The sequence below is a fragment of the Thioclava sediminum genome (assembly GCF_002020355.1).
Taxonomy (GTDB): Bacteria; Pseudomonadota; Alphaproteobacteria; order Rhodobacterales; family Rhodobacteraceae; genus Thioclava; species Thioclava sediminum.
In genome coordinates, this window is the sequence record NZ_MPZV01000002.1 from 671416 (window position 1) to 893225 (window position 221810).

Annotated in this window: 222 protein-coding genes, 1 tRNA gene and 8 pseudogenes (2 of these 231 only partly in view); 83 read left to right on the forward strand and 148 right to left on the reverse strand. The window is 63.7% G+C overall.

From position 1 onward, the window contains the following. The 3 genes from BMI91_RS10500 to BMI91_RS10510 form a co-directional block, all read right to left on the reverse strand. Positions 1 to 123, reverse strand: the beginning of a protein-coding gene (locus tag BMI91_RS10500) for an SRPBCC family protein (protein WP_078549158.1). The gene continues 396 nt to the left of window position 1, outside the view; the window shows 123 of its 519 coding nt (coding positions 1-123); its start codon is at positions 121 to 123; its stop codon lies beyond the left edge, outside the window. Continuing rightward, a complete protein-coding gene (locus tag BMI91_RS10505; RefSeq protein WP_341853196.1) occupies positions 116 to 472 on the reverse strand; it encodes an ArsR/SmtB family transcription factor in 357 nt (118 codons plus the stop codon). Before BMI91_RS10505 ends, BMI91_RS10500 begins: the two co-directional genes overlap by 8 nt. A gap of 500 nt (positions 473 to 972) precedes the next feature. Beyond that, positions 973 to 1746: a FadR/GntR family transcriptional regulator gene (locus BMI91_RS10510; RefSeq protein WP_244176605.1), complete on the reverse strand. Its 774-nt coding sequence runs from the start codon at positions 1744 to 1746 to the stop codon at positions 973 to 975. Here BMI91_RS10510 and BMI91_RS10515 point away from each other — a divergent pair. Then, a complete protein-coding gene (locus BMI91_RS10515) occupies positions 1745 to 2500 on the forward strand; it encodes a sulfite exporter TauE/SafE family protein (RefSeq protein WP_078604899.1) in 756 nt (251 codons plus the stop codon). The genes BMI91_RS10510 and BMI91_RS10515 overlap by 2 nt on opposite strands. Before the next feature lie 53 nt (positions 2501 to 2553). Then, complete coding sequence (locus BMI91_RS10520; RefSeq protein WP_078549162.1) at positions 2554 to 3705, forward strand: HPP family protein; 1152 nt, start codon at positions 2554 to 2556, stop codon at positions 3703 to 3705. Between the two features lie 27 nt (positions 3706 to 3732). Here the strand turns inward: BMI91_RS10520 and BMI91_RS20240 are convergent, their stop codons facing one another. From BMI91_RS20240 to BMI91_RS10555, 8 genes and pseudogenes are all read right to left on the reverse strand, one after another. Further along, positions 3733 to 4095: a 5-formyltetrahydrofolate cyclo-ligase gene (locus BMI91_RS20240; protein WP_341853198.1), complete on the reverse strand. Its 363-nt coding sequence runs from the start codon at positions 4093 to 4095 to the stop codon at positions 3733 to 3735. A gap of 277 nt (positions 4096 to 4372) precedes the next feature. Next, positions 4373 to 4665, reverse strand: a pseudogene (locus BMI91_RS10530) (transposase); the annotation flags it as partial. 966 nt (positions 4666 to 5631) lie between these two features. Continuing rightward, positions 5632 to 6820 (reverse strand): annotated as a pseudogene (locus tag BMI91_RS10535) (IS91 family transposase). 24 nt (positions 6821 to 6844) lie between these two features. After that, positions 6845 to 7721, reverse strand: a pseudogene (locus tag BMI91_RS10540) (tyrosine-type recombinase/integrase). 515 nt (positions 7722 to 8236) lie between these two features. Beyond that, positions 8237 to 8662, reverse strand: a complete 426-nt coding sequence (locus BMI91_RS10545) for a rhodanese-like domain-containing protein (RefSeq protein WP_078600683.1) — start codon at positions 8660 to 8662, stop codon at positions 8237 to 8239. Between the two features lie 24 nt (positions 8663 to 8686). After that, positions 8687 to 9403 (reverse strand): DUF1499 domain-containing protein, encoded by a 717-nt coding sequence (locus BMI91_RS10550; RefSeq protein WP_078604900.1) that lies wholly within the window; start codon positions 9401 to 9403, stop codon positions 8687 to 8689. Beyond that, the gene (locus BMI91_RS20050; protein ID WP_158522134.1) at positions 9396 to 9548 is read right to left on the reverse strand and encodes a hypothetical protein; all 153 of its coding nucleotides are present in this window, start codon (positions 9546 to 9548) and stop codon (positions 9396 to 9398) included. Before BMI91_RS20050 ends, BMI91_RS10550 begins: the two co-directional genes overlap by 8 nt. Beyond that, positions 9545 to 10396 carry a sterol desaturase family protein gene (locus tag BMI91_RS10555; protein WP_078549172.1) on the reverse strand — a complete coding sequence of 284 codons (852 nt, stop codon included), beginning with the start codon at positions 10394 to 10396 and terminating at the stop codon, positions 9545 to 9547. The genes BMI91_RS20050 and BMI91_RS10555 overlap by 4 nt, the downstream gene beginning before the upstream one ends. Before the next feature lie 103 nt (positions 10397 to 10499). Here BMI91_RS10555 and BMI91_RS10560 point away from each other — a divergent pair, with 103 nt between their 5' ends. The 3 genes from BMI91_RS10560 to BMI91_RS10570 all read left to right on the forward strand — a co-directional run bounded on the left by BMI91_RS10560 (position 10500) and on the right by BMI91_RS10570 (position 13185). Continuing rightward, entirely contained in the window at positions 10500 to 11144 is a 645-nt protein-coding gene (locus tag BMI91_RS10560) for an ArsR/SmtB family transcription factor (RefSeq protein WP_244176607.1), read from the forward strand. 306 nt (positions 11145 to 11450) lie between these two features. After that, positions 11451 to 12425, forward strand: coding sequence for a calcium/sodium antiporter (locus BMI91_RS10565; RefSeq protein WP_078549176.1), 975 nt, complete (start codon positions 11451 to 11453; stop codon positions 12423 to 12425). A 139-nt stretch (positions 12426 to 12564) separates the two neighbouring features. Next, positions 12565 to 13185 (forward strand): class I SAM-dependent methyltransferase, encoded by a 621-nt coding sequence (locus BMI91_RS10570; protein WP_078523302.1) that lies wholly within the window; start codon positions 12565 to 12567, stop codon positions 13183 to 13185. 20 nt (positions 13186 to 13205) lie between these two features. Here the strand turns inward: BMI91_RS10570 and BMI91_RS10575 are convergent, their stop codons facing one another. Further along, positions 13206 to 13634 (reverse strand): MerR family transcriptional regulator, encoded by a 429-nt coding sequence (locus BMI91_RS10575; RefSeq protein WP_078549180.1) that lies wholly within the window; start codon positions 13632 to 13634, stop codon positions 13206 to 13208. A gap of 110 nt (positions 13635 to 13744) precedes the next feature. On the opposite strand from BMI91_RS10575, the gene BMI91_RS10580 reads away from it, so the two are divergent. From BMI91_RS10580 to BMI91_RS10595, 5 genes and pseudogenes are all read left to right on the forward strand, one after another. Further along, a complete protein-coding gene (locus tag BMI91_RS10580; RefSeq protein WP_244176608.1) occupies positions 13745 to 15952 on the forward strand; it encodes a heavy metal translocating P-type ATPase in 2208 nt (735 codons plus the stop codon). A gap of 301 nt (positions 15953 to 16253) precedes the next feature. Then, positions 16254 to 16715, forward strand: a pseudogene (locus tag BMI91_RS10585) (transposase); the annotation flags it as partial. 158 nt (positions 16716 to 16873) lie between these two features. Then, positions 16874 to 17059 carry a hypothetical protein gene (locus tag BMI91_RS19810; RefSeq protein WP_146684062.1) on the forward strand — a complete coding sequence of 62 codons (186 nt, stop codon included), beginning with the start codon at positions 16874 to 16876 and terminating at the stop codon, positions 17057 to 17059. A 522-nt stretch (positions 17060 to 17581) separates the two neighbouring features. Next, positions 17582 to 19180, forward strand: a complete 1599-nt coding sequence (locus BMI91_RS10590; RefSeq protein WP_093477009.1) for a serine hydrolase — start codon at positions 17582 to 17584, stop codon at positions 19178 to 19180. A 204-nt stretch (positions 19181 to 19384) separates the two neighbouring features. Beyond that, positions 19385 to 20032 (forward strand): annotated as a pseudogene (locus BMI91_RS10595) (transposase); the annotation flags it as partial. Between the two features lie 73 nt (positions 20033 to 20105). On the opposite strand, the pseudogene BMI91_RS10600 reads toward BMI91_RS10595, so the two are convergent. The 5 genes and pseudogenes from BMI91_RS10600 to BMI91_RS10620 form a co-directional block, all read right to left on the reverse strand. Continuing rightward, positions 20106 to 20294: pseudogene (locus BMI91_RS10600) on the reverse strand (IS5/IS1182 family transposase); the annotation flags it as partial. A 212-nt stretch (positions 20295 to 20506) separates the two neighbouring features. Further along, positions 20507 to 21532 (reverse strand): CBS domain-containing protein, encoded by a 1026-nt coding sequence (locus tag BMI91_RS10605; RefSeq protein WP_078604902.1) that lies wholly within the window; start codon positions 21530 to 21532, stop codon positions 20507 to 20509. Between the two features lie 557 nt (positions 21533 to 22089). Further along, positions 22090 to 22473 carry a hypothetical protein gene (locus tag BMI91_RS19815; RefSeq protein ID WP_078542318.1) on the reverse strand — a complete coding sequence of 128 codons (384 nt, stop codon included), beginning with the start codon at positions 22471 to 22473 and terminating at the stop codon, positions 22090 to 22092. A gap of 80 nt (positions 22474 to 22553) precedes the next feature. Further along, positions 22554 to 23201, reverse strand: a complete 648-nt coding sequence (locus BMI91_RS10615; RefSeq protein WP_078523308.1) for a 5-formyltetrahydrofolate cyclo-ligase — start codon at positions 23199 to 23201, stop codon at positions 22554 to 22556. Positions 23202 to 23203: 2 nt separating this feature from the next. Next, complete coding sequence (locus BMI91_RS10620) at positions 23204 to 23632, reverse strand: PACE efflux transporter (protein ID WP_078549189.1); 429 nt, start codon at positions 23630 to 23632, stop codon at positions 23204 to 23206. A 77-nt stretch (positions 23633 to 23709) separates the two neighbouring features. Here BMI91_RS10620 and BMI91_RS20290 point away from each other — a divergent pair. Beyond that, a pseudogene (locus BMI91_RS20290) lies at positions 23710 to 23955 on the forward strand (transposase); the annotation flags it as partial. A 431-nt stretch (positions 23956 to 24386) separates the two neighbouring features. Here BMI91_RS20290 and BMI91_RS10635 read toward each other — a convergent pair. Continuing rightward, positions 24387 to 24662 (reverse strand): hypothetical protein, encoded by a 276-nt coding sequence (locus BMI91_RS10635; RefSeq protein WP_078523312.1) that lies wholly within the window; start codon positions 24660 to 24662, stop codon positions 24387 to 24389. A gap of 404 nt (positions 24663 to 25066) precedes the next feature. On the opposite strand from BMI91_RS10635, the gene BMI91_RS10640 reads away from it, so the two are divergent. After that, on the forward strand, positions 25067 to 25909 hold the full coding sequence (locus BMI91_RS10640; protein WP_078523313.1) for a LysR family transcriptional regulator: 843 nt from the start codon (positions 25067 to 25069) through the stop codon (positions 25907 to 25909). Positions 25910 to 26267: 358 nt separating this feature from the next. Here BMI91_RS10640 and BMI91_RS10645 read toward each other — a convergent pair whose 3' ends face one another. The 7 genes from BMI91_RS10645 to BMI91_RS10670 form a co-directional block, all read right to left on the reverse strand. Next, positions 26268 to 27281, reverse strand: a complete 1014-nt coding sequence (locus BMI91_RS10645) for an NAD(P)H-dependent flavin oxidoreductase (RefSeq protein WP_075777504.1) — start codon at positions 27279 to 27281, stop codon at positions 26268 to 26270. 16 nt (positions 27282 to 27297) lie between these two features. Then, positions 27298 to 27687 carry a DUF488 domain-containing protein gene (locus BMI91_RS10650; protein WP_078523314.1) on the reverse strand — a complete coding sequence of 130 codons (390 nt, stop codon included), beginning with the start codon at positions 27685 to 27687 and terminating at the stop codon, positions 27298 to 27300. Then, positions 27687 to 28031, reverse strand: a complete 345-nt coding sequence (locus tag BMI91_RS10655) for a carboxymuconolactone decarboxylase family protein (RefSeq protein ID WP_078523315.1) — start codon at positions 28029 to 28031, stop codon at positions 27687 to 27689. The genes BMI91_RS10650 and BMI91_RS10655 overlap by 1 nt, the downstream gene beginning before the upstream one ends. Then, positions 28024 to 28509, reverse strand: a complete 486-nt coding sequence (locus BMI91_RS10660; RefSeq protein ID WP_078604903.1) for a hemerythrin domain-containing protein — start codon at positions 28507 to 28509, stop codon at positions 28024 to 28026. Before BMI91_RS10660 ends, BMI91_RS10655 begins: the two co-directional genes overlap by 8 nt. Before the next feature lie 15 nt (positions 28510 to 28524). After that, the gene (locus BMI91_RS10665) at positions 28525 to 28911 is read right to left on the reverse strand and encodes a group III truncated hemoglobin (protein WP_244176609.1); all 387 of its coding nucleotides are present in this window, start codon (positions 28909 to 28911) and stop codon (positions 28525 to 28527) included. Between the two features lie 681 nt (positions 28912 to 29592). Next, positions 29593 to 29862, reverse strand: coding sequence for a nitric oxide reductase F protein (locus BMI91_RS19830; RefSeq protein WP_146684066.1), 270 nt, complete (start codon positions 29860 to 29862; stop codon positions 29593 to 29595). Then, complete coding sequence (locus BMI91_RS10670; RefSeq protein WP_078523317.1) at positions 29859 to 30413, reverse strand: cytochrome c oxidase subunit 3; 555 nt, start codon at positions 30411 to 30413, stop codon at positions 29859 to 29861. The genes BMI91_RS19830 and BMI91_RS10670 overlap by 4 nt, the downstream gene beginning before the upstream one ends. Positions 30414 to 30663: 250 nt before the next feature. Between BMI91_RS10670 and hemN the strand changes: the two genes are divergently transcribed. Beyond that, the gene (hemN, locus tag BMI91_RS10675) at positions 30664 to 32019 is read left to right on the forward strand and encodes an oxygen-independent coproporphyrinogen III oxidase (RefSeq protein ID WP_078604904.1); all 1356 of its coding nucleotides are present in this window, start codon (positions 30664 to 30666) and stop codon (positions 32017 to 32019) included. A 136-nt stretch (positions 32020 to 32155) separates the two neighbouring features. On the opposite strand, the gene BMI91_RS10680 is transcribed toward hemN, so the two are convergent. The 4 genes from BMI91_RS10680 to BMI91_RS10695 all read right to left on the reverse strand — a co-directional run bounded on the left by BMI91_RS10680 (position 32156) and on the right by BMI91_RS10695 (position 34391). Further along, entirely contained in the window at positions 32156 to 32455 is a 300-nt protein-coding gene (locus BMI91_RS10680; protein ID WP_078604905.1) for a DUF6522 family protein, read from the reverse strand. Positions 32456 to 32467: 12 nt separating this feature from the next. Then, a complete protein-coding gene (locus tag BMI91_RS10685; RefSeq protein WP_078523320.1) occupies positions 32468 to 32887 on the reverse strand; it encodes an Rrf2 family transcriptional regulator in 420 nt (139 codons plus the stop codon). Positions 32888 to 33002: 115 nt separating this feature from the next. Next, on the reverse strand, positions 33003 to 33179 hold the full coding sequence (locus BMI91_RS19835) for a LuxR C-terminal-related transcriptional regulator (protein ID WP_158522135.1): 177 nt from the start codon (positions 33177 to 33179) through the stop codon (positions 33003 to 33005). A 246-nt stretch (positions 33180 to 33425) separates the two neighbouring features. Further along, positions 33426 to 34391: a calcium/sodium antiporter gene (locus BMI91_RS10695; protein ID WP_078604906.1), complete on the reverse strand. Its 966-nt coding sequence runs from the start codon at positions 34389 to 34391 to the stop codon at positions 33426 to 33428. 339 nt (positions 34392 to 34730) lie between these two features. Here BMI91_RS10695 and BMI91_RS20245 point away from each other — a divergent pair. Next, positions 34731 to 34894: pseudogene (locus BMI91_RS20245) on the forward strand (transposase); the annotation flags it as partial. A gap of 34 nt (positions 34895 to 34928) precedes the next feature. Continuing rightward, on the forward strand, positions 34929 to 35753 hold the full coding sequence (locus BMI91_RS19840; RefSeq protein ID WP_158522136.1) for a hypothetical protein: 825 nt from the start codon (positions 34929 to 34931) through the stop codon (positions 35751 to 35753). Positions 35754 to 35870: 117 nt separating this feature from the next. Here BMI91_RS19840 and ubiV read toward each other — a convergent pair whose 3' ends face one another. Genes ubiV through ubiT form a run of 3 tightly spaced genes read right to left on the reverse strand, consistent with a single transcriptional unit; the run spans position 35871 to position 38312 of the window. After that, on the reverse strand, positions 35871 to 36782 hold the full coding sequence (ubiV, locus tag BMI91_RS10705) for a ubiquinone anaerobic biosynthesis protein UbiV (protein WP_244176610.1): 912 nt from the start codon (positions 36780 to 36782) through the stop codon (positions 35871 to 35873). A gap of 5 nt (positions 36783 to 36787) precedes the next feature. Then, positions 36788 to 37786, reverse strand: a complete 999-nt coding sequence (ubiU, locus tag BMI91_RS10710) for a ubiquinone anaerobic biosynthesis protein UbiU (RefSeq protein ID WP_078542321.1) — start codon at positions 37784 to 37786, stop codon at positions 36788 to 36790. A gap of 19 nt (positions 37787 to 37805) precedes the next feature. Then, positions 37806 to 38312, reverse strand: coding sequence for a ubiquinone anaerobic biosynthesis accessory factor UbiT (ubiT, locus tag BMI91_RS10715; RefSeq protein ID WP_078521076.1), 507 nt, complete (start codon positions 38310 to 38312; stop codon positions 37806 to 37808). 296 nt (positions 38313 to 38608) lie between these two features. Between ubiT and BMI91_RS10720 the strand changes: the two genes are divergently transcribed. Further along, positions 38609 to 39022 carry an Rrf2 family transcriptional regulator gene (locus BMI91_RS10720; RefSeq protein WP_078521078.1) on the forward strand — a complete coding sequence of 138 codons (414 nt, stop codon included), beginning with the start codon at positions 38609 to 38611 and terminating at the stop codon, positions 39020 to 39022. 696 nt (positions 39023 to 39718) lie between these two features. Here BMI91_RS10720 and dhaL read toward each other — a convergent pair. Both dhaL and BMI91_RS10730 read right to left on the reverse strand, forming a co-directional pair. Next, on the reverse strand, positions 39719 to 41461 hold the full coding sequence (dhaL, locus tag BMI91_RS10725) for a dihydroxyacetone kinase subunit DhaL (protein WP_078604908.1): 1743 nt from the start codon (positions 41459 to 41461) through the stop codon (positions 39719 to 39721). A 1-nt stretch (position 41462) separates the two neighbouring features. Further along, positions 41463 to 42281, reverse strand: coding sequence for a sugar phosphate isomerase/epimerase family protein (locus tag BMI91_RS10730; protein ID WP_078604909.1), 819 nt, complete (start codon positions 42279 to 42281; stop codon positions 41463 to 41465). A 227-nt stretch (positions 42282 to 42508) separates the two neighbouring features. Between BMI91_RS10730 and BMI91_RS10735 the strand changes: the two genes are divergently transcribed. From BMI91_RS10735 to BMI91_RS10760, 6 genes are all read left to right on the forward strand, one after another. Beyond that, positions 42509 to 43360 carry a transketolase gene (locus BMI91_RS10735; protein ID WP_078521206.1) on the forward strand — a complete coding sequence of 284 codons (852 nt, stop codon included), beginning with the start codon at positions 42509 to 42511 and terminating at the stop codon, positions 43358 to 43360. Further along, on the forward strand, positions 43357 to 44385 hold the full coding sequence (locus BMI91_RS10740) for a transketolase family protein (RefSeq protein ID WP_078604910.1): 1029 nt from the start codon (positions 43357 to 43359) through the stop codon (positions 44383 to 44385). The genes BMI91_RS10735 and BMI91_RS10740 overlap by 4 nt, the downstream gene beginning before the upstream one ends. 33 nt (positions 44386 to 44418) lie before the next feature. Further along, positions 44419 to 45174 (forward strand): glucose 1-dehydrogenase, encoded by a 756-nt coding sequence (locus BMI91_RS10745; RefSeq protein WP_078604911.1) that lies wholly within the window; start codon positions 44419 to 44421, stop codon positions 45172 to 45174. A gap of 143 nt (positions 45175 to 45317) precedes the next feature. Further along, positions 45318 to 46292, forward strand: coding sequence for a TRAP transporter substrate-binding protein (locus tag BMI91_RS10750; protein WP_078571293.1), 975 nt, complete (start codon positions 45318 to 45320; stop codon positions 46290 to 46292). A 50-nt stretch (positions 46293 to 46342) separates the two neighbouring features. Next, positions 46343 to 46867, forward strand: coding sequence for a TRAP transporter small permease (locus tag BMI91_RS10755; RefSeq protein WP_232621666.1), 525 nt, complete (start codon positions 46343 to 46345; stop codon positions 46865 to 46867). Positions 46868 to 46878: 11 nt separating this feature from the next. Further along, positions 46879 to 48135 (forward strand): TRAP transporter large permease, encoded by a 1257-nt coding sequence (locus BMI91_RS10760; RefSeq protein ID WP_075777519.1) that lies wholly within the window; start codon positions 46879 to 46881, stop codon positions 48133 to 48135. 56 nt (positions 48136 to 48191) lie between these two features. Here BMI91_RS10760 and BMI91_RS10765 read toward each other — a convergent pair whose 3' ends face one another. The 6 genes from BMI91_RS10765 to BMI91_RS10790 all read right to left on the reverse strand — a co-directional run bounded on the left by BMI91_RS10765 (position 48192) and on the right by BMI91_RS10790 (position 55258). Continuing rightward, positions 48192 to 49181: a LysR family transcriptional regulator gene (locus tag BMI91_RS10765; protein ID WP_078549242.1), complete on the reverse strand. Its 990-nt coding sequence runs from the start codon at positions 49179 to 49181 to the stop codon at positions 48192 to 48194. A gap of 212 nt (positions 49182 to 49393) precedes the next feature. Then, a complete protein-coding gene (locus BMI91_RS10770) occupies positions 49394 to 50161 on the reverse strand; it encodes a DeoR/GlpR family DNA-binding transcription regulator (protein WP_078604912.1) in 768 nt (255 codons plus the stop codon). Positions 50162 to 50183: 22 nt separating this feature from the next. Continuing rightward, a complete protein-coding gene (locus tag BMI91_RS10775) occupies positions 50184 to 51119 on the reverse strand; it encodes a sugar-binding transcriptional regulator (protein WP_078604913.1) in 936 nt (311 codons plus the stop codon). Positions 51120 to 51214: 95 nt separating this feature from the next. Further along, positions 51215 to 52147, reverse strand: a complete 933-nt coding sequence (locus tag BMI91_RS10780) for a sugar phosphate isomerase/epimerase family protein (protein WP_078604914.1) — start codon at positions 52145 to 52147, stop codon at positions 51215 to 51217. Further along, positions 52147 to 53655 (reverse strand): glycerol-3-phosphate dehydrogenase, encoded by a 1509-nt coding sequence (locus BMI91_RS10785; protein WP_078604915.1) that lies wholly within the window; start codon positions 53653 to 53655, stop codon positions 52147 to 52149. The genes BMI91_RS10780 and BMI91_RS10785 overlap by 1 nt, the downstream gene beginning before the upstream one ends. 1 nt (position 53656) lies before the next feature. Continuing rightward, the gene (locus BMI91_RS10790) at positions 53657 to 55258 is read right to left on the reverse strand and encodes an FGGY-family carbohydrate kinase (protein ID WP_078604916.1); all 1602 of its coding nucleotides are present in this window, start codon (positions 55256 to 55258) and stop codon (positions 53657 to 53659) included. Positions 55259 to 55787: 529 nt separating this feature from the next. On the opposite strand from BMI91_RS10790, the gene BMI91_RS10795 reads away from it, so the two are divergent. From BMI91_RS10795 to BMI91_RS10810, 4 genes are all read left to right on the forward strand, one after another. Further along, complete coding sequence (locus tag BMI91_RS10795) at positions 55788 to 56429, forward strand: DUF2291 family protein (RefSeq protein ID WP_078604917.1); 642 nt, start codon at positions 55788 to 55790, stop codon at positions 56427 to 56429. Next, positions 56426 to 57976 carry a sugar ABC transporter ATP-binding protein gene (locus BMI91_RS10800; protein ID WP_078604918.1) on the forward strand — a complete coding sequence of 517 codons (1551 nt, stop codon included), beginning with the start codon at positions 56426 to 56428 and terminating at the stop codon, positions 57974 to 57976. Before BMI91_RS10795 ends, BMI91_RS10800 begins: the two co-directional genes overlap by 4 nt. A gap of 11 nt (positions 57977 to 57987) precedes the next feature. Next, positions 57988 to 59022 carry an ABC transporter permease gene (locus BMI91_RS10805; protein WP_078521234.1) on the forward strand — a complete coding sequence of 345 codons (1035 nt, stop codon included), beginning with the start codon at positions 57988 to 57990 and terminating at the stop codon, positions 59020 to 59022. Positions 59023 to 59114: 92 nt separating this feature from the next. Further along, the gene (locus BMI91_RS10810) at positions 59115 to 60065 is read left to right on the forward strand and encodes a D-ribose ABC transporter substrate-binding protein (protein WP_078542362.1); all 951 of its coding nucleotides are present in this window, start codon (positions 59115 to 59117) and stop codon (positions 60063 to 60065) included. Between the two features lie 160 nt (positions 60066 to 60225). Here the strand turns inward: BMI91_RS10810 and fba are convergent, their stop codons facing one another. From fba to BMI91_RS10830, 4 genes are all read right to left on the reverse strand, one after another. Continuing rightward, entirely contained in the window at positions 60226 to 61257 is a 1032-nt protein-coding gene (gene fba, locus BMI91_RS10815) for a class II fructose-bisphosphate aldolase (RefSeq protein WP_078604919.1), read from the reverse strand. A 3-nt stretch (positions 61258 to 61260) separates the two neighbouring features. Further along, on the reverse strand, positions 61261 to 62229 hold the full coding sequence (locus BMI91_RS10820) for a class 1 fructose-bisphosphatase (RefSeq protein WP_078604920.1): 969 nt from the start codon (positions 62227 to 62229) through the stop codon (positions 61261 to 61263). Positions 62230 to 62290: 61 nt separating this feature from the next. After that, positions 62291 to 62755, reverse strand: a complete 465-nt coding sequence (gene derI / locus BMI91_RS10825) for a D-erythrulose-4-phosphate isomerase (RefSeq protein WP_078604921.1) — start codon at positions 62753 to 62755, stop codon at positions 62291 to 62293. Next, a complete protein-coding gene (locus tag BMI91_RS10830) occupies positions 62752 to 63537 on the reverse strand; it encodes a triose-phosphate isomerase (protein ID WP_078604922.1) in 786 nt (261 codons plus the stop codon). Before BMI91_RS10830 ends, derI begins: the two co-directional genes overlap by 4 nt. Positions 63538 to 63671: 134 nt before the next feature. On the opposite strand from BMI91_RS10830, the gene tkt reads away from it, so the two are divergent. Next, complete coding sequence (gene tkt, locus BMI91_RS10835; RefSeq protein ID WP_078604923.1) at positions 63672 to 65678, forward strand: transketolase; 2007 nt, start codon at positions 63672 to 63674, stop codon at positions 65676 to 65678. Positions 65679 to 65793: 115 nt separating this feature from the next. Here tkt and BMI91_RS10840 read toward each other — a convergent pair whose 3' ends face one another. From BMI91_RS10840 to BMI91_RS10910, 15 genes are all read right to left on the reverse strand, one after another. Next, entirely contained in the window at positions 65794 to 66525 is a 732-nt protein-coding gene (locus tag BMI91_RS10840; RefSeq protein WP_078604924.1) for a hypothetical protein, read from the reverse strand. Then, positions 66515 to 67453: a sugar kinase gene (locus BMI91_RS10845; protein WP_244176611.1), complete on the reverse strand. Its 939-nt coding sequence runs from the start codon at positions 67451 to 67453 to the stop codon at positions 66515 to 66517. The genes BMI91_RS10840 and BMI91_RS10845 overlap by 11 nt, the downstream gene beginning before the upstream one ends. Before the next feature lie 12 nt (positions 67454 to 67465). Further along, positions 67466 to 68416: an NAD(P)-dependent oxidoreductase gene (locus tag BMI91_RS10850; RefSeq protein WP_078604925.1), complete on the reverse strand. Its 951-nt coding sequence runs from the start codon at positions 68414 to 68416 to the stop codon at positions 67466 to 67468. Next, a complete protein-coding gene (locus BMI91_RS10855; RefSeq protein WP_371326882.1) occupies positions 68413 to 69126 on the reverse strand; it encodes an amino acid ABC transporter ATP-binding protein in 714 nt (237 codons plus the stop codon). The genes BMI91_RS10850 and BMI91_RS10855 overlap by 4 nt, the downstream gene beginning before the upstream one ends. A gap of 88 nt (positions 69127 to 69214) precedes the next feature. After that, the gene (locus BMI91_RS10860) at positions 69215 to 70042 is read right to left on the reverse strand and encodes a transporter substrate-binding domain-containing protein (RefSeq protein WP_078604926.1); all 828 of its coding nucleotides are present in this window, start codon (positions 70040 to 70042) and stop codon (positions 69215 to 69217) included. Between the two features lie 35 nt (positions 70043 to 70077). Then, on the reverse strand, positions 70078 to 70734 hold the full coding sequence (locus BMI91_RS10865; protein ID WP_078521256.1) for an amino acid ABC transporter permease: 657 nt from the start codon (positions 70732 to 70734) through the stop codon (positions 70078 to 70080). A 1-nt stretch (position 70735) separates the two neighbouring features. Further along, the gene (locus BMI91_RS10870) at positions 70736 to 71404 is read right to left on the reverse strand and encodes an amino acid ABC transporter permease (RefSeq protein ID WP_078521258.1); all 669 of its coding nucleotides are present in this window, start codon (positions 71402 to 71404) and stop codon (positions 70736 to 70738) included. 135 nt (positions 71405 to 71539) lie between these two features. Beyond that, positions 71540 to 72553, reverse strand: coding sequence for a LacI family DNA-binding transcriptional regulator (locus tag BMI91_RS10875; protein ID WP_078604927.1), 1014 nt, complete (start codon positions 72551 to 72553; stop codon positions 71540 to 71542). A gap of 79 nt (positions 72554 to 72632) precedes the next feature. Continuing rightward, the gene (locus BMI91_RS10880) at positions 72633 to 74081 is read right to left on the reverse strand and encodes a DUF2252 domain-containing protein (RefSeq protein ID WP_078604928.1); all 1449 of its coding nucleotides are present in this window, start codon (positions 74079 to 74081) and stop codon (positions 72633 to 72635) included. Between the two features lie 83 nt (positions 74082 to 74164). After that, positions 74165 to 75100: an asparaginase gene (locus tag BMI91_RS10885; protein WP_078604929.1), complete on the reverse strand. Its 936-nt coding sequence runs from the start codon at positions 75098 to 75100 to the stop codon at positions 74165 to 74167. Positions 75101 to 75110: 10 nt separating this feature from the next. Beyond that, positions 75111 to 75656, reverse strand: coding sequence for a biotin transporter BioY (locus BMI91_RS10890; RefSeq protein WP_078542375.1), 546 nt, complete (start codon positions 75654 to 75656; stop codon positions 75111 to 75113). Between the two features lies 1 nt (position 75657). Continuing rightward, a complete protein-coding gene (locus BMI91_RS10895) occupies positions 75658 to 76272 on the reverse strand; it encodes an energy-coupling factor transporter transmembrane component T family protein (RefSeq protein ID WP_078604930.1) in 615 nt (204 codons plus the stop codon). Then, a complete protein-coding gene (locus BMI91_RS10900; RefSeq protein ID WP_078604931.1) occupies positions 76247 to 77005 on the reverse strand; it encodes an energy-coupling factor ABC transporter ATP-binding protein in 759 nt (252 codons plus the stop codon). Before BMI91_RS10900 ends, BMI91_RS10895 begins: the two co-directional genes overlap by 26 nt. A 93-nt stretch (positions 77006 to 77098) precedes the next feature. Beyond that, entirely contained in the window at positions 77099 to 78739 is a 1641-nt protein-coding gene (locus BMI91_RS10905; RefSeq protein WP_078521273.1) for a BCCT family transporter, read from the reverse strand. Between the two features lie 39 nt (positions 78740 to 78778). After that, positions 78779 to 79195 carry a universal stress protein gene (locus BMI91_RS10910; protein ID WP_078604932.1) on the reverse strand — a complete coding sequence of 139 codons (417 nt, stop codon included), beginning with the start codon at positions 79193 to 79195 and terminating at the stop codon, positions 78779 to 78781. Between the two features lie 215 nt (positions 79196 to 79410). On the opposite strand from BMI91_RS10910, the gene BMI91_RS20175 reads away from it, so the two are divergent. Beyond that, positions 79411 to 79992 carry a ferritin-like domain-containing protein gene (locus BMI91_RS20175; protein WP_078604933.1) on the forward strand — a complete coding sequence of 194 codons (582 nt, stop codon included), beginning with the start codon at positions 79411 to 79413 and terminating at the stop codon, positions 79990 to 79992. 91 nt (positions 79993 to 80083) lie between these two features. Here the strand turns inward: BMI91_RS20175 and rpmD are convergent, their stop codons facing one another. The 11 genes from rpmD to rpmC all read right to left on the reverse strand — a co-directional run bounded on the left by rpmD (position 80084) and on the right by rpmC (position 84368). Beyond that, a complete protein-coding gene (rpmD, locus tag BMI91_RS10920) occupies positions 80084 to 80269 on the reverse strand; it encodes a 50S ribosomal protein L30 (RefSeq protein WP_075773858.1) in 186 nt (61 codons plus the stop codon). A 12-nt stretch (positions 80270 to 80281) separates the two neighbouring features. Beyond that, on the reverse strand, positions 80282 to 80851 hold the full coding sequence (gene rpsE, locus BMI91_RS10925; protein ID WP_075773857.1) for a 30S ribosomal protein S5: 570 nt from the start codon (positions 80849 to 80851) through the stop codon (positions 80282 to 80284). Between the two features lie 114 nt (positions 80852 to 80965). After that, positions 80966 to 81325, reverse strand: a complete 360-nt coding sequence (gene rplR, locus BMI91_RS10930; protein ID WP_075773856.1) for a 50S ribosomal protein L18 — start codon at positions 81323 to 81325, stop codon at positions 80966 to 80968. Between the two features lie 11 nt (positions 81326 to 81336). Beyond that, positions 81337 to 81870, reverse strand: a complete 534-nt coding sequence (gene rplF / locus BMI91_RS10935; protein ID WP_078604934.1) for a 50S ribosomal protein L6 — start codon at positions 81868 to 81870, stop codon at positions 81337 to 81339. 10 nt (positions 81871 to 81880) lie between these two features. Next, positions 81881 to 82279 (reverse strand): 30S ribosomal protein S8, encoded by a 399-nt coding sequence (gene rpsH / locus BMI91_RS10940; protein ID WP_152845393.1) that lies wholly within the window; start codon positions 82277 to 82279, stop codon positions 81881 to 81883. Positions 82280 to 82289: 10 nt separating this feature from the next. After that, complete coding sequence (gene rpsN, locus BMI91_RS10945; protein ID WP_075773854.1) at positions 82290 to 82595, reverse strand: 30S ribosomal protein S14; 306 nt, start codon at positions 82593 to 82595, stop codon at positions 82290 to 82292. Positions 82596 to 82614: 19 nt separating this feature from the next. Then, entirely contained in the window at positions 82615 to 83172 is a 558-nt protein-coding gene (rplE, locus tag BMI91_RS10950) for a 50S ribosomal protein L5 (protein WP_078549282.1), read from the reverse strand. Continuing rightward, positions 83172 to 83477 (reverse strand): 50S ribosomal protein L24, encoded by a 306-nt coding sequence (gene rplX / locus BMI91_RS10955; RefSeq protein WP_078521279.1) that lies wholly within the window; start codon positions 83475 to 83477, stop codon positions 83172 to 83174. The genes rplE and rplX overlap by 1 nt, the downstream gene beginning before the upstream one ends. Continuing rightward, positions 83477 to 83845 carry a 50S ribosomal protein L14 gene (gene rplN, locus BMI91_RS10960; protein WP_075773851.1) on the reverse strand — a complete coding sequence of 123 codons (369 nt, stop codon included), beginning with the start codon at positions 83843 to 83845 and terminating at the stop codon, positions 83477 to 83479. The genes rplX and rplN overlap by 1 nt, the downstream gene beginning before the upstream one ends. 76 nt (positions 83846 to 83921) lie before the next feature. Then, positions 83922 to 84155: a 30S ribosomal protein S17 gene (rpsQ, locus tag BMI91_RS10965; RefSeq protein ID WP_078521280.1), complete on the reverse strand. Its 234-nt coding sequence runs from the start codon at positions 84153 to 84155 to the stop codon at positions 83922 to 83924. A 12-nt stretch (positions 84156 to 84167) separates the two neighbouring features. Continuing rightward, positions 84168 to 84368, reverse strand: coding sequence for a 50S ribosomal protein L29 (rpmC, locus tag BMI91_RS10970; RefSeq protein WP_078521281.1), 201 nt, complete (start codon positions 84366 to 84368; stop codon positions 84168 to 84170). 188 nt (positions 84369 to 84556) lie between these two features. Between rpmC and BMI91_RS10975 the strand changes: the two genes are divergently transcribed. The 3 genes from BMI91_RS10975 to BMI91_RS10985 all read left to right on the forward strand — a co-directional run bounded on the left by BMI91_RS10975 (position 84557) and on the right by BMI91_RS10985 (position 86486). Continuing rightward, complete coding sequence (locus BMI91_RS10975) at positions 84557 to 85192, forward strand: 2OG-Fe(II) oxygenase family protein (protein WP_078604935.1); 636 nt, start codon at positions 84557 to 84559, stop codon at positions 85190 to 85192. A 113-nt stretch (positions 85193 to 85305) separates the two neighbouring features. Further along, positions 85306 to 85779 carry a hypothetical protein gene (locus BMI91_RS10980; RefSeq protein WP_158522137.1) on the forward strand — a complete coding sequence of 158 codons (474 nt, stop codon included), beginning with the start codon at positions 85306 to 85308 and terminating at the stop codon, positions 85777 to 85779. A 173-nt stretch (positions 85780 to 85952) separates the two neighbouring features. Beyond that, entirely contained in the window at positions 85953 to 86486 is a 534-nt protein-coding gene (locus BMI91_RS10985; RefSeq protein WP_078542380.1) for a flavodoxin domain-containing protein, read from the forward strand. Between the two features lie 74 nt (positions 86487 to 86560). On the opposite strand, the gene rplP is transcribed toward BMI91_RS10985, so the two are convergent. The 5 genes from rplP to rplB are packed head-to-tail and all read right to left on the reverse strand — an operon-like array spanning position 86561 to position 89203. Continuing rightward, positions 86561 to 86974 (reverse strand): 50S ribosomal protein L16, encoded by a 414-nt coding sequence (rplP, locus tag BMI91_RS10990; RefSeq protein WP_078542381.1) that lies wholly within the window; start codon positions 86972 to 86974, stop codon positions 86561 to 86563. Positions 86975 to 86988: 14 nt separating this feature from the next. Beyond that, on the reverse strand, positions 86989 to 87696 hold the full coding sequence (rpsC, locus tag BMI91_RS10995) for a 30S ribosomal protein S3 (RefSeq protein ID WP_078521288.1): 708 nt from the start codon (positions 87694 to 87696) through the stop codon (positions 86989 to 86991). Beyond that, positions 87696 to 88076, reverse strand: coding sequence for a 50S ribosomal protein L22 (rplV, locus tag BMI91_RS11000; protein ID WP_078521290.1), 381 nt, complete (start codon positions 88074 to 88076; stop codon positions 87696 to 87698). Before rplV ends, rpsC begins: the two co-directional genes overlap by 1 nt. Before the next feature lie 5 nt (positions 88077 to 88081). Next, the gene (rpsS, locus tag BMI91_RS11005) at positions 88082 to 88360 is read right to left on the reverse strand and encodes a 30S ribosomal protein S19 (protein WP_078521291.1); all 279 of its coding nucleotides are present in this window, start codon (positions 88358 to 88360) and stop codon (positions 88082 to 88084) included. A gap of 3 nt (positions 88361 to 88363) precedes the next feature. After that, positions 88364 to 89203: a 50S ribosomal protein L2 gene (gene rplB / locus BMI91_RS11010; RefSeq protein ID WP_078521293.1), complete on the reverse strand. Its 840-nt coding sequence runs from the start codon at positions 89201 to 89203 to the stop codon at positions 88364 to 88366. Positions 89204 to 89458: 255 nt separating this feature from the next. On the opposite strand from rplB, the gene BMI91_RS11015 reads away from it, so the two are divergent. Beyond that, complete coding sequence (locus BMI91_RS11015) at positions 89459 to 89764, forward strand: SH3 domain-containing protein (RefSeq protein ID WP_078604937.1); 306 nt, start codon at positions 89459 to 89461, stop codon at positions 89762 to 89764. 114 nt (positions 89765 to 89878) lie between these two features. On the opposite strand, the gene BMI91_RS11020 is transcribed toward BMI91_RS11015, so the two are convergent. From BMI91_RS11020 to secE, 21 genes are all read right to left on the reverse strand, one after another. Next, positions 89879 to 90175 (reverse strand): 50S ribosomal protein L23, encoded by a 297-nt coding sequence (locus BMI91_RS11020; RefSeq protein ID WP_078521296.1) that lies wholly within the window; start codon positions 90173 to 90175, stop codon positions 89879 to 89881. Further along, a complete protein-coding gene (gene rplD, locus BMI91_RS11025; protein ID WP_075773839.1) occupies positions 90172 to 90792 on the reverse strand; it encodes a 50S ribosomal protein L4 in 621 nt (206 codons plus the stop codon). The genes BMI91_RS11020 and rplD overlap by 4 nt, the downstream gene beginning before the upstream one ends. Beyond that, on the reverse strand, positions 90789 to 91655 hold the full coding sequence (gene rplC / locus BMI91_RS11030; protein WP_078542383.1) for a 50S ribosomal protein L3: 867 nt from the start codon (positions 91653 to 91655) through the stop codon (positions 90789 to 90791). The genes rplD and rplC overlap by 4 nt, the downstream gene beginning before the upstream one ends. 10 nt (positions 91656 to 91665) lie before the next feature. Continuing rightward, positions 91666 to 91974, reverse strand: a complete 309-nt coding sequence (gene rpsJ / locus BMI91_RS11035; RefSeq protein ID WP_036639457.1) for a 30S ribosomal protein S10 — start codon at positions 91972 to 91974, stop codon at positions 91666 to 91668. A 213-nt stretch (positions 91975 to 92187) separates the two neighbouring features. After that, positions 92188 to 93363, reverse strand: a complete 1176-nt coding sequence (gene tuf / locus BMI91_RS11040; RefSeq protein WP_078549290.1) for an elongation factor Tu — start codon at positions 93361 to 93363, stop codon at positions 92188 to 92190. Between the two features lie 60 nt (positions 93364 to 93423). Next, positions 93424 to 95547 (reverse strand): elongation factor G, encoded by a 2124-nt coding sequence (gene fusA / locus BMI91_RS11045; RefSeq protein ID WP_078521302.1) that lies wholly within the window; start codon positions 95545 to 95547, stop codon positions 93424 to 93426. An 18-nt stretch (positions 95548 to 95565) separates the two neighbouring features. Further along, positions 95566 to 96036, reverse strand: coding sequence for a 30S ribosomal protein S7 (rpsG, locus tag BMI91_RS11050; protein WP_075773836.1), 471 nt, complete (start codon positions 96034 to 96036; stop codon positions 95566 to 95568). A 12-nt stretch (positions 96037 to 96048) separates the two neighbouring features. After that, entirely contained in the window at positions 96049 to 96420 is a 372-nt protein-coding gene (gene rpsL / locus BMI91_RS11055; RefSeq protein WP_038074720.1) for a 30S ribosomal protein S12, read from the reverse strand. 244 nt (positions 96421 to 96664) lie between these two features. Then, on the reverse strand, positions 96665 to 97402 hold the full coding sequence (locus BMI91_RS11060) for a phosphatase PAP2 family protein (RefSeq protein WP_158522138.1): 738 nt from the start codon (positions 97400 to 97402) through the stop codon (positions 96665 to 96667). After that, positions 97383 to 98831 carry an ArnT family glycosyltransferase gene (locus BMI91_RS11065; RefSeq protein WP_078604939.1) on the reverse strand — a complete coding sequence of 483 codons (1449 nt, stop codon included), beginning with the start codon at positions 98829 to 98831 and terminating at the stop codon, positions 97383 to 97385. The genes BMI91_RS11060 and BMI91_RS11065 overlap by 20 nt, the downstream gene beginning before the upstream one ends. Further along, positions 98806 to 99111, reverse strand: a complete 306-nt coding sequence (locus tag BMI91_RS11070; protein WP_078604940.1) for a lipid-A-disaccharide synthase N-terminal domain-containing protein — start codon at positions 99109 to 99111, stop codon at positions 98806 to 98808. The genes BMI91_RS11065 and BMI91_RS11070 overlap by 26 nt, the downstream gene beginning before the upstream one ends. A gap of 5 nt (positions 99112 to 99116) precedes the next feature. Continuing rightward, positions 99117 to 99866, reverse strand: a complete 750-nt coding sequence (locus BMI91_RS11075; protein ID WP_078604941.1) for a glycosyltransferase family 2 protein — start codon at positions 99864 to 99866, stop codon at positions 99117 to 99119. 117 nt (positions 99867 to 99983) lie between these two features. Continuing rightward, positions 99984 to 100694: a hypothetical protein gene (locus BMI91_RS11080; RefSeq protein ID WP_078604942.1), complete on the reverse strand. Its 711-nt coding sequence runs from the start codon at positions 100692 to 100694 to the stop codon at positions 99984 to 99986. 138 nt (positions 100695 to 100832) lie between these two features. Then, positions 100833 to 105059, reverse strand: a complete 4227-nt coding sequence (gene rpoC / locus BMI91_RS11085; protein ID WP_078571258.1) for a DNA-directed RNA polymerase subunit beta' — start codon at positions 105057 to 105059, stop codon at positions 100833 to 100835. Between the two features lie 50 nt (positions 105060 to 105109). Further along, complete coding sequence (gene rpoB / locus BMI91_RS11090) at positions 105110 to 109246, reverse strand: DNA-directed RNA polymerase subunit beta (protein ID WP_078521316.1); 4137 nt, start codon at positions 109244 to 109246, stop codon at positions 105110 to 105112. Positions 109247 to 109494: 248 nt separating this feature from the next. Next, positions 109495 to 109869 carry a 50S ribosomal protein L7/L12 gene (rplL, locus tag BMI91_RS11095; protein ID WP_078521318.1) on the reverse strand — a complete coding sequence of 125 codons (375 nt, stop codon included), beginning with the start codon at positions 109867 to 109869 and terminating at the stop codon, positions 109495 to 109497. Between the two features lie 66 nt (positions 109870 to 109935). After that, on the reverse strand, positions 109936 to 110448 hold the full coding sequence (gene rplJ / locus BMI91_RS11100; RefSeq protein WP_078521320.1) for a 50S ribosomal protein L10: 513 nt from the start codon (positions 110446 to 110448) through the stop codon (positions 109936 to 109938). A gap of 258 nt (positions 110449 to 110706) precedes the next feature. Continuing rightward, the gene (gene rplA / locus BMI91_RS11105; protein WP_075773827.1) at positions 110707 to 111405 is read right to left on the reverse strand and encodes a 50S ribosomal protein L1; all 699 of its coding nucleotides are present in this window, start codon (positions 111403 to 111405) and stop codon (positions 110707 to 110709) included. Between the two features lie 3 nt (positions 111406 to 111408). After that, positions 111409 to 111861, reverse strand: coding sequence for a 50S ribosomal protein L11 (rplK, locus tag BMI91_RS11110; RefSeq protein WP_078521322.1), 453 nt, complete (start codon positions 111859 to 111861; stop codon positions 111409 to 111411). A 106-nt stretch (positions 111862 to 111967) separates the two neighbouring features. Beyond that, the gene (gene nusG / locus BMI91_RS11115; protein ID WP_075773825.1) at positions 111968 to 112507 is read right to left on the reverse strand and encodes a transcription termination/antitermination protein NusG; all 540 of its coding nucleotides are present in this window, start codon (positions 112505 to 112507) and stop codon (positions 111968 to 111970) included. Positions 112508 to 112749: 242 nt separating this feature from the next. Continuing rightward, on the reverse strand, positions 112750 to 112935 hold the full coding sequence (secE, locus tag BMI91_RS11120) for a preprotein translocase subunit SecE (protein WP_075773824.1): 186 nt from the start codon (positions 112933 to 112935) through the stop codon (positions 112750 to 112752). A 249-nt stretch (positions 112936 to 113184) separates the two neighbouring features. Between secE and BMI91_RS11125 the strand changes: the two genes are divergently transcribed. Both BMI91_RS11125 and BMI91_RS11130 read left to right on the forward strand, forming a co-directional pair. Further along, on the forward strand, positions 113185 to 113679 hold the full coding sequence (locus tag BMI91_RS11125) for a DUF4405 domain-containing protein (RefSeq protein WP_078604943.1): 495 nt from the start codon (positions 113185 to 113187) through the stop codon (positions 113677 to 113679). 108 nt (positions 113680 to 113787) lie between these two features. Then, positions 113788 to 116157, forward strand: coding sequence for a glycosyltransferase family 4 protein (locus BMI91_RS11130; RefSeq protein ID WP_078604944.1), 2370 nt, complete (start codon positions 113788 to 113790; stop codon positions 116155 to 116157). A gap of 3 nt (positions 116158 to 116160) precedes the next feature. Here the strand turns inward: BMI91_RS11130 and BMI91_RS11135 are convergent, their stop codons facing one another. Next, entirely contained in the window at positions 116161 to 117228 is a 1068-nt protein-coding gene (locus BMI91_RS11135; protein WP_078604945.1) for a DUF2793 domain-containing protein, read from the reverse strand. A 145-nt stretch (positions 117229 to 117373) separates the two neighbouring features. On the opposite strand from BMI91_RS11135, the gene BMI91_RS11140 reads away from it, so the two are divergent. Next, complete coding sequence (locus tag BMI91_RS11140) at positions 117374 to 118771, forward strand: phosphomannomutase (RefSeq protein WP_078604946.1); 1398 nt, start codon at positions 117374 to 117376, stop codon at positions 118769 to 118771. Here BMI91_RS11140 and BMI91_RS11145 read toward each other — a convergent pair. The 3 genes from BMI91_RS11145 to BMI91_RS11155 form a co-directional block, all read right to left on the reverse strand. Further along, positions 118768 to 121494 (reverse strand): DUF4214 domain-containing protein, encoded by a 2727-nt coding sequence (locus BMI91_RS11145; protein WP_078604947.1) that lies wholly within the window; start codon positions 121492 to 121494, stop codon positions 118768 to 118770. The two genes, BMI91_RS11140 and BMI91_RS11145, sit on opposite strands and share 4 nt — an antisense overlap. A gap of 134 nt (positions 121495 to 121628) precedes the next feature. Further along, positions 121629 to 122282 carry an ABC transporter ATP-binding protein gene (locus BMI91_RS11150; protein ID WP_078604948.1) on the reverse strand — a complete coding sequence of 218 codons (654 nt, stop codon included), beginning with the start codon at positions 122280 to 122282 and terminating at the stop codon, positions 121629 to 121631. Between the two features lie 5 nt (positions 122283 to 122287). Continuing rightward, positions 122288 to 123616 (reverse strand): KpsE/RkpR family capsule polysaccharide export protein, encoded by a 1329-nt coding sequence (locus BMI91_RS11155; protein WP_146684072.1) that lies wholly within the window; start codon positions 123614 to 123616, stop codon positions 122288 to 122290. Here BMI91_RS11155 and BMI91_RS11160 point away from each other — a divergent pair. Beyond that, the gene (locus BMI91_RS11160) at positions 123593 to 124390 is read left to right on the forward strand and encodes an ABC transporter permease (RefSeq protein ID WP_078604950.1); all 798 of its coding nucleotides are present in this window, start codon (positions 123593 to 123595) and stop codon (positions 124388 to 124390) included. The two genes, BMI91_RS11155 and BMI91_RS11160, sit on opposite strands and share 24 nt — an antisense overlap. On the opposite strand, the gene BMI91_RS11165 is transcribed toward BMI91_RS11160, so the two are convergent. The 3 genes from BMI91_RS11165 to BMI91_RS11175 all read right to left on the reverse strand — a co-directional run bounded on the left by BMI91_RS11165 (position 124356) and on the right by BMI91_RS11175 (position 128175). Further along, positions 124356 to 125525, reverse strand: a complete 1170-nt coding sequence (locus BMI91_RS11165; protein WP_078604951.1) for a hypothetical protein — start codon at positions 125523 to 125525, stop codon at positions 124356 to 124358. The two genes, BMI91_RS11160 and BMI91_RS11165, sit on opposite strands and share 35 nt — an antisense overlap. Continuing rightward, positions 125522 to 127942: a glycosyltransferase gene (locus tag BMI91_RS11170; RefSeq protein ID WP_158522139.1), complete on the reverse strand. Its 2421-nt coding sequence runs from the start codon at positions 127940 to 127942 to the stop codon at positions 125522 to 125524. Before BMI91_RS11170 ends, BMI91_RS11165 begins: the two co-directional genes overlap by 4 nt. Positions 127943 to 128099: 157 nt before the next feature. Beyond that, a tRNA-Trp gene (locus BMI91_RS11175) sits at positions 128100 to 128175 on the reverse strand. A gap of 163 nt (positions 128176 to 128338) precedes the next feature. On the opposite strand from BMI91_RS11175, the gene BMI91_RS11180 reads away from it, so the two are divergent. Continuing rightward, positions 128339 to 128899, forward strand: a complete 561-nt coding sequence (locus BMI91_RS11180; protein ID WP_078571246.1) for a type 1 glutamine amidotransferase domain-containing protein — start codon at positions 128339 to 128341, stop codon at positions 128897 to 128899. 10 nt (positions 128900 to 128909) lie between these two features. On the opposite strand, the gene BMI91_RS11185 is transcribed toward BMI91_RS11180, so the two are convergent. The 4 genes from BMI91_RS11185 to tuf (BMI91_RS11200) form a co-directional block, all read right to left on the reverse strand. Continuing rightward, positions 128910 to 129896 (reverse strand): zinc transporter ZntB, encoded by a 987-nt coding sequence (locus BMI91_RS11185; protein WP_078604953.1) that lies wholly within the window; start codon positions 129894 to 129896, stop codon positions 128910 to 128912. 70 nt (positions 129897 to 129966) lie between these two features. Beyond that, complete coding sequence (locus BMI91_RS11190) at positions 129967 to 130635, reverse strand: CatB-related O-acetyltransferase (RefSeq protein ID WP_078604954.1); 669 nt, start codon at positions 130633 to 130635, stop codon at positions 129967 to 129969. Between the two features lie 123 nt (positions 130636 to 130758). After that, positions 130759 to 131634 (reverse strand): alpha/beta fold hydrolase, encoded by an 876-nt coding sequence (locus tag BMI91_RS11195; protein ID WP_093477012.1) that lies wholly within the window; start codon positions 131632 to 131634, stop codon positions 130759 to 130761. Between the two features lie 142 nt (positions 131635 to 131776). Further along, positions 131777 to 132952, reverse strand: a complete 1176-nt coding sequence (gene tuf, locus BMI91_RS11200) for an elongation factor Tu (RefSeq protein WP_078604956.1) — start codon at positions 132950 to 132952, stop codon at positions 131777 to 131779. 167 nt (positions 132953 to 133119) lie between these two features. Here tuf (BMI91_RS11200) and BMI91_RS11205 point away from each other — a divergent pair, with 167 nt between their 5' ends. Further along, positions 133120 to 134493, forward strand: a complete 1374-nt coding sequence (locus tag BMI91_RS11205; protein WP_078605118.1) for a cytochrome P450 — start codon at positions 133120 to 133122, stop codon at positions 134491 to 134493. Between the two features lie 132 nt (positions 134494 to 134625). Here the strand turns inward: BMI91_RS11205 and parC are convergent, their stop codons facing one another. After that, positions 134626 to 136854, reverse strand: a complete 2229-nt coding sequence (parC, locus tag BMI91_RS11210; RefSeq protein ID WP_078604957.1) for a DNA topoisomerase IV subunit A — start codon at positions 136852 to 136854, stop codon at positions 134626 to 134628. A gap of 168 nt (positions 136855 to 137022) precedes the next feature. On the opposite strand from parC, the gene BMI91_RS11215 reads away from it, so the two are divergent. The 4 genes from BMI91_RS11215 (at position 137023) to BMI91_RS11230 (ending at position 139348) form a co-directional block, all read left to right on the forward strand. Next, a complete protein-coding gene (locus BMI91_RS11215) occupies positions 137023 to 137550 on the forward strand; it encodes an SH3 domain-containing protein (RefSeq protein ID WP_146684074.1) in 528 nt (175 codons plus the stop codon). Between the two features lie 121 nt (positions 137551 to 137671). Beyond that, a complete protein-coding gene (locus BMI91_RS11220; RefSeq protein WP_078521360.1) occupies positions 137672 to 138511 on the forward strand; it encodes an SDR family NAD(P)-dependent oxidoreductase in 840 nt (279 codons plus the stop codon). Positions 138512 to 138572: 61 nt separating this feature from the next. Further along, on the forward strand, positions 138573 to 138776 hold the full coding sequence (locus BMI91_RS11225; protein ID WP_078604959.1) for a twin transmembrane helix small protein: 204 nt from the start codon (positions 138573 to 138575) through the stop codon (positions 138774 to 138776). Next, complete coding sequence (locus tag BMI91_RS11230; RefSeq protein WP_078604960.1) at positions 138776 to 139348, forward strand: cob(I)yrinic acid a,c-diamide adenosyltransferase; 573 nt, start codon at positions 138776 to 138778, stop codon at positions 139346 to 139348. The genes BMI91_RS11225 and BMI91_RS11230 overlap by 1 nt, the downstream gene beginning before the upstream one ends. Positions 139349 to 139354: 6 nt before the next feature. Here the strand turns inward: BMI91_RS11230 and BMI91_RS11235 are convergent, their stop codons facing one another. Continuing rightward, on the reverse strand, positions 139355 to 141544 hold the full coding sequence (locus BMI91_RS11235; RefSeq protein ID WP_078605119.1) for a primosomal protein N': 2190 nt from the start codon (positions 141542 to 141544) through the stop codon (positions 139355 to 139357). Between the two features lie 150 nt (positions 141545 to 141694). On the opposite strand from BMI91_RS11235, the gene fsa reads away from it, so the two are divergent. The 5 genes from fsa (at position 141695) to BMI91_RS11260 (ending at position 145390) form a co-directional block, all read left to right on the forward strand. Beyond that, positions 141695 to 142345, forward strand: coding sequence for a fructose-6-phosphate aldolase (gene fsa / locus BMI91_RS11240; RefSeq protein ID WP_078542596.1), 651 nt, complete (start codon positions 141695 to 141697; stop codon positions 142343 to 142345). Positions 142346 to 142488: 143 nt separating this feature from the next. Then, positions 142489 to 143193 (forward strand): DUF484 family protein, encoded by a 705-nt coding sequence (locus tag BMI91_RS11245; protein WP_078542595.1) that lies wholly within the window; start codon positions 142489 to 142491, stop codon positions 143191 to 143193. Continuing rightward, positions 143193 to 144113: a tyrosine recombinase XerC gene (locus BMI91_RS11250; RefSeq protein WP_078604961.1), complete on the forward strand. Its 921-nt coding sequence runs from the start codon at positions 143193 to 143195 to the stop codon at positions 144111 to 144113. Before BMI91_RS11245 ends, BMI91_RS11250 begins: the two co-directional genes overlap by 1 nt. A gap of 42 nt (positions 144114 to 144155) precedes the next feature. Then, a complete protein-coding gene (locus BMI91_RS11255) occupies positions 144156 to 144848 on the forward strand; it encodes a CDP-alcohol phosphatidyltransferase family protein (protein ID WP_093477015.1) in 693 nt (230 codons plus the stop codon). Between the two features lie 59 nt (positions 144849 to 144907). Beyond that, positions 144908 to 145390 (forward strand): hypothetical protein, encoded by a 483-nt coding sequence (locus tag BMI91_RS11260; RefSeq protein ID WP_078604963.1) that lies wholly within the window; start codon positions 144908 to 144910, stop codon positions 145388 to 145390. Between the two features lie 4 nt (positions 145391 to 145394). Here BMI91_RS11260 and BMI91_RS11265 read toward each other — a convergent pair whose 3' ends face one another. After that, a complete protein-coding gene (locus BMI91_RS11265; protein ID WP_078521661.1) occupies positions 145395 to 146231 on the reverse strand; it encodes a DMT family transporter in 837 nt (278 codons plus the stop codon). A 142-nt stretch (positions 146232 to 146373) separates the two neighbouring features. On the opposite strand from BMI91_RS11265, the gene truA reads away from it, so the two are divergent. Further along, entirely contained in the window at positions 146374 to 147141 is a 768-nt protein-coding gene (gene truA / locus BMI91_RS11270; RefSeq protein ID WP_078604964.1) for a tRNA pseudouridine(38-40) synthase TruA, read from the forward strand. On the opposite strand, the gene BMI91_RS11275 is transcribed toward truA, so the two are convergent. Next, positions 147117 to 149228, reverse strand: coding sequence for a polysaccharide biosynthesis protein (locus tag BMI91_RS11275; protein ID WP_078604965.1), 2112 nt, complete (start codon positions 149226 to 149228; stop codon positions 147117 to 147119). The two genes, truA and BMI91_RS11275, sit on opposite strands and share 25 nt — an antisense overlap. After that, the gene (locus BMI91_RS11280) at positions 149225 to 149842 is read right to left on the reverse strand and encodes a sugar transferase (protein WP_078604966.1); all 618 of its coding nucleotides are present in this window, start codon (positions 149840 to 149842) and stop codon (positions 149225 to 149227) included. The genes BMI91_RS11275 and BMI91_RS11280 overlap by 4 nt, the downstream gene beginning before the upstream one ends. A gap of 192 nt (positions 149843 to 150034) precedes the next feature. On the opposite strand from BMI91_RS11280, the gene BMI91_RS11285 reads away from it, so the two are divergent. From BMI91_RS11285 to BMI91_RS11345, 13 genes are all read left to right on the forward strand, one after another. Continuing rightward, on the forward strand, positions 150035 to 150901 hold the full coding sequence (locus BMI91_RS11285; RefSeq protein ID WP_078571232.1) for a branched-chain amino acid aminotransferase: 867 nt from the start codon (positions 150035 to 150037) through the stop codon (positions 150899 to 150901). Between the two features lie 74 nt (positions 150902 to 150975). After that, positions 150976 to 151431, forward strand: a complete 456-nt coding sequence (locus BMI91_RS11290; RefSeq protein ID WP_078521378.1) for a universal stress protein — start codon at positions 150976 to 150978, stop codon at positions 151429 to 151431. 3 nt (positions 151432 to 151434) lie between these two features. Then, positions 151435 to 151893, forward strand: coding sequence for a DUF2267 domain-containing protein (locus tag BMI91_RS11295; RefSeq protein WP_078604967.1), 459 nt, complete (start codon positions 151435 to 151437; stop codon positions 151891 to 151893). A 70-nt stretch (positions 151894 to 151963) separates the two neighbouring features. After that, entirely contained in the window at positions 151964 to 152524 is a 561-nt protein-coding gene (locus BMI91_RS11300) for a NifU family protein (protein WP_078571230.1), read from the forward strand. Then, the gene (gene tsaB / locus BMI91_RS11305; protein ID WP_078604968.1) at positions 152517 to 153167 is read left to right on the forward strand and encodes a tRNA (adenosine(37)-N6)-threonylcarbamoyltransferase complex dimerization subunit type 1 TsaB; all 651 of its coding nucleotides are present in this window, start codon (positions 152517 to 152519) and stop codon (positions 153165 to 153167) included. Before BMI91_RS11300 ends, tsaB begins: the two co-directional genes overlap by 8 nt. Next, positions 153167 to 153592, forward strand: a complete 426-nt coding sequence (rimI, locus tag BMI91_RS11310) for a ribosomal protein S18-alanine N-acetyltransferase (protein WP_078604969.1) — start codon at positions 153167 to 153169, stop codon at positions 153590 to 153592. Before tsaB ends, rimI begins: the two co-directional genes overlap by 1 nt. Before the next feature lie 152 nt (positions 153593 to 153744). Beyond that, complete coding sequence (locus BMI91_RS11315) at positions 153745 to 154734, forward strand: BMP family lipoprotein (RefSeq protein ID WP_078521388.1); 990 nt, start codon at positions 153745 to 153747, stop codon at positions 154732 to 154734. Continuing rightward, positions 154734 to 156416 (forward strand): ABC transporter ATP-binding protein, encoded by a 1683-nt coding sequence (locus BMI91_RS11320; protein WP_078604970.1) that lies wholly within the window; start codon positions 154734 to 154736, stop codon positions 156414 to 156416. Before BMI91_RS11315 ends, BMI91_RS11320 begins: the two co-directional genes overlap by 1 nt. Further along, positions 156416 to 157513 carry an ABC transporter permease gene (locus tag BMI91_RS11325; protein WP_078549365.1) on the forward strand — a complete coding sequence of 366 codons (1098 nt, stop codon included), beginning with the start codon at positions 156416 to 156418 and terminating at the stop codon, positions 157511 to 157513. The genes BMI91_RS11320 and BMI91_RS11325 overlap by 1 nt, the downstream gene beginning before the upstream one ends. A gap of 1 nt (position 157514) precedes the next feature. Next, positions 157515 to 158480, forward strand: a complete 966-nt coding sequence (locus BMI91_RS11330; RefSeq protein WP_078604971.1) for an ABC transporter permease — start codon at positions 157515 to 157517, stop codon at positions 158478 to 158480. Further along, positions 158464 to 159264, forward strand: a complete 801-nt coding sequence (locus tag BMI91_RS11335) for a purine-nucleoside phosphorylase (protein ID WP_078604972.1) — start codon at positions 158464 to 158466, stop codon at positions 159262 to 159264. Before BMI91_RS11330 ends, BMI91_RS11335 begins: the two co-directional genes overlap by 17 nt. Positions 159265 to 159342: 78 nt before the next feature. Beyond that, entirely contained in the window at positions 159343 to 160260 is a 918-nt protein-coding gene (locus tag BMI91_RS11340) for a sulfite exporter TauE/SafE family protein (RefSeq protein WP_078521398.1), read from the forward strand. Further along, positions 160260 to 161084 (forward strand): TIGR02186 family protein, encoded by an 825-nt coding sequence (locus tag BMI91_RS11345; RefSeq protein ID WP_078604973.1) that lies wholly within the window; start codon positions 160260 to 160262, stop codon positions 161082 to 161084. The genes BMI91_RS11340 and BMI91_RS11345 overlap by 1 nt, the downstream gene beginning before the upstream one ends. On the opposite strand, the gene BMI91_RS11350 is transcribed toward BMI91_RS11345, so the two are convergent. From BMI91_RS11350 to BMI91_RS11360, 3 genes are all read right to left on the reverse strand, one after another. Further along, positions 161081 to 161797: an SDR family oxidoreductase gene (locus BMI91_RS11350; RefSeq protein ID WP_078604974.1), complete on the reverse strand. Its 717-nt coding sequence runs from the start codon at positions 161795 to 161797 to the stop codon at positions 161081 to 161083. The genes BMI91_RS11345 and BMI91_RS11350 overlap by 4 nt on opposite strands. Positions 161798 to 161848: 51 nt before the next feature. Continuing rightward, positions 161849 to 163393: an ATP-dependent DNA helicase gene (locus tag BMI91_RS11355; protein ID WP_078604975.1), complete on the reverse strand. Its 1545-nt coding sequence runs from the start codon at positions 163391 to 163393 to the stop codon at positions 161849 to 161851. A gap of 145 nt (positions 163394 to 163538) precedes the next feature. Next, positions 163539 to 165509 (reverse strand): protein meaA, encoded by a 1971-nt coding sequence (locus BMI91_RS11360; protein WP_244176612.1) that lies wholly within the window; start codon positions 165507 to 165509, stop codon positions 163539 to 163541. Positions 165510 to 165803: 294 nt separating this feature from the next. On the opposite strand from BMI91_RS11360, the gene ccrA reads away from it, so the two are divergent. Continuing rightward, positions 165804 to 167096 (forward strand): crotonyl-CoA carboxylase/reductase, encoded by a 1293-nt coding sequence (gene ccrA / locus BMI91_RS11365; protein WP_078542614.1) that lies wholly within the window; start codon positions 165804 to 165806, stop codon positions 167094 to 167096. A gap of 289 nt (positions 167097 to 167385) precedes the next feature. On the opposite strand, the gene BMI91_RS11370 is transcribed toward ccrA, so the two are convergent. The 3 genes from BMI91_RS11370 to BMI91_RS11380 form a co-directional block, all read right to left on the reverse strand. Next, a complete protein-coding gene (locus BMI91_RS11370; protein ID WP_078521408.1) occupies positions 167386 to 168168 on the reverse strand; it encodes an ATP-binding cassette domain-containing protein in 783 nt (260 codons plus the stop codon). Beyond that, positions 168165 to 169241, reverse strand: coding sequence for an ABC transporter permease (locus BMI91_RS11375; protein ID WP_078521410.1), 1077 nt, complete (start codon positions 169239 to 169241; stop codon positions 168165 to 168167). Before BMI91_RS11375 ends, BMI91_RS11370 begins: the two co-directional genes overlap by 4 nt. A 101-nt stretch (positions 169242 to 169342) precedes the next feature. Continuing rightward, positions 169343 to 170353 carry a sugar ABC transporter substrate-binding protein gene (locus tag BMI91_RS11380; protein WP_078521667.1) on the reverse strand — a complete coding sequence of 337 codons (1011 nt, stop codon included), beginning with the start codon at positions 170351 to 170353 and terminating at the stop codon, positions 169343 to 169345. Positions 170354 to 170539: 186 nt separating this feature from the next. Here BMI91_RS11380 and BMI91_RS11385 point away from each other — a divergent pair, with 186 nt between their 5' ends. Then, a complete protein-coding gene (locus tag BMI91_RS11385; RefSeq protein ID WP_341853197.1) occupies positions 170540 to 171754 on the forward strand; it encodes an ROK family transcriptional regulator in 1215 nt (404 codons plus the stop codon). Here BMI91_RS11385 and BMI91_RS11390 read toward each other — a convergent pair. Then, positions 171742 to 173121: a sensor histidine kinase gene (locus BMI91_RS11390; protein WP_078604977.1), complete on the reverse strand. Its 1380-nt coding sequence runs from the start codon at positions 173119 to 173121 to the stop codon at positions 171742 to 171744. The genes BMI91_RS11385 and BMI91_RS11390 overlap by 13 nt on opposite strands. Then, positions 173121 to 173792, reverse strand: coding sequence for a winged helix-turn-helix domain-containing protein (locus tag BMI91_RS11395; RefSeq protein ID WP_078521669.1), 672 nt, complete (start codon positions 173790 to 173792; stop codon positions 173121 to 173123). Before BMI91_RS11395 ends, BMI91_RS11390 begins: the two co-directional genes overlap by 1 nt. Before the next feature lie 165 nt (positions 173793 to 173957). Here BMI91_RS11395 and BMI91_RS11400 point away from each other — a divergent pair, with 165 nt between their 5' ends. Further along, positions 173958 to 175118 (forward strand): Do family serine endopeptidase, encoded by a 1161-nt coding sequence (locus BMI91_RS11400; protein ID WP_078604978.1) that lies wholly within the window; start codon positions 173958 to 173960, stop codon positions 175116 to 175118. Positions 175119 to 175188: 70 nt separating this feature from the next. Here the strand turns inward: BMI91_RS11400 and BMI91_RS11405 are convergent, their stop codons facing one another. Continuing rightward, complete coding sequence (locus BMI91_RS11405; RefSeq protein ID WP_158522140.1) at positions 175189 to 176823, reverse strand: ArnT family glycosyltransferase; 1635 nt, start codon at positions 176821 to 176823, stop codon at positions 175189 to 175191. Positions 176824 to 177010: 187 nt separating this feature from the next. Here BMI91_RS11405 and BMI91_RS11410 point away from each other — a divergent pair, with 187 nt between their 5' ends. The 8 genes from BMI91_RS11410 (at position 177011) to BMI91_RS11445 (ending at position 185857) form a co-directional block, all read left to right on the forward strand. Continuing rightward, positions 177011 to 177280: a YMGG-like glycine zipper-containing protein gene (locus BMI91_RS11410; protein WP_075776878.1), complete on the forward strand. Its 270-nt coding sequence runs from the start codon at positions 177011 to 177013 to the stop codon at positions 177278 to 177280. Positions 177281 to 177462: 182 nt separating this feature from the next. Beyond that, positions 177463 to 179151 (forward strand): thiol reductant ABC exporter subunit CydD, encoded by a 1689-nt coding sequence (cydD, locus tag BMI91_RS11415; RefSeq protein ID WP_078604980.1) that lies wholly within the window; start codon positions 177463 to 177465, stop codon positions 179149 to 179151. After that, positions 179148 to 180809: an amino acid ABC transporter ATP-binding/permease protein gene (locus BMI91_RS11420; protein WP_078604981.1), complete on the forward strand. Its 1662-nt coding sequence runs from the start codon at positions 179148 to 179150 to the stop codon at positions 180807 to 180809. The genes cydD and BMI91_RS11420 overlap by 4 nt, the downstream gene beginning before the upstream one ends. A gap of 206 nt (positions 180810 to 181015) precedes the next feature. Continuing rightward, positions 181016 to 182626 (forward strand): cytochrome ubiquinol oxidase subunit I, encoded by a 1611-nt coding sequence (locus tag BMI91_RS11425; RefSeq protein WP_078549389.1) that lies wholly within the window; start codon positions 181016 to 181018, stop codon positions 182624 to 182626. A 6-nt stretch (positions 182627 to 182632) separates the two neighbouring features. After that, a complete protein-coding gene (gene cydB / locus BMI91_RS11430; RefSeq protein ID WP_078604982.1) occupies positions 182633 to 183796 on the forward strand; it encodes a cytochrome d ubiquinol oxidase subunit II in 1164 nt (387 codons plus the stop codon). A 12-nt stretch (positions 183797 to 183808) separates the two neighbouring features. Continuing rightward, a complete protein-coding gene (gene cydX, locus BMI91_RS11435) occupies positions 183809 to 183928 on the forward strand; it encodes a cytochrome bd-I oxidase subunit CydX (RefSeq protein ID WP_078521427.1) in 120 nt (39 codons plus the stop codon). 244 nt (positions 183929 to 184172) lie between these two features. Further along, complete coding sequence (locus tag BMI91_RS11440; protein ID WP_078600834.1) at positions 184173 to 184931, forward strand: electron transfer flavoprotein subunit beta/FixA family protein; 759 nt, start codon at positions 184173 to 184175, stop codon at positions 184929 to 184931. Then, on the forward strand, positions 184931 to 185857 hold the full coding sequence (locus BMI91_RS11445; protein ID WP_078604983.1) for an electron transfer flavoprotein subunit alpha/FixB family protein: 927 nt from the start codon (positions 184931 to 184933) through the stop codon (positions 185855 to 185857). Before BMI91_RS11440 ends, BMI91_RS11445 begins: the two co-directional genes overlap by 1 nt. 75 nt (positions 185858 to 185932) lie before the next feature. Here the strand turns inward: BMI91_RS11445 and BMI91_RS11450 are convergent, their stop codons facing one another. After that, on the reverse strand, positions 185933 to 186754 hold the full coding sequence (locus BMI91_RS11450) for a DUF6473 family protein (RefSeq protein ID WP_078604984.1): 822 nt from the start codon (positions 186752 to 186754) through the stop codon (positions 185933 to 185935). A gap of 155 nt (positions 186755 to 186909) precedes the next feature. Here BMI91_RS11450 and BMI91_RS11455 point away from each other — a divergent pair, with 155 nt between their 5' ends. Further along, positions 186910 to 187785, forward strand: coding sequence for a 3-hydroxybutyryl-CoA dehydrogenase (locus BMI91_RS11455; RefSeq protein WP_078542563.1), 876 nt, complete (start codon positions 186910 to 186912; stop codon positions 187783 to 187785). Between the two features lie 272 nt (positions 187786 to 188057). On the opposite strand, the gene BMI91_RS11460 is transcribed toward BMI91_RS11455, so the two are convergent. Genes BMI91_RS11460 through BMI91_RS11490 form a run of 7 tightly spaced genes read right to left on the reverse strand, consistent with a single transcriptional unit; the run spans position 188058 to position 193434 of the window. Further along, entirely contained in the window at positions 188058 to 188918 is an 861-nt protein-coding gene (locus tag BMI91_RS11460) for a lysophospholipid acyltransferase family protein (RefSeq protein WP_078604985.1), read from the reverse strand. Positions 188919 to 188948: 30 nt separating this feature from the next. Then, the gene (locus BMI91_RS11465; RefSeq protein ID WP_075776868.1) at positions 188949 to 189221 is read right to left on the reverse strand and encodes an HPr family phosphocarrier protein; all 273 of its coding nucleotides are present in this window, start codon (positions 189219 to 189221) and stop codon (positions 188949 to 188951) included. Beyond that, positions 189212 to 189619, reverse strand: a complete 408-nt coding sequence (locus tag BMI91_RS11470) for a PTS sugar transporter subunit IIA (RefSeq protein WP_075776867.1) — start codon at positions 189617 to 189619, stop codon at positions 189212 to 189214. Before BMI91_RS11470 ends, BMI91_RS11465 begins: the two co-directional genes overlap by 10 nt. After that, the gene (gene rapZ, locus BMI91_RS11475) at positions 189616 to 190545 is read right to left on the reverse strand and encodes an RNase adapter RapZ (protein ID WP_078521438.1); all 930 of its coding nucleotides are present in this window, start codon (positions 190543 to 190545) and stop codon (positions 189616 to 189618) included. The genes BMI91_RS11470 and rapZ overlap by 4 nt, the downstream gene beginning before the upstream one ends. Continuing rightward, positions 190536 to 190973 carry an HPr kinase/phosphorylase gene (locus tag BMI91_RS11480; protein ID WP_078604986.1) on the reverse strand — a complete coding sequence of 146 codons (438 nt, stop codon included), beginning with the start codon at positions 190971 to 190973 and terminating at the stop codon, positions 190536 to 190538. Before BMI91_RS11480 ends, rapZ begins: the two co-directional genes overlap by 10 nt. After that, positions 190974 to 192722, reverse strand: a complete 1749-nt coding sequence (locus BMI91_RS11485) for a sensor histidine kinase (protein WP_078604987.1) — start codon at positions 192720 to 192722, stop codon at positions 190974 to 190976. Between the two features lie 10 nt (positions 192723 to 192732). Further along, the gene (locus BMI91_RS11490; RefSeq protein WP_078521444.1) at positions 192733 to 193434 is read right to left on the reverse strand and encodes a response regulator transcription factor; all 702 of its coding nucleotides are present in this window, start codon (positions 193432 to 193434) and stop codon (positions 192733 to 192735) included. Positions 193435 to 193781: 347 nt separating this feature from the next. Between BMI91_RS11490 and BMI91_RS11495 the strand changes: the two genes are divergently transcribed. Both BMI91_RS11495 and BMI91_RS11500 read left to right on the forward strand, forming a co-directional pair. Further along, complete coding sequence (locus tag BMI91_RS11495; protein ID WP_078604988.1) at positions 193782 to 195380, forward strand: phosphoenolpyruvate carboxykinase; 1599 nt, start codon at positions 193782 to 193784, stop codon at positions 195378 to 195380. 114 nt (positions 195381 to 195494) lie between these two features. Further along, complete coding sequence (locus BMI91_RS11500) at positions 195495 to 197093, forward strand: phospholipase D-like domain-containing protein (RefSeq protein ID WP_158522141.1); 1599 nt, start codon at positions 195495 to 195497, stop codon at positions 197091 to 197093. Positions 197094 to 197096: 3 nt separating this feature from the next. Here BMI91_RS11500 and rnr read toward each other — a convergent pair whose 3' ends face one another. The 3 genes from rnr to dapE form a co-directional block, all read right to left on the reverse strand. After that, positions 197097 to 199403 carry a ribonuclease R gene (gene rnr, locus BMI91_RS11505; RefSeq protein WP_078604990.1) on the reverse strand — a complete coding sequence of 769 codons (2307 nt, stop codon included), beginning with the start codon at positions 199401 to 199403 and terminating at the stop codon, positions 197097 to 197099. Positions 199404 to 199567: 164 nt separating this feature from the next. After that, a complete protein-coding gene (locus BMI91_RS11510; protein WP_425274940.1) occupies positions 199568 to 199981 on the reverse strand; it encodes a GNAT family N-acetyltransferase in 414 nt (137 codons plus the stop codon). Beyond that, positions 199981 to 201123 carry a succinyl-diaminopimelate desuccinylase gene (dapE, locus tag BMI91_RS11515; RefSeq protein WP_078604992.1) on the reverse strand — a complete coding sequence of 381 codons (1143 nt, stop codon included), beginning with the start codon at positions 201121 to 201123 and terminating at the stop codon, positions 199981 to 199983. Before dapE ends, BMI91_RS11510 begins: the two co-directional genes overlap by 1 nt. A 296-nt stretch (positions 201124 to 201419) precedes the next feature. Here dapE and BMI91_RS11520 point away from each other — a divergent pair, with 296 nt between their 5' ends. Beyond that, positions 201420 to 202520, forward strand: coding sequence for a Hint domain-containing protein (locus BMI91_RS11520; RefSeq protein WP_158522142.1), 1101 nt, complete (start codon positions 201420 to 201422; stop codon positions 202518 to 202520). Here BMI91_RS11520 and BMI91_RS11525 read toward each other — a convergent pair. Beyond that, entirely contained in the window at positions 202517 to 203266 is a 750-nt protein-coding gene (locus BMI91_RS11525) for a sulfite exporter TauE/SafE family protein (RefSeq protein WP_244176613.1), read from the reverse strand. The genes BMI91_RS11520 and BMI91_RS11525 overlap by 4 nt on opposite strands. Positions 203267 to 203484: 218 nt before the next feature. On the opposite strand from BMI91_RS11525, the gene BMI91_RS11530 reads away from it, so the two are divergent. The 3 genes from BMI91_RS11530 (at position 203485) to BMI91_RS11540 (ending at position 206829) form a co-directional block, all read left to right on the forward strand. After that, positions 203485 to 205149 carry an acyl-CoA dehydrogenase family protein gene (locus BMI91_RS11530; protein WP_078604994.1) on the forward strand — a complete coding sequence of 555 codons (1665 nt, stop codon included), beginning with the start codon at positions 203485 to 203487 and terminating at the stop codon, positions 205147 to 205149. A 120-nt stretch (positions 205150 to 205269) separates the two neighbouring features. Further along, on the forward strand, positions 205270 to 206268 hold the full coding sequence (locus tag BMI91_RS11535) for an NAD-dependent epimerase/dehydratase family protein (RefSeq protein WP_158522143.1): 999 nt from the start codon (positions 205270 to 205272) through the stop codon (positions 206266 to 206268). 57 nt (positions 206269 to 206325) lie between these two features. Next, a complete protein-coding gene (locus BMI91_RS11540; RefSeq protein ID WP_078521463.1) occupies positions 206326 to 206829 on the forward strand; it encodes a GNAT family N-acetyltransferase in 504 nt (167 codons plus the stop codon). Positions 206830 to 207012: 183 nt separating this feature from the next. On the opposite strand, the gene recO is transcribed toward BMI91_RS11540, so the two are convergent. After that, positions 207013 to 207738 (reverse strand): DNA repair protein RecO, encoded by a 726-nt coding sequence (gene recO, locus BMI91_RS11545; RefSeq protein ID WP_078542549.1) that lies wholly within the window; start codon positions 207736 to 207738, stop codon positions 207013 to 207015. Positions 207739 to 207824: 86 nt separating this feature from the next. On the opposite strand from recO, the gene BMI91_RS11550 reads away from it, so the two are divergent. After that, positions 207825 to 208448, forward strand: coding sequence for a Pr6Pr family membrane protein (locus BMI91_RS11550; protein WP_078604996.1), 624 nt, complete (start codon positions 207825 to 207827; stop codon positions 208446 to 208448). Here the strand turns inward: BMI91_RS11550 and BMI91_RS11555 are convergent. The 11 genes from BMI91_RS11555 to BMI91_RS11605 form a co-directional block, all read right to left on the reverse strand. Beyond that, the gene (locus BMI91_RS11555; RefSeq protein WP_078604997.1) at positions 208438 to 208776 is read right to left on the reverse strand and encodes a DUF1491 family protein; all 339 of its coding nucleotides are present in this window, start codon (positions 208774 to 208776) and stop codon (positions 208438 to 208440) included. The genes BMI91_RS11550 and BMI91_RS11555 overlap by 11 nt on opposite strands. After that, on the reverse strand, positions 208776 to 209681 hold the full coding sequence (gene era, locus BMI91_RS11560) for a GTPase Era (RefSeq protein WP_078600868.1): 906 nt from the start codon (positions 209679 to 209681) through the stop codon (positions 208776 to 208778). Before era ends, BMI91_RS11555 begins: the two co-directional genes overlap by 1 nt. A 253-nt stretch (positions 209682 to 209934) precedes the next feature. Beyond that, complete coding sequence (rnc, locus tag BMI91_RS11565; RefSeq protein WP_078604998.1) at positions 209935 to 210627, reverse strand: ribonuclease III; 693 nt, start codon at positions 210625 to 210627, stop codon at positions 209935 to 209937. Continuing rightward, the gene (lepB, locus tag BMI91_RS11570; RefSeq protein ID WP_093477024.1) at positions 210624 to 211409 is read right to left on the reverse strand and encodes a signal peptidase I; all 786 of its coding nucleotides are present in this window, start codon (positions 211407 to 211409) and stop codon (positions 210624 to 210626) included. The genes rnc and lepB overlap by 4 nt, the downstream gene beginning before the upstream one ends. Positions 211410 to 211465: 56 nt before the next feature. After that, the gene (gene acpS / locus BMI91_RS11575; protein WP_078542544.1) at positions 211466 to 211867 is read right to left on the reverse strand and encodes a holo-ACP synthase; all 402 of its coding nucleotides are present in this window, start codon (positions 211865 to 211867) and stop codon (positions 211466 to 211468) included. Then, positions 211864 to 212322: a hypothetical protein gene (locus BMI91_RS20180; RefSeq protein WP_078604999.1), complete on the reverse strand. Its 459-nt coding sequence runs from the start codon at positions 212320 to 212322 to the stop codon at positions 211864 to 211866. Before BMI91_RS20180 ends, acpS begins: the two co-directional genes overlap by 4 nt. Continuing rightward, positions 212319 to 213062, reverse strand: a complete 744-nt coding sequence (locus tag BMI91_RS11585; RefSeq protein WP_078600872.1) for a pyridoxine 5'-phosphate synthase — start codon at positions 213060 to 213062, stop codon at positions 212319 to 212321. The genes BMI91_RS20180 and BMI91_RS11585 overlap by 4 nt, the downstream gene beginning before the upstream one ends. Before the next feature lie 76 nt (positions 213063 to 213138). Beyond that, complete coding sequence (locus BMI91_RS11590) at positions 213139 to 213786, reverse strand: RluA family pseudouridine synthase (protein WP_078542542.1); 648 nt, start codon at positions 213784 to 213786, stop codon at positions 213139 to 213141. A gap of 39 nt (positions 213787 to 213825) precedes the next feature. After that, entirely contained in the window at positions 213826 to 214206 is a 381-nt protein-coding gene (locus BMI91_RS11595) for a GFA family protein (protein WP_078605000.1), read from the reverse strand. Positions 214207 to 214213: 7 nt separating this feature from the next. Then, positions 214214 to 214666, reverse strand: a complete 453-nt coding sequence (locus tag BMI91_RS11600; protein ID WP_078605001.1) for a GAF domain-containing protein — start codon at positions 214664 to 214666, stop codon at positions 214214 to 214216. After that, positions 214663 to 215841, reverse strand: coding sequence for a thiolase family protein (locus BMI91_RS11605; RefSeq protein ID WP_078605002.1), 1179 nt, complete (start codon positions 215839 to 215841; stop codon positions 214663 to 214665). The genes BMI91_RS11600 and BMI91_RS11605 overlap by 4 nt, the downstream gene beginning before the upstream one ends. An 87-nt stretch (positions 215842 to 215928) precedes the next feature. On the opposite strand from BMI91_RS11605, the gene BMI91_RS11610 reads away from it, so the two are divergent. Further along, a complete protein-coding gene (locus BMI91_RS11610; RefSeq protein ID WP_078605003.1) occupies positions 215929 to 216273 on the forward strand; it encodes an STAS domain-containing protein in 345 nt (114 codons plus the stop codon). A 64-nt stretch (positions 216274 to 216337) separates the two neighbouring features. Further along, positions 216338 to 216781 (forward strand): ATP-binding protein, encoded by a 444-nt coding sequence (locus tag BMI91_RS11615; RefSeq protein WP_158522144.1) that lies wholly within the window; start codon positions 216338 to 216340, stop codon positions 216779 to 216781. Positions 216782 to 216829: 48 nt separating this feature from the next. On the opposite strand, the gene hspQ is transcribed toward BMI91_RS11615, so the two are convergent. Further along, positions 216830 to 217156, reverse strand: coding sequence for a heat shock protein HspQ (gene hspQ, locus BMI91_RS11620; protein WP_078542537.1), 327 nt, complete (start codon positions 217154 to 217156; stop codon positions 216830 to 216832). Positions 217157 to 217346: 190 nt separating this feature from the next. Here hspQ and BMI91_RS11625 point away from each other — a divergent pair, with 190 nt between their 5' ends. Then, positions 217347 to 217925 (forward strand): transglycosylase SLT domain-containing protein, encoded by a 579-nt coding sequence (locus BMI91_RS11625; protein WP_078542536.1) that lies wholly within the window; start codon positions 217347 to 217349, stop codon positions 217923 to 217925. A 4-nt stretch (positions 217926 to 217929) separates the two neighbouring features. On the opposite strand, the gene BMI91_RS11630 is transcribed toward BMI91_RS11625, so the two are convergent. Together BMI91_RS11630 and BMI91_RS11635 are read right to left on the reverse strand one after the other, a co-directional pair. Next, positions 217930 to 218526: a LolA family protein gene (locus tag BMI91_RS11630; protein WP_078542610.1), complete on the reverse strand. Its 597-nt coding sequence runs from the start codon at positions 218524 to 218526 to the stop codon at positions 217930 to 217932. Between the two features lie 228 nt (positions 218527 to 218754). Then, positions 218755 to 221810 carry the 3' portion of a DNA translocase FtsK gene (locus BMI91_RS11635; protein ID WP_078605005.1) on the reverse strand. It continues 109 nt past the right edge of the window, so the window shows 3056 of its 3165 coding nt (coding positions 110-3165); the start codon falls outside the window, past its right edge; the stop codon is at positions 218755 to 218757.

Sequence of the window (221810 nt, forward strand, 5' to 3'; positions counted from 1 at the left end):
TGGATCGGTCCATGCTGCGAAGGCGGTTTCTCGGTCAGCGTCGACGACACGCGAGATGACGATTTCTTTTTCCAAAGGCCACTCAGCCCATGCAGAGACGATATCGGCGGCTCCATCAGTCATCGGATTTCTCCTCCTTCATTTTCTCGAGGTGACTCTCAAAGCGATCCAGGCGGCTCTCCCACTGCTTGCGGTGGGAGGCCATCCAATCTTCCGCAGCTTTCAAAGCCATCGGGTTCAACGTGCAGACACGGCTTCGCCCCTGTCGTTGCGACACGATAAGGCCAGCGTCTTCCAGAACACCGAGATGCTGTGTGAAGGACGGCAGCGCCATGTCGAATGGCTGGGCCAATTGTGAGACGGTGGCCGACCTTTCGCTAAGTTTCTGAACTACTGCCCGCCGCGTCGGATCGGACAATGCGATGAAGACCCGTTCTATGGGGCGTTTTGAGTTAGGCATGCGCCTAAGCATGTGGCTGCAATAAGGTTAGGTCAATACCTAACCTTGAGAAGCCTGCAGGAGCATAGCCGATTTCGGTGCGACGCACAGCAACGGGAATGCTCAGCTCAGTGCGGCTTTGCGGGTCCACAGAGATCAGAAGTTCAGGCAGGGAAGAAAACGTTGGCCTTCGGCCCATTGCGGCCCTTGATCCCAAGGCGCACCGCTGCGGCACAGCGTCACCGAACCGCTCCTCCGTCCCTTGCGCAGCAAACTGGTTCCGCAGAGGTCCGCATTGCGGACAAAGTCGCCGCGCCTTGGCTTCGGTCTTGTCCAGATGCCGCGTTACCATGCCGAGGCGGCTCTGACCGCCCGCGAGTTCGTCGAGGTTCTGACCGATTTTCCGCCGTCACTCTCGCCGGTTTCTATCCTCTACCCACGCAACCGGCGGCTCTCCCCCGCCTGTGGATGTTTCGAGATTGATTGGGGGCAGTGGTCTGAGGGCGCAGGGCTCGGGCGGAGCGGCACCGCTATCAGGGCGGCAGACCGGACTCGCGCATCGCCGTGAAGATCGCCTGCAGGTGCCCGCGCATGGCATCCGCGGCGGCGTCCGCCGCGCCCCGTTGAATGCAGGCGACCACCTCCTCATGCTGTAGGCTGTGACGTTCGGTGAATTCGGCGACACCGAGTTTTCGGTAAGTGACTTCCCATTCGCGCTGCCAGGCCGCATGGCGGCGCGCGCCCGCGAGATAGTCGAGAAGGCCAAGCAGGATGGGATTGCCTGTTACCTCTGCGATACCACGGTGAAAGGCGGCGTCGAGCCGTTCGCAGTCGGCCCGGGTTGCGGCACGGCGGCCCCGGTTGACCAGATCGGAAAGATAGGCGATCTCGGCACGGGTCGCGAGCGCAGCTGCCTCGGCGGCGACGGAGGGCTCGAGGGTCAGGCGCGCCTGCATCAGCTGAAGCGGTGAAGCCCCTTGCACTAGAATGGTCTCGCGCACAGGGTGGCCCCGCGGGCGGGGGCCAAGGAACGTGCCTTGCCCGACATGCCGCCAGAGGTCGCCAGCGAGCTCCAGCTCGGCCAAGGCATTGCGCAGCGTCTCACGGCTGCACCCCAACCGACGCGCCAGATCCCGCTCCGGCGGCAGCTGTCCGCCCGGCGCGATGGCGGCCGCCGCGCAATAGTCGCGCAGCGCTTCCACAACCTTTCGAGTTCGCTTCGTGGTCATTCGCACCCCCATACAGACCAATTTGCAGACCAATCCGGCATCATGCAACAGCGGCGCGGTTTGAAGGAGAACGAACATGCTGACAGGTATAATACTCGTGCTGGCCGGCTTGGGCGCCGGTGCGCTCAATGCAATCGCGGGTGGTGGCACCTTTCTGACGTTTCCGGCACTCGTCTGGGCCGGTGTTCCGCCCATCATGGCGAATGCGACCGCGACCTTTGCAGCCCTTCCGGGCTATGTGGGCAGCGCCTGGGCCTATCGCACGGATATCGAGCGCGGCGGGAAGCCTCCTCTCGCCCATCTTTTCGGCACGGCGATCGTCGGGGGGCTCGCTGGCGCTAGTCTGCTGCTGGTCACGCCGGAAGAGCTGTTCTCGGGCGTGGTGCCCTGGCTCTTGTTGATGGCGACCTTGGCCTTTGCCACCGGACCGTCCTTCGTTCGGTATCTCGCGAAGTCCGGGCGCGAGACGCCCAGCCCCACCGCACTTGCTCTTGTGTTCGCGGTCTCGGTCTATGGCGGCTATTTCAACGGTGGCCTCGGCATCATGCTGCTCGCGGCTTTCGGCGTCATCGGCATGACCGACCTGCACCGGATGAATGGGTTGAAGAACTTGATGTCCGTGATCCTATCGGTGGTCTCGGTCGCGACATATGCCATTGCGGGCCTGATCGACTGGGGCAACTTGCTGATCGTCGGCCTGTCCTGCGCCATGGGCGGATACATCGGCGCGGTTCTGGCGCGGCGGGTTCGGAACACGGCCGTGCTGCGTCTGTTCATTATCGCAATCGGCTTGATCATGACCGTTGCCTTCTTTATGCGCCCCGCAGGTTGATCTTTCGTCAAACCGTTGAAACTTTCGGCGAAAGCTGATGTTGAGGCGTCGCGTTGCACATTCTGAAGTCACTTGGCCCGGCTGTGGCCCGCGTTCCAACCAAGGAGGCGCTGCGCGCGGGGCTTGGCGCGCTGATCGGATTGGCGCTAACCGGATTGTTCCTGTTGTCGCCGACCGTCGATCTGGACCTCGGTCTTTATCTCGTCGCGCCCTTTGGGGCGTCCTCGGTTCTGCTCTTCGCCGTTCCGAACAGCCCCCTGGCGCAGCCCTGGTCGGCGATCGTGGGCAATACCGTCGCGGCCTTTGTCGGGGTTGCGGTGTGCCTTTTTGTAGCGGACCCCGCCTTGCGCATCGCGCTCGCCGTCGGGCTTGCCATCACCGCAACCATCCTGTGCCGCGCAGTCCATCCGCCCGCTGGTGCCGTCGCCATGACCGCGGCCATGTCCCCGGACGCCATCGCGCATCTGGGGTTTTGGTTCGCCCTGACGCCAATTGCGTTCGGCACCATCGCACTGGTTCTGCTGGCAACCCTCTATGCGCGACTGACGGGACGCCACTATCCTTTCCGGCAATTCGAGGATCCCAATATTCATGGAACCGCAGATCGCAATCCGATCGAGCGACTTGGGCTTTCGGAAGAGGAGCTGACCGGGATTCTCGAACGCTATCGTCAGTCGTTCAACCTCGGCGTCGAAGACCTAGCCCGACTGATCGGGGCCGCCGAACTGCAGGCGGCGGCGCATTCGTCGGGCCCGTTGACTGCGCAAGACATCATGTCGCGCAGTCTCGTCACCGTCACGTCGAACGCCCCATTGGGCGAGATCGCGGATCTGTTCCGGCAGCATCACTTCACATCGCTTCCGGTCGTTGGCGTGGATCAAACCTTTCTGGGCGTGATCTTCCAGATGCATCTCATCAGCCAGGCCCGCGACGATGCCCTGCGCCTTGATCGCGGCTTTCGGGCAGCGTTCCGCAGGTTGTTGGATCGGGACAGGGAAAGACCGATGACCGCCGCTGATATCATGAGTGTCGCCAGCCCCCGCGCTACCGGCGACACCCCGATCGGGGCCTTGCTGCCGATGATGGCCGAGGGAGATACAGATGCCGTTCCGGTCCTTGAATACGGCAAGATCGTCGGCATCGTCACCCGGACCGACCTCGTGGCAGCGCTGTCCCGGAGCGCGGCGCGCGCCGGCTCCGCCTGACCGGGGTGCCTGGGACCTGGATGCGGCTCAGACCACGTCTCTCACGGTCTGGATCCCTTTCTCGGTCACGATGAGATCGAGCGGGATGTCACGAGGTTGCGGGAAGATCGTCTGAAGGCGCGCCTCTTGAAACCCGATACCGACGACAAAGGGTTTCGGTTCCAGCGCGGCTCGAGTTCGGTCGAAATAGCCCCCGCCATATCCGAGGCGATAGCCTTCTGTGGTCCAGCCGACGAGCGGCGCAATTGCGATATCGTGCGTGACGATCCGAGCGTGCGGAGCCGGGACGGGAATGTTCCAGTCGCCGCGCGCCATGCGGGTATCGGGCGTCCAGCGGCGAAAGGTGAGCGGGTCCGCGTTGGTTTCGACCAGTAGCAGGGCGACGGTGATCGGTCTTGTGACGCTTGGCCATCAGTTGGCGCAGGTCGGGTTTACTCTTGATCGGCCAGTAGGCGGAAAAGACCTTGCCTGGTGCCCCGCCGAAGCGGTCTTTCAATACCTGCCGCAGATGCCGACAAGCGGCTCGCTGATCTCCTTGCGCTCTGCAACCGACAGAGCCAGACGCGCAGTGCGGCCGCGGTCGGCCTTTCGCCAACGGGCCACGTCGCGGGCCTGTTCGCGATCGACGGCCAGCGAATCGAAATAGCCCGGGCGACCTCGGAGGCAGGTCAATGCCGCCTCTGGTCCGACCAATTAGACGGCCACGCATCCTTTTTTGGCGGCCATGCTGGTCGCCGTTCGATGGGCCTTGAGGTATGTCGCGTCGATCATCACGGCCTTTTCTCCGCCGTGTTCCGACGCCAGCCCAGACATCATTCGCGCGAAGATGCCTTTTTCGCTCCGACGCCTCCATCGGCTGTAGAGCGTTTTGTTGGGGCCATAAGCAGCAGGAGCGTCGCACCTGCGCAAGCCATTGCGGTTGACGAAGATAATCCCGCTCAGCACCCGCTTGTATTCAATTGGGCACTAGCACATCGTGCGGTCATAAGCTTCATCGTCCAAACGGTAGAACAGCTGACCGGAAAAGAGGTATCGCCGGTTGTCGCCAATGCCCTCAAGTAGATACGCGATGGCAACCTAGCGATGGTGGCCCACGACAGCCCACTTAGCAAAGGCACCGATGAGGAGCTCGATAGTCTCATCGAAAGGTCCTAAGTATGATAGGCCAGCCGGCCCCCGCGCACAGGTAAGCGCAGAGGCCTATTGATTCCCGACTGTTTTTGTTCTAAATTGATCACGTAACCTTTCATCGAGAGTTGGGTTGAAAAGGCCGTTGGGTGTGTCGCAGCCTCAATGGCCTTTACTTTTGCACGGCGCCGAACGAGGGCAGCGCGCGCTCGAAAACAGGCTGCCGCACTGCGTTTAGAGATGCTGGCCGTGCCCTCGTTGCAGGACCACCGCCATGCGCCCTCATATCGTCGTTCAGTTGGCTGGTGCGCCGCCTCTGCGCATCTTTGCCTCGATAGCCCGTTTCGTCGTTAGGAGCGCGCGCGAAGCCAGGAAAGACCGAGTCACAAATGCGGTCGATATGAAGAAGTTGCTTCGCGTAGCAGACATCGGTGTAAAGTGCAGCGAACGACCGCATTCCTGAAGGTTTTTCGATGCGGGCCGCGGCGCGACGTGGGCGGCCGGGAGGCGGCGGCCCGCGTTGACAAACCTCGGAAGGAGGAAGCCGCGGGGGGCTTGGATAACCCTATGGGGAAAATGCGTGGGCGGTCGGGGCAGCGGCTGCATCCGGGGTGCGAGTGATGGCGAGCCAAATGCCTGATACGGTCGCAAACGACGCGGCCGGTGATCCCGACAAAGCTGTGCGTTTCTGAGCGCCTGCCGGCTTTGGCCGCGCTGTAAACGGGAGCGCACAAGCTATTCGGACCGGATCAGCGGATTGTAGCCGGTGCTGCTTCGTGTCGGATGAGGGGCGATATCTCATGCGGCCTGCTCCTTGGATGGCGCACGTGCCATCGGTTTCTGGCCGCGCCGGAAGATTTCGACGATGCGCATGGGTCCGCCGCAGCAGGGGCATGGCTCACGCAGGGTGAGCGGGGTGATCTTGGTCTGCGGGTCCGGCACGGCGACCTGTTGAGACCGCTGGACGCAGAGCAAAGCGCGGATTCTGGTGATGTTGGCCTTGCGGGCGGAGCTGGAGAGCAGCCCGTAGTGCCGGATGCGGTGGAAGCCGTCTGGCAGGACGTGGATCAGGAAGCGGCGGATGAACTCCGGCGTGGCCAGCCGCATGACCTTTTGCCGGTCGCCGGATTTGATCCGGTAGTCCTTCCAGCGGAACGCGACGGTATCGGCATCGGCGCTGACCAGGCGATTGTTCGAGATCGCCACCCGGTGGGTATAGCGACTGAGATAGGCCAGCACAGCCTCGGGTCCTCCGAAGGGTGGCTTGGAATAGACCACCCATTCGTTCTTGCGGAACGGGGCGAGCCAGGCGGCGAAGGCTCCCGCGTCAGCCAGTCCGGCGAGGTCACCGAAAAAGTTGAGCGCGCCCGTGCGATGCAGGTCGAGAAGGTCCTCGATGAACAGCCGCCGGAACAGCCGCGACAGCACCCGCACATGCAGGAAGAAGCCCGGGCGGTGGGAGACCCACCGGGTGCCGTCGGGCGACAGGCCGCCGCCCGGAGCGATCATGTGGATGTGGGGATGATGCGTCAGCGCTGAACCCCAGGTGTGGAGCACGCTGGTCATTCCAACCCGGGCGCCGAGGCGCCTGGGGTCGGCCGCGATGGTCATAACGGTTTTGGCCGAGGCGCGGAACAGGAGACCGTAGACCGCCTTCTTGTTCCAGTAGGCGATCTGGGCGATCTCCGCTGGCAGGGTGAAGACGATGAGGAAGTATTCCACGGGCAGCAGGTCTTCGGCCCGCGCCGCCATCCAGTCGCGCGCCGCCGGTCCCTGACATTTGGGGCAATGCCGGTTCTTGCAGCTGTTGTAGGCGACATGGTGGTGGCCGCACTTGGCACAGCCCGCCGAGCGCCTCGGTCCGGCAGGCCTCGATCGCTGACATGACCTTCAGCTGGGTCAGGCTGACATGCCCTTCATTGGCCTGCCGCCACGCAGGACCATGGGCACGGAAGATGTCAGCGATCTCCAGCCTTGGCCGGAACACCGACCCCGGGGGCTACTCCAGTCCTCATCGCAGGGTCTCGTCCTGAAGCAGCTTCATCTGCTCGAAAGGGCTGACCGTGCCGCGGATCGTCTTCGTCGCCACATGGGTGTATCGTGCCGTCGTCGTCAGCTTGGCATGCCCGGAGCAGCACCTGGATCACCCGCACATCAGTGTTGGCCTCGAGCAGATGGGTGGCGAAGCTGTGTCGCAAACTATGCAGTGTCGCGGCCATCTTGATGCCCGCCATATGCTTGGCCGAGGTGAACGCCCGGTTCAATTGTCGTGGCGACAGCGGGTTGATCTTGGGCTTACCGGGGAACAGCCAGCCCTCAGGACGGGACTCGCGCCAATAGTCCGGCAACAGATCCAGCAGGCTGGGCGAGAGCATGGCTTTGCGGCCACGCCCGCCCTTGCCGTCATCGGCATGGATCAGCATCCGGTCGCTGTCGATATCCTTGACCTTCAGGTTGCAGACCTCGGATGCGCGGAGCCCCGCTCCGTAGCTGATCCCGAGCGCTGCGCGATATTTGAGCCCAGGGCCGGGCACGGCGGCCATCAGATCGGCCACTTCCCCGACGCTCAGGACAATGGGCAACTTCCGGGGATTGCGGTGGAACTGCATGAAGCGCTTCATCTCGTCGCGACTGCACGTTACGCCGAAGAAGAACCGCAGCGAGATGATGCGCACGTTGAAGGTGCTGGCGGTCACCCCCTCTTGGGTCATCTTGAGCTGGTATGACCGCAGATCCTCCGGCGTGGCGGTGTCCGGCGGCCTCCCGAGGAAGGACGCGAAATGCTTCACATTCCGAATGTGCGCCTTCTGCGTTTTCTCGCACAACCCGCGGATGTTCATGTCCTCGATCATCCGCTGGCGCAGCGGGGTGGTGTTCTTCTCCTCCATGGGAATCTCCTGTCTGACGGTGGGAAGACCCCCATCGTCAGCCCAGAAAGCTCAGCCACATAGAAAAACGCGGAAATGACGGGCAACGCCAGCCACGAGCGCCATTGCCGCGGAGCGGCTTAGTCCTCCCGCCCTTCGTCCGCGAGGACTGAAACGGTCCTAACCAGACATTCGTTGTCCTCGTCGGCGCTGCCGCGCAGCTTCTCCGAAGCGGTCTTCTGGGCCCGCCGCAGCACCTTTCCGGCTCCTATAGAAGCTCTGCGGGACAAGCCTGCCGATCGCAGCATTCACTCGATCTGTGCCGCAAGGGCGAAGGATTTTGCAAGGGCGCTGGAATTGGATTTTTGCTGCAGTATCGATGAAGGACTGAACAAGAAAAGGAACGGCTGATAGTAGGTTGTGCAGAGCCGACTATACTGTCGACCCCACCGCTTCGGAGACTTCTCTCAAAGTAGTTCGATCGACGGTCAGTTCGGGCCAACGCCATGGCCCGGAGCCATCACGAACGGTTTAGATCAAGGCTTGTAGGCCGCGTCTTTTTCCCAACCGGCGAAACCGGTTTGCAGAACTACGACGTTCGTTCGACCTGCAACCCGCAGGGCAAATGCCGCTTGGGCGGACAGGCTGCCGGTGTTGCAGAAAAGGACTGTCATTCGATCCTTGGGGATCTCGTCAATCCGGTCCAGCACTTCGCGCCATTCGATATTGACGGAACCGGGGATCGTTGCAGCCTCGAACTGTTCTGCGTCGCGTGTGTCGACGAAGAGCGCCGTTTCAAAGACGGCCTGGTCGATCTGTTGCGGCAGTATGATGCCGGCCTCATATTCCGAGAACATCATGTATTCCTGCATCGCCTCGATGGCGGCGTCCTGCGCCAAAATGGGAGTGGAATGAAGGCAAAGCGCGACAGTGGCCGCGCCAAGGACGTGGGAGAGTTTCATCTGGGTGCTCCTTGGTTTCCGATCTTATTCGGTGATTTGCGCTTGCAGCTCCGTAAGGAACGCCTCGATGCGCCGGGCATTGGCGCCGCGGTCGATCTGCCCAAGGCGCGAGCGTGACCGCATGTCGATGCGGCTGCCTGTCTCGATGTCGGTAACCCGAACTGCAACCTCGTCCTCGAAGCCGAAGACGCGGCTTCGGGCGATGGCTTCGATCTGGTTTTCCGCAGGGTCGGCCGAGAGAACCTCCCAGCCACGCGTTTCGACAAGGGTCAACGCCTCTGCGAATGCATCCTCGACCGGGATCGGAAGGTCCAGCGGGCGCACGTCCGGATAGGCGGAGCGTTGTGGCTCGGCATTTTGCGCCGGGTAGTCCGTTGGGGTTGCGGTGAACCAGTAGACCGGCGGGTCTTCGGTATCGGTCGAGATGTCGTTTATCGGCGGTGTCGTCCGAGCAGCGATTTCGAAAGCCACTCCGAGGCCTGCAACAGGTAATGACAGGATCAGGCCAATCAGCGCAATGCTGGCACCGCGCCTCTTGCGGATAGCCCCCGCCAACGTCACGAGCGCTGCGACGACCCCCACTAATGCCGTCCAGACACCCCAGCCGGCGAGGTTATAGGCTTGGGGCCAAGGCCATCCGCCGGCACGATAGCTCCAGACGGACAAAGCAAGAAGCGCAAGGGACACAAGGCCCAGAAGGATCGTCGCAAAGCCGAGGCGTCGCGTTATGAATTCAAGCATCTGTCTCTTCCTGATCGGGGGCGGGATGCAAGCGCGGGCGCGTTTCCAGGGATAAACGGGCCTCCGGACAGCCGAAAAAGAGCACCTGCGAGAACTGTTCAGGAAAGGGGCGCGGGTTCTCGCGGACGCCGAGGATGTAGGTCATTCCTCTTCCTCCACCGCGATGCGTGGATCAAGGGCATGACCCGAAGCTGGGCCGCGCAGGGGCTGGAGCAGCATCCTGTCGATCCAAAGGTCACGGCGCGTGCGGAACTGTTCGATCCCGATCTCCATGTCCTGATGCCCCCTTGCCGGTTGCGCGACATAGGTGCCTAATAGCCGATCCCACCAGGGCAGGTTGAAGCCGTAGTTCGAATTGGTCTCGCGCGGGTCGACGGAATGGTGGACGCGATGCATGTCGGGCGTGACCACGATCAGGCGCAGCACTCTATCAACCGGACGCGGCAGATCGATATTAGCGTGGTTGAAAAGCGCGGTCGCATTCAGGATCACCTCGAACAGCAGCACCGCGACCGCAGGCGGCCCGAGCGCCGCGACCACCGCCAGTTTGATCCCCATCGAGATCAGGATTTCCAGCGGATGGAACCGCAGGCCCGTCGTTGCGTCGAAGTCGAGATCGGCATGGTGCATCCTATGCAGACGCCAAAGTCCGGGAACCGCGTGGAACATGACATGCTGAAGGTAGATCGCCAAATCGAGCACCAGCATCGAAACAAGGATGGCCGCCCAAGTCGGCCACTCCAGATTGTTGAACAGCCCCCAGCCACGGTCCTCGGCCATGACGGCCAATCCGACTGCGAGGATCGGGAATGCCAGGCGCAGGATCACCGTATCTATAAAGACCATGGCAATATTGTTCGTCCAACGGATCAAGCGCGGTATCTCTCTGCGCCGCCGGGGGGCCGCGACCTCCCACAACGCCATCGCCGCCAACACGCCCAAGAAAGCGGCAAGTCGGATCGTCGGCTCGGCAGAGAGGATCGTTTCGGTCATGCGTTCGGCTTTGCTCTTGTGGCGCAGGCTGGATTCGCTATCATTCAATTATTCGATTGAATGATGTAATATTCCGAGGCAGCCCATGTCAATTAGCCCGAAGATGGCCCTTCTCGAAGAATACGCCCTTGTCGCGCGGGCCTTGTCGGCCCCCGCACGCCTTATGCTTCTTGAACAGCTCGCCCAGAACGAGCGCAGGGTAGAGGCGCTTGCGGAAAAAACCGGGCTCACTGTCGCGAACTGTTCGCAGCATTTGCAGCAATTGCGGCGCGCTGGCCTTGTCACCAGTCGGCGCGACGGCAAGGCGATAATCTACAGGCTGACCGACGCGAGGACACTGACGTTGTTGGGGGTTTTGGGCGATGTGGCCGAAAGGAACCTCGCACAGGTTGAGGAGATTCTGCGCGGAATATCGAACGGCGAAGACGCGCCGGAACCGATCAACCGCAACGAGCTTGCCGCTCGACTGAGTGAAGGGTCGGTGACCGTCCTCGACGTGCGCCCCGCCGACGAGTTCGCCGATGCTCATATCCCGGGCGCGCTCAACATGGCCGTGACGGAGCTGGGCAAGTTCCTGACGGATCTCGACCGAAACACCGAGATTGTGGCCTATTGTCGTGGTCCATACTGTGTCTACGCTCACCAAGCCGTGGCGTTCTTGCGCAAGAATGGTTTCAATGCCCGTCGTCTCGACGGCGGTCTGCCTGAGTGGCGCGAAGACGGTCGAGCCATTCAGGCAACATCCTGATCGACAAAGGCCTTATTCGATGTCGCTACGGGTCGACCTGACTATGTGATCGCACTGCATGCGAGGCCTTCAAAAATGCAATGACAATTCGCCCAGACTTCACATGAGATCTCATGATGGAAGCAACCTCCGCTTAGTGTCTGCTACCGGGTCGCCGTTCATGGACGGCCAGTTGCTGCCGTTGATACGCATGCCGGAGCGCTGCTCTACACCGCGACACACCTCGCGCAACTCTCTTGATACCCGCGCGCGCCACCGCCATTTTGCGTGCGGTAAGCGGCGATGACCGCATAGGGATGGACTGAGATGTTCGAGATTTGGGGGCCCATTCTGGCGGGGCTGGTCGCGCTGGTGGTCGGAGGCGAGCTTTTGGTCCGCGGGGCGGTCCAGACCGCTGAGCGGATCGGTATCTCACCGCTTGTGATCGGATTGACACTGGTGGGGTTCGGCACCTCGACACCGGAACTGGTGACATCGGTTCAGGCCGGTCTGAGTGGATCGCCAGGCATCGCCTTCGGCAACGTCGTGGGCTCAAACATCGCGAATATCCTTCTGATCGCTGGCGTTTCTGCCGTTATTGCGCCCCTCGTTGTGGCGCGCGTCGCCCTGCGACGAGATGCGATGGTGATGCTGGTCGTCGCCGTGGTCTTCGCTGGGGTCGCGCCGTTCGCTCCGATGGGGCGGATCGCTGGAGTTGGATTGATCGCAGCGCTGGTCGGCTATTTGGGCTTTGTGATCCATCAGGAACGCCAGCACGCTGACCGCGGCGCGATCTACGACAAGACGGTGGCCCTTGCTGACGCGGATCCCGGCCTCGCGCCACCGCATGCACCTCACGGTATTCTCATGCCGCTGTTGCTCGCGTTCGCCGGATTGGGACTCGTGGTTTTCGGTGGCTCATTGCTGGTTGGTGGCGCCGTATCGCTCGCGCGGGCTTTTGGCGTCTCGGAAACGGTCATCGGTCTGACCATCGTGGCGATTGGCACCTCGATGCCCGAGCTGATCACCTCGATCGTGGCGGCGCTGAAGCGTCAGGGCGAGGTGGCTTTCGGAAATGTAGTCGGATCAAACATCTACAATATTCTCGGCATCGGTGGGACGACGGCGCTGATCGCCCCGTCGCGCGTGCCCGAGGAAATCGCGCGATTTGACGCCCCGCTGATGGTTCTTGTCTCACTCCTTCTGGTGGTCTTCGCGACCACCGGGCTACGGATCACCCGATGGGAGGGGCTGGCGCTAATCGCGGGCTACGGTATCTATCTTTGGAAGCTTTGGCCTTGAGAACGTTGGAGCCAAAGGTGAAAACTTTGAAATGTCGAACCCTCGGCGGGGCGGCGTCAAAATCTGAAAAAGCATATGGATCACGAACACCAGGCGCCTTGATAGCAATGCGATTATTGCCAGCGAATAGGGGATTTGGATGAACGAGGCGCGAAAGGATCACTGGGACCGGATCTACGGCAGCAAGAGTGACAGTGACCTCAGTTGGCATCAGGACGCTCCGGAGATCTCGCTCGAACTTGCCGAACGCGCCGGTGTGACGCCGGACACCCGGGTGATCGACGTGGGCGCCGGCACTTCGCGGGTCGTTGACGGCTTGATCGCGCGTGGCCTGCGCGACATTTCCGTTCTCGACCTCTCCCAGACGGCCCTCGACGCCCAGCGTGCCCGGCTTGGGCCGCGCGGCGCGGATGTGGAGTGGATCGTCGCCGATATCACGCGCTGGTCGCCCCAGCGGGTCTATGACCTCTGGCATGATCGCGCCGTGTTCCACTTTCTGGTCGACCCATCGGACCGGGATGCCTATGTGACGCGCCTGTCTCGTGCTCTGCGCATTGGGGGGCACGCGATCATCGCGACCTTCGCTCCTGACGGGCCGGAGACCTGCAGCGGCCTTCCCGTTCGTCGCTACAGTCCGGAGGCCCTTGGCGGTGTGCTGGGCCCCGATTTTGAGTTGGTGGCGAAACGGTTCCAGAAACACACGACGCCCTCAGGCAACCTGCAGTCTTTCCAGTTCAGCCTGTTCCGGAAGCTCCGCTGATCGGCCCCTGTGCAGCGGGGTCAGCCTATCGCGTCGTGATCGTCGGCGAGACATTCCGAGTGGTCGCGCAGCACCTCCAGCACCCGGCACTCCGAGGCTGTCCCACCCCGACATTCGCCGATCATCCGTTCCAGCTCGCTCCTGAGCGCTTGGAGACGCGCGATCCGGGTCTCGACCTCGCGCAACTGTCGCCGCGCGATCGAATCCGCAGCTCCGCAATCGCGCGCTGGATGATCTGACAGGTCCAGCAATTCGCGGATCGCTTCGAGCGGGAAGCCAAGCTGGCGCGAATGACGGATGAAGGCGAGCCGGTCGAGATCGACATCGCCGTAGCGCCGCTGGCCGCCCTCGGTCCGTCCGGGCTCGGGCATCAGGCCTATCTGCTCGTAATAGCGGATCGTCTGCACCTTGGTGCCGGTGCGGCGCGCCAATGTTCCGATTGTATGCATGTCGTTCCCATCACGGCCGCGTGAGGGCGGATTTTCCCCTTGAACCTATAGTTGCTGTAGCTCTTATCTTCCTCGCTGTCGAGAAATCGAGAGTGAGAGGATGGTAACAGATGTCCGAGGCGAAAAACCTTCAGGAGTGGCGCGTGACCGGTATGGATTGCGGGGCCTGCGCCGCGAAGGTGCGAGGTGCCGTCGAGGCTCTGCCCGGTGTCGAGGGGGTCGAGGTAACGCTGATGAACGAGCGGCTGCGGTTGCGGCTCGATACCGCGACCACCTCGCGCGAAAGCGTGGAGAAGGCGATCCGCCGCCTCGGCTATGGCGTCTCGGCCAAAGGGGCTGAGCCGGAAAAGCCCAAGGGCGGATTTGTTCTTCCCGAGGGTGCCCTTCCGGGGGCGAGCGAGACGAATGAGACGCCTGCGGTCGAGAGCGCGCCAACGCCGCCTGCCGATCCCGCGTGGTATGCGACCCCGAAGGGACGCTACCTGATCGCGACCGGGCTTCTGCTGGCCGCCGCCTGGGTGGTGGAGCTGCTGGTCGGCGGCCCGATCGCGCATTGGGTCTTCGTGCTCGTCACCGTGATCGCCGTCGCCCCCGTGGCGCGGCGGGCCGCCCTGATGGCACGGGCGCGGATGCCTTTCACCATCGAAATGCTGATGAGCATCGCCGCGATCGGCGCGCTTTTCGTCGGGGCGGCGGAGGAAGCCGCGCTCGTCGTCTTCCTCTTCGCTGTCGGCGAGATGCTCGAAGGGCTTGCGGCGTCGCGCGCCCGCGGCTCGATCCGGGCGCTGGCCGATCTTGTGCCGAAGACTGCGCGGCTCGTCAGCGGAGACCGGATCCGAGAAGTTTCGGCGGACAGCCTCGACATCGGGCAGATCGTGCAGGCCCGCCCGGGCGACCGCATCCCAACGGACGGCGTCATCGTCTCCGGCAATTCGGGTGTCGATGAAAGCCCTGTGACCGGCGAGAGCGTGCCAGTCCTGAAAGAGCCCGGCGACGCGGTCTTCGCCGGCTCGATCAATACCGAGGGCGAGCTGCGCATCCGCGTCGAGAAAGCCGCCGAAGACAACACGATCTCGCGCATCCTGCATCTCGTGGAGGAAGCCGAAAGCGCCCGCGCCCCTGTAGAGCGGTTCATCGACCGGTTCAGCCGCGTCTACATGCCCGCAGTGGTGGGCGTGGCGCTTCTGGCCGCGATCGTGCCGCCGCTCGCCTTCGGCGCGTCTTGGGAGACGTGGATCTATCGCGGCCTCGCGCTCTTGCTGATCGGCTGCCCCTGCGCGCTGGTGATTTCTGTGCCTGCCGCCGTCGCCGCCGGGCTCTCGACCGGGGCGCGCCACGGGCTGTTGATGAAGGGCGGCGCGGTGATGGAGACAGCGGCCAGAACCAGCCTCGTCGCCTTCGACAAGACCGGCACGCTGACCGAGGGCCGGCCGCAGATCACCGATCTTTTGCCCCTGAACGGGAGCGAGGCCGACCTTCTCGCCACCGCCGCAGCGGTCGAGACGGGCAGCAGCCATCCGCTCGCACAGGCGATCGTCGCCCGGGCGGAGGCACGTGGCATCGCGGTGCCGCAGACCACCTCCGTCACGGCGATCCCGGGCCGCGGTGCGCGCGCCGAGATCGACGGCGAAATCTGGAATGTCGGGGCACCGCGCCTCGCGACCGAAACGGGCGTGCTCAGCGCCGCCGACAGCGCCACTGCCCACCGCCTGGAAAGCGCGGGTAAGACCGTGGTCGCCGTCTTCACGCCTGAGCGCCTTCTGGGCCTGATGGCTCTTCGCGACGAGCCGCGCGCTGATGCGGCAGAGGCGGTCTCCGCGCTCAAGCAAATGGGTATCTCGTCGGTCATGCTGACCGGCGACAACCCGGTGACGGCTCGGGCGATCGCCGACGGGCTTGGTATCGAGGCCCGTGCCGGGCTGCTGCCAGAGGACAAGGTTACGGCGGTGCGCGATCTGGCGCGGGATGCGCATGTGATGATGGTGGGCGACGGCATCAACGACGCCCCGGCGCTCGCCACCGCCCATCTCGGCATCGCGATGGGCTCGGGCACCCATGTCGCGCTCGAGACCGCTGATGGCGCGCTGCTACGCAATCGGGTTACCGATGTCGTCGAGCAGATCCGGCTGGCGCGCGCGACGATGGCCAACATCCGTCAGAACGTGGCCATCGCGCTCGGGCTGAAAGGGGTGTTTCTGGTGACGACGCTGCTCGGTCTCACCGGTCTCTGGATCGCGGTAATGGCCGATACCGGCGCGACGGTGCTGGTCACGATGAACGCGCTCCGCCTCCTACGGTTCAAGGCGGAGGCGCAGTAGGCCTGAAATCTCTGCTCAAGCGCTGGAGATTTCCTAAATCGACAAACCCCGTGCCGTTCAACCGGGCAGCCGAAAACGTTTGAGGCAACTCGGAGCTGGAGTGCCTACTCTTTCTTTGAAGGAAACCGCCGCGGTAATTTGTGGGATAGCGTGCCCTGAATGGCCGCTTCCAAACGATAGAGGCACCACTTTGTCTTTGTAGCGAACGACAGCTTTCCGCCCATTCTATTGAAAAAGTCTTTGTTGCAGTGCGGCAAGTCTTTCGATTCACTCGTCGATGAGGGGATGGGAGGATTTCGGGATGATGGGTCGGCAGGACGCTCCAGTGCAGCTGTTTTATGATTTCAATCTGGACCGTCATGTCCCGGCCGATCATATGCTGCGAGAGATCGATCTGTTCCTTGACGGCGACAGCCTGCGGGACGCGCTGCGACCGTTCTACAGCCACCTTGGCCGCCCCTCCATCGACCCCGAACTGATCATTCGGATGCTGGTGATCGGCTACGTCATGGGCATCCGATCCGAAGGACGCCTGTGCAACGAGGTTCACCTGAACCTGGCCTATCGTTGGTTCTGCCGGTTGGGCCTAGAGGGCAACGTCCCGGATCATTCGACCTTCTCGCGGCATCGCCACGCCAAGTTCCGCGAAAGCAACCTGCTGCGACAGGTGTTTGAAGCCACTGTGGAGCGGTGCCTGAAGGAGGGGCCGGTCTCCGGAAAGGGCTTTGCCGTCGATGCCAGCCTGATCTCCGCCGACGTGAACAACCACCTGCCCGGTATCGGCGATCTGATCGACTTGACCGTTCAATCCGACACGTGGCACGTTTTCGACCCTTCAAGCGGCGCGAACCTGTCGCTGGCCTAGCGTCGCCTGCGCCCCAAGCAAGGATGATCCGATGACGCCCCTCCCGGCCCTTTGCCGTGACGACCAAGCCAATGCGGCCTCGTTGCAATATCGACTGCAAATATTGCTATTACCTTGAAAAGGAACATCTCTACCCGCAGGAAAAGAAGTTCCGCATGTCAGATGCAGTTCTCGAAACTTATATGCGCGATCTGATCGCGGCGAGCGTCAAGGCGGGGCAGCGCGAGGTGCAGTTTGCCTGACCGGGCGGAGAGCCGACCCTGCTTGGCCTGCCCTTCTTCGAGCGCGTGGTCGCGCTGCAGCGCCACTATTGCCCCGTCGGCGTGACTTGCGCCAATCCGACAGACGCGCCGGTCCCGCTCTACGAACATCGAGCGAAATGCGGACTGCCTTTCCCCGGTTCCAATATCCACCCGAGGGCGGAATTGCGGCGTGGCATACGATGCGGCTGACGGAGGCCTGGCCAGGATCGCGACGGCATTGAGGCGCTGGAGTTGCAAGAGGCCCTGTGGGCCTTTGAGGCGCGCGACAAGGCTCGGATCGGCACTTAGAGAGCTATGGCCGGAGGCGAGAACTCGGGTCACGCCAGCTTTACAAAGATCCAAACCTTTTAATTCGCGCGACTTCTGTCAAGATGCTGTGAGGTCGTCCAAAAACATTTCCGAGCCATGCCGCAAAACCCTTTGAGACAACAAGCCGAACGCCCCGCACCCTCCGACGCGCCACAGGCACGGGGCCGTTCGAGACGTAGTCACGCGCATTACATGCTGCTGGGCGGCGCGCTGCTCTTGGCCAGTCTTATGGCCGGGCCTTTGTCTGCGGCGGCACAGACGACCCAGCCGCTGCCCGAGCTGGCCTTGCCCAAGCCGATGCCCGCGCCGCCCATGACGGTGCTGCTTCCCGTTCCGGACGCGCGGATCACGGCGGCGATCTCGACATTGGATGATCTCAGTCAGGATATCCTCAAGCGAACCGGCATTCCCGGACTGGCGGTCGCTGTGGTTCATAACGGACGCACCGTCTATGCGCGCGGCTTTGGCAAGCGCGCCGTTGGAAGCCCGGAGGGCGTCGATCCCGAGACGGTCTTCCTTCTCGCCTCGCTGTCAAAGCCCGTCGGTGCCACCGTTGTCGCCACCCAAGTGACCGCAGGCCGCGTCAAATGGGACAGCCCGATCCACGATTTTCTGGCCGCCTTCAGTTTGGGCGATCCGTGGATCAACGAACATATCACCATCGCCGATCTCTATGCGCATCGCTCGGGCCTGCCCGATCATGCCGGAGACGATCTGGAAGATATCGGGTTCGACCGGAGCGAAATCCTCAAGCGGCTCGCTCTGCTGCCCCAAGGCCCATTCCGGGCGCAATACACCTATACCAATTTCGGCATTACGGCTGCAGCCCAAGCGGTGGCCACGGCCGCAGGCAAGGATTGGGCGCGCCTGTCGGAGACGGCGCTCTATGCGCCTCTTGGCATGGGCGCGACCAGCTCGACCCATGCCGATTACATGGCGCGGGACAATCGGGCCGCAAGCCATGTGCCGGGTGGCGATGGCTATGTGATCTCCGACAAACGCCAGCCCGACGCGCAAAGCCCGGCGGGCGGGGTCAGCTCCAACGCGCACGACATGGGGCGTTGGATGGCGATGGTGCTGGGCGGCGGTATGGCGGACGGGACGCGCCTGATCTCTGAAGAGGCGCTTCTGCCTGCAACCTCCCCGCAGATGATCCGAGGCGCGCCGATGGCGGTCTCTGCGCGCGCGGGCGCCTATGGGTTTGGCTTCAATGTCGATACCCGCTGGTCAGGCCGTGTGATGCTAAGCCATTCCGGGGCCTTCGCATTGGGCGCATCGACAAGTGTCGCAATGCTGCCCGAGCTCGATCTGGGCATCGTCGTCTTGACCAATGCACCGCCGACAGGGGCCGCCGAAGCCATCACCGCGAGCTTCCTCGATCGCGCGGAACTGGGGAGGGATACCCGCGACTGGCTGGCGGCCTATGCCCCGATCATGGCGCCGCTATCGGCCCCTGTGGGGCAGCTGGTGGGTGCAAAGCCCCCCGCTGACCCTGCCCAGGCAGCGCCCGCGCAAACCTATGTCGGCACCTATGACAATCCCTATTTCGGCCCCGCCTCGATCTCTGAGACCAACGGATCGCTTGTGCTAACGCTTGGCCCGGACCACCGAGCGCTGCCCATGCGCCATTGGGATGGTGACACCTTCGTTGTCTATCCGGTGACCGAGAACCAACCCGCAGGTTCGGTCTCGCGCGTCACCTTTCGCGCAGCCTCCCCCGGACCGGCCACCGAAATGCAGATCGAACACCTGAACGAAGAACATCTCGGCATCTTTCGACGCCCCGACTAACACAGCCGGGTGTGCGCAAAATGCCCCTCAGTCCTCCCAAAGTGCTCAGTCATCGCCCTTTGCGGCCTTCTCAGCGGGTGAGTTTCGCGACCGAGCGGTCATCAGCGATCAAACGCGGCGCAAAATAGGCAAATGCCTCACGAAACATCGGATGCCAACTTGCATCCAATGGCTGGTGCAACGGGTGCCGGAAGAAAACGAACAGATGACCTAATCACCAGCCCGGCCTTCGTGGTGATCAAGGCGGCAGAGGAGTTCCACGAGAAGACGGTCCGACCGAACCAGCTCTGGCAGACCGACTTCACCTACCTGAAGGTCATCGGCTGGGGCTGGTTCTACCTCTCGACCATCCTCGACGACTACAGCCGCTACGTCATCGCCTGGCGGCTCTGCACGACGATGAAGGCGTCTGATGTGACCGCGACACTGGAAGATGCTCTGGTCGCGTCCGGCTGCAATCAGGCCACAGTTGCCAACCGGCCCCGGCTGCTCAGCGACAATGGCAGCAGTTACATCTCCGGGGAACTGGCCGACTGGCTTGCTGACGAGGGCATGGATCACGTCCGGGGTGCTCCCCGCCACCCTCAGACCCAGGGCAAGATCGAACGCTGGCACCAGACCCTCAAGAACCGCATCTTGCTCGAGAACTATTACCTGCCCGGCGCTCTGGAATAGGCGATCGGCGACTTCATCGACCACTACAACCATCACCGCTACCACGAGAGCCTGGGCAACCTCGCGCCCGCCGACGTCTATCTCGGCAGGGCCGAAGCCATCCTGAAAACACGAAAGGAGATCAAAGCCAAAACCATCGAGAAGCGCCGCTTGCTGCATCGCCAGACCGCGGCATAAACTGAAACCACAACGAGCCAGGCCCTCCGTTCTCGATCAGGCCCTCGTGTCCCAAATCATCTCACGACGGACAGGATGGATGGTAGCCCGGGCGACCGGTTCGAGCAGGCACACAACGTCCGAACCCGAGCGCGCGAAGATCAAGCTCATCGACGAGGAGGTCGATGATACGGACCAGATGATCCTCACTAATCCAATCGTCGACGCGCTCGGGGAAAAGCGTGGTTTGCTCCCGGTCGATGCCGTCGATGAAACCCGCCATCCGTGCCTCCCGCTGCCTTGCGAAAGTATACCATGGGCTTAAGTTTCCACACAGCCTCGGCCCGAAGCTGCCATTCGAACAGGGCGCGTCGAAGGCCCCGACCAGCTCTTTCCAGATGCTCGCAGGCCACCGCAGCGCTATCACGGATCGTCCATCGGCCCTGGCGACGCGCGATGGGTCAGTTCCGCGCACATCCGGGTGGATGCCTATATCTATTGCGCTAAGGCATCCAGTTCGTCCATCAGCCCTGAGAACCGTCTCAATTGATCGTATTGCTCTTCGTCGATCCCGTCCGGATCGAAGTGCATCACGTCGTTTCGGACTTCGCGGACCTTATCCAGCTCAGCGCAAAATACGCCCCTGTCTACGCGAAGGTCGAGCAGTTTCCAGTTCTCTGGCTTCTGAATTATCCGAAGATACTCACCAAACGTTAGGTCTACGACAGATTGAATTCGCTCCCTTCTCTCCGAGTCCGTGTCGCCACAGACCTCCTGCAAAGTCTGGGTAGTGAACTTTCCATTCATCAGTTTTCGGATCTGGTTCTCAATCTGTCCGATGAGGAGAAATGGCTCTGATAGAAACTGAAATTGCTCGCTCAGATCTGTCGCGGTGACGATGCCAGTAACCTTCTTGTCGGTTGAGGATCGGACGAAGACGAATTCGTGCTCGATGATCAATTTCGTAGCTTTGAACAGCGCTTCGCTTTCTTCCAGAGCGACGGCCGTCTCCATGGCGTCTCTCACTTCGACGAGATTATTCTCGTGGCTCAAGCGCTTGCCGATCGTCTTCCAGCTAATCGCACCGTTCAGCGTGTGCTCGTTCGACATGACCGCCAGCTGCGAGAAATCGTGCGCCAGCATCAGGGTAATCGCCTTCTCGACGGTATCCTGCGGGTTGACCGAAACCACACCGCAGTTGGCCGCCTTGAGCATGCTGATGAGGAAGTTTGCCTCTTTTGGGGCATAGGCTGCACCATCCTCGCCTTGGTCGCTACCGGTAGATTTGGTAGCAGCCGCTGCAACCGGCGCTTTCTTGAACGTTATTTCTGCGTCAATCCAGACCTTAGTGAAATCTGGGCTGGTTATGATATCCGCATTATCCAACTCGGTTTGTATTCTCTTGACGACGCCGGTGCGGCGCCTGCGGGCACCGAACCAGCGAAGCAACTCTCGGACCGTCGTCGAAGCTTCCTTTCCTTCGCCGATGTCGGCTTTGACCTCTTCGAACTCCTTGTTCAATTTGGTGCCCCTCCGATCATCCCGTTCCGATCGCGGTGAATTGCCCGGACGCTTCTATGCAGTCCCATACGTGGAGGACGAGGCGGAGGCCTCGATATTCCATTGCGGTAATTTATGCCACGGCTTGATTAAATCCAAAAGAAAGAATGACAGCTAGGGACCGGCCGCACCCCTACCCTATTGCTGACGGCCCTGGCTATGCAGAAGCTTTCTTTCTGCACATTGCGGGCCTTGATCCCTGCGCCGCGAATGACCGCTCCCCGCCCCGAACAACCTGGCTCGTCGGTTTCGGCCTTTTGTGGACATTCGCGCGACAGCCATTGCTGCCGCGCAATGCCTCCGAACCAGCATTTGGCGGCGACGTCCAGCATTGTCCGGCAGGCGAAGGCCCCACAGCGGCCAGTTCAGCCGGCCAGCTTATTGCCAGTAAGCCCGCCGGAGTTAGCTGATTGGGCGTAAAGCGGCGGGAATGGGTCAGGTCTGATTGTGGTTATTGGGAGCCGTCCAGCTGCCTGCTAACTTTCCTTCTCGGGGGAGGTGGCTCATTCATCGGCGATTCACGGCAAAAACGCCAACTCGTCTAGAGGTGCTAAGGCTCTAAAGACACCGCCCTTTTTCGCGCTATCAGTTCCGGCGCTATCAAACAGGTTGAGAAGAAGGTCATACACCGGTTCAAAATTGTCGAACCCGTCCGGTAGCGCCTGAATGGCTCTGGCTATCGCGCGATCATCCTCCTCTTCAAAAAGACCAGCAAAATCCCCGTCGATCATCTTTGCGAGGATTGGCACAGCTTGCCCTCCAGCAGCGTTGAGCGCGCTTCGTTGGCCTCTCAATCGCTCTAAGGCGTTGGCTTTGCTATTCGCGTAGACTGCTACGGTTCCATTCAATGCTTCAATCGCTTGAGCCTTCGTCACCCCCGCCTGGTTCAAGAAGTAAAACATCGGCCAACCATTGGCGCTGAACTTGGGCGGATACCTTTACATAGAAGCGTGACGAGGCAGCGACACAGTTCCTCTCTGCACTATCTCGTCAAATGGGTGCCATCCGACAGAATAATTTCGTCCATCGGCACATCCCAAGGCATCGGGTAGATGGTGGGCAAGACGCAGTTTGAAAAGCCGATACCAACGATCCGCGGCTTCTTATCAAAACGGGCGAGCGTGCGGTCGTAATAGCCTCCCCCGTTTCCGAGGCGATGAAGCGTCGTGTCGACACCGACAAGGGGGACGATCACGAGGTCGGGCGTGCGAGGTTCGCCTGCGGCTGGCACGGGGATGTTCCAGACGCCGCGCACCATGCGGCAATCCGGGGTCCACGTATGGAATTCGAGCGGCGCATCTCGTTCGATGACGACGGGCAACAGGACTTCGGCCCCGGCCTCATGTGCCTTGCCCATCCAGCCCCGCAGATCCGGTTCGCCCCGGATCGGCCAATAGACAGCCACGGTGAGGCGGGCATCGAGAGGAACTGTCCGGTCGAGACCGTCAATCAGCCGGACGGTCGCGCGCTCTCGATCTTCTGCGGACAAGGCCCGCGCGGCCACAAGCCGAGCGCGCTCCGCCCGTCTGAATCGCGCCACATCGCGTGCCGCCTCGGGATCGACCAGGTGCCCATCGACCAGAAGATGGGCAAAGCAGGCGGGGGCTCCTCCGGTAGCATCGTCATCCATATCTATGCCATCCGCTTACGTTTCTGAGGCGGAAAGATCGTATCGTATCCCCAAGTGAAAACGAAGGCGTAGACGAGGTAGAAGCCTGCAAAGGACAGTTCCATCACGACAATGGTCAGCAGGAAAGCGTCGAGCCACCATGCGAAAACCGGCAGAAGCAGGGTAAGCAGCGTCACCTCGAAAAGCACCGCGTGAGAGATCCGAATTGGCATAGTCTTACGGACATCGCCACGACGCCAGAGCAGGAGATGATCGAAGGCCAGGTTGAAAAGATAGTTCCAGGCAGTAGCCGCTGTTGCGCCAAGCACGACCAGCACGCCCATTTCCTCCATCGGATGATCGAAAGCCCAGGCGAAAAGCGGCGTTACGATGAGGAGGCCGATGATTTCAAAGCTCACGGCTTGGCGGATACGGTCTGGGGTGCTGCGCATGGAAAATGTTCAATCGTGGGTCAGGCGGTCCAGCGTGCAGAGCTTGTGATTGGGCGAGGTCATCCCCGGGAAGCCTTATGGTGGGACCCGTGCGTCCGCTTTTCAAGCATGGGCGCACGTCGCGCGGTCACGATGTCCAACCTCTCGGTGCGGCCCTCGCCGATCTTGTGCATCTCAAGTGCAGGGCAGCGGAGGACAGCCTCAAGGAAGCTGGCGAGCGCCTCTTCACCTTCAGCAGGCTCGACCCGTCGCAATGGAAATCGGCCAAGACCGCAAACGCCATCAAACGCCTGAACGAGGAATTCCGCCGCCGGATCAAGACCTAGACCGTGCTGCCCTGTGCCGAGACCGTGCCGATGCTGCTTTGGGGGCTACTGGCCTCTTCTTTCGCTATTTCTGTAGACACTTGATCAGCGCTGCTATGGTCAAAACCACCAACACCAGAATAAGAAGGCCGAAAAGCCAACCGATCACCATTTCGAAACTCATTCCATTTTCCATGTCACTCTGGTCCACTGTTTCGTTGTCATGATCTTCGGTCGACGCGCCGCGACGCACGCGGCTATTCGCGACTAACCATCGGCGGGCCGAGCTAATCCACTGCGAACTCCACCGCGAATGAGTGCGGAGACGAGAGCATCCCGATGCCGCGGCCATCGTTGTCTTCCATCACGCTGGGATCTCTCAAACGGCTGTTTGCTGATGCGGTCAGCACAGCGGACGATGTGCGCGGTGCCTCGAGTGGGAGCCGGCCTCACAGTTCGAGCGTGCGTCGAATGGCACCCGCTCCCCACAGCAGCAGGCCGGTGGTCAGCGCGCTGACCCCAACGCTGTGCGCCCATGGCCCCGCAATGCCCGTGTCGCCGAAGGTGATGAGGGTGATGCCGGCCAACGAAAGCCCGAGCCCAGCCATGAGCCGACATTCTCCCGGGGTCGGGCACGGCCTTCGCTCGTCATAGCTCTCCTCCTTCGGCGCGGCGGGATCGCTCCCCGTCACGCTGTTCGCTCCGTTCAAATCGCTGTTTCTCATGGCCTTGCGAACCTCCTTTCGAGATACTCTTTCAGCGCAACGTCAGTCGCATAGATCTATAGCGCGGGTCGGGCGGGCGCCGAATTCTGCCCAATGCGCGGCTTCGAGGTTGCCCACCGGCCCGCGGCGTGTCGGAGCCTGCGGCGGAGTTCCAGGCTCCGCGGTTTTCGGAGCTTCTGACCCCGGCAGCTTCTCCCACGCCACGCTTTGCGGCCAGACGCGATCCAAGAGACGCTGTTGACTGCCGGAAACCCTGCGGCCCGGTAAGCTCGTTTAATCCATATGCCGGTCATCTTCCGGTCGTCCGCGGGAAGCGCGGACTTCAAGTATTGCGCGATTCATAATATTGGGAAAGCAAATATAAATGCGATATGATATTCGCAAATGCGATACATGGGGGATCCATGAACATCGAACATGCCCGAACTTTCCTTGCCGTCGCCGATACCGGCAGCTTCGTAGCGGCCGCCGAAAGGCTTCACGTCACCCAGTCAACCGTGAGCGCTCGTATCCGAGCACTCGAAGATCAGTTGGGCACCAGGCTTTTCACTCGCAACAAGGCCGGCGCGGCGCTGACTGCGGGCGGTGGCCGGTTCCTGAAGCATGCAGCGCAGATGGTGCGAGCCCTCGAACGCGCGCGGCACGACGTCGGCCTTCCTGGACAATTCCGCGCGCGTGTCGTCATCGGTGCGCGCTTCGGCCTGTGGGAAGGGCTGATGATGAAATGGTTCGCCAATATCCAGCGGACCCATCCCCGAGTTTCGTTTCATTCCGAAATCGGCTTCGAGCCTGAACTGATGCAGGCGCTGGTCGACGGGCGGATGGATATCGGAGTCATGTTCACCCCGCAGCGCCGTCCGATGCTCGAGCTCCTGCCATTGCTTACTGAACAGCTGGTGCTCGTCTCTACCGAACCGACCGCTAGCATGCAGCCTGACGGCTATATCCATGTCGAGTGGGGCCCGGAATTCGACAATCAGTTCCGCGCTGGCTTTCCGGAGTTTCCCGGTCCTGCACTCTCGGCCAACATCGCCTGGCTCGGCCTTCAATATCTCAAGCTCAATGGCGGCAGCGGCTATTTTCCCCGGCGTCTGGTCGAACACCAGATCGATAGCGGCGCCCTGTTCCCGGTGCCCGGTGCGCCAGTGTTCGAATTGCCGGCGTGGATCGTGATCCGCGAGGATCGCAACAAAGCGCTTGTTGATCCGATGGTCCAGAGTTTGATGGTTGGCCTTGTGGCGCCTTGATCTGCGATCAATTTCCGCTCTTGTCCTTTCCCAGCGGCCTGTCGCTCGCGTTCGGTATCCTGCTGGAACATTCCCGATCGGTCACCTCGTGTTCGGGCTCGCTGCGTAGTGCTTTCGCGGGATCGAAAAAACTCCTTCCGGCAAGGTTTCGTCCGCCCTTTGGTCGATCGAACCGAGTATGTCTGTCAGAGGCTTCATGCCGCGACCGAGGGTCCATAACTGATCGTTAGACGACCATCCACGCGGGAAGCAGTCGCGCCAGTTCTCTGACCGGCGCGCAAAGCGAGGTGGTGAGCAAAAGCAACCTTGGCAGCTGAGCTCTTGAATTCGTCGTTCACGGCTTCGACTTAAAAGCACGTCAAAACGGGTGTTCCAGGAGATGACGGGCCTGCGCGACCATGCCGTCCAGACGTGCAGCGGCCGTGGGGACATCGTTGAGCGCACCCACACCCTGACCCGCATAGAGTGCCATCGCCTCCAAGTCGCCGGTCGTGGTTCGCAGCGGCGAATCCGTGCTGAAGCGCAGGCGCGGCTGCTCGCCGTCGCGGGCGATGGCCTCGCGCGGAAGACTGTCAGGGTCGTGGCCGAGGTAATGTCCGTCCAGGCTCTCGGTCACGCTATTGGCGATCACCCGCACCGCAGCGCCCTTGGGCCAATTCAGAACGAAAACATCGGTCAGAACCGTGTGGTCGCCGGTGGCCTCCGTGATTCGGGATTTGTGATAGGGATGAGCGAAGGATTCCTCGGTCGCCAGAAAGGCCGTGCCGCATTGCACGCCATCGGCGCCGATGGTCAACGCGGCGGCGAGGCCCTCGCCCGTTGCGATCCCTCCGGAGACGACGACCGGCAGGTCGGTCTGCGCAAGGATTTGCTCGGCCAGCCCGAAAGCCGGGTGTCGTCCATGCACGTGACCGCCCGCCTCGACGCCCTGCGCGATGATCACATCCGCTCCGGCCTCTTCGGCGATCCGCGCGGCCTCGACCGTGCCGACCTGATGCAGAACAAGGCAACCGGCACGTTTCACGCGGGCCACCACGTCAGGCATCACGTCCCAGAAAAAGCTGAAGGCCGGCACGCCAAGATCGAGACAGCAGGCGATCTGCGCATCGAGCAGCGCTGGTTCGGTCGCCGCGGGGATCAAGTTGACGGCAAAAGGTCGGTCAGTCGCGTCCCGCAGCGCAGTAACCTCTGCGGCGATCAGGGCTGGGTCTTCGCGCACCATGCCCAAAATCCCGTAACCGCCCGCATTGGCCACGGCGGCGGCCAGTTCCCAGCGGGAAACGCCGCCCATCCCGGCCAGCAGAACTGGCTGGGCGCACCCCAGCAGGTCGCAAAGCGGTGTGTGCAGCGGGTTTATTGGCTGGTCCGTCATGCTTGCTCCTCCCGTTCTATAACCATTGGCGCAGGTAATCGCGTAACACGACGGCGTTATTATGTGCCTCGTCCTTTGAAGCATAAAGTAGCGTAACGACGTTCTCGCGTGCATATCCGGCGAGCTCGCGGACCAAATCGTCATGAGCGGCAAGTTCCGCCTCATAACGCGTGGTGAACTCCTGCCACCTATCAGGGTGCTCGTGGAACCAGCGCCGCAATTCGTCGCTCGGCGCGATCTCCTTGCACCAGTGAAACAGTCTGGCGCGGTCCTTCGCCATGCCGCGCGGCCAGAGACGATCGACCAATATCCGCTTGCCATCTGACACGCGTGCCGCGCGATAGATCCGCTTGACGCGGATAAGCTCGCCAGGAGCTTCGGAGGTGGGGGGGCTTGCTGACGGCATCAGCTGTCCGGCTTGTCCGTGTCGCCGATCATCTCAACTGCTTTCAGAGCATGGGTCCAAGAGGCGCCGGCGCGCATTTCCGCGGCGACCCAAATCGCTTCCATGACCTGTTCGTCCGAGGCGCCCGCACGCCGGGCGGCTTTGACATGGCTCTCGATGCACCATGGGCACTGCGTTACGTGCGCGACGGCCACGGCGATAAGCTGCTTGCTGCGCGCATCGAGCGCCCCTTCAGTGAACACCGCTTTCGAAAATGCGCGGAAGGCGTCCTCGGTCTTCGGCGCCAAGGCATGACGCCGTTCGAAGAGATCCTTAGTTGGGTTGGGAAGATACATCTCAGACATGGCCTGCGCCTTGGGTTTCGAATTGCGGGAATAACACGTCGTTTTCCAGCCGAATATGGGCTGCCAGGTCTTCAAGAAATTCACCGACCCCGGCATAGAGCCGCGTCCAGCTTTGGCATGCACCGTCCGGCAATGTGAGATCGTTTGTCAATTGCCGGATCTGTCCGACCTCCGCCTCATGGTCGTCGTGATCCGCGCGCATCGCAGCGATCGGCCCGTCCAGCCTCGGTGCCGCGTTGCGAATGGCGGGAAACAAAACCAGCTCCTCCTTCTTCATGTGGACTTCGAGCTCGCCGATCATCCGGTGCAGTAGCGCAGACAGCCCTGCAGGGACATCTGCTTGCCCGGCATGGACGGTTTCCACCTTTTCCGAGAGCGCCGCCAGTTCAGGCAATTGAGTGCGATGCTTGGCGTGATACTCTGCCTCGATGTAGCGGGTGAGGCTGGCGGAATCTTGCGGGGGTAGCGGTCTCGTCATGTTGGTATCCTTTGGTCAGAGCAAAGAGGGGACGGTTCGGGGCGTGGCGTTCTCGACCGCCATATGCAGCGAGCGCGCGATCCGCTCGGCGCGTTCGATGAGATGGGCGGCCCCCTCGGGGGGACAGGTCTCGGTTGCGGTCTCGCGGAACAGCATCAGCCACCGTTCGAAATGATCCCATTCCACTGGCAAGGACGCATGGACCTGCATCGGGGCGCCGTGAAAACGACCGGTCATGAGTGCGACCGAAGACCAGAACTCCACCATCCGCTGCAAATGCGGCGCCCAGTCGGAAATCCTGGAGGCGAAGATCGGCCCGAGAACCGCATCAGCACGCACCTTGTCGTAGAAACGATGCACCAACTGGGTCAGTTTATCCTCGTCCAAACCCGTTTGCGCCATGATCGCAGCGGTCGTTTCGGGGCGCGCGGATATGATCTGTCGATCAGCAGGTGACATGGGATCCCCCGAGAATTTGAACTTGAGGCTCATGCTATCTCCACAAAATAAGCATTGTAAATACCTATTGCGGTGAGTGTAGGATGCCCATGAACTTCGCATTCTCGCAAATTACGGGCGGAGCATTTCGAGCCGGATGGCAAGCGTCCGCGAATCTGGTCTTCCCGACCGCACGCCCTCGGCTGAATCCTTGATGCTCAAGAGGGTGCAGGGGTTACGTTTTCGGACCGTAGCCAGAAGACACGAAACCCTTCAGCACCTCGTCCCTGGCGAAGGTTTGGTCTGGGCTTCCTGCGTGGCGCATCAACACGCGCAGGCCGTTATCGGCGGAAGAGGTGGGGCGAATTGTCGCGGCTCACAATGAATATTTGAATTACTTGCGCGCCTTGCCACCCTATGCGGGGAGGTCGGACTAAGTAACGGCTTCTATCACGGCGAAGCTGGGTATCGTCGGATCGCCATGGCAGCGACGGCCTGATGCCCGCACCTCTCGTCGCGAAATTCGCGCAACGGGGGTTGTCCATTCGGACCGGCTCACATCAGGTTGTTCGAGGAGCAGAGCGCATCAGGCGAGCGTTGCAAATGCAGGTTCGATGGTCGTTACCGAACAGACCAGCGGGTTCCCTATAGCCCCAGTGGCGCGAGATAGAGCACCAGCAACAGGAGGCACACGCCTGTCAGCGCCACATCGAAGCCGCGCTGCCAAGCGGGCGCCTGCACCAATCCCAGATATTTTCCGAGGATGATCCGCGCCTTTTGCCAGGCAAGTGCCATCACGACCACCGCTGCCGCCCCTGGCCACTTGGCCCAGACCCCCGAGAATGAAAGCAAGGACGAGCCAAGGGTGAGGAGAACAAGCGTGCCGAGGGCGATATAGAGGGACCGGCGTGTCATTGCAGGAGATAGACCACTGGAAAGAGCAACACCCAGATCAGATCGACCATGTGCCAGAACGCGGTCGCATCCTCGATATTTCCCACATGATCGCGCCACGCCACCAGCAGCAACAGGATGACGCCGGCTGCGACATGCGCGGCGTGAAATCCGGTCAGCAGGAAATAGAAATTGAAGAAAGGATGCGTGTCCCAGACAATGCCTTGCGCGGCCTTGGACGCGAATTCGGCGCCCTTGATCCCGAGAAATGCCGCGCCGAGCAAAGCGGCACACACAAGAGAAACGCGTGCGCCGCCACGCCTGCGCGATTGCCTCAGATTCAGTGCCAGGGCAGCGAAAAAGCCGCTCGTCAGCAAGATGATCGTGTTCGTCGCAGCGGCAGTCCGGTTCAGCGCATTCTGCGCTTCGGCAAAGCCCGTCGGATCAGTGATCCGCACCGACAAGAAAACGATCAACCCCGCACCGAAAACCAGCAATTCGCTGATAATGAGAACCCACATCAAAAGATCGCCGGGCAAATCGTCCAATGCAGTTCGGGTTTGATCCGTCATTCAACAAGACCTTTGCAAGAGCCTTCGGACCGTCACGACTCAATCGGCTTCAACCTTCGTCGCCATGATCTCTCACTGCACTATTTTAATGCGCATTGTAAATACCATTTGCCGCACGCAAGATGACTCGATGCCCTTCTGTCACTTTCACGGTCGAACGAGGGGACCTGTGCGGCCACCGGCCGCATGGTCGCACATTTAGTTTGAGCCACAGCAAAGAAGCCCGCTTCTGTCTGTCTGATAATAGGGCATGGAACACACAGAAACACTTCGGGCCCTTGGCCTCTTCGATGCGCGCGTGCCGCGTTACACGTCCTACCCGACTGCGGCGGCCTTTTCGCCCGACACAGGCGCGTCCTTTCAACGCCATGCGCTTGAACAGTTGGACCCCAGCGAGCCTGTGTCGGTCTACATGCACATCCCGTTTTGCGAGCGGCTATGCTGGTTCTGCGCCTGTCACACACAAGGCACGAAAACCCTTGGCCCGGTGGAAAGCTATATCGAGGCGCTCGAGGCAGAGCTCGAAATGGTGCGCGCCATCATACCGAACGGCCTGAAAATGGGCCGCCTTCACTGGGGTGGCGGAACGCCCACCATCCTGCCGCCGGAATTGATACATCGTCTCTCGGAATCGATACGCCGTGTGTTTCCACCAGCTCAGGAGTTCGAGTTCTCGGTGGAGATCGACCCGACCATGGTCGATCGCGCGAAGATCGAGGCTCTCGCCTCCGAAGGCATGAACCGCGCGTCGATCGGCATTCAGGATTTCGATCCTGAAGTCCAGAAAGCAATCGGCCGCCTGCAACCGTTCGAAACCACACGCGCGTGCGTCGAAGACTTGCGCGCGGCCGGCATCGCCTCTCTCAACACCGATCTGGTCTATGGCCTCCCGCACCAGAGCCTCGCACGTATTGAAGACACGATTGAAAAGGTTCTCACCTTTACGCCGGACCGCGTAGCGCTCTTTGGTTACGCGCATGTGCCTTGGGTTTCAAAACGGCAAAAGCTGATCGACGAAGCGGCGCTGCCGGACGATCTGTCGCGCTACCACCTCGCCACGCGCGCTGGAGAACTGTTTGTTGCAGCCGGTCTTACAGCTATCGGCATCGACCATTTTGCGCGCCCCGACGACACTCTGACGGCGTCGCTCGAGGCCGGACGACTGCGCCGCAATTTCCAAGGATACACGACCGACACATGCAGCACCCTCATAGGGCTCGGGGCATCGTCGATTTCGCGCTTTTCGGAAGGTTATGTCCAGAATGCGCCCGCGACCGCCGCGTATCAGCAGCGGATCGCAACCGGTGTTTTTCCGAGCGCTCGTGGCTACCAGTTAAGCCCCGAAGACCAGCTGCGCGCTCGGGCGATCGAGGAGTTGATGTGTCGGTTCGCGGTGGATCTTGACGATTTGAGCCAGGAGTTCGGCACCGATGCCCAGAAGCTGCTACCGTGCCTGACGGAAATGGCCACGCGCTTTGCGCCATTCGCAAGGCTTACGGGAAAGCGCATTGCCATTGCACCGGAAGGTCGCCCGTTAACACGGATGATCGCTTCGGTTTTCGATCAGCATGTGCCGGAGGGGGTGCGCTATTCGCGCGCGTCCTGAACAAGGCGCGTCTGATGGCGGAGCGCGCCTTCAGCAGGGTGTCACGCTAGACAACTCGCCGCCGGCAACAAGAAGCGGAGCTTGCGGGGGAGGGAGGGGCAGATCGTCGTGCTTCTTTCCCGCGGGAAATTGCTGATCAGGACTTCGAATGTGTCGTTGCGAGGTCGCGCGGAGCCGCAACGGGTGCGTGTGAGGGAAAGGTGCCGCGTGACAGGATCGTGCCGTTCTTATCGACAACGAGGCGTAGAGCGCGACCGCCAAAGTAGAAGGTCAGCCGCCATCGGCCGGCATCGTCGTCGACACCGGCCTCGCATCTGCTTGTGACCTCGCCGTCGCGGAGTTTCGCGAGAACATCGGCTGGTGGGAGGCCGAAAGCGCGTCCAACGAGTTCTGCGTCGACCGTGAAACCGTCAGTGGTGAAAGACACGTTACGCATCGCTATCTCCTTTCAGACCGCAGATGGAACAGTGGCCGGCAAGGCGATGTCTGCCAGCGTCGAACGATCGAGTTCTGCCAAAAACGCGGTCTCTGCGGCGCGGAGTCTGCCCTTCAGGCCGCAGACGGGGGTAATGCAGCACGCGCCGTCAGGAGAGAAACATTCGACAATGGCCTGGTCCTGCTCGAGAAGCCGCACGAGGTCTCCCAGAACGATCTCGTGGGCGGGACGGCCGAGCATTGCGCCGCCACCGGTCCCGCGCCGCGTGGTCACGAAGCCGTGCCGGGCCAGGCGCTGAATGACTTTATTCAGGTGGTGGCGAGAGATACCGAACTCTTCGGCGATCTCGGCTGTCGAGAAGGCACGCTCCGGCGCGCTGGCCATCCGCATCAGCGCTCGGAGTCCGAAATCTGTGAAACTGGTCAGGCGCATATGGTGCCTCCAACAAACAAGCATCAGAAATGCTTGTTATAGATTTAGCCACGATCACGCAATGATCTTCGCGTTAGGTCGGTCATATTGAGGCGCGATCCTCGGTTCCGTAGTTCTAACCCGCGCGAATTGCGAACAAGCCTGCGCGGCAGGAGATGTCCAGCTTGCCATCGGCGCGCTTGCGGCAGGTGATCACGCTGGAGGGGGCGATGCCGAGCTCGGCCGCGATTGCCTCGGATTTGCGATCAGAGGGGATGCCGAGGCAGACGGCGCGCTCGCGGTCGCTGAGCACCGTGAGCGGGGCCGGGACGCCGGTGTCGAGGGCGCGCTCGAAATGCAGCAGGGCGAGCCGCGCGGCCAGTCTGGCGAGGTCTGGATCGCAGACGTCGTCCTCCGCCTCGACCGTCTAGAAGCTGACGAAGAGACGCAATGTCTCGCTCAGGTCGAGCACCGTCGTCGTCGCCTTGAGGCGCGGCCGTTGACCGGGCGATCTCTGTTCCAATGCCTTGGGTGAACGAACGCCCCGCTGTTAGAAAAGCTAGCTGGCAATACCGTTGGAAAACAAGAGCACCATATATGCTGCATAGGCGGCCAACATAAGCGCACCCCATACGCGACCAATCTTCTTAGTAGCGAACAGCAAGCCCAGCAGTAGGAGAGACGACGCCAGCATGACTGGGGTATCGATCTCGCGAAAGCGCGTGCTGACTTCGATCGGATGGATCACGACGGTGACGCCGAGGATCGCGAGGATATTGAAGATATTCGAGCCGATCACGTTGCCGAGCACAACATCGGGGTGACGCCGGATCGCCGCGACTATACTGGTGGCTAGCTCTGGTAGCGACGTTCCGATAGCCACGAGCGATAGGCCGATTACCGCGTCGGGCACCCCGAACTCGCGGGCGATGTTTACTGCCCCTTCCACCAGTAAGTCCGCTCCGAACACCAGAGCGGCAATGCCAACAATGACCAAGAGCGGCGCAAGCCAAGGTCGCGGTAGCGGAATGTCTTCGAACTCCTCAGCTTCATGTTGAAATGCCGTTGCCCGGCGGTTGCGTTTTTCCAGCCAGTAGCTGGAAAAGAGGTAACCCGTGAGGACCAGAAGCATTGCGATGCCTTCGATCCGAGTGATGATTTCACCCTGAACAAGTGCGTAGGTCGCCAGCGAAACAAGTGTTGCGACCAACGCTTCGCGCAGAGCTGTTCGCGCCCAGCCAAGGATCGGTGTGATAACTGCTGCCACGCCGACAATGAGCAGAATGTTCGCGATGTTCGAGCCTACGACGTTACCCAAAGCAATCTCAGGCGCGCCGTCTATGGCAGCGTTCACGGAGACAAGCAGTTCCGGTGTCGACGTGCCGAAACCGACGATGATCAGACCGATTAAAAGCTTCGAGATGCCGAGGCGCTCGGCAATTGCGACTGAGCCACGCACGAGCCCTTCGCCGCCGACAAAAAGGAGAATAAGGCCGGCAGCCACGAGGAGGAGGTCATGCAACATTTCTATTTCTGTCCGATAGTTGTGCTCGCCTAAGAAGACGCATCGCCATGACTTAGTGCGCCGGTTACAGGAAAAGAATAGGAAGGCCGCACGTTCAGGAGCGGACCGGTCGGTATTCCGCCAAAGTGCCTTGAACCGGCAGTCCGTCTTTGGTCTTTTTCTGAGCTTAGCCTCCTCATCAGCTCTTTCAGAAAACACTCCCGACGTGGGCCGACAATCGTGGTTCTCGGAACGCGTAACTCGGTCATGCTGATATAAGTCGGAGGCGGCCCGAAATTCGGACACTGAAATAAGCTACGATTTGCGGTCTGCTGATCTTCGCCGAGAAGGAGGTCAGAGATGTCGAAACGCACGCAGCACGCGCCCGAGTTCAAGGCAAAGGTCGCGCTAGAAGCCTGAAGGGTGAAGAGACAGCGGCCGAGCTGGCGAGCCGGTTCGGGGTGCATCCGACGATGATCCATCAATTGAAACGGACCCTGCTCGAAGGCGCGTCCGATATGTTCGAGTGCGGGGGGCGCACTGGGGAGCGGATCAAAGTTGGGTTGGACTCTAATCGATGGTCGTGGAAAAATCCCATGGCAGGTCAATCCAGCTACGGGCGTTGAACGCTTCACACAAATGGCAGCTCAATGGAAAGACATCGTCCAATCGGTCGCGAATGACGAAAAGCTGAAGAAATCGTCTTCTGAGGTTGAAGCGTCTGCCGCGAGTTGGATCGCCGAAGAACGCGACCTATGCCTACACATGTCGAGCCATGTAGGGACACGCGTTGACAGCATCGTCGAACGCAAACTCCGGGAAGATCCTGCAGCAAGATTGAAGGAGCAAATAAGCTCGATCGTCGAAACGCATATGCTGACCTCGAAGCTCCGGGTTCCAGATTGCGCATCAGATATCGACCTCTGTGCAGACATTGCGCGCAAAACCGTGTCAGTTTCGATGACTGTCAAAGCGCCGACTGATCGAAAGTCAACAAAGGCGCGGCTCAATTGGCTGCTGAGGATGCTTCCCCAAAATGACGAGCGGATTTTTGTTCGCGCTCTTTGGCCGGGCCGTTGCCCTCCAACCATGAAGCCCATTTCGCTCCTTCGCGAAGAACCGGAACTAATTCAGACCGACAATTTGGACCTCGTTCCCCATGGATTTGAGATATTGATGATCGAAGGGCTCGGAAAGCGTTTCGGAGGCCGAAGGACTGTTATCGAAGACATTGAGCGTATCGTTCCAGAGTTTTACGACCTTGTGGGAGCAAATCTAAAAGCATGGCAGGCCCCTCCACCCAAACCAGTGAAGTCGCGCACTGCGCCGGACCCGGGAGAACTCGAACCAAATGATCTCGGCGATGCCGGTTCACTACCGTAAAGCAAGGCGTAAGAAAGCGTTCCCTTCGTCGCCGCGGCGAGTTTAGAAATGCAAAGGTCTACGGCCAGGTCCCTGAATCTCGAAAGTCCGAAATTAGCTATCGCGTCCTTATCGCGATTAGTTTGCCGCGGCAGCGGCAATGCGCCGATACCCCGCTTGACCGTGATAGAACCCGTTGGAGAACGAAATCCCGTCGCAAAGTTTGCGCAACGCTTGTTCACCGTCGATCAAGCTGTGGGTGCCATCCAGAACGTTGCGGAACGTCGTAGCCACTGCAACCATATCCACCGCCTGTGGCATCAGCCGAAAATGGGTGACGCCGTTTACGATCATCTGTCCGGCTTCGGGCAACAGGTCGATGTAGCTTTCCGACTGGGTCTGAATACCGTTCACGCGAAGGATCGGGCGGTCGTCTGTGGTGCGCAAGGGCATGCCATCCGCGTCCTCTTCGCACACGAATTGGCAGTTATCCTTGGTCCGGCCATGGGCGCGCGCATGATAGCATCGTGCGGACACCGCAAGCGAAGCACGGCCAAACACCTGCACTTCCACCCCCAGCCCAAGCTCGCGCGCCGCCGCAGCGGCCGCAGCAATCGCCGGGGCAGGCATTTCGGTCGGCAGGCAGACATGCGTCGCACCCCGGCCCGCCATCCAGGCGATGGTCGCCTCATTATAGGCGTTCATGAACGGACCGATGCGGTGCGGGCGCTTGCCTCGTGCAAACAGGCCCGCCGCGTTATTGATCTCGATCCCTGGCGCTTCCATGGCGGCCAGATCGGCTGTCGCCTTGCGTTCGCGTTTCAACATCACCTCGGCCAGCGACGACAGGATCACCGTCTTACCACCGCGTTCCAGCCGTTCGATCGTGGCAGGCAGATCGGCCTCGTGAAACGGCGCGCGCTTCGAGCAGATGACCTCGCCCAGATAGACCTCGTCAATCGGCGCCTCGTCGGCGACACGAGCGTAGAAGTCGCGCCGCGTCTGGGTGGACCAGTGATAGGCGATGGGGCCCAAGGTCAGTTTCGTCATGTCGTTTACCGCCATTTCTTTGTCTCGAACGCGCCCTGGGTCTGTTTCTGGCCCTCGGTCAGGGCGACCAGATCGGCGATATTCGCCTCTCGACCCGCGCGGATGTCATCAACGGCCTGCCGGAAGGCCGACACCACACCTCGGACATAACTCTTCGATCGCTGGCGACCTTCGATCTTAAAGGCGTGAACACCGGCCTCGACCAGATCGGGAAGCAGCCGGGAAAGGTTCAGGCTGATCGGCTCCTCGAAGGCATAATATGGCTCGGAGCGGTGCGGCGCCGTATAGCGCCCCTTGCAGATTGTCGGGTAGCCTGCCTTTTCGTCTGCCCCGAAGCAGTCGATAGTGAAACCCGCGAGTTGCGAGGACATAGAGCCATCCGTGTGGCGCTTGTATTCCACGTCCGAGGCCGGAGAGCACACCCCGTCCATGTTGGTCGATTGCCCGGTGAGGTAGTTGGTCAGGCTGCACCGTCCTTCGACCATCAGCCCGTGATTGCCGAAGATAAAGGTCTCGATCTCACAGGGAATTTCCTTGCGGATTTCACGGATCTCGGGGATCGTCAGGATGCGCGGCAGCACGACGCGTTTCACTGCGAAATTCTCGCAATAATACCGGATCGCCTCGGGACTGGAGGCGGCGGCCTGAACTGACAGGTGCAGACGAACACCGGGATGGGTGCGCGCGATATAGTCTGCCACGCCCATATCCGCGACGATGAAAGCATCAACCCCAAGCAGCGCACCTGTATCAGCGGCTTGTCGCCACAGATCGACCTTGCCCGCAGGCGGGTAGGTGTTCAAAGCGAGCAACACCTTGGTGCCCTTGTCATGCGCGTAGGCGACCGATGCGGCCAATTCGTCCGGGGTGAAATTCAGTCCGGGAAAGTTGCGTGCGTTGGTGGCATCCTGAAAGCCGCAGTAAACCGCATCGGCGCCGGCATCGACGGCGGTGCGCAGGGCGGCGGGCGTGCCGGCCGGGCAGATCAGTTCGGCGAGGCTCATGGGACGAGGGGTCCTTTCTTCACGTTGGATAGGCGCGGCGCAGTCTTGCCAGAATGGCGCGGCCAGCAGGGCCGAACATTCCAGCGGTTTCCTCGGCGATGGATCCATCGACATCGTCGAGTGCATTGCGAAGCCGCACGACAGCTTCGGTGTCGCCCGTGACTTCCAGGTCGCGGGAGAAGAACGCGGCATCTCCATCCTCTTCGGAATCGACCAACTCCAGAAGCAGCATGAACTTCCCCCGAATTGTGGCTCCCGCTTCGGGCGCCGCATTGCGCGCGACGGCCCGGAACACCAGCGCTTGCGGATCTGGTCGCAGGTGCAGGGCAAAGGGCAGTTCCACCGGATCGATTACGAAATCGGTCCCCTGATGTGGACCGAGCCGCGAGAAAAGCGACGGATGCTGTTTGGCGACGCGCCTGACCACGCGGGTCAGGACGGGTTGCACGATCACGCATGAGAGGCGAGCGAGCACGGACGTGCCTAGGTCGGCAGCGCGCGGGAGTGTGTCGTCGCCCGCGCTCATGACTGGAGCATTCTAGTGGCGCGCGCAGGCGATCCGAGCTGGGAAGGCCGGGCGAAAATGATGGAAGGGAGTGAGTGGATCATCGTCTTGCCGTTTCTTGTCCGAGCGAGTGCATGGCCGCCTCGATCCGTGAAAAGAGCCCCTCGTTCTCGAGGCTGCTGCTTCCGTCGAGATTTTCCGCGAGCAGAAATCATGGCTAGGCTTTCTAATTTGCGGATTCTCTAGGTAATTAGTATTTGGATTACGTATTACACTCACTTAATGCGCATTGCAAATACCAAATCGCGAAGCTGCATTTGCGTCTCACCTCCTTCACCGACTTCGGACTACACGTCCTCATGGGGATGGCCAGCACCCCTGATCGACCGTTCACCACCGCGGAGCTGGCGGAAGAGTTCCGTATTTCACGCAATCATCTGGCAAAGGTGATCTCGTCACTGTCGGCTGCTGGCTATCTGGAAACGCGACGCGGCGGCGGCGGTGGTGCGGTGCTCGCGCGGCGGCCTGAAGAGATCCTTCTGGGCGACGTCGTCGCCTATCTCGAGGCAGACCAGGCTCTGGTCGAGTGTTTCCTGTCCGGGAGCGCCGCCTGCACATTGACGCCGCACTGCCGTCTCAAGGCGCGCCTGGCCGCTGCCGAGACAACCTTCATTGCCAATCGCAACCGCAGTTCGCTTGCGGAATGCGTCTATCCGCCACTTAACGTGTAATCGGCCGTCAGGGTCATTAAGGCAAGGACCGCGAAGCGCAACGTCTTCGTAACCACCGTGCGCAACTCGAACATTTAAGTTCTACAAAACCAAGCGAAGCTAAGCAAAAGACCACGTCCTGCCCAAAGGCACGCAATAGAAAGTGTCTGGATGCGGCTACTCCGAACACGGCACGGATGCGTCTTCTTCCGCTCTGAAGGCGTCAGTGGCGCCAATTTTGCGTTTGAAACTTTCACGAATGGTTCACGATCTGTCCGTGACTTTTTGAAACACTTAGCCATTGAAAAGCAACGTTTTCTTCCCGGATTGCAAATCCGTGTACACCGGTTCGATTCCGGTACTCGCCTCCACTACTTAGCCGAAAATCGGGGCACTGCATTGCAGCTTGGTTTCCAGAACCGACCCCGGTTTCCGGGTTTTCCGGCTGACATTCCAGATACCCAATCGTAGTCTGGCGCCGCAGCAGCAGCGGACTGGAATGAGGCGAAAAACGCCGCGATCATAGCGGATGGCTTCGCCATACTCGCAGACGGTCTTTACGGGAAAGCGCGCTCCGCGCCGCTGGTTGCGACAACATCGCCCACGAAAGCGTAGTGGTGGTGATGTGATCCTCTCAAACGGGACCAACTGGAGCCAGACGCTCGGACATCGAACGCGATGACGGGCGGGGCGCCCTTGAGAGCGCCCCGATCATGATCAATCGCGTAGGGCCTCGGTCATCGCGACCAGCATGACATGGGCCGAGGCCGCGCCCGGATCCATGTGCCCGACGGATCGTTCTCCCAGCTTGGCCGATCGACCCCGGCGACTTTCGATTTCAGCGGTGTAGTCGCGGCCGTTTTTTGCGCCGGCGCAGGCCGCGTCGAGGCAGGCGATCACGTCACCGCCCGATTGCAGGGTCTCGCGCGCTTTCGCCACCGCCGGAACCCATGCGTCGATCATCGTCTTGTCGCCGACCTGTGCGCCACCGCGCGACTGGATGCCGGCGCAGATTCCCTCGATCCACGCGACCATCGCACCGGCATCGAGGTTGAGCCGATCGGACACTGCCTCGCCCGCCTTGCGGAAGGCGGTCGCATAAAGTGGCCCGGAAGACGCCCCGACCGCGTCGAGAAACGCCTTGGCCATGCGCGCGCAGGTCTCGGACACGGTCTCATCCGTCGGGTCTTTCAGCTCCTTGCGCACCGCGGTCCAGCCGATATCCATCGTGACGCCGTGATCGCCATCCCCGATGACCCCGTCGAGCTCCGACAGCCAGTCGCGGTTCGCGTGGATCGAATCTGCGATCGCCAGCATCATCTGGCGGAAACGCACAGGCGTGACGGGGCCATCCGTGGCGAGGGCGGATCGCTCGATCCCGCTTGTGCTGGAGGCGGCGGCATGAGTGCGGCGGGTGCGCTTGCCCACCGGCTCAAGGCTTCCGGCGACCGTGAGCGCAGGCGTCCGGCACGGCATATCGAGCAGCGTCTTGAGGTCGTCGTCCAGCTTGAGGAGCGTGATCGAAGCCCCGGCCATTTCCAGAGAGGTGCAGTATTCCCCGACCCAGCTGTGGTGGATTTTCACGTCGCGATCGCCAAGGATCTGCGCGATCCGGCGGTGCAGGATGTAAAGCTCCAGCGGCCCGGTTGCGCCCAGCCCGTTGACCAGCACCGCGACCTCGTCCCCCTTAGCCAGTTCCATGTCGGTCAGGATGGCCTGCATCAGCTCGTCGCTGACCGCATCGGCGCTTTCGAGATGACCGCGACGCATGCCCGGTTCACCATGGATCCCCATGCCGATTTCCATCTCGCGCGGGCCAAGGTCGAAATTGAGCTTGCCGGTCTGGGGCAAGGAGCACGCGCTCAACGCGACGCCCATCGAGCGGCAATTGTCATTGGCGTGCTGTGCTGCGGCATAGCAGGCTTCGAGATCGCGACCGGCCTCGGCTGCGGCGCCCGCGATCTTGAAGACGAAGAAATCCCCGGCGATGCCGCGTCTTTCTTTCTCCCGGCCCTTGGGCGCCGAGGCCACGTCATCGGTGACCTGAACCGAGCGGGCGGGAATACCCATCCCCTCGCATTCCTCGGCGGCCATGTCGAAATTCATGACGTCGCCGGTGTAATTCCCATAGAGGAACATCACCCCCGCGCCCCCCTCGACCGCGCGCGCGGCATCCATGATGTGCTCGGGCGAAGGCGAGGCAAAGACGTTGCCGACCGCAGCCGCATCCGCCAGGCCGCGTCCGACATAGCCCGCGAAGGCCGGTTCGTGCCCGGAGCCGCCACCGATGATGATCCCGACCTTGCCGTCGCGCGGGCCGTCCTTGGCCACAATCGCGCGGCGCGTGGCACCCTCGACGGTCAGCAGGTCGGGATGGGCGGAAAGCATCCCTTCGATCGCTTCGGGGATGATGTCCTCGGGCGCGTTCATCAGTTTCTTGGTGCGAATGTCGTCGGTCATCTCAGCGCCCCTCGGCAATAGTTTTCGCGGCTGCGGTGGTCTGTTCGATCCACGGCTGTTCCTTGGCAATCGCCGCCTCGAGGCCGTCGCTCTCCAGCATCAGCCAATGTTCGAGGATCACGCTCATGTCGGCCGGGCAATGCGCCAGCTGGTCGAGGGTCCACGCGATCGGCGCGCGGCCCGTGCCCAAGGGCACTCCATGAATGCGGAAGCCGACGCCATAGGGGTCGGGCGTAATCTCGTAATCCTTCAGGTGCAGGTTGATCGTCCACGGCGCCAAGAGAGTGATCGTCTCTTCGGGCCACTCGTTTGCACAGATCGAATTCGCCACGTCGAGACAGACCCCGAGGTGATCGTCGCCGACCGCTTCCAGCAGCTCGACCATACGCGGGCTGGGATAGTTGAAGTGGTTCTCGATCGCGATTTTCATGCCTGCGGCACGCGCACGATCGACCCGGGGGCGCAGCTGCTCGGCCAGCTCGGCCACCGGCATATGGCTGTCCTCGGCATCGAGGGCCACGCGCACGATCTTTGAGTGAAGACGCTGGCCGATCTCGATATAGCGGTCGACTTCATCAGCATCGAAACATTGCGTCCCAAGCTCGAGTTGCAGGCCCTTTTGTTGGGCGATCTCATAGAGCTTGTGATGATCGTCCGCAGTGTAACGATCCAGCGGCATGTTGTCCGCATATTGCACGACCTCAAGTCCGAGCGCTTCCGCACGATCCAGAAGGTCGAATGCCGTCAGTGGCTTAGCGGGGATCTGATCCTTGATCCCGATGGACCAGCGATAGGCGTAACTGCCCAAACCCAGTTTCATGATGTCCTCCCGTAGTCATGCTCTGCACACGACCTCCTCAGTGTAGCGCGCAGAGCTTCCCCAACAGGAGTAGCGGGGAAATCACCGCTCGGACATCAAAACCAGCCAGGAAGTTGTGAAGAAATACTAACAACGAGTTTAAGTTTCCTTTCTTTTTTTGGAGCGCTCCTCGCGGCAGTGTTCTGGGCAGGATGCGGCTGATGGAGGATCGCCGCAGGGGAGGAACTATGCCAGAACTTACCGCAAATCTGCGGTCGAACGTCTCGTTGGCGCGCCGCGCCTGGGGCATCCGTCGCAAAGCGCTCCAGATGGGCGAAGTCCAGGGACAGGGCTATGTCGGTCAGGCGCTTGGCGTGGCTGACGTTCTCGCGACCTCTTATTTCCACGCATTGAACCTGCGCGCCGACGATCCCGAATGGGAAGGGCGCGACCGTTTCCTGCTGTCGATCGGCCATTATGCGATCGCGCTTTATGCCGCGCTGATCGAGGCGGGCATCCTGCCCGAGGACGAGATCGGCACCTACGGGATGGACGACTCGCGGATGCCGATGTCGGGCATGGCCTCTTACACGCCGGGGATGGAGATCACCGGCGGCAGCCTCGGCCATGGGCTGGGCATCGCGGTCGGCATGGCGCTCGGGCTGAAGGCGAAGGGCGGCGATCAGTTCGTCTACAACCTGATGTCCGACGGCGAACTGGGCGAAGGCTCGACCTGGGAGGCCGTGATGTCGGCAACCCAGCATCGTCTGAGCAACCTGATCTGTATCGTAGATTTCAATAATCAGCAGGCCGATGGCCCGACCCGTGACGCGCTCGCCGTCGGGGCCGAGGCACCGAAATGGGAGGCCTTTGGCTGGCACGCGCAAGAGGTCGACGGCAATGACCTCGATGCGCTGGTCGCGGCCTTTGACGCTGCCCGCACCTGCCCCGAGCAAAAGCCCCGCGTGATCATCTGCAATACCAAGATGTGCAAGGGCGTGCCCTTTCTCGAAGAGCGCGAGATCACCCATTTCGTCCGCGTCGAGCCCGATGAGTGGACGCGCGCACTGGATATTCTAGACGCAGAGGTGCCCGCATGACCGCCGCAGCCCGCGCCCGCAAATACGAACCCCGCCGCGTGCCCGAGACGAAGGTCGCGACGAGCGCGATGATCGCTTCGCTGGCGGCGGAAGGCTATGACACCGTCGCGGCCCCCTTCGGCCACGCCTTGGTCGAGGCCGCCAAGGACGATCCTCGTATCGTGGGGCTGACTGCGGATCTCGCGAAATATACCGATCTGCATGTCTTCGCGCAGGCCTATCCCGACCGTTTCTACCAGATGGGCATGGCCGAGCAGCTTCTGATGTCGGCAGCGGCAGGGATGGCGCATGAGGGCTTCATTCCTTTCGCGACGACCTACTCGGTCTTCGCCTCGCGTCGGGCCTATGACTTCATCTGCATGGCGATCGCGGAGGAGAACCTGCCGGTCAAGATCGTCTGCGGCTTGCCGGGCCTGACCACGGGTTACGGCCCGAGCCATCAGGCGACCGAGGATCTCGCGATCTTCCGCGGGCTGCCGAACCTGACCATTCTCGATCCCTGTGACGCGACCGACGTGGCGCAGATGGTGCCTGCGATGATCGCCCATGATGGACCGGTCTACGCACGGCTTCTGCGGGGCAAGGTGCCGTCGGTGATCACCCGCTATCGTCCCGACTACCAGTTCGAGCTGGGCCGCGCGCAGATGATCCGCGAGGGGCGCGACGTTTTGGTGGTCTCCTCGGGGATCATGACCATGCGCGCGCTCGACGCGGCGGAGTTGCTGGCCAAGGACGGGATCGACGTCGCGGTTCTGCACTGTCCGACGATCAAGCCACTCGATACCGAGACGATCGTCGCGGAGGCAGGCAAGGGCCGACTTCTCGTCACCGCCGAGAACCACTCCGAAGTCGGCGGGCTGGGCGAAGCGGTTGCCCGCTCGCTCCTGCGCGCAGGGGTGACGCCGTCTTTCCGCCAGATCGCGCTGCCCGATGAATTTCTCGAAGCGGGCGCGTTGCCCACGCTTCACGACCTCTATGGCCTGAGCACCGCGAAGGTCGCCCAACAGATCCGCGGCTGGCTTTGAGCGCCGCGCCAACGACACGAAGAAAGGAACACAATGGGACTTCTGAACGGTAAATTTGCCATCGTGACCGGGGCGGCCAGCCCTCGCGGTCTCGGCAAGGCGACGGCGACGCTTTTCGCGCAGCATGGCGCGACCGTGGCGATCCTCGACCTCGACGCAGATCAGGCCGCTGCCGCTGCCGCCGATCTGCCCGGCGAGGGACATGTCGGGCTTGCCTGCAACGTCGTCGACAAGGCAGCCTGTCAGGCTGCCGCGGACGAGCTGATCGCCAAATGGGGCGCGGTGGATATCCTCGTGAACAACGCGGGCATCACCCAGCCGCTCAAGCTCATGGACATCATGCCGGAGAATTACGACGCGGTGACCGATGTGAGCCTGCGTGGCACGCTCTACATGACGCAGGCGCTGACTCCGCATTTCCGCGAGCGCAAGGCCGGTTCGATCGTGAACCTGTCCTCGGTTTCCGCGCAGCGCGGCGGTGGCATCTTCGGTGGCCCGCACTATTCGGCCGCGAAGGCGGGCGTGCTGGGGCTGACCAAGGCCTCGGCGCGCGAGCTTGCCCCCGACGGCGTGCGCGTGAACGCGCTTTGCCCGGGCTTCATCGCCACCGACATCACCGCTGGCAAGCTGACCGAAGAGATGCGCACGCAAGTCCTCGCCGGAATTCCGATGGGACGCGCGGGCACGGCAGAGGATGTTGCTGGCTGCGCGCTGTTCCTTGCCTCTGACCTTTCGGCCTACTGCACCGGCACCGAAGTCGACGTGAATGGCGGCTCGCTCATTCACTAGGCCGACCGAATAACGCCTGTTCGCGGTTGTGCCTGACCGCAAGGCAACTAATCTCCGGCCCGCAGTGAGGTGGGCCGGATGAAGCCGGAGCCAATCCGGCGGGACGGTGAGGAGACCGTCCGAACCAATCGGGAGAGAGACCAATGAAATCTATGTTGACCATCGCACTTCTCGGCGCGACGGCCCTTGCAGGGGCCTCGACGGCGCAGGCTGACGAAGTGATCTTCGCGCATGGCGCGAACCCTGGAAATCCGCGCTACATCGCGGCGGAAAAATGGGCTGAAATCTTTACCCAGTGCACCGACGGCAAGGATACGGTGAACGTCGCGGCCTCGGCCACGATGGGCGACGACTCTGAGATGCTGACCTCGACCGCGGCGGGGGTGATCCAGGTCACTGCCAACAGCCAAGGTCCGATGGCGCAGATCGTGCCGCAGATCGGCCTGCTGGGCCTGCCCTTCCTGTTCAAGGATCTGCCGACCGCGTGGAAAGTGCTCGACGGGCCGGTGGGCGACTCGCTTGACGCCGACGCACAGAAAGCCGGGCTCAAGATCCTCGGCTTCTGGGATAACGGCATTCGCAACATCACCACGGTCAACAAGTTCGTCAAAGAGCCTGCCGACCTCAAGGGCCTCAAGATCCGCACCCCGCCGGATCAGATGACGATCGACATCTTCGACGCGCTCGGCGCATCGCCTGCGCCGCTGGCGTGGTCCGAACTGCCCTCGGCGCTGCAATCGGGCGTGTTCGACGGTCAGGAAAACCCGCTGACCAACATCAACTCGGCCAAGCTGCAGGAGATCACGCCCTACATCACGATGACCGGGCACAAGTATGAAAGCACCCCGGTCGTGGCCAGCCTGTCGTGGTGGGAAGGCCTTGATAAGGCGACGCAGGATTGCGCGCTCAAGGCGACCTCGGAAGCGGGCGCGATGGAGCGTGACATGTCGCTCAAGGCAGACAAGGAGTTGATGCCGAAGATGGAGGCAGACGGCGCCAAGTTCGCTGAGGCGGACCGCGCGGCCTATATCGAGGCAACCAAATCGGTCTATGACAAATACGCCAAGGACTACCCCGATACGGTCGCCGAACTCAAAAAGGCTGCGGGGCTGGAATGATCGACTCTGACCGCAGCGACGCCGCGGGATCAGGCGAAGGGAGGGGGCGTATGCGCCCCTTCCTGCGCCTCGCGCAAGGCGTGATCGACCTGCTGGAATGGTCGGGAAAGCTGATCGCTGCGGGCACGCTTTCGGTGCTGTTCGTGGCGCTTTTGACAAACGTGATCCTGCGCTACGGGGCCGGCAAGGGCATCCCGTGGGCCTATGAAATTCACGCTATCCTGCTGCCGTGGCTGGTCGCGGGCGGCATCGTCATCGCCACCGCGCGCTCGCGCAACATCGCGATCACTTTGTTGCCGGAGTTGGCCGGAGCCCGGGTTCGGCGCGCCTTCATGCTGTTTGTCGAAGCCGCGATCATCGTGATCTCGATCTCGGTCCTCTGGTCAAGCCAGCCGATCCTGCGCGCCTCGACCTTCCAGACGCTGTCGACCCTCGGGGTCAAGGCGATCTGGGGCTATTCCAGCATGGTCTATTCATTCGGAGCGATGGCCATCATCGCCGCGCTCGACATCGTGTTGCTGCTGGGGGGCAAGTCCGTGATGGATGACGATCCCGCCCATGCAAGCTTGAGCTGAGGAGACCCGCAATGGCCGGTGTCATGATCTTCGTCTTCTTCGTGCTGCTCGCGCTTGCCGTGCCGGTGGCACATGCGATGCTGGGCGGCGTCGCCGCTGCGCTGTGGCTCGACCACAAGCCGCTGGCGGTGATCGTGCAGCGTCTCTACACGCCCACCCAAAGCTTTCCGATGCTCGCGGTGCCGTTCTTCATCCTCGCGGGCAACCTGATGATGGCGGGGCGGTTCGGCACTTATCTGGTGAATATCGCGCGTCTGGTCGTGGGGAACTTCAAGGGCGGCCTGGGACAGGTCTCGATCCTTGGATCGGTGATGTTCGGCGGTGTCTCGGGCTCGGCTGTGGCCGATGCGACGGCGATGGGTAACGCGCTGATCCCGGTGCAGAAAGCCGAAGGCTATCCGGGCGGTTTCTCGGGGGCGATCAACTCTGCCTCGTCGACCGTCTCGGTCCTGATCCCGCCGTCTATCCCGCTCATTCTGTACGGGCTGGTCTCGGGAACCTCGATCATCAACCTCTTCGTCGCGGGCATCCTGCCCGGGGTGATGCTGGGTGTCGGCATGTTCATTGCCGTCGCGATCGTGGCGCGCCGCCGCAATCTGCCGCGCTCGCCGCTGGAAGGAGGCTTCGCCGCCTTCCGCAGCCAGATCTTCAGCGCGATCCCGGCCCTGCTGATGCCCGTCTTCGTGATCGGCACCCTCCGCTTCGGCGTGGCGACCCCCACCGAGGTCAGCGTCATGGCGGTCGCCTATGCCCTTCTGGTCAGCGGTGTCATCTATCGTGACCTCAATCCCAAATCCCTGTGGGAGGCGGTGGTCGACACGGCGATGATGACCGGCGCGGTCATGTTCATCATCATGGCGTCCTCCACGATCCAGTGGCTCCTGACCGCCGAGCGCGTACCGCAAGAGCTCGCCGCATGGGTGGCTGCGACCATTCAGGAGCGCTGGCTGGTGATCCTCGCGCTGAACGTGGTGATGTTGATCGTGGGCGCGTTCCTCGATCTGCCCGCAGCGGTGCTGCTGCTTGGGCCGCTCTTCGTGACGATTGGGCATACGATCGGTCTCGATCCGGTGCAGCTTGGCCTGATGATGGTCGTGAACCTGTCGATCGGTCTTTATACGCCACCGGTGGGAACCACGTTGTTCATCTCAGCCGCGATCGCACGGGTTGGCGTGATGGAGGTGGTGCGTTCGCTGGCGCCCTTCTACCTCGTGGCGATCCTCGTGCTGGCGCTGATCTCCTACGTACCGGCGCTGACGATCTACTGACCCGGATCCAGCATCCGCATCCATTGCGCGCGCCTTGGCGACAGGGCGCGCGTATTTCATTCGGGCAGGTATTCTTCCCCCGGAAGCTGTCGCCCACGCTGCTCGCGGATGCGGCAGCCCAAGCCAGTGATCAGCGCCGAGGCGCGCGCATCATGAGCGGCGCCCTCCTCCCGCATCCAGTCCGAGAAGATCCGCACGATCCGACGGCTGGTATGGCGCGCCGGAGAGACGAGCCAGTAGGCAGGGAAACGGATCGCCTCGAACGCGGTCGACAGCGGGACAAGGGCGCCACGCTCCAGCTCGTTCAGCGCAAGCGTCGTGCTTTCCAGAACGACCCCAGCCCCGTCAGTCGCCAACTGAATTGCCATCGACGAGCGGTCGAACCGCATCGGGTAGATCATCCGCTCTCCCATGATGCCGTGCCGCGCCAGCCAGAAATCCCACCGGTAATGGGTCTTCACCGAGTCGATCAGCCGCGCCTGTCGCAACTGCCCGATCGGATCGTCGGACAGCGCGCGCAACTCTTCCAGATAGCCGGGCGAGCACATCGGCAGCACGAGGTCATGGACCACCGATTCTTCATGCAGGCCAGTCCAGCCGCCTTCGCCATAGCGCAGGTCCAGATCGACGACCTCCGTCTCGAAGTCGGAGAAATCGGGCGCGGCATCGATCCGCATGTCCCAGTTCGGCGCAAGCTCGAGAAACGACTTGAGCCGCGGAGACAGCCAGCGCACCGCGAAAGAGGGCGACACCCGCAGGATGAAATGGCGCGTCTCGCGCTGGCGCTGGATCGCGGAGCGCACGTCGCGCATCATCCGGAACGCCTGCGTCGTCGTCTGGAACAGTCGTTCGCCATCCAGTGTCAGTGACAGTCGCCGCTTCTCCCGTTTGAACAGGCGCACACCCATTTGCTGCTCGAACTGCCGGATCTGTTGGCTGACGGCGGAAGGCGACACGCCCAGCTCCTCGGCCGCCTTCGATATGCCGCCGAGCCGAGCGACGGCCTCGAAGTGATTCATCGCGTTGAGATTGATGTCTTTGAGCATGTCCTGCGCCTTGGAAATACGACCGTGCCGGATACGATCGCGCGCAAATCGTGTGGCGGAAGCCGTCACGGATGCTGCCCGGCATCGCGGCAAGTCTTTCCATGATCTTTAATGGCAGATGCAAACCCTGTGAAGCGCTGCTTCAATTCACTGCGCTTTCCCGATGGCGCAACCAGCCCGCCATCGTGACAAAGGGCGGAAACAGCGGTGCCCTACCCGCTTTTCGCGACTTTGAGCGCGGCCCCCGTGGCTTCGATCTGCGCCCGGGCTGCTTCCGACGGTTCGGCATCGGTGATGACCGCCGCGAATTCCGAGAAGTCAGCCAGAACGTGCAGCGCCGTCCGGTCGAAACGCAGATGGTTGATCAGCAGCACCGAATGCGCGGCGGCGTCCATCATGCCCCGTTTCGCACGCGTGATGTCGTCGTCCATGTGATAGACGCGCCCATCGCCCGCCGCCGGCGTCGAGATGAAGGCCAGATCGGCGCGCAGCGTGGCCAGCGCGCCTTCCGTGACCCGACCGACCCACGCGTTGTATTTCGCCGAATAGCGCCCGCCCAGCGCGATGACCGTCATCCCCGGCTCGGCTTTCAGGGCCTCCATCACCGCGTCGTTGTTGGTGATCACCGTCAGCGGACGCTTCTCCGGCAACAAGCTGCCCAACACGGACGCGGTCGAGCCATCGTTGACCATCACGGTCATCCCCGGCTCCACCCATTCGAGCGCGGCGCGGGCCATCCGCTCCTTGAGGTCATGGCCCTGCAGCTGGCGGAACCGGAAATCGCTCTCGAATTGCGAGCCGGGCTCGATCGTGGCGCCGCCCCGGATTTTGCGCAGCAGCCCTTCCGTTTCGAGATCGTCGAGATCGCGGTGGATCGTCATTTTCGAGACGCCGAACCGTTCAGCCAACTCGTCAAGCTGCACCGCCCCGTCGCGTACCAGTGCGTCGAGGATGCTCTGCCTCCGGTCGTCTCGTTTCATCAGGGTCGTCCTTTGCGTGCCGTCAGCTCAATAGCGCGCGCGCGGTCCGCTCGTCGGTGATCAGCCCGGCCACCCTGCCAGACCGCAGAACTGCCCGGATCGCTTCGACCTTGTCCGGCCCGCCCGCGATCGAGACGATATCCTCTTCGCGCTCGGGATCGTAGCCCACTGCGAGCGTTCGGGCGGAAAGCGTGGTTTCTACAACATTCCCGGAGGCGTCGAAGAAATCGCCCAGCATCTCGCCCTGCGCGCCCGCCGCTGCAATCGCCTCGATCTCACCCGGTTCGATCATCCCCGAGGAGACCAGCTGAGCATCAGCTGTCGCGGTGCCGATACCGACAATCTTAAGCGTCGCGGATTGCGCCATGCGGAAGACCTCATCGACGCCGCGCTGCGACAGCAGCACCTCGCGGTCCTCGACGGTATTGGCGAAGAACGGCACCGGCATGACATAGGCGCGCGCGCCGGTTTTCTCCGCGATGCGATGCATCACGTCATGAGGGTTCGCCGCGAAATTGCGGGTCAGCCCGCCAAGCAGCGAGACGAAATGCAGCCCCTTGGCATCGGTACGCGGCAGTTGCCGGGTCACTTCGGCCAAGGTACGGCCATGTCCCAACCCGATGATCGAATGCTCGCCCGCTTCGAACTGACGCTTGAGATAGGCCGCGCCCGCCAGTGCCAATGCGCGCAGCGGCAAGCCCTCTTCCCCGATATCCGGCGCGACTTCGCAGAGCTTGAGATCGTAGGTCTCGAACAGCCGCGTCTCCAGCTCGACGCATTCGACGATATCGCCCTCGATCGACACTTTCACCCTACCGTCGGCCACCGCCTTGGCGATCAGCCGGTGGGCCTTGACCGACGGCAAACCGAGCCGCTTGGCGACCTTGGCCTGCGTGAGCCCGCCCACGTAGTGCATCCACGCTGCGCGGATGGCGAGTGTTTCATCGGTGTCGTTCATGCTGTCCTTCGGCTCGGGCCGCGCAAGATCGTTGCGCGGCGTTATTGATAAGGCGCAGGCAAGGCCTAGGGAAGCCCCGCCGCGTTGCCCGGACCTCAGACCTTGAGGTCGGAAGCACCGGTGTCGATATGCGGCGCCCAGAACGCCACGCTCTCGGCGATCTGCGGGATCACCTCGCGGTCGTTGGGCTCGCGTTCCTTGAAGGACAGCTCGAGGCAGATCTCGTTATCCGCCGCGCCGCCCTCGGCAAAGGCCTTGAGCAGTGGCTCGGGCTGGATGCGGCCGCGCGCGTTGAACTCCGCCGTGAAGGGCCGATGCCCGCCCTTGTCCATCAGGCTTTGCTTGATGTGGATGATCGGAGAAACCTTCGGCACCGCCCGCGCCCAGGCATAAGGGTCGAAATCGTCCGGGTTCTCGGAGGTCACGTCGCCATGGTCGATATCGGCCATCATCCACATCGGAATCGCCATATTCGCTGCGGTCAGCCGGTCCTGCAGCGCCATGCATTCGGAGATGGTCTCGCCGAATTCGCGCGCGACGCTCATCGGCTCCCAGAAGACATAGTCCAGCCCGGCGGCCTTGCCGTGCTCGGCCACCTCGGCCCAGCAGTCGATGGCGATCCGGATCATCTCTTCGCGCTTGGCCGGGTCGTCCTGCTCGCGATAGGTCAGAATGGCGAATTGTGTGCCGACAGACGTTCCGCCGAGATCCGCGGTGATGTCCGCGAAAGTCTTGAACCAGTCGACATAGTAGCGCCGCACGTCGCGGTCGGGATGGCCGAAATGGTTGAGCCGCCCGTAAGGCCCCGTCATCCCAGAGGTCACCCGCACCCCGGTCCGCGACAGCGCCACGCTCATCTGCCGCGTCAGACGTCGGATCACCGGCGCGGGCCAGGACGGGTTGATGAACTCGTGCGTCAGTTGCAGGTCGCGAATCCGCAGATCGCGGGCGACGCAATCGATCAGGTCATCCGGATCGGCGAAGCGGTTCACCAGCGGATTGGTGTTCAAAGACAGCGTCAGTCCCATCAGGCAGCCACCGCATGCGCCGTGTCGAACCATTCGGTGAAGGCGGCGATCTCGGCCTCGGACATGGTCAGCCGGTGCTTGGTGCGCCGCCAGAGGATATCCTCCGCCGTGGCCGCCCATTCATTCTCGACCAGCCACGTCACCTCGGCCTCATAAAGATGCCCGCCGAAGTGACGGCCCAGACCTTTGGGGTCATTGGCCGTGCCCACGATCCGATGCGTGAGCGTCCCGTAGCGGCGCCCGTAATATTCGCGCAAGTCCCGGGACATCCACGGATATTCAGCCTTCAGCGTCTCGCGGAACGCATCGTAATCCGCCCCGGGCATGTCACCGCCCGGCAGCGCCGCCTCTTCGGTCCAGTCGCCGCCCATCTTCGGGAAGACATGGCGAATCTCGTGCATGCCCCGTTCGGCCAGCTCGCGGAAAGTGGTGATCTTGCCGCCGAAGATGTTCAGGAGCGGCGCGCCGCCCGTCTCATCGAGATCGAAGACATAGTCGCGGGTCACCGCCGAAGGGTTGCCCTTGCCGTCGTCGAAGAGCGGCCGCACCCCCGAGAAGGTCTCGAGGATATCCTCGCGCCGCAACTTCTCCTTGAAGTAGCGGTTCACGCAGTCGAGCAGGTAGGTGATCTCGCCGTCATCGATCGAGACATCCTCGGCCCGGCCTTCGTAGGCAATATCGGTCGTCCCGATCAGCGCCTTGTCGCCCTCGTAGGCGTTGATAAAGATCACCCGCTTGTCGGTATTCTGTACAAGGTAGCTATGCGGCCCCTCCCAGAATTTCGGCACGATGATATGGCTGCCTTTGACCAGCCGGACGTTGCGCGTCGAATTGGCCCCTGCGACCCGGGTCAGCACGTCGGTCACCCAAGGACCGGCGGCATTCACCAGACACTTGGCGAGGAATTCGCGCTTTTCTCCGGTCAGGATGTTCTGCGTCACCACCCGCCATTTACCGTCCTCGCGCCGCGCGCTGATCGCGGGCGAGCGGGTCATCACGATGGCCCCGCGCTGCGCCGCATCGAGCGCGTTGAGCGTCACCAGACGGGCATCGTCGACCCAGCAATCGGAGTACTCAAAACCGCGCGTATACTTGTCGAGGAGCGGCGCGCCCTCCGGATCGCGAAGCAGGTCGAGCGTGCGCGTCCCCGGCAGCTTCTTGCGCCCGCCGAGATGGTCGTAGAGGAACAGCCCCAGCCGCACGAGCCATGCCGGGCGATCCTGCGGCGAATGGGGCAGCACGAAGCGCAGCGGCCAGATGATATGCGGCGCGGCATTCATCAGAACCTCGCGTTCGATCAGCGCCTCGCGCACGAGCCGGAACTCGTAATATTCGAGATAGCGCAGCCCACCATGCACCAGCTTGCCCGAGCGCGACGACGTGCCCTCGGCAAGGTCATCCTTCTCGCACAGCGCCACCTTGAGGCCACGGCCCGCCGCGTCGCGCGCGAAGCCCGCGCCGTTGATGCCGCCTCCGATGACGAAAAGATCCAGTTCCTGCGTGCTCATGTCACGATCCTCCTTGCGCAGTGCGCGGCGCATCGATTTCGGGGGTGGTCCGCCGGTCGCGATGATCTGCGAGCCGGTCCCAGACCGGTTCGAGCGCCTCGCGGGCTTCGGCATAGGCGGGGTAAAGGTCTGCGTAGGTGGTCTGAAGCGCCGGGTCCGGCGCTTCGGCCTCGCCCAGAAGCGGCGTGACCCATTCGGCGACGCAGCTTTCCATGTCCGGATAGGCACCGATCGCGACGGCGGCCATCATGGCGCAGCCAGCGGCGCCCGCCTCCTCGCGCGCCGACACCCGCACGGGCGCACCGACGGATGCGGCAAGAATTCCGCGCAACGCGCCGGAGCGCGCAGCGCCGCCGGTCAGTCGCAACTCCCGCGGCAGCTCTCCCATCGCGCCGTAGCAGTCGCGGGCGGCCATGCCGAGGCTTTCGACGACGGCGCGGATCATGTCTGGGAAACGGTGGCCTGCAGAGAGGCCGATGAATCCGGCGCGGGCATTGGCGTTGACCATCGGCCCGCGCTCGCCCGCCTCGGAGACATAGGGTTGATAGAGCAGCGCGCCCGGTTCGGATCGGGCCAACCAGCCATCGATCCGCGCCACCAGATCGGCGTAGTCATGCGGATGACCGGTCTCGCTCATCAGGTCGGCAGCGACGCGCAGCGCCCAGTCGATGTTCAGCGTGGCGGCCATGTTCGTCTGGACCTGCGTGACCATGCCCTCTGCCGGAAGGCAGATCACATAGCCCGAGCGCCCGTTCAGCGTGACGTCCTCGTCGCGCACCGCGCGCATATGCACCCCGGTCGAGCCGATAGTGGAACAAGCCGCCCCCGGCGTGCCGGTATGCACGCCCGCACCGAGCGCGGTCATCACCATATCCACGTAGCCAAGGCTGACGGGCGTGCCGGCCAGCAGCCCCGTCGCCTCAGCCGCCGCGTCGCTCAGCGGATGGGTCTCGCGGCTGCCGTCGAGGATCGGCGGCAAAAGATGGCTGCGGCCGCGCAATTCCAGCGCCTCGATCACGAGGTCGGAATAGCTGCGGGTGCGGAAATCACCAAAGGTGAAGCTCGCCTCGGAGGGATCGGTCGCGCGGACGCCCGTGAGGTTCAGATAGAGCCAGTCCTTGCAATGCAGCGCCACCTCGGCCCGGTCCAGAAGCTCGGGGCAATGGCGATCCATATGCGCCATCTGCGCGCCTTGCTGGCAGGTGTTGAGCGCGGTGCCCGTGGCGCGAAAGCGGGCCGCATCCCGGCCATGCCCGGCCAGCCTGCGGGTGGTCTCCGCCGCCCGCGCATCGAGCCAGAGCCAGGCATCACCGACCGGGCGATCGCCCTGCCCCACGAGCCACGTACCGTCGCCCTGCGCGGTCACGGCCAGCGCAGCGGTGCGGCGGGCCAGCCCGTCGACACGCTCGCCAAGGCTGCGCAGCGCGCTGGCGCAATCGGCCCATGTCCGGTCCATGTTCTGTGTCGCGGCCCCGTTCGGGCCACTGTCGTAGCGGTTCGGCACAGCCGCCGCCGCGATCTGCCGACCCGACAGATCAAAGGCCACAGCCTTGATGACGGAGGTCCCCGCATCGATGCCGATAATGATGTCGCGATCAGCCATGCTGCACCGTTTCGGGACGCAGATGGCGAGCCACGCAAGGCGCTTGTGCCATGCGACCTCCTCCCTTGATTTGCGACCGCGGCCCCTCCAGCCAATGCGGTCTTCTCGGGGACAAATCTGCCCTCGAGACGCATCAAGCATACCCAAGCCCGACCACATGTCGAGTGTATTTTTTTTCTTTCTTTGTAATTTTTTTCAGGTATGGTGATCAGCACGAACCGAACGCCACTGCCCGCCAAACGGAGGAAAAGGCTGGCAAATTCAGTGGATTCGGCGAGTGGCAGGCGGAACGGGCATCGGCACGATTCGTCTTGCGAAACGGGAGGATGGCGGTCTGCACTTTGGATAGGCCGCGCGAGATCTCAGCCGCGACACGCACCCTGACGACGCCGCCCGCGCGGCGCGCGACAGGTGCTGGTCTCAAGCGCGCCGGGATCGAGCGAGCCGGTGTCGTTTGGCGCCCGGGTCAACATCTCCCGACACAGGATCAACAGGCCCCGCCGGGGCCCGAGGGGAGGAGCGACAGGCCATGAATGCCACCGATATTTCCATGAAACCGCGTATCGGCCGGCGGGGCGTCATTGTCGGCGCCGTGGCGCTGTGCACCCTCGTCGCGATCGGGCTCGACACCACCGTCGTCACCATCGGCTCCGAGCAGGACACCCGCGTCGACGGGTTCTCCCCCGATGCCTACGGCTCCAAGGAATTCCCCCGCATCCGCGACGATGTGGCCAAGCGCGCCGTCGACGCCAAGACGCTCGCCGCCGCACTGGCCGAGGACAAATCCGCAGCCGCCAAGAAATACGGCACCGGCGGCGCGATGCCTGTGCTGCCCGTACGCGTGACCGGAACGGTCGGCGAAGGCAAATCGGGCATCTACGATATCAATGTCGATGGGCTCGACAACGTGCGCATCCGCGTCCAGACCGGCCCCGCGATCAACGGCACCGACCTGCGCGACGCCCCCGGCGACATCTCTTTCGGCGCCTTCAAGAACCAGATCGAATACCAGGACGCCGGCGCGGGCATTAACCGCGCGATGAAGGCCGAGGTGCTCGACGGGATCGATACCGCCAACCTGACCGGCAAGACGGTGACCGTCACCGGCGCCTTCAAGCTGATCAATCCGAAAATGTGGCTGATCACCCCGGTCGAGGTGAAAGTCCAATGACCGTGCAGCAAAGCATTCGTCCCGACGCCCCGCGAGGGACCGGCGAGGTCGTCATGTCGGCTCGCCACGTCGCCAAGCATTACGGTGCGGTGAAGGCGCTCAAAGGCGTGAATTTCGACATCCATCGCGGTCAGGTGACGACGCTGTTCGGCGAGAACGGTGCGGGCAAATCGACGCTGATGAAGATCCTCGCGGGGATCGTGACGCCGACCTCGGGGCAGATTCTGCTCGACGGCGAACCGGTGACCTTCAACGGCGCGAATGACGCGCTGGCGCAGGGCATCTCGATCATCCACCAGGAACTCGCGCTCGCGCCGAACCTGAACGTGCGCGACAACATCTTCATGGGGCGCGAAATCCGCACCCGCCGCGGCGTCGATTTCGCCGAGGAAGAGCGGGTCACGCGCGCGCTGATGGAAGAGCTGGAAGAAGAGATCGACCCGCTCACCCCGGTGGAAGAGCTGCGTCTCGGGCAGCAGCAGATCGTCGAGATCGCCCGCGCCCTGCAGGCGAAAAGCCGCATCCTGATCATGGACGAGCCGACCTCGGCGCTGTCGGCCTCGGAAGTCGAAGTGCTGTTCAAGGTGATCAACGACCTCACTGCGAAGGGCGTCAGCATCGTCTATATCTCGCACCACCTCGAAGAGGCACTGGAAGTAACCGATCACGCGGTGGTTCTGCGCGATGGCGAAATGACCGCCTACGCGCCACGCAACGAAATCGACCTCGAATGGATCGTGCGCAACATGGTCGGCGAAGGGTTCGACCTCGGCACGCCTCCCGACAGCAAGATGGGTGAACCCTCGCTGATCGTCGAAGACCTCTGCGTTCCCGACCCGTCGGGTCACGGGCTGGTGGTCGATCACATGAGCCTGAGCGTGCGCGCAGGCGAGATCGTCTGCATCTACGGTCTGATGGGCGCCGGGCGCACCGAAATGATGGAATGCGCCGCCGGACGCCTGCGCGCGAAAAGCGGGGCGGTGAAACTGCACGGGCGCGACATCTCGCATATGTCGATCGCCGAACGCATTGAGGCCGGGCTGGTGCTCGTCCCCGAGGACCGTCAACGCGACGGGCTGGTGCAGACCATGACCGTCGGTCAGAACCTGTCGCTGTCCTCGATCGGCGCCTTCACGCGCGGCCTGTTCACCAGCCGCAAGGACGAGCGCAAGGTGATCGACGACTCGATCCGCGAAGTGACCGTGAAAACCGATGGCGGCGGCGCGATGATCGGCTCGCTCTCCGGCGGCAACCAGCAAAAGGTGGTCATCGGCAAGATGCTCGCCACCCGGCCCGAGGTGATTCTGCTCGACGAGCCGTCGCGCGGCATCGACATCGGCGCGAAGGCCGAGGTCTTCAAGCTGCTCGCGCGCACCGCGCAGGAGCGCGGGCTGGCCGTACTCTATTCGACCTCGGAAGTCGGCGAATGCCTGAGCATCGCCCACCGGATCATCGTGATGAACAGAGGCCGGATCGCGGCCGAGTTCGATCACACCGCAACCAAAGAACAGATCATGGCCGCCTCTGGCGAAGCCGTGCACCACTAAGGGAGGCCAACATGGCGGACGTTACGAATTCCAAGCCCGGATCGGGCGGCATGGGCCTGAACATCGGCAAGATCCTTCTGGAGGGCCGCGCATTCTTCGCCCTCGTCGCGATCATCGCCGTCTTCTCGATCCTGTCGCCGGTCTATTTCAGCATCGGCAACTTCCTGATCATGTCGTCGCATGTCGCGATCTTCGGGCTGCTGGCAATCGGCATGCTTCTGGTGATCCTGAACGGCGGCATCGACCTGTCGGTCGGCTCGACGCTGGGCCTCGCCGGGGTCGTCGCGGGCTACCTGATGCAGGGGGTCGAGATCCCGGCCGCCGGTGTCGTGCTCTACCCGCCAGTCTGGGCCGTGGTCGTGCTGACGATTTGTCTGGGCGCCTTCGTGGGGCTGATCAATGGCGTGCTGATCGCGTTCTTCAATGTGCCCGCCTTCGTGGCCACGCTGGGGATGCTCTATGTGGCGCGCGGTGTCGCGCTGCTGATGACCAACGGCCTGACCTACAACAACCTTGGCGGCGCCGAAGCACTTGGCAATACCGGCTTCGACTGGCTCGGCTTCAACCGCATCGCGGGGGTGCCGATCGGGGTGATCGTGCTGGCGCTGGTCGCGCTGACGGTCGGCCTCGTGCTGGCACGCACCGCGTTCGGCCGCTGGCTCTACGCCTCGGGCGGCAACGAGCGCGCAGCGGAACTCTCCGGCGTACCGACCCGCAGCGTGAAAATCTCGGTCTACGTGCTGTCGGGCATCTGTGCCGCCATCGCGGGCCTCGTGCTGTCGTCGCAGCTGACCTCGGCAGGCCCCACCGCAGGCACCACCTACGAACTGACCGCCATCGCGGCCGTCGTGATCGGCGGGGCCGCCCTGACCGGCGGGCGCGGCAACGTGCGCGGCACGATGCTGGGCGCCTTCGTCATCGGCTTCCTGAGCGACGGGCTCGTCATCATCGGCGTCTCTGCCTACTGGCAGACCGTCTTTACGGGCGCCGTGATCGTGCTCGCCGTGCTGCTCAACAGCCTGCAATACGGCCGCGCGCGGCGCTGAGACTTCGAGGACGCGGGACAGGGAGGTCCCGCGCCCGAATACCCGCCGGACCTATCCGGCATCTACAACAACCCAACGGGAGGAAACCCAACATGAAATTCACCAGGCGCACCATTCTCGCGACCGTCGCAATGATGCCGTTGATGGCACAGGCCGCGATGGCTGACGGTCTGATTTCGATCATCGTCAACGATCCCTCGAACCCCTACTGGTACACCGAGGGCGAGGTCGCCAAGGCGACCGCCGAAGAGCTTGGCTATGACGCGAACGTCTCCGCCCACAAGGGTGACACCAACACCGAGAGCAACCTCGTCGACACCGCGATCACCAACAAGGCCAAGGCGATCATCCTCGACCCGGCGAACGCAGACGGTTCGGTCGGCGCCGTGAAGAAAGCGGTCGAAGCCGGTATCCCGGTCTTCATCGTCAACGCCGAGATCAACCAGTCGGGTCTCGCCAAGGCACAGCTGGTGTCGAACAACGCGCAAGGTGCGGCGCTCGGCGCGATGAAATGGGTCGAGGCGATGGGCGAGAAAGGCTCCTATGTCGAGCTGTTCGGCGCCCCGTCGGATAACAACGCGCAGACCCGCTCGAACGGTTTCGAGACGGTGCTGAGCCAGTATCCCGACCTCGACAAGAAGGCGCAGGAAGTGGCCAACTGGGACCGCACGCAGGGCTATTCCAAGATGCAGTCGATGCTGCAGGCAAACCCGGACATCACCGGCGTGATCTCGGGCAACGACGAAATGGCGCTCGGTGCGATCGCCGCGCTCAAGGAGGCAGGCAAGCTCGACGGCATGGTCGTCGGCGGGTTCGACGGCTCGCCCGACGCGGTCGACGCGGTCAAGGCAGGCGAGATGACCTACACCGTGCTGCAGCCGGTCGCGATCTTCGCCGAGCAAGCCGTGCGTCAGGCCGATCACTTCATCCAGACCGGCGAGCTGGAAGTCTCGGAAGAAAAGCAACTCTTCGACTGCATGCTGATCGACTCGAGCAATGTCGGTTCCTACACCGGCCCGTTCACCCTGGATCAATCCTCCTGATCCGGCGCAACGGGACACTGGAAAGGGGGCCGCACGGCCCCCTTTTTCGTTTTAACTGACGCGTGGGGATTTCGGAGCGTCGCGCCGAACGCCACCTCGCAACGAAGAAAGGGCGCCCGCGCGGGCGCCCTTTTTCTGTGTTCTGCAGAGGATGGCGCGCTTAGCGCGCCGCCATCGCTTCGAGCGGCAGGGGCGTGATCCGTGAGGCGTGACCGGCGGTGCCAAACGCTTCGAACCGGGCCTTGCAGAGATCCTGCATCAGCGCTTTGCCCTCGGTGAGATATTTCCGCGGATCGAATTCACCGGGCGTCTCGGACAGGACTTTGCGCACGCCAGCGGTCATCGCCATACGGTTGTCGGTGTCGATATTCACCTTGCGCACGCCCGAGCGGATGCCGCGCTGGATTTCCTCGACCGGCACGCCCCAGGTCGGGCGCATATCGCCGCCATAGCTGTTGATCATCTGCCGCAGATCCTCGGGGACGGAGGACGAGCCATGCATGACCAGATGTGTATTGGGCAGGCGACGGTTGATCTCTTCGATGACATTCATCGCGAGAATGTCGCCATCGGGCTGGCGGGTGAACTTGTAGGCGCCGTGGCTGGTGCCCATCGCCACAGCCAACGCATCGACGCCGGTTTCGCGCACGAAGCGTTCGGCTTCTTCGGGGTCGGTCAGCAACTGCTCTTCCGAGAGCTTCTCGGTCGCACCGTGGCCGTCTTCCTGATCGCCCATGCCGGTCTCGAGCGAGCCGAGCACCCCCAGTTCGCCTTCGACCGAGACACCGCAGGCATGCGCCATCTCGACCACGCGCGCGGTGATATCGCGGTTATAGGCGTAATCGGCGGGTGTCTTGCCATCGGCCAGCAGCGAGCCGTCCATCATCACCGAGGTGAAGCCATGCTGGATCGCGGTGGCGCAGGTAGCCAGATCGCTACCGTGATCGAGATGCATGCAGACCGGCACTTCGGGGAAGGTCTCGACCAGCCCATCGATCAGCCGCGCCAGCAGGCGGTCCCCCGCATAGGCCCGCGCGCCCCGCGAGGCGGCAAGGATCACCGGCGCATCGGCCTCGCGCGCGGCGGTCATGATCGCGAGACCCATCTCCATGTTCGAGATATTGAACGCGGGCACGGCATAGCCGTTCTCCGCCGCGTGATCGAGCAACTGGCGCAAGGTGATGCGGGCCATAGGTCAGGTCTCCTCCGAAAGATATGTCTTGATGATGTCGACCTCTTCCGATGCGCCGAACACGAGCGGCACGTTCTGGTGCGGCGCCTCCGGCACGAGATCGAGGATACGCTTGGTGCCATCGGTGGCGCGCCCGCCCGCCGCTTCGATCAGGCAGGCGATCGGCACCGCCTCATAGGCCAGCCGCAGCCGCCCTTCGCGATAGCCTTCGCGCCGGTCCGCCGGATAGAGGAACGCGCCACCTTTCAGCAGGATACGGTGCAGTTCACCGACCGCCGCCGCCAGCCAGCGCATGTTGAAATCGCGCCCGCGCGGACCATCCGCACCGGCGCGCAACTCGGCGACCCAGCGTTGCAGACCCGGGCTCCAGTGACGCTCGTTCGAGGCGTTGTAAGCGATGGTCGATGCCTTAGCCGACAGCCGGACATCCTGCGCCGTCATGCGGAAATCGCTGCCGTCATAGGTCGCGATCTGCACCCCCTGCCCGGCTGTGAACCCGAAATCCAGCGAATGCCCGAAGGAGGCGTAGCCAGCTGCGATCGCCTCCGAGCCCGGACGCCGGAAATCGGCGGGGCCGGTCGGATAGATCGCAAACAGCATCCCGAGCGGCGCGCCGATACCGATGGAGCCCGACCCGTCGATCGGATCAATCGCGAGATCGAATTGGCCCTCCGGGTCGAGCAGCTCGACCTCTTCGGCCTCTTCCGACAGCATGTGCCGCACGCCCAGCCCCACGAGCGCCGCAAGGATGTGGTCATGCGCGCCGACATCGAGCGCCTTCTGCACATCGCCGCTCTCGTTCTGACCGCAGGACGCGGCCGGATCGCCGGGCAACCGACCCGCCGCGAGCCGTTGCTCGATCGGGGGCAAGGCATCCGCCAGCGCGGCGATAATCTCTCCAAGCCCGCCCGCAGGCAGGCAGTCACGCAGGTACGCCGCCTGCGAGGGACGGTCGTTCGGCAAGGTCAGCATGTGGGAATTCCGTCAGTGAGTTGGGACCGGGCGGCGAACCGCCCGACCCTCGGGAGTTCGCTCAGGCCGTCGTGTGATACTTGGCGTCGACCGCGTCAATGGCCTGAACGTTGCCCGCCGATTTCCCCTCGGGGTCGAAGGACGAGGACAGGAAGGCATCGGCGATGTCTTTCGCGAGCTCCGCGCCCACGACCCGCGCGCCCATCGTGATGATATGCGCGTTGTTCGAGGTCGCCGCTTTGCCCGCCGAATAGGTGTCGTGGGTTTGCGCGGCGCGGATGCCCGGCACCTTGTTGGCCGAGAGGCAGACCCCGATCCCGGTGCCGCAGCACAGGATCGCCCGGTCATAGGTTCCGGCTTTCAACGCCGACGCAACACGATCCGCGAGATTGGCGTAGAAGTCATCCGGCCCGGCCTCGGTGCGCGAGGCTTCGGTCACCTCGTAATCCGGGTTCTGGCTAAGATATTCGGCCAGGATCTTGGCGAGCGGTTCGCCGGCGCTGTCGCCGGCCACTGCGATTTTCATGACAGTTCCTCCGTTTTGACTTGTGCGTCCAGCGCGGCGTTGCAGCGCGCGAGAATGTCGAGATATCCGGCCACGTTCCAAGCGGAACGACCGATGAACAGCCCGTCGATATGCGGGCAGGCGATCAGCTCTGCGCAGTTGTCGGGATTGACCGAGCCGCCGTAGAGGCAGGGCACGCGGCGGCCCGTCACCTCTTGCGCCACAGAGATGATCTCGGCTTGGCGGGCATCGGCATAATCGGCCGTGGCGGGGATACCGTTTTCGCCGATGGCCCAGACCGGCTCGTAGGCGAGCCAAATCTCGGCCTGTTTCTGGTCGTCCGACAGTTTCGACAGCGCGCCGCGCACCTGAGTGGCCAGCACTTCTGCGGCCCGCCCCTCTTCGCGATCCTCGAGCGTCTCGCCGATACAGATGAGCGGGATCAGGCCATGGCGCACCGCAGCCTCGGTCTTGAGGCCGACCGTCTCGTCGGTTTCGCCGAAATGGCCGCGGCGTTCGGAATGGCCGAGCTCGACGATGTCGAGACCGCAATCGACCAGCATCGGCGCGGACACTTCGCCCGTCCAGGCGCCGGCATCGGCCCAATGCATATTCTGCGCGCCGACCAGCGCGGGCGTCTCCGCCAGCGCGGCCTTGACCTGCCGCGTCGCGGTGAAGGGCGGAATGACAAAGCTCTGGATACGCGGCGACAAGGTCGCAGCCGCGAGGCCATCCGCCCAGGCCATCGCCTCGGACAGGGTTTTGTTCATCTTCCAGCTGGTGCCGATCCAAACCTCGGGCATGTCGAACGCTCCTCCGTCGTGTTGAGGTTAAATAACATGCGCCACGTTAGTTTCAACATTATTTTTGTTACTTTGTGATTTTTAATTGTTAGAACCTGTGACCGCTGCTAGCGTTCGCGCCATAGGAGGACCCCATGCTCGATCACGCTCAAGTCGCGGCCAAAGCCGCTATCGACCCTGAAAACTTCGCCCTCGCCAATTGCCTGCGGGCGTTGACCATCGACGCGGTGAATGCCGCCAATTCCGGCCATCCCGGTGCGCCGATGGGCATGGCCGACGCGGCCACCGTGCTGTTTCGCAACCATCTGAAATTCGACGCCTCGGCCCCCGACTGGCCCGATCGCGACCGTTTCGTGCTGTCCAACGGGCACGCCTCGATGCTGCTCTACGGGTTGCTGCATCTGACCGGCTACGAAGACATGACGCGCGACCAGATTCGCAATTTCCGGCAGTGGGGGTCGATCACGGCCGGCCATCCGGAATGGGGCCATGCGAAGGGCGTCGAGACGACGACCGGCCCGCTGGGTCAGGGATTGGCGACGGCCGTCGGTATGGCGCTGGCCGAGCGCGCGCTGGCCGCCGAGTTCCCCGGCCTCGTCGATCACCGCACATGGGTGATGCTGGGCGACGGCTGCCTGCAGGAAGGGATCGGACAAGAGGCGATCTCGCTTGCGGGCCATCTCGGGCTGGGCAAGCTCAACCTGCTATACGACGACAATGATATCACCATCGACGGGCCGACCTCGGTGTCCTTCTCGGAAGATGTCCCAGCGCGGCTTGCGGCCTGTGGCTGGCATGTGATCCGCTGTGACGGCCATGACGCCAAGGCGCTCGACGAGGCGATGGAAGCGGCGAAGGCCGAGACCGCGCGCCCCAGCTTGATCGCGATGAAGACGGTGATCGGCTTCGGCTCGCCGAACCGGGCGGGCACCGCGAAGGCGCATGGTGCACCGCTCGGGGACGAGGAAGGCGCGCTGGCCAAGCAGGCGCTCGGTTGGGACGCAGCGCCGTTTGACATCCCTGAGAACCTCGCCGCGGCCTGGGCCGCCATCGGGGCCCGCGGCACGCAGGCCCGCGCGGAATGGGAAGACGCCCTCGCCGCCTCGGGCAAGGCCGCCGAATTCACCGCCCGCGTCGAGGGCAAGCTGCCCGAAGGCTACGCCGCCGCCGTCGAGGCTGCCCGTGCCGAGCTGTTCGAGAAACCGCAATCGGTCGCAACCCGCAAAGCCTCGCAGATCGCGCTGGAGCATCTCGCCAAGGCGGTGCCCGCGATGATCGGCGGCAGCGCCGATCTCACCGGCTCCAACCTGACGCGCGTCGCCGCCGTCGACTCGTCGTACACCGCCGCCAAACCGGGCCGCTACATCGGCTACGGTGTGCGCGAATTCGGCATGGCGGCGGCGATGAACGGTCTCGCCCTGCATGGCGGCTTCAAACCCTATGGCGGCACGTTCCTCGTGTTCTCGGATTACGCGCGCAACGCCATTCGCCTCTCGGCCTTGATGGGGCTTGGCGTCACCTATGTGATGACCCACGATTCCATCGGACTGGGCGAGGACGGCCCCACGCACCAGCCGATCGAACATCTGGCCTCGCTTCGCGCGATCCCGAACCTCAACGTGTTCCGCCCCGCGGATGCGGTGGAGACGCTGGAGGCGTGGGATATCGCGATCCGGTCGACGGGCACGCCGTCTTTGCTGGCGCTGTCGCGACAAGGGGTGCCGCAGCTGCGCGGCGCGGGGGATGAGAACCTGACCGCGCGCGGCGCCTATGTGATCCGCTCCTTCGGGGAGGGCCGCGATGTGACGCTTCTCGCGACAGGGACCGAGGTATCGCTGGCAGTCGAAGCCGCCGAGGCGCTGCACGCCGAGGGCCACAGCGTCGCCGTGGTCTCGATGCCGTGCTGGGAGTTGTTCGACGCGCAGTCCGAGGAGTACCGGGCCGAGGTTCTCGGCACCGCGCCCCGGATCGCTGTCGAGGCCGCATCGGCCTTCGGCTGGACCCGCTACGTCGCGCGCGAGGCGGATGTGATCGGCATGCCGGGCTTCGGCGCCTCGGCTCCGGCAGAGCAGCTCTATGCCGAGTTCGGCATCACCAAAGATGCGATCGTTGCGCGCGCCAAGGCGCTGATCGCGGGCTAAAGTTGGCGCGGGCCTGAGCGACAGGCCCGCGCTTTTTCTTCAGCCGTTGAGGCGGCACTCGATCCCCGGCGGCTGGTTTTTTTTGCCGTCGACCAGCCGCAGCGTGCATGAGCTTTCAGAGCGCCCGCGTGGTCATCGAAACCTGACAGCCCTCGAGCCCGCCACGCACCTCCGCGCCCGCGGGCAAAGGTTGCGGGCCGATGCGCGCGCCGGTGACGATGCAATGATCCGCCCGCAACCCCGGCCCGATGACGGCGGCCCGCTCGGCGAGGAAGCTGAGGAAGCACACAATCTCGGAGAGCGACATGCCCGCGGCCATCGTGGGCGGATCGGAAGGCGAGCCGATCGCAAGCGGCAGGCGCGTCAGATCGCGGCTCTGCCAATCCGGGACCTCGTCGCCCAAAACGATCGCCTGGTTCGAGAACCGGTCCGCCATCTGTGCCAGCGGCGGCTGGTTTTCGAGCGCGATGAAGCGCGATTGCAGCACCTCGAAAGCGACATGAACGCTGCCGATCGCATCCAGAATCTCGGCGGGCTTGGCCTTGGGCGAAATATCGGCGCGCAGTCGCACCGCGATCTCCAGCTCGAGCCGGGCATGAGGCGCGACGGCGAGGGTCGTCCCCGACGGGTGGATCGCTCGGTCCAGAACCGGTGCGCAGGACAGGTCGCGCCCCCCCAGCAGCGCGTGTTTCCAGCCGCCCACCGGACCGAGATGGCGCAGGCTCTCGGCCTGCACCGCATAGGCCTCCGCCGGGCTTTCCGGGAGCGGGGTCAGCGCGTCGAGCGTCTCGCCGTCATTCGCGGCGGCCAGAGCTTCTGCTGCGCTTGCGATCTGGTCACGCTGCATGATGTGCAACCTCTTCTTTCATAGCGTCGCGCGGGATGACCGCGCCGGGATAACGGACGACGCAGCTCGCAAGCCGTGCGCCATCGAGAATTGCCGCCTCCAAAAGCTTGCCGCGTTGCAGGGCCGAGAGAAGCGCGGCGTCGAAACTGTCGCCCGCAGCGGTGGTGTCGACGGCCGCAACCGGCTCGGGCAGCGCAACCCGCAGCGCCGCACCCGAAGCATCGCGCGCCAGCACGGTGCCGCCCCCCGTCGTCAATACGATGGCGCCGGGCGCATGTGTCTCGCAGCGCGCCATGACCGCCTCGGGATCGGTCTCGTCCCAAAGGGCCGCGAGATCGTCGAGCGAGGGCAGCGCGAGGCTCGTCACCGCCAAGGCGCGCTCCGTCCACTCCGCCGCCTCGGCCCGGTCGCGCCAGAGCCGCGGGCGGTAATTCGTGTCATAGGCGACCGTGACGCCCCGCTGGCGCAGAGCATCGAGCTCCGCCAGCAGCCGCGCGCGCGCCGCCTCGGGAAGGATCGCCAAGGTGATACCGGAGAACAGAAGAACGCGCGCCTGACTGAGCGCCGCGACCTCAGTGCCGTCGGTGCCGAACATCCGGCGCGCTGGCGCCTGATCGCGCCAATAGGTGAAGCTGCGTTCGCCCGTGGCATCGGTAGCGATGAAGCTCAGCCCCGGACTGCCATTGGCCTCGGCCCCGATAGCCTCGATCTCGACACCCTCCTGCGCAATCGTGTCGCGCATCCAGCGGCTCATCCCGTCTTCGCCCAGCCGCGAGAGATAGCCGACCCGCAGATCGGGCCGCAGCCGCGCGAAATAGATCGCCGCGTTGAGCGTGTCACCCCCAAGGCGACGATGGAACAGATCGGGCGTTGCGGGATCGTTGGTGAATTCGGCGAGAGGCTCGCCGATGCAGAGAAAGTCCAGCATGTAAGGCTCCGGTCAGGCAGGCGTTACCGGGCTCGGAAGCGGGCTTCCGGCCAGATAGGCGTCGATATTGGCGATCACCAGCTCCGCCATCGCGCGCCGCGCCTCGTTCGTCGCCGAAGCGATGTGCGGCGTGAAGAGCGTATTGGGCGCGCGCAGAAGACCGTCCTCCGCGCCATCGGGCGCGACAGGTTCAACCTCGAACACATCGAGCGCAGCAGAGCCCAGCGTGCCGCCATGCAAGGCCGCAGCCAGCGCCGCGCTATCGACGACCGAGCCGCGCGCGACATTGACCAAGGTGCCCTCGGAGCCAAGTGCGTCCAGCACCGGCGCATCGACGATATACCGCGTCTCGGGCGTGGCTGAGAGCGTGACGAACAGGACATCGCTTTCGGCGGCCAGCGTCCGGGCGTCGGGGCGCCATGCCTCGGGGGCGTCATCATGGGGCTTGCGGGCATGGTAGATCACCTCGACTCCCAGAGCGCGGAGCATATCCGCCAGCGCCCGCCCGATCCGGCCATAGCCGAGGATACCCGCCCGGCAACCGGTCAGCGCCTGACCCAGCCGCGGTTTCTGTCCGTTCGACCAACCGCCGGAGCGGAGCAGCCGCTCGCCCTCGCCGATCCGGCGCCGCACCGAAATCGCAAGACCCAGCGCCAGTTCGGCCACCGCCTCCGACAGCACATCCGGCGTCGTCGTCACATGGATGCCGCGCGTGGCCGCCGCATCCAGATCGACCGCATCGGTTCCAACGCCATTGACCGCGATCAGGCGCAGGTCGGGAAATTCGGCAATCTCCTCGCCCGAGAGACCGCGCGCGCCGCTGGTCAGCACGACTTCGATGCCGTCGCGGGCCTCGGCATCGCGGGTGACCGGATGCTCGGCGCAGAACGCTTCCATCATGTCGGCGGGCTTCAACTCGATCAGCGCGAGGATCGACGGGTTCGATTTGGCCTCGTCCTTCATGAGATCTGCCCCAGGAAGTTGCGCAGCCGCTCGGATTTCGGATTGCCGAAGAACTCCGCCGGCGGCCCCTCTTCGATGATCGCGCCCTGCTCCATGAAGATCACGCGGTCGGCAACGGCGCGGGCGAAATCCATCTCGTGGGTCACGCAGAGCATCGTCATGCCTTCGCGGGCCAGATCGATCATCGTGTCGAGCACTTCCTTGACCATCTCGGGATCGAGCGCCGAGGTCGGCTCGTCGAACAGCATGATCCGCGGCTCCATGCAGAGCGCGCGCGCAATCGCGACCCGCTGCTGCTGGCCGCCCGAGAGTTGGGCGGGAAACTTGTCGGCCTGCTCGGGGATCTTCACGCGCTCCAGATATTTGCGCGCGGTCGCCTCTGCCGTGGCCTTATCCGCACGCCCCGTTTTAAGCGGAGCGAGCGTGCAGTTCTGCAGAACCGTCAGATGCGGGAAGAGGTTGAATTGCTGGAAGACCATCCCGACATCGCGACGCACCTTGGCGACGTTCTCGCCGCCAGCCGTCAATTCGATCCCATCGACGGTGATCTTGCCCTCCTGAATCTCTTCGAGCTGGTTGAGTGTGCGGATCAGGGTCGACTTGCCGGAGCCGGACGGACCGCAGACCACGATCCGCTCGCCTTGTTCGACCGTCAGATCGATCGACTTCAGCGCCTGAAACGCACCGAAGAACTTGGTGACGCCGCGCATCTCGACGGCGGGCTGCTGTGCTTGTGTCATGGGATGCCTTGTAGGGTGATCCGGCGCAGCGCGGGGCTGCGCCGGATATGAAGTGAGATCAGTTCGTGGCCGTTTTCGGCGTCGCGGCTTCCTCGGCCGAGCCGTTGCGGACGAAATCGGGGATGTCCGTCGCGAGCCACTGCTCGGAGATCTTGTCCATCGTGCCGTCTTTCATTGCGGAACCGACGAACTCGTTGATCTTCGCCAGAAGCTTGTCTGCGCCCGGCTCGACCGCGATGCCCTGAACTTGGCTCGAGAGCGGGAACTTCTCGTCGAAGCGACCCGGCGCGGCCTTCTCGATCTGCGCTGCCACGACGTTCGACACGCCGATCAGCGGCACCTGACCCGAAAGCAGCGCTTGCACCGCGCCCGCATCGTCGTCGAAGCGGCGGATCGTGGCGTCATCGGGGGCGACCTTGGTCACGCCCGCATCCTGCGTCGAGGCGCGCACGACCCCGACCGACTCGCCGGAGAGGTCCTCGGGCTTCGAGACCTTCTCGTCCTTCTTGCCGTAGACCATGATCTCGATCCCGGCATAGGGGCGCGAGAAATCGACCCGCTTGGCGCGCTCGGGCGTGATGCCCAGCGAGGCAACCAGCACGTCAACCTGACCCGAGAGCAGGTAGGGGATGCGGTTCGGGCCGGTCACCGGCACGATCTCGATCTTGGTGCCGAGGTAATCGGCGAGCGCCTTGGCGGTATCGGCGTCATAGCCTTCCGGCTTGCCGGTGGTGCCCATCAGACCGAAGGGCGGAAAATCGACGAGCATGCCGACCTTGAGCACGCCAGCCTTCTCGACCTGATCGAGCGTGGTGGCCTGCGCGTGGCCTGCCATCAATGCGCCGACCGTCAGGGCCGCCGTTGCAACTGTCTTGAGAAACTTCATGGATTACTCCTCCTAAACCTGAAGCGGGTGAAAAATCAGCGGGTGAATGCGAGGCGCATCCGCCCTTCCAACCGGCGCGCATACAGCGACAGCGGCCAGCAGATGATGAAGTAGATCGCGGCCACCAGCCCGAAGACGACGAACGGGTCGAATGTCGCGTTGTTCACGATCTGACCGGCGCGGGTCAGCTCGGTGAAGCCGATGATCGAGGTCAGCGAGGTGCCCTTGATCAGCTGCACGAGAAAGCCGACCGTCGGGGCCACGGCGATCCGTGCCGCCTGTGGCAGAACCACATGCTGCATCCGGTCGCGATAGCTCAGCGACAGCGCGGTCGCGGCCTCGGTCTGCCCCGATGGCACCGCCTCGATGGAGCCGCGCCAGATCTCGCCCAGATAGGCGCTGGCATGGAAGGTCAGCGCGATCGCCGCCGCCAGAAGCGGGTTGATCGGCAGGTTCAGCACGGTCAGCCCGAAATAGAACAGGAACAGCTGCATCAGAAGCGGCGTGCCCTGAAAGATGCGGATGAACCCGGCGCTGATCCGGCGCAGCGCTTTCGAGCCAGAGCTGCGCGCGAGTGCTACGAACAGCCCACCAATTGCGCCGCCGATGAAAGCGATGGCCGACAGCAGAAGCGTCCAGCGCACGGCCTCGATGATGAACAGGATGTCGGAAGGTCCGAATTGGCGGATCATGTCAGCGGCTCGCAGGATAGTTGAATACGGCGTTCTGGATGAGCTTGAAGAGCCCCGAGAACAGCAGCGAAAGGACGAGGTAGATGCCGGTCACGACGAGGTAGATCTCAAAGCTGGCGAAGGTCTTTGCGTTCAGATCCGCGCCGATGGAGGCCAGATCGTTCGCCGAGATCGTCGAGACGACCGACGAGGTCAGCATCAGGTAGATGAACTGGCTCGTCATCGCCGGATAGACGTTGCGCAGGGCCGGTTTCAGGATCACGTAGCGGAAAATCTGGATCGGCCCGAGACCCAGCGCGCGTCCGGCCTCGATCTGGCCGTTGGGCACGGATTCGATCCCGGCGCGCGTGATCTCGGTCCCGTAAGCGCCGACATTGATCACCAGCGCGATCAGCGCCGCAACATTGGGATCGAGCGAGATCCCGATAGCGGGCAGCCCGAAATACAGGAAGAAGATCTGCACGAGGAAAGGCGTGTTGCGGATGATCTCGACATAGGCGCCGACGATCGCGTGCAGCACCTTGGAATGCGAGGTGCGCGCGGCAGCCCCCAGAACCGACACGATCAGCCCCAGGATCATCGCCGCGAAAGACAGGCGGATGGTCAACCATGCGCCATAGAGCAGCAGGTCGAAATTCTCGAATACGGGCGTGAAATTGAAGTGATACACGTCGCCTCCCCTGCGTGTAACCACATGCCCCTCCGCTCCTCAACGATCGGACATATGCATTTTTAGATCGATCTAATTAGAACGATCTAAATCCTGAGTCGCAAATCACGGATGCGTGATGCTCTTTGTTGGATATCAGTCGACGGGGCCGGTGGTGTCGCGCACCCGCAGGCGCGGTGTCACGATCTCGGATTTGAGCTCTGCGCCCGGGTCCTTGATCCGCCGCAGCAGCAGCTTGGCCGAGGCCGCCCCGATCTGGCGCGGAAAAACCTGCACCGTCGTCAGGCGCGGTGGCGCGCCGAGATCGATGAAGGACAGGTTATCGTGCCCCACCACCGAGAGGTCGCGCCCCGGCATCAGGCCGAGGTCGAACAACCCCCGCAGCAGACCCGAGGCGAGAATATCGTTGAAGCAGATCGCGGCGGTCGGGCGCGGATCCAGCGCCATCAGCATCGCGGCCGATTGCGGCGAACCATCCCATTCCAGCGGCACGTCGATCACCCCTGCATTGACGAGCCCCTGCGCGCGCAACTCCTCTTCGAAGGCACCGAGACGTTCTTCCCGCGTCGACACCTTCCCGGCGAGCGAGACAAAGGAGATCCGCCGATGGCCGAGATCGCGCAGATGCCGCACGCTCAGTCGTACTGCGAGGCCGTGGTCGGACCCCGCGAAATCGCTCAGATCGCGCCCGACATGGCGCATCGCCTGCACCAGCGGCACGCCTGCTGCGACCAGTTTCTCTATCGTGTCCGGCTCGGTCCCCTCGGCGGGAAAGAGGATGATCCCCTCGGCATCGTGTTCGCGCAACCGGCGCAGCAACCCCGATTGCCGCTCGGGATCATCGCGCGAGCTGGCCAGCATGACCTGATAGCCCTGCTCGTCCAGCTCGGCCTCGATCCCCTCGACGAATTCCGAGAAGAAGCTGTTCACCAGGTTCGGGATGATGACGCCGACCGTGCGGCTTTTCTGACCGCGCAGACGGGCTGCCCCGCTATTGGGCACGTAGTCGAGCTCGGCGATGACCTTCTCGACCTTCTCGCGCGTCTTGTCCGCAACCAGATCGGAGCCACGAATGACGAGAGAGGCGGTCGCGCGGGACACGCCCGCCGCCCGCGCCACATCCATCAATGTCGTACGCTTGACCGCCATAATCGCGGAGTAACGACACGAAGGCGATCACGCAAGCACGACAGATTCGCCGCGCCGACCGCTGCCCAGAGGCGAGACCCTAGCGATAGTGCTTCTGCGTCATATCGAAGGCGCCGCGCTTCAGATCCATCTTGAAGAACTTGTGGTCGCGCTTGAGCCGCTTGACCGCCTCGCGTCCGAAACACAGCAGATCATCGACGAACAGGTCGAAGGGCTGCATCGCTTCGATGATGCGCGGCTCGATCCGGTAGTCCAACTCGCCCGCATCGTCAGAGCGCGCATGGGCCTGCGCCAGCGCCTGACCGCAGGCATGGGCATAGTCGCGCCAGCTGCTCTTCGACAGATCGTCGAGATCGATATCGTCGCGGAAGGGCGCGCGCTCGCGCGACATGAAGCTCATATCGTCAATCTCGACGCTTCCGTAGAACACATCGCCCTGCGCCAGATGCACCCGCTGGCCATGCGCGATCCGGTCGCCCTTGTCGCCCGCGACGAAATCATTCTCCGGCACGAGGCCTTCCAGCGCGGATTGCCGGGCGCGCTTGAACTCGATGATCAGATCGTCGCTCGCATCCTTGCTCGGCCCTTCGATCAGGCAATAGTAGCGCGGCAGACCCAGCGAAGCCGTGCCCTGGCCGTGGCGGATGCAGACATCCTTCACCTTCAGCTCGCCCGCGCGACCGCCCGGATCGATCCCGTTCTGCTTGGCCACGTCATTGATGTAGCCCTGAAACTCCGAGATTCGGCTGGAGATCGGCGTCAGTTCGTCATTCGCCCGGAAGCCCCGCCCGGTCTCGTTGAGATAGCGATCCCAGAGCCATTTCTTCCGGCTCTTGCGCGCCTTCTTGAACATCCGCTGGATTACCTTCGGGCTGTTATCGGGGCGCATCTGCTGGCTCGCCTCCTTGTCGTGACGGGCGTAGAATTCCATCCCGTCGCGATAGCCTTCGACGAATTTTCGCACGATCTTCTCGCGGTGCTTTTTCTTCTGGTCGCCCTCTTCCTTGGCCGCGATCAGGAAGCCCGTGATCCCGCGCTTCAGATCCCAGGTGAAGGGGCCGTAAAGCACGTCGTCGAAATCGTTCACGCCGAAGATCGGCACGTTATCGGCATTCGGCATGATCCCAAAATTCTCGGGATGAACATCCCCGAGCGCCAGCACCGTCGGCATCCGCTCGTCCTCGCCTAGCATGTCGCGGTGGAACAGAAGCGAGGTGCCGCGGAAGAAGGAGAAGAGCGAATCCGCCAGCTCCTCGAATTTCTCGCCCGCGCCCTCGGCCTTCTCGTCGATGCGGACCGCGTGATCTTCGATGATCGTCGAGCGCACATGCAGGCGGCGCGCGAGCCCGGTCAGGTCGCCCGGACGCATCACGCAGGGGTATTTCACATAGGCCTCAGCAAGCTCGCGATAGGCCTCGACCCGGCTCTGGAGCTGTTCGACGGGCGCGACCCCGGTGGCCTTGCGCGACCGCTTCGGGCTTTGCGCTTTCGAATTGGAAGATTTCGGCTTGTTGTTGCCTTCGGCCATGGGAGGTGCTCCTTTTCGGGGTTCGCTCTCCTAACGGAAAGGCGGGCGAAGACGTTCCGAAAAACCGGCGTGAGCACCAAAGATCAGGGCGTGTATTCGCCGCAGAGCGCGCGGGACAGGCGCGTGCCCCGTTCCTGCGGATCGTCAAGCGAGAGGACATGGGCGAGCTTGGTATAGGCCGCCTCGGGCGTCATGTCGCGCCCGTCGATCACCCCGTGATCGCGCAGGATCGCTCCCGCAGCATAGGTGCCAAGCGCCATGCCGCCCTCGGGGCATTGGCTGACCGCGATGACGGGGATCGCCCGCTCTTGCGCAGTGGCAAGCGCTGCCCGCACGCCGGGCGTGTCGGGCGCAGTGCCAGAGCCGTAGCAACGCAGCACCAGCCCGTCGCAGGTCTTGGCGGCATGTTCGAGAAGGCTCTCCTCCGCCCCCGGCGCGACGGCCAGAACGGCGATCCGCGCGGACCGGATCGGGTGGCGCGTCAGGCGCACCCCCGGCTGGCGGGGCGGGATGTCGGAGGGATCGGCGGCAAAGGCGTCGAAGGCGCGCGAATGGCTCTTGCGGACCCGCGCGCCGTGCAGCAGGCGTCCTGCGAATTGAACCCAGACGCCGGGCGCCGCCTGCCCCGCCGCCGCAATCGCGTCGCGCAGATTGCGCGCGCCGTCATTGCCTTCGACCGACAGCGGCAGCATCGAGCCGGTCACGATCACCGGCTTGCCCAACCCTTCGAGCGCGAAGCACAAAGCGCCCGCCGTATAGGCCAGCGTATCGGTGCCATGGGTCACGATCACGCCGTCGTATCGGTCGTGATGCGCGGCGATGGTCTCGGCAATCCGGTCCCAGTCGGCGGGCGTGGCATTTGCGCTGTCGATCAGCGGATCGAGACGCAGGGTTTCGACCTCGCGCCCCTCGGGCAGCGTGGCGAGGAACTCCTCGACCACGCCCTGCTGCGGCACGAAGCCCGCATCCGAGGCGACCATGCCGATCGTCCCGCCCGTATGGATCAGAAGCAGCGTCACGCCACGCGTCTCAGTGCCGCGACAGGACGCTGGAAGGCCGCGCGCGCGACAGCGACACGGTCAGCGCAGCCACGATCAACGCCTTGATCATGTCGCCGGGGATGAAGACCAGCATCAGAGAGGTGCTCTCGATCAGGCTTTTGCCGAGCGCCAGCGACAGCCCGACGATCCCCATCGCGTAGGACAGCACGATCCCGCCAAGGATCGCCCCCACGAAGACCGACGCGCCCAGCGGCACCGAGCGCCACTTTTCGACGATGAAACCGGTCAGCCACGCGGCCAGCGGCCAGCTGAACAGGAAGCCGCCCGTCGGGCCGAAGAAGACACCAAGCCCGCCGCGACCACCGGCCAGAAGCGGCAGCCCCACGGCCACCAGCAGCAGGAACAGCAGAACCGCGAGCGCACCGCGCTTCGATCCCAGCACAGCGCCGGCCAGCATGATCCCAAGGCTCTGCGCCGTGATCGGCACCCCGAAGCCCAGCGTGATTTTCGGGATCAGCGCGAGCACCGCAATCAGGGCCGCAAACAGCGCGATCAGCGCGACATTCTTTTCCATCTCAAGTCTCCCTCTCGGATGTGAGCCCTCCCCGGGCCCGTAGCGCATCGCCGACATGGTCGGCATCGTCAAGCGCAAGAAGCGTGAAGGGCAGCACCAGCCGCCAGCTTGGCCGCCGGGTGGCCCGGGCGCGCCAGCTCTCGGTGAGGCGCCCCCCTTTGTTGGTCAGCACCGGCACCATACGGATCACCAGCGCGATTGCGATCTCCAGCGCAGCGGTCGACAGCCCGAAGCGGCGCAAAGGCGTCGTCAGCCAGCGCACGACCGCGATCATATCACTCAGCCGCGTCGTCATCGACACGAGGTTCGCCAGTGCCACGGCCGAGACCATCCGCATCACGATCACCGCGCCCTGCACCAGCTCGCCGATCACCGCCTGCCAGATCGCGACGATCACGATGAAGGGCCAGAGCAGTTTCAGCGCCGCCAGACCCGCGCGCAGGAAGGCGCGGCCCGGCAAAGCATAGGCGATCAAGATCGCCGTGACGACGCCCGCAAGGATCAGGGGGCTCTCGATATAGAACAGGCCCACGGTCGCCACGCAGAGCGCTGCGAGTTTCAGACCCGCAGGCCAGTCATGGGCGGCGGTCTTAACGGGAGAGCTGAGCGATATCATCGGCCTCTCCCGCGCGGGTCATCTCTTCGACGTAGACGGGCAGCACCTCGCGCGCCGCGCCATGCATCCGCAGCCGTCCTTGGTCGAGCCAGAGGATTTCGTCGTAATGCTCCAGCTCGCGCGGGTCATGCGTCACCTGCACCAGCGTCCCGCGATAGAGCGTCAGCGCACGGCCCAGCTGCGCCTTGGTCGGGATGTCGAGGCCCGAGAAGGGCTCGTCGAGGATCAGCAGGTTCGGGGCCATCGCGCTCACCGACATCAGGCACAGAAGCTGCTTCTGGCCTTGGCTGAGCATCGTCACATAGGCATCGCGCCACGCCGCCTTGCCGAACTGCTCCAGGGTGCGATCGGCCGCAGCTTCGGCCTCGGGCTTCTTCATCCCCTGCTGACGCAGCCCGAAGGAAATCTCCTCGATCACGGTCGGGAAGATGATCTGATGATCGGGGTTCTGGAACAGGATTCCGACCTCGCGGAGCGCGGCCTTCCGGTCGGCGGCCAGATCCTGGCCGTTGATCCGCAGGCTGCCCCGGCTCGGCGCGATCAGCCCCGCCATCAATCGCGACAAGGTGGATTTGCCCGACCCGTTGCGCCCCACCACGCCGATGCGGCGGGCGCGGGTCTCCAGCGAAATTCCCTCCAGCACCGGACGACCGTCAAGATCGTGGCCGAGATCGGAAATCGCGATATGGCTCGCGGAGGTTTGGGTCGCGCCGTCAGACATGCGCCGGGTCATATACGCAGACGCGCCGCGTTTCCAGACGCCCTGCACATAGCGAAAGGCGCGCGAGGTCTCCCCCGCGCGCCTTTGTCTCAAATCTTGGTCAGCTTACCGAGGCTCGGTCCGCAGACCCTTCCAGATCGCCCAACACATCACCAGCAGAACCAGCGTGAAGGGCAAACCGGTCGAGATCACCATCGCCTGTAGCGCACTCAGACCACCGCCGATCAACAGCACGATCGCGACCGCGCCCTCGAAAGTGGCCCAGAACACACGCTGCGGAACCGGTGCGTCGACCTTGCCGCCTGCGGTGATCGTATCGATCACGAGCGAGCCGGAGTCCGAAGAGGTCACGAAGAACACGATAACCAGGACGATCGCGATGACCGAGGTGATCGAGGCCAGCGGCAGCCCCTCCAGCATCGCGAAGAGCGACAGCGGCGGGTTGTAGCTATCGATGACCTGCGCCTTCACCAGCGAACCGGACGGATCCGAGATCACCTGATCGATCGCAACACCACCGAAGACCGCCATCCACAACACGCAGACGAGCGACGGGATCAGCAGCACGCAGATGATGAACTCGCGCACGGTACGACCACGCGACACGCGGGCGATGAACATGCCGACGAAGGGCGACCAGGAGATCCACCACGCCCAGTAGAACGCGGTCCAGCCGTCGCGATAGCTGTCATCCGTGCGCCCGATCGGGTTCGACAGCGGGATGATGTCTTTCGCATAGGCCAGAAGACCCTGACCGAAATCGGTGAAGATCATCAGCGTCGGGCCCGCGAAGAGCACGAAGAGTAGCAGCAGCGCCGCGATCCCCATGTTGATCTCGGACAGAAGCTTCACGCCGCCATCGAGGCCACGCAGCACCGAGAACAGCGCAACGCCGGTGATCAGCGTGATCAGGATGACCTGCACCGTCGTGTCGATCGGAACGCCGAACACGTGGTTGAGACCCGCATTCGCCTGCTGCGCGCCGAAGCCGAGCGAGGTCGCAAGGCCGAACAGCGTCGCGAACACCGCGATGATGTCGATGATATGGCCGGTCCAGCCCCAGACCTTCTCGCCGAAGATCGGGTAGAAGGCCGAACGGATCGTCAGCGGCAGACCCTTGTTATAGGAGAACAGCGCCAGCGCGAGCGCCACGACCGCATAGATCGCCCAAGGGTGCAGACCCCAGTGATAGATCGTCGCGGCGAGGCCCATTTCCTTGGCCCGTGCGACATTCTCCGGGATCAGGTTGCCATCCGCATCGAAGGGCGAAGGCGTGCCCAGAGGCTGCGAGACCGCCATGTGATAGACCGGCTCGAGCACGCCGAAGAACATCAGGCCGATGCCCATGCCGGCCGCGAAGAGCATCGCGAACCACCCCATATAGGTGAAGTCCGGCTCCGCGTCCGTGCCACCCAGACGGACGGCGCCATAGGGCGAGACGATCAGGGCAAGGCAGAAGATGACGAAGATGTTCGCGGCGCTCATGAAGAACCAGTCGAAGGTCGAGGTCAGCCACGGGCGCATCGCGCCAAACAGCGAACTCGCCTGCTCAGGCAGAGCCAGCGCATAGAAGACGAAGGCCACGATGGACAACGCCGAGATCATGAAAACAGGGTTGTGAATGTCGAAACCGAAGGGCCCTACCTGCCCTTCGAGGTTGTCTTGACCGATCTCATAGTCGGTCTCGATCAGTTGTGTGTCCCCTTCGGGGGCAGGGATGCCCTGAACTTCTTCAGGTTCGGCCATATGCCGTCCTCCTGTCCTTATTGGTTATATTGGTCCGCGTTATCCGCGTACGAGAAACACCGACGCATCGCTGTGCGCGGCGAGGTGGCCGCCATGCGAGGCGAAGAGATAGCTGGCCGCGTTGGGCACATGCGTGGCCATCACCACCAGATCAGCGCCGAGATCATCAGCCGTCTTCAGCAACGTCTTGTCGAGATCAACGGCCGGGTCGGGCACGATGACTGCCTTCGACGACCCCTTATGCCCAAACTCGTTGGCATGGCTCTGCGCGAAATCATCCAGTTTCGCGGCATATTCCTTGGCATTGTGGCCGAATTCGCTCGGCTCTTGGCTAGTGACACCTATGAAAACAACTTCTGCGTCGTGTTTCGCTGCGATTTCCGAAGCGACTTTCAACGTCTTGCCCATCTTCTCGACATGACGCAGGTCGATCGGAACCATGATTTTTTCAAACATATCGATCCGTCCCTCAGTCTTGAAGCGCGGCACCCTATTGCAGGATGCAACGATATCCAACCAACCCAGTGTGTCACATTCGGTTCCGGATTTCGTGAAGAAAAATTAAAGAAATGACATGCCTGCCTCGGGGCCTGCGGCGCGCGGTCACATCGGCGCCGGATTCCGTCCTGCGCGGACGTATCACTTCCAGTTGGCTCAGGAAGGAGAGACCGATGCGTTTTCACAGCTCACTTGGAACAAGACTCGGCGCGATAGTCGCCGTGGTCGCGGTCGTCGCAGGCACGGCATTGCCCGCGCACGCGGCGCTCACCTCCGCGGAACATAGGGCGGTGCTCGCGGCGCTGGATGACGAGTATCACGCGCAGGCCACCTATCGGGCGATCATGGAGAGGTTTGGCGCCGTGCGCCCCTTCTCTAATATCGAGCGTGCCGAGGTGTCGCATGCCGCGGCGCTGATCGGAGTGCTGCGCCAGAACGGGCTATCCGTCCCCGCGAACCCCTATCTGAGTGGGGCGAAGCCTCTGGCCCCGGTGCCGGGCACATTGGCCGAGGCTTGTGCGCTTGGCGTGCAGGCGGAGATGGCCAATTCCGGGCTCTATGACGGGCGGCTCCTGCCGGCGGTCGCCGGGAATGGCCAGCTTACCCAGATCCTGACGCGCCTGCGCGATGCCTCTCAGACCAAGCACCTGCCCGCCTTCCAGCGCTGCGGCGGCAGAGCTGGCCAGATGCAGGGGCGCGGCATGGGCGGCCAAGGGCGCGGCTATGGGGGCGGCAGAGGCCCCGTCTGGAACTGAGGCGCCCTGCCCTCCGAAGACAGACCCCACGAATGCAAAACGCCCCGGCCTTTCGGTCGGGGCGTTTCGGTATTCAGACGAACCGGTCGGCTCAGCCGCGCTCTTCGACGATTTCGACGAGGTGCGGGATCTTCGCGACCATACCGCGGACGGCCGGGGTATCTTCCAGCTCACGGGTACGGTTCATCTTGTCCAGACCCAGACCTTTCAGCGTGGCACGCTGGATGGCGGGGCGACGGATCGGCGAACCGATCTGCTTGACGACGATGGTAGCCATTGATCGCTCTCCTTACGCTTCCGTGGCTTCGGCAGGTGCCTCAGCCTCGGGCTTCTTGAGGATGTCGGCCACTTTCTTGCCGCGGCGCGCAGCCACCTGACGGGGGCTTGCTTCGCGGGTCAGACCGTTCAGCGTGGCACGGATCATGTTGTAGGGGTTCTGGGTGCCGGTCGATTTCGACACGACGTCCTTCACGCCCAGCATCTCGAACACGGCACGCATCGGACCACCGGCGATGATCCCGGTACCTTCCGGTGCGGTGCGCATCACGACCTTACCAGCGCCATGACGGCCCTCAATGTCGTGGTGCAGCGTGCGGCCATCGCGCAGCGGGACGCGGATCAGGTTGCGCTTCGCTTGCTCGGTGGCTTTGCGGATCGCTTCCGGAACCTCTTTGGCCTTGCCTTTGCCGAAGCCGACACGGCCACGCTGGTCGCCGACGACCACGAGGGCTGCGAAGCCAAAGCGCTTACCACCCTTCACGGTTTTCGACACGCGGTTGATCGCGACGAGGCGATCGGCGAATTCCGGGTTTTCGTCGCGGTCGTCGCGGCGGCCCCGGCGGTTGTCACGTTCTGCCATGAGGCATTCCTTCTCGTGATGGCGTGGTTTCACGCCGTTTGTCTCAATCCAGGTGCCCCGCCCCGAAGGGCTCGGCCCGGATCATCGGGGGGACGCGAACGTCCCCCACCAGTCTTAGAACTTCAGACCGCCTTCGCGGGCTGCGTCGGCGAGCGCCTTGATCTTCCCGTGGAACAGGAAGCCACCGCGGTCGAAGTAGCAGGTTTCGACACCGGCCTTCTTCGCACGCTCGGCGATCGCGGCGCCAACTTTGGCTGCCGCTTCGACGTTGTTCTTGCCGACCACGCCGAGATCTTTCTCGAGCGTGGAAGCGGCGGCCAGAGTGCGACCGTTGACGTCGTCGATCAGCTGAACGCTGATGTTCTTCGACGAACGATGCACCGAAAGACGGGCGCGACCAGCGGCCATCTTGCGAAGCTTGTTCCGGACGCGCAGGCGGCGCTTGAGGAACAGATCCCGTTTGCTGTTTGCCATTTTCGCGTTCCTTACTTCTTCTTACCTTCTTTGCGGAAGATATACTCACCCTTGTAGCGGATGCCCTTGCCCTTATAGGGCTCGGGAGCACGCCATTCGCGGATATTTGCCGCGACCTGGCCCACCTGCTGCTGGTCAGAACCTTCCACAACGATCTCGGTCTGCTTCGGAGCGGTGACAGTCACGCCCTCCGGAACCTCGAAGTTGACTTCGTGCGAATAACCGAGCGACAGCTTCAGGACGTTGCCCTGCATCTGCGCACGATAACCAACACCCTGAATCTCCAGCTCCTTCTTGAAGCCTTCGGTCACGCCCTGCACGAGGTTCGCGACCTGCGAGCGGGTCATGCCCCACTGCTGGCGCGCGCGCTTCGAGAGGCCACGCGGGGTGATGGTGACGAGGTTGTCCTCAAGCTTGAGGCTCACATCGTCGGTCGCGGTGAAGGAACGGGTGCCTTTCGGCCCCTTCACTTCGATGGTCTGGCCCGACAGCTGCGCCGTAACGCCGCTGGGAAGCTCGACCGGTTTCTTACCAATACGAGACATTGAGCCCTCCTTAGAACACGGTGCAGAGCACTTCGCCGCCAACATTGGCGGATCGTGCGTTTGCATCCGACATCACGCCCTTCGAGGTCGAGACGATCGAGACGCCGAGGCCCTGACGGACCGACGGAACGTCTTTCGCGGCCATGTACACGCGGCGACCGGGGGTCGAGACGCGCTGCAGCTCGCGGATGACCGGGGTGCCCTCGTAGTACTTGAGGCTGATTTCCAGCTCCGGATGGCCGGCAGCAGACGTCGCCTGCTCGTAACCACGGATGTAGCCTTCGTCAGCCAGCACGTCGAGAACCCAAGCGCGAAGCTTGGAGGCCGGGGTGCGGACGGTGGATTTGCCACGCAGTTGTGCGTTGCGGATGCGGGTCAGCATATCGCCGAGAGGATCGTTCACAGACATGTCGCCCTCCTTACCAGCTCGACTTCACCATGCCGGGGATCTGACCGTAGGAGGCCAGGTCACGCAGCATGATCCGCGAGAGTTTGAGCTTACGGTAGTAAGCGTGGGGACGACCCGTGAGCTGGCAACGATTGTGCAGCCGGACCGCCGACGAGTTGCGCGGGAGTTCCGCGAGTTTCAGCGACGCCTTGAAGCGCTCTTCCATCGGGCGCTCCTGGTCGTTGATGATTTCCTTGAGCGCGGCCCGCTTGTCAGCGTACTTGTTCACAAGACGCTGGCGCTTCGCTTCGCGCGCAACCATGGATTTCTTAGCCATAAGTTTCGTTCCTCCGCGATCAGGCGTTGAAGGGCATGTTGAAATGCTTCAACAGCGCCTTCGCTTCGGCATCCACGTCAGACGTGGTCACCATGATGATGTCCATACCCAGAACCTCATCGACCTTATCGAAGTCGATCTCGGGGAACACGATGTGTTCCTTGAGGCCCATTGCGAAGTTGCCACGACCGTCGAAGGACGGCTTCACGCCGCGGAAGTCGCGAACGCGCGGCATAGCAACGTTGATCAGGCGATCGAGGAATTCGTACATCCGGTCACCGCGCAGGGTCACTTTCGTACCCAGCGGCATCTCTTCCCGGACGCGGAAGCCAGCGATCGACTTCTTCGCCTTGGTCATCACGGCCTTCTGACCAGCGATGAGCGAGAGCTCTTCGGCGGCCTGCTTGACCTTCTTGGTGTCTTTCACGGCTTCGCCGACGCCCATGTTCAGCACGATCTTGTCGAGCTTCGGGATCATCATGTCGTTCTTGTAGCCGAACTCTTCTTTCAGCGCCGCCTTGATGGTGTCGCGGTAAAGAGCGCGAAGACGCGGAGTGTAGGTAGCTTGATCGAGCATCAGATCGCATCCCCCGTGGTCTTGGCGAAACGCACCTTCTTGCCGTCTTCCTCGCGGAAGCCGACGCGGGTGGCTTTGCCGTTTGCGTCCATCAGAGCCAGGTTCGACAGGTCGATCGGCATAGCCTTGGGCTGGCGACCGCCCTGGTTGGACTGGGTCTGACGCTGGTGGCGGATCGCAACGTTCACGCCGTCGACGACAGCTTTGCCGGCTTTCGGGTCGACAGAGGTGATCTCACCCTGCTTGCCCTTGTCCTTGCCAGCGAGAACGACGACCTTATCGCCTTTACGGAGCTTAGCAGCCATTACAGCACCTCCGGAGCAAGCGAGATGATCTTCATGAAGTTCTTCGCACGCAGCTCACGCACGACCGGCCCGAAGATACGGGTGCCGACCGGCTCGCCCGCGTTGTTCAGGATGACGGCGGCGTTGCGGTCGAAACGGATGGCGGTGCCATCGTCGCGACGAACTTCTTTGGCGGTGCGCACGACGACGGCCTTACGGACGTCACCTTTCTTCACGCGGCCGCGCGGGATCGCTTCCTTGACCGACACCACAATGATGTCGCCCACGGATGCGTAACGGCGGTGCGAGCCGCCGAGGACCTTGATGCACTGAACCCGGCGAGCGCCGGAGTTGTCAGCAACATCCAGATTGGTCTGCATCTGGATCATGGGGTTACTCCCGACCTTTGGGGACGCCTATGCAGTAAGGGCCCCAGGGTTTCGAATACTGACGGATGGCCCCGGCTTACGCCGAAACCACAACCCGCCAGCGCTTGGTCTTCGAGACGGGTGCGCACTCTTCGATGCGAACAATGTCACCGGTCTTGAACTGGTTTTCCGCGTCATGGGCGCGGTATTTCTTGGATTTCCGGATCGTTTTCTTGAGAACCGGATGCGTGAAGCGGCGCTCGACCGAAACGGTTACGGTCTGGTCGTTTTTGTCCGACGTCACGGTACCTTGCAGGATGCGTTTGGGCATAGGAAGCTCTCCTTACTTCGCGGCTTCAGCGGCTTTTTGGTTCAGCACGGTTTTGATACGTGCAACGTCCCGACGAACAGAGCGCATGCGCGCGGTGTTCTCGAGTTGGTTCGTGGCCTGCTGAAAGCGGAGGTTGAAGGCTTCTTTCTTCAGCGAGACGAGCTGATCACGCAGCTCATCAGGCGTCTTCGCCTTGAGTTCTTGGGCGTTCATCCCGGGTCCTTTCTTGGCATCAGAGGGCCCCTCGCGGGTGACCCTGCTTTCTGATGGGTTATGTCGGTCCTGATTTCAGGAACTTGGGGCCAATATCAGAGCGAATCGAATATGGCAAGGATTGTTTGGCCTTCGGCCCGCTTTGGCGTAACAGGGGGGTAAATCCACGCCCAGTTGCGAGAGCCCTAATGTCCGAGCCCAAGACCCAGATCGAGTCCCTCTTCGTCACCCGCCTCTACCGTGCCGCCCTATCCGAATTCCGCCCCAAGGTCGATACGGGCGAGCTGGAAGCCTCGTGCTACGCCATCGCCGAAGACGACGAGGCCGGGCAGAACTGGTGCGAGGAGAACGGCTATCCGGGCTATACCTCCTACGCCTCGCTCACCGACCTGCCCTGGCGCTTCCCGATCTTCGCGGACATGGTGAAGGCACTCGACAAGCACGTCGCGGCGTTTGCCGAGGATCTGCAATTCGATCTGGGCGAGGGCAAACTTGTGCTCGAAGACCTCTGGATCAACATCCTGCCCGAAGGCGGCACCCACAGCTCCCACCTGCACCCCCATTCGGTGATCTCGGGCACGACCTATGTCGCGATGCCCGACGGCGCCTCTGCGCTGAAGCTGGAGGACCCGCGCAGCGCCCGGATGATGGCGGCCCCGACCCGCCTCAAGACCGCCCGGCGCGAGCTGCAGCCCTTCATCTACATTGCCCCCGAACCGGGCGAGGTGCTGCTCTGGGAAAGCTGGCTGCGCCACGAGGTGCCGATGAACATGGCCGAGGACGAACGCATCTCGGTGAGCTTCAATTACAAATGGGTGGATTGATGAAGTGCTGTCAGTGCGACCGCCCTGCCCTCTACTACGTTGGCGAAGAGAGTAACGTACCTCTGTGCCTGCATTGCTACACGCTCTTATCCCGCAACAATCACATCGAATTCTTGAAGAATGCGATGATGATGAATCGGGCTCTGGATGATATGGACATGATAACTGGAATGCCAACTGGCACCCCGAGGCTTCCAGTGCAGGCACTTGCCGCAGCAATCCAAGGGGGACACACCTTGAACAACTTTAATATTTCTGAATCCCAGATCGGCGTTTTGAACACTGGAGCGATCAACAAAATCGATGCAGCAATCACATTAACAAAAGGAACAGATGCCGAAGGAATGGGGCATCACATCAAAACCCTTACGGAAGCTGTTCTCTCATCTGATGAACTAACGACAGAACAAAAGAACGCAATTATCGAGCTCACGGAAACGCTTTCAGAAGAGGTTGTGGGGCAACGTAAACCCGCGACGATCAAAGCTGTTCTCAAGGAGATCGTAGAGCAAACCAAAGGCGCCGCGACGATCACCGCAAGCGCTAAAGTACTTTGGGACATTCTGGCGCCACTTTTCAGCGCATGACCACGCCGCTCGCGGAATTGGAATTACCTATCTTCTTCTGGCGCCGCTGCCGCCTCACTCGGTCAGCTTAAATTACAAATGGGTGGATTGAGCCCGGCGCTTTGATCGTCATCATAGCCAAACCGCGTCTCACCTGATTTCCTTGCTGCGCAACCAGATAACGGGAGCGCAGCATGAAAACACTCGTCGCCTATGCCTCCAGCGAGGGGCAAACCCGCAAGATCGCGCGGCACGTCGCCGACCGGATCTCCGAATTGGGCCACTCCGCAGAATTGATCTCCACTAAGGAAGCCGAGGGGATGAACCTCGACCGGTTCGACCGGATCATCCTCGCGGCATCGATCCATGTCGGACATTATCAGGGCCGCTTCGCCGATTTCGTCGCAGAGCAACGCGACATCATCCGGAACCGCCCGAGCCTCTTTCTCTCCGTGTCCCTGGCCGCCGCCGGTCACGACGCGGAGGATTGGCGCGCCCTCGACAAGATCCTTAAGGACTTCGAAGAGGCGACCGGCTGGACGCCGGATCTGACCGAGCAGATCGCGGGCGCCTACCTGCCGTCGAAATACGATATCTTCCGGCGGTTCGTAATGCGCCGGATCGTGGCGAAGAAGGACCCCGATGCCGATCTCGACGCCGATATAGAATATACAGACTGGGAAGCGCTCGATGCGCTGATCGACGGCTGGATCTCCGACGGCGCCTGATCATACCGCCAACAACGCAAAAGCCCCGCCATCTCTGGCGGGGCTTTCGTTTGTCTTCAGCAGTCAGACCGGGATTACCAGTCCTGACGCTCGACGATACGGCAGGCGACCGGAAGCTTGGCCGCGCCGAGGCGCAGAGCCTCACGAGCGGTCTCTTCGTTGACGCCGTCGATCTCGAACATCACGCGGCCGGGCTTGACCTTGGCGGCCCAACGGTCGACCGAACCCTTACCTTTACCCATACGGACTTCGGTGGGTTTCGCGGTGATCGGGGTATCCGGGAAGATCCGGATCCAGACACGGCCTTGACGCTTCATGTGGCGGGTGATCGCACGACGCGCAGCTTCGATCTGACGGGCGGTGACGCGCTCGGGCGCCTCTGCCTTGAGGCCGAAGTGACCGAAGTTCAGGTCGAAACCACCTTTGGCTTCACCGTGAATCCGGCCTTTGTGCATCTTGCGGAACTTCGTCCGTTTCGGTTGCAGCATAACTATCTACTCCCTCAGCGATCGCGACGCGGGCCGCGCGGTGCCGGGCCCTCTTGGGCTTCAGCATGCTTGCGGTCACGAGCTTGCGGATCATGTTCCATGATCTCGCCTTTGAAGATCCAGACCTTCACGCCGATGATCCCGTAGGGGGTCGACGCTTCGGACAGCGCATAGTCGATATCGGCACGCAGGGTGTGCAGCGGCACGCGACCTTCGCGATACCACTCGGTACGTGCGATCTCGGCGCCGCCCAGACGGCCAGCGACGTTCACACGGATACCAAGACCACCCATACGCATCGCGTTCTGCACCGAGCGCTTCATGGCGCGACGGAACGAGACACGACGCTCGAGCTGCTGTGCGATCGACTCGGCGACGAGCTGCGCATCGAGTTCCGGCTTGCGGACTTCGACGATGTTCAGGTGCAGCTCGCTGTCGGTGAAGTTCGCCAGCTTCTTGCGGAGCGCTTCGATGTCAGCGCCCTTCTTGCCGATGATGACGCCCGGACGTGCAGCGTGAATGGTCACACGGCACTTCTTGTGCGGACGCTCGATGATGACGCGGCTGATGCCGGCCTGCTTGGCTTCCTCGTGGATGAACTCGCGGATCTTGATGTCCTCGAGCAGCAGGTCGCCATAGTCTTTGCTGTCGGCGTACCAGCGGCTATCCCAGGTGCGGTTGACCTGGAGGCGCATGCCGATCGGATTAACCTTCTGACCCATTACGCTTGCTCCTCAACCTGACGCACCTTGATGGTGATTTCCGAGAACGGCTTCATGATCTTGCCGAAGCGACCACGTGCCCGCGGACGGCCACGCTTCATCACCAGGTTCTTGCCAACCCAGGCTTCCGCCACGACGAGCTCGTCCACGTCCAGGCCGTGGTTGTTCTCAGCGTTGGCGATTGCCGACTGAAGGCACTTCTTCACGTCGAGCGCGATGCGCTTCTTCGAGAAGGTCAGGTCCGAAAGGGCCTTGTCGACCTTCTTGCCACGGATCATCGCGGCGACGAGGTTCAGTTTCTGCGGCGAGGTGCGAAGCATGCGGGTCTTCGCCATCGCTTCGTTCTCCGCCACGCGGCGCGGATTCTTTTCCTTACCCATGACGATTACTTCCTCTTGGCTTTTTTGTCGGCCGCATGCCCGTAATAGGTGCGGGTCGGCGAATATTCACCGAACTTCTGACCGATCATTTCCTCGGTGACGTTCACCGGGATGTGCTTGTGGCCGTTGTAGACCCCAAAGGTCAGACCAACGAATTGCGGCAGGATGGTGGAGCGACGCGACCAGATCTTGATGACGTCGCCTTTGCCCGACTCGCGAGCCTTCTCTGCTTTTTTCAGCAGGTAGGCATCAACGAAGGGGCCTTTCCAAACAGAACGAGACATATGTTAGCGACCCTTCTTCTTCGCGTGACGCGAACGCAGGATATACTGGTCCGTCTTCTTGTTGACGCGCGTGCGCTTGCCCTTGGTGGGCTTGCCCCACGGCGTAACCGGATGACGGCCACCCGAGGTACGACCTTCACCACCACCGTGCGGGTGGTCGATCGGGTTCATCGCGACACCGCGGACGGTCGGACGGACACCCATGTGGCGCTTACGACCGGCTTTACCGAGGTTCTGGTTCGAGTGGTCGGCGTTCGACACGGCACCGATGGTCGCCATGCATTCCTGACGCACGAGGCGCAGTTCGCCCGACGAAAGACGCAGCTGAGCGTAGCCACCGTCACGGCCGACGAATTGGGCGTAGGTGCCCGCGGCGCGTGCGATCTGGCCACCCTTGCCGGGCTTCAGTTCGACGTTGTGGACGATGGTACCGATCGGCATGCCCGAGAACGGCATCGCGTTGCCCGGCTTGACGTCGTGACGCGAGCCCGAAACGACCTTGTCACCGACAGCGAGACGCTGGGGTGCGAGGATGTAGGCCTGCTCACCATCTTCATAGTTGATCAGCGCGATGAAGGCGGTCCGGTTCGGATCGTATTCGATCCGCTCGACGGTGCCTTGAACATCGAACTTGCGACGCTTGAAATCGACGATGCGGTAGAGACGCTTCGCGCCACCACCCTTGTGCCACATCGTGATCCGCCCGGTGTTGTTCCGGCCACCCGACTTGGTCAAACCCTGCGTGAGGGCTTTGACCGGACGGCCTTTCCAAAGCTCCGAACGGTCGATCAGAACCAGCCCACGCTGGCCCGGCGTCGTCGGCTTATACGACTTGAGTGCCATGCTTTCTGTCTTCCGTTGGTTTGCGGCGAGTTGCCCCGCCTGTCTGTGTGTATAGGGCCCCGAAGGTCCCCGAATTCAAAAATCACGGGCCCCGGAACGAATCCGAGGCCGCGAGACTGGCGCGATGTAGCAGGGATGCGGGGGTGAGTCTATAGGCTTGGCCTGTTTTTGCGCGCGATGGTCCAAGCAACTGGCGCTTCGCGGTCCGGACATGCAAAATGGCCTCCGAGGCAGAAGACATAACAGGAGCAACCAATGCGTCCAACCCGAGCAACCCTCCTTGCAGCCACGCTCTGCGCGGCAGCCACCCTCGCCACCCCGACCCTCGCCGACGCGTGGCGCGGCACCTATGAGGTCGCCGGGGTGAAAGGCGAGGACATGCTGAAACTGCGCGCAGGGCCCGGCACCGGCTACAAGGTGATACTGGGCCTTCCTAACGGCGCGATCGTCCATGTGCGCAGCTGCGAGCGCAGCGGCAATACCCGCTGGTGCAACGTCTCGCTCGACGTCGCCCGCAACCTGCGCGGCTATGTCTCGGAAAGCTACCTGCGCGAGAAGTGAGGCGCTGGCGCTTCCCGGGCGCTCCATGAGGGGCAAGCGCCCCTTCCCCCACCACCGCAAACGAAAAGGCCCCCGCATCAGCGAGGGCCTTCTCAATTTCTCTGTCCTACCGGATTACAGGCCGGTGGTGACGTCGATCGTGTTGCCTTCTTCCAGCGTCACGTAGGCTTTCTTGAAGTCCGAGCGACGGCCGGGGGTGCCCCGGAAGCGCTTGGTCTTGCCTTTGGTGATGGTGGTGTTGACCGCCTTCACCTTGACGCCGAAGAGAGTTTCAACAGCTTCTTTGATCTGCGGCTTCGAAGCGTCTTTCGCCACTTCGAAAACAACAGCGCCGTTCTCCGAGGCCATGGTGGCCTTCTCGGTGATGATCGGCTTGACGATCACGTCGTAATGTTCGGGTTTCGCGCTCATTTCAGACGAGCCTCCAGAGCTTCGACACCCGCCTTCGTGAGCACGAGCGTGTCACGCTTGAGGATGTCATACACGTTGGCGCCCATCGAAGGCAGCACATCGATGCCGTCGATGTTGCGCGCGGCTTGGGCGAAGTTCTCGTTCACCTCGGCCCCGTCGATCACCAGCACCTTCTTCCAGCCCAGCTCCTTGGCGGCTTTCGCCAGCAGCTTGGTCTTGGCTTCGGCGAGCTGCGCGTCCTCCAGGACGATCAGTTTGCCAGCAGCGGCTTTCGACGACAGCGCGTGCTTCAGACCCAGAGCCCGGAACTTCTTGGGCAGGTCGTGAGCGTGGCTGCGCGGGGTCGGGCCCTTGTAGACACCACCCTTGCGGAAGATCGGCGCCTTGCGGGAGCCGTGACGTGCGCCACCGGTGCCCTTCTGACGGTAAATCTTCTTGGTCGAGTAGCTGACCTCCGAGCGGGTGAGAACCGAGTGGGTGCCCTGCTGAGCCTTCGCGCGCTGCCAGCGCACGACGCGATGCAGGATGTCCGCACGCGGCTCGAGCCCGAAGATCTCGTCGGCGAGGTCGATCGAACCGGCTTTGCCGGCGTCGAGCTTGATCACATCGAGTTTCATTGCTTGTCTCCTTCGGGCGCTTCGCCGCCGTCTTCGCCTTTGTCGGCTTCGATCGACTCTTCAGCTTCCTTCAGCGCAGCAGCTTCCTGAGCGGCCTGCTCCTCGGCGAGACGCTGAGCTTCGGCTTCAGCCTCGGCAGCAGCAGCGGCAGCGGCTTCTTCAGCAGCTTTCGCAGCGGCTTCGGCAGCCGACTTCAGCGCGGCGGGGTAGATGATGTTCTCGGAGAGCGGCTTCTTGACCGCATCCTTGACCGTCACCCAGCCACCTTTGGCGCCCGGCACCGAACCCTTGACCATGATCAGGCCACGGTCGGCATCGGTCTTGACGACCTGAAGGTTCTGGGTCGTGACGCGCACGGCACCGAGGTGACCTGCCATCTTCTTGCCCTTGAACACCTTGCCCGGGTCCTGACACTGACCGGTCGAACCGTGCGAGCGGTGCGAGATCGACACGCCGTGCGTGGCGCGCAGACCACCGAAGTTGTGACGCTTCATAGCACCGGCGAAACCCTTACCGATCGAGGTGCCCGCGATATCCACGAACTGACCTTCGAAATAGTGGTTCGCGGTGATTTCCTCGCCCACTTCGATCAGGTTTTCTTCAGCGACGCGGAATTCCGCGACTTTGCGCTTCGGGGCGACATTGGCTTTCGCGAAGTGACCACGCAGAGCGGCGGTCGTACGCTTGGCCTTGGCTTCACCAGCGCCGAGCTGAACGGCCGTGTAGCCGTCGAGTTCGGAAGTGCGCTGAGCCACCACCTGAAGCTTGTCGAGTTGGAGAACGGTCACAGGAACCTGCTTGCCGTCCTCAAGGAAGAGCCGGGTCATGCCCAGCTTCTTGGCGATAACACCAGTCCGCAGCATAATGCCCTCCTTACACCTTGATCTCGACGTCGACGCCCGCTGCGAGGTCGAGCTTCATCAGCGCGTCCACGGTCTGGGGGGTCGGATCGACGATGTCGAGAAGACGCTTATGCGTCCGGATTTCCCACTGGTCGCGCGACTTCTTGTCGATGTGCGGACCACGCAGAACCGTGAATTTCTCGATCTTGTTCGGGAGCGGGATGGGCCCGCGAACCTGAGCACCCGTGCGCTTCGCGGTGTTCACGATTTCCTGGGTGCTGGCGTCCAGCACGCGGTAATCGAACGCCTTGAGCCGGATGCGGATATTTTGGCCGGTCATATGTCATGCCTCTTCGCATGGCGTGAAGGTTGAGAGGCAGACGGCACCGAATGTAGCGCCTGCATCGAACCTGAAAATCTTGGCAGATCAGGCGCGTCCTCTATGGCGTCACCCTGAGTCTGTCAAGAGCGAATGGCGCGCCTTTCGGCGCACCATTCAAATTCTTTCCAACTGTCGTTTTCGGGGCCCCGGAGAGGGCCCCGAAACCATCGATCACGCGATGATTTTGGAGACGACGCCGGCGCCGACGGTGCGGCCGCCTTCGCGGATTGCGAAGCGCAGACCGTCTTCCATCGCGATCGGGGCGATCAGTTCGACTTCGAACTTCAGGTTGTCGCCCGGCATCACCATCTCGGTGCCCTCGGGCAGCGTCACGGTGCCGGTCACGTCCGTCGTGCGGAAGTAGAACTGCGGACGGTAGTTCGCGAAGAACGGGGTGTGACGGCCACCTTCCTCTTTGGTGAGGATGTAGGCTTCAGCCTCGAACTTGGTGTGCGGCTTCACCGAACCCGGCTTACACAGAACCTGACCACGCTCGACGCCGTCACGGTCCACACCGCGCAGCAGCGCGCCGATGTTGTCGCCAGCTTCACCACGGTCCAGCAGCTTGCGGAACATCTCGACGCCCGTGCAGGTCGTCTTCGTGGTGTCGCGGATACCCACGATTTCCAGTTCGTCGCCGACGTTGATCACGCCACGCTCGACGCGGCCGGTCACAACCGTACCACGGCCCGAGATCGAGAACACGTCTTCGATCGGCATCAGGAAGGGCTGGTCCACGGCGCGCTCCGGCGTCGGGATGTAGCTGTCGACAGCTTCCATCAGCGCGCGGATCGAGTTCTCGCCGATTTCCGGGTCACGGCCTTCCATCGCGGCCAGAGCCGAACCCTTGACGATCGGGATATCGTCGCCGGGGAAGTCGTAGGACGACAGAAGTTCGCGAACTTCCATTTCCACGAGCTCCAGCAGCTCTTCGTCGTCGACCTGGTCAACCTTGTTCAGGTACACGACCATCGCCGGGATGCCGACCTGACGGCCGAGCAGGATGTGCTCGCGGGTCTGCGGCATCGGGCCGTCAGCTGCGTTCACAACCAGGATCGCGCCGTCCATCTGCGCGGCACCCGTGATCATGTTCTTCACGTAGTCGGCGTGGCCGGGGCAGTCGACGTGCGCGTAGTGACGCGACTCGGTCTCGTACTCCACGTGCGCGGTCGAGATCGTGATGCCGCGGGCTTTCTCTTCCGGCGCGCCGTCGATCTGGTCATACGCGCGGAAATCACCGAAATACTTCGTGATCGCAGCCGTCAGCGTCGTCTTGCCGTGGTCAACGTGGCCAATCGTGCCGATGTTGACGTGCGGTTTGTTACGTTCAAACTTTTCCTTTGCCATGATGGCCTCCTGTCAGTGCGTTGGATTGGAAAGGCGCCGGGTTGCCCCGGCGCACGTCCCTTACGCGTATTTCTTCTGGATCTCGTCCGAGATGTTCTGCGGCACGGCTTCGTAATGGCTGAAGAGCATCGTGAAGACCGCACGACCCGAGGACATCGAACGCAGGTTGTTGATGTAGCCGAACATGTTGGCGAGCGGCACGAAGGCGTTCACGACGACCGCGTTGCCGCGGGTGTCCTGACCTTGCACCTGGCCCCGACGCGAGGTCAGGTCGCCAATGATGCCACCGGTGTATTCTTCCGGGGTCACCACTTCGACTTTCATCATCGGCTCGAGCAGCTTCGCGCCAGCCTTGCGCAGACCTTCACGCATCGCGGCACGCGAAGCGATTTCGAAGGCGAGCACCGAGGAGTCGACGTCGTGGAAAGCACCGTCAACCAGCGCAACCTTGAAGTCGATCACCGGGAAGCCTGCCAGCGGACCGGAGTCCATGACCGACTTGATGCCCTTTTCGACGCCCGGGATGTATTCCTTCGGAACAGCACCACCAACGATGCGGCTCTCGAACGAATAACCTTCGCCCGGCTCGGTCGGCGTGATCTCGAGCTTGACGCGCGCGAACTGACCGGTACCGCCGGTCTGCTTCTTGTGCGTGTAGTCGATCTCGGTCGCGTGGCTGATCGTCTCGCGATAGGCCACCTGCGGAGCACCGATATTCGCCTCAACCTTGAACTCGCGCTTCATGCGGTCGACCAGGATGTCGAGGTGAAGTTCGCCCATGCCCTTCATGATGGTCTGACCCGACTCGAGGTCGGTCTCGACGCGGAAGGACGGGTCTTCGGCTGCCAGGCGCTGAAGGGCGAGGCCCATCTTCTCCTGGTCGGCTTTCGACTTCGGCTCCACGGCGATCTCGATCACCGGATCGGGGAAGGTCATCGTTTCGAGAACGACTTGGTTGTTCGGGTCGCACAGCGTGTCACCGGTGGTGGTCTCTTTCAGACCGGCCAGCGCGATGATGTCGCCCGCATATGCTTCTTCGATCTCGGTCCGGTTGTTCGAGTGCATCATCATCATACGACCGATGCGCTCTTTACGACCTTTGGTCGCGTTCAGGATCGAGTCGCCCTTCTTCATCGTGCCCGAGTAGAGGCGCGTGAAGGTGAGCGAGCCCACGAAGGGGTCGTTCATGATCTTGAACGCGAGACCCGAGAGCGGCTCTTCGTCATCGGCGTGACGCGCGATGTTCCGGGTTTCCGTCTCGTCGTCCGGCGAGAAGCCCATGTAGGCGGGCACGTCGAGCGGCGAGGGCAGGAAGTCGACCACGGCGTTGAGCAGCGGCTGGACACCCTTGTTCTTGAAGGCCGAACCACCCAGAACCGGAACGAAGGACAGCGACAGCGTGCCCTTACGGATCAGGCTGCGCAGCGTTGCGATATCGGGCTCTTCACCTTCGAGATAGGCCATCATCGCGTCGTCGTCTTGCTCGACGGCGTTCTCGATGAGGTGCGAACGCCATTCGTCCGCAGTCGCCTTCAGATCGTCACGGATCGGCTGACGCACCCAGGCAGCGCCCAGATCTTCGCCTTTCCAGACCCACTCTTCCATGGTGACCAGGTCGACGATGCCTTCGAGTTGATCTTCGGCACCGATCGGGAAGTTCACCGGAACCGGGGTCGCACCGGTGCGGTCTTTGATCATCTTCACGCAGTTGAAGAAGTCCGCGCCGATCTTGTCCATCTTGTTGACGAAGACGAGGCGCGGAACCTTGTAGCGGTCAGCCTGACGCCACACGGTCTCGGTCTGCGGCTCAACACCGGCGTTCCCGTCGAGCAGCGCAACAGCGCCGTCGAGCACGGCCAGCGAACGCTCCACCTCGATGGTGAAGTCGACGTGGCCGGGGGTGTCGATGATGTTCATACGGAACTTGGTATCATCCGTACCTTCGGCGGTCGGATCTTCCTGCCACTGCCAGAAAGTCGTGGTAGCTGCCGAGGTGATGGTGATGCCGCGCTCGGCCTCTTGCTCCATCCAGTCCATGGTAGCAGCACCGTCGTGCACTTCGCCGATCTTGTGCGACTTGCCGGTGTAGAACAGGATGCGCTCGGTCGTCGTGGTTTTACCAGCGTCGATATGCGCCATGATCCCGAAGTTGCGATAACGCTGTAGGGGATATTCGCGAGCCATTGTGGCGTCCTTCCGTTATTACCAGCGATAATGGCTGAACGCTTTGTTCGCGTCGGCCATCTTGTGGGTGTCTTCGCGCTTCTTGACCGCGGAACCACGCGAGTTCACCGCATCCAGAAGCTCGCCAGCGAGGCGCTCTTCCATGGTGTTCTCGTTGCGGGACTTGGCGGCAGCGATGAGCCAGCGGATGGCCAGCGCTTCGCGGCGGGTCGGGCGCACTTCGACCGGAACCTGGTAGGTGGCACCACCCACACGACGCGAACGCACTTCGACCGAAGGCTTCACGTTGTCGAGGGCTTCGTGGAACACCTCGATGGGCTCACGCTTGAGCTTGCCCTCAACGCGGTTGAGCGCGTTGTAGACGATTTTCTCGGCGGCGGACTTCTTGCCGTCGATCATCAGGTTGTTCATGAATTTGGTCAGCACGCGATCGCCATATTTGGCGTCGGGCAGGACTTCGCGCTTTTCAGCGGCGTGACGACGAGACATCTCGAGATCTCCTTACTTCGGACGCTTCGCGCCGTATTTCGAACGGCGTTGACGACGGTCTTTAACACCTTGCGTATCGAGCACACCGCGCAGGATGTGGTAACGAACGCCCGGAAGGTCTTTCACACGGCCGCCACGGATGAGCACAACGGAGTGCTCCTGGAGGTTGTGCTTTTCGCCCGGGATGTAGGAGATGACCTCGAAGCCATTCGTCAGGCGCACCTTGGCGACCTTACGCATAGCGGAGTTCGGTTTCTTCGGCGTCGTCGTGTAGACGCGCGTGCAAACGCCACGCTTTTGCGGGCACTCTTGGAGGTGTTGCGACTTAGAGCGCTTCACCTTGGGCTGCCGCGGTTTGCGGATCAGCTGTTGGATCGTCGGCATTCGGTTCCCCGTTCTGCTGTCAATACTCGCCCCGTTTCCGGAGGCGCCACTTCTCGACGCGTTTCCGCGCGGATTCGCGAAAACGCCAAATCGCATTCCTCCCCGGCCCGAGGACCGCGGCGAATGCGTTGAATTCCAGAGGATCGGGGCGAAGGCCCGGATCATGACCACTAGAAATCGGCGACCCTTCGGGCAGACTTCGCCCGTCAGGTAGCGCGGCGTATAGGGGGAGTCGTGTGGGTTGTCAACTCTCGCGGCGGGTCCGTGCGAGGAGCTGCGCGCCCCACCCCGCAAACAGGATCCCCCAGAGGAGCCAGGCCACCGTAAGGCTCACCAATCCGGCGAAATAGGTATCCGACAGGAAGTGCCGCCCGGTACCGACTCGCTGCACGATGATGAAGACCGCGACGAAGACGCCGATGGCCCGCAGATAGAGCAAGCCCCAGCGCGGCAGGCGCAGCCGCGACAGCTCCGCGCCGAGCCAGATCAGCAACCCCAGCGCCACCGCCGCCGCCACCTCGCCCGACACGAACGAGCAGTTCCGCGAGCATTGATCGGTGAAGGTCCCCGCGAGGCTGAAATGATGCGCGCCGCCAAAGAGATCGACATCTGCCGGGCGCGCGCGCCCCGAATTGGCCTTCAGAACCCCGTTCACGACCACGATCGGGCCGAGCAGGTAGAGCAGGCAGATGAAGGCCCAGATCCGCGCGGGCAGGCGCAGCACCGTGCGATGACGCAGCCCCGCCCACGGCCAGACCACGAGCGAGACGAGGAACAGCACGATCGAGACATCCCAGATCCGCTGGCGCAGCCATTCCCAGAGCGGATTGGTGATCACCGAGAACCCCTCCCCTGCCCGGTAGAACAGCCCGGCGACGCCGAGGTCGAGCTCCGGCACGAAGCGGAACAGCAGGAAGCCCCCGATCCACGCCGCCAGCAACAAGCGGCCCGCGAAGATCATGTCAATTTTCGGAACGGACACAGCGCGCCTCCACCAGATAAGCCGCATAGCCTTTGCCTGCCCAAGTCCCGGTCGCGTCGAGCTGCGCCTCGGGGGAAACCGGACCGCTGCCGCAATCGGGCGCGCTATTGGCGATCACCAGCAAACGACCATTATAGTCCTGTGGCAAGGGCCACATCTGCTCGTAATAGCTGTCGGCGCGCTGCTTGGGGTTCGGAGCAAAGACGGTCACGCCCGAATCCTGCCCGGTATAGAACAGATCGGCCAGGATCGCGCGATTGCCCGTGTAGACCGGCACGTCGGCCTCTTTCGCGAGCGTCAGGATCTGGCGGCTCAGATCGGCCTGCCCCAGCCACCGCTTCAGAAGCGGCGCGCCATCCTTCTGCGGATACGGCGCGAGGACGGTCAGCAGCGGGATCGACAGCGCGATCAGCCCGTTGATCAGGAGCGCGATCCAGCGCCAGATGCCGCGCAGCACCATCACCGCCAAAACGGTCCCTGCGAAATAGGCGGCGACCGCCCAGTTGGCATAGGCCCGGTCGAGCAGCGCCTCGATCGTCACCGCGACCAGCGGCGGCACCGAGAGCATCGCCAGCCCGCGCTTGTCCGGATCGCCCCAGCTCGCGTAACCGATCAACAGCGCCACCATGGTCACCGGCCCGAAGACCGCGAATTGCGAGGCGACGAACTCCACCATCGAGCCGAAATTCAGCGCGGCCCCTTCGCGGACCCAACCGACATTGTCCATCGTATGCGAGACGGTCGTCAGCCCGTTATTCAGGTTCCAGACCACGTTTGGCGCGATCACCAGCCCGAAAGCCAGCGTCGCGATCACCATATTACGCCAGCCGATCCGCCACGCCGGCGCAACAAGGGCTGCCAGCGCCAGGCCGGGGATCAGGTAGATCGCGGCGTATTTCGCCATGAAGGCCAGCCCCGCCGCCACGCCCGCGGCCAGCGCGTCCGACCAGCGGCGGCTCTCGCCAGTGCGATGCAGGAACAACAGGCTCAGCGCGTAGAACGGCGCCATAACGGTATCGGTCGAGATCAGCACCGAGCCGACCGCAACGAAGGGCAGCGTGACATAGATCGCCGCCGACCAGATCGCGACCGAACGCCCCGCGATCCGCGCGCCCAGGGCGCCGAGCACCAGCGCCGTGATACCGTGCAACACAGCGCCCGGCATCCGCACCCAAGACGGCGCGTCCGAGCCCGCCAGATCGGTCACCGCCCGCAGCAGCCAGCCGATCAGCGGCGGTTTCGAGTAATAGCCGAAATCGAGATGCTGGCCCCAGAGCCAGTATTGCGCCTCATCGACGAAGAGATCGGTCTTGTTGAACGCCAGAAGTACCAGCCGCAGCGCGGTGACTGCGGCGACGACGATCAGGGCCGGGACGAGCCAGCCGTCCCGATCGCCCCTGCGTTCAAGCTTCGCGTTTACGCTTGGCATGGATCAGCCACAGATTGCGCCCGTAGATGAACACGCCGAGCGACTGGCCGAGAACGAAGACCGGATCTTTGCGATAGAGCGCATAGGTCAGCAGCATCACGCCGCCGGCGAGCGAGAAATACCAGAATGCGACCGGCACCACGGATTCGCCTTTGCGCTCGGACGCGATCCACTGGACGAGAAACCGCCCCGTGAACATGAGCTGCGCGAGCAGGCCGAAGAGGACCCACCACAGCTCGAGAACGCTGTCCGCGTGAAGCACACCCATCAGCCAGTCCATAGGCGTCACTCCTCGCGCATCACTTCGCCGGGCTGCGCTTTCTTGCGCCGACGGAGAAGCCACGCGACGCCCATCAGGTCGACGATGCCGACGAGACCGCGCTGCAGATTGTTGTAATTCGAGCTGCCGCCGCCGCGCGAGCGGTGAGCGACGTCGACATGGGCCACCTGCCACCCGTCGCGCGAGAACAGCGCGGGGAGGTAGCGGTGCATATGGTCGAAATAGGGCAGCGCGAGGAACGCCTCGCGCCGGAAGGCTTTGAGGCCGCAGCCGGTGTCGCGGGTGCCATCCTTGAGGATCGCGCCGCGGATCTTGTTCGCCGCCTTCGAGGCCAGCTTCTTGGACATCGTGTCCTGCCGCCCGACGCGTTGACCTGCGACCAGCCCGATCTTCTCGGAATTCGCCGCGCGCAGCGGCGCCATCAGGGCGGGAAGCTCGGAGGGCGGGTTCTGACCGTCGCCGTCCAGCGTGCAGATGATGCTGCCCTTCGCGGCCCGAACGCCCGAATGGACGCCCGCGCTTTGACCGCCCGAAGCCCGCTGACCGGCGGCATTCTTGTGCTGCAGCAGGCGCAGGTTCGGGTGGGTCTTCATCCGCTCGCGCAGGATCTGGTCCATCCCGTCATCCGAGCCGTCATCGACTACGATCACCTCGTAATCGCAGACCGGCGCGCAGGCGGCGTCGATCTCGTCGAGAAGCCCCGCGATGTTCGGCGCTTCATTCTTCGCGGGGATCACGATTGAAATCTCGGGCATGGGTGCCGGAACTCTCTTGTCGCTGGGCCGGGATGGCGCCGAAGGTGCGGCTCTATTAGACCCGCCACCCGGTCTTGTAAACGGATCATCCCGGAGCAGCCGCGTCCCTGTGGCGGATCAGCCGAATTTCGCGAAAAGCTTCGAATAGCTCGGCTTGAGGGCGTTTCGCATCTCAATTGCACGTTCCATGTCGCCCGCCATCGCCGCGTCATAGAAGAACGCGACAGAGACCGCGAAGCCGTCCACGAGCTTTTGATACCCCATGTCGGTCTCGGCTTCCGGCGCGGGATGCTTGACGATCTGCGCCGCGAGGTAGCTCAGCAGCGAGGCATCCGCGATCAACTGGCGCGCACCTTCGCCGCCCATACCCGCGTAATCGCGCGCGAGCACCTCTTCCATCTCCGCGTGATAGGCGTTCATCCGATCCGAGAAGCCCACGACGCCATTGCGGATATGCAGATCGCCGATGCTCTCGCGCACGCCTTCGAGGGTCTCATGCGCCTCGGGCAGGTTCCCGGCAGCCACCTCTTCCTCGGCCTTGGCCGCAAGCTCGCTGACCTTGTCGAAGGTCGCGCCGAGAACCGCGTCATCGGCATATTGCGGCGGCGGCTCGGCGGTCCAGGCGTCGGACAGCGTCTGCCACTCGCCGACGAAGCGATCGAGCGCTGCCTTGGTCTCCGGCTGCTTGCCCTGGTTCGACAGGAACAGCGCCGCGCGGTAGTCGCCATAGGCCTTGCGCAGCTGCGCCTCCGCATCCTGATAGGCGCCCGCAAAGGCAGGCATGGCGATCAGCGCGCTCAGCGCGAACGGGGTGACAAAGCGGATCATCGGGGTCCCTCCTCCGGCAAACAGGCTCTCGCCTTTTCGACGTTACCCTGCCCCAGAGATCGGGTTCGCGCAAAGAAAAACCCCCGCGCGATCTCTCGCGCGGGGGGATGTTTCAGATCGTCTCCAACCGGAGGTGGATCAATCGCGGCTTTCCGGCGTCTCGACCGGACCGAAATCGGCCTCTGCCTCGGCCGGAGCCGCCAGCGCTGCCGCGGCTTCCGCCTCGGCCTGACGCTGCTGGATGACCTTGGAGTCACGCTCGGTCGCGATCTTGCGGACCTTGGTGGTCGCGCCACCGGTACCCGCCGGGATCAGACGGCCGACGATGACGTTCTCCTTGAGGCCCACGAGCTTGTCGCGCTTGCCCTGCACCGAAGCCTCGGTGAGAACGCGGGTCGTCTCCTGGAAGGAGGCCGCCGAGATGAAGGACCGGGTCTGCAGCGAGGCCTTGGTGATGCCGAGCAGCACGGGTTCGCCATGCGCCGGACGCCCACCACGGGCTGCAACCTTGTCGTTCTCCTCGTCGAACTCTGCCTTGTCGACATTCTCGCCTTTCAGGAGCGTCGTATCGCCGGAATCGAGGATCTCGATCTTCTGCAGCATCTGGCGAACGATCACCTCGATGTGCTTGTCGTTGATCTTCACGCCCTGCAGTCGATAGACGTCCTGCACCTCGTTGATGAGGTAGTCGGCCAGAGCCTCGATCCCCATGATGCGCAGGATGTCATGCGGCGCCGGGTTGCCGTCCATGATGTAGTCACCCTTCTGCACGAAGTCGCCTTCCTGCACCGGGATGTGCTTGCCTTTCGGCACCATGTACTCTGCCGGCTCCAGACCATCGTCACGCGGATCGATCGCGATCCGACGCTTGTTCTTGTAGTCCTTGCCGAAGCGCACATAGCCATCGATTTCGGCGATGATCGCGTGATCCTTCGGACGACGTGCTTCGAAGAGTTCGGCCACACGCGGCAGACCGCCGGTGATGTCCTTCGTCTTCGCGCCTTCGCGCGGAATACGTGCGACAACGTCGCCCGCTTTCACGTCCTGACCGTCTTCCACCGAGAGGATCGCGTCCACCGACATGGTATAGGTCACCGGGTTGCCCGCTTCGTTGCGGACCGGCTCGCCATCCTCGCCGAGGATCAGAACTTCCGGCTTCAGCTCGTTGCCCTTGGGCGCAGCGCGCCAGTCGGACACGATCTTCTGGGTCATGCCGGTCGCATCGTCGGTATCCTCGCGCACGGAGATACCCGAGATCAGGTCGACGAAGCGAACCTTACCGGGCTTCTCGGCGATGATCGGCAGGGTGTAGGGATCCCATTCGATCAGCTTGTCGCCGCGACCGACGGCCTCGCCATCCTTCACGAAGACCTTGGTGCCGTAGCCGATCTTGTGCGAGGCAAGCTCGTCACCCTGATCGTTCACGATCACGAGCTGCATGTTCCGGCCCATGACGATCTGCTCGCCCATCTCGTTGAGGATGATGTTGGCGTTACGGAACTCGATCTTACCTTCCTGGCTGGCCTCGAGGAACGACTGCGAGCCACCCTGAGCAACACCGCCCAAGTGGAAGGTCCGCATCGTCAGCTGCGTACCCGGTTCACCGATCGACTGAGCGGCGATGATGCCCACCGCTTCGCCCTGGTTCACCAGCGTACCACGTGCGAGGTCACGACCGTAGCAGAGCGCGCAAACGCCCTCTTCGGCCTCACAGGTCAGCGCCGAGCGGATACGGACGGATTGCACGCCCGCCTGCTCGATCGCGTCGGCCTTGCGCTCGTCGATCAGCTCGCCGGCGCGGACGATCACCTCGTCCTCGCCCGGAACCGTCACGTCGTCCGCTGCGACACGGCCCAGCACGCGCTCCGAGATCGGAGCGACGATTTCGCCGTCATTCACAGCCGCAGACGCGGTGATCGCGCGGTCGGTGCCGCAATCATGCGTGCGCACGATGCAGTCCTGAGCGACGTCCACCAGACGACGGGTCAGGTAACCCGAGTTCGCCGTCTTCAGTGCGGTATCCGACAGACCCTTACGGGCGCCGTGGGTCGAGTTGAAGTATTCAAGAACGGTCAGACCTTCCTTGAAGTTCGAGATGATCGGCGTCTCGATGATCTCGCCGTTCGGCTTGGCCATGAGGCCACGCATACCGCCCAGCTGCTTCATCTGCGTCACCGAGCCACGAGCACCCGAGTGGGCCATCATGTAGACCGAGTTCGGTTCCTGCTCGGCACCGTTCTCGTCGTATTTCGGCGCGGAGATGGTGTTCATCATCGCGTCGGTGACCTTGTCGTTACACTTCGACCATGCATCGACGACCTTGTTGTACTTCTCACCCTGGGTGATCAGACCGTCCATGTATTGCTGTTCGAAGTCCTTGACCTGGTCGCGGACGGTTTCGACGATGTCCCACTTGTTATCCGGGATCACCATGTCGTCCTTGCCGAACGAGATGCCCGCCTTGAACGCTTCCTTGAAGCCCATGCCCATGATCTGGTCACAGAAGATGACCGACTCTTTCTGACCGCAATAACGGTAGACGGTGTCGATCGTGTTCTGCACGTCTTTCTTACGCAGAAGACGGTTCACCAGTTCGAACGGCGCTTTCGCGTTCAGCGGCAGCAGCGCGCCGAGGCGCACACGGCCGGGCGTGGTCTCGAAACGCTCGTAGACCTCGTTGCCGGTTTCGTCGATCTGCTTGATCCGCGCGGTGATCTTGGCGTGCAGATGCACTTCGCCCGAGTTGAGCGCGTGCTCCACTTCCTCGACCGAGGAGAAGGACATGCCTTCGCCCTTCATGCCTTCGCGTTCCATGGTCACGTAGTAGAGACCCAGAATCATATCCTGCGAAGGAACGATGATCGGCGCGCCGTTGGCGGGCGACAGAACGTTGTTCGTCGACATCATCAGCACGCGCGCTTCCAGCTGGGCTTCCAGCGAGAGCGGAACGTGGACGGCCATCTGGTCACCGTCGAAGTCGGCGTTGAACGCCGAGCAGACGAGCGGGTGCAGCTGGATCGCCTTGCCTTCGATCAGCATCGGTTCGAACGCCTGGATACCCAAACGGTGCAGCGTCGGCGCACGGTTCAGCAGAACCGGGTGCTCGCGGATGACCTCGTCGAGGATATCCCACACCTCGGGACGCTCTTTCTCGACCAGCTTCTTCGCCTGCTTCACGGTGCTCGACAGGCCTTTGGCCTCGAGGCGCGAGTAGATGAAGGGCTTGAACAGTTCGAGCGCCATCTTCTTCGGCAGACCGCACTGGTGCAGCTTGAGTTCCGGGCCGGTCACGATGACCGAACGACCCGAAAAGTCGACGCGCTTACCCAGAAGGTTCTGACGGAAGCGACCCTGCTTACCTTTCAGCATGTCCGAGAGCGACTTCAGCGGGCGCTTGTTGGTGCCCGTGATGACGCGGCCGCGACGGCCGTTGTCGAACAGCGCATCGACCGATTCCTGCAGCATCCGCTTTTCGTTGCGCACGATGATGTCGGGCGCACGCAGTTCGATCAGACGCTTCAGACGGTTGTTCCGGTTGATCACACGACGATAGAGGTCGTTGAGATCCGAAGTCGCGAAACGGCCACCATCGAGCGGGACGAGCGGGCGCAGTTCCGGCGGGATCACCGGAAGCACGGTCAGCACCATCCACTCGGGACGGTTGCCCGACTCGAGGAACGACTCGACGATCTTCAGACGCTTGATGATCTTCTTCGGCTTCAGTTCGCCCGTGGCTTCCTTCAGCTCTTCGCGGAGCTGCTCGGCGGTGGCTTCGAGATCGATGCCAGCAAGCATTTCACGGATAGCTTCCGCGCCGATATTGGCGGTGAAGGCATCCGCGCCGTAGGTGTCCTGCGCGTCGAGATACTCTTCTTCGGACATCAGCTGACCGTATTGCAGGTCGGTCAGACCCGGCTCGATCACCACGAAGTTTTCGAAGTAGAGGATACGCTCGAGGTCGCGCAGCGTCATGTCGAGCATCAGGCCGATGCGCGAGGGCAGCGACTTGAGGAACCAGATGTGAGCGACGGGCGAGGCCAATTCGATGTGGCCCATACGCTCGCGGCGCACTTTCTGGAGGGTGACTTCGACGCCGCACTTCTCGCAGACGACGCCGCGATACTTCATGCGCTTATATTTGCCGCACAGGCATTCGTAGTCCTTGATCGGGCCAAAGATGCGTGCGCAGAACAGGCCGTCACGCTCGGGCTTGAACGTACGGTAGTTGATGGTTTCCGGCTTTTTGATTTCACCGAAGGACCAGCTCAGGATCCGCTCCGGCGAGGCGAGCGAGATCTTGATCTCGTCGAACGCCTTCGGCTGCGCGAGCGGGTTGAACGGGTTTTGGGTCAGTTCCTGGTTCATCTGTAAATCCTTGAATGAGGGCGGAAGGGCTTAGAGGAGGGCCGAAGCCCTCACTCGTCATCCTCCGCGTCCAGGAGTTCCATGTTGAGGCCGAGGCCCCGGACCTCTTTGACGAGAACGTTGAACGATTCCGGCACGCCGGCTTCGAAGTTGTCCTCGCCCTTGACGATCGACTCGTAGACCTTCGTCCGGCCTGCCACGTCATCCGACTTCACCGTCAGCATCTCCTGCAGGGTGTAGGCGGCGCCGTAAGCTTCCAGAGCCCAGACCTCCATCTCCCCGAGACGCTGACCACCGAACTGCGCCTTACCACCCAGCGGCTGCTGCGTGACGAGCGAGTACGGACCGGTCGAACGGGCGTGCATCTTGTCATCGACGAGGTGGTGAAGCTTCAGGAAGTACTTCACACCCACCGTGACCTGACGCGCGAACTGCTCGCCGGTGCGGCCATCGAACACGATCGACTGACCGGATTCGTTGAAGCCCGCACGTTTGAGCGCGTCGTTGATGTCGGCCTCTTTGGCACCGTCGAAGACCGGGGTCGCGATCGGAACGCCGGTGCGGACGGCTTCGGCGCTCTCGATGAACGCCTCGTCATCCATACCTTCGATGATCTCACCGTAGGTCTCGTCGCCATAGCCGATCTTCATCGCCTCGCGAACCGGGGTCAGGTCGCCGTTACGACGATAGGCTTTCAGCGCCTCGTCGATCTGGTTCCCCAGACCGCGCGAAGCCCAGCCCATGTGCGTCTCGAGAATCTGACCGACGTTCATGCGCGACGGCACGCCCAGCGGGTTCAGCACGAGATCGACAGGGGTGCCATCGGCGAGGAACGGCATGTCTTCCATCGGAACGACTTTCGACACGACGCCCTTGTTGCCGTGACGGCCAGCCATCTTGTCGCCAGCCTGAAGCTTGCGCTTCACAGCCACAAAGACCTTGACCATCTTCATCACGCCCGGAGGCAGATCGTCGCCCTGACGGACCTTCTCGACCTTGTCCTCAAAGCGCAGGTCGAGCGCGCGCTTCTGCGCCTCGAACTGGTCGTTGAGGGCTTCGACTTCCTTCGCGTCGCCCTCGTCTTCGAGCGCGAGCTGCCACCACTGGCCCTTCGACAGGGTGCCCAGCAGTTCTTCGTCGATGGTCGAGCCAGCCTTGACGCCTTTCGGCCCCTTCACGGCGGTCTTGCCGGTGATCAGGGTCTTGAGACGCGCGTAGATGTTGCGCTCGAGAATGGCGAGCTCGTCGTCCCGGTCACGGGCCAGACGCTCGACTTCCTCACGCTCGATCTGCAGCGCACGCTCGTCCTTGTCGACGCCGTGACGGTTGAAGACGCGGACTTCCACGATCGTGCCGTAAGCCCCCGGCGGCAGACGCAGCGAGGTGTCTCGCACGTCCGATGCCTTCTCGCCGAAGATGGCGCGGAGGAGTTTCTCTTCCGGCGTCATCGGGCTTTCGCCCTTCGGCGTGATCTTACCGACGAGGATGTCACCCGGCCCCACTTCGGCGCCGATATAGACGATCCCGGCTTCGTCGAGGTTGCGCAGGGCTTCCTCGCCGACATTCGGGATGTCGCGGGTGATCTCTTCCGGGCCGAGCTTGGTGTCGCGGGCCGCCACTTCGTATTCGTCGATATGGATCGAGGTGAACACGTCGTCGCGGTGGATCCGCTCGGAGATCAGGATCGAGTCTTCGTAGTTGTAGCCGTTCCACGGCATGAAGGCGACGACCACGTTACGGCCGATAGCCAGTTCGCCCATGTCGGTCGACGGACCGTCAGCGACGATCTGCCCCTTCACCACCCGGTCGCCCACTTTCACGATCGGACGCTGGTTGATGGTCGAGGACTGGTTCGAACGCTTGAACTTGCGCAGACGGTAGATGTCCACGCCCACGTCGCCCGCTTCGAGATCGTCGGTCACGCGGATAACGATACGCTGCGCATCGACCTGGTCGATGATGCCGCCGCGGTTCGCCATGATCGCAGCACCGGAGTCGCGTGCGACGGTCGCTTCCATGCCGGTACCGACATAGGGCGATTCCGAGCGCAGCAGCGGCACGGCCTGACGTTGCATGTTCGCACCCATCAGAGCGCGGTTCGCGTCGTCGTTTTCGAGGAACGGAATGAGCGCCGCACCGACCGAGACCAGCTGCTTCGGCGACACGTCGATCAGGTCCACCGTTTCCGGCGGGTTGAGCGCGTATTCCCCCGACTGGCGGGTCGAGACGAGATCGTTGATGAACTTGCCGTTCTCATCGAGCGTCGCGTTCGCCTGCGCCACGGTGTGACGCATTTCCTCGGTCGCCGACATGTAGACCACCTCGTCGGTGACCTGACCGTCATTGACCTTGCGATACGGGGTTTCGATGAAGCCGTACTTGTTCACGCGGGCGAAAGTGGCCAGCGAGTTGATCAGACCGATGTTCTGACCTTCCGGCGTCTCAATCGGACACATCCGACCGTAGTGGGTCGGGTGAACGTCGCGCACCTCGAAGCCGGCACGCTCACGGGTCAGACCGCCCGGGCCGAGCGCCGAGAGACGACGCTTGTGCGTGACTTCCGACAGCGGGTTGGTCTGGTCCATGAACTGCGACAGCTGCGAGGAGCCGAAGAATTCGCGCACCGCAGCCGCGGCCGGTTTCGCGTTGATCAGATCCTGCGGCATGACCGTGTCGATCTCGACCGAGGACATACGCTCCTTGATGGCGCGCTCCATGCGCAGCAGGCCGACGCGATACTGGTTTTCCATCAGTTCGCCGACCGAACGCACACGGCGGTTGCCGAGGTGGTCGATGTCGTCGATCTCGCCCTTGCCATCGCGCAGTTCCACCAGGCCCTTGATGCAGGCGATGATGTCCTCTTTGCGCAGCGTGCGCTGGGTGTCCGGCGCATCGAGGTCGAGACGCATGTTCATCTTCACGCGGCCCACGGCCGAAAGGTCGTAGCGCTCGGAGTCGAAGAACAGGCTGTTGAACAGGGTGTCCGCGGCCTCGACGGTCGGCGGCTCGCCCGGGCGCATGACGCGGTAGATATCCATGAGCGCGGTTTCGCGGTTCATGTTCTTGTCCGACGCCATGGTGTTACGGATGTAGGGACCGACATTGACGTTATCGATGTCGAGCACCGGGATCTCGGTGATGCCGTTGTCGATCAGGGTCTTGATCGAACCGCCCGAGAGCTCACCGTTCTTGTCGTATTCCGCCGTCAGCTCGTCGCCCGCTTCGATGTAGATGAAGCCGGTTTCGTCGTTGACGATATCCTTGGCGCAGAAGCGGCCCATGATGTGGTCGAACGGAACGAGCAGCTCGGGAACCGAGTTGTCGTCACGCCATTTCTTGACCATGCGCGGGGTCGCTTTCTCGCCCGCTTTCAGGATCACTTCGCCCGACGCCGCATCGACGAGGTCGAAGGTCGGACGGGTGCCGCGCACGCGGTCGGGGAAGAACTTGGTGACCCAGCCCGACTTGCCCTTCGCGGTGTAGGTGACGGTGTCGTAATAGGCATCCATGATGCCTTCCTGATCGAGACCCAGCGCATAGAGCAGCGTGGTCACCGGCAGTTTCCGACGACGGTCGATACGTGCGAAGACGAGGTCCTTGGCGTCGAATTCGAAGTCCAGCCACGAGCCGCGATAGGGAATGATGCGGCAGGCGAAGAGCAGCTTGCCCGAGGAGTGGGTCTTGCCGCGGTCATGGTCGAAGAACACGCCCGGCGAGCGGTGCATCTGGCTCACGATGACCCGCTCGGTGCCGTTCACGATGAACGTACCGTTCTTGGTCATGAGGGGCATATCCCCCATGAACACGTCTTGTTCCTTGATGTCCTTGACCGAACGCGCGCCGGTTTCCTCGTCCACATCGAACACGATGAGGCGCAGGGTCACCTTCAGCGGCGCCGAATAGGTCATGTCGCGAGCCTGGCACTCGTCGACATCGTATTTCGGTTTTTCGAGTTCGTATTTCACGAACTCCAGGATGGCGTTGTCGTTGAAATCCTTGATCGGGAAGACCGACTGGAAAACGCCCTGGATACCCTCGCCATCGGTGGGCTGATCGACTTCGCCGGAGCGAAGGAACAGATCGTAGGAGGATTTCTGAACCTCGATGAGGTTCGGCATTTCGAGGACTTCGTGGATTTTGCCGTAATAGCGACGGATGCGTTTCTGACCAACGTAAGCTTGAGCCATGCTCTGCGTGACCTTTCGTCTCTTCGCGGCACATGCAATGTCGGGGCCCATTGCACGCCGCAAGGCGAATGAAGGGGGGGCGGTTCCATACCTGCCTTTCGTCCCACCGAAAGGCTCCCGAACCGCGAACACCGCCTTGGAGAAAGCTTCAAACGGGCAAAGCCCTCTCCGAGACAGGTTCGGCTGGGCCCGGGAAAACCCCGGACCCAGCCTCTTTTTCAGATCGGATGCAGTCGCATCCGGCTCGCTTACTTGAGCTCGATTTTCGCGCCAGCGTCTTCGAGCTTTTTCTTGATCTCTTCGGCTTCCGCTTTCGCAGCGCCTTCCTTGACCTTGCCGCCAGCTTCAACGAGCTCTTTGGCTTCTTTCAGGCCCAGGCCGGTGATGCCGCGGACTTCTTTGATCACGTTGATCTTCTGAGCGCCAGCTTCGACGAGAACGACGTCAAATTCGTCTTTCTCTTCAGCAGCTTCTTCGCCACCAGCAGCCGGACCGGCCATCATGACAGCGCCACCAGCGGCGGGCTCGATGCCGTATTCGTCTTTCAGGATGGTTTTCAGTTCCTGGGCTTCCAGGAGGGTCAGACCCACGATTTCTTCGGCGAGTTTTTTCAGATCAGCCATTTTTCAGTTCCTAGATTTGGGTTTCCAACGTCGCGGTTTCAAGCCGCTACGGGACAAGTCGATTGCTTACGCAGCCTTTTCCTCGATGGTCGAAAGGATGCTCGCGATGTTCGAAGCAGGCGCGCCAACGGCACCGGCGATGTTCGAAGCGGGTGCGCCGATCTGCGACACGATCTGAGCGATGAGCTCTTCACGCGACGGCATGTCAGCGACAGCTTTGACACCAGCGATGTCGAGTGCCGAGTCTCCCATTGCGCCGCCGAGGATCGAGAGTTTCTCGTTCTCTTTGGCATATTTGACGACCACTTTCGCCGCAGCGACAGGATCCTCAGAATAGGAAAGCACGGTCATGCCCGTCAGGTATTCAGCGATGCTTTCGCAGGGCTGACCTTCAAGGGCGATCTTGGCGAGCTTGTTCTTGGCAACACGAACCGAACCACCCGCTTCACGCATGCGCGCGCGGAGGTCCTGCATGTTAGCAACCGTCATGCCTTCGTAGTGAGCAACCACCACGACGCCAGAGCTTGCGAAGATCTGGCCGAGTTCCTCGACCACTTTCTCTTTTTGGGCTCTATCCACAGTTACACTCCAAGTATGGGGGTTTCCCCCCGGCTCTCATTGTCCCGGTTTCCCGGGGTCGGGTCCGAAGGGCCCGAGGCCAGATCGCCCGAGATCGGCCCGAAGGCCCAAACCCGGAATTGGTCTCGATCCCCATCTCAGGAAGGAAATTAAGCCGTCACCTTGCGGGATCAGGCACCCTCCGTCTCGGACAGGTCAGGGCGGAAGCGTCAGGCCGCCGCCCTACCACCCACCGAGGTTTCCCCCGGTGGAATTCTCTTAGTTGCCGGTCGCCGACGTGATGTCGACGGCGACGCCCGGGCCCATCGTCGAGCTCAGGGACACCTTCTTCATGTAGGTGCCTTTCGCGCCGGCGGGCTTGGCTTTGGTCACGGCATCCACGAAGGCGCGGATGTTTTCGGCCAGCTGCTCCTCGGAGAAGGAGACCTTGCCGATGCCGCCATGAATGACGCCGGCCTTCTCGACCTTGAACTGAACCTGACCACCTTTCGCCGCTTCGACAGCCGCTTTCACGTCCATCGTCACGGTGCCGACTTTCGGGTTCGGCATCAGGTTGCGCGGGCCCAGGACCTTACCCAGACGGCCGACGATCGGCATCATGTCCGGGGTCGCGATGCAGCGATCGAATTCGATCGTGCCGCCCTGAATGGTTTCCATCAGGTCCTCGGCGCCGACGATATCGGCCCCGGCTTCCTTGGCTTCGTCCGCTTTCGCGCCACGAGCGAAGACAGCCACGCGGACGGTCTTGCCGGTGCCGTTCGGCAGAGCGACGACGCCACGAACCATCTGGTCGGCGTGACGGGGGTCGACACCGAGGTTCATTGCGATTTCGAGGGTCTCGTCGAATTTCGCGTTCGCGTTCGACTTGATCAGCGAAACGGCTTCCTCGACGGAGACGTTGGACTTGCCGGCGAAGGCTTCGCGGGCGGCTTTGGTGCGTTTACCGAGCTTTGCCATGACTTAGCCTTTCACCTCGATACCGATCGACTTCGCGGAGCCGAGGATGATGTTCATCGCGCCTTCGATGTCGTTGGCGTTCAGGTCCTTCATCTTCGCTTCGGCAATCTCACGCACCTGAGCGGCGGTGATGGTCGCGGCGACGACGCGGCCCGGAGCTTCCGAACCCTTCGGACGGTTACGCTTGCCGACCGGCTTGAGGCCGGCTGCCTGCTTGATCATGAAGCTAGCCGTGGGCTGCTTGATCTCGAAGGTGAACGACTTGTCGGCATAGTAGGTGATGATCGTCGGGATCTTCGCCTGCTTGTCCATTTCCTGCGTCTTGGCGTTGAACGCCTTGCAGAATTCCATGATGTTGATCCCGCGCTGACCCAGCGCCGGACCGACCGGCGGAGACGGGTTCGCGCCGCCTGCCGGAATTTGCAGCTTGAGCTGCCCAACAACTTTCTTGGCCATGTGGCCCTCTCCTTATCACTGTCACGCCCCTAGGGGGTCGCGAAGTTTAGTGGTTCGGTCCGGGCGTCCCTGTCGCGCAGGGCCCCTCGCCTCCCACGGCTCACACTCAGGCGGTTTTCTGCACCTGCGTGTATTCCAGTTCGACCGGCGTCGGCCGGCCGAAGATCGAGACGGTGACTTTCAGACGGCTCGCCGCCTCGTCCACTTCCTCGACCATGCCCGAGAAGCCCTCGAAGGGCCCGTCGGTCACATTCACGTTCTCGCCGACCTCGAAGGTGATGAGGCTGCGCGGCGCGGCCTGTTCACCCGATTCGTCGACACGGCTGAGGATGCGGTTCACTTCCGCATCGCCCATCGGCATCGGCCGGCCCTGCGGCCCGAGGAAACCGGTGACCCGGTTCGTTGAGTTGATCAGGTGATAACCCTTGTCGGTCATCTCCATCCGCACCAGCACGTAGCCCGGCATGAAGCGACGTTCGGAGGTCACTTTCTTGCCGCGACGCACCTCGATCACTTCCTCGGTCGGCACCAGAACTTCTTCGATCTGGTCTTCCAGACCTTGATCGATCACGGCCTGACGGATTTGCTCGGCCACTTTCTTCTCGAAGTTCGAGAGAACGCTTACCGAATACCAACGCTTCGCCATGCCGATTCTTTGCCCCTTGCCGACGACGCCGGAGCGCCGAAAATTCCTGTTATTTCACGGGATTACCCGTGTCTCCCAGAATAAAAAACAGCGCGCACCACGCGAATCGATGCACGCCGCCTCTGGGAAAGTCCCGCCCCTTTACCGCCGGAGCCCTGTGATTTCAAGAGCGTAAGGCCGGAGCGCGATCACTTCCTTGCCGCAACTGCGAATGAGGTCTGGCGTAGAGCGCCGGAAGCCTATCAGCTCCCGATCACCTGCGTCACGCCGAGACGGATGACCCAGTCCACGAGCGAGAAGAAGATTGCCGTCAGCGCAGCCATCGCCAGCACCATGCCGGTCGTCAGCAGAACTTCGCGGCGGCTCGGCCAAGCCACTTTGCCCGCTTCCGAGCGCACCTGCTGGAGAAACTGGAGTGGGTTTGCCATCGTCGTCGTTCCTTACGCGCCCAATGCGGCGCCCTTGAGCCGAAAATACCGCGCCGCTTTCGGCGCAACTGCCGCCAGATACTTGCTCCCCTCGCGGATTTCAAGGCTGTTGCGACCGCCTGCCCCTCCGCAGACGCCATGCGCCCACTGCAAGCCGGCTTTGATAACGGAAAATCCATCGATGCGCGTGCAACTTAACATCCGACAACCCGCGCGGTCAGCACAGCCGCGATTCGACAGGAGCTATCGATGCCCGCCATCCTCAACCGCTACGCCACGCCGTTCATCACCGGCCTTTTCCTCGTCTCTTTGATTTCAGGAATCGCCTTGTTCTTCCACTGGGGCAGCGCATGGTTCCACGGCATGCATGAATGGCTCTCGATGGTCCTCATCCTGCCGTTCGTGCTGCATATCTGGAAGAACTGGCGGCCGATGACCACCTACTTCAAACGCGCGCCGATGGGGTTGGCGCTCGCGCTTTCCGTCGTGGCGGCGCTGGCCTTCGTCCTTCCCGCCGCGACGAGCTCTCAAAGCGGCGCGCGTGGTGGTCCTCCGCAATTCGCGATCGCGCAGGCGCTGTTCGACGCGCCTTTGTCGGAGGCCGCACCCGTGCTCGGCCTCTCGGGCACCGACGCCGCCGCCAAGCTGGACGCCGATGTGACGCAAAGCCTGACGGAAATCGCCTCGGCGCGCGAAAGCTCCGCCGCGACGCTTGCCCAGCAACTGATGGGGCAGCCGCAATAACGGCCCGTCGCGCCGTGCGGGGCATCTCGGGCGGCGCAAGACGGTTGCGACTGTCACGCAGTCGACTAGGGTGACTCTACCAAAGGTTGTTTTTCATCAAGGAATTGCATGTCGACTTTCGTTCCGCCGCCGTCAGCCATCTCACTGCTCCATCGCCTGCGCGGCTATCGCGGCGCGCTGGAGCGGATCGAGAACGGGAGGGTGATCGGCTGGATCGCGAAAAAAGGCGACGGCACTCCGCTCGACATTGAAATCCACTGCAGTGCCGGGCGGCTCCTCTCGGGGCGCGCGGCGATGTTTCGCGCCGACCTTGCACAGGCTGGCATCGGCACGGGCAATCACGGCTTCGCCTTGCCGCTGTCGGCGGCCCTGCAAGAGGCCGCGGGCGGCGAGATCAGCCTCCACATCCCCGGCAGCGGCCCAATCGCCACGCTGTGCTTCGACCCCGACGCGACGCCGCTTCCAAAAGAGAAAGACGCCCTGCATCGCTATATGCATGGCCCGATCATCACGCTGCGCGCCGCGTCCACCGCACAGACGGACACGCGCGATCTGACCGCGCAGCAACCGCTCTTCGCGGCGCGGTCCGCGCATGGCGAAGACCTGCCCGCGCCTCTCTTTTCCTACATCGATTACGCGCGCCATCGCACGGGCGTGGCAGAGGAACTCCCCCTCGATGGCAGCGATGCGGCAGTGTCGGACATCCTGCGCTGGTATCTCGACAGCTACGCCGCGCAGCACCCGTCGCAGCAAATCCCGCTGAGCTGCGCCGCGATCGACTGGCTCAACACGCAGACCCGCCCCGGCGGACCGAGCCGCGCGATGGACCTCTTCGGTAAGACCGGCGACCCGGACGCGGCGACCGCATGGGCACTCCGCGACGCCCCGTCGCTCGGGCTCGGCGATTGTCTCCTCCCCGACAGCCTGATGGAGGCGCTGGCAGAGACGAAAGGCTCCAGCCCCTGGCCGATGACCCGCGGACTTCTGGGCCTGCGCGAGGCGACCCCGCCGCTCGCGCAATTCTCGCCGAAGACCGAGCGCCACCGCCGGATGCTGCACGTGCTCGCGATGATCCTCGCGGTCGAGCGGCCCGAGATCCTTCTATTCCTGCCCCGCAACGAAACGAAATCGCTGCTCGAAGGTGGCCGCCTCTCGGATGTCTGCTCGCAACTGCATCCCGGCCCGCCGATCACCCGCGCGCGCTATGCTGCAGCGCTGCGCGAGAAGGGCTTCGACCTCGAGAGCATGTCCTTCCTGCGCACGCGCGACGGCCATCGGATCGCCGCCGCCACGCACCCCATCCCCGAGGGCACCCCCGTCGACGTTCAGATCCACGGTCCCTTCGCGAAAGCCTCCGGGCTGGGCCAATCGACGCGGCTGTCGCATGACATTTTGTCCCGCTGCGACGTCACGCTCAACGCGGTGGAAAGTTCGCGCGACAATCCGACGCCCGTGCAAAACGGCGCCAAGACCGGCGCGCCCCGCCCCGCGCGGATCAACCTGCTGCACCTGAATGGCGACGCGGTGCCCCCGGCCTTCGCCTTCGACGCCGACTGCTACTCCGGCGCCTACAACATCGCCTATATGCATTGGGAGTTGGACCGCGCCCCGGCCTGCCATCACCTCGCGCTCGACCTTGTCGACGAGGTCTGGGTGCCCTCGGAATACTGCGCCGAGATTTACCGCAAAGCGACCGACACGCCGGTGGTGAATGTCGGGATGTGCTACCCCGAACCGCCCGCCATCGACCGGCCCCACGCGCGCAGCGCCCTGCGCCAACGCAACGATTGGCCCGAGGAAAGCTTCGTCTGCCTCGCCAGTTTCGATAGTTTCTCCTTCGTGCAACGGAAAAACCCGCTCGGCACGATCCACGCCTTCCGCGAAGCCTTCGCCGAGGACGCGGAGGCGCGCCTGCTGATCAAGACGCAAAATCGCGACCATGTCTGCGATGCGGCACAGGCTACGCTCTGGGCCGAAATCGACCGGCTCGTCGCAGCCGATCCGCGCATCGCTTTGCTCGACGAGACGCTCGATCACGCCGGGGTGCTGGAGCTGATGGCCGGCGCGGACCTCTACGTGTCGCTACATCGCTCCGAGGGCTGGGGGTTCGGTATGCTCGAGGCGATGGCGCTAGGCGTGCCGGTCCTGTGCACGGGCTATTCCGGAAATCTGGAATTCTGCAACGAGGACACCGCGTGGCTCGTGCCCGCGTCCGAGGTAGAAGTCGCGCCGCAGGACTATCTCTATGTCGAGCCCGGAATGCACTGGGGCGAGCCGGATCACGCCGCCGCCGTCGCCCAGTTCCGCGCGGCGCGCAGCGACCCGGACGCGCGCAAGAAAAAGGCGGCGCAGGCCGAAGCCTTCGTGCGCCGCCACTTTTCTGCCGATGCGATTGCCGCGCGCTACAGTGCCCGCCTGTCCGAGATTTTCACCCGGCTCGACGGGGCGCACAAACCGCTCGCCCGCCCCGCCGAGTAAGCGTCACACCCAGCGCCCGATCGCGGTGACGCTCAGATCGCAGCTTTCACCGCTGAGGAAACTCGCGCCATTCGCGGCATAGACCACGGCGCGCGCGCCCGAGCTTGTGACGCCCTCGACCCCCGCAAAAGAGATCGCGCCCGCGCCGATGGCGCTGCCTGCCGCGAGGCTGTCCGCATCGAGCGCGACACTCAGAGAGGGCGCCTGCGCGAATTGCGCCGGATAGGCCCAGTCCTGCTTGAGCGCCCAATCTGCGACGAAAGCGAGGCTCACCTGCGCCGAACAAATCTGCGTGCCGTCGGCAAAACGGATGTAATCACCCGAGACGGTGCTGCCCTGCTCGATCACGGCCCCCGTCGACACGCCGCCGACCTGCGCGACCGTGCCGACAACACCGCTGCCCGTCAGCGTCCCGTCGATCACCGCGCCTTGCGGCATCGCCGCGCGCCCGGTGGCAGCGTCGATGCGCAGCCCCTCGAACCAGGTCGCGCCGTCCGCGCTCGTCTTGATTGCGAAATCGTCGCTGCCTGCCAGCCCCATCTCGGCCCGGCCCGACCAGTTCGACTGGAACAACAGGCTTGCCGTCTCGCCCGCCGCCGCCTTGTTCAGCTTCAACTGATGGCCCGCCCCGGCATGGCTCAGAAGCGTGGCCTCCGCCGCGACGGAAAGCCGGTTCACCGCGTCATAGCCGGTCATGATCCCGAGTCCGTCGAGCTGACTCAACTCCGGCAACGGCGGTACGTCCCAAGTGCCCGCGGCGAAGACCAGCTCCACCGCCTCATCCAGTACATAAGCGCGCCAGCCCTCGCGCGGGGACACGAATTGCCACGCCCCGGCCGCAAAGATCGCAAGCGCCCCGTCCTGCCCCGCCCATGCGCCCAGCGCCCCGGTGGGCAGCAGATACCGCGCCCCCTCCGGCGGACCGATCGGCGGCTCGGTCACGCTGCGCGAAATCATCGCAAGCTGCACGAGTGTATCGAGCCGTTGCAGCGCTTCGTTATGGGTGACGTGTTTCTGGGCTTGGCTGCCAAGGATAAGCGGCAGCGCGAGATTGGCGGTCTGATCGGACATCGGGAGTTCCTGCGCTGGGTTGCGATGGAGGCCGACGATAGGAACCCGGCGTTAACCGTGTTTGAGAGCGGCGCACGGTGCTTGCCTGTCCGCGCCCCTCCCCCTAGGTTCGGCCCAATTTCAACGGCGCAGCATTCGAGGACATATGGCACCGAAATTTGGCACCAGCGGCCTACGCGGCCTCGTCACCGAACTGACCGACGCGCTGGTCACCGATTACACCCGCGCTTTCATTTCGGCCTGCCCACAGGGCGAAGCCGTTCATGTCGGCTGGGACCTGCGCCCCTCCTCCCCCGCAATCGCCGAGACCGTCATCGCCGCGATCCGCGCCGCTGGCCTCACCGCCATTCGCGAAGGCGCGCTTCCCACGCCCGCTCTGGCGCTTGCCTCGATGGGGGCGGGCAATTCGGCAATCATGGTTACCGGCAGCCACATTCCCGCCGATCGCAACGGTCTGAAATTCTACGTCCCGCATGGCGAGATCGCCAAAGAGGACGAGGCCGCGATTCTCGACCGGCTCGGTCAGGACCATCCCGCAGCCGAAAAACCGGGACCCGAAATCCCGGGGACGGACAGCGCGGCACGCTACATCGCGCGCTATGTCGACGGGTTCGGGGCGGACGCCCTCGCAGGGCTGCGCATCGGCGTCTATCAGCACAGCTCGGTCGCGCGCGACATCCTCGTCACCGCAGTGGAGGCGATGGGCGCGACCGCAGTGCCACTCGCACGTTCCGACGTTTTCATCCCCGTCGACACCGAGGCGGTCGATCCCGAGACCCGCAAAACCCTGCAACGCTGGTGCGCCGAACACCAGCTCGATGCGGTTATCTCGACCGATGGCGATGCCGACCGTCCGATGCTGAGCGACGAGACCGGCACGCTGATCCCCGGCGACGTGTTGGGCGCGCTGACCGCGCGGCTTCTCGGGGCGAAAATCCTCTGCACGCCGGTCTCCGCCAATACGATGGTCAATGCGATGCCCGAATTCGACAGCATCCATCGCACGAAGATCGGCTCGCCCTTCGTGATCGCCGCGATGGAGGCCGCGCGCGATGCCGATCCCTCCGCGAAGGTCGTGGGCTATGAGCCCAATGGCGGCTTCCTCCTGGGCTTCACCGCGACGGGTCCAGCGGGGCCGATTGCGCCGCTCGCGACGCGCGATTGCCTGCTGCCGATCATCGCGCCGCTCGTCGCAGCGAAACAGGCCGGCACCGCCCTCAGCGGCCTTGTCGCCCAGCTTCCCGCCCGTTTCACGGCGGCCGACCGGGTCGCCGAAGTCCCGACGGACCGCTCGCGCGACTTCATCGACCGCCTTGCTGACGACCCTACCGCCCGGGCGGAATTCTTCAGCGATTTCGTCCCGGCCGAACAGATCGACCGCACCGACGGGCTGCGCCTGACCTTCCCCTCGGGCGAGATCGTCCATCTACGCCCCTCGGGCAACGCACCCGAATGCCGTTGCTATGCCGAAGCCGCAACACCGGAGCGCGCACAGGCCCTCGTGGCGCGCTATCTTGAAGCGCTACGAACTGAACTCGCCTAGCCCGAGACGTCGAACATCCCGTCGGTGAACAGGCCGAGATCGGCATCGATGAACTCGACCGTGACGCCCTGATCGGTGAAGGTCACGCCGGAGCCCGCCTCGACCATATGGCTGCGGGCTTCGGCGGCAGAGCTGTAGTTGAAGCCATCGAAGCTCAGCCGATCCCAGGGCTCGATGTCGATAATGACGTGATGCCCGTCCTCATCGGCGCGGAAGACGAACTGATCCGCCATCGCACCGCCCTGCAGCAGATTGTACCCCTCGCCGCCATCGAGTTGATCCTCGAAGCCGAAAGAGCGGAACCAATCGATCTGCGGCTGCGCCGTCTGGGTGATCATCTCGGGGCTTTGCGCAAATGAGGCGACCATCTTCTCGCGGGTGTAGCCCCCGCTGTCGAGCTGATCGACCCACCATGTCAGCCCCTCGCTATCCGGCGCGCGCCCCAAGACGTTCTGATAGAGAAGCGAGACGAAACCGGCATCGTCGAGATTGCCATAGGTCGACGTGAATTCGGGCGAATTGACGAAGCCGGAGACGACATCGAGAAACTCCATCCCGTCCGCCTGCATCTCGCTCCAATACATCATCCCGCCAAGGTTCGGCTCGCGCCCCAGCGTCGCTTGATACAAACGGAACACGTCATCGGTGAAATCCGTCTGCGCACTGGCATGGCTCAGCATGAGCGTGTCGATCTCTGTCGAATCCCGAAATTCCGGGCTTTCCGAAAATCCCAAAACAATCTCCTCCCGACTTTTTACCCCCTGATCCAGCTGGTCGAGCCAATAGGTCAGCCCCCCGTCATCGGGGCTCCGATCCAGAACATTCTGGTAAAGCAGCGTCAGGAACTCCGCGTCGCTCGTCTCCGCGTAGTTCGACTGGAATTCCGGCGAGTTGATGAACCGATCCGCAACCTCCTGCAGTTCGACCGCGCCGCTCGACAGAAGGTCCGTCCAATAGTGCAGACCGTTCCCATCGGGCGCCCGGTCAAGCGTCGCCTGATAGACCCGGAACACCTGTGCCGCGAACGGGTCGTAGCTGCGATCGATCCGCCCGCCATTGAGCAGATCATCGCCCGCCATGCCTTGCAGGATATCCGACCCGTCATTGCCGACGAGCAGATCATCGCCGCCGCGCCCGTCGATCAGATCGCCCTGCGCGGTACCTTCCTTGTGGATATCGCCAACCTCGAGCGGGTTGATCGCGGAATGCCACAGATCGCGCAGCTCCGAGGTTTCGAAATCCGCGGCGCTCAGGCTTGAGCCGTCCGCGGTATTCACGATCACCCGCTCATCGCCGATCCGGATATCCGCCCCCGTCGCGGTCGGGGCGATATCCAGAGCCTCCTTGGTGTAGAACCACGCCATGCTCGAGAGGTCGAGCCGATCGATGCCGGGCTCGTAATCCATGATGAAATCGGTTCGCCCGTCCGCGTCGAGCACGAACACATCCTGCCCCTCGCCGCCCCAGAGAGAATCGGCGCCACCGCCATCTTGCAGTATGTCCGCCCCCGCCCCGCCACGGATTTGGTCATCGCCAGCGCCACCGGAAATCTGATCGTTTTCGACGCCTCCGTTCGCGGTGTCGCCGCCATCGCCAAGCTTCAGCGCCAGACCGTCAGGGCCCAACTCCACCTTGATATGGCTGATCCCCATCCCCTGATCGCTCACGCTCGCGGGCACGTCGCCCGCCACGAAAATATCGAGCCCGGTCGCACCGGCGATCATCGCCGCCGCAGCTGGATCAGACAGCGCGGTTTCTAGCCCGTCCGCCAGCGTCCCGATCTGGACCAGTTTGCCGCCGGGCAGCAGCGTGAGCAGGCTGACCCCGTCATCGGCGCCTCCGGCCAGCACATAAACCTGATCGCCCATCGTCACGGTTTCGAGCGTCGTCACGCCGTCGAACCGCGTGCCCAGATCGTCATTGATCTGATCGGTGACCTCCATCCGCCCGCCCGGACCAAGCGCCACGACAGAGATCGAGCTTGTGCCCGCCGCCCCCAGAAGCGCGTAGGCCTGTCCGCCCACCTGGATGGTCTCGATCGAATTCGGGGTGTTGATGAAGAGGCCGTCGCGCGCATCGATCTGACTGGCGATATGCAGCTGTCCCTGCGTATCGAGCGCGAGCGTGGTCAGCGAATTATCCGTCACCGAAGCCGCAAGGACATACTGCGCGCCCTCGATCTCGACCGTATCGAGCGCATGGACGTCATTCTCTGACCAGACCTCGCCCGCGATGCCCTGCGCGATCTCGGTCATCCGGCCTCCGGCACCCATCTGCCAGACATGCAGCCCGCTGCCATGCGACAGGGCCCCGACGAAAAAGCTCTGCGCGCCCGGTTGCAGCGGCGCGATCGCAAGCACCGCACCCGGCGCAACCGCGCCCGGCAGCGTGAACACATCGCTGATTCCGCCGTCATTCTGGTTCAGCCAGACCGCCTGAAACGCGCCCGACGCCGAACCGGTCACCATCAAGGCCGGGCTGCCGTCGATCGAAATCTCGGTCAGCGTCCCGGCTGCATCCAGCCCCGAACTCTCGCTCAGATAAGCCAGATCGCTCGCATTCAGCCGCGCAGTCAGCGGGATCTGCGAGATACCGCCCGGCGCATTGGAAATCGAATAGAGCGTCGGCCCCGTCTCGCCCTGCACTAGAAGCAGGTCGGTGATCGACGTCAGGAAATTTTCCGCGCCATTCGTAACAGTCGCGACCGGCACCAATTGAGGCATAGTCACCTCCGCTTTCCATGTTCACACTGTCTCAACTGTGAGGCGCGGCTGGGTACGGAGCGCGGAGGAAAAGCGGCCTAAAAAGGGTTTTCTCTCAATATTTTAATAGAATGCGACGGCTCACAGCGCCCAGCTCAAAGCATGTTGCGTTCGTGGCAGGCAATCGCGGCGTTGAGATCGTCGAAAAACTCAAGCCGCCCACGCTCCAGCACCGCGCCGCAATCGCAAATCTCGCGCAACTGGTTCATCGAGTGGCTGACCACGACAGCCCCGGCGTCTTTCAGACGGTCGCGAAACAGGGCCGCGCTCTTCTCGCGAAACGCGGCATCGCCGACCGCCGTAATCTCGTCGACGAGATAGGTGTCGAAGCTGATCGCCATCGACGCCGCAAACGCCAATCGCGCGCGCATCCCGGAAGAATAGCTGCGCAGCGGCATCCGGAAATGAGCCCCGAGCTCGGCGGTCGCCTCGACGAAAGCCACCATCTCATCGGTATCCACCCCGTAGATCCGCGCGATGAAGCGGCAATTCTGCGCGCCCGTCAGATCATTGTGAAACGAGCCCGCGAAGCCCACCGGGAACGACACGCTGCCCCGCGCATTCACCCTCCCGCGATCCGGACGCGCGGTACCTGCGATCATCTGCAGCAGCGTCGACTTTCCGGCCCCGTTTTTCCCCAGCAAAGCGACGGATCGCCCGCTTGGAAAGCTCGCACAAATATCGCGCGCCACGACCTTCTCGCCACCTGGGACGCGGAAACTCTTGCTGAGGTTTTGCAGCCGGATCATCGCCGTTACCGACGGTCCCGGATCGCGTAGCCCACCAGGATGCCAATCGCCCAAAGCAAAACGAGGCTACCCGCGATCAACGCCAGAAGCGTTTCGCGCCGTGGATATTCGGCACTTTCGGCAAGGGTTGGCGCCATGAATGTTGCAAGAAAGCGGCTTTTCCGGCGCGCCTCGGCCTGAGCCGCGTCATAGCTTGCGCGGGTCGCCGCATAAGCACGCTCTGAGAATTCGCGCTCCGCCATAAGCCGCTCGTACTCGCCGACGATGCTCGCGAAAGCCTCTTCCTGGGAGCCGCCATCGATCCCAAGCTTGCGGCGCTCCGCCCCGATTCTGTCCTCGATCACCGCAAGTCGCCGCTCCGCCTGCTTCAACCGAGGATCCGTCCCGCTGCGCACCGTGCCGCGCAGCAGATCACTCTCGATCATCACCTGCGCCTGCTGTTCGAGCAGCGACCCCAGCACCCCCGCCTGACTCTGCAAATCCATCTCCGGACTGATCAGTTGGTGGCGATTGCGGAAAGTGGTGAGCGCCGTTCGCGCCGTCGTCAGACGCGCCTCGGCGCGCCGCAACTCTCCGCGCGCATGGCGAATCGCATCCTCGCGCGCCGCGTTGCTGAGCCGGTTAATCATCGCAGAGCTTTGTGCCATCAAGGTCTGCGCGATCCGCTGTGCCGCGCCCGGATCGAAAGCGCGCACCTCAATGTCGAGCAGCCCCGCGCCCGCCCCGTGCCGCACATGAACCATGCGGTTCCAATAGGCGACAAGCTCCTCCAGAGTGGCGTCGCTAGGAAGCCCGAACACCGGATCGGATCGATCGCGCGACCAGATGGCCGTCAGATCGAGCGCATCATCGATCTGCGCAACAAGGCTCGGGCTTTGAATGAATTCATAGAGAATGTCGGTGTCGCTCGAAGACGCGCCCGACAGGCTGGACAGACCGCCGAAAAGATCGAGCGCCGGCGCCATTTCCTCCCGCTGAACCGTGAAGCCGACGCGTGAAACGAACTGATCCGCCGCCTGCGCATAAAGATAATAGGTCGCCACCAGAACCGGCGCGATCACCAGCGTCAGGAAGCTTAACGCCACAGTCTGATGCCGCCGCCGCCAGCGCGCCTTGCGCGCGGGGCGCGCGTATGCGCTCGGCACCGGCCGGAGCGGCACTGGCACTTCGCGCAACCCAGCCCCCTTTGCGAGGACGGGCGTCGCCTGCGTAGGCTCGTTAACCGCGTGTTTCACAATTGGCTCCACTATCGGTCGCGTCAGGTTCCAGCGAACACGATCCGAATTGAAAACCGGTAAACGAGGCTCGAAATGTTCTCCTCCCGCGCGGCGCACATCCCGACCCGGTCCTTTCCGGCGCTTCGTGCCATCGGCGCGCTCATTCTGCGCGAGATGTCGGCAAGCTACGGTCGCTCACCGGGGGGCTATCTTTGGGCGTTGCTCGAGCCGATCGGCGGCGTCGCATTGTTGACGCTGTTCTTTTCGCTGACCTTTCACACCCCGCCGCTCGGGGCCAGCTTCGCCCTTTTCTACGCGACGGGCTTGCTGCCATTCATGTTGTTTTCAGACGTTCAGTCGAAGGTCGCCAACGCCCTCACCTACTCGCGCGCGCTCCTCGCCTATCCCACTGTGAGCTTTGTCGATGCGCTCATCGCACGGCTCGCCCTGAATGCGCTGACGAAACTTGTTGTTTCTTACCTCGTCCTACACGGATGCCTCCTGATGTTCGACACCCGCGCAAGCCCAGATCCACTGCGTATCTTGGAAGCAGCGGGGCTCGCCGTACTGCTTTCCTTCGGGATCGGCACCCTTAACTGCTACCTCTTTCTGCGCGCGCCGGTCTGGCAGCAGATATGGTCTATCCTGATGAGACCGATGTTCCTGATTTCCGGAGTCTTTTTTCTCACCGACCAATTGCCGCGCTGGGCCGCGGATACCCTTTGGTTTAACCCGCTGGTCCATGTGATCGGCTATCTGCGACGCGGCTTTTTCCCGACCTATCAGCCCGATTATCTCTCTGCGTTCTACGTAATCGGCGTGTCGCTCGTAGCCTTGGCCCTTGGCCTTTTAGCCCTCAGGACGAGCTACCGGGATCTCCTCGCAAGGTGAACGATCTGGGCCGCGGCGTTTGATCTCGCGGCGCTCTAAGGAGCGCGGTCCGCCACAGATGAGAACGGTCCTCGCGCAGAAGGACACCGAGCCGCTCCGCTATGGACGCGTCGAGTGCACCGAGCTCGGCACCCTCGGACAACGGTTTTGAAAGAAGCTGTCCTGCAAACGCGCGCAATTCACCGAGATCATCGAGCGGCGCTGGGCCGCGCTCGATTTCAGGATGATACGGATATGGCGCCGTCCAGAGCGGGTCGTCGAATATTTCCTCCGCTTGTACGGCGGGTAAGACGCGCTCGAGCTCTCGACGATGGCTCTGTGCAAGCCGCTGCAGTGTCTCGACGTGATGTGGCGCGATCGCCCACGCGCGGCGCAACATGGGGCCGTTCGCCATTTGCCGTTGCAATACGAACTCGATCTCTGCGCGATGGCTATCCGGCCGAAAACGACGATTGCGCAGCAAAAAACCAAACTGTGCTGCGCTGCCCGTGCTGTGGCACGGTCCGGTTGCGCTACCCGGCGTTCCTAGCAAAGCGTCGGCGAAGGTGACCACATCCTGCTTTGCTGACGCGACTTGCAGTCCTACGTTGGGAATGCGCGCCCAGGCTGCGAGATCTTCACCAAAGCTGAACGGGACACGGCGGGACGAAATCCAATCGTCGAAGCGGGGCCGACTCCAGACACCCCATTGCCAGAACGCCGCGTTCATCCACGTCAGGGGAGGACGCAGAAAGGCCAGCACGGTCACGGGCGGATGGCCGAGGTCTGAAAGCAGCCGCGTGAAGAATTCGGGACGACGAATCCAGCCCTCATTCGAGAAGAACGGGATGTAGCGGTGCCGACGCGCGCGTGCGATCTCGCGCAAGACGAAATCGCCGAGAGATTTCGCCGCGACCTCGCGGCCGGGATCGGGCATCGAGACATAGCCATAGGAAGATAGCGCTGCGGCGCGGCGCACGGCCCTGCCACGCGACGGCATGAGTTTGCCGCCCACCCGCACCGCGCCGATATAGCGCACACGCAAACCGGCGCGCGACGGCCGGTCCGGTTCCGCGCTCCATGCTGCTTGAAGGGCCGAACTGCCGCATTTCGGGGCGCCTATATGGAAGATCGCATGACTGTCTTCGAACGTCATGCCACCCACCTCTGCATAGCGGGCGCCCCGAGGAGACGATCGATGTCTATATCCGATGGCCACCGTGGCCCCGGCAAGACATCCCCCTGTGCGCCTGCAGCTCTGACCGCTTCAGCTTGAGCGCCAAGGTCGAAACAATACACGGGCAGGCCGGTGGCGAGCGCCTCATGCGTGGTGAAGGAAAAGGTTTCCGGCCAAAGCGATGGGATCAGCCATCGCTCAATTTCGTACCGCGCTACCAGCATCTGCAAATCTAGGGGCTCAAACGGGCCGTGAACGTGGTTCGGCGCTCCCAAATGAAACCGCGGATCGAGACTTCCCAACAGGACCAGCCGCGCGCGGCCATTGGCGGCGAAGGTCTCGCCCAGAGCTTCGACAACCGCTGCGCCTTTGTGGACGCTGATATGACCAAGCACGCCAAGAACAGAGCCCGCGGTGGGGGACCCCTCCTGGTGTCCCGGAGGCGCATGAATGAGAGCCGCAGGGCGCGCCACATGATGCGGTTTGCAGTCGATCTTATGCGCGCAATCGGGACGAGCCGAAGCTACAATTTCTGCGGAGCTGCGGGAGAATACTTGCAATCGCGTTGCGCTGGTCAGTGCCGTGCCCCACGCGCTTTCCCAATCCGAGAGTTCGTCGGTTGAAGAGCGCCGAGACGACTTTCGAGACTTGGCCCGAGGGCCGATGTATTCGGGGATCTCGCGCAAGCTGTTTGGCGCACGCAGGAGCGTGTAGGCCTCGCTTAGGGGCAAGTAGTCGTGAAACAGGATATCGAGCCGCTGCCCCGCGGATAGTTCCGTAAGCAGCGCGGGTATCTCGAGCGGGCTCGGATGGCCAACGCCGCAGGAATAGATGACGTGGCGATCCGGCAGAAGCTTCAGCAGGGATAGCACTACCGCGCGATCCGATGTCTCGACCGTGCTCAGGCCTAGCGGGTCGTGAAGCTCGATAGACCAGCGCACGGGCCCACCGACGCGAAGAACGACGCACCGCCGGCCGGCGCGAAGCTCCGAGGCGATTTCTTTGCGCAACCACATTTCCGCCCCACCGCCGAGGGAATGTCCGAGCCATAACTTGATCGGCTCGCCTTGCAGCGCACCCGCTCGGGCTAGGGCGAGCGCGAAACGCGGGGCCGCGAGCGGATCACTGGCGAGAAAACGATCGACGGCGCGCGGATAGCTTGGATAGCGCCTCTCGATCTTCGCCTGATTGGCATCCAGAAGCTTTCGCCGCGCCGCCGCACCGAAGGAGGCGCTACCGCGATGCTCCACGAAGAGCGAGCCGATCCCGACATGCCGCCCGCCAAGCCGCCGCGCCTTCTGACACCAATCCGTCTCTTCCCCGTAGCCGCGCCCGAACGCAGGATCGAATCGCGGGAGCTTGGTAAGAAAGTGCGGCGCGAGCGCCATGCAAAAGCCGATCCCGGTCGGCAGTTCGGCGCGCGCCTGCACCGGGTTCATGCGCGCGGCGATGGCGTCGATCTGACCGACGGCACCGGGCGGCAAATCGCTCCGCGCTCCGGCTGTCGGCACGGACAATATCTGCGCGTCATTCGACATTGGCGTGACGCTTGCGACCTGCGGATCGGAAAGCGGAGCCAAAAGCCGCGACGCCCAGCCTGCGGGCACGAGGGCATCGGAATTCAGCAAGACCACGGGGCGATCGGGAAAGCGCCTGAGCGCCGCTTCAAACCCGCGATTGACCGACGCGACGAAGCCGAGATTTGCGTCATTTTCCAGAAGCGTCACATTGGCCCGGCCAGCACCCCAATCGCGCAGAAACGGCCGCATCTCTGGATCGGTCGAGCGATCCTCGATCACGATCAGATGCCAGTCGAGATCGGTGTGCTGCACGACGCGGGCGAGCGCCTCGCGCAGCAGCGCCCGCGCGTTGAACACGGGCAACACGATCACGATCCCGGGGAACGTAGGCGGCTCAGTCGGCGACGAGTCGCGGAGAAAATCAGACGGCAGCGTCGCACCCCGCGACTGCCCCACGAAACCGAGCGCAGATTTCACGCGAATTCCCGCAGCACTGTCGCCGTGGTGTCGCCAGCGCCAGATATCGTGGGCATGACGGGCGATTCGCCACAGGAACACCGGGGTAAGACGCAACTGCTCCCATGCGAGGCGAACCCTGCCGATCGGCGGCAATACCCAGCTTTCCTCACCCTGCCCATCGGCACCTGTATCGGGAATGACCAGCTCCACCTTGCCGGGCCAGAAAGGCACATCAAAGGCGAACTTCGCTTGCCCCGATGGATCAGGCTCGAGCGCGCAGCGCTGCGCCACGCCCCCCAGGCGTAAAATCACCTCGCGCGCATCGATTCGCCCTTCCAGGCGAAGACGGTTGCCGCGGAAATCGTAGCGCGTGACATGCACCCGCCGAGCCGCCGCGCGCGGCCCCAGATCCGGCACCCTCCGCGAAATCCTGAGATTCGCATCTACATATCGCTGAAAGACCCGGAAAATTCTGCCAAGCACGACGGTTCCTCGCGACAGCGCCCAAAACCGGCGTCAGAGGACGCCACTTCGGGAACGTTACGCGAACGAACGTAAATTTTCAGGAAACGGCTGGCAGGGGCAGAGGGACTCGAACCCGCGACCCTCGGTTTTGGAGACCGATGCTCTACCAACTGAGCTATACCCCTAGGCCGTGGCGTGGGTGCTAAAGTCTCACGCGACCGAAATCAAGTGCCTTTCCACCGATCTTTCGCATTTCCCCGCCGAAGAAATCGCCGTGGAACGCATGCCGGGCGCAGATCGTTTTTCTCCCGAACCTGCGCAAGCTGCGCCTCAAGGAAAGGAAAGCAAATGCCCAAGATTTCCGAAGCCCGTATTCTGATCATGGCTACCGACGGTTTCGAGCAAGCCGAGTTGACCGTTCCGCGCGACAAGCTGACCGAGGCTGGCGCGCAAATTGACCTCGCCTCTCTCGACGGTGAAGACATTCGAGGCTGGGACGAGACCGACTGGGGCGAGACCGTTTCGGTGCAGTGCAAGATCTCGGACGTCGTCGCCTCCAACTACGATGCGATCGTTCTCCCCGGCGGTCAGATCAACCCCGACCTTCTTCGCGTCGAAAAAAGCGCGCTGGATCTCCTGCGCAGCTTCTACGACCAAGGCAAGGTGGTCGCCGCGATCTGCCACGCACCGTGGCTCCTGATCGAGGCTGGCATCGCCAAGGGGCGCAAAATGACCTCGTATCACTCGGTCCGCACCGATGTCGAAAACGCCGGCGGCGACTGGGTGAACGAATCCGTGGTGTCCGACAATGGCGTCGTCACGTCGCGCAACCCGAACGATCTGGACGATTTCGTCGCCAAGATCATCGAAGAGATTCAGGAAGGCCGCCACATGCGCGAGGCCGCCTGATCTCGAGAGACTATCGCTTCCTGCGCTTCGAATAAAGGCGCAGGAAGCCCATTACGATCAACTGCGCGGCGACGATCACCACGCAGACGATTACCAGATAATTGAACGCATTGTCGGAGTTCAGCCCCGGCATCCCGCCAATGTTGACCCCGAACAGACCGGTAAGAAACCCGAGCGGCAGGAAGATCGTCGATACGACCGACAGCACGAAAGTGTTGCGGTTGACCCGGTCCGAGAGTTGGCTCGACAGTTCTTCGCGAAGCACCTGCGCCTGATCGCGCAGCTCGTCCATATCTTCCGAAATCCGCGTCATCTTCAGCGCTTCTTCCTCGATCTCGCGCCGCGTGACCTCGTCGATGATCGGGCTCGCCGCCTGTGTCAGACGGATCAACGCCTCGCGTTGCGGCGCGAGGTAACGCCGCGCCGCAATCACCTGCAGCCGCAAATCCAGAACATCGTGGCGCATGTGATCGGCCTGCCCGCCATAGACCTGATCTTCCAACGCCTCGGCACGCTCGTCCAACTCGGTCTGGAACACACCGATATTGCCGACGATATCCTCGGTCAGTCGCACGAGGAAGGTTCCCGCATCGCTGGGCCCTTTGCCGTCGCGGATCGCCGCGTTCATCCCTTCGATCGCGCGCACCCGCTTGCGTGAAATCGTGAGGATACGCTGACGGTCGAGATACATCCGCAGCGAGACCATATCTTCGGGGTCTTCGCCCTCGTTGAAGTTGATCGCGCGCAGGATCACCAACAGCCCCTCGCCGATCTGACTCATGCGCGGGCGCGTATCGACATCCAGCAAGGCCTCCACCGCCTGCGGGTCGAGGTAATCCAGCTCCTCGCGAATCCAGCGCTGCGCCTGCGGGTGCGTCCCGTCCAGATGCGCCCAGGCGAGCCGCTCGTCCCGCAACGCCTCGACGATGTCGGCAGGCCCGTCGGGATCGGGTGCCCCCGACAGGATATGCGAGAAGAGGATCGGGCTGTTGGTCATCCGGGCTCCGGGAGAAATCGTCGCGTTGCCCAGAGCCTAGCGTCGTTGCGCGCAGCGGCAAGCCTCTCGCTCAAGGTGCGTGTTCGGCCAGCGCCGCCACATCCCCTGCCTCCAGCGCGGGCAACGCCCTCTGGATCGCCTCCACCGGCCAGTCCCACCACCCCAGATCGAGCAATCGTGCAATCTCATCGGGGCTGAACCGGGACCGCACCACGCGCGCCGGATTGCCCGCGACGATGGCAAAGGGCGGCACGTCCTGCGCGACAACCGAGCCAGCCGCCACGATCGCCCCCGCGCCGATGCGCACCCCCGGCATCACCATCGCGTTGAAGCCGAGCCAGACATCCGGCCCGATCACGGTGTCGCCGATCGCGGCATTCTCATCGAGATATTTGCCCGCCGTCTCCATGTCGAAGATCCGGAACGGATAGGTGGTGATCCCGCCCATCGGATGATTGGCCGAGGCCGTGATGAAGCGCACCCCGTGCGCGATCTGCGCGAAAGCCCCGATCACCAGCCGCTCGGGGCAGCCGGGATAGAGGTAGGGCGCAAGCTCCGCCGCCGCGTCCGGCGTGGGCACAAGCGGGCTGTAATAGGCATAGCGACCAACCTCGATATTGGGATGATCGATCACCGCCTGCAGAAACACTGTGGGTTCATGCGGGGTGCCATCGGGCAGAAGAACGGGATTGCGGGTATCGGGCGCAGGAAAGCGCCGCGGCAGCGAATGAGCAGACATGGACAGACCTCTCGCGATCAGAGTTTCAGGGAAACGGGATCAGAAAAGGGTCTTGTCCATCGGAGCCTCCATCATGCGCTTCATCAGTCTAGCGCAAGCGACGGGGCCGCGCCAGCCGCCCGCTCACAGCTTGCGCGCAAGCCAATCCTTCACCGCCTCCGCGATCTGCTCCGCCGCCTTCGGGTCGAGGTGGAAATGGTGGTCGCCCGCGATCTCGATGCTCTCGTAATCGGCGATCAGCTCGCCCCCCCATCGCGCCAGCTCCGCCGTGCCCTCGCGCTGCGCCCGGATCCCGTCCCCGGCCCAGATGTTGAGGACTGGCGCGCGGATCGCCCGCAGCACCGCCTCCACGTCGTCGCGATCGAGCTTCACCGCCGAGCTCGCGAACAGCCGCCGGTCGCCACGCAGATGCCAGCCCTCCGGGCCTTCTTCCAGCGCACGCTCCGCCAGCGCCTCGGCCACCGCGCGCGCATTCGCCTGCCCCGCGCGGCGCGCGATATAGTCCTCACGCGTCGGGAAACGGCGCGGAGGCCGCGCCGCCTGCGTTGGCACCTCGGTCAGATAGGCGCGCAGCGTTGTGACGAAATCCCGCGCCACCGGCTCGGGGGCCAGCGAATCGAGCGCGATGAAACCCCGCACCCGCTCCGGCATTGCCGCCGCGAGCAGCGCCGAGATATTGGCGCCGCGCGAATGGCCCAGCAGCACGCACTCCTCCCAGCCCAGAGCGTCGAGCACCCGCAGGATCTGCGGCAGGTCGTCCCAGATATTATAGCTCGCATGGGCCGCGCGATGCCCGCTCAGGCCCTGCCCGCTCAGATCGAGCGCGACGACGTGGCAGCCCTCGAGCTGCGGCGCGAGCGCGGCAAAGCTGCCCGCATGATCCATCCAGCCATGCAGTGCCAAGACCGGAAGACCGTCCTCGGGTCCCCAGGCAAGCCCAGCGATCCGCAGCCCGTCCACGTCCCAATGGCACTCGCGTGCCGCAGTTGCCTCTGCCATGTCCCGCATCCTCCTACATGGTCCGCCCGCAGAAGACCTAGCGCGACACGCCCGCGATTACGACCACCCGCACAGGCCCTTCACGCAAAGCAAAAGGGCCGCCCAACCGGGCGGCCCTTCGCAAATCGCTATGATCCGAGGATCACGCGATGATTTTGGAGACGACGCCGGCGCCGACGGTGCGGCCACCTTCGCGGATTGCGAAGCGCAGACCGTCTTCCATCGCGATCGGGGCGATCAGTTCGACTTCGAACTTCAGGTTGTCGCCCGGCATCACCATCTCGGTGCCCTCGGGCAGCGTCACGGTGCCGGTCACGTCCGTCGTGCGGAAGTAGAACTGCGGACGGTAGTTCGCGAAGAACGGGGTGTGACGGCCACCTTCCTCTTTGGTGAGGATGTAGGCTTCAGCCTCGAACTTGGTGTGCGGCTTCACCGAACCCGGCTTACACAGAACCTGACCACGCTCGACGCCGTCACGGTCCACACCGCGCAGCAGCGCGCCGATGTTGTCGCCAGCTTCACCACGGTCCAGCAGCTTGCGGAACATCTCGACGCCCGTGCAGGTCGTCTTCGTGGTGTCGCGGATACCCACGATTTCCAGTTCGTCGCCGACGTTGATCACGCCACGCTCGACGCGGCCGGTCACAACCGTACCACGGCCCGAGATCGAGAACACGTCTTCGATCGGCATCAGGAAGGGCTGGTCCACGGCGCGCTCCGGCGTCGGGATGTAGCTGTCGACAGCTTCCATCAGCGCGCGGATCGAGTTCTCGCCGATTTCCGGATCACGGCCTTCCATCGCGGCCAGAGCCGAACCCTTGATGATCGGGATATCGTCGCCGGGGAAGTCGTAGGACGACAGAAGTTCGCGAACTTCCATTTCCACGAGCTCGAGCAGCTCCTCGTCGTCGACCTGGTCAACCTTGTTCAGGTACACGACCATCGCCGGGATGCCGACCTGACGGCCGAGCAGGATGTGCTCGCGGGTCTGCGGCATCGGGCCGTCAGCTGCGTTCACGACCAGGATCGCGCCGTCCATCTGCGCTGCACCCGTGATCATGTTCTTCACGTAGTCGGCGTGGCCGGGGCAGTCGACGTGCGCGTAGTGACGCGACTCGGTCTCGTACTCCACGTGTGCGGTCGAGATCGTGATGCCGCGGGCTTTCTCTTCCGGCGCGCCGTCGATCTGGTCATACGCGCGGAAATCACCGAAATACTTCGTGATCGCAGCCGTCAGCGTCGTCTTGCCGTGGTCAACGTGGCCAATCGTGCCGATGTTGACGTGCGGTTTGTTACGTTCAAACTTTTCCTTTGCCATCTCGCGGGGCGCCTCTGGTTAGGGGGCCGCTAGCAGCGAGCCCGAGTCAATATCGCGCGCTACCTATTGCGCTGGCGGGGAAAAATCAAGCCCGGAATGCAGGGTTTCCCCTGTCTGTGTTCGCGGTTTCCCTTGGGCAGCGACCGGCGCCGCACTACCATCTGCTCATGGATTACGCTGCGACAGACGACACCTACCGCCTTCCGGCCCGCGCGCCCCTTGCCGAGCATCCGCTGGGCATCTTCGCGAGCTTCCGCGCCGCGCGGCGTAACCTTTTGGAAATCATACCGGAACTGGCGACACATGCGCCGATCATCTCGGGCAATACCGGGGCGCGCTGGCATATGGTGATGGACCCCGACAGCTTGCGCCACATCCTCAAGACGCGCGTCGACGACTATCCGAAATCGGTGGTGACCAAACTCATCCTCGGCCCTGCCGTAGGGGAAGGGCTATTCGTCGCCGAAGGGGCCGAATGGCGCTGGCAGCGCCGCGCCGCCTCTCCGGTCTTCGCCGCGCGCAACATGGAGGCGCTCGCCCCCGTCATGGGGGCCGCAGCCGAGGCCTCCGCCGCACGTATCAGCACCGCCGCCGATACCGGTCGCGCGGTGGACCTGCATCAGGAAATGGTGGCCGCGACCTTCGAGGTGATCTCGGACGTGACCTTCTCGGGCGACGAGGGCTTCGACCGCGCCGCGATCCATCGGGCGATCGACGCCTATATCGCGCAGACGGCGAAGGTGTCGCTTCTAGATCTCTTCGCCCTGCCCGCCTGGGTGCCGCGCCCGCATCGAGTGATCTCCTCGGGCGTCGTGCGCGACCTCAAGCGCCATGCGGACCGCGCGATCGAGGCCCGGCGTGCGGGCGAGGCGAAAGCGGTGCCCGACCTTCTGGACCTGCTCGACGGCGCGCAGGACCCCGAAACCGGCCGCGAGATGAGCCCGGCCGAGCTGCGCGACAACCTGCTGACCTTCATCGTCGCAGGCCACGAGACGACGGCGCTGACGCTCGCCTGGGCGCTCTACCTCTGCGCTTTCGACCCCGAGGTTCAGGAGGCCGCCCGCAGCGAGGCGCAGGCCGCGCTCGGTACCCACGTGGCGACCGTCGACGACCTGCCAAAGATGCCCCTCATCGCGCAGATCGTGAACGAGAGCCTGCGCCTCTACCCGCCTGCGGGCTTCCTGTCGCGCACGGCGCGCAAACCCGACACGCTTCTGGGGCGCGAGGTACGCGCGGGCGACACGGTGATGCTGCCGATCTACGCGCTGCACCGTCACCATGCGCTCTGGGACAACCCGCATACCTTCCGCCCGGAGCGCTTCGCCAGTCCGACGCATGACCGCTTCGCCTTCCTGCCCTTCGGGGCCGGGCCGCGGATCTGCATCGGCGCGGGCTTCGCGATGCAGGAAGCGCAAATCATCCTCGCCACGCTTCTCGCCCGGTTCCGCTTCACCGCGGTGCCGGGACGCGAGCCCGTGCCGGAGATGATCCTGACGACACGCCCCAAGGGCGGCATCTGGCTGACGGTGGAGCGCGCATAACGCGCGAGAGCGAACACGCGCCCTTCGCCTTGGCGAAAATATTCCGGGGGTGAATTGCCCGACAGGGCAAGAGGGGGCAGCGCCCCCTGCCGGATCGCCCGGGCCTGCCCGGACGACCCCTCAGGCAAAGCCTCAGGTGAACCTGTTGTCCCGCGGGAAGCCACGCGGCGCCATGCGGCCCGCCGAGGCCCGCTTGCCGGTCCATTCGGCGAGATCGGTCTCGGTCCGGGTGCGGCCCGCTGGATCCTTCCAGCTCAGACCATCGGCCAGGGTGAAGGTCTTCGCGTCGCTCAGACCCCCATCCTTGTATTTCTGCAACCGGACGCCCTTGCCGCGCGCCATTTCGGGCAATTCTTCAAGCGCAAAGACCAACAGCTTGCGGTTCTGACCGACGCAGGCGACCGTATCGCCGTCGATCTTCGAGCAGACGGTGGTTTTCGCCGCGCCCTTCATGTTCAGAACCTGCTTGCCCGATTTGGTCTGCGCCACGAGCTCTTCGCCCGGACAGACGAACCCGTCGCCATCCGAGGAGGCCAGCAGATATTTCTCGCCCGCCTTCGGCAGCAGCAGATGGGTCACCTCCGCCTCGTTGGGCAGGTCGACCATCAGCCGCAGCGGCTCGCCCATGCCGCGCCCGCCGGGCAGGTTTGCCCCCAGCACGGTATAGGCGCGCCCGTTCGAGCCCATCGCGACGATCCGGTCCGTGGTCTCGGCATGCATGGCGAACATCGGCCCGTCGCCATCCTTGAACTTCACCTCGGCATCGAGCGCGTTGTGGCCCTTCATCGCCCGGATCCAGCCCATCTTCGACAGGATCACGGTGATCGGCTCGCGCTCGATCATCGCCTCGATCGGCACTTCCTCGACCTCACCGGCCTCTGCGAAGCCGGTGCGCCGCGCGCCGCCTTCGGCATTGCGGCCGAATTTCTTGTCGATGTCTTTCAGCTCACCGCCGATCGTCTTCCATTGCAGCTTTTCCGAGGCAAGCAGATCTTCCAGCCCCGAGCGTTCCTCGATCAGCGCGTCGCGCTCGCGCTTGAGCTCCATCTCCTCGAGTTTGCGCAGACTGCGCAGGCGCATGTTGAGGATCGCTTCGGCCTGCACGTCGGACAGCTCGAACTCGGCCATCAGCATCGCCTTGGGCTCGTCCTCGTAGCGGATGATCTCAATCACCCGGTCGAGGTTCAGGAAGGCGATGATATAGCCTTCGAGCACTTCGAGACGCGCATCGATCTTGTCCATCCGGTGCTGCGAGCGGCGCAGCAGCACCTCGCGCCGGTGATCGAGGAAGGCGCGCAGCACCTCCTTGAGCGAGCAGACCTTCGGCACCCGCCCGTCGATCAGCACGTTCATGTTGAGCGAGAACCGGACCTCCAGATCGGAGTTCTTGAACAGCATCCCCATGAGCATCTCGGGCTCGACGGTGCGCGATTTCGGCTCCAGCACGATGCGGATATCGTCGGCGCTCTCGTCGCGCACATCGGCCAGCGCGGGCACCTTGCGGGTCTGAATGACCTCGGCAAGACGCTCGATCAGCTTGGATTTCTGTACCTGATAGGGGATTTCAGTGACGACGATCTGCCATTGACCGCGGCCCAGTTCCTCTTTCTCCCACCGCGCCCGCAGGCGGAACGCGCCGCGGCCCGTGCGATAGGCGTCGCGGACATTCTCGGGCGGCTCGACCAGCACGCCGCCGGTCGGGAAATCGGGGCCGGGGATATGCTCGACCAGCTCGTCATCGGTGATGTCAGGACGCTTGATCATCTCCAAAAGCGCCTCGACCAGCTCGCCGAGATTGTGAGGCGGGATGTTCGTCGCCATGCCGACCGCGATGCCGCTTGCGCCATTGGCCAGCAGATTCGGGAAGGCGGCGGGCAGCACGACCGGCTCGGTCAGCGTGCCGTCGTAATTCGGGCGGTAATCGACCGCGTCCTCGGCAAGACCTTGCAAAAGCGCCTCGGACGGAGAGGCCAGACGCGCCTCGGTGTAACGCGAGGCTGCCGGGTTATCGCCGTCGATATTGCCGAAATTGCCCTGCCCGTCGACGAGCTTGTAGCGCATCGCGAAATCCTGCGCGAGACGCGCCATCGCATCGTAGATCGCGGCATCGCCATGGGGGTGGTAGTTCCCCATCACGTCGCCCGAGATTTTCGCGGATTTCCGGAAGCCGCCGGTGGGCGACAGCTTCAGCTCGCGCATCGCGAAGAGGATGCGCCGATGCACCGGCTTCAGGCCGTCGCGCGCATCGGGCAGCGCCCGGTGCATGATCGTCGAGAGCGCATAGGTCAGATAGCGCTCGCCGATCGCACGGCTCAGCGGTTCGGAACTGGTGGAGAGGGGATTTTCTTCGTCACTGCTCATGCGGATTTACTAAAGCCGCGCCCGATCCCGGTCCAGCGGGAAAAGCAGGAATAGGAATTTCCATGGAACTTTTCCCCCGTCGGCGGAATTTCACCGACGTAGAGCAGAGAGAATCGTGTTAATATTTTCACGCTTCCCCAGCTGCCAATCGGAATCAGGGGGTTGATCATGGGCAAGTTGTTGCTGACCACTTTGGCGGGTATTTACGCCGTTATGGCCATCGCCGGACGCGACGTTCCCGGGAACGTCGAACAGGCCTCTGCGGCCACGTCGAATGACACCGTACAGGTCTCACGCGCCGCGAGCGATAATCAAGAGCTTTCGGCCAGCGAAGCTCCTCAAATTGTCGCGAAGGCTGCCGCCGCATCGCAAGCCAACACGCCGAAGATCGAGAAAGCCTCGTTGATCACCCGCGTCACGCCGAACGCGCGGATGCCGGGCCCCGAGCTCAAACCGTCGCCGGAATATCGCGACACCTCGGCGCCGAAAGTCGAAGGCGGCACGCTCTGGAGCGTGACAGCCAATGCGCTCAACGTGCGCTCGGGCCCCTCGACCAGCAACGCCGCGATCGACCGCGTCCGCAAGGGCGACGATGTGCTCGTCGTGGCCGAGATCGGCGGCTGGGCGAATGTAAAGATCGAGGGCGACGGCACCGAAGGCTGGGTCTCCAAGAAGTACCTGCGCCCGGCAAATTGACCTAAACCGGCCTGCCAGCCGCTAAAATCTTGCCTTTTCAAATGGCTCGAAATACCCCCGTCGGAGGCAAATCTCCGGCGGGTTTTTCTTTGCGTCGCCGGATCAGAGGGAAGACGCGCGCATGGCCAAGACGATCCTGATCACCGGATGCTCCTCGGGCATCGGCTATGACGCGGCCCACGGGCTGAAAGCCGCGGGCTGGAAAGTCTTCGCCACCTGCCGCCGTGAAGAGGATTGCGAGCGCCTGCGCTCCGAAGGGCTGATCTCCTTCCAGCTCGACGTGGCCGATCCCGAAAGCATCGAGGCGGGCTTCAACGAGGCGCTGGCGCGCGGACACGGCCGGCTCGACGCGCTCTACAACAACGCCGCCTTCGCCTGCCCCGGCGCTGCCGAGGACATCCCCCCCGGCGCACTGCGCGAGATCTTCGAGACCAACCTGTTCGGCCTTCACGACCTGACGACCCGCGCGATCAAGGTGATGCGCGCGCAGGGCGACAATGGCGAGGGGCGCATCCTGCAATGCTCCTCGGTGCTGGGCTTCGTGGGCCTGAAATGGCGTGCGGCCTATGCCTCGACGAAATTCGCGTTGGAAGGGCTGACCGATGTGATGCGGCTCGAGATGGCCGATACGAATATCAAGATCGTGCTGATCCAGCCCGGCCCGATCACCTCGAAAATCCGCGTCAACTCGATCCCGCCTTTCGAGAAATGGGTGGATTGGGAGAACTCCGCCCGCCGCGCACAATACGAGGGCAGCCTGCTCAAGCGCCTCTACCAAAGCCGCGGCAAGCCCGACACGTTCGAACTGCCGCCCTCCGAGGTGACCAAGGCGATCCTCAAGGCGCTGGAGGCCCCGAACCCGAAGCCGCGCTACAAGATCACCACGCCGACCAAGGCGATCAGCGTCGTGCGCCGCTTCCTACCGGACCGGATGCTCGACTGGGTGCTGGACAAGGGCTGAAAATCCTTTCGCATTTTCGTGATCTCCAGCTATGTCTTGAGCCCAGAGGGAGAGAGACTACATGCGCAACGACCCGTTATTTTATGTCGTCGCTATGGCGAGTTTGGCGGTTCTGGTGATCTTGATGATCGGCATCGCGGGCTTTGGACGCGGGGGCGATTTCAACAAGAAACATGCCAACAAGCTGATGCGGTTGCGCATTGCCGCCCAAGCGGTCGCGATCGCACTGATCCTGTTGTTCGTTTATCTTAGAAGGGGTGGCTGATGGTCGTTCTCAATCGCATCTACACGCGCACCGGCGATGCCGGGGAAACCGCGCTCTCGAACGGGGTGCGCGTCGCCAAACATTCCGCGCGCGTGACCGCCTATGGCACCGTGGACGAGCTGAACGCGACCGTGGGTATTGCGCGCCTGCATGCGGATGAGTCGCTGCAAAAGCAGCTCTCCGTGATCCAGAACGACCTCTTCGATCTGGGCGCCGATCTGGCGCGCCCGGATATGGAGCATGACGACGAGGCGGGCTACCCGGTCCTGCGTATGGTCGAGTCCCAGGTGACCCGGCTCGAGACCGAGATCGACGCGATGAACAAGAAGCTGGAGCCGCTGCGCAGCTTCATCCTGCCGGGCGGCACGCCGCTCGCCGCGCACCTGCATATGTCGCGCACCGTGGCGCGCCGCGCCGAGCGCGAGGCCGTGTCGCTGGCCGCGATCGAAGGCGTGAACGAATGGGCGGTGAAATATCTCAACCGCCTGTCCGACTGGTTTTTCGTCGCAGCCCGGATCGCGAATGACGACGGCAAGGACGATGTGCTCTGGGTTCCAGGAGCGAGCCGCTAAGCGCGGTCAAAGGAAGCTCTGCGGATCGATATCGACCGCGAGCCGCGCATTCGTCGGCAGCTTCAGCCCCTTGAGCCAAGCCTTGAGCGCGCCCTGTAGCGGCGCGCTTTTCTCTGCCTTCACCAAGAGCCGCACCCGGTGCCGCCCGCGTACCCGCGCGATCGGCGCAGGCGCGGGCCCGAAGACCTGCGCCCCAATCCGGCGCAGCGCGGCATCGTTCCGCGCGAGGTGATTACCGACCTCGAAGAGCGGTTGCAAATCCGGCCCCGACAGGATGATCCCCGCCATCCGCCCGTAAGGCGGCACGCCCTGCGCCTGCCGCGCGGCGGCCTCCTGCGCCCAGAACGCCTCCTCGTCGCCGCCCAGAATCGCGCGGATCACCGGGTGCTCGGGCTGATAGGTCTGCAACAGCGCCGCGCCCTTCTCCTCGGCGCGGCCAGCCCGGCCCGCCACCTGCCGCATCAGCTGGAACGTCTTCTCCGCCGCGCGCAGATCCGAGCCCTGCAAACCAAGATCGGCGTCGATCACCCCCACCAGCGTCAGCCGCGGGAAGTTATGCCCTTTCGCCACGATCTGCGTCCCGATTATGATATCGGCCTCGCCCTGCGCGATCTCGGCAATCTTCTCCTTCAGCGCGCGGGCCGAGCCGAAGAGGTCCGAAGACAGCACCGCCAGACGCGCCTCGGGGAAGCGCTCCGCGACCTCCTCGGCCAGCCGCTCCACCCCCGGCCCGACGGGGGCGAGCTTCCCCTCCACCTCGCAGCTCGGGCATTTCACCGGGATCGGCTTGGTCTCGCCGCATTGGTGGCAAACGAGCCGCTTGAGGAAACGGTGCTCCACCATCCGCGCATCGCAATGGTCGCAGCCGATCTGATGCCCGCAGGCCCGGCAGATCGTGACCGGCGCATAGCCGCGACGATTGAGAAACAGCATCGCCTGCTGCCCCTCGGCCACCCGCGCCAGAACCTCCTTCACCAGCGTCGGCCCGATCCAATGCGCGCTCTCGATCGCCTCGTCGCGCATGTCGATCGTGCCCATCTCGGGCAGTTCCGCCGTGCCGAACCGCGCGCGCAGATCAAGCCGTTGATATTTCCCGGCCTCTGCATTCGCCCATGTCTCGAGGCTGGGCGTCGCCGAGGCCAGCACCACCTGCGCCGAACAGCCCGAGGCACGCAGCACCGCCATGTCGCGGGCGTTATAGAGAACGCCCTCCTCCTGCTTGTAAGAGCTATCATGCTCCTCATCGACCACGATCAGCCCCAGATCGCGGAACGGCAGGAACAGCGCCGAGCGCGCGCCGACGACAAGCTGCACCTCGCCCGCCCCGCAAGCCTTCCACAGCCTGCGCCGCTCGCTCTGCGTGACGCCGGAATGCCATTCGCCGGGACGCGCGCCGAACCGCGCCTCGACCCGCGAGAGAAATTCCGAACTCAGCGCGATCTCGGGCAGCAGCACCAAAGCTTGCCGCTCCTTGCGCAGACATTCCGCGACCGCCTCCAGATAGACCTCCGTCTTGCCGGACCCGGTCACGCCTTTCAGCAGCGTCGTCGAATAGGCCCCGGAGCCCGCGCGCAAAGCCTCCGCGGCAGCAGTCTGCGCCTCCGACAGCGCCTTGCCGGGCCGCGCCGGATCGAGCCGCGGGAAGGGCTGATCGCGCGGCACCTCCGCCTCGATCAGCGCGCCGGTCTTCACCAGCCCCTTCACGACCTGCGTCGTCACCCCGGCCAGATGCGCCAACTCGCTCAGGTAGAAACCTGCACCGCCATGCTCTTCCAGCACCTCCAGCACCCGCGCCCGCGCATCTGTCATCCGCGATGGCTCCCGGTCGCCCAGCCGGTAAATCGTTCGCATCCCCGGCGGGTCGCCCAAGCCCGGAGCGCGCGTCGCAAGCCGCAGCACCTGCGGCAAGGGCGTCATCGTGTACTCCGCCATCCGCTCCAGAAACACCCGCAGCTCGTCGCGCATCGGCGGCACGTCGAAGACCCGGTTCACCGCGCGCAGCTTGGCGGCGTCGAAACCGCCCTCGCCCGGCCCCCAGACCACGCCGAGCACCTTGCGCGGCCCCAGCGGCACCTCGACGAAAGCCCCGTTGTAACAACCGCCTTCCGGCGCGCGATAATCGAGCGGGCGCCCGATCGGCTCCGCCGTCAGCACCGCGACCCGCGCGCCCTCTTCGAACCAACCGGGTTCAGACATCGCCATGCCTTCCAACTGCACTAAATATCCCGGGGAGCGGCGAAGCCGCGGGGCGGAGCCGCGGGGCGGAGCCCCTCTCCCGTTGCGACCTCTTTCGCCGTCGCCACTTTTGCGCTAACACGCTCGCGACTGCTGCCAAGGAGAGCTGCCATGAAATTCTTCGTCGATACCGCCGACACCGCCGCGATCAAGGAACTCAACGATCTGGGCATGGTCGATGGCGTGACCACCAACCCGTCGCTGATCCTTAAATCGGGCCGCGACATTCTCGAAGTCACCAAAGAAATCTGCGACATGGTCCACGGGCCGGTCTCGGCCGAAGTCGTGGCCACCGAAGCCAAGGACATGATCGAAGAAGGTATGAAGCTCGCCAAGATCGCCCCCAATATCGCGATCAAGGTTCCGCTGACCTGGGACGGCCTGACCGCTTGCAAGGCTTTCGCATCCGAAGGCCACATGGTCAATGTCACGCTGTGCTTCTCGACCGCGCAGGCGATCCTCGCCGCGAAGGCGGGCGCGACCTTCATCTCGCCCTTCATCGGCCGTCTCGACGACATCAACCTCGACGGGATGAACCTGATCGAGGACATCCGCACGGTCTATGACAACTACGACTTCACGACCCAGATCCTCGCCGCGTCGATCCGTTCGGTGAACCACATCAGCGACGCTGCCCGCATCGGCGCCGACGTGATCACCGCACCGCCGGCGGTCATCAAGTCGATGGTCAACCACCCGCTGACCGACAAGGGTCTGGCCCAATTCCTCAAGGACTGGGAAGCGACCGGCCAGAAGATCTGATCTTCTCGCGTGAGTCCGATACAACAAAGGCCCGCCTCTCCGGCGGGCCTTTTTCGTCGAGCGGGCCGATTTTTTCGACTGCGTCGCGGGGCGCATCGTGTATGCTTGGAAAAAATGATGCATCGACCAGCGACGAGACAGGCATGACCGAACCGGCCCTCGTGGAGCAACTCCGCGACAAGATCATTTCCGACCCTGACGTGATTCTCGAGGACCGCGACCTGATGCGGGCGCTGATCGCTGCGAACGAGGCCGCGATGGGCGGCAATATCGTCGACCTGCGCGGCGCGGCCATGTCCCGGCTGGAGGCGCGGCTCGACCGGCTGGAAGACACCCACCGGTCTGTCATCGCCGCGGCCTATGAGAACCTCGCGGGCACGAACCAGATTCACCGCGCGGTGCTGCGGATGCTCGACCCGCATGACTTCCAGTCCTTCCTGTCCAACCTCGCGACCGAAGTTGCCGAGATTCTGCGCGTCGACGCGGTGCGCCTCGTGCTGGAAAGCCACCAGAACGAGAACGACCCGGCGCTGCGCCAGCTGGGCGAGGTGCTCTGCGTGGCCGAACCCGGCTTCATCACCGAATACATGCGCGGCGGGCGTGGCGGGCAGCCGCGACAGGTCGTGCTGCGCCAGACCGTGCCGGGCTCCGAGGCGATCTTCGGCGAAGCGGCGAACTGGGTGCGCTCCGAGGCGCTGATGCAGCTCGATCTGGGCGAGGGCCGCCTGCCCGGCATGCTGGTCATGGCCGCCGAGGACCCGCATCAGTTCAAGCCGTCGCAAGGCACCGATCTTCTGGCCTTCTTCGCAGGCGTATTCGAACGCACGATGCGCCGCTGGCTCGATTGATGGCGGAGCCGTCCGCAGGGCTGCAAGACGCGCTCGCCGAATGGCTGAGCCATTTGCGCGGGCTGCGCGACGCCTCCGATCACACGATCACCGCCTACCGGCACGACGTGGCGAGCTTCCTTGGCTTTCTCCAAATCCATCACGGCGAGAGTCTGGGCACCGCCCGGATCGCTCAGCTTGGCCCCTCCGATATGCGGGCGTGGATGGCGCATGAACGCGGCCGAGAGGTCTCGTCGCGCTCGCTCGCCCGCGCGCTTTCTTCGGTGAAAAGTTTCATCCGCTGGCTCGCCGATCGCGACGGGTTCGATGCGAGCCACATCCTCTCGACCCGCAGCCCGAAATATCAGCGCAAACTCCCGCGCCCGCTTAACGAGGACGCCGCGGCCGGGATGATCGAACAGGTCGACACGCAGGCGATGGAGCCGTGGATCGCCGCGCGTGACGCCGCCGTGCTGACGCTGCTCTACGGCTGCGGGCTGCGAATCTCCGAGGCGCTCGCCCTGCGCGCCGAGGCTCATCCTCTGCCCGAGGTGCTGCGCATCCGCGGCAAGGGCGACAAGGAGCGACTCGTGCCGGTCGTGCCCGCCGCCCGCGATGCCGTAGCCGAATACATGCGCCTGTGCCCCTACCCCGCCGAGCCGGATGCGCCCTTGTTCTACGGCGCACGCGGAAAGCCGCTCAATCCGCGCATGATTTCCAAGGCGATGGAGCGGGCGCGCATGTCGCTGGGTCTGCCCTCCACGGCGACCCCGCATGCGATGCGTCACAGTTTCGCGACCCATCTGCTGGCCGCCGGCGGCGACCTGCGCGCCATTCAGGAACTGCTGGGCCATGCGAGCCTCGGAACGACCCAAATCTACACCGCCGTCGATGCCGCGCGGCTGATGGAAATCTACGACAAGAGCCATCCGCGCGCCTGAAGTTCGCTTGCCCCTGCGTCGCAAATCCGGCATCACGGGCAGATGGATATCCGCATCAAAGCCCTGTTCGTTCACCTCCTGACCGCCACCGGCGCCGTGCTGTCGATGCTCGCGCTTCTCGCGGCCGCAGAGGGCGAATGGGCGCTGATGTTCCTCTGGCTCGTCACCGCATTCTTCGTCGACGGGATCGATGGCCCGCTCGCGCGGCGCTACGATGTGAAGGCGAATTTCCCGCTCTATGACGGCGTCCTGATGGACCTGATCATCGACTATCTGACCTATGTCTTCATCCCCGCCTTCGCGCTGTTCCAGTCGGGCCTGCTGCCGGGATGGACGGGCTGGCTCGCGATCATCGCGATTACCTATGGCAGCGTCGTCTACTTCTCCGACACCCGGATGAAGACGAAGGACAACTCGTTCCAGGGCTTCCCGGGCGCGTGGAACATGCTGGTGCTGGTGCTGTTCGCGCTCAAGCCCGGCTATTGGACGATCCTGCTCGTCGTCGTGGCGCTCGCCATCGCGATGTTCCTGCCACTCAAGTTCATCCACCCGGTGCGCACGAAACGCTGGCGCGTAGTCTCCTTGCCGATGGCGCTTTTGTGGACCTTCTTCGCGGGCTGGGCCGCATGGGTCGATTTCGATCCGGCAAGCTGGGCGCATTGGGGGCTGGTGGTCACGTCCATCTACCTGCTGCTCGTCGGCATCGTGCAACAACTCGTGCCCGAGCGAAGCTGACTCGAACTGCGGCCCCGGCGCGGCGCCCCATGCCGCACGGGCCGCGAAACGGAGGTCGCATGCGCCGCAGTCTCGCACTTCTGGCTCTCGTGTTTTCCGCGCAAGCAGCCATGGCCGCGCCGGATTATCTCGACGACCGCTCGACCCCGTCCACGCTGATCCGCTCGCTCTATAACGCGATCTCGCTGCATCACTACGCCCGCGCCTGGAGCTATTTCGCCGATCCCGAAAAGAACGGCGATTATGCGGATTTCGCGAAAGGCTATGCAAACACCGCCGAGGCTTCGGTCACGATCGGCCCGGTCGTGTCGGAAGGCGCGGCAGGCTCAATCTATACCACGCTCGGGGTGACGGTGAGCGCCCGGACGCGTGACGGCAAAACCGAGAGTTTCGGCGGCTGCTATGTGACCCGCCAGATCGAGCCCGCGATTCAGGAGCCGCCCTTCACGCCGCTGCAAATCGTGACCGGGCACCTGATCGCGCGCCCGGCGGACGACGCCATGCCTGCCAGCTGCGACGACCAAGGCCAGCCGCGATTTTAATCGCTCAGACCCGCGTCAGCACCACGCCTGAGACGATCAACAGCGCCGCCAGCGCCTTCGTCATCCGCATCTTCTCGCCGAAGACGAGCCAGCCGATCAGCACCGCGAACAGGATCGAGGTCTCGCGCAGGGTTGCGACCAGCGCGATCGGCGCGCGGGTCATCGCCCAGATCGAGATCGCATAGGCCGCATAGGAAGCCGCTGCCCCTAGCGTCGCGATCCCCCATTCGCGTGGCGCGGCGCGCAACATCGCGGTCCCGCGCAGCCCGACCATGCCCGTCGCGAAGAACACTCCGCCCAGCACCATGATCCATCCGACATAGCCCACGGGCTCGCCTGAGATGCGCGCGCCCATCCCGTCGACCAGCGTATAGCTCGCGGTCGCCAGCGCCGAGCCCAGCGCATAGGGAAGCAGGCGGCGACTTTCACCATCGGTGAACACGCCACGCGCCATCAACGCGATCCCGAGCCCCAGCACCGCGATCCCTGCATATTCGAGCCCGCTGATCGCATCGATCGCCAGCGCGGCGGAGACGATCGCCACCATCATCGGCGCGGTTCCGCGCGCGATCGGATAGACCCGGCTCAGATCGCCCTGCTCATAGGCATGGGCGAGGAAGAACTTGTAGCCAAAATGGATCACGCCCGCGGCGAGGATCCAGCCGAGCGCGGCACTGTCCGGCAGCGGTCGCGACAGGGCCACGACAAGCCCGATCAGAGCCTCGGCAATGGACAGCATCACCATGGCGCGGATTTTCGAGCCACCCAGGCGGATCAGCGCATTCCACAGGGCATGCAGGAAGGCCGCGCCCAGCACCGCCGCCATGATCGTCAAACTCATATCCACGCCCTTCTCTGCCCGACCGGCAATCGGTAGCTCCGGGCCATGACGAGGGCAAGCCGCCCCGTGCATGGGCCCGCAATCGCGGCGCGTGGCCCGGAGGGGATTGCGAAACGGGGCGCGCTCGGGCTATGGCCGCTCCATGCCGAGATACGCGTTCAAAATCGAATATGACGGAGGGCCCTTCGCCGGGTGGCAGCGTCAGGCCGACCAGCCTTCGGTGCAGGGCGCGGTCGAGGCGGCTTTGGCCAAGCTCGAACCCGGCCCCCATACGATCGCCGCGGCTGGCCGCACCGATGCGGGCGTTCATGCCACCGGGCAGGTCGCCCATGCCGATCTGACGAAGGATTGGGACCCGTTCCGGCTGTCGGAGGCGCTGAATTATCACCTGCGCCCCGCGCCGGTCGCGATCCTCGCCTGCGCCCGGGTCGAAGACGAATTCCACTCTCGATTCTCGGCGCAGGAGCGGCGCTACCTGTTCCGGCTCGTGCAACGCCGCGCGCCGGCAACCCATGACCGCGGACTGGTCTGGCAGGTCCTCAACCCGCTCGATATCGAGGCGATGCGCGAAGGGGCCGCGCATCTGATCGGGCATCATGACTTCACCACCTTCCGCTCGACAATGTGCCAGTCGAACTCGCCGGTCAAAACGCTCGACGAGATCCGGATCGAGTCGCTCGACATCCCGCATGGGCGCGAGGTCCGGTTTCACCTGCGCGCGCGCAGCTTCCTGCACAATCAGGTCCGCTCGATCGTCGGCACGCTGGAGCGCGTCGGCGCCGGATCCTGGCCGCCCGAGCGCATGGGCGAAGCGCTCGCCGCGCGCGACCGTGCCGCTTGCGGACCCGTCTGCCCGCCGCAGGGCCTTTATCTAAGCGCGGTCGGCTATCCCAGCGATCCCTTCGCCTGACGCGCCCCGCGCGCCGGGCGGGGCGGGGCAGGACATAATGGCATTGGCGTTGGCAGGGCGATACCGCGCGTTTCAGCAGGGACGAACGCCGCGTCCTCATTCACGGCGCTTGCCACTTCGCTTCCGGGCGTTCCGTTTTGCCGGCACCAGTCCTTGTCGGTGACATCGATTTCCCGCGCGTCCGCGCTTTGTAGACGCGAGGCTTCGTCCAACACGAGCGGCGGTAGCGCATCGCCCTCCATTCGCCGCAGCGTCGATATGAGTTCCTCAAGCCGCTCCCGGCAACGCTGCGCCAAAGCCATATCTAGATAACGCAGAAGCAGGGCGGTCTCGCGTTCCGAGAGGTGGGCCACTGGCGCATGCGTGATCTTCGGATGCGCAGTCGCGCAGCTATGCGCGCCGGTCACGGGGGCCTCGTGCAACTTCTCCCCCCTCCGCAAACCGATCCGCAACAACTCGATCTCGCCGTCGGGGCAGTCCGGCCCGCGCAGCCGTAACCCGCGCGCCTCGACCATCTGCCGGGCGAGATCGCCGATCCGGATCGGTGCGCCCATATCGAGCGCGTAGACCCGCCCCGAAACCTCCCAGCGCCCGGCGATCAGCACGAGCCGCGCCGCTTCGGCGATGGTCATGAAATAGCGTGTGGCGTCAGGATCGGTGAGCGTGATCGGGCCGCCTTGAGCGATTTGCCGTTCGAAAATCGGCACGACCGATCCTGACGAGCCGATCACATTTCCGAAGCGCACGATCGAGAAAACTGTCGCGCCCGCGCGGGTCGCAAGATCCTGCACCACCAGCTCCGCCATCCGTTTCGACGCGCCCATGGCCGAGCGCGGTGCAATCGCCTTATCGCTGGAAATCAGCACGAACCGCGCAACTTTCGCGGCCCGCGCAGCCCGTGCGAGACAGACTGTGGCGGTGACGTTATTCGCGAATCCGGAAAGCGGGTTTTCTTCCACCAGCGCGACGTGCTTGTAGGCGGCGGCGTGGAACACGGCATCGATCGCCTCGCGTGCGAAGATCTCCCGCACCAGCGCCGCGTCCCCGGCGGAGCCGAGCCGGGTGACGAGATCGACACCCGCGCGGGCGGCGAGTGGCGTCAGGTCGGACAGGAGGGCGAACAGCGCGGGCTCCGAGAGTTCGAGCAGGACGAGTTTCGCCGGGCCACAGACGAGAATCTGACGACAAAGCTCTGCCCCGATGGAGCCGCCCGCCCCCGAGATGAGCACGGATTTTCCACAGTAGAACTCTGCCTCAGGCGGGTCGTCCCCGGTGATCTCACAGCGGCCCAGCCAGCGCTCGGGGCGCACCGGTTCGAGCCGCGCGGCAAGATCCGCGCCGCCGACCAGCAGAGCGAAATCCGGCAGCGCCTCGCAGCGCAATCCAAGGGACGAGAGGTCACGCGCCAGCGCTGCCTTGCGCGGCTCGGGCAGGCGCGGATCGGCGAGGACGACGCGATCGACATTAAACTTGCGGATCAGCGCCTCGCGCGCCGCGGGGCCCAGAACCGGCACCCCGTACAACGTCGCGCCGCGCAAGACGGGGCTGTCGTCGAGATAGGCGCAGGTCAAAAAACCGGATCGGTCGCGCAACGCCCGTGCCAGAGCGATCCCCTCCGGCGTTGCGCCGTAGATCGCGATGCGCGAGACGACATTCGAACGTCGATAGAGCCATCCCGTGAGCGCCAGGAGTGCCCAACGCTGGACCACGATGCCCGATAGAAATGCGCAACCAAAGAAGAGCGCAGTGTCGCCGCCCTGCCACCCGAGGCCGACCCAGAGGGCCAGTGCAAGGAGGCAGGAGAGGACGACCGCTTTTCCCGCCCCCAGCATGGCGAAGTCCTTCAGGGGCAGGCGCGCCAAGCCGGTGCCGAGGCTCGCCACTGCGGCGAGACCGCTTCCGGTCAGGACCAGGAGCCAAGCATCCATTTCGAGGCTCCAGCGGCTCAAGGCAGGCGTGAGTTGCAACACCAACGCAAGGCACGCCATCGCGAGCAGCGCATCGAGCGTCGCGATGACAGCCGCCTTGCGCGGGCGCGACAGCGCGATCAGGCGCGTCGCGATTTTGTCGGTGAGCGCTTCCCTCACGCGATCCCTCCGCGCAGAGTTTGCCAGATCAGCGCAAGATCGAGCCGCCACGAGGCCTGTCTTTGGTAAAGCAGATCGAGCCGGGCTTTCTCGGGGACGCAAGCCTGATCGTAGATCCGTAGCGCCTCCTCTGCCGTCTGGCATCGCGCCAGCAGACGCGCCTCTTTTTGAGCGAACTGCACGCTTGCGAGCCCGGTGATCCCCGGGGGGCTTGCGAGCACCTGCGCGTAGAGCTGCGGGAAACGCGCAACCACCTCGCGCAGCGGAGGGCGCGGTCCGACGAAGCTCATATCGCCGCGCAGGACGTTCCAGATTTGCGGCAACTCATCCGCGTGGCACCGGCGCAGGATCTGCCCAAGCGGGGTGATCCGCGCGCGCTTATGCCCGGCGGTGATGCCGTGATCGCCCGCCTCCGCCTCCATCGTGCGGAACTTCCACATCTGAAAGCTGCGCGTGGGACTGTGCATCCGTTCGCCGCCGTAGAACCACGGTCGCCCCTGCACCAGTGCAACCGCCAACCAGACCAGCACGATCAGCGGCAAGACCACGGGCAGCGCCAGCACCGCCAGCGTCAGATCGAAGAGACGTTTACGCCTGCGCCGGGCCAGGGTCATGCCAAATCTCCAGTTACGGGTAGCCACAAGGGGCGAAACTTCCGCAAGCCTAGGCAGGTCGCAGTTGCGATGCGGTTAACGCAGCCCCGCTCCCATGACCGGACCTCACGACACCTGACACCGATACAATCGGTCGTATGGACTTCGCGGGGCGCGAGTGGTTGGATCGCGCCCGATACGAAGGAGGCACCGATGGCATTCGGCAAAAACATCCGCACATGGTTCGAAGGCGCATGGCACGAGGGCGATATCGCCGTCATGCGCGCCGCCGATCACGGGCTTTGGCAAGGCAGCTCAGTCTTTGACGGGGCGCGGCTTTTCGACGGGGTCGTCCCCGATCTCGACGCGCATTGCGCGCGCACCAACCGCTCCGCCGAGGCGCTGATGATCACGCCGACTCTCGCCGCCGAGGAGATTGTCGAAATCGCGCGCGAGGGCCTGCGGAAATACGACAAGGGTGCCGCCGTTTACGTGCGCCCGATGTATTGGGCGATCGCGGGTTCCGATCTGGGGGTGGCGCCGAAGCCCGGCGAGACCGGATTCGCACTGTGCCTCGAAGAGGTGGCGATGCCCGACCCCGGCAAGTCGACGACGCTGACCACCACGCAATTCCGCCGCCCCGTTCTGGCCGATAACGTCACGGATGCGAAGGCGGGCTGTCTCTATCCGAACAACGCGCGGATGCTGGTCGAGGCGCAGCGCAAAGGCTTCGGCAACGCGCTGGTGCAGGACGCGATGGGCAACGTCGCCGAAAGCGCGACGGCAAACGTCTGGATGGTGAAGGATGGCGAGTATTTCACGCCCATGCCGAACGGCACCTTCCTTGCAGGCCTCACGCGCAAACGGATCATGGGCCTTCTGCGCGAGGGTGGCGAGACGGTGCATGAAGCGGTGCTGACGCTCGACGATTTCCGCAATGCCGACGAGGTCTTCCTGACCGGCAACTTCGCCAAGGTCACGCCGGTCGCGGGCTTCGACGATGTCAGCTACACGCCCGGCAAAGGCACCCAGCGGGCGCGCGAGGCCTATATGGACTGGGCACAAGGGTCGCCGCTTTGAGCCTCGACACCCCCGCGGTTGCCAAAGACCTCGCGCCGGGCGATGATCCACGAACACCCCGTCCCGGAGGAGCCATGCGCAAGTTTCTGGTTGTGCTCGACGATACCCGCGAATGCCTCAACGCGATGCGGTTCGCGGCGATGCGCGCGAACCATACCGGCGGCGGCGTCATCATCCTCTCGGTGATCCCGCCCGACGAATACCAGCACTGGATCGGCGTGGCCGAGATCATGCGCGAAGAAGCCCGCGAGCGGATCGAGGCGCATTTCGAGGTCTTCGCGAAATGGATGCGCGACCGTCAGGGCGTGGAGCCGGAACTGGTGATCCGCGAGGGTGAACCCGTGCCCGAGATCATCGCCGTGATGGACGAACATCCCGAGATCGGCGTGCTGGTCCTCGGCGCAGGCTCCGGCAAGGGCGGTGCGGGGCCGCTGGTCAGCCAGATGGTCAAGCAGGCCGGAACGCTGCCCTGCCCGCTGACGATCGTGCCGGGCGAGATGTCGAAGGAAAAGCTCGAACAGATCACCTGACCGATGCCGATGCCCTGGACCTATCGCCATGCGCAGAAGGAGTTCGCCTCTTTCCTCGCCGATGCGCGCGATCGGATGAGCCTCGGCTCCGACAATATGACCTACACGGCGGTGGAGGGCGTCTTCGTCACCTTCCGTGCGCGGCTGCGCCCTGTCGAGGCGATCGCCTTCGCCGATTGCCTGCCTGCGGTGTTGCGCGCGATCTTCCTGTATCACTGGGATGTGATGGCGGCGCCGCGCCCGTTCGGCAGCCGGACCGAGATGACCCGCGAAGCGCAGGCGTTGCGCCCGCATCACAACCTGACCCCCGACAATGCCATCGAGGCCACCGCCTTTGCGCTCTGGCGCCATGTCAATCGTCGTGACTTCGAGGCCGCTCTTGCGCGGATCGGGCCGGAAGCGGAGGCGTTCTGGCGCCCGGAGGTCACCGATCCCGCCCAGATCGCGCCGCGCATCATCTAGCGCATAGCCGCGATTACTTGATTAATTCAGTCGGAAGGCGCATATGAGCGGCAAGCCAAGGAGGCACGCGATGTTTATTCAGACCGAGACGACCCCGAACCCCGCGACGCTGAAATTCCTGCCCGGCCAGACCGTGCTGGAGACCGGCACCGCTGATTTCCCCTCCGCCGAAGCGGCGGCCAAATCGCCGCTGGCCAAGCGCGTTTTCGCAGTGCCCGGCGTGACCGGCGTGTTCTTCGGCTCGGACTTCGTGACCGTGACGAAAGATGACGCGACTAGCTGGGATCACGCGAAACCGGCGATCCTCGGCGCGATCATGGAGCATTTCCAGTCCGGCGCCCCGGTGATCGAAGGCGAAGCCGCGCCCTCGGGCCATGCCGAGCATGACGGCGAGGACGGCGCGATCGTCTCGCAGATCAAAGAGTTGCTCGACACCCGCGTGCGCCCGGCCGTGGCGCAGGACGGTGGCGACATCACCTTCCACGGGTTCGAGCGTGGCGTGGTCTACCTGCACATGCAGGGCGCTTGCGCCGGGTGCCCCTCGTCGACGCTGACGCTCAAGATGGGGATCGAGAACCTGCTCAGACACTACATCCCCGAGGTTTCAGAGGTCCGTCCGGTCAATGCCTGATCTGACGCTAGGCTTCGACACATCGGCCGCGCATTGCGCGGCCGCTTTGCTGTCGGGTGATGACTGCCTCGTCGCGCGCCACGAAGAGATGGGGCGCGGTCAGGCCGAACGGCTGATGCCGCTTCTGGAAGAGGTGCTCGCAGAGGCAGGCGTCGGCTGGCGCGACCTGACGCGGATCGGCGTCGGGATCGGGCCGGGGAATTTCACCGGCGTCCGCATCGCCGTCTCCGCCGCGCGTGGATTGTCGCTGAGCCTGCGGGCCCCGGCTCTCGGCGTCTCGATCACCGACGCTGCGCAATTCGGCAGCGAAGGTCCGGTGCTTGCAGCCGTCGCAGCACCACGGGAACGAGCCTATCTCGAAGGGTTCCGCACCGCTCAGTCCATCCCGCTCGATCTACATGAACTCGACGCGCTTCCCGAGGGCTTGGCCGAACCCGGCCTGACCTGCATCGGCACCGCCGCCGAGGAGGTCGCCCAACGGATCGGCGCCGCCGCCGCGCCCGCCGCTTTCGCGCCTGCCGAAGCCATCGCACGGATCGCAGCCTCTCGCGAATTCATCCCCGGAGAACGCCCCGCGCCGCTTTATCTGCGTGCGGCCGATGCCGCTCCGCCCTCCGATCCGCCGCCAAGGATCCTCGACTGATGCGCGCCGAAGCCCTCGCCGAGCTGCATGCCGCCTGCTTCACAACACCACGCCCGTGGAACGAGGCCGAATTCCGGGATCTGATGCGCAGCCCCGGCACTTTCCTGTTGAACGAGAACCGAGGCTTCCTTCTGGGACGCGTCATCGCGGGCGAGGCCGAGCTTCTGACCCTCGCGGTCGACCCGAAAGCGCGGCGCAACGGCACCGGCCGCGCGCTGGTGGAGCGGTTCGCACAGGAAGCCGAGGCGCTGGGGGCCGAAAGCGCCTTCCTCGAAGTCTCCGCCGAGAATGACGCCGCGCGCGCGCTTTATGCCGCGACCGGCTGGAAGGAATCGGGGCGTCGCAAGGGCTATTACCGCAGCCCGGAAGGCGATCGCATCGACGCGCTGGTTCTCACTTTGCCACTCGCTAGAGCGACAAGCTGACCGTTCAATCAAATTTGTCTTGCGACCCCGCGTCATCCACAACTTGACGCTTGACCCCTTTGGCAAGCTCTGCCCAAATCGCCGGGTCCGCGCGCTGAACCGAGCGCGCCAACAGGCTTATCCAACAGGGCCATAACGTTCGGGAGTAATCCATGACCTATTTCACCAAGTTCCTCGGCGCCGCGACCGCGCTCGCGCTCAGCGCCGGGGCCGCGCTGGCCGATCCCGCGATCATTTACGATCTGGGCGGCAAATACGACAAGAGCTTCAACGAGGCCGCCTTCAACGGCGCCAAGCGTTGGGCCGAAGAGACCGGCGGCTCCTACAAGGAACTGGAAATGCAGTCGGAAGCTCAGCGTGAGCAGGCCCTGCGCAAACTGGCCGAGTCGGGCGCCAACCCGATCGTGATGACCGGCTTCGCCTTCGGCGACACGCTCAACACCGTCGCTCCCGACTACCCCGACACCAAGTTCGCGATCGTCGACATGGTCGTCGACCAGCCCAACGTCGAGTCGATCGTCTTCAAGGAAGAGCAAGGCTCCTACCTCGTCGGCATGATGGCCGCGATGGCATCGAAAACCGGCACCGTCGGCTTCGTCGGCGGCATGGACATCCCGCTGATCCGCAAATTCGCCTGCGGTTACGTTCAGGGCGTGAAAGCCGTGAACCCCGACGCGAAAGTCATCCAGAACATGACCGGCACCACCCCGGCGGCCTGGAACGACCCGGTGAAGGGCGGCGAGATCGCCAAGGCCCAGATCAGCCAGGGCGCGGACGTGATCTACGCAGCCGCTGGCGGCACCGGCATCGGCGTTCTGCAGGCAGCCGCAGATGGCGACGTCCTGTCGATCGGCGTGGACAGCAACCAGAACTACCTGCACCCGGGCAAGGTCCTGACCTCGATGCTCAAGCGCGTCGACAACGCCGTTTATGACGCGTTCTCGGCGGGCCCCGATCTGAAGCCGGGCATCAAGGTGATGGGTCTGGCCCAGAACGGCGTCGGCGTCGCGATGGACGACAACAACAAGTCGCTCGTCACGCCCGAGATGGAAAAAGCGGTGGAGCAGGCGAAAGCCGACATCGCTTCGGGCAAGATCGAAGTGCATGACTACATGTCGGACGACAGCTGCCCGGTCGAGTGATGAGCACAACAGAGTCGAACAACGCGGGGCGGCAGGCAACTGCCGCCCTTGCCACTGAAAACGCCAGCGATGCGGCCGAAGCGGCCCACGCTGCCGCCACGCCCACGGGCGCGCCCGCGATCGAGCTGAAAGGCATCTCGAAAGCCTTCGGCACGGTGCAGGCCAACAAGGACATTTCGATCCGGGTCATGCCCGGCACGATCCACGGTATCATCGGCGAGAACGGCGCGGGGAAATCCACGCTGATGTCGATCCTGTACGGCTTCTACAAGGCCGATGCGGGCGAGATCTGGATCAAGGGCAAGCACACCCATATCCCCGACAGCCAGGCCGCGATCAGCGCCGGCATCGGCATGGTCTTCCAGCATTTCAAGCTGGTGCAGAATTTCACCGTGCTCGAGAACATCATCCTTGGTGCCGAGGATGGCGCGCTGCTGCGCCCCTCGCTCTCCAAGGCCCGCAAGGAACTCAAGCGCCTCGCCGAGGAATACGAGCTCAACGTCGATCCCGACGAGAAGATCGAAGAGCTCTCCGTCGGCCACCAGCAGCGCGTGGAAATCCTCAAGGCGCTCTATCGTCAGGCGGATATCCTGATCCTCGACGAGCCGACGGGGGTGCTGACGCCCGCCGAGGCCGATCACCTCTTCCGCATCCTCGATTTCCTCCGCAAGGAAGGAAAGACGATCATCCTGATCACCCACAAGCTGCGCGAGATCATGGAGATCACCGACACGGTCAGCGTGATGCGCCGCGGCGAGATGACGGCGACGGTGAAAACCGCCGAGACTTCGCCCGAGCAACTGGCCGAGTTGATGGTCGGCCGCAAGGTTCTGCTCAACGTCGACAAGACGCCTGCGCAGCCCGGCAAAACCGTGCTGGAGGTCGAGAACCTCCGCGTGAAGGACGAAGACGGGATCGAGCGCCTCAAGGGCATCAATCTCGAAATCCGCGCGGGCGAGATCCTCGGGATCGCGGGCGTGGCGGGCAACGGCCAGTCCGAATTGCTGGAAATCCTCGGCGGTTTCGCCAAGGGCACCGGCCACATCCGCATCAACGGCGAAGAGATCGACCTCACGGGCAAGCATAGCGACGGCCAATCCCGCCGCCGCCGGGGCATCTCGCACGTTCCTGAGGACCGCCACAGCCTCGGGCTGATCCTCGATTTCGCCGCGTGGGAGAACATGGTCTTCGGCTATCACTCCGATCCCGCCTATCAGAAGAACCGCTTCGTGATGGACAATGCGGGGATCGTGGCCCACACGGCCGAGGCGATGGAACGCTTCGACGTGCGCCCGCCGATCCCGACCCTGCCCGCGAAAAGCTTCTCCGGCGGCAACCAGCAAAAAATTGTGCTGGCCCGCGAGATCGAACGGAATCCGGCGCTGCTGCTGGTGGGCCAACCCACGCGCGGCGTCGATATCGGCGCGATCGAATTCATCCACAAACGCATCATCGAACTGCGCGACCAAGGCGCCGCGATCCTGCTGGTCTCGGTCGAGCTTGACGAGATCCGGGCGCTCTCGGACCGGGTCGCGGTCATGTTCGACGGGCAGGTCATGGGCATCGGCCCCGTCGAGACCGCCACGCAGACCGGCATGGGCTGCCTGATGGCGGGCATGGGCGGCGAGGACGTGCGCGGCATGGACGGCTGGACGATCGCCGCGCCCGAGGAGAGCCAATAATGGAAAAGACACCGAAATGGGTCGATGTGGCCCTGATTCCGCTCCTCAACCTGCTGATCGCTTTCGTGATCTCGGGGATCGTGGTGCTGCTAATCGGCGAAGACCCGATCAAGGCGATCAAGGTCATGGTCTCGGGCGCGCTCGGCTCGCCCTATGGCTGGGGCTACACGCTCTATTACGCGACCAACTTCATCTTCACCGGCCTCGCGGTCGCGGTCGCCTATCACGCCAGCCAGTTCAATATCGGCGGCGAGGGTCAGGCGACGCTCGGCGGTCTGGGCGTGGCGCTGGTGCTGCTGGCCTTCCCGTGGCCGCATTGGACCATCGCACTGATCGCAGCGATGGCGGGCGGCGCGATTTTCGGCGCGGCTTGGGCGGCGATCCCGGCCTATCTGCAAGCCAAGCGCGGCAGCCATATCGTGATCACAACGATCATGTTCAACTTCATCGGCGCGGCGGTGCTGAACTACATGCTGGTCAACGTGCTGCGTCCGCGCGGCTCGATGGACCCGGCCACCGCGCGCTTCGGCGCGTCGACACATCTGCCGACCTTCCATGACTTCCCGCTCGTCGGTCAGTTCTTCTCGAAATCGGTCCCGGCGAACGTGTCCTTCTTCGTGGCGATCCTCGCCTGCTACCTCGTCTGGGTGCTGATCTGGCGCACCAAGCTGGGCTTCGAGATCCGCGCCTTCGGGCGGTCGGAGTCGGCGGCGCGCTATGCTGGCATCTCGCCGGTGAAAATCGTGATGGCGGCGATGCTGATCTCGGGCGGCCTCGCCGGTCTGATGGCGATCAACAACGTGATGGGCGAGGCGCATCGCCTCGTGCTCAACTCGGTCGAGGGCGCGGGCTTCATCGGGATCGCGGTCGCACTGATGGGCCGCAACCACCCGTTCGGCGTGTTCCTCGCGGCACTTCTCTTCGGCTTCCTCTACCAGGGCGGCGGCGAGCTGGCGCTGGAAACCACGATCCCGCGCGAGCTGATCACCGTGATCCAGGCGCTCGTGATCCTGTTCACCGGGGCCTTCGACAACATGCTGCGCGCACCGATCGAGAGCTTCTTCGTCGCGCGCGCCAACGCCCGGAAGGAGGCCTGAGATGGATTTCGGAACGATCATCGAAATTCTCGATAGCGCCGTTCGCCTCGGCACGCCGCTGCTGCTCGCCTGCCTCGCAGGTCTGTTCTCGGAACGCGCGGGCATCTTCGACATCGGCCTCGAGGGCAAGATGCTGATGGCCGCCTTCTTCTCCGGTGCGGTCGCGGCGGTGACGGGCAATGCGTGGCTTGGCCTTCTCGCAGGCGTCGGAGGCTCGATGAGCCTCGCCTTCGTGCATGGCCTCGCCTCGATCACCTTCCGCGGCAATCAGCTGATTTCCGGCGTCGCGGTAAACTTCCTTGCCTCGGGCTTTACCGTTCTGATCGCGCAAAGCTGGTTCCATCAGGGTGGCCGCACGCCGCAACTCTCGGGCAACGGGCGCTTCGATCCGATCACCCTGCCCGGCGCTGAGGCGGTGCAGGATGTGCCCTTCCTCGGTCCGATCTACTCGAACCTGATCTCTGGCCACTCGATCCTCGTCTATGTCGCCTTCGCGATGGTGCCGATCACTTGGTGGGTGCTGTTCCGCACCCGCTTCGGCCTGCGCCTGCGCGCCGTGGGCGAGAACCCGGAATCGGTCGACACCGCAGGCATCTCGGTCATCCGGATGCGCTACACCGCCGTCGCCATCACTGGCGTTCTTGCAGGTCTGGGCGGCGTCTATCTGGCAACCGGCCTTGCGGCTGGCTTCGTGAAGGAAATGACGGCCGGGCGCGGCTATATCGCTCTCGCGGCTCTGATTTTCGCGAAATGGCGGCCGGTTCCGGCACTTGGGGCGACGATGCTGTTCGGCCTGCTGGAGGCGATCTCGAACCGCTATCCGAATATCGATCTGGGCGTCGTGACCCTACCGATCCAGTTCATGCAGGCGGTGCCCTACATCCTCACCGTGATCATCCTCGCGGGTTTCATCGGCAAGGCGATCCCGCCGCGTGCAGGGGGGCAGCCCTATGTCAAAGAGCGCTGATCTCGCGCAACTGATCCGCGAACGCGCGGGCGACGAGGCCCCGCGCCTCGGCCTGATCCTCGGCTCCGGCCTCGGCCATCTGGCCGAGGAGGTCGAGGGCGTGGCGATCCCCTATTCGGAGCTTCCGGGCTTTCCCCATGCAGGCGTCTCGGGGCACAATCCGAAGCTTGTGATCGGCACGCTCGAAGGCGTCCGCGTCGCGGTCTTCGGCGGTCGGGTTCACTATTATGAACACGGCAACCCCGCCGAGATGCGCCTGCCGCTGGAGATCCTCAAGGAGCTTGGCTGCGAGAGCCTGCTGCTGACCAATGCGGCCGGCAGCCTGCGCGAGGACATCCAGCCCGGCGGGCTGATGATGCTGAACGATCACATCAACTTCTCGGGCAACAATCCCCTGATCGGCGAGCCCTCGGATGCGCGTTTCGTGCCGCTGACCGAGGCGCATGATCCGGACATCCGCGCCGGGCTCAAAGCCGCCGCCAAGGCCGAAGGGATCGAACTGCCCGAAGGGGTCTATTGCTGGTTCTCCGGCCCGACCTTCGAAACCCCCGCCGAAATCCGCGCCGCGAAAGTCTTCGGCGCCGATGCGGTGGGCATGTCGACCGTGCCGGAAGTGATCCTTGCGCGCTTCCTCGGGCTGCGCGTGGCCGCCGTCTCCGTCATCACCAATATGGGGGCGGGCATGGCACAGGAGAATATCAGCCACGAGCAGACCAAGGCGATCGCGCCCATGGGCGCGGCCAAGCTCGAACAGGTTTTGCGACGATATCTGCAACAGTTGTAACCCCGCGGCACGGCGGGGTTTGACTTCGCCTGCCCTTCGGGGACACTAACGATGCAACCTCCTCAGCGGGTGCAGTTCATGCAGATCTACCTGCCCATCGCCGAAGTCTCGGTCAATATCTTCACCCTGCTGGGGCTCGGCGGCATCGTTGGGCTGCTCTCGGGCCTGTTCGGCGTGGGCGGCGGCTTCCTGATCACCCCGCTTCTGTTCTTCATCGGCATCCCGCCTTCCGTCGCCGTGGCGACCGGCGCGAACCAGGTCGTCGCCTCGTCTGTGTCGGGCGTTCTGGCGCAGCTCAAGCGCAAGGCGGTCGACATCCCGATGGGGCTCGTGCTGCTGGTGGGCGGCCTGCTCGGCTCGGCCAGCGGCATCTACGTCTTCAACCTGCTGACCGAGCTGGGCCAGATCGACCTCGCGGTGCAGCTTTGCTACGTCGTCTTCCTCGGCCTGATCGGCCTTCTGATGCTGCAAGAGGGCATCCGCACCATCCAAAAGCAGCGCAAGGGCGGTGGCGTGCGCAAGAAGCGCGTTCAGCACACCTGGGTCCACAAGCTGCCCTTCAAGTTCAAGTTCCGCGCCTCGGGCCTCTATATCTCGGTGATCCCGCCGCTGCTGGTCGGGGTCGCGGTCGGTATCCTCGCGGCGATCATGGGCGTCGGCGGCGGCTTCATCATGGTCCCGGCGATGATCTATCTGCTGAACATGCCGACCAAGGTCGTGATCGGCACCTCGCTGTTCCAGATCCTGTTCGTCTCGGCCTTCACCACGCTGATGCACGCGATCACCAACCAGACGGTCGACGTGATGCTGGCGCTCCTGCTGATCGTCGGCGGCGTGATCGGCGCGCAGATCGGCTCGCGTCTCGGCGCGCGCCTCAAGGCAGAACAGCTGCGCATTCTGCTGGCGCTTCTCGTGATCATCGTCGCGGGCAAGCTCGGCCTCGACCTCGTGCTTCATCCGAGCAACCTCTACTCCATCGCGACGGGGGGCGAATGATGATCCGTGCCGCCCTCCTCGCCATCGGCCTCTGCGCTGTCGCCCTGCCCGCGCTGGCGCAGGACCAACAGGTTCTGCCCGCGCGTCCGGGAATGCCGATCACCAATCGCCCCGAACCTGACGAGCAGATCGTGGCAGGCCTCAGCCGCGACAATATCGGGATCACGACCTCCTTCGACGGCAGCCAGATCCTGATCTACGGCGCCATCAAACGCGAGAAGCCGGAGCCCGAAGGGCAGAAACTGGCGGTGATCGTGACGCTCGAAGGGCCGCTCGGCCCGGTCACCATCCGCAAGAAATCGCGTGAATTCGGGATCTGGGTGAACACGGCTTCGGTCGGCGTCGCCGCAGCCCCCAGCTATTACGCCGTCGCCACCTCCAGCCCGCTCGGCGATATCCTCGATCGGCGCACCGACACCCAGCAGCGGATCTCGATTCCGCTCGCGATGCGCGCTTTCTCCGGTCCGATCACAGTCGACGATTCGATCCCCTTCACCGAAGCGCTCGTCGATATCCGAAAGGAACAGGGGCTCTACAAACTCGAGACCGGCGGCGTGCATATCGTGGACAACACGCTGTTCCGCGCCGATTTCGCGCTGCCTGCGAACCTCACCGAGGGCGATTACAAGACGCGTATCTTCCTGCTGCGCGACGGCAAACTGGTGGACAAATACCAATCCGCAATCGAGGTGCGTAAAGTCGGGTTGGAGCGCTGGCTCTACACGCTCGCGCATGAGAATGCGGCGCTCTACGGGCTCTTGTCACTCGCGCTTGCGGTCTTCGCTGGCTGGGCCGCCGCCGCGATCTTCCGCTTCGTGCGTTAACCGCGCCCGACGAAGGGCATCGCGCTCGCCATCACCGTCATGTTGAGCACATTCGCCTCAAGCGGCAACGAGGCCATATGCAGCACCGAACGCGCGACATTGGCCACGTCCATCGTGGGCTCTGCCGTCTTGGTCGCCGCCGCATCCATATTCGCCAGCAACCCCGTGCGCGCGTTGCCGACGTCGATCTGCCCGCAGGCGATGTCGAAATCGCGCCCATCCAGCGCGATCTGCTTGGTCATGCCGTTGATCGCGTGTTTCGTCGTCGTATAGGCGAGCGATTTTGCGCGCGGCACCTGCCCCGAGATCGAGCCGTTATTGATGATCCGCCCGCCGCGCGGCGTCTGCTTGCGCATCTGCGCGAAAGCGGCGCGGGCGCAGAGAAACATCCCCGTCAGGTTCACCGCGATACAGGCATCCCAATCCTCCAGCGTGACCTCGTCGGGCAAGGCCGCAGGCGGGAACATCCCGGCATTGTTGAACAGCAAGTCGATCCGCCCGAACTTCGCGACGACCTCGGCAAAGGCGCGCTCCACCGCTGCCGCATCGCTCACATCGCAGGCCGCGGCCAGCCCGTCGCCTTGCGCGGCGACCTCCGCCAACTTGTCCTCCGAGCGCGCCAGACAGGCGACCTGCCAGCCCTCGGCCAGCGCGGCCTCTGCCACCGCGCGCCCGATCCCGGCGCTCGCCCCGGTCACCACCATCACGCCCATCTTCGCCCCTCCTTCGCCTTGGCTCAAATATCCCCGCCGGAGGCTCCTGCCCTATCCGTCCTGCGGTTCGGCTTTCAGTTCCAGCTTACCGCCGCCTTTCGGCAGGTCGTCAATGGTCAGCGGCGCCGAGGGCCGCGCCAGCCGCGCCCGCACCACCCACAAGAGCCGATGCTGCGCCCGGGTGATCGCGACATAGGCAAGGCGCTTCCACAGCGGGATGCCCGCCTCGACGCGCCCTGCCCTGTAAGCCGCGTAAATATCCGGCGCGAAGACCTGCACGTCTTCCCATTGCGAGCCCTGCGCCTTGTGGATCGTCACCGCCGCGCCATGCAGGAAGGTTGCGCCCATCCGGGCCGCGAACGGAATGAACGGCTCCTCCTCGTCGGGCATTTCGATCTTCACGATCGAGGCCGCCGAGAGCCGCGGATCTTCCGCCCCCATCACATGCAGCCGCGAGAAGCCGGGCTTCTTGCCGGGGCCGAGATAGATCACCTGCGCGCCCTTGATCAGACCGCGCGCCTCCAGATCGATCCGCTTCTTGCGGTGCTTCACCGGCAGTTCGATCCCGTCGCAGATCAACGGCTCGCCCGGCAGCATCATGTCGGCCGGCGCGGAATGCGCGGCGCGGAAGGCATGGATCAGCCGGATGCGCGTCGCGTTGCGCCAGACCAGCACCGGCGAGCGCGCCATCAGATCGCTCTCCACCCGCTCGGCCCAGACGACGCGGTCGTCCTTGGCGGCGGCTTTCTCGATCTCGCGCTCGAACTGCTCGAAGGTGAGGTTCTCATCGCCCAGCATATGCGCCAGATCGAGGATCGGGTTATCCTCGGCCTGCCGGTGGATGCGGTGCAGGATGTGTTTGCGCTCGTCGGGCAGACGCTCGAAGACCATCTCGCCCGACTGGTTCACCGGGGCGAGCTGCGCCGGGTCGCCGAACAGCACCAGCGTCGGGAAAATTTCGCGCAGATCGTCGAACTGCCGCTCGTCGAGCATCGAGGCCTCATCGACAAACCCGATATCGAGCGGGTCTTCGCGACGCTTCCAGCCATTGATGAAATCCGAGCCGCGCAGCCCCGCCGACGCCAGCGCCGCCGGGATCGATTTGTGCAGATCGTAGAAGGCTTTCGCCCGGTCGAGCGTCGCTTCGGTCAGGCCCATTTCGATCAGCAATTCGGGCTTGGGCCGCTCGCCCTGCCCGGTCAGCCATTCCGCGATCCGCTCGTATTCGGGATCGTAGACGGGGGTGTAGAGAATGCGATGGATCGTCGTCGCGGGCACGCCGCGCGAGCGCAAGACGCTCGCCGCCTTGTTCGTGGGTGCGAGGATCGCCAGCGTGCGCTTTTCGCGGCGCCGCTTGCCCTCGAAATCGCCCGAGACCAGATCGACGCCTGCCGCCTCCAACGCTTTATAAAGCTCCGCCAGAAGCAGCGTCTTGCCCGACCCCGCCTTGCCGATCACCGAAAGCACGCGATTGCTGCCGCTTTCCGGCGTCATCGAGCCTTCGAGAATATCGACCCCTGCCGCCTCGAGCGCGGAAGCAACGGCATCCCAAGCCTCGGCCTGGTCCTCGGAAAACTGGATCATGGGGGTCGTCATGGCGCGACCTTACCTGCGCGCCTTGGCGGGCGGAAGGGCGAAAGGGCTCGGTTTTCGCGGGGTCCGACGCCGGGAGCCTCCGGCGGGGATATTTGGGTCGAGAAGAAGACGCCTGCTCCTTCCCGATCCCAAACGGGCTGCTTGCTCAGGCGGCTTTTTCGGCCGGGGTCGCGAGCGTCACGATATCCATCATGATCCGGTTCAGCTCGAAATCCTTGGGCGTATAGACGCGCGCGACGCCGAAGCTCAGGAGCTTCTTCGCGTCCTCATCCGGGATGATCCCGCCGACGACGACCGGGACATGGTCGAGGCCAGCGGCGCGCATCCGCTCCATCAACTCCTCGATCAGGGGCATATGCGAGCCCGACAGGATCGACAGCCCCACCACATGCGCCTCGTCCTCGATGGCTTTGGCGACGATCTGTTCCGGCGTCAGGCGAATGCCGTCATAGGTGATGTCCATGCCGCAATCGCGGGCGCGGAAGGCGATCTGCTCGGCGCCGTTCGAGTGGCCGTCGAGGCCCGGCTTGCCGACGAGGAATTTCAGACGACGGCCCAGCTGCGAGCTCACCGCATCCACGGCCTCGCGGATATCGTCGAGCCCTTCGGTCTGGTTCGAGGGCGAGCGCGAGACCCCCGTGGGGCCGCGATACTCGCCATGAACGGCGCGCATCACGCCTGCCCATTCGCCGGTGGTCGCGCCCGCTTTCGCGGCAGCGATCGAAGCTTCCATGATATTCTTGCCAGCCTTCGCGTCCGCCTTGAGTTGCGCGAGCGCATCCTGCACCGCGGCCTCGTCACGCTCGGCGCGCCAGGCGTTCAGACGGTCGATCTGCTCCTGCTCCACCGCCGGGTCGACGACCATGATGCCGCCATCGCCTGCGGTCAGCGGCGAGGGTTCGCCCTGCTGCCAGCGGTTCACACCGACGACGATGGTTTCCTCGGCTTCGATCCGGTTGATCCGCGCGGCGTTCGATTCCACCAGACGCGATTTCATGTAGTCGATCGCGGCAATCGCCCCGCCCATACCGTCGAGCGTTTCCAGCTCGGCCCGCGCGCCGTCCTTCAGCGCCTCGACCTTCGCACTCACCGCCGGGTTGCCGTCGAACAGATCGCCATATTCCAGAAGGTCGGTCTCATAGGCCATGATCTGCTGCATCCGCAGCGACCATTGCTGATCCCAGGGGCGCGGCAGGCCGAGCGCTTCGTTCCAGGCGGGCAGCTGCACCGCGCGGGCGCGCGCGTTCTTCGACAGCGTCACGGCCAGCATCTCGATCAGGATGCGGTAGACGTTGTTCTCGGGCTGCTGTTCGGTCAGGCCGAGCGAGTTCACCTGCACGCCATAGCGGAAACGGCGGAATTTCTCGTCCTCGACACCGTAACGCTCGCGGCAGATCTCGTCCCACAGCTCGGTGAAGGCGCGCATCTTGCACATCTCGGTCACAAAGCGGATGCCCGCATTCACGAAGAAGGAGATCCGCCCGACCATCGCCGGGAAAGCCTCTTCCGGCACCTTGGTTTTCAGATCGTCCAGCACCGCAATCGCGGTCGCAAGCGCGAAGGCTAACTCCTGCTGCGGCGTCGCCCCGGCTTCCTGCAGGTGATAGGAACACACGTTCATCGGGTTCCATTTCGGCAGGTGCTCGCGGGTATAGGCCGCGACATCGGTGATCATCGCGAGCGAGGGCTTGGGCGGGCAGATATAGGTGCCGCGCGAGAGATACTCTTTCACCAGATCGTTCTGTACCGTCCCCTGCAGCTTCGACACATCCGCGCCCTGCTCTTCGGCCACCGCAATATAGAGCGACAAGAGCCACGGCGCCGTCGCGTTGATCGTCATCGAGGTGTTCATCTGCTCGAGCGGGATTCCATCGAACAGCGCACGCATGTCGCCCAGATGGCAGACCGGCACGCCGACCTTGCCCACCTCGCCGCGCGACAGGACATGGTCGCTGTCATAGCCGGTCTGGGTCGGCAGGTCGAAAGCAACCGAAAGACCCGTCTGCCCCTTGGCGAGGTTGTTGCGATAGAGCGCGTTCGAGGCGGCAGCCGTGGAATGGCCCGCATAGGTGCGAAACAGCCAGGGGCGGTCTTTGGCGGGCATCGTGTCGGTCATGGCGGCCTCCATCGGAATACGAATCTTCGTTGCGCAATATTGTTGCGCGTTGGGATGGTTTAAATTGAATTTTGTGATCCTGTCAATTCGCTGCAACGCGGCGTGACTCGTTTCACGCAGCGTCCGCGACGCGAAGCTTTATAAATAGGGGCTTGCTCGCAGCTCGAAAATCGAGAGAGACATAAAATTACAAAAACGGAACGTCAGGGATTGAAAAGTTGCGCAGCCATGCGTATCCCTCTGAACGAACACCGCCCGATTCTGCGGCGCGGCAAGGACAGACAGGAGAAAGCCATGGCCCTTGATCAGGAAACCGGTATCGCGCCCTACGATGCGCCGGAGAAGGACCTTTACGAGATCGGCGAGATGCCGCCCCTCGGCTACGTCCCCCCGAAAATGTACGCTTGGGCGATCCGTCGCGAACGCCATGGCGAGCCCGAGCAGTCGTTCCAGCAGGAAGTCGTCGACACCTGGGAGATCGACAGCCACGAAGTGCTCGTCCTCGTGATGGCCGCGGGCGTGAACTATAACGGCGTCTGGGCCGGTCTCGGCGTTCCGATCTCGCCCTTCGACGGCCACAAGCAGCCCTATCACATCGCAGGCTCGGACGCGTCCGGCATCGTCTGGAAGGTGGGCGACAAGGTCAAACGCTGGAAAGTCGGCGACGAGGTGGTGATCCACTGCAACCAGGACGATGGCGACGACGAAGAGTGCAACGGCGGCGACCCGATGTTCTCTCCCTCCCAGCGGATCTGGGGCTACGAGACGCATGACGGTTCGTTCTCGCAGTTCACCCGCGTGCAGGCGCAGCAGCTGATGCCGCGCCCGAAGCACCTGACCTGGGAAGAGGCCGCCTGCTACACGCTGACGCTGGCCACTGCCTACCGGATGCTGTTCGGTCACCACCCGCATGAGCTCAAGCCCGGTCAGAACGTGCTGGTTTGGGGTGCCTCGGGCGGTCTGGGTTCCTACGCGATCCAGCTTGCGAACACCGCGGGCGCCAATGCGATCGGCGTGATCTCGGACGAGAGCAAGCGTCAATTCGTGATGGATCAGGGCGCCAAGGGCGTGATCAACCGCAAGGACTTCAAATGCTGGGGCCAGCTGCCCACGGTCAACACGCCGGAATATAACGAGTGGCTGAAAGAGGCCCGCAAGTTCGGCAAGGCGATCTGGGACATCACCGGCAAGGGCGTGAACGTGGACATGGTCTTCGAACACCCCGGCGAGGCGACTTTCCCGGTTTCGACCCTGATCGTGAAGAAGGGCGGCATGGTCGTGATCTGCGCCGGCACCTCGGGTTTCAACTGCACTTTCGACGTGCGCTACATGTGGATGCACCAGAAGCGCCTGCAGGGTTCGCACTTCGCAAACCTCAAGCAAGCAGCCTCGGCCAACAAGCTGATGGTGGAGCGGCGTCTGGACCCCTGCATGTCCGAGGTCTTCCCGTGGGATCAGATTCCGCAGGCCCACACCAAGATGCTGCGCAACGAGCATAAGCCGGGCAACATGGCCGTGCTGGTGCAGGCGCCCAAAACCGGGCTGCGTACCTTCGAGGACGCGCTGGAAGCGGGTCGCCGCAACTGACGAGCCGTTGTTGTTTCACGGGAAACCCGCGCTCGGGAGGGCGCGGGTTTTTCTATTTTGGGTGAGGGACGCGCCCGAGCCTTGGGTGGGCGCTTTGATCGGTTCGTGGCTGGGCACTTTATCTCGCAAGCCCGTCGCCCATTCGTTCCCGCGCTGACATCGCCAATGCGCCCTCCCAGGGGGAGGGTCGGGCGCGGCCCGGGGCTGGTCGCCCCGCGCCAAGGACGCAGCCCCAAACGAAAAACGCCCGGCCGATCCGACCGGGCGCTTAGGGCTCTCTTGCCTGCCCTCAAGCAGCTTCGTTCGCATCCTCGGGCTGCTTCGCGCCGGTCATGTAGGCCACCGCATCCGACATCGAATGGTTCTTCGGATCGATCACGCAAAGCCGCTTGCCCAGCCGGTGAACGTGGACCCGATCCGCCACCTCGAACACATGCGGCATGTTGTGCGAGATCAGGATGATCGGCAGACCTTTTGCCTTGAGATCAAGGATCAGGTTGAGCACCTGACGGCTTTCCTTCACGCCCAGCGCCGCCGTCGGCTCGTCCATGATGATCACCTTCGACCCGAAGGCCGCCGCACGGGCCACCGCCACGCCCTGACGCTGACCACCCGACAGCGTCTCGACCGCCTGATCGATGTCCTGAATGGTCGCCAGCCCCAGATCGTTCAGCTTCTCGCGGGCGAAGGCGCGCATCGCGGGCTTGTCGAGCATCCGCAGCCATTTGCCCATCGGACCGGCGCGGCGCAACTCGCGCCCGACGAACATGTTGTCCACGATCGACAGCGCGGGAGAGAGCGCGAGCGTCTGGTAGACCGTCGCGATCCCGGCATCCTGCGCCTCCAGCGGGCTCTTGAAGGAGATCGGCTTGCCTTCGAGCTTGATCTCGCCCTCGTCGGCCGTAACGGCCCCGGAGATCGCCTTGATGAGCGAGGATTTCCCGGCCCCGTTATCGCCGATCACGGCAAGGATTTCGCCCGGGTAGAGATCGAAGTCGCACTCGTCGAGGGCGGTGACGCGGCCATAGCGTTTGACCAGACCGCGTGCGGTGAGAATGGGTTCTTGCGTCATGCCGAAACCTTTCTGATCCATTGGTCGATAGCGACCGCGATGATGATGAGCCAGCCGATGGCGAAGACCTGCCAGAGCACGTCCACATTCGCGAGCCGCAGCCCCGACTGGAACACGCCCACGATCAGCGCCCCGAACAATGCGCCGAGGATCGAGCCGCGCCCGCCGAAGAGCGAGATGCCCCCGATCACCACGGCGGTGATGGAATGCAGGTTCGCCTCGTAGAAGGCCTGCGGCGAGATCGATCCCACGCGGCCGATCGACGCCCAGGCTGCGATCGCGCAGACGAGACCCGCCAGACCGTAGACCGACAGCAGCGTGCGGTCGGTGCGGATACCCGCGAGTTCCGCCGCCTCCTTGTCGTCGCCCACGGCATAGACGTGGCGGCCCCAGGCGGTCTTGTTCAGCAGATACCAGAGCACTAGGAACACCACGACCATCAGGACCGAGCCATAGGTCAGTCGCGCATTGCCGACGGTGATCGTGTTGCCGAAGAATTTCAGAAGGGGCGCGAACTTGTCGATATCCTGCGAGCGGATCGACTGCGCGCCCGAAAGCCACAGGTTCAGCGCGTAGAAGATCGACCAGGTGCCGAGCGTGGTGATGAAGGGCGGCAGTTTCACCTTGGTGACGAGGAAGCCGTTCAGCAAACCGGCGCCGGTGCCGCCTGCGAAGGAAATCAGCAGCGCGATCGGTGCGGGCACGCCCATGTAGACGGCAAGGTTGCCGGCGATCACCGACATCAGCACCATGATCGCGGCCACCGAAAGGTCGATGCCTGCGGTCAGGATGATCAGCGATTGCGCCGCAGCCAGCATCCCGATGATCGAGACCTGCTGCATGATCAGGGTCAGGTTGAAGGCGGAGAAAAACTTGCCCCCTGCGACCAGGCCGAACACGGCGACGGACAACAGAAGCACGATCACCGGCACCATCGTCGGATTGCCGTGCAGCCCGTGCTGGATCGTGCCGAGAAGCCCGCGTTTCTTACTCTTGAAGGCCGCGACGGTCTTGTCGCTTTGGTCGAGGCCGTGCTCGAAGGACTGGCCGCGAGGCGGAACGGTCTGGGTCATGTCCGTCATCCTCTTTGTGCAATGTGGGGTGAAGGGCCGTCACGCGGCCCAAAGGGAAGGGCCACCGCGCGGGGCGGCCCTTCCGGTCTTTCAGGCGGGGATCAGCCCCAGCACTGTTTCAGGCCTTCTTCCGACGAGATCGAGTCGATGCCGTCGACCGGCTGATCGGTGATCAGCGTCACGCCGGTGTTGTAGAAGTCGAGACCTTCGGAGTTCTGCGGCTTGGTGCCGTCCTTGGCGAAGGCCGCGATCGCTTCGATGCCCATCGAGGCCATCTTCAGCGGGAACTGCATCGAGGTCGCGCCAATGATGCCTTCCTTGACGTTCTGCACGCCCGGGCAGCCGCCATCGACCGAAACGATGATCGCCTGATCCTGCATGCCGACCGATTTCAGCGCCTCGTAGGCACCGGCGGCAGCGGGCTCGTTGATCGTGTAGACGACGTTGATGCCCGGATCCTTCTGGAGAAGGTTCTCCATCGCGGTGCGGCCGCCCTGCTCGTTGCCGTTGGTCACGTCATGGCCGACGATGCGCGGATCGTCTTCGTCGCCGATCTTCTTCTCGTCTTTGATGTCGATGCCGAAGCCCTTCATGAAGCCCTGATCGCGCAGGTAATCGACCGAGACCTGGCTCGGGTTGAGGTCGAGGAAGCCGATCTTCGCATCCGCAGCCTTGTCGCCCATTTTCGCCTTGGCCCACTGACCGATCAGCTCGCCTGCCTTGAAGTTGTCGGTGGCGAAGGTCGCATCGGCGGTGTCGGCGGGCTCGAACGGGGTGTCGAGCGCGATCACCAGCGCACCGGCCTCGCGCGCCTTCGTAACCGCAGGCGCAAGCGCACGGCTGTCGGACGGGGTGATCAGGATACCCTTGGCGCCTGCCGCGATGCAGCTTTCGACCGCCGCGACCTGGCTTTCCACGTCGCCGTCGAGCTTGCCCGCATAGGTGTTGAGCGTAATGCCCATCTCTTTGGCCTTGGCCGAGGCACCCTCTTTCATCTTCACGAAGAACGGGTTGGTGTCGGTCTTGGTGATCAGGCAGGCAGTGGTTTCCGCCCAAGCGCCCGTCGCCATCAGACCGAGCGCGGTCGCACCGAGAATTGCGGTTTTCTTCATCATGTCAGGTCTCCTCCCAGAAACAATTCAGCCGTCTCTCCGATCGGCTTCGAGGCAAATCATGTGCGAAGACGGGGCGACTCGTCAATAGATAAATCACGTGGATTTATTAATTGACAGAACACCCTCTGGAAGCCGATAAATACTCAGCGTAACTTAAGCGCGAGCAGCCTCGGAGAATGAACTGTGCCCCAGCGCGTGATGGAAATGATCAAGACCGCCCCGGTGAAAATTGGCACGGATCATTCCTCGATGCGCAACCGCAACGAACGGCTGGTGATGTCGCTGATTCGTCGCCGTGGCGCCTTGGCGAAATCAGAGATCGCGCGGATGACGGGCCTCTCGGCGCAGACCGTCTCCGTCATCATGCGTGCGCTCGAAGATGAAGGCTTCCTGCTGCGCTGCGACCCGGTGCGCGGCAAGGTCGGTCAGCCCACGGTGCCGATGCGCCTGAACCCAGAAGGCGCGTATTTTCTGGGCCTGAAAGTCGGACGTCGCCGCAGCGAAGTGATCCTGATCGACATGATGGGCACACCGATCTCGCGCAGCGTCTCGCGCCACGACTACCCCACCGCCGCCGATACCATCGCCTTCGCCATCGACGCGATCGCCCGGATGGTGACGGAGTTGCCCGCCTCGAAACGCGAACGCATCTCGGGTCTCGGCATCGGCGCGCCGTTCCGGATGTGGGACTGGGGCGTCGCGCTCGGCCTCGACGAAAGTGCGATGGCCGATTGGCGCGAGCGCGACATCCGCGCCGAGCTGGAGGCGATCTACCCGTTCCCCGTGGTGCTGGAAAACGACGCCTCCGCCGCCTGTTCGGCAGAGCTGTTGCTGGGCGATCAGACGCTGCCGGACGATTTCCTCTATGCGTTCGTCGGCTTCTTCGTGGGCGGCGGGCTGGTGATGAACGGCTCGCTTGTGACCGGCCCCAACAACAATGCGGGCGCGCTTGCGTCGATGCCTGTGCCCGACGGTCACGGCGGCCAGTGCCAATTGCTCGACGTGGCCTCGCTCTCAGCCATCGAGACGGCCATGGCCGAGCGCGGTCTCAATGCGAGCTTCCTCTGGGAGCGGCGCGATGTGTGGGACCTTCCCGAAGACATCGTCGAGGACTGGCTCGCGAAAGCGGCGCGCGGTCTCGCGACTGTCGCCGCGTCCTCGGCTGCGCTGTGCGATCTCGACGCCATCGTGATCGACGGCTGGATGCCTGACGATCTGCGCGCGCGGCTCGTCGCCGCAACCGAAGCGGAACTGGCGAAGATCAACCTCTCGGGCGCGGGCGTTCCGATAGTGCGCGAGGGTCAGGTGGGCCCCGATGCCCGCGCGCTGGGGGCTGCAACCCTGCCGCTGAGCCTGCGTTTCCTGACCGAGATCGACCTGCCCGATCAGGCCGACTGAGCGGACCCGACGAAGCGTAGCGACACGATCAGGCCGGGATTGTTGTCGGACAGTTGCAATTCGGCCTCGTGCAGCCCCGCCACCGCATGCACCAGCGCAAGCCCCAGCCCGTTGCCCGGCGTCGTGCGCGAGCGTTCCAGCCGATAAAGCCTGCGCAGAACCTTCTCGCGCTCTGCCGCAGGAATGCCGGGACCATGATCGGCCACGCTGAGAATGATTGCGCCGCGCTCGCGAGACAGGCGCACCGCGATCTGCGGCGCGGGCCCGCCATGGCGGATCGCGTTCTCGATCAGGTTCGACAGCATCTGCCCCAGCAGCCCCCGGTCGCCATGCACCATCAGCGGCGCATCGGGCCGTTGCAGGGTCAGTGCCCCGCCCGCCTCTTCCGCACTGGCCTCGTAAAGCTCGGTGATATCGGCCGCGAGCGCGCCCAGATCGACCCGCGCGAACCGCGCCTTCGGACTGCCGCCCTCGATCTGCGCGATCCGCAGGAGAGAATGGAACACTGCCACCGCGCGTTCGGCCTCGGTGCCCGCTTGCTCGGCCAGCGTCCGGGGCGGCGTGTCCTCGGGCAAAGCCTCTTGCAGCTCCGACAGCAGCACAGAAATCCGCTGCATCGGCGTCTTCAGGTCATGGGCGATATCGGCGGAAACCTGACGCAGCGCCGCGACCGTCGCCTCCTGCGTCTCGGCCATCACGTTCAGCCGCGCCCCGATCCGCGCGAGGTCGTCGCCCTTCCGAGCCTTCACCTCGTCGCGCGGCACGCGCGCCTCCAGCCGCCCTTCGGTCAGATCGTCAAGCGTCTCTTCGATCGCGCTCACCCGCTTGCGCGCCCGCATCCCGACCCAAGCGCCATAGGCCGCAGAGACCAGCAGCGACGGCACAAAGGAGAAAACGAGGATCGCGAGGAAGGTCGAGGTCAGTTCCGCAATCGGCGCGCGGCTCTCGCCGATCACCAGCAAGCCGCCCGCAAGCGGCATCGTCAGCGTGAAATAGCCATGTTTCGAGAGCGGCGCATATTCGGGATGCCGCGAGATGACCCAGCGGTCGCCCTGATGCGTGACCCGCACATTGCCGACCTGCCGCCCATCCGACATCACGAAGGCGATCGCCCGCTCGGACGGGTCCGAGGCCCGCGCCTCCGCCGAGACGATCACCGAGAGAGTCTCGGGATTGGCCGCGACCTGAAACACCGCCGTCTGCTGCTTGAGATCGGCGCGGATCGAATCCTCGGTCGAGGAGCGCAGCGCGACATAGGCAAAGCCGAGCGTCACCAGAAGGATCGCGAAGACGATCCCCATCAGCCCCAGCGCCTGCCGCAGCGGCGTCGAGGCAAGGATTTCCGCGCGGTTCAGACGTGTCTTCATCAGCCCTCGATCCGGTAGCCCGCACCGCGCACGGTGTGGATGAGGTCACGGTCGAACGGCTTGTCGACCTTGTTCCGGAGCCGGGAGATATGGGTCTCCACCACATTGGTCTGCGGGTCGAAATTCAGATCCCACACGCCCTCCAGCAACATCGTCCGGGTCTGCACCCGGCCCTTGCGGCGCAGCAGGAATTCCAACAGCGAGAACTCCCGAGGCAGAAGGTCGATCTCCTGCCCGCCGCGCGTTACCTTGCGCGCGATCAGGTCCATCTTCAGATCGCCTGCCTCCAGCATCACCTGCTCCGACTGCGCCTGCGGGCGGCGCGCCAATGCGGCGAGCCGCGCCGAGAGCTCGCCGAAGGCGAAGGGTTTCACGAGGTAATCATCCGCGCCTGCGTTGAGCCCCTCGATCCGGTCATCCACCCCACCGATCGCGGTCAGGAAGATGATCGGCGTCGTGACCTTTGCGGCGCGGATCGCGCGGGTAATCGAAAGACCGTCCAGTTCCGGCAGCATCCGGTCGATGATCATCACGTCATAGGTCCCGCCCAGCGCCTGGGTCAGCCCGTCGCGGCCATTCGCGAGATGGTCGACCGTGTGGCCCTCTTCGCGCAGGCCCCGCAAAACGTAATCGGCGGTGGTCGCGTCGTCTTCGATCAACAGCAGTTTCATCGCACTCGCTTTCTCGGTTCGCGACATATGTGGCCGATGCCACCGCACAAGTCACGCACCCCTCCCCTAAAGGTGAAAAGGATAACAGGTCTGCAATCTTCCCGCAGAGTCCCTGACAGGCTAGGCCCTCACATAGGGTGCATACCTGTCAACAAGGAGAGAAACATGCAGGACTTCCGCAAAGCCCCCCTGCTGCGCACCCTCGCCACCACCGCCATGCTCGGCGCAGGCGCCGTTGCGACGAGCGGTCTGGCACTGGTCCCGAACGTGGCCGCCGCCGAAACCTTCACCAGCACCGTCGATCTGGTGAAGAAGGTGATGCCCGCCGTGGTCACCATCGAGATCAAGAAGCAGGCCAACGATCAGGAAATGGCCCAGATGGGGATGCCGCAGGATTTCCCCTTCGAGTTCTTCCAGCGTCGTTTCGGCATGCCCGACATGGGTCCGGGTCCCAACGGTCAGGGCCAGCAGATGCAACGTCCTGAGATCACCGGCCTCGGCACCGGCTTCATCATCCAGAAAGACGGCCATATCGTCACCAACGCGCATGTCGTCGACGGTGCCGAGAGCGTGAAGGTCACCTTCTCCGACGGCTCGACCGCAGATGCGAAAGTGATTGGCGAAGACAAGGCCACCGATATCGCCGTGGTCAAGGTCGATACCGACAAGGACCTGCCGACCGTGGGCTTCGGCGACAGCCAGACCGCACAGGTCGGCGAGCCCGTCGTGGCGATCGGCAACCCGTTCGGCCTCGGCACCTCCGTGTCGACCGGCATCGTCTCGGCCAAGGGCCGCGACTTGAAATCGGGCCCGTTCGATAACTACATCCAGACCGATGCAGCCATCAACAAAGGTAACTCGGGTGGCCCGCTCTTTGACGCCCAAGGCGAAGTGATCGGCATGAACACCGCGATCCTGTCGCCCACCGGCGGCTCCGTCGGAATCGGTTTCTCGGTGCCCTCCGACACGATCAAGGGCGTCGTCGCCGATCTGCAGAACGACGGCACCGTCAAGCGCGGCTTCCTCGGCGTGCAGATCCAGCCGGTCAGCGAGGACATCGCGGCGGCGCTGGGTCTCGACAAGCCCGAAGGCGTGCTCGTGGCCGATGTGTCGTCCGATACGCCCGCGAAGAAAGCTGGCCTGAAGCGCGGCGACATCATCGTCGGCGTCGATGGCAAGCCGATGAAAGAGCCCCGCGATCTGACCCGTGCGATCGGGTCCGACGCGCCGGGCACCGAAGTGCAGCTCTCGCTGCTGCGCGCGAACAAGCCGCTCACGCTCTCCGTCACTCTTGATGAGCGGCCCACCGAGAAGACCAAGTCATAATACTTGACGTCTATCGGTTAGAAGGCACGCCCGGAGCATCTGCTTCGGGCGTGTCTTTTAGTTTGGAGGGTCAGTTTGCGCCGTTGGGCGCGGCAGTCGATGCGGGCGCGGGCGCAGCGTCGGAGGTCGGCGGCGCGATCGTCTCCGCCACCTGATAAAGCCGCCAGTCGTCCTGCCGGAAATGCCGCTCCGCGATCTGGCTGAGACCGTCGGCGCCCTCGATCGGCTTCGCTGCGAGGATCAGACCGCCGGGATGATCCGCCATCCAGCGCCCCAGATCGGCGCTGTTGTCGAGCACCGTCACAGGCTTCTCAAGCCGCGCGACGAACGAGAACTGTCCCGCATAGCCGCGATCGGTGGTCGCCACACCATTCTCGGAATGAGAGGCGATCAGGCTCGCGATCGGGGCCGGATCGTAGACTTTCCAAAGGATCGGCCAGACCATGATCTGAATGGCGATCAGCACCAGCGGCGCGACGAAGGCTTCGGCGAACCAGCCCTGCCGCGCCTTGAGCACGATCAGCGCACCACCCACGAGAAGCGCCACACCCGCGATCACGAAGAGCCACGAGCCGGTGCCCTCGGGCAGATCCGGGAACGCCCCGAAATGCACCGATGCGGCAGCGATCGCCGTCGCCACGCCGGGCAGAAGCCACAGCAGGCGCAGCCAGTGCATCCGGCGCTCCGCCGTGGGCAGCAGCCCCGACAGGATCAGCGCCAGCGCAGGCAGTTCCGGCACGAGGTAATGCGCCTGTTTGCCCGAAATCAGCGAGAAGGCGACAAAGGCGGTGACGAACCAGACCGTCGCCAGCCGCGAACCCGCATCCTCCCAAAGCCGCGAGGGTTTGAAGGTGGCCAGCCCCGCGCGGCTCCAGCCCCACGGCCAGAGGAAGAAGGGCAGCAGCGCCACGAAGAACCAGACGGGGCGGCCGTGGGCGAAGCTTTCCACCATCCGTCCGGCGCTTTGCTTCCACAGGATCTGCTCGCGATATTCCGCCCCGCCGAAGATGATCGCGGGGCCGAGCCACAGCAGCACGATGCCGAACCCGATCAGAAAACCGAACCCGATCCGCGCATACCATTGCTTGAGCGCGGGCCGCTCCGCCCCCGTCGCCCAAAGCGGCATCAAAAGCGCGGTCGGCAGCACATGCACCAGGATCACCGGCCCCTTGGCGAAGACGCCGAAGGCCAGCGCGATACCAAGCCCGATCACCGGGGCGAAGCGCTCCGTGTCGCGCATCGCCCAGACCGCGAGCATCCCCAGCAGCGTCGCCGCCGTCAACATCGTGTCGAACATCGTCGTCGAGCCGAACAGCAGGAATACTCCGCTCGTCCCGAGGATCAGCGCGGCGAGCCCGGCGCGCTCGGGTTCCTCCGGCCAGAGCCTGCGCGCGAGCATCGCGACCAGCCCGACCGACAGCAGCCCGAAGGCGGGCGCGACCAGCCGCGCCGCCCATTCGCTGGGGCCCGTGACGCTCCAGACGATATTGATGAGCCAGAACAGAAGCGGCGGCTTGTCGGAATAGATCGCGCCGTTGAGATGCGGCACCAGCTTGGAGCCGCCCTGCCACATCTCCCAGGCGACCGTGACATAACGCGTCTCGTCGATCGCCATCAGCGGACGCATGATCATCAACACCACCGCGCTCAGCGCGAAAAGGAAAAGCGCCCCGATCAGGGGAACGCGCCAAGCGGTCGAACTCATAGGCGTGTCTTTCTGTCGTCTGTGTCGAAGGGTTCCATACTGCTTGACCCCCGAATGACCTCGCGTGTCAAGGCGCACGACCATCACGGCTTCAGGATAGGCGCTCAAAACTAATTAATAAAAACTTGGAACTGCTCGGAGAGGGGCGACGTTGGATGTCCGAAGATACAGAAGGGAGACACGTACCATGAAGAAGATGTTCCTCATCCTGCCGCTCAGCGCCACCGTTGCCGTTGCAGGCTGCCAGATGTCGCAACAAGACCGCGCTGCCGCGACCGGCGGTGTTGCCGGTGCCGCGATCGGCGCTGCTGTTTCGGATGACGGCGACCGCGTGCAGAACGCCGCGATCGGCGGCGCAGTCGGCACCGTTGCCGGCGCTCTGATCGGCAAAGCCAACCAGCCGGGTCAGTGCCGCTATCGCGACTCCTATGGCCGCGAGTACATCGCGCCCTGCTAAGGCCCCGCCACAGGTAACCTCGAAAACCGTTCGGACCCTCATCCGAACGGTTTTTTCTTGCGCGCATGGCGGGATGTCCCGCAGACGTGACAAGCGCGGATTGTCGCACGCCATTGCCGCAGACCCTCTGCCCGGCTATCTCCACAGCCAAGCGCGACAGAGGAAAAGACCCCAAAATCCCTATGACAGACGCCACGACCGAAGCGCCGAAGCCGAAAGCCGTTCTTGCCCGTATCGCTCAGCCGGTGGCGGGGAAGTTGAAGCTCGCCGGGTGGCTCGGCGTAGCCTCGGCGCTGATCTGGCCCGCACAGGCCGCTCTGATCGGGCTGGTGCTGGGCGATCTGGTCGCGCCCGGAGTAAGCACCGCGCTCTCGCCGCTTGCCGGGGCCGCGGGTTTCGTGGCGCTGGCGCTCGTGCGGATCGCGCTCGACTGGGTTTCGCAGAAGCTTTCCGCCGATGCCGCCGAGGTCGTGCTGCGCGAGAGCCGCGAGACACTGATCCGAAAGGCGCTGCGTCAGGCCAGCGGGGCCGCCGCGCTGTCGCCTGCGGAACTGGCCTCGCTGTCCGCAGAGAAGCTCGGCGCACTCGGTCCTTGGGCCACGCGCTACCAGCCCGCCTTCCTGCGCGCCCGGATCATCCCCCTCGCCTTCATCCTGCTCGCCGCCACGCAAAGCTGGGCGGTCGCGGGCATTTTGCTGATTGCGGGGCCGCTGATCCCGCTCTTCATGGCGCTTGTTGGCATGGCCGCGCAGGAGGCCTCGGAAAAGCAGATGGTCGAGATCGGCTCTCTGAACCGCCTGCTGATCGACCGGATCGCCGCGATCACCGATCTGCGGCTGCTGGGCGCGGAGGCCCGCTCGCGTGCCGATCTGGAGACCAAATCCGAAGACCTGCGCGTCCGCACGATGGCGGTTCTGCGGGTGGCCTTCCTGTCCTCGACGCTTCTGGAACTGTTCGCCGCGATCGGCGTGGCGCTGGTCGCGGTTTATGTCGGCTTCTCGCTGATCGGATGGATGAACTTCGGGACTTGGGGTAGCAAGATGACCCCGGCCGAGGGGATTTTCCTGCTGATGATCGCGCCCGAATTCTTCCAGCCGCTGCGCGATCTTGCAGCGGCGTGGCATGACCGGGCCGCCGCGCTCGCCGTGGCCTCCGAGCTGGAGACGACCGAGACCGAAATCGCAAAGGCCAACACGCTGATGGGCACCGGCGGCGAAGGCACGGCACCGCAGCTTGGCGCGCTGCGTTGGCATGGTCTGCAAATTCGCCCCGGCGAGGCCGCTGATCCGATCCCCCTGCCCGATGGCGACATCGCGCCGGGCGAGGCGGTGGCGATCACCGGGCCGTCGGGCGCAGGCAAGACGACGCTTCTGACCGCGCTGGTCGGGCTGATCCACCCCGAGGCCGGGGAGATCACGCTGGGCGACACCGCGCTGACCGAGCAAAACGCCGATGACTGGCGCGCGGCCTTCGGCTGGATTCCGCAAAGCCCGCGATTCGCCGATGCGAGCCTGCGCGAGCTGATCACGCTGAACCGTCCCGGCGATCTCGATGCGGCGCTGGACGCCGCGCAGGCCACCGAGGTCGTCGCGGGCCTTCCCGGCGGGCTCGACGCCCGGCTGGGCGATATGGGCGGCGGCGTCTCGGGCGGCGAGGCGCGACGTCTGCTGATCGCGCGGGCCCATTACGCGGGCCGCCCGATCGTGCTGGCCGACGAACCAACCGCCGATCTCGATGCCGAGACGGGCGCCAAGGTGATCGCGGCGCTGCTGGCGCTGCGCGCCCACGGCACCACCTTGATCGTCGCGAGCCACGACCCCGCCCTCGTTGCCGCGATGGACCGCCAGATCGACCTGGAGGGCGCAGCATGAAAACGCTTCTGACCCTCACCGCCCGCCTGATCGCCGATCAGAAATGGGCCTTCAGCCGAGGGCTCGCGCTGTCCTTCCTCGTGCTCGCGATGGGGGCGGCACTGCTCGGCCTGTCGGGTTGGTTCATCACCGCCTCGGCCTTGGCCGGGATCACGGGGCTGGGCCTCAACTTCAATTTCTTCACCCCCTCGGCAGGCGTGCGCGGTCTCGCGCTCGGTCGCGCTGTGTCGCGCTATGGCGAACGGTTGCTGACCCATGACGCCACGCTGCGCGCGCTGGCAAAGCTGCGCATCGACCTGATGGATGGCGTCTCGCGCCGCCCGCATGAAGAGCAGGCACGGCTGCGTGGCGCGCAGGCGCTGAACCGGATCACTTCGGATGTGGATGCGCTGGACGGCGTGCTGCTGCGGCTGGTCATCCCCTTCCTCGCAGGCGGCATGGTGCAGATCGCGGCGCTTCTGATGCTGTGGTGGCTCGAAGGGCTGCCGATCGGGCTGGCGGTCTTCCTGATCTACCTGCTGGGCGGCGGGCTCGGGCTGATCTGGGTGGCCCGTGCCGCCCGCCACGATGCCCGCGCGGCCGAGACCGCGCTGCAAAACATCCGCCGCCGCGCACTGGAAACGATGCGTGCGCGGGCTGATCTGGCAGTGGCCGGACAGTTGGAAGCCGCCACCGCGCAGACCTTGGCCGAGGTTGAGGCCGAGGCGCTGGCGCGGCGCAATCTCGAGGCGCTCGACCGGCGCGTGGGGGCCGTGATCTCGGCCACGACCGCGCTTGCCGGAGCCGCCGCCCTGGCCATAGCGGGGCAGATGGCGCTAGCCGGGCAGATCACACCCGCCCGCGCCGCGATGGGCCTTTTCGTCGCGCTGGCGCTGGCCGAGTCGCTGATGCTGCTCCGTCGCGGCATGGCCGAGATCGGGCGGATGCAGGAGGCGGGCGCGCGGGTCATGGACCTGACCGATACGCCTGCGCGCGCCCAGCCCGACGGCCACGCCCACACCGATACCGACGCCCCGCTGATCGAGTCGCGCAACGTGGCCTTCACCCGTGCCAAGAGCGCCGCGCCGCTCTTTTCCGATCTGACCTTCAGCCTCGCGCGCGGCGAGACCGTGATGCTTGCCGGGCCTTCGGGCGCAGGGAAATCCACCGCGCTCGCCGTATTGTCCGGCCTTCTCAAGCCGTCCGGTGGCGAGATCACGGTGATGGGGCGTGCGCTGGCCGACTGGCCGGAGGGCGACCTGCGCGATGTGCTCACAATGGTCCCGCAGCGCAGCCAGTTGATCGGTGGCACCATCGCCGAGAACCTCGCGCTCGCGCTGCCGCCCGCGGCGCAGCTCGATGAAGACGCGGCTTGGGCCGCGCTGCGCGCCGTCGCGCTCGATGAGGTGATCGCCGCGCGCGGTGGCCTCGAGGCACGGCTTGGCGAAGGCGGCACCGGTCTTTCGGGCGGTCAGACGAAACGTCTGGCGCTGGCCCGTGCGGCGCTGCGCCAGCCTGACATCCTGCTGCTGGACGAGCCGACCGAGGGGCTCGACGCCCCAACGGCCGCCGCGACTCTCTCCGGATTGCGCGCGCTTTTGCCCGACGCGGGCTTCCTTCTGGTCTCTCATAGACAGCCCGACCAGAGCGCCGCCACGGGCACCATCGCGCTGAAATGACGCACGACCTGCGACAATAAGCCCTTAATTTCATGTGACATATTGTCGTTCACGGCTCTTCACACCTCCGTGCGACACATCGTCAATTTGATTTGGCTCAATGTCAGGCGCAGACCGCCCGCCCATAAGCTGCATCCAGGAATAATATTTCCGAGAAACTCGGCTTTTGGCGAGGTCGGGTGCAAGTAGGGAAACGGAGAACGAGAATGGATTTCGGGATCGTTGAGCTGTCACGGCTGCAATTTGCCATGACCGCCATGTATCACTTCCTCTTCGTGCCGCTGACGCTTGGTCTGTCGATCATCGTGGCGATCATGGAGACGGTCTATGTGATGACCAACCGCCCCATCTGGCGGCAAATGACCAAGTTCTGGGCCACGCTGTTCGGCATCAATTTCGTGCTGGGCGTGGCCACGGGCCTCACGATGGAATTCCAGTTCGGCATGAACTGGAGCTACTATTCGCACTATGTGGGCGACATCTTCGGCGCGCCGCTCGCCATCGAGGGCCTGATGGCCTTCTTCATGGAAGCGACCTTCGTCGGGTTGATGTTCTTCGGCTGGGAGAAGCTCTCGCCGGTCAAGCACATGGTCGTCACCTGGCTCGTCGCCATCGGGTCGAACTTCTCGGCGCTCTGGATCCTCATCGCCAATGGCTGGATGCAAAACCCGGTCGGCGCCCACTTCAACCCGCTGACGATGCGGATGGAGATGACCTCCTTCTTCGACGTCGTGTTCAACCCCGTCGCGCAGGCCAAGTTCGTGCACACGGTGTCGGCTGGCTACGTCACGGCGGCTGTCTTCGTGATGGGCGTGTCGAGCTGGTACATGCTCAAGGGTCGTCATTTCGAGCTCGCCCGCCGCTCGATCGCGGTTGCGGCCGCCTTCGGTCTCGCCTCGGCCCTGTCGGTCGTCATCCTCGGCGACGAGTCGGGCTACGAGACGACTCATAACCAGAAAATGAAGCTCGCCGCGATGGAAGCGATGTGGGAGACCGAACCGGCGCCCGCCTCCTTCACCCTCTTCGGCATTCCCGATCAGCAAGATCGCGAGACCAAATACGCGATCCACATCCCGTGGGTGATGGGCCTGATCGGCACCCGCTCGCTGACCGAGCAGATCACCGGGATCGACGAGCTCGTGAAAGGCTCGGAAGAGCGGATTCGCAACGGTATCGTCGCCTATGACGACCTGCTGAAAATCCGCGAAGCCAAGGGCGACGTTTCCGCCGATGTCGAGAAGCAGTTCAACGAGAATGTCGGCGATCTGGGCTATGCCTATCTGCTCAAACGCTACGTGGACGATCCCCGTCAGGCGACCGATGCGCAGATCAAGATGGCCGCGGACGACACCGTGCCGACGGTCTGGCCGATCTTCTGGTCTTTCCGCCTGATGGTGGCGCTTGGCTTCTCCTTCATCGCGCTGATGGTCTACTTCTTCGTCGTCTCGAACTGGAAGGGCATGCAATATCCGCGTTGGGCGCTGCGTCTGGCCGTGATCGTCATCCCCGCCCCGTGGATCGCCGCGGAACTGGGCTGGTTCACCGCCGAGTTCGGACGCCAACCCTGGACGGTGGACGGCGTGTTGCCGACGGCGCTGTCGGTCAGCCACCTTTCGGTGGGCGACCTGCTGTTCACCCTGCTGGGCTTCGTGGCCTTCTACACCGTGCTCTTCGTCATCGAGATGGGCCTTATGATCAAATACATCAAAAAAGGCCCGTATCAGGATGTCGAGGTCACTCAAGAGTGGCTGCAGCGCCATGACGACCGCCTGTCCGGTCGCGACGGCAATGCCCCTGTCACCATGCCTGCGGAGTAAGAACCAATGATCCTCTATGAACTCATCCCCCTCGACGTTCTGCGCGTCATCTGGTGGCTGCTGCTGGGCGTCCTGCTGATCGGCTTCGCGCTCACCGATGGCTTCGATATGGGCGTGGGTGCCCTCCTGCCCTTCGTCGGCAAGACCGATAGCGAGCGCCGCGTGGCGATCAACACGGTCGGCCCGGTCTGGGAAGGCAACCAGGTCTGGTTCATCCTCGGCGGGGGCGCGATCTTCGCGGCCTGGCCACCCCTCTACGCGGTGAGCTTCTCGGGGTTCTACCTCGCGATGTTCCTCGTGCTCGCGGCGCTCATCCTGCGCCCCGTCGGATTCAAGTATCGCTCGAAGCGCGACTCGGCGGCTTGGCGCAACGGCTGGGACTGGGCGCTCTTCGTGGGCGGCGCGGTGCCGGCACTGATCTTCGGCGTCGCCGTCGGCAACGTGCTGCAAGGCGTGCCCTTCGAGTTCAACGACATGCTGATGCCGCTCTATCCGGGCAACTTCATCATGAAGCTGCTGGGCCTTCTGAACCCCTACGCGCTGCTGGCAGGCGTGGTGTCGCTGTCGATGCTGATGATGCATGGCGCGGCGTGGCTCTCGGTGAAGACCGAAGGCGCGGTGAAGGTTCGCGCGACCGAGATCGGCTCCGTTGCAGGCATGGTGGCCTTCGTGGCCTATATCCTCGCGGGGATCTGGCTCGCCTTCGGGATCACGGGCTACCACATCACTTCGGTCGTGCCGGACAACGGCCCCTCCAACCCGCTCTTCTCGACGGTCGAGCATAGCGGGAGCTGGATGCAGGCCTATGCGGACCGCCCGTGGATCGCGATTGCGCCGATCCTCGGCCTCGCGGGTATCGCAATGGCGGTACGGGGGCTGCGCGCCGGGCGCGAAGTCTCGACGCTGCTCTGGTCGAAACTGGGCATCTTCGGCGTGATCTCCTCGGTCGGCCTGACGATGTTCCCCTTCATCCTGCCGAGCTCGAAAATGCCCGACGCCTCGCTGACGGTCTGGGACGCTTCGTCCTCGCACCAGACGCTCTTCATCATGCTCGTCTGCGCGCTCATCTTCATGCCGCTCATCCTCGCCTATACCGCATGGGTCTATAAGGTCCTGTGGGGCAAGGTGACGGTCGAAGACGTCGAGCGCGACAGCCATACCGTTTACTAAGGAGACAGACAGATGTGGTATTTCGCATGGATCCTCGGGCTTCCGCTGGCCGCTCTGGTCGCCGTCGCCAACGCGATGTGGCTCGAGATGCAGAACGACTGCAAGATCGCCGGTGAGTGTAAGGACGACTGACCTTGCCCGGCAAACAAACGCGAAAGGCCGCCTTCGGGCGGCCTTTTTCATGGGCGGATCGCGGATACACGCCGACGCTAGGGCAATCTGCACGCTCCGCTAGCGCAAACAGTCGAAAAGACGTGACGTTTCAGGGCCAAAACGAGGCGTTTTCCCCCTGTCCCTTCGCCCTTTGCTCTTGTAACAAAATTGCCGAATGAATCCGTTCGCCGCAATTTGGCGGACTACACAAGGGAGACACGCCATGAAGGTTCTCGTGCCTGTGAAGCGCGTGATCGACTATAACGTGAAAGCTCGCGTGAAAGCGGACGGAAGCGGTGTCGATCTCGCCAATGTCAAAATGTCGATGAACCCGTTCGACGAAATCGCTGTCGAAGAGGCGATCCGTCTGAAGGAGAAGGGCGCCGTCGAAGAGATCATCGCGGTCTCCATCGGCGTGAAGCAGGCGCAGGAAACCCTGCGCACCGCGCTCGCGATGGGTGCGGATCGTGCGATTCTCGTGGTCGCCGCCGATGACGTGCAGACCGATATCGAGCCGCTGGCCGTCGCCAAGATCCTCGCCAAGGTCGTCGAGGAAGAGCAGCCCGGCATGGTGATCCTCGGCAAGCAGGCGATCGACAACGACATGAACGCGACCGGCCAGATGCTGGCAGCGCTTCTGGGCTGGGGTCAGGCGACCTTCGCCTCGGAAGTCGTGGTCGAGGGCGAGGCCGCGAAGGTCACCCGCGAAGTCGACGGCGGGCTGCAGACCATCGAGGTCAAACTGCCCGCTATCGTCACCACCGACCTTCGTCTGAACGAGCCGCGCTACGCCTCGCTGCCGAACATCATGAAGGCGAAGAAGAAGCCGCTCGAAGAGAAGACAGCCGACGACTACGGCGTCGACGTCTCGCCGCGCCTCGAAGTGGTGAAGACCACCGAGCCGGAAGCGCGTCAGGCTGGCGAAATGGTGCCGGACGTCGACACGCTGGTTGCGAAACTCAAAGAGAAGGGGGTCGTGTGATGGCCGTTCTGCTGCTGGGTGAAGTGAATGATGGCGAACTGTCGGTCGACGCGACCGCCAAGGCCGTCTCCGCCGCAAAATCGCTGGGCGATGTGACCGTGCTCTGCGCGGGCGCGTCTGCTGCCGCCGCGGGGGAAGCCGCCGCCAAGATCGACGGTGTCGCGAAGGTGCTCGTGGCCGAGGATCCCTCGCTGAGCCACCGTCTGGCGGAGCCGACCGCCGCGCTGATCGTGTCGCTCGCGGGCGACTATTCGCATATCGTGGCGCCTGCCACGACCGATGCGAAGAACGTGATGCCGCGCGTGGCGGCCCTGCTCGACGTGATGGTGATCTCGGATGTCTCCGGCGTTGTCGATGCCGACACGTTCGAGCGCCCGATCTACGCGGGTAACGCGATCCAGACCGTGAAATCGAAGGACGAGAAGAAGGTCATCACCTTCCGCACCTCGACCTTCGACGCCGCCGGTGAAGGCGGTTCGGCTTCGGTCGAGACCGTCGCCATGTCGGACGCGCCGGCTCTGTCGAGCTGGATCGAAGACAAGGTCGCCGAGAGCGATCGTCCGGAGCTGACCTCGGCGAAGATCGTCGTGTCGGGTGGCCGTGGCGTCGGCTCGGAAGAGGACTTCAAGGTGATCGAAGCGCTGGCGGACAAGCTTGGCGCTGCTGTGGGTGCCTCGCGCGCCGCCGTCGACTCGGGCTTCGCGCCGAACGACTGGCAGGTCGGTCAGACCGGCAAGGTCGTGGCCCCCGATCTCTACATCGCCTGCGGCATCTCCGGGGCTATCCAGCACCTCGCCGGCATGAAGGACTCGAAGATCATCGTCGCGATCAACAAGGACGAAGAAGCGCCGATCTTCCAGGTCGCCGATTACGGTCTGGTTGCGGACCTCTTCGACGCTGTTCCGGCGCTGACCGAAAAGCTCTGATCCTCGGAAGGGGCACTGCCCCCCGGGAGAGTTGAACCGAGTCGAAAGGGCGGGGAATTTCCCCGCCCTTTCCTGTTAGAGAAATGGCTGCAGCGCAGGCGTGAGGGCCGCGGCGATCTCCTCATGCACCAGCCGCCCCGGCACCATTTCCGCCGCAGGCTCTTCCAGCGCGGAGAAATGCATCCCCGTCGTGCCCGCACTGCGCGCCGTCACCGACGGCTCGACCCGAACGATATCGGCCACGAGCGGCCGCAACGTCTCCACCATCGCCTCCGTCACCATCAGCGGCTCGTGTCCGAGCGTGTCGCTATGGGCCGGATCGTGGAATTCGCCCAGCCAAAGCAGCAGCTTGCGTCCCTTGATCTTGGCCAGAAGCGCGGTCATCCGCTGCAGCCACGCCTCCTGCAACTCGACCTCAAGCAGTGCGAACTTCTCGGGCTCGCGTTCTTTCAATGCGCTCAGCATGTGACGCGTGAAGTTGAATTCGGTGAAATCCACGCCGCGGAAGATTGAGCGCATCAGGCTCGACGCGCGCAGGAAGCGGTCATTGCGCCGCGGATGCACCGCATAGAAGCGGTTCGACATATTCTGAGCGCCGAGCAACTGGATCACCGTGACCTTCGCGGCCTCCGATGCGGCGGCCAGTTGCGGCTCGTGCAGGAACACGTCGATCCCGGCATTCAGATAGCCGAAATTCACCACCGGCATCTCCAGCCGCGCCTCGAGCAGCGCGGGCCAGGGATGCTCCACGAATTTGCCATAGGTCTCCGTCCCGCCCATCGCGGCGATGAAATCGCCTTGCAGCGCACGGCGCGGCCCGCGGAACAGCAGTTTGGATTTCCCGTATCGGCACGGAAAGTAATCGAGGGCGCCATCGCCCGTATATTCGAAAGCCATTTTCCCACCTCAGTCTGAGTTCGACTCACCCGAGGCCAGATTGCGCCCAAAATCTTGCCAAACGGCTAATGTTAAAATGATCTCAGCCCTGCGTTTCGCTTGCATGGACCGAGCGGAGAACTATGGTCAGGGCGCAAAGCGTGAGAGGGAAAATTATGGCGATCGAGAAAGTGGGCATCGTGGGTGCAGGGCAGATGGGCAACGGGATCGCCCATGTCTTCGCGCTGGCCGGATATGACGTTCTGCTGAACGACATCAGCGAAGACGCGCTGACGAAGGCGCTCTCCACGGTTACCAAGAACCTCGATCGACAGGTGTCGCGCGGCAAGATCTCGGAAGACGAGAAAAACACCGCGCTGAAAAAGATCACCACGACCACGAAACTGAGCGATCTGGGCCCGACCGATCTGGTCATCGAGGCCGCGACCGAGCGCGAGACGGTCAAGCAGGCGATCTTCGAAGACCTGCTTCCGCATCTCAAGCCGACGACGATCCTGACCTCGAACACCTCGTCGATCTCGATCACGCGGCTCGCCTCGCGCACCGACCGACCCGAGAAATTCATGGGCTTCCACTTCATGAACCCGGTGCCGGTGATGCAACTGGTCGAGCTGATCCGCGGCATCGCGACCGATCAGGAAACCTACAAGGCACTGCATGAGGTGGTGGAAAAGCTCGGCAAGACCGCGGCTTCGGCCGAAGACTTCCCGGCCTTCATCGTGAACCGCATCCTGATGCCGATGATCAATGAGGCGGTCTATACGCTCTATGAAGGCGTGGGGAACGTGCGCTCGATCGACGAGTCGATGAAGCTCGGCGCGAACCATCCGATGGGGCCGCTGGAGCTGGCGGATTTCATCGGGCTCGACACCTGCCTCGCGATCATGAACGTGCTGCATGACGGGCTGGCCGATACCAAGTATCGCCCCTGCCCGCTTCTGACGAAATATGTCGAAGCCGGCTGGCTCGGCCGCAAGACCGGGCGCGGCTTCTACGACTATCGCGGCGAGGAGCCGGTGCCGACGCGCTGAGGCGACGGGGTAGAGGGGCGCTGCCCCTCGCGGCTTTGCCGCTCACCCCGGGATATTTTCCAAGAGCGAATACAAGACGGATCGACACCCGGCTCGGGCCGCGATTGCGGGGGAACCGGGTGTCTTCGCTCTTGCGGCCATCGGCGTCCCCGCCTGTCCCGCGAAGACAGACTGCGCCGAGTCTCGTTAAGACCGAGTAAGCGGCTTCGCTCTTTCAAAATATCCCGGGGGGCGGCGGAGCCGCGGGGGCAGCGCCCCCTCCATCAGTCGCCTTACAGCGCCAGCGTCTCCGCCCGCAGGTCCGCGAGGAATTTCCGCGGGTTCTGCAGCGCCTCGGCGATCTCGTCTGCGCTCTTCGCCGGGCCGATCGCGGGGTTCTGCGGCTTGTTCAGCGCGCGTTTGATCTCATAGAGCAGCAGCCCCTGCCGCACCGTCGCGCTAAGTCTGTTGGCGATCTGATAGGCGCGCGAATTCTGCCCCGGGAAGTGGATCGGCAGCACCGAGGCGTTCGACCGGGCGAGCATTTTCGCGGTGAAGGGGTTCCATTCCTGCTCGATCACCGGGCCCATCAGCGTCTCGGAATGCGCCACCTGCCCCGCCGGGAACAGAACCACCACGCCGCCGCGCTTGAGCTGCGCCATGCAGGCGGCGCGCATCTTGAGGCTGTCCTCGCGGGCATTGGGCTCATGCGGGAAGGGCACAGGCAGCATGTATTGCTCGACCTCGGGAATGCCGGTCAGCAACGAGCGGGTGAGGATCAGGAAATCATCGCGCACCTGCCCGATCAGATAGGCCAGCACCATCCCGTCCACCAGCCCGTGCGGGTGGTTGGCCACGACCACCAGCGGGCCCTCTTTCGGGATATGGGCGATCTGTTCGGGCGGCGTGGTGACATCGATCCCCATCACATCGAGCGCCTGCGGCCAGAACTCGGCCCCGACCGGCGCGCCGCGCTTCTCGAACTTGCGGATCAGATGCAGAAGCTGCGCTTTCGCGGTCAGCCATTCCAAAGTGCGGATCGTACCAACCTTGAACGGGTTGGAAAACGTCCCCGCATAGGACAGGCGACGCTTATCATACGGCTTCGATACGGCTTGCGCGGCTTCGATTGCGATCTCGCTCTCTTGGTTCATTGGGCGAACCCCCTCGCTGGGTGCGGAGCGTCACATACCTTCGCCGAATTTGTCGGCCACCAATGCCTGAAGCGCATCGGCGAGCTTCTCTGCCTCGGCCCCGCTTGTCGTCACTTCAATAGTGGTTCCACGCGAAGCTGCCAACATCAAAAGCCCCATGATCGAGTCGCCCGAGACCGACTGGCCATCCTTCGCCACCGTGGCGCGGGCGTCATGATCCTCGACAACCTCGACGAAACGGGCGGAGGCGCGGGCATGCAGGCCCTTCTCGTTCACGATCTCCAGCTCGCGGGTCACGGACATTTCACCACTCCCGCTTGGGCATTGTAACTATTGATATATTTTCGTCCCGCATCGAGCGCGGCCTCGACCGCGGCATGGACCGCGAGGCTGCGGGATTTCGCCAGCTTGATCAGCAGCGGAAGGTTCGCACCGTAGATGATTTCGCGGTCCCGCGCCTCGCAGGCCATCAGCGACAGGTTGGACGGAGAGCCGCCGAACATGTCGGTCACAACCACGACACCGGTGCCGTCATCGACCGCATCGGCGGCGGCGCGAATCTCCGCCTGCTTGCCCGCGCGGTCGTGATCGTCCTCGATCGTGATGGCACGAATGCCGCGCTGCGGGCCCACGACATGCTCTATAGCGGCGAGATATTCGCGCGCCAGACCACCATGTGCCACGATCACGATACCGATCACGCGCCCGACCTCACCTTCGTTTCTTCGTTCTCGGCATGGCCGAGACGCTCCAATTCCCTATGACGTTTAGACACGCGCCACCCTGCTTCCGCAAGCGCTTTGGCGATGCTCTCGGTCATTGCAACCGAGCGGTGTTGCCCCCCGGTACACCCGAAGCCGACCGAGAGGTAAGCCTTGCCCTCCGCGACATAGGCGGGAAGCAGGAACAACAGTAGATCGAGCACGCGCTGGTGGAACTCCGCAAAGCGGGGATCGGCGGCGACATAATCGGCGACCGCCGCGTCGCGCCCGTCAAGCGCGCGCAGCTCCGGCTCCCAATGGGGATTGGCGAGGAAGCGGCAATCGAACATCAGATCGAGCCCGCGCTGCACCCCGCGTTTGTAGCTGAAGGAATTCACCGTGACCGAGAGCGCCTCGGTGCGGCCCGTGTCAAAGAAGCGCCCGACCTCGGCGCGCAGATCATGCGGGCTCATCTCGGAGCTGTCGATCAGGACATCGGCGCGCATGCGGATCGGCGAGAGCAGGTCCATCTCCTGCGCGATGCCCGCGCCGGGGTCTTCCTCGGGCGACAGCGGATGGCGGCGACGGGTCTCGGAATAGCGCCGTTCGAGCACTTCGGGGCGCGCATCGAGATAGAGCAGGTCGAGATGCAGGTCCGGGCGCTTGGTCAGCATATCGACCAGTTCGATCAGCGCCGCGGCCGAGAAATCGCGACCGCGCACATCGACGCCAAGCGCGACCGGACCGGTCAGATGGCCCTTGAGAAGGCGCGGCACAAGACTCAGCGGCAGGTTGACGATCGGCTCGTAGCCCAGATCCTCCAAAGCGCCGATTGCGGTGGTGCGGCCCGCACCTGACGGGCCGGTCACCAGCACGACGCGCTGGCCAGCCTGTGCCCATACCGGATCTGATCGGGTCACGCCCATCGGCCCCCTTTCAGCCATTGCAAGATTGCCACATCAAGATGACCATGCTGCACGCGCAGCACAAGGGGCAGATTGACCCCCAACACCCTGTCTTTTCGACAGGTTGGCAGGCGTTCGTCCTCTTCCCGATCGAGATCGACCAGCAAAGTGATGCGGGCCTGCGACATGTGATCGGCGCGCAGGATACCCACGCCGCGCGCCTCGATCCGGCCCGCGATCGCCTCCGGTGCGCTTGCGATCAGCGCCCCATTTTCGGCGCGCAGATCGACCCGGTCATCGGCGACGAGTGACGCCCCCAGCGCCATCAACCGCAACGCGAGAAGCGACTTGCCACTGCCTGAGGCGCCACGAATGAGAACGCCGCGCTCGGGGTCGAGCGCGACGGCACTGGCATGGAGATTGGTCGAAAGGTCGTCAGACCCGGTCATTCAGCTGACCGGCAGGCCCACGACGAAACGCGCGCCCAGAGGATCGGAGGTCCGGTCGGCATCGGTGGGGCGGATATTCTCGGCCCAGATCACGCCGCCATGGGCTTCGACGATCTGCTTGGAAATCGCGAGCCCGAGACCCGAGTGATCGCCGAACTGCCCCTCGGGGCGTTCCGAATAGAACCGCTTGAAGACCTTGGTCAGCGCCTCTTCGGGAATGCCCGGCCCGGTATCCTCGACCACGACCAGCACGCGATTGTCGCGCTGGCGCGCCCAGACCCGCACCGCGTCGCCCTCTTCGCAGAACGAGGTCGCATTGGTGATCAGGTTGACGAAGACCTGCGCCAGACGCGCTTCCAGACCCGAGATGACCACCGATTGCGACGGCAGGTCGGTGATGAAATCGACGCCCTTCTCGCGCGCCTGCTGCCCGAGGAATTCGCTGAGATTCGACACCATCTTGATCAGGTCGAACTGCTCTTCCTCTTCTTTCACCAGCTCGGAATCGAGCCGCGATGCATTGGAAATGTCACTCACAAGACGATCCAGTCTGCGCACGTCGTGATCGATGACTTCCAGAAGGCGGGTGCGCTGCTCCTCCTTCTTGACCATATGCAGCGAGGCCACGGCAGAGCGCAGGCTGGCCAGCGGGTTCTTGATCTCGTGGGCGACGTCGGCGGCGAACTGTTCGTTCGCGTCGATGCGTTCGTAAAGCGCGCCGACCATGCCGCGCATCGCGCCCGACAGACGCCCGATCTCGTCAGGTCGCGCGGTCAGGTCGGGGATGCGCACCCGGGCGGGCGCCATCTTGCGCGCGTTCTTGTCGCGCCCGATTTCGGCAGCGGCGGCAAGATCGGAAAGCGGGTTGGCGATGGTCGAGGCCAGCACCAGCGACAGCCCGATCGAGACGATGATCGCGATCACGAACATCTGCAGCACCTGCTCGCGCTCGACGCGGACCAGCGCGTCGATCTGCCCCGCAACGGAGATCAGCCCCACGACACCCACGACGCGATCGCCCTGCCGGATCGGGGTGGCGACGGCGAAGATGGTCTCGCCGGCGGCGTTCTTCTGCGAGGCGATCTTGGTGCGGCCATCCAGCGCCGAGGGCACCAGATCGCGCACCATGTCGAGCGCGCTATCGGCGGCGGTGCCGCCACCGCGCTCGAACAGGCCCGCGACCGAGTCCCAGATCTGGCCGAGAAAATCGCTGAGCACGGTGGAGCGCTTGTCGAAATTGAGCCCGTCGACCTCTTCGACCGGCGCGCGGTCGCCCGTGGTCGTCGTGCCGAGCAGCGCCGCACTGGGATCGAACAGGTAGAGATCGGCGCCTTCGGGCAGCTCCATCCCGCGGATCGTCGCGAGCGGGTCGAGCCCGTCACCGGCGGCCAGATTGACCGGAGCGCCCGCCGGAAGCTGCGCCTCGAACACGTCGGCGGCCAGTTGCGCCTCGTTCACCAGCCCGCCTTCGCGCTGCAGCACGAGGCTGTCACGAAACGGGTTGAGGTAGAGCACGCCGGTCACCAGCACGATCATCGCCAACAGGTTGAAGGTGATGATCTTGCGCGCCAGTGGCGAGCGGTTGAGCGAGAACATCGACCGCCGCGCCCGACCCTTGCGCAGATCGTCGTCGACGATATCGGCCGGACCGATCCAATCCTCGCCGAGCACGACTTCCGTTTCCGGCGCGCGACGGGCGAAGTTTGAGGAGCGCTTTCGAGCCAATCCGATCTTCCCGGCAATACTCATCGACGTAGCATCACTCTTCGTTATACCGGTATCCGATGCCGTAGAGTGTCTCGATCGCCGTGAAATCATCATCGACGCTGCGCATCTTCTTGCGCAGGCGCTTGATGTGGCTATCGATCGTGCGGTCGTCGACATAGACCTGATCGTCGTAAGCCACGTCCATCAGCTGATCGCGCGATTTCACGAAACCGGGCCGCTGAGCGAGCGCCTGAAGCAGCAGGAATTCGGTCACGGTCAGCGTGACGTCCTTGCTCTTCCAGGTCACCGCGTGGCGCAGCGGGTCCATTTCGAGCGAGCCGCGCACCATGACCTTGGTGTCTTCGGTAGAGGCGACCTCGCCGGTCGAGATCGCTTCCTGCCGGCGCAGCAGCGCGCGGATGCGTTCGACCAGAAGACGCTGCGAGAACGGCTTCTTGACGTAGTCGTCCGCGCCCATGCGCAGGCCCAGAACCTCGTCGATTTCGTCGTCTTTGGAGGTCAGGAAGATCACCGGCATCGCGGTCTTCTGGCGAAGCCGCTGCAGCAGCTCCATGCCGTCCATTCGCGGCATCTTTATATCCAGAACCGCCATGTCCGGGAGACGCTTGGTGAACGCGTCGAATGCAGCCTGTCCATCGTTATACGTTTCGACATCGTAACCTTCCGCCTCGAGCGTCATCGAGACAGAGGTCAGAATATTGCGGTCGTCGTCGACCAGCGCGATTCTCGACATGTCGGAATATCCCTTCACTGCTACTTTATAGTTATTACACGCATATTCCGCGTTCGTTGCCTTCAAATCAACAAAAAGCTGCGAATCACCAAGGTTTCGCGAATCATCAGAGCCAGAATTTCCGAACCTTTGACTAATTTGCCTCACCTTTCCGCGACATTTCGCCGTGATTGCGCTAAACCTAGAAATGGTTGCGCTAACTCCCCCTATCCATTCTGTTCCTTCGCAAAATTGTCATGCTATAGGCGATCCATCCGGGTAACATTGTTGCTCGGATCGGCGCTTCGAGGCCCCGACGCGCCGGGAATAACCCTGTGAACGCCGCGCGACGGCATCGGGAGCATCAGATGGACATTGGACGCGTTAACCCCGCGAAACGGCTGGAAGATCAAGGCATCGAAGGTCTCGGGAATGTCTATTATAACCTGCTGGAACCGGCGCTGATCCAAGAAGCGATCAAGCGCGACGAAGGTACGCTCGGCAAGGGTGGCGCCTTCTACTGCACCACCGGGAAACACACGGGCCGGTCGCCCAAAGACAAGTTCGTCGTGCGCACCGCCTCGGTCGAAGACAGCATCTGGTGGGAGAACAATTCCCCGATGGAGCCCGAAGCCTTCGACCGCCTTTATGCCGACATGCTGGAGCACATGAAGGGCAAGGATTACTTCGTCGAGGACCTCTTCGGCGGCGCCGACCCCGAGCATCGGCTCGACGTGCGCCTCGTGGCGGAGATGGCCTGGCACGGGCTGTTCCTGCGCACCATGCTGCGCCGCCCCGAGCGTGAGGAGCTCGACGCGTTCAACCCGGAATGGACGATCATCAACTGCCCGAGCTTCAAGGCCGATCCCGAGAAGCACGGCTGCCGCTCGGAAACCGTGATCGCGCTGAACTTCGAGAAGAAGACGATCCTGATCGGCAACACCGCCTATGCGGGTGAGAACAAGAAGGGCGTCTTCACCCTTCTCAACTACATCCTGCCCGGCGAAGGCATCATGGCGATGCACTGCTCGGCCAACCACGCGATCGACGATCCCGATGACGCGGCGGTCTTCTTCGGCCTCTCGGGCACGGGCAAGACGACGCTCTCGGCCGATCCCTCGCGCATCCTGGTGGGCGATGACGAGCATGGCTGGTCGCATAACGGCATCTTCAACTTCGAAGGCGGCTGCTACGCCAAGACGATCAACCTGTCGAAAGAAGCCGAGCCGGAGATCTACAACACCTGCTCGATGTTCGGCACCGTGGTCGAGAACATGGTGTTCGACGAGGAGACGCTGGAGCTGGACTTCAACGACAACTCGATCACCGACAACATGCGCTGCGCCTATCCGCTGCATTACATTCCGAACGCCTCGGATACCGCAATGGCGGGCCAGCCCAAGAACGTGATCATGCTGACCTGCGATGCCTTCGGTGTCCTGCCGCCCATCGCGCGGCTCACCCCGGCGCAGGCGATGTATCACTTCCTGTCGGGCTTCACCTCGAAGACCCCGGGCACCGAGGTCGGCGTGGTCGAACCGCTCCCGACCTTCTCGACCTGCTTCGGCGCGCCCTTCATGCCGCGTCGCCCCGAGGTCTATGGCAAGCTGCTGCAGGAGAAGATCCGCGACACTGGCGCGTCGTGCTGGCTGGTCAACACCGGCTGGACCGGCGGCGCTTTCGGCACCGGCTCGCGGATGCCGATCCGCGCGACCCGTGCGCTGCTGAAAGCCGCGCTCGACGGCTCGCTGCATGACGTGCAGTTCCGCAAGGATCCCAATTTCGGCTTCGAGGTTCCGGTCTCGGTCCCGAACGTCTCGGACGTGCTTCTGGACCCGCGCCGCACTTGGGACGACGCGGCGGCCTACGATGCGCAGGCGCAGAAGCTGGTGGAGATGTTCTCGGACAACTTCGCGCAATACGTGCCCTATATCGACGACGACGTGAAAGCCGCGGCGATCGGCTGATCAGCCTGACTGATCGATAATCACGAATATTGGAAGGGCCGGCGATCACGTCGGCCTTTTTCATGCGCGAAGCCCACTTTCCTAAACCCTTGAACCGCCTACATGATGCCAGCCATGGAACTGGAACTGCTTCATATTCTGGGCTTCGCCCTGATCGCTGGCCTCATCGCGCTGGCCGGTGTGACGCTGATCGTCGCCCGGCTGTCGCATCGGCGCCCCAAAGGCCCGTTCCCCAAGTCCCATATGCAGGTCGCCCCCGAAACCGGGCGCTTCGCAACCGCGCTGCAGGACCGGCTCGCGGGAATTGAGACAAAGAGCGCGGTCCAGCTGCTTGCCGATCCGCTCGACGCGCTGGCGGCGCGGCTGGAACTGATCGACGCGGCGGAGGTCTCGCTCGATCTGCAATATTACATCTGGCAGAACGACACGGCGGGCGCGATCATGCTCGGCGCGCTGCGCAAGGCGGCCAAGCGCGGGGTCCGTGTCCGGCTGCTGATCGACGACAATGGCACGGCGGGGATGGACCGCACGCTGGCCGCGCTCGACCAGTTGCCCAATGTCGACGTGCGCCTCTTCAACCCCTTCCCGATCCGGACCGCGCGCTTTCTTGGCTACCTGTCCGACTTCCGTCGCCTGAACCGCCGGATGCACAACAAGGCGATGATCGCGGATGGGCGGATGGCGATCCTCGGCGGGCGCAATATCGGCGACGACTATTTCAACAGCCTCTCCGAGAGCGGGCTCTACATGGATCTCGACGTCGCCGTCGCGGGTCCGGTTCTGGCGCAGATCGGCAAGCAGTTCGACCTCTACTGGAACGCGCCCCCCGCGATCCCTGCGGAAAAGATGCTGGGCGGCTGCGAGGCGGCGGAGGCTGAGACCATCATCAAGACCGAAGAGGTCCGCCTCTCGGAACCCGAGGCGAAGCGTTATGCGGACGACCTGCAGCATCCCGACCGGACGTCGCGGCTGCTGTCGGGCAAGGCGCGGGTGATCTTCGCCGAGGCACAGTTGATCTACGACCACCCGTCGAAAATCCACGGGCTTTTGCAGGGGCGCAAACTGCTCTGGCAATATCTGGTGCGCGCCTTGGGGCAACCGCTGGAGGAACTGGTTCTCGTCACGCCCTACCTCGTGCCGACGCGGACGGGGGTGCGCTATCTCAAGCGGATCGCCAAATCCGGCGCGACGATCAAGGTGCTGACGAATTCCTATGCCGCGACCGATGTGGCGCTGGTCCATTCCGGCTATGCGCATCGCCGAAAGGGGCTGTTACGCGCCGGGATCGAGCTTTACGAATACGCAGCCGATGCCGAAGACCGCCGCCCGAGCGACCGCAACCGGCGCGAAAGGCTGCTGGGCTCCGACATTCGCGGCACCTCGCCCTTCTCGCGCAACAAGCTGCACGCCAAGGTTTTCGCGGTGGATCGCGCGCGCGTCTTCATCGGCTCGTTCAACTTCGATCCACGCTCGATGCGGCTCAATACAGAGCTGGGCATCGTGATCGACGCGCCCGAGATCGCGACGGAAATCTCCGAGACCTTCAAGGAATTCATCCCCGCCCGCGCATGGCGTCTGCGCCTCACCCGTGCGCAGCAATTGCGCTGGTCGCGCCCCGGGCATGGCGTGCGCAAGCGCGAGCCGGGCGTGCCCTTCTCGCACCGCATCTTCCTGTGGATCGCGCAGCGCCTGCCGATCGAGTGGATGCTGTAAGCCTCAGCTCTTGCGCGTGCGCTTCACCTTGCGCGCGACCGCCTTCTTCTTGGCAGCGTCGCGGGCCGGTTTGCGCGGGCCCTTTCCGGGGCCTTTGCGCGGCGGACGCGTGCCGGGGCGGCGGCCCTTGCGGCGCTTGCAGTCACCCGAGGGCATCCCCTGCCCTTCGACTTCCAGCAGCTCCAGCATCAGCCCGCCGGTGATCGGCACGGCCTCGGACAGCCGCACCCGGACACGCTGCCCGATGGTGATGACCATGCCGGTATCCGAGCCCACCAGCTCCTGCGCCTCGCGGTCGAAATGGAAGAACTCGCGCCCGATCTCGCGGATCGGGATCAGCCCGTCCGCGCCGGTCTCGTCGAGCTTCACGAAGGCACCGAATTTCTGCACGCCCGAGATGCGGCCGGTGAACTCGCTACCCACGCGGTCTGACAGGTAGGCGGCCAGATAGCGGTCAGTCGTGTCGCGTTCGGCCACCATTGAGCGGCGCTCTGTATCGGAAATCTGCTTCGCGGTCTCTTCGAGGTTGTCGATGTCCCACTGGCTCAGCCCGTCCTTGCCCCAGCCATGGCCGAGGATCAGCGCGCGGTGCACGATCAGGTCGGAATAGCGCCGGATCGGCGAGGTGAAATGCGCGTAGGACCGCAGCGCGAGGCCGAAATGCCCGTAATTCGTCGGCGCGTAATAGGCCTGCGTCATCGAGCGCAGCGTCGAGATATTGATCAGCTCGTCGAACTCGGAGCCCTCTGACTGGCTAAGCAGGTTGTTGAGATGCGCGGTTTGCAGCACCTGCCCCTTCGCCAGCGTGAAGCCCGACGCCTGCGCCACTTCGCGCAAGCTCTCGATCTTCTCGAGGCTCGGTTCCTCGTGGACACGATACAGCAGCGGACGGCGCAGCTTTTCCAGTTCCTCGGCGGCGGCCACATTGGCCAGCACCATGAACTCCTCGATCAGCTTATGGGCGTCGAGCCGCTCCTTGAACCGGATCGACGCGACATGGCCATCGTCCCCGATCACGATCTGCCGCTCGGGCAGGTCCAGCTCCAGCGGCTGACGGATCGCGCGGGCGTGCTTGAGCGCCTCGTAAGCCTCGTAGATCGGGTCGATGATCTCCTCGACCATATCCTCGGTCTTCTCGTCCGGATTGCCGTCGCGCGCCGACTGCACCTGCCCGTATTCGAGCGAGCCGACCGAACGGATCATCCCGCGCGTGAAGCGATGCGAGACCTTGCGCCCCTGCGCGTCGATCTTCATTCGCACCGCCAGCACCGCACGGTCCACGTTCTCGTGCAGAGAGCACAGATCGCCCGAGAGGCTATCGGGCAGCATCGGCACGACGCGGTCGGGGAAATAGGTGGAGTTGCCGCGCTTGCGGGCCTCGCGGTCCAGCTCGGAGCCCGGCGTCACGTAATGCGCCACGTCGGCAATCGCGACCCAGATCAGGAAGCCGCCCTCGTTTTTCGGATCGTCGTCGCGGATCACCAGCACCGCGTCGTCGCGGTCGCGCGCATCCGCCGGATCGATCGTGACGAAAGACAGCTCGCGCAGGTCTTCGCGATCGTCCAAAGGCGCGGGCTTGGCGGCATCGGCCTCGGCCACGACCGCATCAGGGAAATCGTCGGGGATGCCATGTTGATGGATCGCGATCAGCGAGACCGCCTTCGGCGCGGAGGGGTCGCCCAGCACCTCGATCACGCGCGCCTTGGGCAGGCCCATGCGGCCGCGCGGCCCGGTCTGTTCGGCCTCGACCAGCTCGCCATCCTTGGCGCCCAGCGTGACCGCCGCCGGAACTTGCCATTCGTTGCCGACACCCTTGTCGATCGGCATGATCCGCCCGCCCTCGGCATTCTTGCGGAAGATGCCGACAATACGGTGCGAGGCCTGCCCGATCTTGCGGATCAGCCGCGCCTCGTAGCCGTAATCCTCATCCTCGACCGGGGTCAGGCGGCCGAGGATACGGTCGCCCTCGGCCAGCGTCGGATCGCCGTCCTTCGGAACGAAGAGGACCAAAGGTGCAGGCCCCTCGCCAGTCCATTCCGCAGGCTCGGCCCATTGGTCGCCCTGACTATCCTCGCGCATCACCCGCAGCACGGACACCGGCGGCAGCACGTTGGGGTCGCGGAAATTGCGGCGGCGCTTCTCGATCAGGCCTTCATCGGCCATGTCCTTGAGGATGCGCTTCAGCTCAATCTTCGCCTGCCCCTTCACACCGAAAGCCCGCGCGATATCGCGCTTGGCCCCCTGGTCGGGGTTGTCGTTCAGCCAGTCGAGGATCTGCTGGCGCGAGGGAATGGGGGCGGGTTTGCTCATGGGTTTGCCTAACATGGGGCGTGAGGGGCGTCACTCAAAGAGTGTGGCACGGATGAGTGGTGTCGAGCCCTGCGCTTGCGCTTCGGGCGTTCGCCGGGGCGTCCTTCCACTGGAAGGCCGCCGACCCCGGCTCACCCCCCGAGATATTTTTACCAAGAGGAAGCTCAGAGCGGCTTTTCCATATCGCGATGCGGGATGCCCGCGTCGTCGTAATCCGCGCCGTAGGGCACGAAGCCGAGCTTCTCGTAGAACGGGATCGCGTAGCTCTGGGCCGAGAGATAGGCACGGGTGCAGCCCATCTCCTCGAACCGTTCGCAGGCGTCGCGCACCAGCGCCGCGCCAAGCCCGGTGCCACGCGCGGATTTCGCGACGCAGATGCGACCGATCTTGCCGGTCTCACCCTTGCGGAAAAGCCGTGCGGTGCCGAGCGGCGTACCATCCTCGCTGGCAAGCAGATGGACCGCCTGATCGTCGAGATCGTCCCATTCCTCGGGCTCGGGGATGCCCTGTTCTTCGATGAACACGGCCCGGCGCAGCGCGTGGCAGGGGGTGTAATCAGTGACCGGCTCGATCTTGATCATGCGAAATAGTCTCTCAATATGCGGGCATAGACGCGCGTGAGGGCTTCGATCTGATCGAGGGGCACGCGCTCGTCCACCTGATGCATCGTCGCGCCGACGAGGCCGAATTCCACGACCGGGCAGTGATCCTTCACGAAGCGCGCATCCGAGGTGCCGCCCGAGGTGGACAGCTCCGGCGCGCGGCCCGTTTCCGCCTCGACCGATTTCGCGACGAGATCGACGAAGGGACCGGGCGGGGTGACGAAGCTTTCGCCCGAGATATCGGGGTTGAGCGCGATACGGATGCCGGTCTCGGCGGCGATCTCGGAGGCCATCGCCTCGGCCCAGGCGATCAGCCCCTCGCCGGTATGGGCGTCGTTGAAGCGGATATTCACGGTCGCGCGCGCCTTGGCCGGGATCACGTTATTGGCAGGGTTACCGCAATCGATGGTGGTGATCTGCAGGCTCGACGGCTGGAAATGATCGGTGCCGTGATCGAGCGGCTCTGCGGTCATCCGGCCCAGCAGATCGACCAACGCATGCAGCGGGTTCTTCGCGCGATGCGGATAGGCGGCATGGCCCTGCACGCCCTCGGCCTCGATATAGAAGCTGAGCGAGCCACGCCGCCCGATCTTCATCATCTCGCCCATCTCATTGGGGCAGGTCGGCTCGCCCACGAGGCAGACCGACATCGCCTCGCCCTCGGCCTTCATCCAATCCAGAAGCGCCCGCGTCCCGTCGCGGCCCGGCCCTTCCTCGTCGCCGGTGATGGCGAGGATCACCGCACCGTCGGGCGGCGTCTCGGTCACGAAATCCACCGCTGCCGCGGCGAAGGCCGCCACGGCGGTTTTCATATCGGTCGCGCCGCGCCCCCACATCACGCCGTCGACGATCTCGGCGCCGAAGGGATCACGCGTCCAAGCGGCGGCATCGCCCACCGGCACGACATCCGTGTGTCCGTTGAAGCCGAAGCTTTTCGCCGCCCCCTTCGCGCCCCAGCGCGCGTAGAGGTTCGGCGTCCCGTTGCGATCGACGCGCGTGCAGGTGAAGCCTGCCCCGCTCAGCAGGCCCTCCAGCAAGACCAGCGCGCCGCCCTCCTCCGGGGTCACCGAGGGGCAGCGGATCAGATCGGCGCTCAGGCGGATGGGATCGGTCGTCATAGGCACTCCTTTTCAGCGCTACAGGCTTAGAGCGCCGAAGCCTTCGGGGCAATGGCTGTTGCAGGCTCGACACCGGGCGCAAGTGACGCAGAGACAGGGACTACCCAAAGGCAGGTCGCGGTGTCATGATATGTCAAAAGCAAAAGCCCGGAATCGGGCATATCGAGCAGGGCAAAGCCCGGATCCAGACGCAACAGACCCACGCGCGGCCCATTCAGGCGGCGTGCGTTTTCCGTGTCGGCTTCCCCGGGCGCGGAGACAGGCATGGGATCAAAGCAACATTCGGAGCGTCGCGGATGAGGGCGCAACAGGGCTGGATCGGTGCGCAGATCGCACATCGCGGCGCGGTGAGGTTCGACGAGCGCAGATTGCCGGAGCTGCTCGCACGCGGCAGCCTGATGCTGGAATTCACCCTGATGCGCGGCGAGCAATCGCCCCTGCCGCTGATCCATCTGCATCAGCGCGAAGGCTGGCGGAATTTCCTCTCGCTCAATCTCGATGTCGACGGGCGCATCGTGCTGGCGCAGCGGCGCGGCTCGGCGGTCCATGCGATCTCTATCGACGCCACGCAGGAGCGGCTGACCGGTGGGCGAATGCGGCTCACATGGCGCTGGGACGGGCCGGGGCGCGAGAGCCTGCTGACGCTGGAGGCGCTCGACCAGCGCACGATCCGGCAGCAGGCGGGTATGGCGCCACTCCCGCTGACGCGCGACGAGGCCTCCGCCCTGCTCGATCCGGCGGGGCCCGCGCGGATCGGGCCGCGCGTCGATTGGCTGGCGCTTGGCGATCATCTGCAACCGATGGGACCGGCGGGCTGTTTCGCCCCCGCGACCCCGCTCCAGACGCCGGAGGGCATGGTGCCTGCCGCGCGGCTGCGCGCGGGCGATCTGGTCGAGACCATCGATGCCGGACCGCAGCCGGTGCTCTGGTCGGGGCGGATCAGCCTGCCTGCGATCGGGCACCTGCGTCCGGTGAAACTCTGTGCGCCGGTCTTCTCGGCGCGGCAGGATCTGTGGGTCATGCCGCAGCACCGCGTGGCCCTGAGCGGGCCGTCGGTGGATTTCATCTTCGGCGAGGACGAGGTGCTGATCGAGGCGCGCTCGCTGGCAGATGGCTGCGCCGCGCTTCAACCTGATTGCCCCGGCGTGCTGGAATGGCACGGGCTGCTGCTGGGCGGACATCACCTTCTGATGGCGGATGGCTGCAAGCTGGAGAGCCTGCATATCGGGCGGCTCGCCCGGCAACCGCTTCTGGCGGCGACCACGGCCTTTGCGGGGCTTGTGCGCGAGGGCGGGGTGCCGCTCCATCGCAAGCCGGTGCGCAAGATCGTCTCGGGCTATGAGGCGAAGACGCTGGCCTCCGCCCGCCGTCAGGGGCTGCGCCCCTTCGTGGCTTAACCCATCAGCGCACGGCGCAGCAGGTTCAGCCCGGCCACGCCCAGCAGGATCAGTGTCCACCACCGGAATCGCACGGGATCGAGCCGGTCCTGCGCCTTGAAGCCCAGCCTCATCCCTGCCAGCGCGGGCAGGATCATCAAAAGCGACAGCGGGATCGTCTGCGCGTTCAGCACGCCCGAGACCAGATGCGAGCCGGTCAGGATGATCGCGCCGGTCAGGAAGACGACGCCAAGGATGCGCACGGCCTCCTGTTTCGGCGCGTCGATCGAGATCAGGTAAATAATCAGCGGCGGCCCCCAGATCCCGGAAATCCCGCCATAGAGCCCCGCGACGATGCCCAGCCCCGTCTCTGTCACCGCCCGGTGGCGGGTCGGCATCGGAATCTGCCGCCCCGAGATCTGCCAGATCGAGAAGGCGACGATCGGCCCGCCCAAAAGCGCGTACATCACCGGCTGCGGGATCACGTCGACGAGGGTCGCGCTGATCGGGATGAAGACGATGATCATTGCGATGAACAGCCGGTAATTCTTGATCGAACCCACCGCCGCGCCGACCCCTTGACGGAAGGCCTGCATCACGTTGGTCACCAGCGTCGGCAGGATCAGAAGCGCCAGCGCCTGATGCGGCGGCAGGAAGGACGCGAAGCTCGAGAGCATGATCATCGGCATCGCGAAACCGACCGCGCCTTTCACGAAACCTGCGAAAAGCGTGACGCCAAGCGCCGCGAATATTTGCCAAACTTCCATCCCGAACATGCGCGTTCCCCTTTCCTGTCCCGCGTCGCTTCTACCGGGTTACGCGGCGGGATACAGCCGTGAAGCGACGTGAAATCAGGCGCATACCCGACCACGCCGACAACCGCCGCGACATTATCCGTCGCAATTGTCGCTACTGGCGAATTTTTATTGCGCTGCGGTTGCGAAGTAACTAGACAGGCTGCAACTGCAGAATAAGGAGCCGACTCATGGCACATGACGGGGCCGATATGCCGACGACGATCATTCTGGACGACCTGATGGGCCTTGCTGAGGCGAGTCTGCCCGAACTGGAGACGCTGGTCTCCGACGCGACCGCGAGCCTGCGCGCCGCGACCGAGAAAGACGGCCGCATTTCCGGCGCCGCTCTCGAGGCGAACCAATATCGCGCCCACGGTCTTGCCTGGCTGACCACCTATCAGCAGTCGCTCAAGCAACTGCACGGCTGGGCCGCACGTCTGGCCGAGGACGGCAAGCTGGGCGAGATGGAGAAGCTGATCGTGCAGATCGGCTTCGGCGAATACCTCGCGCAGATCGCGGGCGGCATCCAGATGAACCAGGGCGAGATGGTGCGCCTGGCCGATATGGGCGTCAGCTGGACCCCGTCCGAGGCCGCCGCGAAGCTGATCGCCGAGGGCAATTCCAACGCCGCCCGGATGCGTCTGGTCGAGCTGATGCGCGACGTTCAGGGCCGCTCGATCTTCGGCAATTCGGGTCTCGACGAAGACCTCGAAATGATCCGCGAGCAGTTCTACCGCTATGCCGAAGACCGCGTGAAGCCGAACGCGCATGAATGGCACCTCAAGGACGAGCTGATCCCGATGGAGATCATCGAAGAGCTCGCCGAACTGGGAGTCTTCGGCCTGACCATTCCGGAAGAATATGGCGGGCTGGGCCTGTCGAAAGCTTCGATGGTCGTCGTGACCGAGGAGCTTTCGCGCGGCTATATCGGTGTGGGCTCCCTGGGCACCCGGTCCGAGATCGCGGCCGAGCTGATCATCTGCGGCGGCACAGAGGAGCAGAAGCAGAAATGGCTTCCGGGCCTGTCGTCGGGTGAGATCCTGTCGACCGCCGTGTTCACCGAACCCAATACCGGCTCGGATCTGGGCTCGCTTCGCACCCGCGCCGTCAAGGATGGCGACGACTGGCTGGTGACCGGCAACAAGACGTGGATCACCCATGCGCAGCGCACCCATGTGATGACGCTGCTGGCACGCACCGATCCCGCGACCGACAATTACAAGGGTCTGTCAATGTTCCTGGCCGAGAAGACGCCGGGCACCGATGATAACCCCTTCCCCACCGAGGGCATGACCGGCGGCGAGATCGAAGTGCTCGGCTATCGCGGCATGAAGGAATACGAGCTCGGCTTCGACAATTTCCGCGTGAAGGGCGAGAACCTTCTGGGTGGCGAAGAGGGCAAGGGCTTCAAGCAGCTCATGGAGACGTTCGAATCCGCCCGCATCCAGACCGCCGCCCGCGCCGTGGGCGTGGCGCAATCGGCGCTGGAGATCGGGATGCAATACGCGATCGACCGCAAGCAATTCGGCAAGTCTCTGATCGAATTCCCGCGCGTGTCGTCGAAGCTCGCGATGATGGCGGTGGAGACGATGATCGCGCGCCAGCTGACCTATTTCTCGGCCTGGGAAAAGGATCACGGCCATCGCTGCGATCTGGAAGCCGGCATGGCGAAACTGCTGGGTGCGCGGGTGGCGTGGGCCGCTGCGGATAACGCGCTGCAGATCCATGGCGGCAACGGCTTCGCGCTGGAATATCAGATCAGCCGCATCCTCTGCGATGCGCGTATCCTGAACATCTTCGAGGGTGCCGCCGAGATTCAGGCGCAGGTGATCGCGCGCAGACTGCTTGGGTGAGCCAGCGCAACTCTATCCAACGGGGCGATGCGAGCGAACCTCGCATCGCCCCGTTCTGATTTGACACCCGCCCAACGCCCCCGCAAGCTGAACCAAAGGGTTCACAGCAGGGAGGCGCGCATGGCTCGTACAATTCTGGTCACCGGCATCACCGGTTTCATCGCCAAACGCATCGCCTATGACCTGCTCGCGCAGGGCGAAAAGGTGCGCGGCACGTTGCGCAAAGCGAGCCGGGGCGAAGAGGTAAAGGCCGCCTTGAGCGACCTCGGCCCCGAAGCGCTGGAACGGCTGAGCTTCGTCGAGGCCGATCTGATGGCGGATAAGGGCTGGAACGCGGCAATGGCGGGGGTCGACGCCGTGATCCACACCGCCTCCCCCTTCCCGCTCAGCAAGCCAAAGAACGAGGCAGAGGTGATCCAGCCTGCGGTCGAGGGCACCAAGCGGGTGCTGGCTGCGGCGCAGGCCGCCGGAGTGACGCGCGTGATCCAGACCTCCTCGATGGAAGCGGTGATGCATGGCGTGACCTCCGACCCAATGACCGAGCGCGACTGGTCGAACCCGCGCGCGCCGACCTGTAGCCCCTATACGCGCTCGAAGATTTTCGCCGAGGAAGCGGCGTGGGAATTCATCGAAGATCATCACGAGATGCGGCTGACCGTGATCAATCCCGGCCTCGTCTGCGGCACGCCGATGGATCGTCATACCGGCTCGTCCGTCGCGGTGATCGAGCGGCTGATGGCGGGCAAGGACCCGATGGCGCCGGAATTCGATATTCCGATCGTCGATGTCGCCGATGTGTCCGCCTGTCATGTCGCGGCGCTCGACCGAACCGAGAGCATCGGTCGCCGCTATGTCTGCGCGGAAAGCTTCATGTCCTTCCTCGAGATGGCGAAGGTGCTGAAGGCCGAGTTCCCCGACCGCAAGATCCCGACGCGGAAGGCACCGAACTGGATCGTCTCCATCCTCGCGCTGTTCGACGAACAAATCGCGCTGATCAAGCCGATGCTCGGGATGAAGATGCGCCTGAGCCACGAGGCCGCGACCCGCGATCTTGGGGTCGAGTTCGTACCCGCCGCCGAGGCCATCCGCCGCACCGGACATTTCATTGCGCAGAAATAGCGTTGCGCTCGTCCGGTTTCGCGGCCAAATCTGGCGCGACGAACTGGAGGGGCGCAGATGATCCGCGACGCAAGACCGCAAGACGCAGAGGCGATCACCGAGATTTACAATGACGCGGTGCGCAACACGACCGCGATCTGGAACGAGATCGAGGTCGGCCCCGAGAACCGCCGCGCCTATATCGCGGATCGGCAGGCGGCGGGCTATCCGGTGCTGGTCTGGGAGGAAGACGGGCGCGCCGTGGGCTATGCGAGCTTCGGCCCGTTCCGCCCCCATGACGGCTATCACCTGAGCGTCGAGCATTCCGTCTATGTCCACCGCGACCACCGCGCGGGCGGCAAGGGCGCGAAGCTGATGGAAGCGCTGATCGCGCGTGCCAAAGAGGGCGGATTTCACGTCATGGTCGGCGCGATCGACGCTGCGAATGAGGGCTCGATCCGGCTGCATGAGCGGCTGGGCTTCACGCAGGTGGGCTTGATGCCGCAGGTGGGCAAGAAGTTCGGGCGCTGGCTGGATCTGGCGCTGCTGACGCTGTTGCTGGACGATCGCGAGCGGCCTTGAGCACCACGGCGGGTTTCCAACTATAGCACGGGGCGACTAGCCCCGGGCCGCGCCCGACCCTCCCCCCGGGAGGGCGCATTGGCGAAGACAGTAAAGGCACGACCGACCTACGGGCTTGCGAGATAAAGCGCCCAGCCACGAGCCGAACAAAGCGCCCACCCGAGGCTCGGGCGCGTCCCTCCGTCAGCGCGCACTTCGCCCCAGCAAATCCACGAAACGCTGCCGCGCCTCGGGCAAGGGGCGATCCCCCAGATCGGGCGCCATCCGTTCGCCAAGGAAAAACCCGGTCAGCCGCAGCCCCTGCACGATCTCGCCAAGGCTCGCGGGCCCCTGCCCCAACAGGCACAGCGGCAGCGGCAACAGTCTCGGCGCCCATTCCCCGGCCCCTTGCCGGCTGACGGCACGGCCCGAGCGCGGGCTGACATAGGCCAGATCGTCGCGCGATCCGGTCACCGCGCAGCGCGACAGGTCGAGCCCGTAGCCCATCTCTTCCAGCAGCCCCAACTCCCAGCGCAGATAGGTCGGCACCCAGTCGCCGCCCTCGGCCATCGCGTCGAACAGCGCCTCGGAGGCCATGAACAACGCGTCATGCGACTCACGTTCGGGTAGCGTGAACCGCAGAAGCGCCGTCACCGCATTCAGCCCGGCCAGCGCCTGCCGGTCCGACAGGATCACCGCGCGGCTCTGCAAAGGCTCGATCGTGTAGCTGCCGAGGTGATCTTCCAGCCGGGCGCGCCACGTCGCCGTGACCCGGTTTCCCGGCTGCAAGATCCCCGTCATCTTGCGCGACGCTCCACCGCGCACGACGCCCGCATGTCGCCCATGCGCCGAGGTGAACAGCTCGACGATCATCGAGCTTTCGCCATGCGGTCGTGCCGAGAGGATCGTGCCGAGGTCTTGCCAGTCCATGCGAGGGACTATCCTTTCCGTGACGTTGCGGCGCAAGCGGCTTCGTGAATTGCGCAGACGTCGCGCGCCGCACTAGCTTCACACCCATGAAACGCGCCTCGATCCTTTTCGCCGCCCTGATCGCCCTCGTCGAGTTGGCGGCGTTCGGCGCGAGCTTCGTCAACAACATGGCCGAGCATCCCCACGCCGCCGTGCCGCTGGGTATCCTGTGGCTGATGTTTCGCTATTTCACGATCTGGACGAATACGCTGGTGGGGCTCGCCTTCGGCTGGATGGCATGGCGCAAACGGGCACTGGCGAAGCCGTTCCTCGCGGCGCTGGTGCTGTGGATTCTGATCGTCGGCGTGGTCTACCACCTGCTGCTGGCCGGCGACGCGCCGCTGCACGGGCTCGATTACGTCTCGAACCTGCTCTACCACACCGCAGCCCCGATCCTCGTGCCGGTCTGGTGGCTGGCCTTCGCGCCGAAAGGCGGGCTGACGAGCCATCACGCCGCGATCTGGCTATCCTGGCCGCTGGTCTATCTGGTCTATGCGGTGATCCGGGGGCTGGAGACCGGGTTCTATCCGTATTTCTTCCTCAACCTCGACAAGCTCGGCTGGGGCGGGCTGGGCCTGTGGTGCGTGAAATTCCTCGTGGCCTTCTGGATCGGCGGGCTGGTGATCGTGACCTTGGGCCGCGGGCTCAACCGGCTCGGGATCAGCCGCTGAGGCCGTCCTCGTCCAGCATCGTGCGCCCCTCGCGACTTTCGATTTCGATCACCCAAAGGTCCGGGTCGAAGCCGCGTTGCTTGCGGATGCTGGCATCGACCTCGGCCTCGGGCCCGTCATGCAACAGCATCCACGCGCTTTTGCCGGTCATCAGATCGGCACGCCGCTCGTAGCTTTGCGCGGTCCCGTCGAGCCGCGCGCATTTCACCAGCACGGCCCCCGAGGACGCCTGCCCATGCGCGGTGACATAGGCCGGGATATTCGCCAGCTCCAGCCGCTTGAGATAGGCGCGGACCCAGAAATCCGTGGTCAGACGCCCCTCGCTCATCACTTCGAGTCCTTGAAGTCGAGACCCATCTCGGAATAGCGCTCGGCCTCTTCGAGCCAGTTCGGGCGCACCTTCACCTGCAGGAACAGATGCACGGGTCGGTCGAGAAACTCGATCAGCTCCTCGCGGGCGGCCTTGGAGATCGCCTTTATCGTCTCGCCGCCCTTGCCGAGGATGATCCCCTTGTGACCGTCACGCGCGACATAGATCACCTGATCGATCCGCGCGGAGCCGTCCTTGCGCTCTTCCCAGCTCTCGGTCTCGACGGTCAGCTGGTAGGGCAGTTCTTCGTGCAGACGCAGGGTCAGCTTCTCGCGGGTGATCTCGGCGGCGATCATGCGCATCGGCAGATCGGCGATCTGGTCTTCGGGATAAAGCCACGGCCCCTCGGGCATCTCACCCGCAAGCCATTCCTTGAGATCCTGCACACCGTAGCCACGCTCGGCGGAGATCATGAAGGTCTTGGTGAACTGGTACGCCTCGTTGAGCTTCGCGGTCAGGCCCAGAAGCTCCTCGGATTTCACCTTGTCGATCTTGTTGATCGCAAGCGCCACCGGCTGCGTGCCTTCGCGACCGCGCAGGGCTTCGAGGATGCTTTCGACGCCGGGCGTGAGGCCGCGATGGGCTTCGACCAGCAGAACGATCATGTCGGCATCGGCCGCCCCGCCCCAAGCCGCGTTGACCATCGCGCGGTCCAGACGACGCCGCGGGCGGAAGATGCCGGGCGTATCGACGAAGACGATCTGGCTCTGGCCTTCCATCGCGACGCCACGGATGCGGGCACGGGTGGTCTGCACCTTATGGGTGACGATCGAGACCTTCGCGCCCACCATCGCGTTGAGCAGCGTGGATTTGCCCGCGTTGGGCTCTCCGATCAGAGCGACGAAACCGGCGCGTGTGGTCATGGGTGTTCCTTTTTGGCGATACGCGAAAGCGATACGGGGCGCGGGGTAGCTTATAACGGCGCGCGTTGCCAGTCATCTTGTCATGTGGCGGAGGGAAGCGGTTGACCGCCGGGTGGGCGGAATACCTTTGTGGTCTGCGCTTAACCGGGCAAAATCCGCAAGAGCTGTCCGCGCGCGATGGTGTCGAAAGCGCCCGCCCGAGGGGGCGGTCGGGCGCTGCCCGGGCCGCTTCGCGGCTGATCCGGGCCTTGGCTCAGCCCTCGGCGCCGTCTTCCAAGCGCTTCAGCAGCGACTTCGCCGCCGTCATCTCGCCTTGACGCTTCGATCCGGCCTTCGCCGTTTCGCGCGCGCCGTTTTCCAGACGTACCTCGATGGTGAAATTGGGGGCGTGATCGGGACCGTCGCGATGGATGATCTCGTAGCGCGGTGGCGGCAGGCCGCGTGCCTGCGCCCATTCCTGCAGCGCGGTTTTCGGGTCGCGGGCGTCTTCCTCGACACTGTCGAGCCGATCTTCCCAAAGCCGCAGGATCAGTACCTTCGCCGCGTCGAACCCGCCATCGAGATAGACCGCGGCGATCACCGCCTCCATCGCGTCGCCCAGCAACGCCAGCTTGCGCCGCCCGCCGGTCATCATCTCGGACCGGCCGAGCTTGAGCACCGCACCGAGGTCGATCTTGCGGGCGATATCGGCGCAGGCTTCCTTGCGCACGAGCGCGTTGAAGCGCGGCGCCATCTGCCCCTCGGAAGCGGCACGATCGCCCAGGAACAGCGCCTCGGCCATCACGAGGCCCAAAACGCGGTCGCCCAGAAATTCCAGCCGCTGGTTGTCGGGCCGGGTCGGCGTGGAGATCGAGCTATGCGTCAGCGCGCGCGCGAGCAGCTCGGGCCGTTTGAACTTGTGCCCGAGGCGCTGCTCGAATGCCTTGATCTCCGCGCTTAGCTTCAATTGATCGCCTTGAAGAACCGATCCGGACGCCAGGTCCAGAAGTAGAACAGCGAGCGACCCGCCGAGGAGAACATCACCCGGTCGGCCCGGCCGATCAGGTTCTCTTTCGGAACGAAGCCGAGACCGCCCACCGATTGCGGGAAGCGGCTGTCCTCGGAGTTGTCGCGGTTGTCGCCCATGAAGAAATACATGCCCTCGGGCACGGTGTAGACGGGCGTGTTGTCCACGGGGCCGTCATTGTTGATCTGCAGAATGTCATGCGTGACGCCATTGGGCAGCGTCTCGGCATAGCGCTTCTTGATGCAGGTATCGCCCATGCCGACCGGCGAGTTCGAGCAGCGCGGCAACAGCCCCTGCGGGCCCTGCGGCTGCATGACTTCCTCGAAATCGGGCTCGGGCTTCATCTCGACGGCCTTGCCGTTGATCTGCAACACGCCGTTGATCATCTGGATCTTGTCGCCCGGCAGGCCGATCAGACGCTTGATGAAATCGACGTTCTTGGTCGGGTGACGGAACACCACCACATCGCCGCGCTCGGGGTCGCTGGCCAGCAGGCGCCCGTCGAAGGGGCAGGCCGAGAACGGGCAGGAGTAACGCGAATAGCCATAGGCCATCTTGTTCACGAAGAGGAAGTCGCCGATCAGCAGCGTGTCCTTCATCGAGCCGGAGGGAATCCAGAAGGGCTGGAAGAACAGCGTGCGGAACACCCCCGCGATCACCAGTGCCCAGACAATCGTCTTGATCGTGTCGAGGATACCGCCCTCGGCCTTGTTCTTCGCCATTATCTCTTACCCTGCCTCAAAATTCCTTGGCCTCAATACGCGGCCTCGCGCCCGAGTCAAGAAAGCTTGCGGGCCTCGATCACGACGAAGGCCTGCGCCCAGGGGTGGTCATCGGTCAGCGTCACATGGATGACGGCCTCGTAACCCTCTGGTGTCATTTCCTTAAGCCGGTCCGCCGCCCAGCCCGTGACCTGCATCACCGGCTGTCCCGTTGGCAGATTCGTGACCGCCATATCCTTCCATGCGATGCCCATGCGCAACCCGGTCCCAAGCGCTTTGGAACAGGCCTCTTTCGCCGCCCAGCGCTTGGCATAGGTGCCCGCCACATCCTTCCGACGCTCGGCCTTGCGCTGCTCGGTCTCGGTGAAGACCCGATTGCGGAAGCGGTCGCCAAAGCGTTCGAGCGTGCGCTCGATCCGCTCGATATTCGCGAGATCGGTGCCGATGCCGAGGATCATGGGGCGACCTCGGTGGCGATTACGCCGGTCGCCTGATTGAGCGTCATGTGCAACTGATGCGACATTGGGTCACCCGTGCCGTCATAGGTGGAAACCGGCAGCATGAGGCTCAACCCGGTCGCGGGATCGTAGCTGGCCGAGAGCGCCGCGAAATCGACCCCGCCGAAGCCGGTGTCCTTTGCAGCCGAGATGACCCGGCATTGCCGCCCGCCGACCTCGTCAAAGGGGGGCGACAGGACGAGAATATGGAACGCCGCCGCAGCCGGCTCGATCGTGTCCATCAGCGCCAGCCGCACCGCGCCATTGGCGAAAGTCGCGGTATTTTCCGACCAAGGCTCGACGATATTGTCGGCGCGCGCAGCGAAATCGCAGGACCCGACATAGGCCGGACCTGCCTGCGCCGCGCAAGCCGCGCCCAGCAACGCGCCGGTCAGCATGACGCCGCGCAGCTTCATCCGCGCGCCGCATCCATCAGCTTGCGCATATGCACGATCGCGGGACCGAGCCCCACGAAGATCGCCTCTGAGATCAGGAAATGGCCGATGTTCAACTCACGGATCTGCTTCATCTCGGCGATCGGCTCGACCGTCTCATAGGTCAGACCGTGGCCCGCGTGCACCTCCAGACCGAGGCTGTCGGCATAGGCGGCCCCTGCTTTCAGCGCCTCCAGCTCGGCGTCGCGCGCGGCGAAATCGCCCGCGTAATGCATGTCGCAGAAATGGCCCGTATGCAGCTCGATCACCTGCGCGCCGATCTTGGCAGACGCCTCGATCTGTGCCGGATCATGGCCGATGAACATCGACACGCGGATGCCCGCCTCGACGAGCGGCCCCACGTAATCGGTCAGCCGCGACAGATCGCCCGCGACGTCGAGGCCGCCTTCGGTCGTCACCTCTTCGCGCTTTTCCGGCACGATGCAGCAGGCATGGGGCAGATGGCGCAGCGCGATCTCCTGCATCTCGGGCGTCGCGGCCATCTCGAAATTCAGCGGGATGTCGAGCCCGCCACGCAGCGCGTCGATATCGGCGTCGCGGATATGGCGGCGGTCTTCGCGCAGATGCGCGGTGATCCCGTCGGCGCCCGCCTGCTCGGCCAGACGCGCGGCGCGCAGCGGGTCAGGATAGGCCGCGCCGCGGGCATTCCGCACGGTGGCCACGTGATCGATATTCACACCAAGGCGCAAAGGTTTGGGCATCGGGCTCTCCGCAATAAGTCTCGCAGGAGTATGCCTGCGCGCGCAGGCGGGGAAAAGACCTGCGATTGTATCGGTTTCAGAACGGGACCGGCGCGGTGAAGGTCATATGCATGCCGCCATCTGGATGGCGAAAGCGCAGGGTTTCGGCATGGAGCATCAGGCGCTCGAACGCCTGCGCCGGGCCTTCGGCATACAGCGGATCGCCGAGGATCGGATGGCCAAGCTCCGCCATATGCACCCGCAGCTGGTGGCTACGCCCAGTGATCGGCATCAGCCGCACCCGCGTCGTGCCGTCCTCATGGCGCATCACCCGCCAATCGGTCTGAGCGGGGCGGCCGTTCTCGTGATCGACATGCTGGCGCGGACGGTTCGGCCAGTCGACACACAGCGGCAGATCGACCCGGCCTTCCTTCTCGGCCAGTTCCCCCCAGAGCCGCGCCTGATAGGCTTTCTTCGTCTGGCGTTTCTCGAATTGCAGGCCAAGATGGCGCTGCGCATGGGGCGTCAGCGCGAAGACCATCACGCCAGACGTATCGGTATCGAGCCGGTGGACCAGCAGCACCTCGGGGTAAATCCCCCGCAGCCGCGCAATCAGGCAATCCGCCTTGTCCGGCCCTTTGCCCGGCACGGACAGCAACCCCGCCTGTTTGTCGACCACGAGGATTTCGTGATCGGCATGAAGGATGCGCGGGGCCTCCTGTGGCGGGTCATAGACGTAACTCATGGGCTGCGAGATGCACTGCGCCGCCTGTCGGGTCAAGCCTCAGGGCGATTGCGGCGGCCCCGGCTCGATCTCGTAGTAATCGCCCTTATAGGCCACGAAGATGTGCTCCGCCATCGAAAGCCCCGTCGGCAGGTCGAGCGTGCCCGCCGCGATCGAGATGCGCCCCTCCCCGTCCAGCCGCCAGAACAGGGAGCTGCCGCAGAATTGGCAAAAGCCCCGCTCCGCCGTTTCCGAGGAACGATACCAGCGCAGACCGTCGCGGTTGATCAGCACAAGCTGATGGTCATCGATCTGCGACGAGGCCCAGATATGGCCGGAGGTTTTGCGGCATTGGCTGCAATGGCAGGCCAGCACGGGCCGCATCTCGCCCTCGACCTCGTAGCTGACCGCCCCGCAGAGGCACCCGCCGGTATGTTTCATGGCTTCCTCACAAATGTCCGAACACGTCTTTCAGAATCGCTTCCAGAGCCGCGGCATCCTCTTCGGTGAAGGCATCGGGCTGGTCGCTGTCGATATCGAGCACCGCGATGACACCGCGCTTTGCATGGACCGGGATCACCAGTTCCGAGCGGGTGGAACTTGCGCAGGCGATATGACCGGGGAAGGCCTCAACATCGGGCACCAGCTGCGTGCGCCCTTCGCGCGCCGCCGCCCCGCAGACCCCGCGCGAAAACGGGATCACGAGGCAACCATGCCCACCCTGATAGGGGCCGATCTTCAGCAGTTCCGGCTCGGTCACCCGGTAGAACCCGGTCCAGTCGAAGCGGTCATCCGCATGATGGATTTCGCAGGCGAGCGTCGCCATCAGCGCGACCTCGTCGGTTTCACCCTCGGTCAGCGCAGCGATGCGTTTTGCCAGATCGTCGTAATCCACACTCATACCCGTTCGATCGCGATGGCCGTGCCCTCGCCCCCACCGATACAGATCGCAGCCACGCCGCGCTTGAGATCGGCCTTTTCCAGCGCGTTGAGCAGCGTCACGATGATCCGCGCGCCCGACGCCCCGATCGGATGGCCAAGCGCACAGGCGCCGCCATTCACGTTCACCTTGTCATGCGAAATGCCCAGCTTGTGCATGAAGGCCATCGGCACGACCGCGAAGGCCTCGTTGACTTCCCACAGATCGACGTCATCGACCGTCCAGCCGAGCTTCTTCAGCAGCTTCTCCGCCGCCGGAACCGGCGCCGTCGGGAAATCGGCGGGCGCCTGCGCATGGCTCGCATGGCCCAGAATGCGGGCGCGGATCGGCAGGCCCTCGGCCTTCGCCGCAGCCTCCGAGGCCAGCACCAGCGCCGCCGCGCCGTCCGAGATCGAGGACGAATTCGCCGCCGTCACCGTGCCGTCCTTGCGGAAGGCGGGTTTGAGATGCGGGATCTTGTCGGGGCGCGCATTACCCGGCTGCTCGTCAATCGCGACCACGGTTTCGCCCTTGCGGGTCTTCACGGTCACCGGCGCGATCTCGTCGGCGAAGGCCCCGGATTTGTCCGCTGCAACGGCCCGGTTCAGCGACGCCACCGCGTATTCGTCCTGCGCCTCGCGGGTGAATTGGAACGCCTGCGCGCAATCCTCGGCAAAGGTGCCCATAAGACGCCCCTTGTCATAGGCATCCTCCAGCCCGTCGAGAAACATGTGATCGAGCGCCTGAGCGTGGCCCAACCGTGCCCCCGCGCGCATCTTCGGCAGCATGTAGGGCGCGTTGGTCATGCTCTCCATGCCGCCCGCGACCATCACCCCGGTCTGGCCGAGCGCGATCTGGTCATAGGCCACCATCGCCGCTTTCATGCCCGAGCCGCACATCTTGTTCAGCGTCGTCGCGGGCACCTCCTCGCCAAGGCCCGCCGCGAAGCCTGCCTGCCGCGCGGGCGCCTGCCCCTGACCTGCGGGCAGCACGCAGCCCATCAGAACTTCCTCGATCCGCGCAGGCGCAACGCCCGCACCTTCCATCGCCGCCTTGATGGCGGTCCCGCCCAGTTCCGACGCAGGCACACCTGCAAACACGCCCTGCATTCCGCCCATCGGCGTGCGCGAGGCTCCGACGATCACCACGTTTTCCATGATACCCTCCAAAATTCTGTCCCACGGATACCGAATGGTAAGCATTGCCGTCTAGCCTTCCCGTCAGATCAACCGTGGGAGTCGGATATGAACCTCACTGCCGAAGCGCTGGAAGGCGCGCTTGTCGTCCATCTGGCCGAAGCGCGGCTGGATGCTGCCATCGCGATCCGGTTCAAGGAAAGAATGCGCGATGTGACCGTGCAACCGGCGGCGCGGGTGCTGCTGGACCTCTCGAAGGTGGAATTTCTCGACAGTTCCGGGCTGGGCGCGGTGGTGGCGGTGATGAAATCGCTCGCGCCAAACCGCCAGCTCGAGCTTTGCGGGCTGACGCCGAATGTCGCAAAGGTTTTTCGCCTGACCCGGATGGATTCGGTGCTGCCGATCCACGCCAACCTCGAAGCCGCGCTGGGGGAGGGCCGGAAATATGCGTGAGCGTGTCAGACCGAAATCACCCCCCAGCACCCCGCGCCCAACCCCGCACCCGCAGCAGGCGGAAGTGCGGGTCTTCAACCTCAGCTTCGCGGCGACACCGATCGCGGTGCGTGACGCGCTGCGGGCTGCCGTGGCGCGTTTCATCCGTCTGATGACCGAGGAAGAGGCCGGGACGCTGGAATTGATTCTCGCAGAAATCCTCAACAACATCGTCGAGCATGGCTACGGCGATAGCGGCAAAGGCACGATCTCGCTCTCCATCGCGCGCGACGGTAAGGGGCTCACCTGCTCGGTCAGCGACGACGGGGCCGCGCTGCCTCCGGCCTGCCTCGATCTGGAAGACCGCGACCCGGAGCGGCCTGACCCGACCAGCCTGCCCGAAGGTGGTTTCGGCTGGTTCCTGATCCGCGATCTTGCGACTGATCTGGGATACCACCGCGAGCAGGGGCGCAATCTGCTCGCCTTCCGCATGCCGCTAGACCCGATCGAAATTCGACGGGCGGGATAGGGCCCCTGCCCGACCCGCAGCCTTGCACCGTGGGCGGCGCGGTTCAGTTCAGTTCAGTTGGAATTGCAGCTGATACGACCCGTTACCGAATTCGCCGAAGAGGTCCTCGAGATCGGGATGGCTCACCGGTTCGCCGGAGAAATCCGCAACGAGGTTCTGCTCGGACACATAGGCCACGTAATAGCTCTCGTCGTTCTCTGCGAGCAGGTGGTAATAGGGCTGATCCTTGGACGGGCGCGACTCCTCGGGGATTGCGTCATACCATTCCTGCGAGTTGGAGAAGATCGCATCGACATCGAACACCACCCCGCGGAACGGGTGGTTGCGATGTCGCACCACTTGGCCGATGTGATATTTCGCGTGCGTGGTATGCATATCTATCCTCATACCTTAATTCTAAATCGTGAAACCGCTCAGGTCCACGTTTTCGCCTCATTTCCGCCGGAAACAGATTGTCCGATTCGTCGCGACAGTCCGCTGATCCTGTGCGTTTCCCGGTTTTCGAACGGGCCAATTACGCATAGACTGACAAAAAACAAGGCCGTCAGAGCAAAGAAGAGCAGCTATGAAGAAATACCTCGCCCTCGGCGTAGTGCTTGCGGTGGCCGCCTGCGGAGGCGGACCGTCCAAGCCCCCGCGCAATCTTGATGACGCCTGCGCGATCATCAAAGAACGCCCGCAATACTTCAACGCCATGCGCCGGACGGAGGCACGCTGGGGCGTGCCGGTCGCCGTGCAGATGGCCACGATCCACCAGGAAAGCAAGTTCGACGGCAATGCGAAGACGCCGCAGCGCTTCGCGCTCGGGATCATCCCGCTGGGCCGCCAGAGCTCCGCCTATGGCTACAGCCAAGCGCTGGACGGCACCTGGGACGAGTATCGCGAAGATACCCATCGCTTCGGTGCAAGGCGCAACCGCATCTCGGATGCCACCGACTTCATGGGCTGGTACATGGACGGCACGCAGAAGAAGCTCGGCATCTCCAAGGCCGACGCGCGCAACCAGTATCTGGCCTATCACGAAGGGCGCGGTGGCTACTCGCGCGGGTCACACCGGTCGAAATCCTGGCTTCTCGCCGTGGCCGACCGCGTCGCATCCCGCGCGCAGATGTACGAAATCCAACTGCAATCCTGCCGGCGCTGAGAAATCAGCGCCGCTGGGCCAACGCCTGATCGATGGAGAACATCGACGTGGCGAAGTTGCCGCCCTTTTGCAGGTTGTTCAGGATCGTCGTGGTCTTCTCGCCCGACTGGTTGGTGATCACCCACTGGCGTAGCTCGACCGGCCCGTCGGTGAAGACCAGCTGAATATTGCCGTATTCGGGATGCTGCGGATCCTGCGCGGTGACGATCGTCTTCGGCCCGTCCGTCGTGTAGCCCACGACCATACCGTTACGATTCAGGTCGATATTGCGCCCGAGGATCAGGTTCAGCGGCGTCTTCACCAGCGGATATTGCTCCGGCGGCTGGTTCGATTTGGGATCGAACACCGCAACCCGGTTGGCCGAGGCCAGCACCAACGTCTTGTCGTTATTGTACTGAAAGCGCGCCCGACCGGGCCGCTTGATGAACAGCTTGCCGGTCGAGATCGACCCGTCCGAATTGACCTGCGTGAAATCCGCCGAAGCGGAGGTCAGCGAGTTCAGATAGGACGATATCTGATTCAGCGAGACTTTCCCGGCCGAGGCCGGAAGGGCGAGCGCCAGCGTGAAGATCGCGGCGAGCAGGATGCGGATCTGTTTCATGACCATAGATTTAGGCACTCCTTGCGAAAGCGGAAGTCCCGCCGTAACGCGCCAATCGCGCTGCGGGTCCGTCTTGAGCGCATTTGCGCCTAACAGGGGATGTCATTCAATAACAGCGCCCCCGTATCGGATCACTGCGCCCGGCGGTCGTCCCGAGTAAGGGGCCCCTGAAACGCAAAGCGCCCCGAGGTCTCCCCGGGGCGCATCGCATTTCTGATTGTGACCGGCTTACTGCTGCTCGGGCACGAGGATTTCGCGTTTACCGACATGGTTGGCCGAGGACACGATGCCCTGATCCTCCATCTGCTCCACGAGGCGCGCGGCCTTGTTATAGCCGATGCCCAGCTTGCGCTGGATGTAGGAGGTCGAGCATTTGCGATCCTTTATCACGATGCCCACCGCCTGATCGTAGAGCGCATCCTCACCGCCAGTATTGCCACCGGTGTTGAGGCCGAGCACCGCGTCAATATCGCTCGCCGTGTCGTCATCGGGGCCTTCGACCACGCCCGACATGTATTCCGGCGGACCGAAGCTCTTGAGGTGGTTGACGATTTCTTCGACTTCCTCGTCGGACACGAACGGCCCGTGGCAACGGGTGATCTTGCCGCCGCCCGCCATGTAGAGCATGTCGCCCATGCCCAGAAGCTGCTCGGCGCCCTGCTCGCCCAGAATGGTGCGGCTGTCGATCTTCGATGTAACCTGGAAGGAGATCCGGGTCGGGAAGTTCGCCTTGATCGTGCCGGTGATGACATCGACCGAGGGGCGCTGCGTGGCCATGATCAGGTGAATCCCCGAGGCCCGCGCCATCTGCGCCAGACGCTGGATGCAGGCCTCGATCTCTTTCCCTGCGACCATCATCAGGTCGGCCATCTCGTCGACGATGACGACGATATAGGGGAAAGGCTCGGGCTGGAATTCATCCGTCTCGAAGATCGGCTCGCCGGTTTCCTCGTCGAAGCCGGTCTGCACGGTGCGCTTGAACATCTCGCCTTTCTCAAGGCTTTCCTTCACGCGACCGTTGTAGCCCTCGATGTTGCGCACGCCCATCTTGGACATCTTGCGATAGCGCTCTTCCATCTCCGAGACGACCCATTTCAGGGCGACAACCGCCTTCTTCGGGTCGGTCACAACCGGCGACAGCAGATGCGGAATGCCGTCATAGACGGAGAGTTCGAGCATCTTCGGGTCGATCATGATCAGGCGGCACTCTTCCGGCGTCAGACGGTAGAGCAGCGACAGGATCATCGTGTTGATCGCCACCGACTTACCCGAGCCAGTCGTCCCCGCGATCAGCAGGTGAGGCATCTTGGCGAGGTTGGTGACGATCGGCTCGCCGCCGATGGTCTTGCCCAGAGCCAGCGGCAGCTTGATGTTCTTGTCGTCGAAATCGCGCGCCGAGAGGATCTCGCGCAGCACGACCTTCTCGCGGTGATCGTTGGGCAGTTCGATGCCGATCACCGAGCGGCCCGGCACGGTCGAAACGCGCGCCGACAGCGCCGACATCGAGCGGGCGATATCGTCGGCCAGACCGATCACACGGCTGGCTTTCAGACCCGGCGCGGGCTCGAGCTCATACATCGTGACGACGGGGCCGGGGCGGACCGAGACGATCTCGCCCTTCACGCCGTAATCGTCGAGCACGGTCTCGAGCATCCGCGCGTTCTCTTCCAACGCCTCGTCGGAAAGCTGGTGACGCTGGATCGTCGTGGGGTTGGTCAGCAGCGACAGCGGCGGCATCTCGAAGGGCGCGGTTTTCGGCTTTTCGAAAGCCATCTTCGGCTGCGCCTCTTCGATCGCACGACGCGAGGGGGCTGCGGGTTTCGCCGCAGGCTGCACGACGCGCTTCGGCTCGGGCTGCTTGATCACCTGACGGTCGAGACCGCGTGCGGAGGCCGGGATTTCCGGCACCACGTCTTCCTCGATCCATTGCGCAGCACCCGTTTCGTCGAAGGAGTGCGGCTCGCCTGCGTAGAAATGCTCGGTGCGCATGTCGCGGGAATCGGCCTCGAAGCCTTCGTAATCCGGGTGGGTCCAGTCGCGGCTGTCATCGTCCGCGTAGTCATAACCCTGCGCGACCTGCTCAGCCGCCGTCATCTGCGGCTCGTCGGCACCGTCATAGGCCATTTCGGGCGCATGCTCGGCGGCAGCGGCAGGCGCGCCGAAGCCCGGCATGAAGCGCGGTTTGGCCTTGAGCGGCGGCTCGGCGCGCAGTTGCGGCTCGGCCCGCAGCGGCGGTTCCTGATGCACGACCTGCGGCTGGCGCGGTGCGCGCGCGAGGCGCTTGGCGACGGCGGCCAGCACCGAGGCCGAAGGACGCGGCGGCTCCGGCTCGGGGTCGGCGAAGGTCTCGGGCATATCGTGATGCAGCGGGGCCTCAGGCTCGGGCGCGTAATCGGCCACGATCGGCGCCGACTTGCGGTTCTGCACCGCTTGGCTGATCCGGGCGCGAATGCGATCCTCGGACGGCGCTGCGGGCTGCGCTTGGTCGTCCCAATAGGGCTCGGTCTCGAACAGTTCGGGCGAGGCATCATAGGGATCGTAATCGGGTTCCACCGGACGACGGATGCGCGACAGGAAGGACGGGCGTGCCGCCGGGGCCGCTTCGACCTCGGGCGCCCAGTCATGCGGGGCATAGGCCTGCTGCTCTTCCCAAGCTGCCAGCTCTGCGGCGCGTTCGGCCGCTTCCGCGCGGCGCTGACGTGCCCGCTCTGCCGCCGAGCGAGCCCCCGTAACCGAGGCCGAAGCCCCGCGTCCCAGAAGGTTCATCGCACCAACGTAAATTGCGACCGTGCCCAGCCACATGAAGCGCGTAATCGCTTGCAGCTCGGGCTTCGTGAAGCCGAGAACGAAGGTCGCCATGGCCAGCATTGCCGCGGCGAGGACCAGCGACAGAAGCTTCAGCCCGACAACGCCAGAGATCGGGACGATCCCCAGCATCGCGCCCGCGATCATGTCACCGAAATGCCCGCCGAGGCCGAAGGCCTGACCCCATTGATCGCCCGGCACCAGAAGGGCCGCGTAAACGGCGGCGACGGCCACGGCGATCGGGAAGAAGATCATCCGCGACACGAGACGCTCTTCGCCGCGATGGGTGATCATGCGCAGCCCCCAGGCCACCAGCGCCGCGGGCAGCAGCCACGCGCCGTGGCCTACGATCACGAAGAGAGGCGAGGCGATCCCGGCACCGATCCGGCCCAGCCAGTTCTGCACCGGCTCATCCGAGGCTGCCATCCAGCTTGGATCTTCGGGGTGATAGGAGAAAAGCATCATCGCGGCGAGCAGGC

What these genes read in the sequence shown, in the direction of transcription:
- BMI91_RS10505 (WP_341853196.1), bottom strand. Translation starts at nt 472, where the DNA reads ATGCTTAGGCGCATGCCTAACTCAAAACGCCCCATAGAACGGGTCTTC.
- BMI91_RS10515 (WP_078604899.1), top strand. Translation starts at nt 1,745, where the DNA reads ATGCTGACAGGTATAATACTCGTGCTGGCCGGCTTGGGCGCCGGTGCG.
- BMI91_RS10510 (WP_244176605.1), bottom strand. Translation starts at nt 1,746, where the DNA reads ATGTTCGTTCTCCTTCAAACCGCGCCGCTGTTGCATGATGCCGGATTG.
- BMI91_RS10545 (WP_078600683.1), bottom strand. Translation starts at nt 8,662, where the DNA reads ATGAAACTCTCCCACGTCCTTGGCGCGGCCACTGTCGCGCTTTGCCTT.
- BMI91_RS10550 (WP_078604900.1), bottom strand. Translation starts at nt 9,403, where the DNA reads ATGCTTGAATTCATAACGCGACGCCTCGGCTTTGCGACGATCCTTCTG.
- BMI91_RS20050 (WP_158522134.1), bottom strand. Translation starts at nt 9,548, where the DNA reads ATGACCTACATCCTCGGCGTCCGCGAGAACCCGCGCCCCTTTCCTGAA.
- BMI91_RS10555 (WP_078549172.1), bottom strand. Translation starts at nt 10,396, where the DNA reads ATGACCGAAACGATCCTCTCTGCCGAGCCGACGATCCGACTTGCCGCT.
- BMI91_RS10560 (WP_244176607.1), top strand. Translation starts at nt 10,500, where the DNA reads ATGGCCCTTCTCGAAGAATACGCCCTTGTCGCGCGGGCCTTGTCGGCC.
- BMI91_RS10565 (WP_078549176.1), top strand. Translation starts at nt 11,451, where the DNA reads ATGTTCGAGATTTGGGGGCCCATTCTGGCGGGGCTGGTCGCGCTGGTG.
- BMI91_RS10570 (WP_078523302.1), top strand. Translation starts at nt 12,565, where the DNA reads ATGAACGAGGCGCGAAAGGATCACTGGGACCGGATCTACGGCAGCAAG.
- BMI91_RS10575 (WP_078549180.1), bottom strand. Translation starts at nt 13,634, where the DNA reads ATGCATACAATCGGAACATTGGCGCGCCGCACCGGCACCAAGGTGCAG.
- BMI91_RS10580 (WP_244176608.1), top strand. Translation starts at nt 13,745, where the DNA reads ATGTCCGAGGCGAAAAACCTTCAGGAGTGGCGCGTGACCGGTATGGAT.
- BMI91_RS10590 (WP_093477009.1), top strand. Translation starts at nt 17,582, where the DNA reads ATGCTGCTGGGCGGCGCGCTGCTCTTGGCCAGTCTTATGGCCGGGCCT.
- BMI91_RS19815 (WP_078542318.1), bottom strand. Translation starts at nt 22,473, where the DNA reads ATGTTTTACTTCTTGAACCAGGCGGGGGTGACGAAGGCTCAAGCGATT.
- BMI91_RS10615 (WP_078523308.1), bottom strand. Translation starts at nt 23,201, where the DNA reads ATGGATGACGATGCTACCGGAGGAGCCCCCGCCTGCTTTGCCCATCTT.
- BMI91_RS10620 (WP_078549189.1), bottom strand. Translation starts at nt 23,632, where the DNA reads ATGCGCAGCACCCCAGACCGTATCCGCCAAGCCGTGAGCTTTGAAATC.
- BMI91_RS10635 (WP_078523312.1), bottom strand. Translation starts at nt 24,662, where the DNA reads ATGAGAAACAGCGATTTGAACGGAGCGAACAGCGTGACGGGGAGCGAT.
- BMI91_RS10640 (WP_078523313.1), top strand. Translation starts at nt 25,067, where the DNA reads ATGAACATCGAACATGCCCGAACTTTCCTTGCCGTCGCCGATACCGGC.
- BMI91_RS10645 (WP_075777504.1), bottom strand. Translation starts at nt 27,281, where the DNA reads ATGACGGACCAGCCAATAAACCCGCTGCACACACCGCTTTGCGACCTG.
- BMI91_RS10650 (WP_078523314.1), bottom strand. Translation starts at nt 27,687, where the DNA reads ATGCCGTCAGCAAGCCCCCCCACCTCCGAAGCTCCTGGCGAGCTTATC.
- BMI91_RS10655 (WP_078523315.1), bottom strand. Translation starts at nt 28,031, where the DNA reads ATGTCTGAGATGTATCTTCCCAACCCAACTAAGGATCTCTTCGAACGG.
- BMI91_RS10660 (WP_078604903.1), bottom strand. Translation starts at nt 28,509, where the DNA reads ATGACGAGACCGCTACCCCCGCAAGATTCCGCCAGCCTCACCCGCTAC.
- BMI91_RS10665 (WP_244176609.1), bottom strand. Translation starts at nt 28,911, where the DNA reads ATGGCGCAAACGGGTTTGGACGAGGATAAACTGACCCAGTTGGTGCAT.
- BMI91_RS19830 (WP_146684066.1), bottom strand. Translation starts at nt 29,862, where the DNA reads ATGACACGCCGGTCCCTCTATATCGCCCTCGGCACGCTTGTTCTCCTC.
- BMI91_RS10670 (WP_078523317.1), bottom strand. Translation starts at nt 30,413, where the DNA reads ATGACGGATCAAACCCGAACTGCATTGGACGATTTGCCCGGCGATCTT.
- hemN (WP_078604904.1), top strand. Translation starts at nt 30,664, where the DNA reads ATGGAACACACAGAAACACTTCGGGCCCTTGGCCTCTTCGATGCGCGC.
- BMI91_RS10680 (WP_078604905.1), bottom strand. Translation starts at nt 32,455, where the DNA reads ATGCGTAACGTGTCTTTCACCACTGACGGTTTCACGGTCGACGCAGAA.
- BMI91_RS10685 (WP_078523320.1), bottom strand. Translation starts at nt 32,887, where the DNA reads ATGCGCCTGACCAGTTTCACAGATTTCGGACTCCGAGCGCTGATGCGG.
- BMI91_RS10695 (WP_078604906.1), bottom strand. Translation starts at nt 34,391, where the DNA reads ATGTTGCATGACCTCCTCCTCGTGGCTGCCGGCCTTATTCTCCTTTTT.
- ubiV (WP_244176610.1), bottom strand. Translation starts at nt 36,782, where the DNA reads ATGACGAAACTGACCTTGGGCCCCATCGCCTATCACTGGTCCACCCAG.
- ubiU (WP_078542321.1), bottom strand. Translation starts at nt 37,786, where the DNA reads ATGAGCCTCGCCGAACTGATCTGCCCGGCCGGCACGCCCGCCGCCCTG.
- ubiT (WP_078521076.1), bottom strand. Translation starts at nt 38,312, where the DNA reads ATGAGCGCGGGCGACGACACACTCCCGCGCGCTGCCGACCTAGGCACG.
- dhaL (WP_078604908.1), bottom strand. Translation starts at nt 41,461, where the DNA reads ATGACCGACGACATTCGCACCAAGAAACTGATGAACGCGCCCGAGGAC.
- BMI91_RS10730 (WP_078604909.1), bottom strand. Translation starts at nt 42,281, where the DNA reads ATGAAACTGGGTTTGGGCAGTTACGCCTATCGCTGGTCCATCGGGATC.
- BMI91_RS10735 (WP_078521206.1), top strand. Translation starts at nt 42,509, where the DNA reads ATGCCAGAACTTACCGCAAATCTGCGGTCGAACGTCTCGTTGGCGCGC.
- BMI91_RS10740 (WP_078604910.1), top strand. Translation starts at nt 43,357, where the DNA reads ATGACCGCCGCAGCCCGCGCCCGCAAATACGAACCCCGCCGCGTGCCC.
- BMI91_RS10745 (WP_078604911.1), top strand. Translation starts at nt 44,419, where the DNA reads ATGGGACTTCTGAACGGTAAATTTGCCATCGTGACCGGGGCGGCCAGC.
- BMI91_RS10750 (WP_078571293.1), top strand. Translation starts at nt 45,318, where the DNA reads ATGAAATCTATGTTGACCATCGCACTTCTCGGCGCGACGGCCCTTGCA.
- BMI91_RS10755 (WP_232621666.1), top strand. Translation starts at nt 46,343, where the DNA reads ATGCGCCCCTTCCTGCGCCTCGCGCAAGGCGTGATCGACCTGCTGGAA.
- BMI91_RS10760 (WP_075777519.1), top strand. Translation starts at nt 46,879, where the DNA reads ATGGCCGGTGTCATGATCTTCGTCTTCTTCGTGCTGCTCGCGCTTGCC.
- BMI91_RS10765 (WP_078549242.1), bottom strand. Translation starts at nt 49,181, where the DNA reads ATGCTCAAAGACATCAATCTCAACGCGATGAATCACTTCGAGGCCGTC.
- BMI91_RS10770 (WP_078604912.1), bottom strand. Translation starts at nt 50,161, where the DNA reads ATGAAACGAGACGACCGGAGGCAGAGCATCCTCGACGCACTGGTACGC.
- BMI91_RS10775 (WP_078604913.1), bottom strand. Translation starts at nt 51,119, where the DNA reads ATGAACGACACCGATGAAACACTCGCCATCCGCGCAGCGTGGATGCAC.
- BMI91_RS10780 (WP_078604914.1), bottom strand. Translation starts at nt 52,147, where the DNA reads ATGGGACTGACGCTGTCTTTGAACACCAATCCGCTGGTGAACCGCTTC.
- BMI91_RS10785 (WP_078604915.1), bottom strand. Translation starts at nt 53,655, where the DNA reads ATGAGCACGCAGGAACTGGATCTTTTCGTCATCGGAGGCGGCATCAAC.
- BMI91_RS10790 (WP_078604916.1), bottom strand. Translation starts at nt 55,258, where the DNA reads ATGGCTGATCGCGACATCATTATCGGCATCGATGCGGGGACCTCCGTC.
- BMI91_RS10795 (WP_078604917.1), top strand. Translation starts at nt 55,788, where the DNA reads ATGAATGCCACCGATATTTCCATGAAACCGCGTATCGGCCGGCGGGGC.
- BMI91_RS10800 (WP_078604918.1), top strand. Translation starts at nt 56,426, where the DNA reads ATGACCGTGCAGCAAAGCATTCGTCCCGACGCCCCGCGAGGGACCGGC.
- BMI91_RS10805 (WP_078521234.1), top strand. Translation starts at nt 57,988, where the DNA reads ATGGCGGACGTTACGAATTCCAAGCCCGGATCGGGCGGCATGGGCCTG.
- BMI91_RS10810 (WP_078542362.1), top strand. Translation starts at nt 59,115, where the DNA reads ATGAAATTCACCAGGCGCACCATTCTCGCGACCGTCGCAATGATGCCG.
- fba (WP_078604919.1), bottom strand. Translation starts at nt 61,257, where the DNA reads ATGGCCCGCATCACCTTGCGCCAGTTGCTCGATCACGCGGCGGAGAAC.
- BMI91_RS10820 (WP_078604920.1), bottom strand. Translation starts at nt 62,229, where the DNA reads ATGCTGACCTTGCCGAACGACCGTCCCTCGCAGGCGGCGTACCTGCGT.
- derI (WP_078604921.1), bottom strand. Translation starts at nt 62,755, where the DNA reads ATGAAAATCGCAGTGGCCGGCGACAGCGCCGGCGAACCGCTCGCCAAG.
- BMI91_RS10830 (WP_078604922.1), bottom strand. Translation starts at nt 63,537, where the DNA reads ATGCCCGAGGTTTGGATCGGCACCAGCTGGAAGATGAACAAAACCCTG.
- tkt (WP_078604923.1), top strand. Translation starts at nt 63,672, where the DNA reads ATGCTCGATCACGCTCAAGTCGCGGCCAAAGCCGCTATCGACCCTGAA.
- BMI91_RS10840 (WP_078604924.1), bottom strand. Translation starts at nt 66,525, where the DNA reads ATGCAGCGTGACCAGATCGCAAGCGCAGCAGAAGCTCTGGCCGCCGCG.
- BMI91_RS10845 (WP_244176611.1), bottom strand. Translation starts at nt 67,453, where the DNA reads ATGCTGGACTTTCTCTGCATCGGCGAGCCTCTCGCCGAATTCACCAAC.
- BMI91_RS10850 (WP_078604925.1), bottom strand. Translation starts at nt 68,416, where the DNA reads ATGAAGGACGAGGCCAAATCGAACCCGTCGATCCTCGCGCTGATCGAG.
- BMI91_RS10855 (WP_371326882.1), bottom strand. Translation starts at nt 69,126, where the DNA reads ATGCGCGGCGTCACCAAGTTCTTCGGTGCGTTTCAGGCGCTGAAGTCG.
- BMI91_RS10860 (WP_078604926.1), bottom strand. Translation starts at nt 70,042, where the DNA reads ATGAAGTTTCTCAAGACAGTTGCAACGGCGGCCCTGACGGTCGGCGCA.
- BMI91_RS10865 (WP_078521256.1), bottom strand. Translation starts at nt 70,734, where the DNA reads ATGATCCGCCAATTCGGACCTTCCGACATCCTGTTCATCATCGAGGCC.
- BMI91_RS10875 (WP_078604927.1), bottom strand. Translation starts at nt 72,553, where the DNA reads ATGGCGGTCAAGCGTACGACATTGATGGATGTGGCGCGGGCGGCGGGC.
- BMI91_RS10880 (WP_078604928.1), bottom strand. Translation starts at nt 74,081, where the DNA reads ATGGCCGAAGGCAACAACAAGCCGAAATCTTCCAATTCGAAAGCGCAA.
- BMI91_RS10890 (WP_078542375.1), bottom strand. Translation starts at nt 75,656, where the DNA reads ATGGAAAAGAATGTCGCGCTGATCGCGCTGTTTGCGGCCCTGATTGCG.
- BMI91_RS10895 (WP_078604930.1), bottom strand. Translation starts at nt 76,272, where the DNA reads ATGATATCGCTCAGCTCTCCCGTTAAGACCGCCGCCCATGACTGGCCT.
- BMI91_RS10900 (WP_078604931.1), bottom strand. Translation starts at nt 77,005, where the DNA reads ATGACCCGGCGCATGTCTGACGGCGCGACCCAAACCTCCGCGAGCCAT.
- BMI91_RS10905 (WP_078521273.1), bottom strand. Translation starts at nt 78,739, where the DNA reads ATGGCCGAACCTGAAGAAGTTCAGGGCATCCCTGCCCCCGAAGGGGAC.
- BMI91_RS10910 (WP_078604932.1), bottom strand. Translation starts at nt 79,195, where the DNA reads ATGTTTGAAAAAATCATGGTTCCGATCGACCTGCGTCATGTCGAGAAG.
- BMI91_RS20175 (WP_078604933.1), top strand. Translation starts at nt 79,411, where the DNA reads ATGCGTTTTCACAGCTCACTTGGAACAAGACTCGGCGCGATAGTCGCC.
- rpmD (WP_075773858.1), bottom strand. Translation starts at nt 80,269, where the DNA reads ATGGCTACCATCGTCGTCAAGCAGATCGGTTCGCCGATCCGTCGCCCC.
- rpsE (WP_075773857.1), bottom strand. Translation starts at nt 80,851, where the DNA reads ATGGCAGAACGTGACAACCGCCGGGGCCGCCGCGACGACCGCGACGAA.
- rplR (WP_075773856.1), bottom strand. Translation starts at nt 81,325, where the DNA reads ATGGCAAACAGCAAACGGGATCTGTTCCTCAAGCGCCGCCTGCGCGTC.
- rplF (WP_078604934.1), bottom strand. Translation starts at nt 81,870, where the DNA reads ATGTCTCGTATTGGTAAGAAACCGGTCGAGCTTCCCAGCGGCGTTACG.
- rpsH (WP_152845393.1), bottom strand. Translation starts at nt 82,279, where the DNA reads ATGTCTGTGAACGATCCTCTCGGCGATATGCTGACCCGCATCCGCAAC.
- rpsN (WP_075773854.1), bottom strand. Translation starts at nt 82,595, where the DNA reads ATGGCTAAGAAATCCATGGTTGCGCGCGAAGCGAAGCGCCAGCGTCTT.
- rplE (WP_078549282.1), bottom strand. Translation starts at nt 83,172, where the DNA reads ATGCTCGATCAAGCTACCTACACTCCGCGTCTTCGCGCTCTTTACCGC.
- rplX (WP_078521279.1), bottom strand. Translation starts at nt 83,477, where the DNA reads ATGGCTGCTAAGCTCCGTAAAGGCGATAAGGTCGTCGTTCTCGCTGGC.
- rplN (WP_075773851.1), bottom strand. Translation starts at nt 83,845, where the DNA reads ATGATCCAGATGCAGACCAATCTGGATGTTGCTGACAACTCCGGCGCT.
- rpsQ (WP_078521280.1), bottom strand. Translation starts at nt 84,155, where the DNA reads ATGCCCAAACGCATCCTGCAAGGTACCGTGACGTCGGACAAAAACGAC.
- rpmC (WP_078521281.1), bottom strand. Translation starts at nt 84,368, where the DNA reads ATGAACGCCCAAGAACTCAAGGCGAAGACGCCTGATGAGCTGCGTGAT.
- BMI91_RS10975 (WP_078604935.1), top strand. Translation starts at nt 84,557, where the DNA reads ATGTCCGAGCCCAAGACCCAGATCGAGTCCCTCTTCGTCACCCGCCTC.
- BMI91_RS10985 (WP_078542380.1), top strand. Translation starts at nt 85,953, where the DNA reads ATGAAAACACTCGTCGCCTATGCCTCCAGCGAGGGGCAAACCCGCAAG.
- rplP (WP_078542381.1), bottom strand. Translation starts at nt 86,974, where the DNA reads ATGCTGCAACCGAAACGGACGAAGTTCCGCAAGATGCACAAAGGCCGG.
- rpsC (WP_078521288.1), bottom strand. Translation starts at nt 87,696, where the DNA reads ATGGGTCAGAAGGTTAATCCGATCGGCATGCGCCTCCAGGTCAACCGC.
- rplV (WP_078521290.1), bottom strand. Translation starts at nt 88,076, where the DNA reads ATGGGTAAGGAAAAGAATCCGCGCCGCGTGGCGGAGAACGAAGCGATG.
- rpsS (WP_078521291.1), bottom strand. Translation starts at nt 88,360, where the DNA reads ATGTCTCGTTCTGTTTGGAAAGGCCCCTTCGTTGATGCCTACCTGCTG.
- rplB (WP_078521293.1), bottom strand. Translation starts at nt 89,203, where the DNA reads ATGGCACTCAAGTCGTATAAGCCGACGACGCCGGGCCAGCGTGGGCTG.
- BMI91_RS11015 (WP_078604937.1), top strand. Translation starts at nt 89,459, where the DNA reads ATGCGTCCAACCCGAGCAACCCTCCTTGCAGCCACGCTCTGCGCGGCA.
- BMI91_RS11020 (WP_078521296.1), bottom strand. Translation starts at nt 90,175, where the DNA reads ATGAGCGCGAAACCCGAACATTACGACGTGATCGTCAAGCCGATCATC.
- rplD (WP_075773839.1), bottom strand. Translation starts at nt 90,792, where the DNA reads ATGAAACTCGATGTGATCAAGCTCGACGCCGGCAAAGCCGGTTCGATC.
- rplC (WP_078542383.1), bottom strand. Translation starts at nt 91,655, where the DNA reads ATGCTGCGGACTGGTGTTATCGCCAAGAAGCTGGGCATGACCCGGCTC.
- rpsJ (WP_036639457.1), bottom strand. Translation starts at nt 91,974, where the DNA reads ATGACCGGCCAAAATATCCGCATCCGGCTCAAGGCGTTCGATTACCGC.
- tuf (WP_078549290.1), bottom strand. Translation starts at nt 93,363, where the DNA reads ATGGCAAAGGAAAAGTTTGAACGTAACAAACCGCACGTCAACATCGGC.
- fusA (WP_078521302.1), bottom strand. Translation starts at nt 95,547, where the DNA reads ATGGCTCGCGAATATCCCCTACAGCGTTATCGCAACTTCGGGATCATG.
- rpsG (WP_075773836.1), bottom strand. Translation starts at nt 96,036, where the DNA reads ATGTCTCGTCGTCACGCCGCTGAAAAGCGCGAAGTCCTGCCCGACGCC.
- rpsL (WP_038074720.1), bottom strand. Translation starts at nt 96,420, where the DNA reads ATGCCGACGATCCAACAGCTGATCCGCAAACCGCGGCAGCCCAAGGTG.
- BMI91_RS11065 (WP_078604939.1), bottom strand. Translation starts at nt 98,831, where the DNA reads ATGCCAAGCGTAAACGCGAAGCTTGAACGCAGGGGCGATCGGGACGGC.
- BMI91_RS11070 (WP_078604940.1), bottom strand. Translation starts at nt 99,111, where the DNA reads ATGGACTGGCTGATGGGTGTGCTTCACGCGGACAGCGTTCTCGAGCTG.
- BMI91_RS11075 (WP_078604941.1), bottom strand. Translation starts at nt 99,866, where the DNA reads ATGCCCGAGATTTCAATCGTGATCCCCGCGAAGAATGAAGCGCCGAAC.
- BMI91_RS11080 (WP_078604942.1), bottom strand. Translation starts at nt 100,694, where the DNA reads ATGATCCGCTTTGTCACCCCGTTCGCGCTGAGCGCGCTGATCGCCATG.
- rpoC (WP_078571258.1), bottom strand. Translation starts at nt 105,059, where the DNA reads ATGAACCAGGAACTGACCCAAAACCCGTTCAACCCGCTCGCGCAGCCG.
- rpoB (WP_078521316.1), bottom strand. Translation starts at nt 109,246, where the DNA reads ATGGCTCAAGCTTACGTTGGTCAGAAACGCATCCGTCGCTATTACGGC.
- rplL (WP_078521318.1), bottom strand. Translation starts at nt 109,869, where the DNA reads ATGGCTGATCTGAAAAAACTCGCCGAAGAAATCGTGGGTCTGACCCTC.
- rplA (WP_075773827.1), bottom strand. Translation starts at nt 111,405, where the DNA reads ATGGCAAAGCTCGGTAAACGCACCAAAGCCGCCCGCGAAGCCTTCGCC.
- rplK (WP_078521322.1), bottom strand. Translation starts at nt 111,861, where the DNA reads ATGGCCAAGAAAGTTGTTGGGCAGCTCAAGCTGCAAATTCCGGCAGGC.
- nusG (WP_075773825.1), bottom strand. Translation starts at nt 112,507, where the DNA reads ATGGCGAAGCGTTGGTATTCGGTAAGCGTTCTCTCGAACTTCGAGAAG.
- secE (WP_075773824.1), bottom strand. Translation starts at nt 112,935, where the DNA reads ATGGCAAACCCACTCCAGTTTCTCCAGCAGGTGCGCTCGGAAGCGGGC.
- BMI91_RS11125 (WP_078604943.1), top strand. Translation starts at nt 113,185, where the DNA reads ATGCCCGCCATCCTCAACCGCTACGCCACGCCGTTCATCACCGGCCTT.
- BMI91_RS11130 (WP_078604944.1), top strand. Translation starts at nt 113,788, where the DNA reads ATGTCGACTTTCGTTCCGCCGCCGTCAGCCATCTCACTGCTCCATCGC.
- BMI91_RS11135 (WP_078604945.1), bottom strand. Translation starts at nt 117,228, where the DNA reads ATGTCCGATCAGACCGCCAATCTCGCGCTGCCGCTTATCCTTGGCAGC.
- BMI91_RS11140 (WP_078604946.1), top strand. Translation starts at nt 117,374, where the DNA reads ATGGCACCGAAATTTGGCACCAGCGGCCTACGCGGCCTCGTCACCGAA.
- BMI91_RS11145 (WP_078604947.1), bottom strand. Translation starts at nt 121,494, where the DNA reads ATGCCTCAATTGGTGCCGGTCGCGACTGTTACGAATGGCGCGGAAAAT.
- BMI91_RS11150 (WP_078604948.1), bottom strand. Translation starts at nt 122,282, where the DNA reads ATGATCCGGCTGCAAAACCTCAGCAAGAGTTTCCGCGTCCCAGGTGGC.
- BMI91_RS11160 (WP_078604950.1), top strand. Translation starts at nt 123,593, where the DNA reads ATGTTCTCCTCCCGCGCGGCGCACATCCCGACCCGGTCCTTTCCGGCG.
- BMI91_RS11165 (WP_078604951.1), bottom strand. Translation starts at nt 125,525, where the DNA reads ATGACGTTCGAAGACAGTCATGCGATCTTCCATATAGGCGCCCCGAAA.
- BMI91_RS11180 (WP_078571246.1), top strand. Translation starts at nt 128,339, where the DNA reads ATGCCCAAGATTTCCGAAGCCCGTATTCTGATCATGGCTACCGACGGT.
- BMI91_RS11185 (WP_078604953.1), bottom strand. Translation starts at nt 129,896, where the DNA reads ATGACCAACAGCCCGATCCTCTTCTCGCATATCCTGTCGGGGGCACCC.
- BMI91_RS11190 (WP_078604954.1), bottom strand. Translation starts at nt 130,635, where the DNA reads ATGTCTGCTCATTCGCTGCCGCGGCGCTTTCCTGCGCCCGATACCCGC.
- BMI91_RS11195 (WP_093477012.1), bottom strand. Translation starts at nt 131,634, where the DNA reads ATGGCAGAGGCAACTGCGGCACGCGAGTGCCATTGGGACGTGGACGGG.
- tuf (WP_078604956.1), bottom strand. Translation starts at nt 132,952, where the DNA reads ATGGCAAAGGAAAAGTTTGAACGTAACAAACCGCACGTCAACATCGGC.
- BMI91_RS11205 (WP_078605118.1), top strand. Translation starts at nt 133,120, where the DNA reads ATGGATTACGCTGCGACAGACGACACCTACCGCCTTCCGGCCCGCGCG.
- parC (WP_078604957.1), bottom strand. Translation starts at nt 136,854, where the DNA reads ATGAGCAGTGACGAAGAAAATCCCCTCTCCACCAGTTCCGAACCGCTG.
- BMI91_RS11215 (WP_146684074.1), top strand. Translation starts at nt 137,023, where the DNA reads ATGGGCAAGTTGTTGCTGACCACTTTGGCGGGTATTTACGCCGTTATG.
- BMI91_RS11220 (WP_078521360.1), top strand. Translation starts at nt 137,672, where the DNA reads ATGGCCAAGACGATCCTGATCACCGGATGCTCCTCGGGCATCGGCTAT.
- BMI91_RS11225 (WP_078604959.1), top strand. Translation starts at nt 138,573, where the DNA reads ATGCGCAACGACCCGTTATTTTATGTCGTCGCTATGGCGAGTTTGGCG.
- BMI91_RS11230 (WP_078604960.1), top strand. Translation starts at nt 138,776, where the DNA reads ATGGTCGTTCTCAATCGCATCTACACGCGCACCGGCGATGCCGGGGAA.
- BMI91_RS11235 (WP_078605119.1), bottom strand. Translation starts at nt 141,544, where the DNA reads ATGTCTGAACCCGGTTGGTTCGAAGAGGGCGCGCGGGTCGCGGTGCTG.
- fsa (WP_078542596.1), top strand. Translation starts at nt 141,695, where the DNA reads ATGAAATTCTTCGTCGATACCGCCGACACCGCCGCGATCAAGGAACTC.
- BMI91_RS11245 (WP_078542595.1), top strand. Translation starts at nt 142,489, where the DNA reads ATGACCGAACCGGCCCTCGTGGAGCAACTCCGCGACAAGATCATTTCC.
- BMI91_RS11250 (WP_078604961.1), top strand. Translation starts at nt 143,193, where the DNA reads ATGGCGGAGCCGTCCGCAGGGCTGCAAGACGCGCTCGCCGAATGGCTG.
- BMI91_RS11255 (WP_093477015.1), top strand. Translation starts at nt 144,156, where the DNA reads ATGGATATCCGCATCAAAGCCCTGTTCGTTCACCTCCTGACCGCCACC.
- BMI91_RS11260 (WP_078604963.1), top strand. Translation starts at nt 144,908, where the DNA reads ATGCGCCGCAGTCTCGCACTTCTGGCTCTCGTGTTTTCCGCGCAAGCA.
- BMI91_RS11265 (WP_078521661.1), bottom strand. Translation starts at nt 146,231, where the DNA reads ATGAGTTTGACGATCATGGCGGCGGTGCTGGGCGCGGCCTTCCTGCAT.
- truA (WP_078604964.1), top strand. Translation starts at nt 146,374, where the DNA reads ATGCCGAGATACGCGTTCAAAATCGAATATGACGGAGGGCCCTTCGCC.
- BMI91_RS11280 (WP_078604966.1), bottom strand. Translation starts at nt 149,842, where the DNA reads ATGACCCTGGCCCGGCGCAGGCGTAAACGTCTCTTCGATCTGACGCTG.
- BMI91_RS11285 (WP_078571232.1), top strand. Translation starts at nt 150,035, where the DNA reads ATGGCATTCGGCAAAAACATCCGCACATGGTTCGAAGGCGCATGGCAC.
- BMI91_RS11290 (WP_078521378.1), top strand. Translation starts at nt 150,976, where the DNA reads ATGCGCAAGTTTCTGGTTGTGCTCGACGATACCCGCGAATGCCTCAAC.
- BMI91_RS11295 (WP_078604967.1), top strand. Translation starts at nt 151,435, where the DNA reads ATGCCGATGCCCTGGACCTATCGCCATGCGCAGAAGGAGTTCGCCTCT.
- BMI91_RS11300 (WP_078571230.1), top strand. Translation starts at nt 151,964, where the DNA reads ATGTTTATTCAGACCGAGACGACCCCGAACCCCGCGACGCTGAAATTC.
- tsaB (WP_078604968.1), top strand. Translation starts at nt 152,517, where the DNA reads ATGCCTGATCTGACGCTAGGCTTCGACACATCGGCCGCGCATTGCGCG.
- rimI (WP_078604969.1), top strand. Translation starts at nt 153,167, where the DNA reads ATGCGCGCCGAAGCCCTCGCCGAGCTGCATGCCGCCTGCTTCACAACA.
- BMI91_RS11315 (WP_078521388.1), top strand. Translation starts at nt 153,745, where the DNA reads ATGACCTATTTCACCAAGTTCCTCGGCGCCGCGACCGCGCTCGCGCTC.
- BMI91_RS11320 (WP_078604970.1), top strand. Translation starts at nt 154,734, where the DNA reads ATGAGCACAACAGAGTCGAACAACGCGGGGCGGCAGGCAACTGCCGCC.
- BMI91_RS11325 (WP_078549365.1), top strand. Translation starts at nt 156,416, where the DNA reads ATGGAAAAGACACCGAAATGGGTCGATGTGGCCCTGATTCCGCTCCTC.
- BMI91_RS11330 (WP_078604971.1), top strand. Translation starts at nt 157,515, where the DNA reads ATGGATTTCGGAACGATCATCGAAATTCTCGATAGCGCCGTTCGCCTC.
- BMI91_RS11335 (WP_078604972.1), top strand. Translation starts at nt 158,464, where the DNA reads ATGTCAAAGAGCGCTGATCTCGCGCAACTGATCCGCGAACGCGCGGGC.
- BMI91_RS11340 (WP_078521398.1), top strand. Translation starts at nt 159,343, where the DNA reads ATGCAGATCTACCTGCCCATCGCCGAAGTCTCGGTCAATATCTTCACC.
- BMI91_RS11345 (WP_078604973.1), top strand. Translation starts at nt 160,260, where the DNA reads ATGATCCGTGCCGCCCTCCTCGCCATCGGCCTCTGCGCTGTCGCCCTG.
- BMI91_RS11350 (WP_078604974.1), bottom strand. Translation starts at nt 161,797, where the DNA reads ATGGGCGTGATGGTGGTGACCGGGGCGAGCGCCGGGATCGGGCGCGCG.
- BMI91_RS11355 (WP_078604975.1), bottom strand. Translation starts at nt 163,393, where the DNA reads ATGACGACCCCCATGATCCAGTTTTCCGAGGACCAGGCCGAGGCTTGG.
- BMI91_RS11360 (WP_244176612.1), bottom strand. Translation starts at nt 165,509, where the DNA reads ATGACCGACACGATGCCCGCCAAAGACCGCCCCTGGCTGTTTCGCACC.
- ccrA (WP_078542614.1), top strand. Translation starts at nt 165,804, where the DNA reads ATGGCCCTTGATCAGGAAACCGGTATCGCGCCCTACGATGCGCCGGAG.
- BMI91_RS11370 (WP_078521408.1), bottom strand. Translation starts at nt 168,168, where the DNA reads ATGACGCAAGAACCCATTCTCACCGCACGCGGTCTGGTCAAACGCTAT.
- BMI91_RS11375 (WP_078521410.1), bottom strand. Translation starts at nt 169,241, where the DNA reads ATGACCCAGACCGTTCCGCCTCGCGGCCAGTCCTTCGAGCACGGCCTC.
- BMI91_RS11380 (WP_078521667.1), bottom strand. Translation starts at nt 170,353, where the DNA reads ATGAAGAAAACCGCAATTCTCGGTGCGACCGCGCTCGGTCTGATGGCG.
- BMI91_RS11390 (WP_078604977.1), bottom strand. Translation starts at nt 173,121, where the DNA reads ATGAAGACACGTCTGAACCGCGCGGAAATCCTTGCCTCGACGCCGCTG.
- BMI91_RS11395 (WP_078521669.1), bottom strand. Translation starts at nt 173,792, where the DNA reads ATGAAACTGCTGTTGATCGAAGACGACGCGACCACCGCCGATTACGTT.
- BMI91_RS11400 (WP_078604978.1), top strand. Translation starts at nt 173,958, where the DNA reads ATGCAGGACTTCCGCAAAGCCCCCCTGCTGCGCACCCTCGCCACCACC.
- BMI91_RS11405 (WP_158522140.1), bottom strand. Translation starts at nt 176,823, where the DNA reads ATGAGTTCGACCGCTTGGCGCGTTCCCCTGATCGGGGCGCTTTTCCTT.
- BMI91_RS11410 (WP_075776878.1), top strand. Translation starts at nt 177,011, where the DNA reads ATGAAGAAGATGTTCCTCATCCTGCCGCTCAGCGCCACCGTTGCCGTT.
- cydD (WP_078604980.1), top strand. Translation starts at nt 177,463, where the DNA reads ATGACAGACGCCACGACCGAAGCGCCGAAGCCGAAAGCCGTTCTTGCC.
- BMI91_RS11420 (WP_078604981.1), top strand. Translation starts at nt 179,148, where the DNA reads ATGAAAACGCTTCTGACCCTCACCGCCCGCCTGATCGCCGATCAGAAA.
- BMI91_RS11425 (WP_078549389.1), top strand. Translation starts at nt 181,016, where the DNA reads ATGGATTTCGGGATCGTTGAGCTGTCACGGCTGCAATTTGCCATGACC.
- cydB (WP_078604982.1), top strand. Translation starts at nt 182,633, where the DNA reads ATGATCCTCTATGAACTCATCCCCCTCGACGTTCTGCGCGTCATCTGG.
- cydX (WP_078521427.1), top strand. Translation starts at nt 183,809, where the DNA reads ATGTGGTATTTCGCATGGATCCTCGGGCTTCCGCTGGCCGCTCTGGTC.
- BMI91_RS11440 (WP_078600834.1), top strand. Translation starts at nt 184,173, where the DNA reads ATGAAGGTTCTCGTGCCTGTGAAGCGCGTGATCGACTATAACGTGAAA.
- BMI91_RS11445 (WP_078604983.1), top strand. Translation starts at nt 184,931, where the DNA reads ATGGCCGTTCTGCTGCTGGGTGAAGTGAATGATGGCGAACTGTCGGTC.
- BMI91_RS11450 (WP_078604984.1), bottom strand. Translation starts at nt 186,754, where the DNA reads ATGGCTTTCGAATATACGGGCGATGGCGCCCTCGATTACTTTCCGTGC.
- BMI91_RS11455 (WP_078542563.1), top strand. Translation starts at nt 186,910, where the DNA reads ATGGCGATCGAGAAAGTGGGCATCGTGGGTGCAGGGCAGATGGGCAAC.
- BMI91_RS11460 (WP_078604985.1), bottom strand. Translation starts at nt 188,918, where the DNA reads ATGAACCAAGAGAGCGAGATCGCAATCGAAGCCGCGCAAGCCGTATCG.
- BMI91_RS11465 (WP_075776868.1), bottom strand. Translation starts at nt 189,221, where the DNA reads ATGTCCGTGACCCGCGAGCTGGAGATCGTGAACGAGAAGGGCCTGCAT.
- rapZ (WP_078521438.1), bottom strand. Translation starts at nt 190,545, where the DNA reads ATGGGCGTGACCCGATCAGATCCGGTATGGGCACAGGCTGGCCAGCGC.
- BMI91_RS11480 (WP_078604986.1), bottom strand. Translation starts at nt 190,973, where the DNA reads ATGACCGGGTCTGACGACCTTTCGACCAATCTCCATGCCAGTGCCGTC.
- BMI91_RS11485 (WP_078604987.1), bottom strand. Translation starts at nt 192,722, where the DNA reads ATGAGTATTGCCGGGAAGATCGGATTGGCTCGAAAGCGCTCCTCAAAC.
- BMI91_RS11490 (WP_078521444.1), bottom strand. Translation starts at nt 193,434, where the DNA reads ATGTCGAGAATCGCGCTGGTCGACGACGACCGCAATATTCTGACCTCT.
- BMI91_RS11495 (WP_078604988.1), top strand. Translation starts at nt 193,782, where the DNA reads ATGGACATTGGACGCGTTAACCCCGCGAAACGGCTGGAAGATCAAGGC.
- BMI91_RS11500 (WP_158522141.1), top strand. Translation starts at nt 195,495, where the DNA reads ATGGAACTGGAACTGCTTCATATTCTGGGCTTCGCCCTGATCGCTGGC.
- rnr (WP_078604990.1), bottom strand. Translation starts at nt 199,403, where the DNA reads ATGAGCAAACCCGCCCCCATTCCCTCGCGCCAGCAGATCCTCGACTGG.
- dapE (WP_078604992.1), bottom strand. Translation starts at nt 201,123, where the DNA reads ATGACGACCGATCCCATCCGCCTGAGCGCCGATCTGATCCGCTGCCCC.
- BMI91_RS11520 (WP_158522142.1), top strand. Translation starts at nt 201,420, where the DNA reads ATGAGGGCGCAACAGGGCTGGATCGGTGCGCAGATCGCACATCGCGGC.
- BMI91_RS11525 (WP_244176613.1), bottom strand. Translation starts at nt 203,266, where the DNA reads ATGGAAGTTTGGCAAATATTCGCGGCGCTTGGCGTCACGCTTTTCGCA.
- BMI91_RS11530 (WP_078604994.1), top strand. Translation starts at nt 203,485, where the DNA reads ATGGCACATGACGGGGCCGATATGCCGACGACGATCATTCTGGACGAC.
- BMI91_RS11535 (WP_158522143.1), top strand. Translation starts at nt 205,270, where the DNA reads ATGGCTCGTACAATTCTGGTCACCGGCATCACCGGTTTCATCGCCAAA.
- BMI91_RS11540 (WP_078521463.1), top strand. Translation starts at nt 206,326, where the DNA reads ATGATCCGCGACGCAAGACCGCAAGACGCAGAGGCGATCACCGAGATT.
- recO (WP_078542549.1), bottom strand. Translation starts at nt 207,738, where the DNA reads ATGGACTGGCAAGACCTCGGCACGATCCTCTCGGCACGACCGCATGGC.
- BMI91_RS11550 (WP_078604996.1), top strand. Translation starts at nt 207,825, where the DNA reads ATGAAACGCGCCTCGATCCTTTTCGCCGCCCTGATCGCCCTCGTCGAG.
- BMI91_RS11555 (WP_078604997.1), bottom strand. Translation starts at nt 208,776, where the DNA reads ATGAGCGAGGGGCGTCTGACCACGGATTTCTGGGTCCGCGCCTATCTC.
- era (WP_078600868.1), bottom strand. Translation starts at nt 209,681, where the DNA reads ATGACCACACGCGCCGGTTTCGTCGCTCTGATCGGAGAGCCCAACGCG.
- lepB (WP_093477024.1), bottom strand. Translation starts at nt 211,409, where the DNA reads ATGGCGAAGAACAAGGCCGAGGGCGGTATCCTCGACACGATCAAGACG.
- acpS (WP_078542544.1), bottom strand. Translation starts at nt 211,867, where the DNA reads ATGATCCTCGGCATCGGCACCGATCTCGCGAATATCGAGCGGATCGAG.
- BMI91_RS20180 (WP_078604999.1), bottom strand. Translation starts at nt 212,322, where the DNA reads ATGAAGCTGCGCGGCGTCATGCTGACCGGCGCGTTGCTGGGCGCGGCT.
- BMI91_RS11585 (WP_078600872.1), bottom strand. Translation starts at nt 213,062, where the DNA reads ATGCCCAAACCTTTGCGCCTTGGTGTGAATATCGATCACGTGGCCACC.
- BMI91_RS11590 (WP_078542542.1), bottom strand. Translation starts at nt 213,786, where the DNA reads ATGAGTTACGTCTATGACCCGCCACAGGAGGCCCCGCGCATCCTTCAT.
- BMI91_RS11595 (WP_078605000.1), bottom strand. Translation starts at nt 214,206, where the DNA reads ATGAAACATACCGGCGGGTGCCTCTGCGGGGCGGTCAGCTACGAGGTC.
- BMI91_RS11600 (WP_078605001.1), bottom strand. Translation starts at nt 214,666, where the DNA reads ATGAGTGTGGATTACGACGATCTGGCAAAACGCATCGCTGCGCTGACC.
- BMI91_RS11605 (WP_078605002.1), bottom strand. Translation starts at nt 215,841, where the DNA reads ATGGAAAACGTGGTGATCGTCGGAGCCTCGCGCACGCCGATGGGCGGA.
- BMI91_RS11610 (WP_078605003.1), top strand. Translation starts at nt 215,929, where the DNA reads ATGAACCTCACTGCCGAAGCGCTGGAAGGCGCGCTTGTCGTCCATCTG.
- hspQ (WP_078542537.1), bottom strand. Translation starts at nt 217,156, where the DNA reads ATGCATACCACGCACGCGAAATATCACATCGGCCAAGTGGTGCGACAT.
- BMI91_RS11625 (WP_078542536.1), top strand. Translation starts at nt 217,347, where the DNA reads ATGAAGAAATACCTCGCCCTCGGCGTAGTGCTTGCGGTGGCCGCCTGC.
- BMI91_RS11630 (WP_078542610.1), bottom strand. Translation starts at nt 218,526, where the DNA reads ATGAAACAGATCCGCATCCTGCTCGCCGCGATCTTCACGCTGGCGCTC.